The organism is Filomicrobium insigne, from assembly GCF_900104305.1.
GTDB classification, from domain to species: domain Bacteria; phylum Pseudomonadota; class Alphaproteobacteria; order Rhizobiales; family Hyphomicrobiaceae; genus Filomicrobium; species Filomicrobium insigne.
This window is the reverse complement of the sequence record NZ_FNJC01000001.1, coordinates 1,063,214-1,293,207: the sequence shown is the minus strand read 5'-3', so window position 1 is coordinate 1,293,207 and position 229,994 is coordinate 1,063,214. Positions and strand designations below refer to the sequence as shown.

At 57.1% G+C, this 229,994-nt stretch carries 220 protein-coding genes and 4 tRNA genes (2 of these 224 running past the window's edge); 119 read left to right on the top strand and 105 right to left on the bottom strand.

All coding sequences use genetic code 11. The features are described 5' to 3' along the window. The 11 genes from BLS30_RS05915 to BLS30_RS05865 form a co-directional block, all read right to left on the bottom strand. Positions 1-774 carry the 5' portion of a tyrosine-type recombinase/integrase gene (locus BLS30_RS05915; RefSeq protein WP_090227196.1) on the bottom strand. The gene continues 594 nt to the left of window position 1, outside the view, so the window shows 774 of its 1,368 coding nt (coding positions 1-774); the start codon lies at positions 772-774; its stop codon lies beyond the left edge, outside the window. After that, a complete protein-coding gene (locus tag BLS30_RS05910; protein WP_090227194.1) occupies positions 771-2,003 on the bottom strand; it encodes a site-specific integrase in 1,233 nt (410 codons plus the stop codon). Before BLS30_RS05910 ends, BLS30_RS05915 begins: the two co-directional genes overlap by 4 nt. Before the next feature lie 141 nt (positions 2,004-2,144). Then, positions 2,145-2,951: an ArdC family protein gene (locus BLS30_RS05905; RefSeq protein ID WP_090227190.1), complete on the bottom strand. Its 807-nt coding sequence runs from the start codon at positions 2,949-2,951 to the stop codon at positions 2,145-2,147. A 605-nt stretch (positions 2,952-3,556) separates the two neighbouring features. Continuing rightward, the gene (locus BLS30_RS05900) at positions 3,557-3,862 is read right to left on the bottom strand and encodes a hypothetical protein (RefSeq protein WP_244512366.1); all 306 of its coding nucleotides are present in this window, start codon (positions 3,860-3,862) and stop codon (positions 3,557-3,559) included. Between the two features lie 217 nt (positions 3,863-4,079). After that, positions 4,080-4,763 carry a Fe2+-dependent dioxygenase gene (locus BLS30_RS05895; protein ID WP_046476981.1) on the bottom strand — a complete coding sequence of 228 codons (684 nt, stop codon included), beginning with the start codon at positions 4,761-4,763 and terminating at the stop codon, positions 4,080-4,082. 117 nt (positions 4,764-4,880) lie between these two features. Next, a complete protein-coding gene (locus BLS30_RS05890; protein WP_210184003.1) occupies positions 4,881-5,975 on the bottom strand; it encodes an FAD:protein FMN transferase in 1,095 nt (364 codons plus the stop codon). Continuing rightward, positions 5,972-6,841 carry a DUF4198 domain-containing protein gene (locus tag BLS30_RS05885; protein WP_090227186.1) on the bottom strand — a complete coding sequence of 290 codons (870 nt, stop codon included), beginning with the start codon at positions 6,839-6,841 and terminating at the stop codon, positions 5,972-5,974. Before BLS30_RS05885 ends, BLS30_RS05890 begins: the two co-directional genes overlap by 4 nt. A gap of 17 nt (positions 6,842-6,858) precedes the next feature. After that, positions 6,859-7,374 (bottom strand): DUF2271 domain-containing protein, encoded by a 516-nt coding sequence (locus BLS30_RS05880; RefSeq protein ID WP_046476986.1) that lies wholly within the window; start codon positions 7,372-7,374, stop codon positions 6,859-6,861. 14 nt (positions 7,375-7,388) lie between these two features. Next, positions 7,389-8,024: a PepSY-associated TM helix domain-containing protein gene (locus tag BLS30_RS05875; RefSeq protein ID WP_046476988.1), complete on the bottom strand. Its 636-nt coding sequence runs from the start codon at positions 8,022-8,024 to the stop codon at positions 7,389-7,391. Beyond that, positions 8,021-8,794, bottom strand: coding sequence for a tetratricopeptide repeat protein (locus BLS30_RS05870; RefSeq protein WP_090227183.1), 774 nt, complete (start codon positions 8,792-8,794; stop codon positions 8,021-8,023). The genes BLS30_RS05875 and BLS30_RS05870 overlap by 4 nt, the downstream gene beginning before the upstream one ends. 71 nt (positions 8,795-8,865) lie before the next feature. Then, entirely contained in the window at positions 8,866-11,259 is a 2,394-nt protein-coding gene (locus tag BLS30_RS05865) for a TonB-dependent receptor (RefSeq protein ID WP_160298684.1), read from the bottom strand. Positions 11,260-11,516: 257 nt separating this feature from the next. On the opposite strand from BLS30_RS05865, the gene BLS30_RS05860 reads away from it, so the two are divergent. Both BLS30_RS05860 and BLS30_RS05855 read left to right on the top strand, forming a co-directional pair. Further along, positions 11,517-12,107: a rhodanese-like domain-containing protein gene (locus BLS30_RS05860; RefSeq protein WP_090227180.1), complete on the top strand. Its 591-nt coding sequence runs from the start codon at positions 11,517-11,519 to the stop codon at positions 12,105-12,107. Between the two features lie 222 nt (positions 12,108-12,329). After that, positions 12,330-14,363, top strand: a complete 2,034-nt coding sequence (locus BLS30_RS05855; protein ID WP_090227177.1) for an O-linked N-acetylglucosamine transferase, SPINDLY family protein — start codon at positions 12,330-12,332, stop codon at positions 14,361-14,363. Between the two features lie 15 nt (positions 14,364-14,378). Here the strand turns inward: BLS30_RS05855 and BLS30_RS05850 are convergent, their stop codons facing one another. The 8 genes from BLS30_RS05850 to phnC form a co-directional block, all read right to left on the bottom strand. Continuing rightward, positions 14,379-15,122 (bottom strand): glycosyltransferase family A protein, encoded by a 744-nt coding sequence (locus BLS30_RS05850; RefSeq protein WP_090227175.1) that lies wholly within the window; start codon positions 15,120-15,122, stop codon positions 14,379-14,381. Between the two features lie 363 nt (positions 15,123-15,485). Beyond that, the gene (locus tag BLS30_RS05845; RefSeq protein WP_170832414.1) at positions 15,486-16,835 is read right to left on the bottom strand and encodes a sensor histidine kinase; all 1,350 of its coding nucleotides are present in this window, start codon (positions 16,833-16,835) and stop codon (positions 15,486-15,488) included. A 339-nt stretch (positions 16,836-17,174) separates the two neighbouring features. Further along, positions 17,175-18,536 (bottom strand): fatty acid desaturase family protein, encoded by a 1,362-nt coding sequence (locus BLS30_RS05840; RefSeq protein WP_046476993.1) that lies wholly within the window; start codon positions 18,534-18,536, stop codon positions 17,175-17,177. 230 nt (positions 18,537-18,766) lie between these two features. Beyond that, positions 18,767-19,624, bottom strand: coding sequence for a LysR family transcriptional regulator (locus tag BLS30_RS05835; RefSeq protein ID WP_090227169.1), 858 nt, complete (start codon positions 19,622-19,624; stop codon positions 18,767-18,769). Between the two features lie 29 nt (positions 19,625-19,653). Further along, on the bottom strand, positions 19,654-20,646 hold the full coding sequence (locus BLS30_RS05830; RefSeq protein ID WP_090227166.1) for an NAD(P)-dependent oxidoreductase: 993 nt from the start codon (positions 20,644-20,646) through the stop codon (positions 19,654-19,656). 10 nt (positions 20,647-20,656) lie between these two features. Then, positions 20,657-21,460 carry a phosphonate ABC transporter, permease protein PhnE gene (phnE, locus tag BLS30_RS05825; protein WP_090227164.1) on the bottom strand — a complete coding sequence of 268 codons (804 nt, stop codon included), beginning with the start codon at positions 21,458-21,460 and terminating at the stop codon, positions 20,657-20,659. Between the two features lie 6 nt (positions 21,461-21,466). Continuing rightward, positions 21,467-22,339 carry a phosphate/phosphite/phosphonate ABC transporter substrate-binding protein gene (phnD, locus tag BLS30_RS05820; protein ID WP_046476999.1) on the bottom strand — a complete coding sequence of 291 codons (873 nt, stop codon included), beginning with the start codon at positions 22,337-22,339 and terminating at the stop codon, positions 21,467-21,469. Between the two features lie 29 nt (positions 22,340-22,368). Beyond that, on the bottom strand, positions 22,369-23,130 hold the full coding sequence (gene phnC / locus BLS30_RS05815; protein ID WP_090227161.1) for a phosphonate ABC transporter ATP-binding protein: 762 nt from the start codon (positions 23,128-23,130) through the stop codon (positions 22,369-22,371). A 215-nt stretch (positions 23,131-23,345) separates the two neighbouring features. On the opposite strand from phnC, the gene BLS30_RS05810 reads away from it, so the two are divergent. Then, complete coding sequence (locus BLS30_RS05810) at positions 23,346-24,815, top strand: AMP nucleosidase (protein ID WP_425284143.1); 1,470 nt, start codon at positions 23,346-23,348, stop codon at positions 24,813-24,815. 10 nt (positions 24,816-24,825) lie between these two features. Here the strand turns inward: BLS30_RS05810 and BLS30_RS05805 are convergent, their stop codons facing one another. Further along, positions 24,826-25,281, bottom strand: a complete 456-nt coding sequence (locus tag BLS30_RS05805; RefSeq protein WP_090227158.1) for an SRPBCC domain-containing protein — start codon at positions 25,279-25,281, stop codon at positions 24,826-24,828. Between the two features lie 51 nt (positions 25,282-25,332). On the opposite strand from BLS30_RS05805, the gene BLS30_RS05800 reads away from it, so the two are divergent. Then, the gene (locus tag BLS30_RS05800; RefSeq protein ID WP_046477006.1) at positions 25,333-25,662 is read left to right on the top strand and encodes an ArsR/SmtB family transcription factor; all 330 of its coding nucleotides are present in this window, start codon (positions 25,333-25,335) and stop codon (positions 25,660-25,662) included. 41 nt (positions 25,663-25,703) lie between these two features. Then, complete coding sequence (locus BLS30_RS05795) at positions 25,704-26,186, top strand: GFA family protein (protein ID WP_483099028.1); 483 nt, start codon at positions 25,704-25,706, stop codon at positions 26,184-26,186. A 24-nt stretch (positions 26,187-26,210) separates the two neighbouring features. Here BLS30_RS05795 and BLS30_RS05790 read toward each other — a convergent pair whose 3' ends face one another. Beyond that, entirely contained in the window at positions 26,211-26,948 is a 738-nt protein-coding gene (locus BLS30_RS05790; protein ID WP_046477008.1) for a DUF4336 domain-containing protein, read from the bottom strand. Between the two features lie 429 nt (positions 26,949-27,377). On the opposite strand from BLS30_RS05790, the gene BLS30_RS05785 reads away from it, so the two are divergent. Beyond that, the gene (locus BLS30_RS05785; RefSeq protein ID WP_090227156.1) at positions 27,378-28,976 is read left to right on the top strand and encodes an OpgD/OpgG family glucan biosynthesis protein; all 1,599 of its coding nucleotides are present in this window, start codon (positions 27,378-27,380) and stop codon (positions 28,974-28,976) included. Between the two features lie 90 nt (positions 28,977-29,066). Here BLS30_RS05785 and BLS30_RS05780 read toward each other — a convergent pair whose 3' ends face one another. Next, entirely contained in the window at positions 29,067-30,215 is a 1,149-nt protein-coding gene (locus tag BLS30_RS05780) for a putative sulfate/molybdate transporter (RefSeq protein ID WP_210184002.1), read from the bottom strand. A gap of 282 nt (positions 30,216-30,497) precedes the next feature. On the opposite strand from BLS30_RS05780, the gene BLS30_RS05775 reads away from it, so the two are divergent. From BLS30_RS05775 to BLS30_RS05765, 3 genes are all read left to right on the top strand, one after another. Beyond that, the gene (locus tag BLS30_RS05775) at positions 30,498-31,424 is read left to right on the top strand and encodes an ABC transporter ATP-binding protein (RefSeq protein ID WP_046477021.1); all 927 of its coding nucleotides are present in this window, start codon (positions 30,498-30,500) and stop codon (positions 31,422-31,424) included. Further along, positions 31,421-32,182, top strand: a complete 762-nt coding sequence (locus BLS30_RS05770) for an ABC transporter permease (protein WP_090227153.1) — start codon at positions 31,421-31,423, stop codon at positions 32,180-32,182. The genes BLS30_RS05775 and BLS30_RS05770 overlap by 4 nt, the downstream gene beginning before the upstream one ends. A 72-nt stretch (positions 32,183-32,254) precedes the next feature. Continuing rightward, a tRNA-Arg gene (locus BLS30_RS05765) sits at positions 32,255-32,330 on the top strand. 75 nt (positions 32,331-32,405) lie between these two features. Here the strand turns inward: BLS30_RS05765 and ppk2 are convergent. Further along, positions 32,406-33,335, bottom strand: coding sequence for a polyphosphate kinase 2 (gene ppk2 / locus BLS30_RS05760; protein ID WP_244465006.1), 930 nt, complete (start codon positions 33,333-33,335; stop codon positions 32,406-32,408). A gap of 307 nt (positions 33,336-33,642) precedes the next feature. On the opposite strand from ppk2, the gene BLS30_RS05755 reads away from it, so the two are divergent. The 5 genes from BLS30_RS05755 (at position 33,643) to BLS30_RS05735 (ending at position 37,318) form a co-directional block, all read left to right on the top strand. After that, positions 33,643-34,245 carry a 2-hydroxychromene-2-carboxylate isomerase gene (locus BLS30_RS05755; protein ID WP_046477027.1) on the top strand — a complete coding sequence of 201 codons (603 nt, stop codon included), beginning with the start codon at positions 33,643-33,645 and terminating at the stop codon, positions 34,243-34,245. Positions 34,246-34,386: 141 nt separating this feature from the next. Then, the gene (locus BLS30_RS05750; protein ID WP_090227149.1) at positions 34,387-34,881 is read left to right on the top strand and encodes an ATP-dependent zinc protease family protein; all 495 of its coding nucleotides are present in this window, start codon (positions 34,387-34,389) and stop codon (positions 34,879-34,881) included. A 55-nt stretch (positions 34,882-34,936) separates the two neighbouring features. Further along, complete coding sequence (gene rimK, locus BLS30_RS05745) at positions 34,937-35,842, top strand: 30S ribosomal protein S6--L-glutamate ligase (protein ID WP_046477038.1); 906 nt, start codon at positions 34,937-34,939, stop codon at positions 35,840-35,842. A gap of 3 nt (positions 35,843-35,845) precedes the next feature. After that, positions 35,846-36,883, top strand: a complete 1,038-nt coding sequence (locus tag BLS30_RS05740; protein WP_090227145.1) for a succinylglutamate desuccinylase/aspartoacylase family protein — start codon at positions 35,846-35,848, stop codon at positions 36,881-36,883. Between the two features lie 24 nt (positions 36,884-36,907). Next, positions 36,908-37,318, top strand: a complete 411-nt coding sequence (locus tag BLS30_RS05735; RefSeq protein ID WP_046477046.1) for a (R)-mandelonitrile lyase — start codon at positions 36,908-36,910, stop codon at positions 37,316-37,318. Between the two features lie 4 nt (positions 37,319-37,322). Here BLS30_RS05735 and BLS30_RS05730 read toward each other — a convergent pair whose 3' ends face one another. Genes BLS30_RS05730 through BLS30_RS05715 form a run of 4 tightly spaced genes read right to left on the bottom strand, consistent with a single transcriptional unit; the run spans position 37,323 to position 39,701 of the window. After that, complete coding sequence (locus BLS30_RS05730; protein ID WP_090227141.1) at positions 37,323-37,967, bottom strand: histidine phosphatase family protein; 645 nt, start codon at positions 37,965-37,967, stop codon at positions 37,323-37,325. 44 nt (positions 37,968-38,011) lie between these two features. Further along, positions 38,012-38,497, bottom strand: a complete 486-nt coding sequence (locus BLS30_RS05725; RefSeq protein ID WP_090227138.1) for a hypothetical protein — start codon at positions 38,495-38,497, stop codon at positions 38,012-38,014. 18 nt (positions 38,498-38,515) lie between these two features. Continuing rightward, entirely contained in the window at positions 38,516-38,896 is a 381-nt protein-coding gene (locus BLS30_RS05720) for a DUF6152 family protein (RefSeq protein WP_210184001.1), read from the bottom strand. Between the two features lie 49 nt (positions 38,897-38,945). After that, positions 38,946-39,701, bottom strand: a complete 756-nt coding sequence (locus BLS30_RS05715; RefSeq protein ID WP_090227135.1) for a dienelactone hydrolase family protein — start codon at positions 39,699-39,701, stop codon at positions 38,946-38,948. A 186-nt stretch (positions 39,702-39,887) separates the two neighbouring features. On the opposite strand from BLS30_RS05715, the gene BLS30_RS05710 reads away from it, so the two are divergent. The 3 genes from BLS30_RS05710 (at position 39,888) to BLS30_RS05700 (ending at position 41,797) form a co-directional block, all read left to right on the top strand. Beyond that, on the top strand, positions 39,888-40,043 hold the full coding sequence (locus BLS30_RS05710) for a DUF3309 family protein (RefSeq protein ID WP_197540907.1): 156 nt from the start codon (positions 39,888-39,890) through the stop codon (positions 40,041-40,043). 43 nt (positions 40,044-40,086) lie between these two features. After that, positions 40,087-41,001 (top strand): hypothetical protein, encoded by a 915-nt coding sequence (locus BLS30_RS05705; RefSeq protein ID WP_046477056.1) that lies wholly within the window; start codon positions 40,087-40,089, stop codon positions 40,999-41,001. Between the two features lie 232 nt (positions 41,002-41,233). After that, positions 41,234-41,797: a type 1 glutamine amidotransferase domain-containing protein gene (locus tag BLS30_RS05700; RefSeq protein WP_170832413.1), complete on the top strand. Its 564-nt coding sequence runs from the start codon at positions 41,234-41,236 to the stop codon at positions 41,795-41,797. Between the two features lie 16 nt (positions 41,798-41,813). On the opposite strand, the gene BLS30_RS05695 is transcribed toward BLS30_RS05700, so the two are convergent. Then, positions 41,814-42,800, bottom strand: a complete 987-nt coding sequence (locus tag BLS30_RS05695) for a glutathione S-transferase family protein (protein WP_090227132.1) — start codon at positions 42,798-42,800, stop codon at positions 41,814-41,816. Between the two features lie 253 nt (positions 42,801-43,053). Here BLS30_RS05695 and BLS30_RS05690 point away from each other — a divergent pair, with 253 nt between their 5' ends. Both BLS30_RS05690 and BLS30_RS05685 read left to right on the top strand, forming a co-directional pair. Next, complete coding sequence (locus tag BLS30_RS05690; protein WP_090227130.1) at positions 43,054-44,337, top strand: GTPase family protein; 1,284 nt, start codon at positions 43,054-43,056, stop codon at positions 44,335-44,337. Continuing rightward, on the top strand, positions 44,334-45,908 hold the full coding sequence (locus BLS30_RS05685; RefSeq protein ID WP_090227128.1) for a GTPase family protein: 1,575 nt from the start codon (positions 44,334-44,336) through the stop codon (positions 45,906-45,908). The genes BLS30_RS05690 and BLS30_RS05685 overlap by 4 nt, the downstream gene beginning before the upstream one ends. A gap of 60 nt (positions 45,909-45,968) precedes the next feature. Here the strand turns inward: BLS30_RS05685 and BLS30_RS05680 are convergent, their stop codons facing one another. From BLS30_RS05680 to BLS30_RS05670, 3 genes are read right to left on the bottom strand one after another with little or no spacing between them, the layout of a single operon-like run. Continuing rightward, positions 45,969-46,376 (bottom strand): hypothetical protein, encoded by a 408-nt coding sequence (locus tag BLS30_RS05680; protein ID WP_046477063.1) that lies wholly within the window; start codon positions 46,374-46,376, stop codon positions 45,969-45,971. A 20-nt stretch (positions 46,377-46,396) separates the two neighbouring features. Continuing rightward, entirely contained in the window at positions 46,397-46,627 is a 231-nt protein-coding gene (locus BLS30_RS05675; RefSeq protein WP_052743706.1) for a glycine zipper domain-containing protein, read from the bottom strand. Positions 46,628-46,684: 57 nt separating this feature from the next. After that, positions 46,685-46,975, bottom strand: a complete 291-nt coding sequence (locus BLS30_RS05670) for a DUF883 family protein (RefSeq protein ID WP_046477065.1) — start codon at positions 46,973-46,975, stop codon at positions 46,685-46,687. A gap of 223 nt (positions 46,976-47,198) precedes the next feature. On the opposite strand from BLS30_RS05670, the gene BLS30_RS05665 reads away from it, so the two are divergent. Both BLS30_RS05665 and BLS30_RS05660 read left to right on the top strand, forming a co-directional pair. After that, complete coding sequence (locus BLS30_RS05665; protein ID WP_046477067.1) at positions 47,199-47,702, top strand: DUF883 C-terminal domain-containing protein; 504 nt, start codon at positions 47,199-47,201, stop codon at positions 47,700-47,702. Between the two features lie 66 nt (positions 47,703-47,768). Beyond that, the gene (locus BLS30_RS05660; RefSeq protein WP_052743707.1) at positions 47,769-48,926 is read left to right on the top strand and encodes an AI-2E family transporter; all 1,158 of its coding nucleotides are present in this window, start codon (positions 47,769-47,771) and stop codon (positions 48,924-48,926) included. A gap of 45 nt (positions 48,927-48,971) precedes the next feature. Here BLS30_RS05660 and BLS30_RS05655 read toward each other — a convergent pair whose 3' ends face one another. Next, positions 48,972-49,439, bottom strand: a complete 468-nt coding sequence (locus BLS30_RS05655) for a DoxX family protein (protein WP_046477068.1) — start codon at positions 49,437-49,439, stop codon at positions 48,972-48,974. A gap of 129 nt (positions 49,440-49,568) precedes the next feature. Beyond that, the gene (locus tag BLS30_RS05650; RefSeq protein ID WP_244512365.1) at positions 49,569-50,288 is read right to left on the bottom strand and encodes a pirin family protein; all 720 of its coding nucleotides are present in this window, start codon (positions 50,286-50,288) and stop codon (positions 49,569-49,571) included. A 110-nt stretch (positions 50,289-50,398) separates the two neighbouring features. Between BLS30_RS05650 and BLS30_RS05645 the strand changes: the two genes are divergently transcribed. Continuing rightward, positions 50,399-51,304 carry a LysR family transcriptional regulator gene (locus tag BLS30_RS05645; RefSeq protein ID WP_046477072.1) on the top strand — a complete coding sequence of 302 codons (906 nt, stop codon included), beginning with the start codon at positions 50,399-50,401 and terminating at the stop codon, positions 51,302-51,304. A 24-nt stretch (positions 51,305-51,328) separates the two neighbouring features. Here BLS30_RS05645 and gcvT read toward each other — a convergent pair whose 3' ends face one another. The 3 genes from gcvT to BLS30_RS05630 all read right to left on the bottom strand — a co-directional run bounded on the left by gcvT (position 51,329) and on the right by BLS30_RS05630 (position 54,927). Next, a complete protein-coding gene (gcvT, locus tag BLS30_RS05640; protein WP_090227122.1) occupies positions 51,329-52,507 on the bottom strand; it encodes a glycine cleavage system aminomethyltransferase GcvT in 1,179 nt (392 codons plus the stop codon). A 358-nt stretch (positions 52,508-52,865) separates the two neighbouring features. Further along, positions 52,866-54,437, bottom strand: coding sequence for an inorganic phosphate transporter (locus BLS30_RS05635; protein WP_090227119.1), 1,572 nt, complete (start codon positions 54,435-54,437; stop codon positions 52,866-52,868). Positions 54,438-54,507: 70 nt separating this feature from the next. Then, the gene (locus BLS30_RS05630) at positions 54,508-54,927 is read right to left on the bottom strand and encodes an NUDIX hydrolase (RefSeq protein WP_090227118.1); all 420 of its coding nucleotides are present in this window, start codon (positions 54,925-54,927) and stop codon (positions 54,508-54,510) included. A 353-nt stretch (positions 54,928-55,280) separates the two neighbouring features. On the opposite strand from BLS30_RS05630, the gene BLS30_RS05625 reads away from it, so the two are divergent. From BLS30_RS05625 to BLS30_RS05605, 5 genes are all read left to right on the top strand, one after another. Beyond that, the gene (locus tag BLS30_RS05625) at positions 55,281-55,562 is read left to right on the top strand and encodes a hypothetical protein (RefSeq protein WP_046477078.1); all 282 of its coding nucleotides are present in this window, start codon (positions 55,281-55,283) and stop codon (positions 55,560-55,562) included. Between the two features lie 268 nt (positions 55,563-55,830). After that, entirely contained in the window at positions 55,831-56,961 is a 1,131-nt protein-coding gene (locus BLS30_RS05620) for an efflux RND transporter periplasmic adaptor subunit (RefSeq protein WP_052743708.1), read from the top strand. Between the two features lie 14 nt (positions 56,962-56,975). Continuing rightward, positions 56,976-60,110 (top strand): efflux RND transporter permease subunit, encoded by a 3,135-nt coding sequence (locus tag BLS30_RS05615; RefSeq protein WP_046477080.1) that lies wholly within the window; start codon positions 56,976-56,978, stop codon positions 60,108-60,110. Positions 60,111-60,527: 417 nt separating this feature from the next. Then, complete coding sequence (gene rnk / locus BLS30_RS05610; RefSeq protein WP_046477082.1) at positions 60,528-60,980, top strand: nucleoside diphosphate kinase regulator; 453 nt, start codon at positions 60,528-60,530, stop codon at positions 60,978-60,980. Positions 60,981-61,364: 384 nt separating this feature from the next. Continuing rightward, entirely contained in the window at positions 61,365-63,152 is a 1,788-nt protein-coding gene (locus BLS30_RS05605; protein WP_090227115.1) for a potassium/proton antiporter, read from the top strand. A gap of 224 nt (positions 63,153-63,376) precedes the next feature. Here BLS30_RS05605 and BLS30_RS18410 read toward each other — a convergent pair whose 3' ends face one another. The 5 genes from BLS30_RS18410 to BLS30_RS05580 all read right to left on the bottom strand — a co-directional run bounded on the left by BLS30_RS18410 (position 63,377) and on the right by BLS30_RS05580 (position 65,497). Further along, positions 63,377-63,769 carry a hypothetical protein gene (locus tag BLS30_RS18410; RefSeq protein ID WP_280140614.1) on the bottom strand — a complete coding sequence of 131 codons (393 nt, stop codon included), beginning with the start codon at positions 63,767-63,769 and terminating at the stop codon, positions 63,377-63,379. Between the two features lie 196 nt (positions 63,770-63,965). Then, positions 63,966-64,214, bottom strand: coding sequence for a hypothetical protein (locus tag BLS30_RS05595; RefSeq protein WP_090227108.1), 249 nt, complete (start codon positions 64,212-64,214; stop codon positions 63,966-63,968). Next, positions 64,207-64,509 (bottom strand): hypothetical protein, encoded by a 303-nt coding sequence (locus BLS30_RS05590; protein WP_090227106.1) that lies wholly within the window; start codon positions 64,507-64,509, stop codon positions 64,207-64,209. The genes BLS30_RS05595 and BLS30_RS05590 overlap by 8 nt, the downstream gene beginning before the upstream one ends. A gap of 266 nt (positions 64,510-64,775) precedes the next feature. Then, complete coding sequence (locus tag BLS30_RS05585) at positions 64,776-65,195, bottom strand: DUF2267 domain-containing protein (RefSeq protein WP_090227103.1); 420 nt, start codon at positions 65,193-65,195, stop codon at positions 64,776-64,778. A 225-nt stretch (positions 65,196-65,420) separates the two neighbouring features. Further along, positions 65,421-65,497, bottom strand: a tRNA-Arg gene (locus BLS30_RS05580). A gap of 379 nt (positions 65,498-65,876) precedes the next feature. Between BLS30_RS05580 and BLS30_RS05575 the strand changes: the two genes are divergently transcribed. Then, the gene (locus BLS30_RS05575) at positions 65,877-67,319 is read left to right on the top strand and encodes a mannose-1-phosphate guanylyltransferase/mannose-6-phosphate isomerase (protein WP_046477085.1); all 1,443 of its coding nucleotides are present in this window, start codon (positions 65,877-65,879) and stop codon (positions 67,317-67,319) included. Between the two features lie 17 nt (positions 67,320-67,336). On the opposite strand, the gene BLS30_RS05570 is transcribed toward BLS30_RS05575, so the two are convergent. Continuing rightward, positions 67,337-68,023, bottom strand: a complete 687-nt coding sequence (locus BLS30_RS05570; RefSeq protein WP_046477087.1) for a response regulator transcription factor — start codon at positions 68,021-68,023, stop codon at positions 67,337-67,339. A 341-nt stretch (positions 68,024-68,364) separates the two neighbouring features. On the opposite strand from BLS30_RS05570, the gene BLS30_RS05565 reads away from it, so the two are divergent. Next, positions 68,365-68,781 (top strand): L,D-transpeptidase family protein, encoded by a 417-nt coding sequence (locus BLS30_RS05565; protein ID WP_244465008.1) that lies wholly within the window; start codon positions 68,365-68,367, stop codon positions 68,779-68,781. Positions 68,782-68,903: 122 nt separating this feature from the next. On the opposite strand, the gene BLS30_RS05560 is transcribed toward BLS30_RS05565, so the two are convergent. The 3 genes from BLS30_RS05560 to tesB all read right to left on the bottom strand — a co-directional run bounded on the left by BLS30_RS05560 (position 68,904) and on the right by tesB (position 71,783). Next, positions 68,904-70,265, bottom strand: coding sequence for an ammonium transporter (locus tag BLS30_RS05560; protein ID WP_046477089.1), 1,362 nt, complete (start codon positions 70,263-70,265; stop codon positions 68,904-68,906). A 19-nt stretch (positions 70,266-70,284) separates the two neighbouring features. After that, positions 70,285-70,623 (bottom strand): P-II family nitrogen regulator, encoded by a 339-nt coding sequence (locus tag BLS30_RS05555; protein ID WP_046477090.1) that lies wholly within the window; start codon positions 70,621-70,623, stop codon positions 70,285-70,287. A 269-nt stretch (positions 70,624-70,892) separates the two neighbouring features. Next, positions 70,893-71,783, bottom strand: a complete 891-nt coding sequence (gene tesB, locus BLS30_RS05550) for an acyl-CoA thioesterase II (protein ID WP_090227100.1) — start codon at positions 71,781-71,783, stop codon at positions 70,893-70,895. Between the two features lie 133 nt (positions 71,784-71,916). Here tesB and BLS30_RS05545 point away from each other — a divergent pair, with 133 nt between their 5' ends. Next, positions 71,917-73,155: an FAD-dependent monooxygenase gene (locus tag BLS30_RS05545; protein WP_090227097.1), complete on the top strand. Its 1,239-nt coding sequence runs from the start codon at positions 71,917-71,919 to the stop codon at positions 73,153-73,155. A gap of 26 nt (positions 73,156-73,181) precedes the next feature. On the opposite strand, the gene rimM is transcribed toward BLS30_RS05545, so the two are convergent. The 12 genes from rimM to mnmE all read right to left on the bottom strand — a co-directional run bounded on the left by rimM (position 73,182) and on the right by mnmE (position 84,651). Further along, complete coding sequence (gene rimM, locus BLS30_RS05540; protein ID WP_046477096.1) at positions 73,182-73,730, bottom strand: ribosome maturation factor RimM; 549 nt, start codon at positions 73,728-73,730, stop codon at positions 73,182-73,184. Between the two features lie 40 nt (positions 73,731-73,770). Then, positions 73,771-74,346, bottom strand: coding sequence for a helix-turn-helix domain-containing protein (locus tag BLS30_RS05535; RefSeq protein ID WP_046477098.1), 576 nt, complete (start codon positions 74,344-74,346; stop codon positions 73,771-73,773). Positions 74,347-75,646: 1,300 nt separating this feature from the next. Beyond that, a complete protein-coding gene (gene coaA / locus BLS30_RS05520) occupies positions 75,647-76,597 on the bottom strand; it encodes a type I pantothenate kinase (RefSeq protein WP_046477112.1) in 951 nt (316 codons plus the stop codon). A gap of 35 nt (positions 76,598-76,632) precedes the next feature. Next, positions 76,633-76,956 (bottom strand): phosphoribosyl-ATP diphosphatase, encoded by a 324-nt coding sequence (locus tag BLS30_RS05515; protein WP_046477115.1) that lies wholly within the window; start codon positions 76,954-76,956, stop codon positions 76,633-76,635. Positions 76,957-77,116: 160 nt separating this feature from the next. Next, positions 77,117-78,031: a ParB/RepB/Spo0J family partition protein gene (locus tag BLS30_RS05510; RefSeq protein ID WP_046477118.1), complete on the bottom strand. Its 915-nt coding sequence runs from the start codon at positions 78,029-78,031 to the stop codon at positions 77,117-77,119. A 42-nt stretch (positions 78,032-78,073) separates the two neighbouring features. After that, positions 78,074-78,907, bottom strand: a complete 834-nt coding sequence (locus tag BLS30_RS05505; protein ID WP_046477121.1) for a ParA family protein — start codon at positions 78,905-78,907, stop codon at positions 78,074-78,076. A 5-nt stretch (positions 78,908-78,912) separates the two neighbouring features. After that, positions 78,913-79,596: a 16S rRNA (guanine(527)-N(7))-methyltransferase RsmG gene (rsmG, locus tag BLS30_RS05500; RefSeq protein ID WP_244512364.1), complete on the bottom strand. Its 684-nt coding sequence runs from the start codon at positions 79,594-79,596 to the stop codon at positions 78,913-78,915. Continuing rightward, on the bottom strand, positions 79,593-81,464 hold the full coding sequence (gene mnmG / locus BLS30_RS05495; protein WP_046477123.1) for a tRNA uridine-5-carboxymethylaminomethyl(34) synthesis enzyme MnmG: 1,872 nt from the start codon (positions 81,462-81,464) through the stop codon (positions 79,593-79,595). Before mnmG ends, rsmG begins: the two co-directional genes overlap by 4 nt. 304 nt (positions 81,465-81,768) lie before the next feature. After that, on the bottom strand, positions 81,769-82,023 hold the full coding sequence (locus BLS30_RS18405; protein ID WP_280140611.1) for a GrpB family protein: 255 nt from the start codon (positions 82,021-82,023) through the stop codon (positions 81,769-81,771). 47 nt (positions 82,024-82,070) lie between these two features. Then, a complete protein-coding gene (locus BLS30_RS18400; RefSeq protein ID WP_280140610.1) occupies positions 82,071-82,307 on the bottom strand; it encodes a GrpB family protein in 237 nt (78 codons plus the stop codon). A gap of 77 nt (positions 82,308-82,384) precedes the next feature. Next, positions 82,385-83,113 (bottom strand): 5,6-dimethylbenzimidazole synthase, encoded by a 729-nt coding sequence (gene bluB / locus BLS30_RS05485; RefSeq protein WP_090227089.1) that lies wholly within the window; start codon positions 83,111-83,113, stop codon positions 82,385-82,387. Between the two features lie 182 nt (positions 83,114-83,295). Beyond that, positions 83,296-84,651: a tRNA uridine-5-carboxymethylaminomethyl(34) synthesis GTPase MnmE gene (gene mnmE, locus BLS30_RS05480; RefSeq protein ID WP_090227086.1), complete on the bottom strand. Its 1,356-nt coding sequence runs from the start codon at positions 84,649-84,651 to the stop codon at positions 83,296-83,298. Positions 84,652-84,720: 69 nt separating this feature from the next. Here mnmE and BLS30_RS05475 point away from each other — a divergent pair, with 69 nt between their 5' ends. Beyond that, positions 84,721-86,748, top strand: coding sequence for a thioredoxin domain-containing protein (locus BLS30_RS05475; protein ID WP_090227084.1), 2,028 nt, complete (start codon positions 84,721-84,723; stop codon positions 86,746-86,748). Between the two features lie 123 nt (positions 86,749-86,871). Here the strand turns inward: BLS30_RS05475 and rho are convergent, their stop codons facing one another. The 3 genes from rho to hemE form a co-directional block, all read right to left on the bottom strand. After that, complete coding sequence (gene rho / locus BLS30_RS05470) at positions 86,872-88,137, bottom strand: transcription termination factor Rho (RefSeq protein ID WP_046477132.1); 1,266 nt, start codon at positions 88,135-88,137, stop codon at positions 86,872-86,874. Between the two features lie 250 nt (positions 88,138-88,387). After that, positions 88,388-88,924, bottom strand: coding sequence for a protoporphyrinogen oxidase HemJ (gene hemJ / locus BLS30_RS05465; protein ID WP_090227082.1), 537 nt, complete (start codon positions 88,922-88,924; stop codon positions 88,388-88,390). Beyond that, positions 88,924-89,985, bottom strand: a complete 1,062-nt coding sequence (gene hemE / locus BLS30_RS05460; protein WP_046477135.1) for a uroporphyrinogen decarboxylase — start codon at positions 89,983-89,985, stop codon at positions 88,924-88,926. The genes hemJ and hemE overlap by 1 nt, the downstream gene beginning before the upstream one ends. A gap of 414 nt (positions 89,986-90,399) precedes the next feature. Between hemE and BLS30_RS05455 the strand changes: the two genes are divergently transcribed. The 5 genes from BLS30_RS05455 to dnaQ are packed head-to-tail and all read left to right on the top strand — an operon-like array spanning position 90,400 to position 94,136. After that, entirely contained in the window at positions 90,400-91,254 is an 855-nt protein-coding gene (locus BLS30_RS05455; protein ID WP_046479983.1) for a pyruvate, water dikinase regulatory protein, read from the top strand. Continuing rightward, positions 91,247-91,858: a Maf family nucleotide pyrophosphatase gene (locus tag BLS30_RS05450; protein ID WP_046477138.1), complete on the top strand. Its 612-nt coding sequence runs from the start codon at positions 91,247-91,249 to the stop codon at positions 91,856-91,858. Before BLS30_RS05455 ends, BLS30_RS05450 begins: the two co-directional genes overlap by 8 nt. Before the next feature lie 53 nt (positions 91,859-91,911). Beyond that, positions 91,912-92,742 carry a shikimate dehydrogenase gene (locus tag BLS30_RS05445; RefSeq protein WP_090227079.1) on the top strand — a complete coding sequence of 277 codons (831 nt, stop codon included), beginning with the start codon at positions 91,912-91,914 and terminating at the stop codon, positions 92,740-92,742. Then, positions 92,742-93,371, top strand: a complete 630-nt coding sequence (coaE, locus tag BLS30_RS05440) for a dephospho-CoA kinase (RefSeq protein WP_090227077.1) — start codon at positions 92,742-92,744, stop codon at positions 93,369-93,371. The genes BLS30_RS05445 and coaE overlap by 1 nt, the downstream gene beginning before the upstream one ends. Before the next feature lie 45 nt (positions 93,372-93,416). Then, on the top strand, positions 93,417-94,136 hold the full coding sequence (gene dnaQ / locus BLS30_RS05435) for a DNA polymerase III subunit epsilon (RefSeq protein ID WP_090227074.1): 720 nt from the start codon (positions 93,417-93,419) through the stop codon (positions 94,134-94,136). 19 nt (positions 94,137-94,155) lie between these two features. On the opposite strand, the gene secB is transcribed toward dnaQ, so the two are convergent. Next, a complete protein-coding gene (gene secB, locus BLS30_RS05430; RefSeq protein WP_052743710.1) occupies positions 94,156-94,674 on the bottom strand; it encodes a protein-export chaperone SecB in 519 nt (172 codons plus the stop codon). A gap of 144 nt (positions 94,675-94,818) precedes the next feature. Next, the gene (locus BLS30_RS05425; RefSeq protein ID WP_046477148.1) at positions 94,819-95,343 is read right to left on the bottom strand and encodes an FxsA family protein; all 525 of its coding nucleotides are present in this window, start codon (positions 95,341-95,343) and stop codon (positions 94,819-94,821) included. 249 nt (positions 95,344-95,592) lie between these two features. Between BLS30_RS05425 and BLS30_RS05420 the strand changes: the two genes are divergently transcribed. The 4 genes from BLS30_RS05420 to BLS30_RS05405 all read left to right on the top strand — a co-directional run bounded on the left by BLS30_RS05420 (position 95,593) and on the right by BLS30_RS05405 (position 98,623). Then, positions 95,593-96,339: a Tim44/TimA family putative adaptor protein gene (locus BLS30_RS05420; RefSeq protein ID WP_046477150.1), complete on the top strand. Its 747-nt coding sequence runs from the start codon at positions 95,593-95,595 to the stop codon at positions 96,337-96,339. A 101-nt stretch (positions 96,340-96,440) separates the two neighbouring features. Next, on the top strand, positions 96,441-97,592 hold the full coding sequence (gene mltA / locus BLS30_RS05415) for a murein transglycosylase A (RefSeq protein WP_090227072.1): 1,152 nt from the start codon (positions 96,441-96,443) through the stop codon (positions 97,590-97,592). Further along, entirely contained in the window at positions 97,593-98,240 is a 648-nt protein-coding gene (locus tag BLS30_RS05410) for a Smr/MutS family protein (protein ID WP_090227070.1), read from the top strand. A 92-nt stretch (positions 98,241-98,332) separates the two neighbouring features. Continuing rightward, the gene (locus BLS30_RS05405) at positions 98,333-98,623 is read left to right on the top strand and encodes a TFIIB-type zinc ribbon-containing protein (RefSeq protein ID WP_090227067.1); all 291 of its coding nucleotides are present in this window, start codon (positions 98,333-98,335) and stop codon (positions 98,621-98,623) included. Positions 98,624-98,723: 100 nt separating this feature from the next. On the opposite strand, the gene BLS30_RS05400 is transcribed toward BLS30_RS05405, so the two are convergent. After that, complete coding sequence (locus BLS30_RS05400; protein ID WP_090227065.1) at positions 98,724-99,242, bottom strand: invasion associated locus B family protein; 519 nt, start codon at positions 99,240-99,242, stop codon at positions 98,724-98,726. A 68-nt stretch (positions 99,243-99,310) separates the two neighbouring features. After that, positions 99,311-99,862, bottom strand: a complete 552-nt coding sequence (locus BLS30_RS05395) for an RNA methyltransferase (RefSeq protein WP_244465010.1) — start codon at positions 99,860-99,862, stop codon at positions 99,311-99,313. A gap of 101 nt (positions 99,863-99,963) precedes the next feature. Here BLS30_RS05395 and BLS30_RS05390 point away from each other — a divergent pair, with 101 nt between their 5' ends. The 3 genes from BLS30_RS05390 (at position 99,964) to BLS30_RS05380 (ending at position 102,440) form a co-directional block, all read left to right on the top strand. After that, entirely contained in the window at positions 99,964-100,938 is a 975-nt protein-coding gene (locus BLS30_RS05390) for an NADPH:quinone oxidoreductase family protein (RefSeq protein ID WP_090227061.1), read from the top strand. Positions 100,939-101,137: 199 nt separating this feature from the next. After that, positions 101,138-101,440: a hypothetical protein gene (locus BLS30_RS05385; RefSeq protein ID WP_139165291.1), complete on the top strand. Its 303-nt coding sequence runs from the start codon at positions 101,138-101,140 to the stop codon at positions 101,438-101,440. A 145-nt stretch (positions 101,441-101,585) separates the two neighbouring features. After that, the gene (locus BLS30_RS05380) at positions 101,586-102,440 is read left to right on the top strand and encodes a DUF2865 domain-containing protein (RefSeq protein ID WP_090227058.1); all 855 of its coding nucleotides are present in this window, start codon (positions 101,586-101,588) and stop codon (positions 102,438-102,440) included. An 11-nt stretch (positions 102,441-102,451) separates the two neighbouring features. Here the strand turns inward: BLS30_RS05380 and thpR are convergent, their stop codons facing one another. Both thpR and BLS30_RS05370 read right to left on the bottom strand, forming a co-directional pair. After that, on the bottom strand, positions 102,452-103,027 hold the full coding sequence (gene thpR, locus BLS30_RS05375) for an RNA 2',3'-cyclic phosphodiesterase (protein ID WP_046477168.1): 576 nt from the start codon (positions 103,025-103,027) through the stop codon (positions 102,452-102,454). A 99-nt stretch (positions 103,028-103,126) separates the two neighbouring features. Then, positions 103,127-103,789, bottom strand: a complete 663-nt coding sequence (locus BLS30_RS05370) for an arylesterase (protein WP_090227446.1) — start codon at positions 103,787-103,789, stop codon at positions 103,127-103,129. Positions 103,790-103,945: 156 nt separating this feature from the next. Between BLS30_RS05370 and BLS30_RS05365 the strand changes: the two genes are divergently transcribed. From BLS30_RS05365 to BLS30_RS05355, 3 genes are all read left to right on the top strand, one after another. After that, positions 103,946-104,638 carry an ABC transporter ATP-binding protein gene (locus BLS30_RS05365; RefSeq protein ID WP_090227055.1) on the top strand — a complete coding sequence of 231 codons (693 nt, stop codon included), beginning with the start codon at positions 103,946-103,948 and terminating at the stop codon, positions 104,636-104,638. Between the two features lie 43 nt (positions 104,639-104,681). Then, positions 104,682-107,258 carry an ABC transporter permease gene (locus tag BLS30_RS05360; RefSeq protein WP_090227052.1) on the top strand — a complete coding sequence of 859 codons (2,577 nt, stop codon included), beginning with the start codon at positions 104,682-104,684 and terminating at the stop codon, positions 107,256-107,258. A 158-nt stretch (positions 107,259-107,416) separates the two neighbouring features. Further along, positions 107,417-108,181: a Bax inhibitor-1/YccA family protein gene (locus tag BLS30_RS05355; protein WP_046477173.1), complete on the top strand. Its 765-nt coding sequence runs from the start codon at positions 107,417-107,419 to the stop codon at positions 108,179-108,181. A gap of 100 nt (positions 108,182-108,281) precedes the next feature. On the opposite strand, the gene BLS30_RS05350 is transcribed toward BLS30_RS05355, so the two are convergent. Beyond that, positions 108,282-108,671, bottom strand: a complete 390-nt coding sequence (locus BLS30_RS05350) for a DUF2794 domain-containing protein (protein ID WP_052743712.1) — start codon at positions 108,669-108,671, stop codon at positions 108,282-108,284. A gap of 473 nt (positions 108,672-109,144) precedes the next feature. Between BLS30_RS05350 and BLS30_RS05345 the strand changes: the two genes are divergently transcribed. Further along, complete coding sequence (locus BLS30_RS05345) at positions 109,145-111,262, top strand: M3 family metallopeptidase (RefSeq protein WP_090227050.1); 2,118 nt, start codon at positions 109,145-109,147, stop codon at positions 111,260-111,262. A gap of 60 nt (positions 111,263-111,322) precedes the next feature. On the opposite strand, the gene BLS30_RS05340 is transcribed toward BLS30_RS05345, so the two are convergent. The 3 genes from BLS30_RS05340 to acnA form a co-directional block, all read right to left on the bottom strand. Beyond that, positions 111,323-112,024, bottom strand: coding sequence for an adenylate/guanylate cyclase domain-containing protein (locus BLS30_RS05340; RefSeq protein ID WP_052743713.1), 702 nt, complete (start codon positions 112,022-112,024; stop codon positions 111,323-111,325). 233 nt (positions 112,025-112,257) lie between these two features. Continuing rightward, positions 112,258-113,013 carry a DUF1223 domain-containing protein gene (locus tag BLS30_RS05335; protein WP_090227047.1) on the bottom strand — a complete coding sequence of 252 codons (756 nt, stop codon included), beginning with the start codon at positions 113,011-113,013 and terminating at the stop codon, positions 112,258-112,260. Positions 113,014-113,210: 197 nt separating this feature from the next. Further along, positions 113,211-115,919 carry an aconitate hydratase AcnA gene (gene acnA, locus BLS30_RS05330; protein WP_090227439.1) on the bottom strand — a complete coding sequence of 903 codons (2,709 nt, stop codon included), beginning with the start codon at positions 115,917-115,919 and terminating at the stop codon, positions 113,211-113,213. Between the two features lie 287 nt (positions 115,920-116,206). Here acnA and ccmA point away from each other — a divergent pair, with 287 nt between their 5' ends. The 5 genes from ccmA (at position 116,207) to BLS30_RS05305 (ending at position 119,238) form a co-directional block, all read left to right on the top strand. Beyond that, positions 116,207-116,836: a heme ABC exporter ATP-binding protein CcmA gene (gene ccmA / locus BLS30_RS05325; RefSeq protein WP_046477177.1), complete on the top strand. Its 630-nt coding sequence runs from the start codon at positions 116,207-116,209 to the stop codon at positions 116,834-116,836. Further along, the gene (gene ccmB, locus BLS30_RS05320; RefSeq protein WP_046477179.1) at positions 116,833-117,501 is read left to right on the top strand and encodes a heme exporter protein CcmB; all 669 of its coding nucleotides are present in this window, start codon (positions 116,833-116,835) and stop codon (positions 117,499-117,501) included. Before ccmA ends, ccmB begins: the two co-directional genes overlap by 4 nt. A gap of 131 nt (positions 117,502-117,632) precedes the next feature. After that, positions 117,633-118,436, top strand: a complete 804-nt coding sequence (locus tag BLS30_RS05315) for a heme ABC transporter permease (RefSeq protein WP_046477181.1) — start codon at positions 117,633-117,635, stop codon at positions 118,434-118,436. Between the two features lie 3 nt (positions 118,437-118,439). Next, a complete protein-coding gene (gene ccmD, locus BLS30_RS05310; RefSeq protein ID WP_090227045.1) occupies positions 118,440-118,631 on the top strand; it encodes a heme exporter protein CcmD in 192 nt (63 codons plus the stop codon). Next, positions 118,624-119,238, top strand: a complete 615-nt coding sequence (locus BLS30_RS05305; RefSeq protein ID WP_090227043.1) for a DsbE family thiol:disulfide interchange protein — start codon at positions 118,624-118,626, stop codon at positions 119,236-119,238. Before ccmD ends, BLS30_RS05305 begins: the two co-directional genes overlap by 8 nt. Positions 119,239-119,263: 25 nt before the next feature. Here BLS30_RS05305 and BLS30_RS05300 read toward each other — a convergent pair whose 3' ends face one another. After that, positions 119,264-119,902: a carbonic anhydrase gene (locus BLS30_RS05300; RefSeq protein ID WP_046477187.1), complete on the bottom strand. Its 639-nt coding sequence runs from the start codon at positions 119,900-119,902 to the stop codon at positions 119,264-119,266. Positions 119,903-120,164: 262 nt separating this feature from the next. Here BLS30_RS05300 and BLS30_RS05295 point away from each other — a divergent pair, with 262 nt between their 5' ends. Beyond that, positions 120,165-120,902: a TlyA family RNA methyltransferase gene (locus tag BLS30_RS05295; RefSeq protein WP_090227040.1), complete on the top strand. Its 738-nt coding sequence runs from the start codon at positions 120,165-120,167 to the stop codon at positions 120,900-120,902. After that, positions 120,895-122,139: a class I SAM-dependent RNA methyltransferase gene (locus BLS30_RS05290; RefSeq protein ID WP_090227038.1), complete on the top strand. Its 1,245-nt coding sequence runs from the start codon at positions 120,895-120,897 to the stop codon at positions 122,137-122,139. The genes BLS30_RS05295 and BLS30_RS05290 overlap by 8 nt, the downstream gene beginning before the upstream one ends. Before the next feature lie 4 nt (positions 122,140-122,143). Here the strand turns inward: BLS30_RS05290 and BLS30_RS05285 are convergent, their stop codons facing one another. After that, positions 122,144-122,854 (bottom strand): NAD-dependent deacylase, encoded by a 711-nt coding sequence (locus BLS30_RS05285; RefSeq protein WP_046477193.1) that lies wholly within the window; start codon positions 122,852-122,854, stop codon positions 122,144-122,146. A gap of 103 nt (positions 122,855-122,957) precedes the next feature. On the opposite strand from BLS30_RS05285, the gene BLS30_RS05280 reads away from it, so the two are divergent. After that, a complete protein-coding gene (locus tag BLS30_RS05280; protein WP_046477195.1) occupies positions 122,958-123,998 on the top strand; it encodes a class I SAM-dependent methyltransferase in 1,041 nt (346 codons plus the stop codon). Positions 123,999-124,055: 57 nt separating this feature from the next. Here BLS30_RS05280 and BLS30_RS05275 read toward each other — a convergent pair whose 3' ends face one another. Next, positions 124,056-124,868, bottom strand: a complete 813-nt coding sequence (locus tag BLS30_RS05275; protein ID WP_090227035.1) for a bifunctional hydroxymethylpyrimidine kinase/phosphomethylpyrimidine kinase — start codon at positions 124,866-124,868, stop codon at positions 124,056-124,058. 192 nt (positions 124,869-125,060) lie between these two features. On the opposite strand from BLS30_RS05275, the gene BLS30_RS05270 reads away from it, so the two are divergent. The 8 genes from BLS30_RS05270 to BLS30_RS05235 all read left to right on the top strand — a co-directional run bounded on the left by BLS30_RS05270 (position 125,061) and on the right by BLS30_RS05235 (position 132,836). Continuing rightward, positions 125,061-125,945, top strand: coding sequence for an HpcH/HpaI aldolase/citrate lyase family protein (locus BLS30_RS05270; protein WP_170832412.1), 885 nt, complete (start codon positions 125,061-125,063; stop codon positions 125,943-125,945). 100 nt (positions 125,946-126,045) lie between these two features. Beyond that, positions 126,046-127,104, top strand: a complete 1,059-nt coding sequence (locus tag BLS30_RS05265) for a MaoC family dehydratase (RefSeq protein WP_090227033.1) — start codon at positions 126,046-126,048, stop codon at positions 127,102-127,104. Between the two features lie 128 nt (positions 127,105-127,232). Then, complete coding sequence (gene sdhC, locus BLS30_RS05260; protein WP_090227030.1) at positions 127,233-127,643, top strand: succinate dehydrogenase, cytochrome b556 subunit; 411 nt, start codon at positions 127,233-127,235, stop codon at positions 127,641-127,643. Positions 127,644-127,657: 14 nt separating this feature from the next. Beyond that, positions 127,658-128,038, top strand: coding sequence for a succinate dehydrogenase, hydrophobic membrane anchor protein (sdhD, locus tag BLS30_RS05255; RefSeq protein ID WP_046477205.1), 381 nt, complete (start codon positions 127,658-127,660; stop codon positions 128,036-128,038). A gap of 4 nt (positions 128,039-128,042) precedes the next feature. Continuing rightward, on the top strand, positions 128,043-129,893 hold the full coding sequence (sdhA, locus tag BLS30_RS05250; protein WP_046477207.1) for a succinate dehydrogenase flavoprotein subunit: 1,851 nt from the start codon (positions 128,043-128,045) through the stop codon (positions 129,891-129,893). A gap of 401 nt (positions 129,894-130,294) precedes the next feature. After that, positions 130,295-131,038 (top strand): MHYT domain-containing protein, encoded by a 744-nt coding sequence (locus BLS30_RS05245; protein WP_090227027.1) that lies wholly within the window; start codon positions 130,295-130,297, stop codon positions 131,036-131,038. A gap of 216 nt (positions 131,039-131,254) precedes the next feature. Beyond that, positions 131,255-131,926: a hypothetical protein gene (locus tag BLS30_RS05240; protein ID WP_244512362.1), complete on the top strand. Its 672-nt coding sequence runs from the start codon at positions 131,255-131,257 to the stop codon at positions 131,924-131,926. A 130-nt stretch (positions 131,927-132,056) separates the two neighbouring features. Further along, positions 132,057-132,836: a succinate dehydrogenase iron-sulfur subunit gene (locus tag BLS30_RS05235; RefSeq protein WP_090227024.1), complete on the top strand. Its 780-nt coding sequence runs from the start codon at positions 132,057-132,059 to the stop codon at positions 132,834-132,836. Positions 132,837-133,101: 265 nt separating this feature from the next. On the opposite strand, the gene BLS30_RS18105 is transcribed toward BLS30_RS05235, so the two are convergent. Beyond that, positions 133,102-133,443 (bottom strand): hypothetical protein, encoded by a 342-nt coding sequence (locus BLS30_RS18105; protein WP_046477218.1) that lies wholly within the window; start codon positions 133,441-133,443, stop codon positions 133,102-133,104. 525 nt (positions 133,444-133,968) lie between these two features. Continuing rightward, positions 133,969-134,439 carry a GNAT family N-acetyltransferase gene (locus BLS30_RS05225; RefSeq protein ID WP_244465013.1) on the bottom strand — a complete coding sequence of 157 codons (471 nt, stop codon included), beginning with the start codon at positions 134,437-134,439 and terminating at the stop codon, positions 133,969-133,971. 436 nt (positions 134,440-134,875) lie between these two features. Between BLS30_RS05225 and zapE the strand changes: the two genes are divergently transcribed. Continuing rightward, positions 134,876-136,021 carry a cell division protein ZapE gene (gene zapE / locus BLS30_RS05220; protein WP_052743717.1) on the top strand — a complete coding sequence of 382 codons (1,146 nt, stop codon included), beginning with the start codon at positions 134,876-134,878 and terminating at the stop codon, positions 136,019-136,021. 91 nt (positions 136,022-136,112) lie between these two features. On the opposite strand, the gene BLS30_RS05215 is transcribed toward zapE, so the two are convergent. Then, entirely contained in the window at positions 136,113-136,688 is a 576-nt protein-coding gene (locus BLS30_RS05215) for a PRC-barrel domain-containing protein (protein WP_046477223.1), read from the bottom strand. 230 nt (positions 136,689-136,918) lie between these two features. Next, positions 136,919-137,731 carry a matrixin family metalloprotease gene (locus BLS30_RS05210; RefSeq protein WP_170832411.1) on the bottom strand — a complete coding sequence of 271 codons (813 nt, stop codon included), beginning with the start codon at positions 137,729-137,731 and terminating at the stop codon, positions 136,919-136,921. 442 nt (positions 137,732-138,173) lie between these two features. Here BLS30_RS05210 and mdh point away from each other — a divergent pair, with 442 nt between their 5' ends. The 7 genes from mdh to BLS30_RS05175 all read left to right on the top strand — a co-directional run bounded on the left by mdh (position 138,174) and on the right by BLS30_RS05175 (position 148,443). Further along, positions 138,174-139,139: a malate dehydrogenase gene (gene mdh / locus BLS30_RS05205; RefSeq protein ID WP_046477226.1), complete on the top strand. Its 966-nt coding sequence runs from the start codon at positions 138,174-138,176 to the stop codon at positions 139,137-139,139. Between the two features lie 240 nt (positions 139,140-139,379). Further along, positions 139,380-140,579 carry an ADP-forming succinate--CoA ligase subunit beta gene (gene sucC, locus BLS30_RS05200; protein ID WP_046477228.1) on the top strand — a complete coding sequence of 400 codons (1,200 nt, stop codon included), beginning with the start codon at positions 139,380-139,382 and terminating at the stop codon, positions 140,577-140,579. A gap of 52 nt (positions 140,580-140,631) precedes the next feature. Continuing rightward, entirely contained in the window at positions 140,632-141,531 is a 900-nt protein-coding gene (gene sucD, locus BLS30_RS05195; protein WP_046477230.1) for a succinate--CoA ligase subunit alpha, read from the top strand. A 246-nt stretch (positions 141,532-141,777) separates the two neighbouring features. Then, entirely contained in the window at positions 141,778-144,741 is a 2,964-nt protein-coding gene (locus BLS30_RS05190) for a 2-oxoglutarate dehydrogenase E1 component (RefSeq protein WP_090227018.1), read from the top strand. Positions 144,742-144,824: 83 nt separating this feature from the next. Beyond that, on the top strand, positions 144,825-146,075 hold the full coding sequence (gene odhB / locus BLS30_RS05185) for a 2-oxoglutarate dehydrogenase complex dihydrolipoyllysine-residue succinyltransferase (protein ID WP_090227434.1): 1,251 nt from the start codon (positions 144,825-144,827) through the stop codon (positions 146,073-146,075). Between the two features lie 55 nt (positions 146,076-146,130). Then, positions 146,131-147,534 (top strand): dihydrolipoyl dehydrogenase, encoded by a 1,404-nt coding sequence (lpdA, locus tag BLS30_RS05180; RefSeq protein WP_046477236.1) that lies wholly within the window; start codon positions 146,131-146,133, stop codon positions 147,532-147,534. Positions 147,535-147,693: 159 nt separating this feature from the next. After that, positions 147,694-148,443: a sulfite exporter TauE/SafE family protein gene (locus tag BLS30_RS05175; RefSeq protein WP_170832410.1), complete on the top strand. Its 750-nt coding sequence runs from the start codon at positions 147,694-147,696 to the stop codon at positions 148,441-148,443. A gap of 15 nt (positions 148,444-148,458) precedes the next feature. On the opposite strand, the gene BLS30_RS05170 is transcribed toward BLS30_RS05175, so the two are convergent. Next, a complete protein-coding gene (locus BLS30_RS05170) occupies positions 148,459-149,532 on the bottom strand; it encodes a TraB/GumN family protein (RefSeq protein ID WP_052743719.1) in 1,074 nt (357 codons plus the stop codon). A gap of 207 nt (positions 149,533-149,739) precedes the next feature. Then, on the bottom strand, positions 149,740-150,660 hold the full coding sequence (locus BLS30_RS05165; protein WP_280136723.1) for a tyrosine recombinase XerC: 921 nt from the start codon (positions 150,658-150,660) through the stop codon (positions 149,740-149,742). Positions 150,661-150,791: 131 nt separating this feature from the next. Here BLS30_RS05165 and BLS30_RS05160 point away from each other — a divergent pair, with 131 nt between their 5' ends. Beyond that, positions 150,792-151,790, top strand: a complete 999-nt coding sequence (locus BLS30_RS05160) for an amidoligase family protein (protein ID WP_046477239.1) — start codon at positions 150,792-150,794, stop codon at positions 151,788-151,790. A gap of 23 nt (positions 151,791-151,813) precedes the next feature. Here BLS30_RS05160 and fsa read toward each other — a convergent pair whose 3' ends face one another. After that, positions 151,814-152,470: a fructose-6-phosphate aldolase gene (gene fsa / locus BLS30_RS05155; RefSeq protein ID WP_046477240.1), complete on the bottom strand. Its 657-nt coding sequence runs from the start codon at positions 152,468-152,470 to the stop codon at positions 151,814-151,816. Between the two features lie 227 nt (positions 152,471-152,697). On the opposite strand from fsa, the gene BLS30_RS05150 reads away from it, so the two are divergent. From BLS30_RS05150 to BLS30_RS05120, 7 genes are all read left to right on the top strand, one after another. Then, positions 152,698-154,923 carry a primosomal protein N' gene (locus BLS30_RS05150; protein WP_052744098.1) on the top strand — a complete coding sequence of 742 codons (2,226 nt, stop codon included), beginning with the start codon at positions 152,698-152,700 and terminating at the stop codon, positions 154,921-154,923. A 430-nt stretch (positions 154,924-155,353) separates the two neighbouring features. Beyond that, a complete protein-coding gene (locus BLS30_RS05145; RefSeq protein WP_076605285.1) occupies positions 155,354-155,914 on the top strand; it encodes a F0F1 ATP synthase subunit delta in 561 nt (186 codons plus the stop codon). 116 nt (positions 155,915-156,030) lie between these two features. Continuing rightward, entirely contained in the window at positions 156,031-157,563 is a 1,533-nt protein-coding gene (gene atpA / locus BLS30_RS05140) for a F0F1 ATP synthase subunit alpha (protein ID WP_046477242.1), read from the top strand. Between the two features lie 97 nt (positions 157,564-157,660). After that, the gene (locus tag BLS30_RS05135; RefSeq protein WP_046479998.1) at positions 157,661-158,548 is read left to right on the top strand and encodes a F0F1 ATP synthase subunit gamma; all 888 of its coding nucleotides are present in this window, start codon (positions 157,661-157,663) and stop codon (positions 158,546-158,548) included. A 28-nt stretch (positions 158,549-158,576) separates the two neighbouring features. Next, positions 158,577-160,013, top strand: a complete 1,437-nt coding sequence (gene atpD, locus BLS30_RS05130) for a F0F1 ATP synthase subunit beta (RefSeq protein WP_046477243.1) — start codon at positions 158,577-158,579, stop codon at positions 160,011-160,013. Between the two features lie 68 nt (positions 160,014-160,081). Then, positions 160,082-160,357 carry a hypothetical protein gene (locus BLS30_RS05125; protein WP_244465014.1) on the top strand — a complete coding sequence of 92 codons (276 nt, stop codon included), beginning with the start codon at positions 160,082-160,084 and terminating at the stop codon, positions 160,355-160,357. 65 nt (positions 160,358-160,422) lie between these two features. Continuing rightward, positions 160,423-160,818, top strand: coding sequence for a F0F1 ATP synthase subunit epsilon (locus BLS30_RS05120; protein ID WP_046477244.1), 396 nt, complete (start codon positions 160,423-160,425; stop codon positions 160,816-160,818). A 16-nt stretch (positions 160,819-160,834) separates the two neighbouring features. Here the strand turns inward: BLS30_RS05120 and BLS30_RS05115 are convergent, their stop codons facing one another. From BLS30_RS05115 to BLS30_RS05105, 3 genes are all read right to left on the bottom strand, one after another. After that, positions 160,835-161,350, bottom strand: coding sequence for an RNA pyrophosphohydrolase (locus BLS30_RS05115; protein ID WP_090227012.1), 516 nt, complete (start codon positions 161,348-161,350; stop codon positions 160,835-160,837). Positions 161,351-161,501: 151 nt separating this feature from the next. After that, positions 161,502-162,857: a S41 family peptidase gene (locus tag BLS30_RS05110; RefSeq protein WP_082101235.1), complete on the bottom strand. Its 1,356-nt coding sequence runs from the start codon at positions 162,855-162,857 to the stop codon at positions 161,502-161,504. Next, positions 162,857-164,254, bottom strand: a complete 1,398-nt coding sequence (locus BLS30_RS05105) for a murein hydrolase activator EnvC family protein (RefSeq protein WP_090227009.1) — start codon at positions 164,252-164,254, stop codon at positions 162,857-162,859. Before BLS30_RS05105 ends, BLS30_RS05110 begins: the two co-directional genes overlap by 1 nt. Before the next feature lie 327 nt (positions 164,255-164,581). Between BLS30_RS05105 and BLS30_RS05095 the strand changes: the two genes are divergently transcribed. The 7 genes from BLS30_RS05095 (at position 164,582) to BLS30_RS05065 (ending at position 170,057) form a co-directional block, all read left to right on the top strand. After that, positions 164,582-164,770: a twin transmembrane helix small protein gene (locus BLS30_RS05095; RefSeq protein ID WP_046477251.1), complete on the top strand. Its 189-nt coding sequence runs from the start codon at positions 164,582-164,584 to the stop codon at positions 164,768-164,770. Between the two features lie 90 nt (positions 164,771-164,860). After that, complete coding sequence (locus tag BLS30_RS05090; RefSeq protein ID WP_046477253.1) at positions 164,861-165,439, top strand: cob(I)yrinic acid a,c-diamide adenosyltransferase; 579 nt, start codon at positions 164,861-164,863, stop codon at positions 165,437-165,439. A gap of 45 nt (positions 165,440-165,484) precedes the next feature. Then, a complete protein-coding gene (locus BLS30_RS05085) occupies positions 165,485-166,201 on the top strand; it encodes a rhomboid family intramembrane serine protease (protein WP_046477255.1) in 717 nt (238 codons plus the stop codon). Positions 166,202-166,480: 279 nt separating this feature from the next. Continuing rightward, the gene (locus BLS30_RS05080) at positions 166,481-167,230 is read left to right on the top strand and encodes an electron transfer flavoprotein subunit beta/FixA family protein (RefSeq protein ID WP_046477257.1); all 750 of its coding nucleotides are present in this window, start codon (positions 166,481-166,483) and stop codon (positions 167,228-167,230) included. Further along, positions 167,230-168,174: an electron transfer flavoprotein subunit alpha/FixB family protein gene (locus BLS30_RS05075; RefSeq protein WP_090226999.1), complete on the top strand. Its 945-nt coding sequence runs from the start codon at positions 167,230-167,232 to the stop codon at positions 168,172-168,174. The genes BLS30_RS05080 and BLS30_RS05075 overlap by 1 nt, the downstream gene beginning before the upstream one ends. 68 nt (positions 168,175-168,242) lie before the next feature. Then, positions 168,243-169,160 (top strand): 3-hydroxybutyryl-CoA dehydrogenase, encoded by a 918-nt coding sequence (locus tag BLS30_RS05070; RefSeq protein ID WP_046480000.1) that lies wholly within the window; start codon positions 168,243-168,245, stop codon positions 169,158-169,160. 138 nt (positions 169,161-169,298) lie between these two features. Next, positions 169,299-170,057: an SDR family oxidoreductase gene (locus BLS30_RS05065; protein ID WP_046477263.1), complete on the top strand. Its 759-nt coding sequence runs from the start codon at positions 169,299-169,301 to the stop codon at positions 170,055-170,057. Between the two features lie 43 nt (positions 170,058-170,100). On the opposite strand, the gene BLS30_RS05060 is transcribed toward BLS30_RS05065, so the two are convergent. From BLS30_RS05060 to BLS30_RS05030, 7 genes are all read right to left on the bottom strand, one after another. Beyond that, positions 170,101-170,451, bottom strand: coding sequence for a hypothetical protein (locus BLS30_RS05060; protein WP_139165290.1), 351 nt, complete (start codon positions 170,449-170,451; stop codon positions 170,101-170,103). A 156-nt stretch (positions 170,452-170,607) separates the two neighbouring features. After that, on the bottom strand, positions 170,608-172,743 hold the full coding sequence (locus BLS30_RS05055; protein WP_090226997.1) for a molybdopterin-containing oxidoreductase family protein: 2,136 nt from the start codon (positions 172,741-172,743) through the stop codon (positions 170,608-170,610). 82 nt (positions 172,744-172,825) lie between these two features. Continuing rightward, positions 172,826-173,605, bottom strand: coding sequence for a TonB family protein (locus BLS30_RS05050; RefSeq protein ID WP_090226994.1), 780 nt, complete (start codon positions 173,603-173,605; stop codon positions 172,826-172,828). 9 nt (positions 173,606-173,614) lie between these two features. Next, the gene (locus BLS30_RS05045; protein WP_046477272.1) at positions 173,615-174,112 is read right to left on the bottom strand and encodes an ExbD/TolR family protein; all 498 of its coding nucleotides are present in this window, start codon (positions 174,110-174,112) and stop codon (positions 173,615-173,617) included. Further along, positions 174,112-174,807 carry a MotA/TolQ/ExbB proton channel family protein gene (locus tag BLS30_RS05040; RefSeq protein ID WP_046480001.1) on the bottom strand — a complete coding sequence of 232 codons (696 nt, stop codon included), beginning with the start codon at positions 174,805-174,807 and terminating at the stop codon, positions 174,112-174,114. The genes BLS30_RS05045 and BLS30_RS05040 overlap by 1 nt, the downstream gene beginning before the upstream one ends. A 13-nt stretch (positions 174,808-174,820) precedes the next feature. Continuing rightward, positions 174,821-175,348 carry a hypothetical protein gene (locus tag BLS30_RS05035; protein WP_052743720.1) on the bottom strand — a complete coding sequence of 176 codons (528 nt, stop codon included), beginning with the start codon at positions 175,346-175,348 and terminating at the stop codon, positions 174,821-174,823. Between the two features lie 752 nt (positions 175,349-176,100). Continuing rightward, the gene (locus BLS30_RS05030; protein ID WP_052743721.1) at positions 176,101-177,003 is read right to left on the bottom strand and encodes an SDR family NAD(P)-dependent oxidoreductase; all 903 of its coding nucleotides are present in this window, start codon (positions 177,001-177,003) and stop codon (positions 176,101-176,103) included. Between the two features lie 199 nt (positions 177,004-177,202). Between BLS30_RS05030 and BLS30_RS05025 the strand changes: the two genes are divergently transcribed. Further along, positions 177,203-178,834: an FMN-binding glutamate synthase family protein gene (locus BLS30_RS05025; RefSeq protein ID WP_046477273.1), complete on the top strand. Its 1,632-nt coding sequence runs from the start codon at positions 177,203-177,205 to the stop codon at positions 178,832-178,834. Positions 178,835-178,842: 8 nt separating this feature from the next. Here BLS30_RS05025 and BLS30_RS05020 read toward each other — a convergent pair whose 3' ends face one another. Beyond that, positions 178,843-179,817 (bottom strand): LysR family transcriptional regulator, encoded by a 975-nt coding sequence (locus BLS30_RS05020; protein ID WP_076605380.1) that lies wholly within the window; start codon positions 179,815-179,817, stop codon positions 178,843-178,845. Positions 179,818-179,917: 100 nt separating this feature from the next. Here BLS30_RS05020 and BLS30_RS05015 point away from each other — a divergent pair, with 100 nt between their 5' ends. From BLS30_RS05015 to BLS30_RS04960, 11 genes are all read left to right on the top strand, one after another. Then, on the top strand, positions 179,918-181,180 hold the full coding sequence (locus BLS30_RS05015; RefSeq protein WP_046480004.1) for a sarcosine oxidase subunit beta family protein: 1,263 nt from the start codon (positions 179,918-179,920) through the stop codon (positions 181,178-181,180). A gap of 26 nt (positions 181,181-181,206) precedes the next feature. Beyond that, entirely contained in the window at positions 181,207-181,506 is a 300-nt protein-coding gene (locus BLS30_RS05010) for a sarcosine oxidase subunit delta (protein WP_090226990.1), read from the top strand. Further along, positions 181,506-184,511: a sarcosine oxidase subunit alpha family protein gene (locus tag BLS30_RS05005; protein WP_090226986.1), complete on the top strand. Its 3,006-nt coding sequence runs from the start codon at positions 181,506-181,508 to the stop codon at positions 184,509-184,511. Before BLS30_RS05010 ends, BLS30_RS05005 begins: the two co-directional genes overlap by 1 nt. Next, positions 184,504-185,091, top strand: coding sequence for a sarcosine oxidase subunit gamma (locus tag BLS30_RS05000; RefSeq protein WP_170832409.1), 588 nt, complete (start codon positions 184,504-184,506; stop codon positions 185,089-185,091). Before BLS30_RS05005 ends, BLS30_RS05000 begins: the two co-directional genes overlap by 8 nt. Before the next feature lie 95 nt (positions 185,092-185,186). Then, positions 185,187-185,870, top strand: a complete 684-nt coding sequence (locus tag BLS30_RS04995; RefSeq protein ID WP_046477279.1) for a helix-turn-helix domain-containing protein — start codon at positions 185,187-185,189, stop codon at positions 185,868-185,870. A gap of 94 nt (positions 185,871-185,964) precedes the next feature. Next, positions 185,965-186,864, top strand: a complete 900-nt coding sequence (locus BLS30_RS04990; RefSeq protein ID WP_090226980.1) for a class II glutamine amidotransferase — start codon at positions 185,965-185,967, stop codon at positions 186,862-186,864. A gap of 36 nt (positions 186,865-186,900) precedes the next feature. Next, the gene (locus BLS30_RS04985) at positions 186,901-187,644 is read left to right on the top strand and encodes a GltB/FmdC/FwdC-like GXGXG domain-containing protein (RefSeq protein WP_090226978.1); all 744 of its coding nucleotides are present in this window, start codon (positions 186,901-186,903) and stop codon (positions 187,642-187,644) included. Beyond that, complete coding sequence (locus BLS30_RS04980; protein ID WP_210184000.1) at positions 187,568-188,989, top strand: FMN-binding glutamate synthase family protein; 1,422 nt, start codon at positions 187,568-187,570, stop codon at positions 188,987-188,989. The genes BLS30_RS04985 and BLS30_RS04980 overlap by 77 nt, the downstream gene beginning before the upstream one ends. 81 nt (positions 188,990-189,070) lie before the next feature. After that, positions 189,071-190,366: a type III glutamate--ammonia ligase gene (gene glnT, locus BLS30_RS04975; protein WP_090227432.1), complete on the top strand. Its 1,296-nt coding sequence runs from the start codon at positions 189,071-189,073 to the stop codon at positions 190,364-190,366. 310 nt (positions 190,367-190,676) lie between these two features. Beyond that, the gene (locus BLS30_RS04965) at positions 190,677-192,560 is read left to right on the top strand and encodes a J domain-containing protein (protein ID WP_046477283.1); all 1,884 of its coding nucleotides are present in this window, start codon (positions 190,677-190,679) and stop codon (positions 192,558-192,560) included. 414 nt (positions 192,561-192,974) lie between these two features. Next, positions 192,975-194,030 carry a sensor histidine kinase gene (locus tag BLS30_RS04960; protein ID WP_046477284.1) on the top strand — a complete coding sequence of 352 codons (1,056 nt, stop codon included), beginning with the start codon at positions 192,975-192,977 and terminating at the stop codon, positions 194,028-194,030. Between the two features lie 65 nt (positions 194,031-194,095). Here the strand turns inward: BLS30_RS04960 and BLS30_RS04955 are convergent. The 5 genes from BLS30_RS04955 to hemC form a co-directional block, all read right to left on the bottom strand. Continuing rightward, positions 194,096-194,171: transfer RNA gene (locus BLS30_RS04955), tRNA-Thr, on the bottom strand. 188 nt (positions 194,172-194,359) lie between these two features. After that, positions 194,360-196,129 carry a heme biosynthesis protein HemY gene (locus BLS30_RS04945; RefSeq protein ID WP_090226975.1) on the bottom strand — a complete coding sequence of 590 codons (1,770 nt, stop codon included), beginning with the start codon at positions 196,127-196,129 and terminating at the stop codon, positions 194,360-194,362. A 14-nt stretch (positions 196,130-196,143) separates the two neighbouring features. Next, positions 196,144-197,925 (bottom strand): hypothetical protein, encoded by a 1,782-nt coding sequence (locus BLS30_RS04940; protein WP_090226972.1) that lies wholly within the window; start codon positions 197,923-197,925, stop codon positions 196,144-196,146. A gap of 112 nt (positions 197,926-198,037) precedes the next feature. Next, positions 198,038-198,772, bottom strand: coding sequence for a uroporphyrinogen-III synthase (locus BLS30_RS04935; RefSeq protein ID WP_090226969.1), 735 nt, complete (start codon positions 198,770-198,772; stop codon positions 198,038-198,040). A gap of 6 nt (positions 198,773-198,778) precedes the next feature. Further along, a complete protein-coding gene (gene hemC, locus BLS30_RS04930) occupies positions 198,779-199,717 on the bottom strand; it encodes a hydroxymethylbilane synthase (protein WP_090226966.1) in 939 nt (312 codons plus the stop codon). Between the two features lie 166 nt (positions 199,718-199,883). Here hemC and tsaD point away from each other — a divergent pair, with 166 nt between their 5' ends. The 6 genes from tsaD (at position 199,884) to acs (ending at position 205,890) form a co-directional block, all read left to right on the top strand. Beyond that, on the top strand, positions 199,884-200,945 hold the full coding sequence (gene tsaD, locus BLS30_RS04925) for a tRNA (adenosine(37)-N6)-threonylcarbamoyltransferase complex transferase subunit TsaD (RefSeq protein WP_170832421.1): 1,062 nt from the start codon (positions 199,884-199,886) through the stop codon (positions 200,943-200,945). 87 nt (positions 200,946-201,032) lie between these two features. Further along, positions 201,033-202,028 (top strand): NAD(P)H-dependent glycerol-3-phosphate dehydrogenase, encoded by a 996-nt coding sequence (locus tag BLS30_RS04920; RefSeq protein ID WP_090226963.1) that lies wholly within the window; start codon positions 201,033-201,035, stop codon positions 202,026-202,028. 165 nt (positions 202,029-202,193) lie between these two features. Further along, positions 202,194-202,631, top strand: coding sequence for an EVE domain-containing protein (locus tag BLS30_RS04915; RefSeq protein ID WP_090227426.1), 438 nt, complete (start codon positions 202,194-202,196; stop codon positions 202,629-202,631). 48 nt (positions 202,632-202,679) lie between these two features. After that, complete coding sequence (locus tag BLS30_RS04910; protein ID WP_046477291.1) at positions 202,680-203,345, top strand: class I SAM-dependent methyltransferase; 666 nt, start codon at positions 202,680-202,682, stop codon at positions 203,343-203,345. Between the two features lie 55 nt (positions 203,346-203,400). Beyond that, the gene (locus tag BLS30_RS04905) at positions 203,401-203,820 is read left to right on the top strand and encodes a DUF1761 domain-containing protein (protein WP_046477292.1); all 420 of its coding nucleotides are present in this window, start codon (positions 203,401-203,403) and stop codon (positions 203,818-203,820) included. A gap of 117 nt (positions 203,821-203,937) precedes the next feature. Next, positions 203,938-205,890 (top strand): acetate--CoA ligase, encoded by a 1,953-nt coding sequence (acs, locus tag BLS30_RS04900; protein ID WP_090226960.1) that lies wholly within the window; start codon positions 203,938-203,940, stop codon positions 205,888-205,890. 127 nt (positions 205,891-206,017) lie between these two features. Here the strand turns inward: acs and BLS30_RS04895 are convergent, their stop codons facing one another. Both BLS30_RS04895 and BLS30_RS04890 read right to left on the bottom strand, forming a co-directional pair. Next, positions 206,018-207,259 (bottom strand): pilus assembly protein, encoded by a 1,242-nt coding sequence (locus BLS30_RS04895; protein WP_090226957.1) that lies wholly within the window; start codon positions 207,257-207,259, stop codon positions 206,018-206,020. A 228-nt stretch (positions 207,260-207,487) separates the two neighbouring features. Continuing rightward, positions 207,488-207,664, bottom strand: a complete 177-nt coding sequence (locus BLS30_RS04890; protein WP_046480010.1) for a DUF1674 domain-containing protein — start codon at positions 207,662-207,664, stop codon at positions 207,488-207,490. A 199-nt stretch (positions 207,665-207,863) separates the two neighbouring features. Here BLS30_RS04890 and htpX point away from each other — a divergent pair, with 199 nt between their 5' ends. The 5 genes from htpX to BLS30_RS04865 all read left to right on the top strand — a co-directional run bounded on the left by htpX (position 207,864) and on the right by BLS30_RS04865 (position 214,499). After that, positions 207,864-208,838, top strand: coding sequence for a zinc metalloprotease HtpX (htpX, locus tag BLS30_RS04885; RefSeq protein WP_046480011.1), 975 nt, complete (start codon positions 207,864-207,866; stop codon positions 208,836-208,838). 5 nt (positions 208,839-208,843) lie between these two features. Then, the gene (locus BLS30_RS04880; RefSeq protein WP_244465016.1) at positions 208,844-210,298 is read left to right on the top strand and encodes an RsmB/NOP family class I SAM-dependent RNA methyltransferase; all 1,455 of its coding nucleotides are present in this window, start codon (positions 208,844-208,846) and stop codon (positions 210,296-210,298) included. Between the two features lie 164 nt (positions 210,299-210,462). Next, complete coding sequence (locus BLS30_RS04875; RefSeq protein ID WP_046477295.1) at positions 210,463-212,244, top strand: heparinase II/III family protein; 1,782 nt, start codon at positions 210,463-210,465, stop codon at positions 212,242-212,244. Between the two features lie 95 nt (positions 212,245-212,339). Continuing rightward, on the top strand, positions 212,340-213,932 hold the full coding sequence (gene purH / locus BLS30_RS04870) for a bifunctional phosphoribosylaminoimidazolecarboxamide formyltransferase/IMP cyclohydrolase (protein ID WP_090226953.1): 1,593 nt from the start codon (positions 212,340-212,342) through the stop codon (positions 213,930-213,932). Positions 213,933-213,965: 33 nt separating this feature from the next. Next, positions 213,966-214,499, top strand: a complete 534-nt coding sequence (locus BLS30_RS04865) for a GNAT family N-acetyltransferase (protein WP_052743723.1) — start codon at positions 213,966-213,968, stop codon at positions 214,497-214,499. 75 nt (positions 214,500-214,574) lie between these two features. Here the strand turns inward: BLS30_RS04865 and pqqA are convergent, their stop codons facing one another. Beyond that, a complete protein-coding gene (gene pqqA / locus BLS30_RS04860) occupies positions 214,575-214,664 on the bottom strand; it encodes a pyrroloquinoline quinone precursor peptide PqqA (RefSeq protein ID WP_046477297.1) in 90 nt (29 codons plus the stop codon). 491 nt (positions 214,665-215,155) lie between these two features. Between pqqA and BLS30_RS04855 the strand changes: the two genes are divergently transcribed. Continuing rightward, positions 215,156-216,079 carry a ParA family protein gene (locus BLS30_RS04855; RefSeq protein ID WP_046477298.1) on the top strand — a complete coding sequence of 308 codons (924 nt, stop codon included), beginning with the start codon at positions 215,156-215,158 and terminating at the stop codon, positions 216,077-216,079. Positions 216,080-216,088: 9 nt separating this feature from the next. Here the strand turns inward: BLS30_RS04855 and BLS30_RS04850 are convergent, their stop codons facing one another. Further along, on the bottom strand, positions 216,089-216,520 hold the full coding sequence (locus BLS30_RS04850; protein WP_090226950.1) for an SAM-dependent methyltransferase: 432 nt from the start codon (positions 216,518-216,520) through the stop codon (positions 216,089-216,091). 140 nt (positions 216,521-216,660) lie between these two features. Next, a tRNA-Gly gene (locus BLS30_RS04845) sits at positions 216,661-216,735 on the bottom strand. A 169-nt stretch (positions 216,736-216,904) separates the two neighbouring features. Here BLS30_RS04845 and BLS30_RS04840 point away from each other — a divergent pair. The 7 genes from BLS30_RS04840 to pyrE all read left to right on the top strand — a co-directional run bounded on the left by BLS30_RS04840 (position 216,905) and on the right by pyrE (position 223,902). Further along, complete coding sequence (locus tag BLS30_RS04840; RefSeq protein ID WP_046477299.1) at positions 216,905-217,429, top strand: prolyl-tRNA synthetase associated domain-containing protein; 525 nt, start codon at positions 216,905-216,907, stop codon at positions 217,427-217,429. Between the two features lie 96 nt (positions 217,430-217,525). After that, positions 217,526-218,443 (top strand): thioredoxin, encoded by a 918-nt coding sequence (trxA, locus tag BLS30_RS04835; protein ID WP_046480015.1) that lies wholly within the window; start codon positions 217,526-217,528, stop codon positions 218,441-218,443. A 51-nt stretch (positions 218,444-218,494) separates the two neighbouring features. Further along, positions 218,495-219,175, top strand: a complete 681-nt coding sequence (locus tag BLS30_RS04830) for an LON peptidase substrate-binding domain-containing protein (protein ID WP_046477300.1) — start codon at positions 218,495-218,497, stop codon at positions 219,173-219,175. A gap of 29 nt (positions 219,176-219,204) precedes the next feature. Next, positions 219,205-219,435 (top strand): Trm112 family protein, encoded by a 231-nt coding sequence (locus BLS30_RS04825; protein WP_046477301.1) that lies wholly within the window; start codon positions 219,205-219,207, stop codon positions 219,433-219,435. Positions 219,436-219,596: 161 nt separating this feature from the next. Then, a complete protein-coding gene (locus BLS30_RS04820; RefSeq protein ID WP_090226947.1) occupies positions 219,597-222,032 on the top strand; it encodes a PAS domain-containing hybrid sensor histidine kinase/response regulator in 2,436 nt (811 codons plus the stop codon). Positions 222,033-222,445: 413 nt separating this feature from the next. Continuing rightward, positions 222,446-223,306: a l-ornithine N(alpha)-acyltransferase gene (gene olsB, locus BLS30_RS04815; protein WP_483099029.1), complete on the top strand. Its 861-nt coding sequence runs from the start codon at positions 222,446-222,448 to the stop codon at positions 223,304-223,306. A 23-nt stretch (positions 223,307-223,329) separates the two neighbouring features. Next, complete coding sequence (pyrE, locus tag BLS30_RS04810) at positions 223,330-223,902, top strand: orotate phosphoribosyltransferase (protein WP_090226942.1); 573 nt, start codon at positions 223,330-223,332, stop codon at positions 223,900-223,902. A gap of 23 nt (positions 223,903-223,925) precedes the next feature. Here the strand turns inward: pyrE and cysK are convergent, their stop codons facing one another. From cysK to coaBC, 3 genes are all read right to left on the bottom strand, one after another. Continuing rightward, positions 223,926-224,939, bottom strand: coding sequence for a cysteine synthase A (gene cysK, locus BLS30_RS04805; RefSeq protein WP_090227424.1), 1,014 nt, complete (start codon positions 224,937-224,939; stop codon positions 223,926-223,928). 111 nt (positions 224,940-225,050) lie between these two features. After that, the gene (dut, locus tag BLS30_RS04800; RefSeq protein WP_046477303.1) at positions 225,051-225,674 is read right to left on the bottom strand and encodes a dUTP diphosphatase; all 624 of its coding nucleotides are present in this window, start codon (positions 225,672-225,674) and stop codon (positions 225,051-225,053) included. 22 nt (positions 225,675-225,696) lie between these two features. Next, positions 225,697-226,920, bottom strand: a complete 1,224-nt coding sequence (coaBC, locus tag BLS30_RS04795; protein WP_280140609.1) for a bifunctional phosphopantothenoylcysteine decarboxylase/phosphopantothenate--cysteine ligase CoaBC — start codon at positions 226,918-226,920, stop codon at positions 225,697-225,699. Between the two features lie 189 nt (positions 226,921-227,109). Here coaBC and BLS30_RS04790 point away from each other — a divergent pair, with 189 nt between their 5' ends. Further along, positions 227,110-227,754, top strand: coding sequence for a tetratricopeptide repeat protein (locus BLS30_RS04790; protein ID WP_139165289.1), 645 nt, complete (start codon positions 227,110-227,112; stop codon positions 227,752-227,754). A gap of 76 nt (positions 227,755-227,830) precedes the next feature. On the opposite strand, the gene BLS30_RS04785 is transcribed toward BLS30_RS04790, so the two are convergent. Beyond that, the gene (locus tag BLS30_RS04785; RefSeq protein WP_170832408.1) at positions 227,831-228,808 is read right to left on the bottom strand and encodes a shikimate kinase; all 978 of its coding nucleotides are present in this window, start codon (positions 228,806-228,808) and stop codon (positions 227,831-227,833) included. A gap of 464 nt (positions 228,809-229,272) precedes the next feature. Here BLS30_RS04785 and BLS30_RS04780 point away from each other — a divergent pair, with 464 nt between their 5' ends. After that, on the top strand, positions 229,273-229,994 hold the 5' portion of the coding sequence (locus BLS30_RS04780) for an HpcH/HpaI aldolase family protein (RefSeq protein WP_090226935.1). 64 nt of this gene lie beyond the right edge of the window; the window shows 722 of its 786 coding nt (coding positions 1-722); it begins with the start codon at positions 229,273-229,275; the stop codon falls past the right edge of the window.

Sequence of the window (229,994 nt, the reverse complement as noted above, 5' to 3'; positions counted from 1 at the left end):
CGGCGCCCGCGGCGACGGATAGGATCGGGCGATCTCTAACATGCGCTTCACATCGGCGGGACTGTAGATGTGGGGCTTCCGGAAGTGCCGCGCTGCTTCCTTCTGTGGTCGCGCGTCCAACCGCCTCGGTGGCACGCTCGGGTCCCGATGGCGGAGAGCCTTGGTGAGAGCGTGCTCCAGCCTTTCGCATTCCGCAGCGTGATGGCGCGTCGACTTGGCTGCCGCCCAGTGTTCCAGCATCGTCGCGACTGGCTCGTTGGCGAGCTCTGGATTGGTCTGCAGGAATCGGTCGAACCGCAGGAACCATGCGGCCTGTGTCGTGTAGCGATATCCCCGCATGCGCATACGCTCGATATGCTCGCGCATGATCTCGCCCAGGACACTGCCGAACGCTACGGGCCGGCGCAGCGCGGCGAGCGCCCGATCCGGCTTGCGCGACGCCAAGGCCTGCCAGATCGGCCGGCTTTGTTTGACACTCAACTCCGAGCGCAGCACCGCAATGGGGTTGCTCGTGATCAGCTTCAGTTCGACCAGATGGTCGAGGAAGCGATCGACAATGCGGGCGCGGTGCAACAGCGTCGTTTGTTGCCAATGTGCTCCCCAATCCCGAAGCCACTCTTCCAGCGTCGTCCGGTCGACAGTTCGGCGCCGCTCGGCGACGGCCTGGAAGTCGTGAAGGACTTGGGCGTAGACCGAACGGGCATGGGGACTGAGCCTTAGTTGTCCCAAATAGCACGATACGATCCCACGATCGGTATAGGGCCGGGAGGTCATGCCAGCACCTCCGATCCCGGCACGTCGAGCGCGATCGCCCTCAGGTCCTCGGTGGCAAGCTTGAGATAAGGGACCGTGGCTTCGGTCGACCGATGGCCGAGCAGGTCGCCAATGACCTTCTGCGGCACCGACGCGCGCAGCATTTCGACCGCTCGGGCATGCCGGAAAATGTGAGGCCCGCTTTTCCCTGGCGGCTTGACGCCGGCCGCTGACAGGCGACGCCGCACCTCGCTGGCAAGGTTTCGCAATGGGCGATAAGGCGCACGGTTTCGCATGAATACCTCTCTCCTATCAGTCCTCGGGCGCCCGTGGCGCAGATAGACGAGCATCGCTTCGCCAACCTGCGGCAGCAGTGGCAAGAACGAGCACGCGCCGGTCTTGGAGTGGCGAACCCGCAAAGACTCTGAGCGCCAGTCGATGTCCTCGATAGTGAGGTTCCGAACCTCGCCGGACCGCAGTCCGTAGGTTGCCAGGAGCATCAGAATGGCATAGTCGCGCAGCCCCATCGGCGACTTGTCACGCCTCGTAGTCTCCAGCACGGTGGCGATCTGGTCAGGCTCCAAGATCGACGGAACGCCCTCGTAGGCGTACAGCATGGGCGAGACCACGTGAGCCGCGAGATCGCTCGCGACGTATCGGGTCCGGTACATATAACGCAACAGAGAGCGCAGCCGCTCGGCATAGTCCTTGAGCGATACGCGCCGCTGGCCCGGTGATCTCGCGCCCATGTAGAGATCGATGTCCCGGACGCTGAGCACGTTGAGGCTCTGAGCTCCGCCACGGTCAAGTTGCCAGACGAGGAAATACCGCGCCTCCGCCAACAACGCGACGATGCTCGCAGCCGCAAGGCCTCTCTCTTCGCGCAACCACGTCTCGTACTTGAAACAGATCTCGTGCCGAAGCGCCGCCTCCGGTCCAACAACCTCCGGCTCGGGCGGCCACTGTCCCTTGGCTAGACGCAGCAATGCGTGGATTCCGGAACGCGGGATCGAGTGCCAGTGCGGAGCGGGCGAACGGCCACGGCGTTTTCTGAACGCGATCGTCGCATAGCGCAAATACTGCGCGACCTGTGGCGGCTTCACTGTCGTGATCGGGATTTCATGTTGCGCCAGATAGGCGAGGAAATCTCGGGCGTACGCGCAATAATTCCGAACAACTACCTGGCTGTAGCTCTGCGCGGTTAGCACATTCGCGAGTTCGGCGATTAGGTCGCGATCGGTGTTTGACATGGAAGGTCCCTCTGCTGGCTTAACGACAGCAGAAGTCGACCTCAAATAATGCGCAGGAAGAAAGCGCCGCGCGCGTTCAATTCACAGGAAAGTCCGTGCGGACGCGGCGCACGTGCGCATTACCGACACCTCGCGATTACTTCAAATATGGGGAGCTGCGCATAACTTAAGCCACTGGGCGAGATACTGTGCGTGGTCAGCGCGCGTGTCCTGCGTGATGCGCAATTCGCTGCACAGAAACGCCGAGGCGATTTCGGCAACAAGCTCCTCGACGGCATAGGCGGCATCGCCGAAACGCTTTCCGAAGTCGCGGGCAAGCCGATTGGGTGCGCCGCTCCAGTGCGTCAGTTCGTGGGTGAGGACGGCGTAGTAGCCTTCCGTACGCGTCATCGTTTCGGTGCCACAGAACAGGCCTTCATCGGGCATTTGGATGTGGTCGGTTGACGGGCGATAGAATGCCCGTTGGCCGCCATGCTCTATGCGGGCGCCAGTTGCGGCAATGAAACTGTCGATCGCCTCCAGCCGCTCAATCGGACCGAGCGATGCCGGGATATCCGGGGCGGCATAGCCGTCCACCTGGTCGGCATTGAAGACAAAGGATGCGCGCGCCACACGACGCTTGCCATCGTCGGTGGCATCATCGGGGTTCGGGTCGGTTTCATATTCCTTGTAGAAGACGACGAGCGACGACTTTTCACCCTTGCGCACCTGGCAGTCGAGTTCGCGCCACTGCTTGTAGGTTGCCCAGACCGGGGCTGCGTAGCGAGCAACTTCTGCAGACACCCAGAGGCTCACGACATTGATGCCGTTGTAGAGGTTCCCGGTGAGGGCGTTGACCGGCATGAACAGCGGCTTGCCGGAACCGGCCGCGATGGCCGCGATGAGGTTTGCGGTAATTTCGGTGTGGATGTCGCGGCCGGGCGCGTTGTCCTTCCTTCGTGCAGACATGACGTCACTCCTTCGTGGCTCAGTCCGCCCCTATGGCGGTCTCGATGCCGACGCGAAGCGAGCGAGGCGGACCGGCGAAGCCGTAGGCCGAGGCTTGCCCTTGGAGCGCCCGCGGCCCGGCGCATGCTCAGCATAAGAGGTCCGCGTGAGAAGTGGGCGGCTTAAGCCATGGAGGGAGAGTTGGCGCACGCGTGGCAGCGACACGGAGCCGCGCGCCCAGGCGTGCGAGTCGGCTACGTTAAGCCGCTTTGGACGCTTTCGTTGCAGGCTTCTTCTTCATGGCTTTGACAAGCCTATCGCCGATGAGTTCCCGGCTTCTTGACCGAGCGGACGAACGCTGCCGAGAGCGACTTCTTGCTTGTCACGATTGTACCCACATTTGCTACCACATATTAGCGCGGAATCAAACGGAAGCAAGCGGATCGTTTGGGAATACAGAAACTAATAAATTCTATATTTATAGTGGCTTACATGGAAACTGCGGAACCAGACGGAATACCGCATGGCGCATCCCCGGTGCGCCACTTCCTGGCTCGGTGGCGAAGAAAATATCACCTCCTACGAGACGGCGGGCTGTGCTTGGGCCGAACGTGCAGGACAACGCTTTACTGCGTTTCTGTGTCTAAGCGCTCCACCTTTGCGCCCATATTCGGGACAAGGCGAACCCGGTAGGCGTCCTGCTCACATTGCAGAACCCATACGGTTTCGTTGGCACTCGATAGTTTCTGATCTCGCGTTGCGCTCTTCGGCTTATCGCAAGCGAAGCCTTGCCGACGAATCTGGCTCGCTATGATATCCTTGGGATCCTCACCGCTGGTCTGAGCCTGAGCCGGAATCACCGCACAGACCAAAGTCAAACCCGCAGTTAGGGTCGCGGTGAGACGTCCTCTCAAGTTCCTGGATTCGAACATGACACGCATCCTGTTCTCGACAGGCGGCCCAAAGACTATGGGACCAATCCGTTGACCGAACAATTGTGTCAGGAAACCAGCAAGATACCCCCTGTGCCAAGCGTATCTTCCAATGATGGTAAGTCTTTACCTTAATTCATCAGATGACTGCAGTTTTCCGACACACTTGGAGGACCTCAGACCAACCCGGCGCACCAGCGCAACAATAAGTTTCTGGTCACAGCTCGCCCCAACGACGCAACAGATTATGGTAATGGCTCGTCAACGCCACGACGGCACGATTGTCATCCGGCAATTGCTGACGCAGTTCCATGATGGCTTTGTCGAGTTCAAACATCTCGGTGCGCTTGCCGTCATCGCGCACCATCGATTGGGTCCAGAAGAATGAGGACCAACGGCTGCCGCGGGTAATCTCGGTTACATAGTGGAGACTGGTCGAAGGGTAGACGACCATGTCCCCCGCCGGCAGCTTCACCTTATGACTTCCGTAGGTGTCCTCGATAACGAGTTCCCCACCGTCGTAGTCTTCCGGAGCTGTTAGAAAGAGGGTCGACGAAACATCCGCACGCATACGGATGCCCACACCGGGCACGGTGCGCACAGCGCCATCAACGTGCGGATCGAATTTCATACCGATATCATACCGATTGAACATCGGCTGTAGGACGCGATACGGCAACGCCGCGGAGTTGAACGTAGGATTTCGCCCCAACGCCCGCAGGATCAGTTCTCCAAGTTCACGCGCTGTTTGCGAATCTTCTGGGATCTGCAAATTCGTTTTGGCTTTGGCCGCCTGTTCGCCGGCCGTCACTTTGCCATCAACCCAAGCCGCTGCTTCGAGAGCTTGGCGAGCGCGTGCCACCTCTTCAGGAGTGAGGACTTGAGGAATACGAACGAGCATTTTTAAGCTTCCCGGAACAGCGACAAGAGATCGTAAGAGTTAGGAAAAGCTACAACATGACTATTTTTGTCAAGTTTCAAGGCGTGCAACGTTGCCGCTCCCAAGCATTCGCACTCTTCAGTCGAGCATGGCCTTGGCGTAAGGAGTTAAACGAAGCTCCAGGCCATCGCCTTTATCGATAGTGAAGACGGCAGCCAGCTTCTTGCGACACGCATAGGCCGCACCCTCATCCGCACCGAGAATACAGATCGCCGTCGCCTCAGCGTCCGCAAGCATGCAGGACTTATGAAGAACTGTGATGGACACGATCTCGTTGGCAACGGGATAGCCGGTGCGCGGATCAATAAGATGGCTGACACGCTCCCCACCGACATCACGGTTGCGAATGCCGGTCCCGGACGTGGCCACGGAGAAACCGTGTAAAGCCACAACCGGATCGGCGAAAAGCATGCTCTCAGCTTCACCTGCCAGACCCTGCGGGGACAGAGAGACCCACCAGGGTAATCCGTCGGGCTTTACACCCTCACCGCAAAGCTCTCCACCAACCTCGACCAGGAAGCTGCGAACGCCGTTGGCCTTAAGCAACGCGGCAACCGCATCGACCGCATAGCCTTTGGCGATGGACGACAGATCCAACCGCAAACCACCCGGTTGCGTAATGGACAATCCCTCCGGATCGAATAACAACCGCTGCCAACCTGAAGACTGCAATACGCTCTGCACATCTGCGGCGGACGGCTCCTCCCCATTCCAGGGCTTCGCTCCAAATCCCCAAAGATCCACAAGCGCGCCTGAGGTCGGATCATAAGCGCCACTTGTCTCTCGCGCGAGCCGCAGCGCTGCATTGAGCACGTGGAAAAATTCCGTCTCGAGCGCGTGACAGCTTCCGGCTGGCCCGTCGTTGAAACGGCTAATATCGGATTGCGAGTCCCACGTGCTCATTTGCGCGATGATACGCGCGAACACACGCTCCACCCGCCCACGCACCTGCTCCAACACAACGGCATTGTTCACGACGGCACGGATCGACCATGTGGTTCCCATGGTCTCGCCAGCGACTTCGTGGACGGCGCCGCCGCTCCGCACCCGAGCCAGTCCAGATGGGATATGGGGTGGAATCAGTACGATCCGCTCGTCTGCCGTAATCGGCACAGGCGAAAGAGCGCCGGACGGATCCGGCGCTGCTTCCAGGCCTTCAGACGAACCGCTCACTGCGGCAAGACTTCCAAAGTCGCCGCATAACCGGCGCTCATTTGCCGGCCCTTGGGCTCAGACGCTTCGCGACGGGCGGATGCGGAGATGAAGTACATTCCCGGCTCCGGCCACGTCACCTTGACGGTTCCATCGTCACCAGTCGTCGCTTCAATCTCGCCGAGCGCGTCCCGATAGCGAATACCGCCACGGATGACCGAAACCTTAATTCCCGCTGCGGGCTTTCCGTCTAGAAGAAACTTAAACGTCGCGGTCTCTTTTGCGTAAAGATCATTAGGGTGCGTTACCGGCTCCAACTCCAGACCGGCACCGGTAGGTTTGAGAACGTCCTTTGTCGGGTTCCCGACCGTGACAAAGGTCTCGACCCGGCTAGACCGATCGGTAACCCGTAATTCTTCTGCGTCTTTCGGAATCTCTTTTTCGAAAGTTTCTTCCGTCCCGCGCCACCGCTTCTCTTCGCCGTTGAGCTTGTAGCGCGCAAACATTCCCGTTTCGAAAACCGACATCTTGTAGGTGCCGCTCTTTTCCAGGGGAACATCAAAAGTCGTACGGAAACGCCCGACATGGCCGAACTTCGGATCGAGCTTTCCACCGTCAGGAGCGGAAATTTCTATGGCCGGTGCAGCACCACGATTACGCCGACGCATCTTGGCGAGCTCTTCAGGCTGCGCATCAACATTGCTCAAGAGCATGGGAAAGTGATCGAAGTAGAACAGATCATTCGACCGCGCCGCGTCAATCGAAACCCAGCTGCCCGCTTTGGAAAAAACCGTCGAAGACGGGAACAGCCAGGACCGATGCGCCTGAGCCGCCGTCGGCAGCAACAGGCAAAGAGATACGACAAGTAGCTTGCCCGGAAACTTCATTTGAATCGCTCCTCGGTTTATTTGGGCTGGACGCGCAGAGTGATCGCGCCGAGTTCTTCGGCTCCGCTCACCGTCTTGCTTTCTTCAGCCTGCGGAGGCCATTGGAAGGGAATGCGCACGACCTCGCGTCCGCCCACTTCTCGCGCGGCCTCCACGACCAGCGCATACTGACCATCGGCCAGTCCCGCGATTTTAGGTTCAGCGAACGTAAGGTCGACGTCGTGTTTTCCAGGAGGACGCGTCGGACTACTCAGGCCATCGACAGGCATTTCGAGGGCGCGACCCGCGCGACGCCACCAAAGCCGCATGTCTTTGAGCCACTTGTTCCCGCCATTGTCTCGCTGCGCGGTGTCGTACCAGACACCCAAATTCGCAACGAGCCCGCCATCGCTGGTCTCAATCCAGGATGCGACATAGGGACGATGATATTCGGCAACCTTGAGCTGCGGCACTTCAATCGTGACGGCGAGTTCCGCAGCGAATGCGGGACCAGTCGCAAGACTGGACAAGCCGAGGGTCAGGAGTTTGCGCATCGTATAAGCCTCGTTCAGTGAACAAACAGAAGAAGGATTGCCACCGGAACTGCGATGCCAACGCCAACCATCGGCCACGTCGACGGACGTCGCACAGCGTGCATTTGCAGAAGGAACAAACCGGTGAAACAGAAGATCAGACAGGCTGCTGCGAACGCGTCGATAAAGAGGGACCAGACGAGCCCTGCATTCCGGCCTTTGTGAAGGTCATTAAGGTACGAGATCCAACCCCGGTTGGTGAGCTCGTAAAGAACGGCGCCCTGAGCGCGATCAATCGTCAGCCAGGCATCTCCGCCCGGACGTGGCAGGGAGACATACACCTCCTGTTCCGACCACTCGGCAGCACGTTCACCGACGCTAATCGACAGCTCTCGACTGAGCCAATCCTGGACCGAGTCCGGGAGGGGTCGCTCTTTCTCGCCTTCCTTCGTGGCAAGCTCTTTAAGAAGGGCAGGCGGAAGCGTCCCCTCCCGCGATGTGACCTGCGGACCCGCCTCAATCTGCCGGGCATGGTTCAAGGTAATTCCCGTGATGGCGAACAGCATCATCCCCACCAAGGAAATTGCCGCGCTGATCCAGTGCCAGCGATGCAGGTGACGCAACCAGAATGGGCGATCGCCGATGTGCAGAAATTCACGTAACTGTTTCATTCGGCGGCCCGCTCCCGTGGCGCTGTCTTAAGTCGCTCCATCGCCGCGAGACCAACCGAGCGAATACGCGGGTCGGCATGACGAGCTAAATAGGGCGCGATTTCGATTGAGAACTCCCGAGGTGCGCTTTCGAGCGAAGCCTGGAACCAGGATGTAGCTTTTGCGACTTGCCCTTCGTCCGAGAGAAATCGGCCAAAGTGGAACTGCCCGCGATAACACCCCCTGATCGCAGCACGCCAATACCAACGACGCGCCGAATTCAACTTGACGCGGCCGACCCATCCTTCCTCGCGATAACGCCCAAGCATGTTCATGGCCTTTGCGTTGCCGCCGCGCGCCGAACGCACGAACAACGCAAGGGCGTGCTGTAAGTCGGCGGACACGCCCTGCCCGTGAAGGAGCAAGCTTCCAAGGTTGAACTGGGCCCAGGTATGGGAGCGATCAGCGGCGCGGCGATACCACGTCGCGGCCTCGGCAAAATCTACGGGAACGCCCCAACCACGTTCGTAGCAACGCCCGACCATGTTCATCGCGTCCGCAGAGTCATCGCGTGCCGCGTCGAGAAACGCGCGATAGGCCGCGGCGTGATCCGCAGTCACACCATGCCCATTGAGCAAGAGATGACCCAGGATCAGTTGAGCCGCGGAACTTCCGCCACACGCTTCCGAACGCGCCCATTGCGCTAGGTAGCCTGGCGAAAGTCGCAATTGCTGCTGCGCATCCAGCGGCAAGTCGTAAGCCGAGATGGCAAAAGTGCTAGGTATCGACATTGATGTAACCGTGAGTGTTGGCAGGCAGCACGAGGCCGACCCGCCAACAAGATTGCCAACGCAAGGATGTCTTAGAATTTCACCGCACCGGTGACAGTGAAGGTGCGCCCCTTTGACGGAACAGCACGACTTGTCCAGAGCTGGTCGTAGTTCAGCTCGTCCGTAAGGTTGTAGCCATTGAGCGTGATCTTGTAGTTGTTGAACTCGTAAGACGTCATCGCATCGAAAGTGAAGCTCGACGGCACCTTCAGACTGTTGTCGGAGTTCAGGAAGATCTCACTCTGATAGCGAACGCCGGCACCCCACAACCACTCACCGGTCAGACCAGCAGGACGCAGCAGCCAATCGGATGCATCGTAAGTCGCCCAAAGTGATGCTGCATGTTCGGGAACGAGCCACATCTGATTGCCGACATTGGGCTCTCCCTGTCCGTTGTCGACAATTTGTGTATCCAGGTAAGTGTAGCCACCGAAAATCGTCACGTCAGGCAGTATCCGCCCCGTAACACCAAGCTCCACACCGCGGATCTCATAACTCTCCCCACGACCACGACTATCGTTGATGAGACCCGAATCCGGGTCGATACCGTAGGCGTTATCCTTCGTCACCTTGAAGATCGCACCTGTGAACCCGAGCTTTCCATTTAGGAAGTTCAGCTTCGTACCGACCTCAAACGTCTCGGCTTCTTCTGGCTCCAGAACAGAACTCGAAACGCTTTCGCCCGTGATGTAGGACCCTTGCGGGCTCTGGGCTCTTGCCCACGAGAAGTAAAGGTTCTGGTTCGGCACCGGTTCCCAAATGACGCTCGCATTCGGGTTCGTCATTTCATTATCTGTTTTCGTGATCGTGCCGCCGTTATTGGTTTCGGCTTCGAAATCGTCCCAACGAACGCCACCGACGACGGAAAGCTGCGGTGTCAGCCAGAGACGATCGCTCACGAACAGACCGAGGTTTCTGCTATCGGACTCCCTCTTGGTGCCGAGCTTCCACCTGAAAGGTGAGGCATGGCTAGGATCAACGATCGTGCCATCCGGTCGGCCCGGCGAATAGCTGTATCCCTGGCGTTCGTTGCTTTCGCGAACGTAGTCGACACCGGCGACAAGCTCGTGGCGGAACATGCCGGTATTGAACTTGGCGACAGCCGACGTCACGTTCTGAAATGCCCAGCCATCCAGCTCGTAAGGCGACGGGCCGCCACGCGTTACGCCGTTATAGTCGCCGGTCGTGAAGAAACTATCGGAACAGGCCGTTGGCACAGTGCCAGACCGTTGGCAGTTCGCCTGAGTTGCGGCGAACGTCCGATCATACCCCGTCACGCGCGTATCGTTGTACACCGTGAAGAACGGGTTGAAAGTGTGCTTGAACTTGGCGGTCAGCGCATCAACCTGAGTCTTATCGGTATCCGTATCAAACCCGTAGAAGTTTGAGCGCGGAACACCGTATTCCGAAAGCGGCTGCCCGACCGTTGAGCCCGGTCGTAGCACGCCTGGGATACCGTAATCAGGAACGCGGTCTTCCTTCTGGTGGAAGTAGTTGACGACCAGTTCGGTATTCGTGCCAAGTCCCAGACCAAGAGACGCAGCCACACCCCAGCGGTTGGACTCGATCAGGTCGCGATCGGGATTCTCGTCATCCTGGAACATACCGTTGATGCGAATAGCCGAGGTCTCATTCAGCTGGTAGTTGCCATCAACTGTCGTGCGCTTCAGTGAGCCACTGCCAAGCGAGACTGCTCCACTGGAGAAAGTATCGAGCCGCGCCGTCTTGGACTGCGTATTAATTGCGCCACCGGCCGTACCCTGACCAAAGGTCCCAGATGAAGGCCCCTTCAAAACCTGAACGGATTCATAATTGAAGGCATCACGCGTGAAGATACCGAAATCACGCAAACCGTCGGTGTAGATGTCGCCGCGCGCTTCAATACCGCGAATACGGAACTGGTCACCGTTGGGCGGACCCCCTTCGCCAATCGCGACAGTGACACCCGGTACATTTTGAAGGGCACGCTCAAGCGATTGAATACCCTGCTGCTCCAAAATCTGCTGAGGCACAACATTCACAATCTTGGGCACATCCTGAACCGTACCCGGCAACCGTCCAATACCCGTCCCGGCCTGCGAGGTGTTGCCACTGGCTGGCGTCAACGCAAATGTCGAATTGCCGCCTTCCGAAGCATTCGTAACCGCGGGTGCAGGCATCACCTCGGCCGGCTCATATACAGGTGCCGGTGATGGCTTTTTTGGCTTAGCCGCCTTCTTTTTCGGGGCTTGCCCCTCAACAACAAGTTCTGGAAGAGGCGTAGCTGTTGCGTCCTGGGCCTGAGCGGTCGAATAAGCACTCGGCAGCGTCACAAGCGAAGCGACACCGGTCGAAACTTTGAGCCCCTGATAGGCGAGTGAGATTGGTTTTTTCGCTTTTCCACTGGAACTCAACGCTTCATTATCAAGGCAGGTGCCGGTCGTCATAGCAACGCACTCCATCGAAGAATAATTCTCAAGATCAGCGCGTTACATGCCAAGCACTCATCCATCGGAACGCTGATCATCAACCTTATGGAGCATATCTATACGTTTTCAGTCAACTTTTTGAACACAAGCCGGCCTCAATCAGAATCTGCTGTGTCTCAATTGCATCGACACGATCGATGATCGGAAGGCTCTTATAGATTTCGGCTATCCCGGCCACTCAATCGGAAAAGTCGTGCCAGAAAAGGACCACCCCCATGTCCCGCCGCATCGGCATCATCCTTACACTTCTTGCTTTTGTGATCGCCGCCCCTGGGCACGCAAACGCAACAGCTGAAGTCCCAACCTCAAAACAGACCGTGCTTAAAAAGTACTTCAGCGCGAAAGAAGCTTTCGACGAAGTGACAAGCAATCGCTCGAAAGTCTTGTTCGTCGACGTGAGAACCAGCGCGGAGTTGATGTTCGTTGGCGCAACCGGCGAAATTGATACACACGTTCCGTTCGTCGAGATGGTCTATCCAGCGACGTGGGATGCAGCAAAAAACAGGTTTAAACTTGCACCCAACACCTCGTTCGTCGCCAACGTCGATGCGGCGCTCAGCCAAAAGGGCCTGAGCAAATCCGACATGGTTATCGTCATGTGCCGCTCCGGAGACCGAAGTGCAAAATCCGTCAATGCCTTGGCCGCAGCTGGCTACACGAACGTCTATAGCGTTTACGACGGGTTCGAAGGCGACGCGTCAAAAGAGGGCCGACGAACCATCAACGGTTGGAAGAACGCGGGCCTGCCCTGGTCTTACAAACTCGATGGCGCGAAGATTCCCGCCGCGCACACAACCGCCAAATGACGGCACGATCCGCTGAGTCAATCTCAGCATAATCGTCACAAGAAACTTTGGGAGCACAGCAGGCGTGAAGAACTCGCGCCTGCATACCTCCACGTGCGAATTTGCGCTCAAGTACCTGTGGGTTATTATCGCCCCTCTAGAGAGGCACCTTATCCTCCGCTACCATCACGCAGAAGCCCAGCCACTCTCCGGTGAGGCTCAGCGACACGCGGCGGAGATGCGATGCGAAAACCGAAATCACGTCAGCAAGTCGCCCAACTGCGCGACAAAGCTATAGGCCTTCACCGCCGCGGCGATCTCCGCGGCGCGCAAGCCGCGTACGTCAAGTATCTTAAACGCGCGCCCCATGACGGAGAGGTCCTGGGATACTTAGCCATCACCAGGTTCGAACAGGGCTATCCCAGCGCCGCCCTCGATCTCATGCAGCGCGCAGTTAACTCCACCCCAAACGACGCGGGCTTGAAATTCAACTACGCGACCATGTTGTACAAGCTCCAGCGCTTCAACGAAGCCGAGCCAATACTCAAGGACTGCCTCCAAAGAGACCCCGAATTAGACGTAGCAGCAATGACCCTGGGTCTCGTGCTCTTGGAAACAGGCCGCCTCGCCGAAGCCATAGATCACTTCACAAGTGCCGCCAAGCGTTGGCCAAAACACGCCAGCATGTTGTTCAACCTCGCGATCGCATTCCGGCGCGATTACCAATTTGAGAACGCCGAACTGGCCTTTCAGCGCGCCTGCGCTCTGGCCCCCACCGATATTGAATTCCGGCTCCAGTTTGCTAAGCAGCTATACCGCAACAAGAAATTCCCTGCCGCGATTGAGCAGTATTCTTCAATCCTGAAACATCAGCCTGAAAATGTTGCAGCCAGAAGTGGCTTGATGCTTGCGCGGCTCAGAATCTGCGACTGGACAAACTACCAGACAGAGTCCGAAATGCTGCTCGCAGCATTAGACCACCCTCCACCTGAGAGCCGTTCGCAAACGAACAACGGTGCGCCTAGCCCCTACCTGATCACACTAATCAGCGGGGATGCGTCCGCTTGCTTTAAGGCGGCGCGCGCGGCTTCTCAAACGCTCACCTCGACAACGGTTCCCCGAACTACATCCGCTCGAAGAGCAAACACCGGCAAGATCCGCCTTGCCTATGTCTCCGCTGACTTTCGCGAACACGCAACGGCATACCTCATTAGCGAACTCATTGAACTCCATGATCGCGAAAAGTTTGAGGTTGTCGGAATATCCTATGGGCCCATCGAAAAGACTCCGATGCGACAACGCATGGAGACGGCTTTCGATAAGTTTGTGGATGTCTCAAACCTATCCAGTCCACAAATTGCACACGCCATGAAGCAGCTCGAGCTAGACATCGCGATCGATCTACAGGGCTTTAACCAACACAACCGCATGGAGATTTTTGCGAAGCGGCCTGCACCGATCCAAGTTCTCTACCTCGGCTGGCCAGGCACGTCAGGGAGTGCATGCTATGATTATGTCCTCGCTGACCCCATCGTGATACCGCGCGAAAACGCTCATAACTTTGCGGAAAACCCGATCTGGCTGCCAGGGCCATACCAGCCAAACGACCGAAACCGAAAGGTCAGCGAACTGCCACCAACTCGCGCGGAATGCGGATTGCCAGACAACGCATTTGTGTTTTCGTGTTTCAACAACGCATTCAAAATCACGCCGGAAATATTCGATGTATGGATGCGTATCCTCAAGGCCGTCCCCAACAGCATCCTGTGGCTGCTCGATAGCACGGCTGAAGGCCGAGAGAATCTCCGCGAAGCAGCCGTACTTCGCGGCGTCGAACCGGAGCGTATTGTCTTCGCCCCGCGTGCGTCCAATCCGGACCACCTGGCGCGTCACGCCCACATTGACCTAGTGCTCGACACCCTGCCCTACAATGCACATACGACGGCGAGCGATGCTCTCTGGATGGGCATCCCGATCCTAACCTGCACAGGGTCATCCTTCGCAGGCCGCGTCGCCACAAGCCTTCTCACGGCGTGCCAACTACCCGAATTAATAACTGCCGACATCGCTGCCTACAAAAACACTGCAGTGCAACTCGCGCACAATCCTTCAGCGCTCAGAACGCTAAAATCGAAGTTGCAAAGCTCACGTCACACAAGCGCGCTTTTTGATACGCCAAGAACCGTTCAGCACGTCGAGCATGCCTATGCCGCGATCATATCGCGCCACGCGAATGGCGAACCGCCGTCCCCACTTGATCTCTCTTCATTGAACTGATCCGCGAGGCGCAAATCACTGCATGGCTTTGCTCAGCGGACTCCACGGAAGCCCCATAGGAAAGCGCCGCTCCATAACAGCATTGCCTTTCAGAAAGAAACTCGCTCTCACAGATGTGGATGTACGCCCAGCGCAATAGTTCAAAGAGTATCGGTAATTGCTGTCGAAACGCTGAGTTTTCTCGCGCAACACCTTGGTAAGCACCCGGTCGACTTCCGATACACCGGGCGTACGCGCTTTCCGATACCACAGCGGCGTCAGCTTCAGGGCAAGCACCTTTGGCAACATAAAACAATTAACATCAACCAAGTAGTCTCGATTGGACAATACACTGGGCCACTTCCCGAGAGACTCGCAGTTATCAAAACAAACAAGATTCCCATCTTGATCAACAATCTTCCTTAAAGAATAGGCCCATTCATTTCCTTTCATCAGAACATTCACAAGACTTTCGATATGATCTCGATCCATCCAATTGTCTTCGTCTAGAAAACATACGACGTCACCACGACAGAGAAACGTTCCGGCTCCGTAAATCCTATGACCATTGAACTTATCTCGCCCCGTCGCATACGGTAGCTCGATAACATCAACGGGTCGGCCGGCTATAATCGACCGCGCTGGCGCGCCACACTCCGCCCCATCGATAACGACCATATGCTGGATCGGCTTGTAACTTTGAGCTGCGACACTCGCCATGGCGCGCGCCAGAAGCGAGCATCCTGTCGTGGGCGTAATCACGGTTACGAGAAAAGTCATCCGCGCCACCGAAATACTATGTGTTTATAATAAAAATTATTCGTTCCGATCAGACGATCGGAAAAATAAAAATAACTGCGATTATTTCCAATATAAAACTTCAAACACGAACATAAGGCACGAGAATTAAACTTAGTTATCCAAATCAGCGCTTCGGCAAATTATGTCCGCCAACTGAAATTAATCGAGCTGCCGTATTATTCTCGGGACGCAGGAAGGCACGCAAATCACATCCCGCCACTTCGCTACGTTTTTTTGAAAAGCGTGGCAAAACTGCGCTCATTCGAACATTGCTATACAGTTCCGTCCCACGAACCCGTACGTCTATCGGCTAAAAATTTTCATTTAAAAGATACGCAGCCGCTATAAATCAGTCTGCCAAGAGCAACGGAAACCTTCCGGCCCATACTCGGCTTCAACTTCCTTGAGTGTGTATTCAATAAGGCGCGAACCAAACCCCTTGCTGCTCGGCGGGGACGCCGGAGGCCCACCCGTCTCGCACCAGAACATATTCACGCGCGAACCGTCATCCAGTTCTAGCATCTTCCAATCTAGACTTATGGTCCCCGTCCCGTTGGACAACGCTCCATACTTGGCAGCGTTGGTCGCCATTTCGTGCAGCGCAAGCGTAAGCGTCAACGAATTGCTAGCCGTCAGCCAAACCTCTGGCCCGGAGACCCGAAATCGCGTCGTATCGAAGGCTGACAGCGCACGGTCCACCACAGCGTGCAGAGGCGCACGATCCCAATCGCCATTGTTGAGCAGGTCATGGGCAGCCGCCAAAGTCTGGAGACGTGCCAAGAACACCTCACGGTCTTTCTCCGGAACATTCCGGAGAGATTGAGTCGCGAGTGCTTGAACTGTCGCAAGTGTATTCTTAACACGATGCATTGCTTCCCGAAGGAGTAGCGTCTGCTGCTCTTCCGCACGCTTCCTATCGGAAATGTCACGAGCGATCTTGGACGCTCCAATGATACGTCCCCTGACATCCGTCATGGGAGAGATCGTCAGCGAGATATCCAAGAGTGATCCATCGCTGCGGCGTCGAACAGTCTCGTAGTGATCGATGCGCTCGCCACGCTTTATCCGCTCGATGATCTCGGGCTCTTCATTATCTCGATCTTCAGGGATTAGGATGGTGATCGATTTTCCAATCACCTCTTCCGAGGTGTACCCAAATATTCGCTCGGCGCCTTTGTTCCAGCTCCTGATAATACCATCAAGATCCTTGCTTATGATCGCATCGTCGGAAGACTCAACGATAGAGATGAGGCGTTGCTCCATCTGGCGCCGGTCACTCAAATCGACCAGCATATTGACCGCGCCGACGATCGTTCCTTCACCGCTGAAAAGCGGGGTCGGAAAAGGCAGAACCGGTACACGTGTACCATCGGGTCGTTCACCGATGAACTCTATTCCCCGTACAGGCTGCCCCTGCTCCAAGGCCAGTGCCATGGGCGATTCGACGAAAGGCAGTGGACTCCCATCCGGCCAGAAAAGCTGCCAGAACCCATCGAGTCCCGTTGTGTTATGCTCCGGCCTATGGCCCCACAGCTGAACCGCAGCCTCGTTGAAATATGTAATCCGCCCCGACGTATCAGTGATGTAGATCGCCGCATTCAAAGCATCGAGAATCGGCCTGTGCCGCGAATGGATGTCAGCCTCAGTAACTAATGTCCCGGGCGCCAGATGTAACACATCGTTTTTGGGCACCCCGCCCACGACCTCCATAACCGCGTCCCCAATACCAAAACACGTGATGATTGATACCGACAAACGTTCCACTCGCCGCACGTCTTTGAGGGATTATGCGTCGACGGCTTGAATACCACCGAGACTCCATAAGGCCAACAACCGCATCTTTGGAGCTTCCGTCACCATTTAATAAGACCAACCTGCAAATTTGTCAGCAAATCAATGTAGTGACCCACGTCAATGGAGCGACATGCAAATTGCGGTTCCCGGGGGTAAAAACTCGTTGAGCCGGTACGTATCACAGATCACTGACGCGAACTCTCGGAACATCCTTAGCATTCCGAACCGGCGGAAAAATTACCAAACCCGCCCACGCTGAGAAGCCTCGACGTGCTCCTTGATGCGCGCAGCGTCCTTTATCTCAGCATCCTCGAGCGTACTCTCATTGATAAAGATATCATCGCCATGAATGGCATATTCAGGCCCAAGAACCTCGACGATTGACGGGTTGCCTTCGCGACTGACACCCGTCCAACCCTTCACGATCCTTCCCTTCTCCGCATACTCAGGATCACGCAGTAAGAGGCTGTGTAGATCCTTCAGTTTGTAGTGCGGAACCGACGCGAAGAGGTGATGCGGCAGATGGTAATCCATACCCAATGGGAACACCGCGTAGCGGCTGATAGGATCGACGAGAAAAACACGCGAATTGGTCAAACGTCCCCGGTCGGCATTGCCATGCTGAACCCACTCTCTGAGAACCATGAATATGGGGAACGTCGTGAAAAGCGGCAAAATCCACAATAGCCCATAATAACCCCAGGCGGGCGCGCCCGTCAGATACTCAGCCAGTGTCAACGCTCCGTAGACAACCGCCAAATAACTCATGCGTCCGATAATCGTCGCGCGATCTGAAATGACCGGCCGAACCCGGCTTCTTGGAAAATGCGACTCTGGGATAAATGCGTAATAGGCCACCATCGCAATCCAGGTCACGCCGAGAAAGATAGCGGCCGCAGCATAGTAGCCAAACGCAACCAAGCCTACCATTACGAGCGGAACTCCGACTGCAAAGAGTATGCCGATCTGAGTCGCCAACGGGCTCGCCACGTGGTCACCATCAGAAAACGGATTGCTATCCTGCGGCATTGCGCTGTGCTTGGCGCGTGACACCATGTATTTCAGCAGGTTAACCGGCCAAACGAGCCGAAAAAATCCCTTCGCGAGCTCCATGTGGGTGACTGGAAAGTCGAGCCAGTGTCCGCTCTCGGCTGCCTGCGTCGCGATGGGATCGCGGTCAGGATCGTTCACAAACTGATGGTGTGCAAAATGATGCAAACGATAGGCTTGCGTTGAAGTGTAGATTGGAAAACCGCCCAACCAGTCGGAAGCGAGCTCATTCAGTTTCCGGTCGGCAAAAAGGATGTAGTGCGTCCCCTCGTGAATAACGCCCCCCAATTGATGTTGAGACGCGCCCATCGCAAGAACCGCAAGAATCGTGATCGGTATCAACCAAGCGAAAGCGAGCGCACCAGCAGCATACGACTGATACGCCCATATCGTAATCACAGCGGTACCGATAATTACCGCGTAAATACCCGCGATATAACGAAAGTTCGTAACGTTATCGCGCGCCTTAAGAGCTTGGATTTCCTCAGAAGAATAGCGGCGACCCGTTGCTCTAGGGTTATCGGTTGCAATGGCAGGACTTGTGCTCATGCTGACGCCTTTCTGTAGGCACTTTCGCTTGCACCAACGCCCAACTCCGCACAACGTTGCGGAATTGGGCATCAATCTACCGGATTCAAGTTCGGCGATGTATACGCCAACTTATAGGGTCTAATTAGGTGAAACGAGTGAGACCACCTGCATAGGGGCCGACTGCGGCAATAATTTTCAGTTGCAAATATGCTTCACAAAAGGCGCTGACTGAACAAAGAACTGAAATTTTAGTTCACGCATGTTGCCAAAAATTTCATCGCCGGAGCCGTCGACGGCAAAGCATCAGGCACAATAACCTTTATCTCTTTTGCAAGTTCAATCCCTTCCAAGGGCAGCATCACGAGTTGACCGCTTGCCACCTCATCGGTCACCGCTGCTTCAAGAACGATTGATGCGCCGCGCCCCGCACGAACTGCCCGCTTCACGGCTTCCGTGCTTCCAAAGCCCTCGGTCGTCCTCAAGCGATCTGCCAACGCCCCAAACTGCTGTTGCAGCAACCGGCCGGTCCCAGTGCCTGGTTCTCCCCCGAGAAGCGGTTCCGTCACCAACTCCTGGACATTCACCGCCTCGAGGCTTGCCCATCGATGCTCAGGCCCGACGATGACAACCAGCGGTTCACGCGACCATGTTTGAGCGACAAACCCCTTTCGCGGCTCCCACCATTCCATCACGGCGAGATCGGATTCACCTCTTTGGATCCGCTCCGCAACGTCGATATTCCGGCCAATCCACATTTCGACTTCAATGTCGGTCTCTCTTTGGAAAGCTGCAACGGGTTGCTGCAGCATATATGTGCCGATGTTGCTCGCGGCAGCTACGCGCAGCCAAGGTTGATGTACGAGGATGCTCAAACGCTCCGCCGTCGTCACTAACGCACGCGCCAGAGGAAGCAAACGCGCGCCTTGTGGCGTTAGGCCGAACGCACCGCGATCGCGCGCGATCAGCGGCGTCGCCAGTTCTTCTTCCAATTGCCGGATGTGATCGGCGACTGTTGAGGGTGCCAGATCGAGCTGGCGTGCAGCCGCTCTGACACCACGAACCTCAACGACCGTCAGGAACGTACGTGCATGAATCAGATTGAGCATCTTCTTCGTTGTTTGCGAGGTTAAACCGCTTAAAGACGCGGCTTGTTAACGGCACCACTCGGAACTACGCCTGCGAGCGCTTCCTTTATACTTCTGGCCGCAGACAATTCGATTTCACGACGCACCGTATCTACCGCTGAACCGATATGGGGCGTCAGCACGGTACGTGCCTGCGGCGCCGTCAACCTCGGATCAATTGTACGGGGCCTATCGGCACGCGCCCAATCTTCGCATTCGAAGACGTCCGCCGCGTACCCGCCAAGATGCCCACTCTCCAGCGCATCCGCCACGGCACCCTCATCAACCAGCGAACCGCGCGCCGGATTGACCAGCAAAGCACCTGGTTTCATTTGACGGATCGCATGCGCACCAATCATGCCCATTGTGTCGTTCGTCAGAGGCAATCCAAGAATGACAACATCCGACTGACTAAGAACCTCTGGTAGATTGAGCCTTTCCACCCCGGCCACACTCCCCAAGCCGCCATGCGCATCAAACGCAACGATGCGACACCCGAAACCGGACAGACAGCGCGCAATGGTTTGCCCAACGCGTCCAAATCCGATGATGCCGACCGTGGCGCCATTGAGCCCCGTACCATAGTGCTCGGGCCGCCAGCCATGAAACCCGGATTGGCGGATGGACGCATCACCGAACCGGACATGTCGCCCGAGAGCGATCGTCAGTCCAACCGCCAGCTCCGCAGTCGGCTCAGTCAGGAGATCTGGCACGATAGTCACCCAGATGCCGCGTTCGCTGGCCGCCGCGACATCGATATTGTCAAACCCCTTCAATGCCGCACCGATGACCTTGAGTTTTGGGCATCGATCAAGGAACGCACGATCAATACAGTCCGGCATAAAGGCCATGACGCCGGTAGCATCTTCGCACCACGCCACAACGTCGTCGTAAGCCCAAGGCTCGGACTGGTCGTTCGCAACAAGGCGTGCAACACTATCAAACGCTGTGCGTGTTTCAGAGAAAGTACGATTCGTCAGAACGACGAGCGGAAGTTCATTCATCGGGTCACCGTTACTTGAGAGATTTACGTAGGTAAGCGCCGATACTGTCGACAATCACCACGCAGACGAGAATTGAAAGCAAGATGGCCGACACCTGATCGTAAGCCAGCAGTCGAAGCGCTGCCATGAGTTCGAATCCGATGCCACCCGCACCGACAATGCCGAGAACTGCGGAGGCACGGAAATGGTACTCCCAGCGATAAACCGTGACGTCGGTCAGTTGCGGCAGAACCTGGGGCATTACCGCATGTAGGATGACTTGCATCTGCGTCGCACCGGCTGCCCGCGCCGCTTCCAGCGGCTTAGGGTCGACGTGCTCAATGGCTTCCGCATAGAATTTCCCGACCATGCCGACTGAGTGCAGAGCCAGCGCCAATACGCCGGGAAGTGCCCCGAACCCCACTGCCGCGACGAACAGCACCCCCAGAATGATTTCCGGCACGGACCGCAAAAACGCAAGCAACGTCCGCACCACGAACAAAACAACAGAATGGGGACTGGTATTCGGCGCCGCGAGGATCGCGAGCGGTAACGAAAAGACAACGGCGAGAGCCGTGCCTGCGATCGACATCGCAAGGGTGTCGAATAAAGGTTTCACCCAAGACTGCCATCGGCTGAAATCCGGAGGCATCATCTCGGAGGCAAGTTGAAGGATCGCCGGCCCACTTTCCGCAAAGCGTTCGGCATCAAAAAAGCCGGTGATCGCCAGTGAGGCGAGACACGCGGCGAGGACCGCTGCGACGAGCCCCACCCCGCGTAAAGCGGAGCGGCGCTCCTCAGCCAGGATCGACTCATAAGAGCGCGTTACTGACATCGATCATTACAGCTTGGCGACATCGAGGCTGAGGACTTTCGCCATGTCGCGCAACACGTCGTAGTCCTTGTCGCTTGCCGGAGCCAAAGCCTCGACACGGAAGAGCTGAAGGATTTCCGGATCCTTGAGTTCAATGAAAGCCTTTCTGATTTCTTCTTTCAGCTCAGGTTTCAGATAACCCTGCAGCGTCATTGGATAGTTCGGTATCGGGTCGGACAGAGCAAGCTGGCGTAGTTTCGAAGGATCGATCTTCTTGGTTTCGACCAACACGCGATAAATCGTCTCCGACAATGCTCCGGCAGGGGCTTGGCCCGCGGCAACAGCGCGTGCAACCGCGTCATGCTTGCCCAAGTGAACCGGTTTGTAATCGGTATCGCCAATAAGACCGTTCTTCGCGAGCAGGGCGCGCGGAGCGAGGTGGCTCGACGTGGAAGCCTGATCACCAAAAGCGAAAGGATGACCTTTGATGTCGGCGAGCGTCTTCACCGGGCCATCGACGTTTGCAATCAGGATCGATTGATAGTTTGGCTTACCCTTTTCAACGCCAACAGCGAACGGCTCGATTTCCGGCGCCTTGGACTTTGCGAGCACGTAAGAGAACGGACCGAAATAGGCGACCTCGATACGGCCAAACCGCATGGCCTCGATCATCGACGAATAATCTGTAGTAACAATGATCTCTACGTCCTTTTTGAGCGTCTTTTCCAGATACGCCTTTAAGGGCTGCGCGTTCTGGATGATCGTTGCAGCATTCTCATCCGGAAGGAGCGCGACGCGCAGCTTATCTGGGTCGGCTTTGTCGGCGGCCATGGCCTGCTGCCCCGTGAAGGCGCAAAGACCAACAAGGATCGAAGCCGCGATGAAGTGACGGCGCTTCATGATACTACCTCTCACGATTTTGAAGGGTCCTACTGTGCCGCTTCCGCCAACCGCGGTTGATCGGCATGGTAGATTTCATCGAGCGCATCCGGCCTGAGCGTGTCCGGATTACCCTCGAATACGATGCGCCCCTGGGCCAGACCGATCACGTGATCGGCATACCTGCGGGCAAGATCGACTTGGTGGAGACTGATGATCGCAGTGATTCCGTCTTCACGGCAGATGCGATGCAGATCGTCTAAAACCTTGACAGCCGTAGCGGGATCCAAACTCGCTACAGGTTCATCCGCGAGAATTGTCTCCGGCCTTTGCGCCATAGCGCGCGCGATACCAACACGCTGTTGCTGCCCCCCGGAGAGCTGATCGGCGCGATGAAGCGCGCGGTCAACGAGACCCACGCGCCCCAGCGCTTCCAATGCGATCATCCGATCTGCACGCGGCAGTGGGAGCATCGATCGGAAGGTGCTGTGCGCCGCGAGGCGCCCCGTCAGAACATTCTCAAGCGCGGTCAACCGGCCAATGAGATGATGCTGTTGGAACACCATACCGGTCGAACGGCGATGCGCTCTCAAAGCTGAACGTCTAGCGAAAATGGAACCGCGTCCCTCGACGCGAACCTCGCCGCGCGTCGGCCGGACAAGACCGTTGAGTGTCCGCAGCAAAGTCGATTTGCCCGCTCCTGACGCTCCGAGCAACACGATGAATTGGCCGCGCTTAAAGGTTAGACTGGTCGGATGGAGAGCGGTAACGCCGTTGGAATAGGTGACCGCGACGTCATGGACTGAAAGCATGAAAGCATCCCCTCTGTCCGTCGCTTACGTTGATCGGATAATCCGAACAATATTAAGCAACGTTCGGTTATGCCGATTATCAACCCTACATGACACGCCAATGACAGAAAGCGCTCTTCGTTGAAGCCCGTGAGTGATTATCTTCTCAGGCAACATGCCCAGCGCGGAGCACACCTAGGAAGAAGAGCGCAGCAATTTCCAGATTGAAGGCCGTGGTGACAAAACTGAAAACGTTCAGAAACCTCAAACCTGAAGAAGCCGTTGAACACCTTGAACGGCTCTACCGAGAAGCAACGAACGCACTCGAAAAAGCCCTCGATAGATATCTTCTCGAACGGCGCGTGCCCTCGCCGGAAGAACGCAGCGCATTTTGCTACCCACGCCTGCGCGTTCTCTACAAGGACGTACCACAGCCGCCGCCGGTAAGTCGGCGCGCGTTCGCAAAGCTGCAACGGGCCGGAATCTACGAAACGACCATCACACATCCCGGCTTCTTCCGCGCCTATCTGCTGGAACAACTCGGCCCCTTGGTCGATGAATACGGTGCTGCAATCGAGGTCACCTCAAGCAGCCAGGAAATTCCCTACACCTACGTTTTCGAACGCACAGACGAAATTGCAAAAGCGGGCGTTACGGCAGGAGAGCTCGCGAGATATTTCCCGACGCCGAACCTCGCCGCCGTCGGCGACGAAATCGCTGACGGATTGATCGAACCGAAGCCTGGACGTGCCTATCCGCTCATGCTCTTCGACGCGGCTCGAGTCGACTACTCGCTACGCCGCCTTGTTCATTACACGGGCAGTGATTGGCGACACACGCAGCGATGGGTACTGCTCACCAACTATCACCGCTATATCGATCAGTTTGTTCAGCTTGCGATCGGACAACTGCTGCCAAGCGGTCAGTTCCAAAAGTTGATCATGCCCGGCAACATCGAGATCACGGCCGGCATGGAACAATCGGAGGCAGAGGATCGCATCGCCGCCTCCCAATGGCATCGATATCAGATGCCCGCCTACCATCTGGTCGCGGAAGGAGGTGAAGGCGTTTCGCTCATCAACATCGGCGTCGGGCCCCCCAATGCGAAGAACATAACCGATCACCTCGCTGTACTCCGCCCGCATTGCTGGCTGATGGTGGGCCATTGTGGTGGCCTACGCGAGAGCCAGTCCATCGGCGACTATGTGCTGGCACATGCCTACCTGCGCCAGGATCACATCCTCGACGCCCTGATTCCACCAGACATCCCCATACCCGCCCTAGCCGAGATCCAGGTTGCCTTGCAGGACGCCGCTGCTCAGGTGACGGGACAATATGGTGATGCCCTGAAACAGCGATTGCGTACCGGCACGGTCGTGACCAACGATGACCGCAATTGGGAGCTCCGCTTCGCGCAAGAACGCAGACGCATCAACCTCTCGCGCGCCATAGCCGTCGACATGGAAAGCGGTACGATCGCGGCCCAGGGATTTCGACTTCGGGTGCCTTATGGAACCTTGCTCTGCGTATCGGACAAGCCCCTGCATGGTGAGATCAAGCTGCCGGGCGCCGCCAACGCATTTTATGAAACCGCTGTCGCACAACACCTCGAAATCGGCCTGACCGCGATTGAACTTCTCAAGGATCGTCGCGAATCCCTCCACTCACGTAAACTGCGCTCGTTCGACGAGCCGCCGTTCCGCTAAGCGACGACGGCTACGCCGTCTCCGCTCCGCAAACACCGCCTGTCCTCAGGTTGATGCCAAACTCAAGGTAAGCCTTCATGCAGCACATCATGTGCATCCATCCACCGGCGTTGCCATAGGAAGCCTCAATGCCCGTGGGATTGGGACGCCACCCCGACTCTTTGATTAGCACCAACGTGCTTTCATCTTCGACCGCAAGGAAGGTCATCTCTACACATGTGCGGTAATCGCCGTCTTCTGCAGGCCACTCGAAAACAATGCGTTCGCTTGGGCGTACCTCACGAACAACCACGTCAATGGCCTCCGGCACTTCAGCGAATTTCCATCGCACCGTCACACCTTCCACCAACGGCCCATTCGTGGACTGAATGAAGTAGCGTGTGAGCTTGTCGGGATTAACGACAGCATCAAAAACTTCAGCCACCGGCTTTCCGATTTTAAGCTGAACTTGGAACTTCGGCTCCATCGACTGACCTCCATTTGCGACGGCTCCGAAGATATGTTATAGTTTTATAACATGTCAAACATCGATACCGACGATCTGATCTTTAAGGCACTTGCGGATTCGCGACGTCGCCAGATTCTGGATCTGCTCAAGAGCGCTCCGCGTACGACCGGCGAACTGTGCGATCATTTTAAAGATGCGCTCGACCGATGCACTGTGATGCAGCACATGAAGGTGCTTGAACGTGCCGGCCTGATCGTTGTTCGACGGGAAGGCAGAAATCGCTGGAACTACCTGAACGCTGCCCCATTCAAGGAAATCCACGATCGCTGGATTTCGCCCTACGCACATGAAGCTGTCGAACTGCTCGCCCGGCTCAAACACGACTTGGAAGGAACTTAAGCGATTAGGACACATGCCGCGGCGCTGCTAGCATTACGGAGTTGCCTGAACTACCTTCGTTTGCATCGCTCCAAAAAAAGCGACACAAATCAAGGGAGGTAAAATTGCAAACAATCAACGCCGAAGGAGGATGTCTATGCGGTGAAATCCGGTTCCGGGTGAACGGGCCATTGCTAGGCTCCGCCGCATGTCATTGTCGTGATTGCCAACACGTATGTGGTGGTGCGCCAGCCTATGTAGTCGTGGTCTCAAAATCATCACTGAACATCACCAAAGGCCAGCCTGCGAGTTACGCCAACACCGCCGAAAGCGGTGCCCAAAGGACGCGGCAATTCTGCGGCACCTGCGGCAGCCCACTGTTCGCCACCGACACCAGTTTTCCCGATGTTGTTTCAATCAAGGTCGGCAGCCTGGATGATCCATCCTTGTTCAAGTCCGAAGCTCAGTTTTGGACGGGATCGGCGCCACCCTGGCACCTGATTGATCCCAACGTTCCGCAGTTTCCGAAAGGACCCGAAAGTTAAGACTGCAGATCATTCCAACGCGCTTCAATTGAGTATCCACCTGAAGGCGCGCCGTAACTCGGCCGCGCCATTCGCTGGATACCATCGTCCGTGAGCGATGATGACACGCTCTGGATCCCACGAGATCATTGTCTCGATGGCCGCGCGAAGCTGCGGTTTCTGCCGCACAAAAGTCAGTCGCATGTCGCGCGGCATCTGGCCGTCGGGATCTTGCACACCGCCGGCCCAGGTCAACATACGCATGACCAAACCAAGTTTCTGCGGTTCGAAGTTCTCGATGAAATCCGTCAGAATGAGTGTCCGGCTGGCGCGGTGAAAGAACTCGACTTCCGTCATGAAGTCCCCCACGACCGGCAGTGTGTCGATGGCCTCGTCCCAGGGATATCCGTGCTCAGCCTCAAGCGGTAAGGCAGCGAAATCGATGCGGTCTCCCGCTTGCTCCTTTATGCGGGGCGCCAGATAGACATCCGCATCTGCAAAGGCTTCCCGCCACTCCGGAATCCACCAATAGTGGATCCGGTTGGGTCCGATGATCCAACGCGGACAACCCAACGCTTCGACTTCGGCTTTTAAATCGCGCGTCAGCGGGGTGGGAGAATGCACAAACAGATCTCCACCCGCCAGCCGGACAATGCTCATGCGGGTTGGAAAAGGCATCTTGAACATGGGCATGCCGAAGCGAATGAGTGGCCCATCCACAATCCATACGTCGTCCGCCACCGGCTTCAGAGTATTGAGAGGGGCGTACTGTTCGACGGCCATGGTTATTGGTTATCTCTGGGACTCGAAGGGCGAAGGTCAAATCTTTCGGCAAATTCGGATATCAGACCCGCGTCATCCTGACACGGGCAGGCACTATCTCCACACAGAAGTTCCGCTCTACACCAAACGTCAAAATTTGTACGTCAATTCAATGAAGTTATGGCTGGATAGTCCCCCAAAAACGCTGGGTTCAACGACAGTTAGTTAGTTAATTACAGCCACGAATATGCCGAAGTGTCCTTTTAAGCGCTGAATTAACCAATAGGTAAACGGAACCTAGCCAGCCCTATGGCTCTTTGGCACCCGGTTTACAGATCTCGCGAGAGCACGCCGATCTAGAAGAACACCTGGAAATTCACCGCCCGCTATCGAAATATCCGCCAAAGTTCCAAATGCGAGTCCCCTATTAGATAAGGGCACGAACGCGCCATGACCTCACTAAACCGACGAGACCTTTTCCGCACCACTGCCGGCCTAGCGGCCTTTATGGGACTTCCCCCCGCTCTCCGCCCGGCACTGGCGCAAGAAGCGCCCGGCACTCCATTTAGCTACGAGGAACTCGTCGCAAGAGCACGCCGTATGGCGAAAGAGGCCTACGTGCCGCCCTACCGCCCGATGCCGGACGTCATCCAACAGATCGACTATGAGCAGCATGGCAAGCTGAAGTTTAAGCCCGATCGCGCTCCGTATGCGAATGGAGGCGGAGCCTATCCGCTCAACTTCTTCCACCTGGGCCAGTACTTCGGCAAAGCCGTCAAAATGCATCTCGTCGAAAGCGGTATCGCCCGCGAGGTCGCATATAACCCATCCCTATTCGAAATGCCGGAAGACAGCCCCGCGCGCAAATTGCCTCCGGATTCCGGTTTTGCTGGCTTCCGTTTGCAAGAATGGAACGGAGCCTCGGATTGGCGCACGCAGGATTGGGTAGCTTTTCTTGGTGCTTCCTACTTCCGAGCCATTGGCGCACTCGGCCAGTACGGTCTTTCGGCACGCGGAGTTGCCATCGATGCAGCTGTTCCGAACAAGGCCGAGGAGTTTCCCGACTTCACGGAGTTCTACATTGCAGAACAGGCCGACCCCGAAACTCCGGTGATTGTCTGCGCACTTCTCAATGGTCCAAGCATTACGGGAGCGTTCCGTTTTGCGTTGAAGCGTGGCCGCGACCGTAGCAAGGGCGTGGTGATGGACATCGAATCCGCCCTCTACCTACGGCGCGATGTCGAACGGCTCGGCCTCATTCCGCTGACCTCTATGTTCTGGTACGGCGAATACGGTCGCGAGCGTATCCGTGATTGGCGTCCGGAAGTCCATGACTCGGATGGCTTGGCGATGTGGACAGGAAGCGGCGAACGAATTTGGCGCCCGCTCAACAATCCGCCCTCCGCCACGGTCTCTGCATTCGAGGACAACAATCCGCGCGGTTTCGGCCTCCTGCAACGCGATCGCAATTTCGATCACTACCAAGATGGCGTGATGTACGACCGCCGTCCGAGCTTATGGGTTGAGCCGCTCAAACCGCTTGGGAAAGGCTCCATCGAACTTCTCGAAATTCCAACCGACGACGAAATTCATGACAACATCGGCGCATTCTGGGTTCCAGCAGGCAAGGCAAAAGCGGGCAACGAGTACACGCTGAACTACCGCTTGCATTGGCTCGCGGACGAACCCTATCCCGCCGAAAATATAGCCACCACGACAGCGACACGGATTGGCAACGGTGGGGAACCAGGTAAACCGCGTCCACCAAACAACTACCGGTTTGCCATCGAATTCAACCGCCCATCGGTTATGACGAAAATCCCATATGGCGTCTTCCCGGAAGTGAAGGTCACAGCCTCAACGGGCAGAGTTATCCGGACGTTCGCAGAGCCCGTACCGAACGGGAATATCTGGCGCGCAGTCTTCGATCTGGAGGTAGAGCCACGCGAAATCGCCGAGCTACGCATGTATCTGGAGCTAAACGGCGAGCCACTGACGGAAACATGGCTCTATCAATTCGATCACCGCAACATCTCGACCTTTGGCTGAGCTAAGTTTGACCGCCGGTTGCCATGTCCGGTGAAGCAAGCCAACAGGTAGTGGGCTGGGCCACGCCGCCGGCCCACATCACCTGATTGATCAGATGTTCGCACGCTTCTGAAGGTGACGGACGACAGCCACACGAACAAGCTCAGCACCCGATCCAACGACGAGGCCCCAGAACGGATCGAACCACACCGTTACACCAGCTGTTGCGGCGATCACCGGCCAGCACGATGGCTTGCAATCAAACAGCCGCCGCGTCAGCGCCAACTCTCCTGCAGCTACTATCAACAGTGCCCCAAGTCCGGCCGCTGGCACCGCCGAAATAGCATCGAGGCCAAGTCCGCCCGGCAAAAGAGCAAACATAAGCAGCGTGACACCGATCAGAAGAGGCGCAGCCCCGCTTCGGGCACCAAAGCGATAATGCGCCGCCAAGCCTCCGGCTCCATGGCACATTGGCAGCGCTCCAAACGGCGTCAGCAACAAGTTCGCCAGCCCGCTCGAAATCGACAAACGCCCCGGCGTCACGTGCGAAGCACGTTCTCCGAAATAGTCCCCCGCGATAAGCGCTGTCAGGACCACGGCATTGGCGATCGTCAGCGGAAGCTGCGGCAGCACATACAGCGACAACGCTTGTTGGATGTCCTCCACGGAAGGCACGGACGGAACAGAAATCATCGCCGACGCCGCGATGTTCCCCGCGATCCCTGGTACATCGAACACCTGCGCCAGAACCACCGCGACAGCGACTGCGATCAGTGCCGAAGGATATCCTGGGAGGCGACCCAGGCCGAGTACCAGGCCGAGCGTCACAAAGGCCAAAAGCGGCGCGGTCGCCATTAATCCGAGGCTCACCAGGGCAAGGGCGATACCGAGACCAAGTTGAAGCCCCGCAAGCACCGACTGCGGCACGAGCCGAGCCAATCGCGTCATCCACCCTGTCGCCCCCAGCAGGAGCAGGACGGCACCGATAATGACACCGCTGGCAACAAGCGTTTCGTGGCTGAGTTGCGCCGTCAGCAGCACGGCCGCCACAACTTTCATAGGTTGGACAGGAATAGGCAGGCGATAATAAAGCGCGGTCCCGATGTAGAAGACCGCAAAGCCGAGAAGAACTGGCATCGGCGCCAATCCAGCAACCGCAATGGTCCCAAGAGTCAGCGGCAACAAGGTGCCGAGGTCACCCATGGCACCGTTGACCTCGCGCAGATTGAAAATGAACCTCTCGCCCTTTTGCACCACCACAGCCTCAGTTTTCCCGGTCCCGAACACAACGGATCAATAAAACGCTCAAATAGGAGCCGGCCCCTTAATCTGACTTACTCCTTTCTCGCCGCGAAATGAATACCCCGAGAAAAAGCTCATCGGAGACGACGTCTATTGTCGGACTTCTCATACACGCCCCGGTGTGTTAGCCCCAGCCACCAATCATAAGCGCATCGGCTAACACGCCTTGGAAATAACAACCCGCTACCCCAAGTAACTCGCCGCCGAGCCATTCAATCTCACCTCCTTAAGCAGATCTTCATGCCTCCAACGATTTCCGTTGCCAATCTGTCCAAGACCTATGCCTCGGGCTTTCAGGCCCTCAAAGGCATAGATCTTGAAATTCGTTCCGGCGAGATCTTCGCGCTGTTAGGCCCCAACGGCGCCGGCAAAACCACGCTCATCAGTATCATCTGCGGGATTGTCTCACCGAGCGGCGGCTCGGTCCACGTGAACGGCCACGACATCATTACGGACTATCGCACAACGCGCTCCTTGATCGGCTTAGTCCCTCAAGAATTACCCAACAACGCCTTTGAATCCGTCTGGGACACTGTCGCCTTCAGCCGCGGCCTGTTCGGAAAACCGCCAAATCCGGCACACATCGAGAAAGTCCTGCGCGATCTTTCGCTTTGGGACAAAAAAGACAACAGGATCATGACGCTGTCCGGCGGCATGAAGCGGCGCGTACTGATCGCCAAGGCCCTGTCTCATGAGCCACGAATCCTTTTCCTCGATGAACCGACAGCAGGCGTCGACGTCGAACTGCGAAAAGACATGTGGCGGATTGTGCGGGATTTACGTGATTCTGGTGTCACGATAATTCTGACGACGCACTACATCGAAGAAGCTGAAGAGATGGCCGACCGCATCGGCGTCATCAACAACGGCGAATTGATACTCGTCGAAGACAAATCGACCTTGATGCACAAGCTGGGCAAGAAGCAGCTCATCTTGCAGCTTCATCACCCGCTCGAAAAGATCCCATCTGCGCTTGCCTCACGCGGACTCACCCTTTCAGACGACGCGATGGAACTTGTCTATACCTACGATACGCAGGGAGAGCGCACCGGCATCACGTCCTTGTTGGCTGAACTCAATGAAGCAGGCATCAAGTTCAAGGACCTCAGCACAACACAAAGCTCGCTCGAACAGATCTTCGTCAGCCTGGTGAAACGACCCTCATGAATTTCCGCGCCGTACAAGCAATTTATCTCTTTGAGCTGGCCCGCACGTGGCGCACGCTGATGCAAAGCATCGTCTCGCCGGTCATATCGACGTCACTCTACTTCGTAGTGTTCGGCGGGGCCATCGGCTCCCGCATCACGCAGATTGACGGGATCGACTACGGGTCATTCATCGTACCGGGCCTGATCATGCTCCAGCTCTTGACGCAGAGCATCGCGAACGCATCATTCGGCATCTACTTCCCGAAGTTTACCGGCACGATCTACGAGCTCTTATCCGCCCCCGTCTCTTACTTCGAAATCGTTTTAGGATACGTGGGCGCCGCTGCCACCAAGTCCATAATTCTGGGGCTGATTATATTGGCGACTGCCGGCCTGTTCGTTCCGATTCAAATCGCCCACCCAATCTGGATGATTGCCTTCTTAGTACTCACCTCTGTCACCTTCAGCCTCTTCGGATTCATTATCGGAATTTGGGCTGATGGCTTTGAGAAGTTGCAGATCATTCCTCTGCTCGTCGTGACGCCGCTAACGTTTCTGGGCGGAACATTTTATTCGATAAACATGCTTCCACCCGTCTGGCAGACGGTGACGTTGTTCAATCCCGTCGTATATCTCGTCAGTGGCTTTCGTTGGAGCTTCTTCGGCGTCGCCGATCTTAATGTTGGTCTCAGTCTGACAATGACGCTGGCCTTCCTGGTCCTTTGTCTGGTCATCATCGCCTGGATCTTCAAAACCGGTTACCAGATCAAGAACTAACCAGCCGCCCCAAAACACTGGACTCTTGCTGGAAGATCATGAGACACCACAAGGGAATAGATTTGTAGAACCGGTCCCGTAGCTCAACGGATAGAGCACTTGGCTTCGAACCAAGGGGTTGGAGGTTCGAGTCCTTCCGGGATCGCCACTCGCGCACCAAAGACAACACAAGAATGCACCCTCGATGCCCAGTCAAAGACATCGAGGGCTTTGAGCTGCGCAATCAGAAAATCTTAGGAACGTACAGCTCCGGCGGCAGCGTCTTCCGGTCGTAGTCCGGATTGAAGATTCGCTCAGGCAGTTGGACCTTGTCCGTCGGCACGTCTTCGTAAGGTATCTTAGAGAGGATGTGTTCGATGCAGTTGAGGCGTTCACGCTTCTTGTCATTGCCTTCAACAATATACCAAGGCGCTTCCGGGATGTTCGTGCGCTCGAACATCTCCTCCTTTGCTTTAGTATAATCCTCCCATCGCACGCGGGACTGCAAGTCCATCGGTGAGAGCTTCCATTGCTTCATGGGATCTTCAATACGGATCTTGAATCGCAGCTGTTGTTCCGCATCCGTGATCGAAAGCCAGTATTTGAGAACGATGATGCCAGAGCGCACGAGCATGCGTTCAAACTCAGGAACGTCACGGAAAAAGTCTTCCACCTGGGCTTCGCTCGCAAACCCCATCACGCGTTCCACACCAGCGCGATTATACCAGGAGCGATCAAACAGAACCATTTCGCCGCCGGAGGGTAGGTGAGGCACGTAGCGCTGAAAGTACCACTGTGTCTGCTCACGCTCCGTCGGCTTCGGCAGCGCAACGACACGAGCAATACGTGGATTAAGCCGCTGGGTGATGCGTTTGATTACACCGCCTTTGCCGGCCGAATCGCGGCCTTCAAAAATAATCAGAATCCTTGAGCCGGTATACTCGACCCACGTTTGCAGCTTGATCAGTTCAGCCTGAAGTCGAAGCAAGTGTACGATATACGTGCGCCGGTCGAGCGCATTGGGATGCGCCTCACGGTACATGCGGCGAAGCTCCGCACTCAGCATGGGCTCTGAGAGCTCAGCCTCAAGCGTTTCATCAAGCGTCTCTTCGAGTTCAGCTTCAAGCCAATTGGGATTGGCACCATCACCCATGTCTTCGATCCAGTCCTGCATGTATCCGGAAAAAAATCGACACTTTCCCACGACAACGAAAGTGCTTTGTCGTGGGACAGTTTCATCGCGAATTTTAAAGCTTTCATGTCACTGCGCGAGCCGTGACACAATTTCACAAATTCCGTGCTCGGATACCCCAAACCAAGGCATTGATTACAATAAGAAACATGATATTTTCCGTCTCAGCCGAACGATACAAGTTTCCTTACACAAACTCCGCTTTAGAACAGCATCTAACACCGAGCGCGCATGTCATATGACAGCTGCAAACGCGTACGGGTCTATTGACAGAGCGAGGGTCTAGCCCGTGACCAAGCCTATAGAATTCTGGTTCGATTTCTCTTCCGGGTATGCGTTCTTCGCCGCGGCACGCATTGAAGCTCTCGCAAAGCGAGTCGAACGTCAGGTGCTGTGGCGCCCCTATATGCTCGGAACGGCCTACCAGGTGACCGGCGCACGCGGACTGTCATCCACACCACTCAAACGCGACTATGCACGACGTGACTGGGCCCGTCTTGCACGCGCAGAAGGTTTGGAGTTTCACCTCCCCAAAAACCACCCCCTGATCGCGTTGGCGGCAACCCGAGCATTCTATTGGATCGAGTCTCAAGATGCGGCAGCCGCACCCCGTTTTGCCCAACGTGTATTCGCCGAATATTACGGCAACGGGCTGGACACGTCCGACATCGTCGCAGTCTCATCCTTGGCACCTGAATTTAACGCCACGCCCGAAGCGCTTGTGCAGGGAGCCCAGAGTCCGGAAATTAAGGCACATACAAAATCCCTGGCAGAAGGAGCCATCGCCCGGGGCGTCTTCGGATCACCCTTTTTCTTCGCGGACGACGAACCCTTCTGGGGATGGGACCGTATGGGCATGATGGAGGATTGGTTGAAAAAAGGCGGTTGGTAACCGCGTTACCCACCCATCCGCTGACCGGGCCGCATTCTAGGGTGGATGCGTGATTCAATGCCCAATCTTATGCATTGTGCGCAACGAACATCCTCACACGCAGGCATTGCTTGCCAGCATCCCGGAATCGGAGCTCCAAAGATGGGCCAAAACCGTGAAGAGATCAGACCCCGCGGCTCGGTGGCCAAACCTCAAAGAAAACGTAGCGATAAACCCCGTATTGGCTGGCGCGAGTGGGTTCAGCTACCGGAACTAGGCGGCGCCATAGTTAAAGCGAAAGTCGATACCGGGGCACGCACCTCGGCTTTGCATGCATGGAATATCAAAACCATAACCCGCAACGGAAAACGCTTCGTCCAATTCGACCTCCACCCCCTGCAGAGGAATGATCAACACGCTCTATCCTGCGAAGCACAACTGCTCGACCAAAGGTCAATCCGCAATTCTGGCGGACAAACTCAAATTCGCCACATAGTTCGCACCCTGGTGCAGCTGGGCCCCTACACTTGGCCGATTGAACTGTCACTCACGCAACGCGACGAAATGGGCTTCCGCATGCTCCTTGGCCGATCGGCCGTACGTAGCAAATTCCTCATCGATCCCGGACGTTCGTTCATTCTCGGCCAGCAAGGCTGAGAAACTATACATCCCCATAGCTGCCCACCTTGGAGAAGGTGAACAGGAGACGGCAATGAAGATCGCGCTCATGTGCGTGAACCCAAAACTCTATACGCACCGCCGCCTCATAGAAGTTGCTGAACAACGTGGGCATCAGATCGATGTGATCCCGACCCTGCGGGTGACGATCAATATCGCTTCTCACAAGCCCTCGCTTTATCTCAACGGACAACTTCTGAGCGGTTACGATGCCGTCATTCCGCGCATCGGCGCATCCATCACGTTCTTTGGACTGGCCGTATTGCGCCAGTTCGAAATGATGGGCGTCTATCCTCTAAACGAATCCGTCGGCATCGGCCGTTCCCGCGACAAACTGCGGTCCATGCAGCTCCTGTCCCGCAAGGGTATCGGCCTGCCTGTAACAATTTTCGCGCAAGATCCTAAAAAGGCGGCTGAAGTCGTGGAGCTCGCAGGCGGGGCACCGGTCGTGATCAAGCTCCTGGAGGGAACACAAGGGATCGGCGTTGTCCTCGCTGAAACTCCGAAATCGGCGCAGTCTGTTATCGAAGCCTTTGCCGGCGCCAACGTAAACATCCTTGTCCAGGAGTTCATCAAGGAAGCTGGCGGCAGCGACATCCGCTGTTTTGTCATCGGAGATCGCGTCATCGCAGCTATGCAGCGCCAAGGGGCTGAAGGTGATTTCCGCTCAAACTTGCACCGGGGCGGCACGGCAACCCCTATCCGCATCACGCCACAGGAACGCGCAGCGGCCGTAGGTGCCGCGAAAGCCATGGGCCTTAACGTCTGCGGCGTCGACATGCTGCGCGCGAACCATGGACCGGTTATTATGGAGGTAAACTCATCTCCCGGAATTGAAGGCCTGGAAAAGGCCACAGGTATCGATGTCGCCAGCAAAATGATCGAATTTCTCGAAACACACGCAAAGCCTGGCAAAACCCGAACGAAAGGCCGAGGTTAACGCGTGCGAACTCCATTCAAAATCGGCGGGGCATCGGTGACAGCAGGTAGCCAAGGCCTCGTCGATTTGCCGGTCGCACACCTCTCGAACCACACGCCGGTTACCCTGCCAATACGCGTTGTACATGGCCGCCGCGACGGACCCACACTATTTGTCAGCGCAGCCCTACACGGTGATGAAATCCTCGGAGTCGAAATTATCCGGCGGCTGCTGAATACGCCGGGCCTGAAATCGCTACAGGGCACGTTGTTGTGCGTGCCTATCGTCAATGTGTTCGGCTTCCTCAGCAAAAGCCGGTATCTGCCCGACGGCCGCGACCTCAACCGGATGTTCCCCGGCTATCTCCATGGCTCACTCGCCGCTCAGCTGGCGTATCTCTTCATGGAACAAATCGCACGGCGCTCGGACTTCGGAATTGACCTCCATTCCGGCTCCAACAATCGCGCAAACCTCCCACAGCTTCGGGTGGACGTCGTGACGCCGGAGTTGAGAGATCTCGCGGAAGCTTTCGGCGCGCCCGTCATCCTGCAATCCGGTCTGCGTGAGGGATCATTGCGCAAAGCCGCACGCGAAGCTGGGTTGGAAGTCATCGTCTACGAAGCCGGCGAAGCCCTGCGTCTCGACGAGTTTTCCGTACGCGGTGGCGTGAGAGGCATTTTGCACGTGATGCATCATCTGGGCATGCTCGGCCCAAAACACGCGAACCGCCAAAAACACAGATCCGTCTTTGCGACGTCCAGCAGATGGATACGGGCACCGGATGGAGGGATTTTTCGCGCCCTCAGAGGCTTGGGCGACAGCATCGCCGCTGGTGATGTCATCGGCGGCATCACCAATCCATATGAAGGCACCGATGTCCCCGTCCTCGCTGAAGTAGACGGCATCATCATCGGCAGAACGAATGTTTCGGTTGTGAATCGCGCCGATGCCTTGTTCCATGTCGCGAAGGTCGCGCATCCGAAACCAGCAACCGGCCAGATCGGTGGAATCTCCGATGCGATTGGAGAAGATCCGATCTTCGACGAGGACGAAATCGTCTAAGATAAGAAACAGGGAATAACCACAATGGAAATCCGCAGATCTCCTAGCGCTCCGACGAGACGCGCACCCGAAAGCTACTTCACCGGAACGGTCTGGCAGGATCCTATTGTCGATGCTCCGCATCCAGCCCGCATCAAAGGCTTTCTTGTCACCTTCGAAGCCGGAGCGCGCACTGCTTGGCACACGCACCCGCTCGGTCAAACGCTCTACGTGGTCTCAGGCGTCGGTCGCATACAGCTGGAAGGGGAACCGGTCCGCGAGATCCATGCCGGCGACAGTGTATGGATCGCCCCAAACGAAAAGCACTGGCATGGCGCCTCTCCGACAAAGCCCATGGCACACCTGGCATTCCAGGAAGCGTTGGATGGCTCTCAAGCCGTGTGGCTCGAACAGGTTTCCGATGATGACTACACGGCTGAACCCCAATCAGCGTGATCTCTCACTCATCAATCGCACGCGCAATAGCCGAACCGACAACCCTAAGCTGATCGGGAGCTTCGCGATGCATCACGATAATCTCGCCCGAGCGCGTCGACGTGTCGGCAAGCCCCGAAATCACAACCTGATGCGTCACCAGCACCGCAGGACGGCTAAGATCCATCGCAGCAATATCAGCACGCAACTGTGCAATCTGCTCCTTCTCCCGATCCCATTCTCGGAAAAACGAATTCAAAGACTCCATCGGAACAACGCGACCCAGCTCGAGCAGCCGTGCGGTTTCAAGACAACGACACCAGCGGCTCGAAAAGACTTTAACGTCCTTGAGTCCAAGTGATCGAAGCATCTCACCCGTACGCTGTGCCTGTCGCCGTCCTGCTTCCGAAAGATTGCGTTGGGTCGAGCAATCATCAATTTGAAAGTTTCCAGGATCGCCGATACCAGGAGCCGTCGCATGCCGCATAATCAGAAAATGTCCCGGCGTGTTGACGAGCTTGCGAAGCGCATTCTCCCCCAGGCGTTCCGCCGCCGAAAGTCCGGTCTCAAGAGAACCCAATGAGCAGAATAAGACGGCAGTAAGCGTTGCTATGGTGATGGCTCGGGAACGTAGCAACGCATGAACGACTGCAAGCGCCCCGATGCCCATAAGCTGCCTCCCTTACACCTGCAAATATACGTCGTCGTGTCCGCTTACTCAGCGTAAGCAATCATACGTCCGAACACGATTGCACAGGTCCACAAACCGATCGACATCAATCCCGCGACCCTAAACCGTAGAGGTGGCGCGACGTCGGTATCAGCTTGTGACGCACGCCACTCCGCAGCAATATGCAGCAACATAACGTTCGTCAGTGCAGCCAAAATCACAAGAGCCTTGATCTGGAAGAATGCCATTGCCGCGTACTTCTCGGCACGCACCGCGAACAACAATCCACCCATTGCAATTGCGATCAACAGACCCGAAAGCGCGACAGGCAACAGCACACGCGACAGCGTTCCTATAGGAACGGATCTCCATAACCCCAGCAATCTCAGATCGAGCGGAACGATCGCCCCGAAAAGCAGGGCGATGCCCAAAATATGTCCGGCATTGACGAGGGGATAAGCCCAGCGTGACCGGCGCAGCTCCACGACAAACGACAAGTTCTGCAGGTCGCCGAGAACGTCGGTCAGCATATCTCTGGCTCGCGCGGTCTAGTCTCGGTCGGGATAAAGGTCGAAGGTTTTGCCGTCGATCACGATCCGCTCCGCCTTCAGCAGCTTCTGATCTGGTTTCGCTGAACGATGCCCTTTTGCAGTTAGCGTTACGCCGGGCGACATCATTGCGTCCGTCAGGCCAGCGCGTTCGTTACGCCAAGGTTGCCCAACCTCAACCTGCCAAACCTCACCTTTGACATCGAGCGTGACGATACCATGGGGATTGCCCAACTCTGCCTTCGTCACCACACCGGTGACTTCCGAGTTGCCATGTTCAGCCCAGCTCCAGCCATGGTGAGCCAACAGCGGTGTAGTCATCGCCGCCGTCGCCAAAGCCATAATGATCACCGCAAAGAATTTCCCAAAGCGTTGCCTCATGTGTCTTCTCCTGGAAACAATCGAGACGATAGGACGCCGACGGCGAACGTCAGTCGCCAAGATTTGTTTCAAGAAAGTCCTCGAACGCAGCCCAGGATTTCCGGTCGGCCCGTTCCTGATAGCGATCGCTTCCGATCACTGTAAAAGCGTGTGGCGCACCAGAATATACCTCAATATCGTAGGTCACCTTGGCCTTCTCCAACTCGCCCGACAACGCCGCCACCTCCTGCATCGAAACAGCCGTATCGCCTCCGCCATGGGCAATGAGAATGGGTGCCGTATCTGTCGGATAGCTTTGTCCTTCAGGCGTAGCGAGCCCGCCATGAAATGAAACGTATCCGCGAATGTCTTCACCCTCGCCTGAACGAGCGAGTTCGAGCACAGCAGCACCGCCGAAGCAGTAACCGATCACCATGACATTCCCGCTGCTAAGGCGATGTGCCTCCTTCAACCCACCGAGAATACGCGAGCGCATGGCGGCCCGGTCCTTATAGAGTTTTCCAACTTCGGCTTTCTTCGCTTCGAGTTCGACGGGACGGTTTCCCTTACCGAAAAGGTCGATAGCGACCGCGTCATAACCGAGGTCGGAAATCATGTCGGCACGCTTGATCTCGTAGTCAGTCAGGCCATCCCAATCATGAATGATCACGACCAGCCCCTTGGACTGAGAAGATTGCGCCTTCGCGAAGTATCCTTCGTAAGCCGCCCCGTCGACCTCATAGGAAATCGTCTCCCCTGCATATGCCGATGGCGCCATCGGCAGCATCATGCCCGTCAAAAGAAGTCCCGCAGCGATCACTCTCATGGCTTTCCCCTATCTCGTTTTTCGACATATACGCGTCTTTTCAGCGCTTGCCCGAAAAGTATATCGGCAATTCATATCGTCAGAGTGAGATAAAAATTTAAGCCTTCGAAAGACTTGGATTCGGAACAGATTGATCAATAGGCGCGTTGAAGAAGCTCATACTTTATGAAAACGGAGGCGCCGAATTTGTTGGAAACAATCCTTATCATTCTTCTTGTCCTACTGCTCATCGGAGCCTTACCCGCATGGCCCTACAGCCGGAGCTGGGGACCAGCCCCATCCGGAATAATCGGCACAATACTCATAATTCTGGTGGTTCTAGCCCTTCTCGGCCGTATCTAATCGCGGAAGCTTCGGTGCGCTCCAACTCCTAGCGAGGCACACCATGGTAACCACTTCGTTCGACCCCAACGCGACCACAGCCGTCGTTACCGACGTCGAAGTAACCGGCAGACGACCCTATCTCGACTGGGCGGCAGTTGTCGCCGGCGCGGTAATTGCAACCGCCATGTCCCTACTACTAACAATGTTCGGCTCCTCCGTGGGGTTATTCGTAGCTTCACCATGGTCGGAAAACGGCATATCGGCCGAGTCCATCGGCATCATCGCAGCTATATGGTTCGCCTTTACGTATATCTATTCCATTGGAATGGGGGCGTACTTCACCGGACGTATGCGCGCTCGCATGAGCGGATTTAAAAGCGACGAAACGGGCTTCCGCGATGGAGCTAATGGGCTCGTCGTGTGGGCGCTTTCTCTCATCATTGGGGCATGCCTCGCCGCCATAATCGGAAGTTCCGTCGCCAATCTCGCGACCAAAACCGCATTGTCGGCCGCCCGCAGTACGGCCGAGATCGTCGCGCCCGTGGCAGACGATGCCGGTGATGCACTGTGGCGCGAATTCGCTCCCGAAAGTCCTGCCAACCAGACGCAACAACCGCCTGCGGGACAACCCGCAACCACCACTCAGACAGGACCGTCCAGAGCACAGCGCGAGGAAGTCATGCGCATCCTGCGGGAGGGCCTCATCAACGGTGAGATTAAAGAGGAAGACCGCACCTATCTAGCGCGCCTCATACAGAGCAAAACTGGCCTCACACTTGAACAGGCCGAACAACGCGTTCGCTCAACGGTGACCGGAGCAATCGACAGAGCGAAAAGTGTCGTGGAAGCCGCAAGGAAGGGTGCCGCATTTGCCGGATTCTGGGCATCCCTCGTTTTGCTTCTTAGTGGTGTCGCTGCGTGGTGGGCAGCTTCTCTAGGTGGCAGCCATCGCGACGAGCAAACCCTCGCGACTTAAGGCCCAGCGCATCTCACAACGCAAAGCGGAAAGGAGACTTTAAAAATGCTTCCCGGAGTAATCATGTGGCTGTTGGGCGTACCCCTCGTGGTGATCGTTCTTCTGTATTTGATCTTCTAAGTGAACGATCGAGACATGCTGGGATTATCCCAACCTACGTGGAGCGCTACTCCAGTCGCTGGAATGGCGTCCGTGCCCAAAATAAGAAACATTAGTGATGATTGGAGGCCGTATGAACATCGCAAGGTCAAAAATCGCAATCCTCGCCACGAACGGATTTGAGCAATCCGAACTGCTCGTACCTCTGCGCCGACTGAAGGAGGTCGGCGCGCAGGTCGATATTGTTTCCCCAGAAGAGGAAAAAATCCGTGGTTGGAACGGTGACGATTGGGGCGGCAACGTCGATGTGGATGTAAACTTGTCCGACGCAGACCCAGACGATTATGACGCGCTCGTACTCCCAGGTGGCCAGATCAATCCTGATCTGCTTCGCGTCAACGAAAAGGCCGTTCAATTTGTCCGCGCCTTCGCCAAATCCGGCAGGCCAATCGCAGCAATCTGCCATGCTCCGTGGCTTTTGATCGAAGCCGATATCGCACGCGGGCTACGCGCGACGTCTTACCAGTCCATCAAGAAGGACATGATGAACGCCGGCGCCGAATGGGTAGACGAACCCGCTGTGGTGGACCGCAATATTGTGACCAGCCGCAACCCTGGCGATCTCGATTCTTTTTGCTCAAGCATCATCGAAGTCATGGAGCGTAGCGCAACGCCACAACATCACGCTGCGGAGTAACGGGCGGTCAGGGCCACTACGATAACGTCGCTCGATCGTGGGGCGCATCCAGATCAAATTCAGGCCCTACCGGAACAATCCGCGCCGGGTTGATCATTTGATGTGACGCGTAATAGTGCGTCTTGATGTGATCGAAATGTACAGTATGCGCCACCCCCATATGCTGGTAGAGATCACGCAAGTATCCTGACAGGGCGGGATAGTTGCGGATCTCGCGCCAGTTGCACTTGAAGTGACCGAAGTAAACCGCATCAAAGCGCACCAGCGTCGTGAACAAGCGCCAATCCGCCTCCGTCGGAGTGGAATTAGCGACTGCATACCGCTGGTGGCTCAAACGGTCATCCAACCAATCGAGCGTAGCGAAGAGTTCACGGAAGGCCTCTTCGTAAGCGCGTTGCGAGGTCGCGAACCCCGCCTTGTAGACGCCATTGTTGACCGTGTCATAGACCCTGGCATTAACATCGTCGATCTTTTCACGCAGCGTGTCAGGATAAAGATCAGGTCCTGATGCGCCTGCATCGTTGAAGGCGGAATTGAACATCCGTAGGATTTCAGAGGACTCGTTGTTGACGATTTGCCGTGTTTGTCGGTCCCACAACGTTGGCACCGTGACGCGTCCCGTGAATTTTGGATCAGCGAGCAGATAGACCTCATAAAGTCTCTCGGTCTGGTTGACACGATCGCCCGTCGCGCCGTCGAAGTCCGCCGCAAACGTCCAACCGTCCTTCCCCATGACCGGATGCACAACATCGACCGAAACAATATCGTCAAGCCCCTTCACTTGCCGCGCGATCAGCGTTCGGTGCGCCCACGGGCAAGCGTATGAGACATAAAGATGATACCGGCCCCCTTCGGCCTTGAAACCGCCGTCACCAGTTGAGCCGGCCGAACCATCAGCAGTAATCCAATTTCGGAACTGAGAGGCTTGGCGCTCGAAACGTCCACCCGTCTTTTCAGTATCGTACCAGCGATCCTGCCAAGCGCCGTCGACGAGAAGACCCATATCGCACCTTCCTTTGCATATGCGAGCCGCGCAACCTATGTCCCGTTGGCCACCGCTCAAGTAACGTGGCTCCCGCTAGAGGACTGACAGCTTAAGCTGTGGTTTCCTGACGAGAGGGAAAACGTCAACTGCCGCTAACCAGAAGCCACCTGAACCTTCAATGAAGTTGCCACTTTCAAACGAAACGAAAGCACGCTTCCAGGAGTTTTCAATAGAGTAGCGCGGACACGCTGCTCCCGATCATCGAGGTCGAATGCCCAAATCAGACAACGGTGTTTTCGCGCAGGCCTGGAAGCGTCTACCCTGGTCCCAACGTTCGCGGAACACCGAAACAGACCGGCAGAAAACCGCTCAGGCTCAAGAACTGAGGGAAGATGAGCGCGTGGCTGAACAGGCTCGATCCCTGGCGCCAGTCGTATGGCTTTTAGGCAAGGTCCAATCGGGCAAAAGTTCGATCATTCGCGCACTGACCCCCACGGCCGACGCGCCCGTAGGTTCCGGCTTCCGGCCATGCACTGCATCAGCGCGAATTTACGACTTCCCACCCGAAGCGCCTCTCATCCGCTTCCTCGACACGCGCGGTTTGGGTGAAGCGTCCTATGACCCCAGTGAAGATCTTGCCTTTGCAGAAGCCCACGCGAACTTACTCATTGTTGTCATCAAGGCGCTTGATCACCAGCAGCAAGCGATTATCGACGCTCTGAAGCAAGTCCGTCAGCGTCACAGCTCTTGGCCCATCATCGTTGCGCAAACCTCGCTCCATGAAGCTTACGATCCGTCGATGCAGCATCCGGACCCTTATCCTTTCGCGACGACGGATCCGTCCAAACTCGCAGCTGCAGGCGTCCCGAACGATCTGATCCGAAGTCTCGCTCATCAACGTCGTATGTTCGAAAACCTGCCAGGCGACGGGCTGATCGCATTCGTACCCATAGATTTCACCAAACCAGAAGATGGCTATAAGCCGGTCGAATATGGCTTGACCGCACTTCACGAAGCTCTCGAACGGATAGCACCTCAAGCTCTCGTTACAGCGCTCACCGAAGCACGCAGTGACGCCGACGAACCAATACGGCGACGCGCCCGTCCCTATATTCTAGGTTACGCCACAGCGGCTGCGGCTGCAGACGTGGTACCCATTGCAGGCGCGGTCGCGGTCCCGGCTGTACAAGCGAAGCTTCTACATAAGGTCGCTGAGCTCTACGGAATACCGTGGGACCGAAGAGCCTACGCTGAGTTCGCCGCTGCTCTGGGCGGCGGTCTCTTAGCACGTTACGCCGGCAGCTACGGAATACGCCAACTCGCAAAGCTAATCCCCGTGTATGGACAAACAGCAGGTGCCGCAGCAGCCGCGGCCATGAGCTTCACCACGACATACGCTCTCGGCCGTGCCGCCTGCGTCTTCGCACGACGCCGAAAAGCCGGATCAAGCGAACCAGGGGCTGTACGTCTGGCTTATGCAGAAGCGCTGGCCGAAGCTCTGCGCATGGTAAAGGATCGGGAATTTCCTAACCCGAGCGGAGACTCCAGCAAATGACCGATCGGAAGACGAAAAGTCAGTGGGGTGCAACCTACGTGCGCGCCGCTATGCTGCTGATCGCATTGGTCTTGCCAATCACCTCACTCGTAATACTCGGCAGCATTTGGCTTTGGCAGAACAACGCGATCCTCATATGGGCCGCCGCCGCATGCGGGGTTACATTGGTCGTCTATGGGCTTGAGCGTTGGATACTTGGAAGCACGATTACCCAAGCCGACAAACTGGCCCAAAAGGACCCAGCGCGCCCAGAATCCGACATCCCCGCGGATACCGACCCAATGTGGACAGCCCGCGAACTCGAAGCCTGGGACGACGTGAATACTTTGGCGGAAAATGTTGCGACTGACCGTCTGACAAACCGCGACGCAATAATTGAACTGGGAACGAAAACGGTAGAAACCGTCGCGCGCCGGATGCATCCATCAGCGAAAGATCCGTTATGGCGCTTCACCGTCCCCGAAGCTTTGGCGTTAGTGGAACGGGTCAGCGGCCAGCTTCGTGGCTTCTTTAACGACTCGATACCTTACGGCGATCGTCTCACCGTCGCCCAGGCACTCAGCATTTACAGGTGGCGATCAGCCATCACCATTGCCGAGCGGGCGTACGACATCTACCGCATCATACGGGGCGTCGTGAATCCGCTTTCCGCAATCGGTGGCGAAATGCGCGAGCAAGCACAGCGGCAGATGCTCGACAACATCCGCATCGCGGCCTCAAAGAAGATTGCGCAAGTCTACGTCAAGGAAGTCGGCCGCGCCGCGATAGATCTTTACAGCGGCCGCATGAAGGTGACCGCGAGAGAACTCGAAACAACCGTAACCAACACCACGCGTGTTGATAGAGAAAGCATGCCAGCGCTTGCAGAACCGGTGCGCATTCTGATCGCAGGCCAAACGGGTGCTGGCAAATCGAGCTTGGTCAACGCCCTCTGTGGCGACGTGAGCGCCGCGATAGATGTGCTGCCCACACCTGCCGGCTATACGTTTCACGAGCTACGCCGCGACGACGCCCCCGCGGCACTTCTCGTGGATGGCCCCGGGGTCACTGAAGAGGGTGAAGCGTTGGCGCGCTTGATCGAGCGTGCAACAGCCTCCGACCTTGTGGTGTGGGTGATCTCAGCGGCCCGGGCCGACCGCGAAACCGACCGTAAAATTCTCAGCATGATTAGAGATAAGCTCCAAGCATTGACGGATCGCGCACCCCCGCCTGTCGTGTACGTATTAACGCACATCGATAAACTGCGACCTTTCAAGGAATGGAACCCGCCATACGATCTTGCCAAGCCCTCAAGCCCTAAGGCTGTAGCGATACGCGAAACTATGGGCGCAGTGGCTGAAGATCTCGGCGTTCTCCCGGAGGAGATCATCCCGGCCGTCCTAGCTCCCGAGCAGACATACAATGTCGACGCGATTTGGGGGCGTATGTTGGACGTAATGCCCAACGCGGAGCGGTCGCGTCTTCTGCGCTGCCTAACCCAATCGGCCTCCGATCGCCCGCGTTGGCGCACGCTCTGGTCACAGGCAGTGAATGCTGGTCGAGTTCTCACGACAAAGCTGTCACGAAATTAGCCCACCGGACAACAATCCGATGGGCTATGCAGACAACTGATACGCCGATGTACGCCGTCCTTACTTGCGCATACCCCGAACACTTCGACCAGCGCTCAGCCCCAGCATGAAGGCGCTCAATCCAACCTGCAGCGGTCCAAAATAATCAACAGCCGCATGGGCCTCTTCATCGACGGCATTCATGGTGCCGTTTTCCTCGCCGTGTGCCTGTCTTTCAAGCCAGGTCAAGATCGACGGCGCGAAAAACGCCGCGACGCCGAAAACCGCGCAGATCAAAGCTAAGAGCACTGCACTCCACACAGGCCCGAGCCACGGCGAAAGATACAGGTATGCTGCCATCATGAGGAATACGAGCGCGAGCGTACACAAGACCGCACCGGTTGCGCCCCACACGACCTTCCGCTCAATATTATCGACGGTGCGTTTAGCAACACGTGTGCCGAGGTAGCCGACGAGGTTTGTCAACATGGATATCCGTTCCCGACTATTTATCGACGGGCAATGAGCGCTAAGACAAAGCCAACTCCGGCCGCGATACCTGCGGCTGCAAGGGGGTTCCGCCGGATTGCATCTTGCAGCTGATCAAGCTGCTCTTTGGCTTGATGCTGAGCTTGTTCGATTGCTTCGCCGGCTTTGGCTTGCAGACCTTGAAAGTCCCCGTTGCCTGAAAGCCGCGAACCACTCTCTGTGCTTGCTATGGGGTCACGATAAGTCGCCATTTCACTGATACCTTATGAAAGATGAAAAACGCAGCGGAAGTCCGTTGACATTCACGCTCAGCGAACGATCAACAAACCAACAAGAAAGCCCACACCTGCTGCGATCAAAGCCGCTTGGGTTGGCTTCTCGCGGATAGAGCGCTCCAGCTGACCAAGGCGCATCTGTGCACCTTCTTGCGCGTCCTCGATAACGCCGCCGAATTCCGAACCCGCGAGTTTCTTCACCGAGCTCGCAAGGTCTGCGATATCGGCGCGAATAGCTTCGTAGTTATCTTTAATCTCTCGCCGTGCTTCCTGCGCCTCAGGCTTTGCTTCAGCATTCGAAGCGGGATTGAATTGTGCGGACATGGGAAAGATCCTTTCTGCTCTGCCAGCGCCAAGATGAAACGTGACTTGAGAACGTTCGACAGCCTGGCGAGTTCCGCACTGACAAGAGCGGTCCGCACAAACAACATGGTCTCTATTGGGGAACCTCTCGCACGCTCGCACGTTGTTCGGTTCACTATTTATAAGTCGTAGGTTCGCCTCGCCCTGATCTTCCGGAACTCCAAACAACTAAAGGGATCTCGATATGTCGAATCCGCAATCAACCGGTTCCTTTTCTGCACAGTCAGGATCGACGATGAATGTCTCGGACACCGCTACCAACGACCGCGGAACGGATCTCAATCTCAAAGAGATGCGTGAAGATCTGACCCAACTTGCCGGCGTCGTAGCCCAAGTTGCTGACCGCCGCATGGCGCGCGCACGTGCAAAAACTGAAGTCGCGATGCGCGAGCATCCCTGGACAACTGTATCCCTTGCCGCAATCGCCGGGTGCTTATTGGCATTGGCAATTACGCCAAGGCGTCGTCAACAGACATCCGCCTTCTCGAGATTGCCTGACTTTCAATTGCCTGACGTCAGTCGTTACATTCCCGTCTCGGCGATTCCGCAGTATAATTTCAAGCCAATTACGTCGCGTCTTGAACAGGTCGCCGATTCAATTTCGCGCATTGATACCGAAGCCGCCACGCCGGCGATTGAAAAAATTCGGGATTGGTTCAGTTCCGCAATGTCTCGGCTCCGCACCTGATTTTATCGAGGGGTAGATCGTCGCGGAACATCAGGTGACAAGTCAATAATACCGGAAAAAATTTTCATGGCGCAAAATACGGTGGGTAGTGCGCTTCCCTCAGCGGCGGAGCGCGCTGAAGCGCCGACTGGCCCAAATTATGACACCGCCCCTCAAGCTCCCGCTGAGGTGAGACGGTTCACACAAAGCTTCGTGCAATTCTCAACCATCGCCCTGTTCGTCATGGCGCTGGGCATCTGTCTGTATCTTGGACAGTACATTTTTGCCCCTGTCGCAGCTGGCGTTCTGGTTGGCTTCACGTTCGGACCGATATCGAGCTGGTTGGAACGGCGCGGCATCCGTCCGAGTATAGCGGCCGGCGGTATTGTCCTGAGCCTAGTGACATTGGTCGGGTTTTTGATTTTCGCACTCGCTGTCCCGCTGGAAAACTGGTCGAGCCGCCTGCCCGAAATCACTCACGCCATCGAACGTCAGTGGCTAAAGGTCAAAGAGCCAATCGACAAACTGAAACAGGTCGAGAAGCAAGTCTCGGATGCGGCGAAATCAGAGCAAGCCCAACCGATGGAAGTTACGGTCAAACCGCAGGGGATTATTACCGATCTTATATCCTCAGCGGCGGACATGGTTGCGAGATTGCTGATTTTCGTCGCAACATTCTATTTCTTTCTCGCGACGCGGACGAATTTGAAACGTAGCGGATTGCGCTTCCTTCCGACACGAAGGCTTCAATTTAGCGTTGCACGTATTGTGCGCGACACCGAAGCTTATTTGTCCCGCTACGTCGCAACGATCACAGCCATTAATTTCGGCCTGGGCGTTTGCGTCGGAATCGCCATGTACGCCATCGGCCTCCCGCAGCCCTACATGTGGGGAGCGCTGGCCATGGTTCTCAATTACGCGGTCTACGTCGGACCAGCCGTTATGGCGGTCATCCTACTCGGCGTCGGACTTCTCACATTCCCCGACTCGGTAATGGCCCTGGCGCCACCCATCGCGTACATCGCCCTCAACGGACTCGAGGGACAATTTGTAACCCCAGCCATTCTCGGCGGACGGCTGACGCTCAATCCGCTCGTCGTCTTCGTCTCTATTGCATTCTGGCTTTGGCTTTGGGGACCGATCGGCGCGTTCCTCGCCGTTCCAATTTTGATCATCGGTTCAATGACGCTCTATCATCTCGTACCGAACGTGAAACGACGCTCTCGCCCAGCACCAACGAAATGATCAAGCCAGACTGCTTCCCGGCTCGATCACTTAGAGGCAACACGCTCAGTACTTCCAGCCGACGGCACGATCCACCGAGTACTCCCCGCCGCCACGAATGACGATGGCAAGCGCCACCAACCCCCAAAGCAACGGATACTCGATGCCACCGTTGGTCCAGAAAAAGCCGTTGCTCCAATGAACTGCGATGACGGCATAGCTCATCAGCGCGACAACCGCGGCGGCTGAAAGCCGGGTCAAAAACCCAATCGCCAGAAACAGACCACCGACAAATTCGGTCAGTCCGGCGGCGCCTGCAAACAAAAGGCCGGGATGCAAGCCGAAGGTTTGTTCGAAATATTGCGCCGTACCAGAAAGGCCGCCGCCACCAAACCAGCCAAACAGCTTTTGTGCGCCGTGAGGCATTAGAATTAGACCCGTCGCGACACGCACGATCGTCCAACTCAATTCCGCGCTGGCCACGGATACACGGTCATCGGCGATAGCTCGACTGGTATGGATATTTGTATTCATCTTCGTAGCTCCTGAAGGAATTTCCTGAAAGAACCTCCGAGAACCGCCGCCCGCGCGCCGGTATCCACACCGGACTAAACCGACAAGGTCACAGGCTCACGACCGGCGATCTCGGTAGAGTAACCGCAATTAGATGGCCATATCGAACAACAAGATCTCAGCCTCATCGGAAGTTCCTGTCAGCTCGATCTTGCCCGGCTGCCCAATCGCAGCGCCATCTCCAGCTTTTAGGTCTTCTCCGTTGACCGACGCGGAACCGCGGGCGATATGAACCCACCCGATACGACCCCGCGCGATCTCATGCGTGATCCTTCCGCCCTTTCCAGGCAACGTCGCATAAAGATCGACGTCTCGATGAATGATCACAGAACCTTCACGGCCATCCCCCGAACCAACGAGTTTCAGAACACCGCGCTTGTCATCGTCGCTGAAGTTTTTCTGCTCATAGCTCGGTTCAAGTCCGCGAGACTCGGGAATGATCCAGATTTGCAGGAAATGGACCGGCTCATCTGCAGACGCGTTGAATTCACTATGGCGGATACCCGTACCGGCAGACATCCGTTGGACGTCGCCAGGACGTATCACGGATCCCGTGCCGAGGCTGTCGACGTGTTCCAAAGCACCATCCAGCACATAGGAAACGATTTCCATGTCGGCGTGCGGGTGTGTGGGAAACCCACCGCCGCCAGCGACCCGATCATCATTGATAACGCGCAATGGACCAAAACCCATGTGTTTGGGATCATGATAGTGACCGAACGAGAACGTGTGCCGGCTGTCGAGCCAGCCAAAGTTGGCACGCCCGCGCTCCTCAGCTCTTCGCAGTGTCAGCATGGCAAACCTCTTCATTTTGCATCCAGGCCATAGCGCCCAGCATCTGGAGAGATATTTGACATCCGTGACGCATGGATACAATTGGGAGGATCAAACCCAAACTGCTTCCAAAACGGAACCAATAAATGGATAAGCTCGACGCCATGAATGCCTTCGCGAAGGTCGTTGCCACCGGCAGCTTCGCCGAGGCAGGCCGCGAACTGGGGCTGACACGATCGGCCGTCAGCAAAGCGGTGATGGAACTGGAAACTCTCCTCGCCGCTCGGCTTCTTGATCGCACCACGCGCCGAGTCAGCCCGACAGAGGCAGGCCTGGCCTACTATGAACGCTGCATTTCGATCCTGGCCGAGGTCGAAGAGACAGAAGCCCAAATCTCGCGTCTTCATGATGAACCGCGAGGCATCCTCAAGATCAATGCTCCAACATCGTTCGGAACGCTTTACCTGGCCGAAAGCATCGCCGAGTTCATGCAGCTCTATCCGGATTTATCCGTCGAGATGACGCTCAATGACCGCTTCATCGATCCCATCGCCGAGGGCGTCGACATAACGATCCGGATTGGAGAACTCACCGACTCAAGCTTGATTGCGCGACGACTTGCACCCGCACGTCTGGTACTCGCAGCCGCGCCGGCATATCTGGAGAAGCGCGGGATTCCAACGCATCCCTCAGAGCTATCCCGCCACGACTGCCTGACATACGGCTACGCCACAGCCATGCAGCGATGGCGTCTACGAGACGGCGAAAAACTTCTCACGGTCCCGGTAAACTCAAAAATGTGCTGCAACAATGGAGAGATCCTGGGCGTTGCGGCCATCGCCGGCCACGGTATCACCAGCCTGCCAACATTCATTATCGGCCCAGCGATCCGGGCAGGCGACCTGCAAGTCGTACTCGCAGATTATCCACCAGACGATTTGAGCATATCGGCACTCTATGCACCGAACCGATATCTCGCGGCGAAGACGCGCGTCTTCATCGATTTCCTGGTCAAACGCTTTGGTTCAAAACCACCCTGGGAAATTGACTGAGGAACAGTGCCCTAAGCACCGACATCACTTAGACCGTAAACTGTTCCCATTTCCACGTCTGTAGTGCGGGGCAACAAACGGCAGCTCAACAACCATAGCCGGCAAGAATTGCCCGCGAACTTCCGCAACGACCCCGGCACCCGGAACGGCAAACGAAGCATCCACGTAAGCCATAGAGATTGGTGCACCGCCAAGGCTTGGACCAAACCCGCCCGAAGTGACGTTTCCGACAGCCAGTTCGTCTTCCTCCTCAGCGACCAGGAGAGCGCCGGTGCGCAGAGGTGTCCGCCCGAGAGGTCTTAACCCGACGCGACGCCGCCCTGTACCATTCTCGAGCTGCTGTAAAATCACGTCGGAACCGGGAAATCCTGCAGGGCGAGTGCCACCCGGACGACGGCATTTCGCAATAGCCCAACTCAAGCCGGCCTCTACGGGTGTTGTCGTTTCATCGATGTCACAACCATACAGGCACAAGCCCGCTTCCAAACGAAGCGAGTTGCGCGCACCCAATCCAATCGGGGCAACGGCCTCGTGCTCGAGCAACGCCTCGGCAATCTCACGGGCTCTGTCGGCCGGAACGGAAATCTCGAAACCATCCTCACCGGTGTAGCCTGATCTGGAGACCACACAAGACGCACCAAGAATTTCGAACTCCGCGGCCTCCCTGAACCGCAGCTCGGCACAACGCGGTGCGACATCGGAAAGGGCGACCTCGGCTTCGGGCCCCTGCAATGCGATGAGCCCGCGGTCGAGAGGCTCAATCGAGCACTCATCTGAAATGTGCTGCTGCAGGTAGGCTTCGTCAGCACTCTTGCGGCCCGAATTTGTCACGAGCAGAAAATGGTCTCCACCATGAATGACGAGAAAGTCATCAAGGATCCGTCCGCGTGAGTTCGTGAAGAGACAATAGCGCATCTGGCCTACACTCAGGCCGGCAATGTCAGCCGGAACGAGCCGTTCCAGGGCTTCCGCGGCATCTGCCATATGGCCAGATTTTGGGCGTATCCGGATCTGTCCCATATGCGAGATGTCGAACAATCCGGCCTGGGTGCGCGTGTGTAAATGTTCCTTCAACAGCCCATTACCAAAGTGCAACGGCATGTCGTATCCGGCGAACTCCGCCATATGACCGCCAAGCTCTATATGCAGGTCATACAAAGGTGTAATTTTCAATTCCTCAGTTTCAACCGAGTCATCACTCATAGTTAGGCTCCCGGATACATTCGGCGCGCGCCGACCCCTTAGGGATCTGCAAGCGGAGCCGAAGCCGCTCCCGTCCATACATGTTCGGACCGTTACTGCCTAATGCAGTATTCTATCATTCTTGACAGGGTCTCGGCCAAGCCGGCGCCCTCCCAGTGTTGGCTCTTCGGATCGTTTCTCGATTTCCGGTGGCATATTGAGACACACGGTTCTGCCACGGGCCAACTTACATAGCGGTGCAAGGATGGTGCGCCTGCCTGTCGCAGTCAACCCTACTAGAGCTCAAATTGCTTCAAACACGCGGCTCTTACGTCGTTCGTTCAAAAATTTTGATATCATTCGATAAACAAACAGCAACTCAACCCTGCCAAAGCATAATGACGGTATAGAGGATGGCCGAAAGGGTTGCCGCTGCGGGAACCGTTACGAGCCAAGCTGCGACAATGACCATGAAGTGCGAGCGGCGAACAAGCTTCCGGCGCTGCAACTTTTGGGGGTCAACCACGTAGTGGCGCGCCGTCTGTTTTTTCCCTTTGTTCTTCTTGAGCATGTACTCGCGGCGGCGGCGGCTGTGGGTCGTATAATATTCACGGAAAAACCCAACCCCGAAAACCGCACCGACCGCGATATGCGTGGAACTAACCGGCAAACCCAGCGCTGAAGCGAGAATAACGGTGATCGCCGCGGACAGCGCGACGCAATAGGCGCGCATCGGATTCATCTTCGTGATCTGCTGACCGACCATTCGTATGAGCCGGGGCCCATAGAGAAATAGGCCGATACTGATACCCAGCGCTCCTATGAGCATAATCCAAACAGGAACATCCACAGCCGCCCCGACAGAACCTTGCTCGACTGCATTGAGAATAGCTGCAAGGGGGCCGATCGCATTCGCAACATCGTTGGCACCGTGGGCGAACGACAACAATGCTGCCGAACAGATGAGCGGAACATGAAAGAGCTTTCGCAAGGACCTGTTACGGTTCTCCATCCCCTCCGATTGCCGGCGAATGAGAGGCCGCAGAACTGCCAATGACACGAAAAACGTCGCGACGGTGGTAAGTAAGAGCGTCGTTCCGTCGGGCTTCCAAATGTGATTGAGCCCCTTCATTATCAGATAGGCCGTAAACGACGCGGCCATGATCGCAATAAGGATCGGGACCCAGAAACGCGCCGCATCAATCTTGTCGTCACGATAAACGATGTACGTTTTAATGAAGGCTAGAAATATCGCGGCGATCACGCCGCCCAGCAAAGGTGATATAACCCAGCTTGCCGCAATTGCCCCCATCGTCGTCCAGTTCACTGCACCGAAGCCGACTGAGGCAATGCCCGCGCCCACGACTCCGCCAACAACCGCATGCGTCGTCGACACTGGCGCACCGATATAGGTCGCAAGGTGAATCCAAAGTGCTGATGACAACAATGCGGCCATCATAGCCCAGACAAACTGCTGCTCACTCGGCAGAACGCTGGGACTGATAATCCCTTTGGCAATGGTTTCGACGACGTCTCCACCCGCGATAAGCGCACCAGCGCACTCGAAGATCGCCGCAATAATAAGTGCGCCAAACAACGTCATCGCGCGTGAACCCACCGCGGGGCCAACATTGTTGGCGACATCATTCGCGCCGATATTGAGGGCCATATAGCCGCCGATAACCGCGGCAGCTATGATGACGACAGCGTTCGGTTCCGCACCGATGTAAATTGCAGCAACGCTTCCAGCAAACGCGAGAAACAGCAGCGCCAAGCCTGGAGCCATAAGCCCGAAGGAAATCGAGCGGGTCGCTTCCTCAAGGTGTGCGATCTTTCGCAGATCTTTATCAAGAGAGGCTTTGCGCAAGACCGGCCGAGCCACATCGCCCGCCTCGTCGGTTGCAGGTGTTGCGCTCCCTCGAACCAGTCTGCCGTCGTTGGAAATTGTCATTGAACTTTATGGACCATCGTCAAGATCGCGGCGTCAACGCTCGGCTTCAAAGGAATTACGGTCGTGCGCCTCATACTTCCTCGTATGCGAACGCAGCAATCAAATTGGCTAAACCGCGTTCGCTGACACGGTTTGCAGCGTCATGCGGAACAAGCCAAGCAATTTGACGTTGCCGCCGCTCCGGCCAATCGAGAAGTTGACGATCGACATGCAGCGCGAAAACGCTAACTCGACACTTTGCATAAGCAAAAGCATGTAGTTTCTTACGATATTCGTACGATCCGAGGACTTTTTCGCTTATCGTCCCTAAGACGCCCGCTTCCTCGAAGGCCTCCCGTGACGCAACCGTCGAGTCCGGCATACCGACCTTCGACCAACCTTTCGGGATGATCCATCGTTTCGTTTCCCGAGTGGTCACAAGACAAATCAGTGGCTCGTTGTCGACAACGACGTAAGGCAAAGCTCCGTATTGTACGAGTTCGGTTTTCATAACGCCTTTTTCAGGTTCCGCCGTGGCGCAACCTCCCTCCCGTAGTCCCTAAGGACCTCGGACAACGCAAATCCTAATTCACACGGCGACTGATGCGACCGCCACCCACTGTCCCGTGCCCTATTCCGCCCTCTATGTGCATCATCCTGCGCGGCAGGTCATCCCAGAACAGTCGATTTGTCCAATCTGACTAAAAGCCTTTTAACAAGTTATCTCGGTCAGAAAAGGCGAACGAAGCGCGAAAAAACCGACAAATCAGCCGTGCACGCACGCACGAGAAAACAGCCAGCATCCCCCTTGCCAACCACGAATCAGGTATGTTTTGCCGATCGGCCAAATCGGAGAGACGAGCCATGTCCGTGAAGACGACCCTGGTCCTACCCGGCAAAAAGTTGTCCGTTCCGCGGTTCTTCAAAAGACTTATCCAAATCGCTTCCGCCGTAGCATTAACGGCGTTGGTCGTATTGGCCGTCGTCGTAGGCAATGGTCTGTTGGTCGCTAAAGGCAAGACCTTCAAAGGATTCGACACTTGGCTGGCCTTTATCTACCGAACTGACATTCTGGCCACGATGATCCTCACGGCGGTTGTCACCGTGCTGTTTGTATATTGGCAACGCGATCACGAACGTCGCTGAGGCCCTAGCCCCCTCACGCAACAATAAGTTTACCTACTCTCCCTGGACCTCATCCGTCTGCGCACGTATGTCATTGTTTGGCCCGTGAGACGATGCTTCACGGGCCAAACATTATGCGCTGGAACCGCGAAACTCAGCTTGGTTGAGCCCCACCTCTATCGTAGGTTAGCCCAGCGTGCCGTTACCGGCACCTTCCGAGCCAATCTTGCTTATAAGGTCTAAACGGGTTTTACCCTCAGCCATTGAACTCCTGTGAGGAGCCGTCTGAATGACGCCGAAGCCTATTCTCACCGTTCTCGCCATATGCCTTTCGGTGTGTTCGGTATGGCCAAAAGAAGCACGCAGCCAAACGCCTGGAGCCAATCAACCGCCACCAAGCGTTATCGTGGACGCGGTACACAACCAGGAAATCTCGCCACAACAGACGTTCACCGGACGTGTGCAAGCCATCGACAAAGTCACGATTAAGGCGCGAGTTTCAGGCTTCATAAAAAGTCGCGGCTTCGAAGAGGGGGCCGAAGTCAAAGCCGGACAAATCCTGTTCGAACTGGAACGTGAACCCTATGAAGCAGCTGTTGAGTTGGCCAAAGCCAATCTCGCCAGCGCTCAAGCCGGACAAGCGCTCGCCCAAGCCACATACGACCGCATTAAGCCTCTGACAGACAAGGGAACGACGTCTCAAGCTACGCTGGACGACGCCGATGCGAAGCTGTCGCAAGCCAAAGCCGCCGTCGAAGCCGAAAAAGCTAATCTAACGAAGGCACAACTCGATTTGAATTACACGGTCATCCGATCCCCTATGGACGGAAGAACAGGCCGCGCGACTTATGCAGTCGGTGAGTACGTCACGCCCAGCAGTAATCCCCTCGTGACTGTCGTCCGGCAGGACCCGATGTACGTCGCGTTTGCGGTGCCGCAGCGTGTATTGCTCCACGCCCGCCGTGAAGGCTTCAATTCAGATAACGTCATTGTCCGGCTAACGCTTCCAGACGGCTCAATTTACAAGCACGATGGTTCCATTAGCTTCGCCGAAGTGGAAGGCAATGCGGGCACGGACACGGTGACAATTCGCGCGTCCATTCCCAATCCAGAGCGCCTCCTCGTCGATCAGCAGCTCCTTGGCGTATCGGTTATTTCCAAAACAGCCGAAAAGAAGCTGGTGATGTCTCAATCAGCCGTCCTACTCGATCAGGAGGGGGCCTATGTTCTTGTCGTGAACAAAGATAACAAGGTTGAGATGCGACGCGTTGAGCTCGGAGACCAAGTCTCGCCGAACGTCATCATCAATAAAGGCCTGGAGGAGGGTGACCGCGTGATAGTCAGTGGACACCTGAAGGCACGGCCGGGCTCGCTCGTCGAGCCACATCTCGCAAAAGCAGACATCTCGGCTCAGAACTAAGGCGGCGCTCAGCGATGATTTTTGACGTCTTCATTCGTCGCCCACGTCTGGCGATGGTCATTTCCATTGTGATGACCCTCGCTGGGGTCATCGCTACACTTGTTATTCCTGTCGCCCAGTATCCAGACATTGCCCCACCAACGGTTCGTGTCAGCGCCAACTATGGCGGTGCAGACGCGGTGACGGTGGAGGAAAGCATCGCTCAGCCGCTCGAGAACGCCATCAACGGCGTCTCGGATATGCGCTATATGAAGTCGACCTCGTCCAATGATGGCTCTTACAGTCTGACGGTCGCTTTTACGCTCGGAACCAACCCCGACATCAACACGGTCAACGTTCAGAACCGTACGGGTCTCGCAACTTCGAAATTACCCGAAGAGGTCCGCCGTACAGGTTTGACGGTAGCCAAGGTTTCAACTGACCTTTTGCAGGTCTTTCTGTTCCACTCACCTGACGGCAGTAAAGATCAGCTCTTCCTCTCAAACTTCGTAAACATCTCCATTCTGGACGAGATCAAACGCGTGCCCGGCGTTGGCGATGCCTCCATCTTCGGTGCGCGCGACTACTCCATGCGTATCTGGATTGATCCCGAGCGTCTGGCTAACTTCGATCTCTCGGCGCAGGATGTCATCCAAGCGATCCAGTCGCAAAACGTGCAGGCCGCAGCGGGCCGCATTGGTGCCGCGCCATTGTCTTCTGACCAGCGCATGCAGCTTTCGATCGTCACACAAGGCCGTCTTGTGTCCGAAGACGAGTTCGCAAACATTATTGTCCGCGGCGGTGAAAACGGCGCCTTCGTCCGTGTGAAAGATGTGGCGGACGTCAAGCTCGAAGCCGCCTCGTTTGACTCCGAAGCCCGTTATCAAGGAAACCCCGCCGCCCCTGTCGGTGTGTATCTATCACCGGGTGCAAACGCCGTGTCGGTTGCACAGGCCGTTACTGACAAACTCGAATCCCTGAGACCGCGGTTCCCCGAGGGGGTCGAATTCGAGTATGTTTACAACACTGCTGAGTTTGTCGGCGCCATGATCGAGAAGGTAATCAGTACTCTTCTCGAAGCGTTCGCACTCGTGGCTATTGTCGTCTTTTTGTTCCTCGGCCGTTTCCGCCCAACAATCATTCCGCTCATTGCCGTTCCCGTAGCGATCATTTCGACGTTCGCGGTCCTGCTTGCCTTCGGCTATTCGGCCAATACCATTTCTCTCCTGGCTCTCGTTCTCGCCATTGGTATCGTCGTCGATGACGCCATCATCGTCGTCGAGAACGTCGAGCGCGTCATGCACGAGGAGCCGCACCTCACACCGGCCGAAGCCACAAGCAAGGCCATGTCGCAGATTGCTGGACCGGTCATCGCAATTACGCTGGTACTATTGTCGGTGTTCATTCCTGTGGCGTTCTTGCCCGGCTCATCAGGTGTCCTCTTCCGGCAGTTCGCCGTCACCATTTCGGCCGCGATGGTCATTTCGGCCATCAACGCTCTGACGTTGTCGCCGGCTCTGTGCGCCGTATTCCTGACACCCGGCGCTCCAAAAGGCATCATGGGCCGGATCACCCGCGGCATCGATCACATCGGGGATGGCTACGCAGCGCTAGTCTCTAAGGCAGTCAGGGTCGCGATGCTGAGCATCGTGGCGCTCGCGGCCGTAGCCGGTCTGACCTATTGGTTCTTCTCTCAAACGCCCTCTGGCTTCCTCCCCGACGAGGACCGCGGGTTCATCATGGCCATCGTTAATCTTCCTGCCGGTGCGTCGCTGAATAGAACTTCTGAGGCCGCCGCCAAAGCAGAAGCGATCGTTTCAAAAGATCCAGCCGTCGACGGCGTTACCACAATTCTTGGTCTCGACTTCCTCGGAGGCGGCGCCGCTTCCAACGCGGGCGTGATGTTCATTCGCTTGAAACCGTATGGCGAGCGCGAAGCACGGAACATGGGTTCTACAGCAGTTGTTCGACGGCTCTATGGACAGCTCTCGACGATTCCGGATGGCAATTTCATACCGCTCAACCCCCCATCAATCTCTGGTCTTGGTCAGGTAGGTGGCTTTGAATTCATGCTGGAGGCCCTCCAGGGACAAGAAGCCTCCGACATGGCGGGGGCTATGCGCGGGCTCATCGTGGCTGCAAACCAGCAACCTCAATTGACCTCGGTCTTCTCCACGTTCGACGCTGAAACACCGATTGTCCGGCTCGATATCGATCGCGATAAGACACGGGCGTTGAACATCAACCTCGCCAGTGTCTTCGCTGCACTCCAGTCAACACTCGGCGGCTATTATATCAACGACTTCAACCTTTATGGCCGCACCTGGACGGTACGCATTCAAGCCCAGCGCCAGTTCCGCGGCGCTATCGACGACATCTACGGCGTGTACGTCAAAAATGCCGCCGGAGAAATGACCCCTATGTCGGCCATTGCCACCGCGCGACTAGATGTCGGCCCCCGTACCCTCACGCGCTACAACAACTACCGTGCGATCTCGATTAACGGCCAGGCTGCCCCTGGAATTGGCACAGGTGAAGCCATCACGGTCATGGAGCAAGTCGCAAAGAGTACCCTGCCCCCAGGCTATTCGTTCGAATGGACGGGACAGGCGCTCGAGCAGATCCAATCCGCAGGCCAAACACCGATCGTGCTCGGACTCGCAATAGTCTTTGCTTTCCTCTTCCTCGTAGGCCTTTATGAGAGCTGGACGATCCCAATTCCCGTGGTCCTCTCGGTAACTGTCGCCATATTCGCCGCACTTCTTGGACTGTGGCTCGTCGGTCTGAGTTTCACGCTTTATGCCCAGATCGGCATCGTCGTGTTGATCGCTCTGGCTGCCAAAAACGCTATTCTGATCGTCGCGTTTTCCGTCGAAAGACGCGCCGAAGGTGAAAGTGTTCTCGAGTCTGCGATCAACGGTGCCCGCCTGCGTTTCCGGCCGGTTATGATGACGAGTATCGCGTTTATCATGGGTCTGATCCCACTCGTACTAGCGAGTGGGCCCGGCGCCGGTAGCATGTTTGCCGTTGGCGTCCCGGTCCTGGCCGGCATGCTTGGCGCGAGTATTCTCGGCATCTTCATCGTGCCACCGCTCTACGTGATCTTCCAGAAGATGAGAGAACGCTTCCACCGAGCGACCGGAAGAAAACAAACTTCAGAGACGACCTGATCTCACATCGGCACGCAAGCTGAGCTTGGCAGTTGGCGAGGATCGCCTCTCCAACCTCAGCTTGTCCGCTGCCAAATTCAGCCTTTTTTTCCTGCGACGATCTAAACTTCGTTGCAGTCGGCCCAGAAACAGCACTGCAAGCTCTGGCTTGACAACAGTCGCGGAAACCCCAAACTGATCGTTATGAAAACTTTGGCCAGCATTAGTGCGCCACGTGCGCTTCGGATTCTGCTCATCGCAGAATAGTAACCCCAGCTCGGCCAACGCGCACCCTCCGAGCCTGGGGCGCGTCTTTCCGATACGCAATTGCTCTTAGCGGAAAGTTCCGCATATCGGCCTCGGTGCGCAACCGCCTCAACCATTTCATTTGAACCGTAGGACAAGTCCACGGACAAATATCGCAAGGTGCGCCTAGCCATGACCGACACCATTCAATTTCCAAAAAAGCCCGGCATCATTGTCAGTGACGCAGATCAGCGCCGCCTGACGACACTCGCGACAACGGCACTCGATCGAGCGCCGGAAGTTGCCGAAGAACTGCTCAACGAAATGGAGCGTGCGGAAGTCGTTCCCGCTCAATCCGTTCCCCCGACAACGGTGCAGATGGGCTCAACCGTCCTCTACAAAGCCGACGACGGGCGCGAGCGCCGGGTCTCACTTGTCTTTCCAGGCCAGGCCGATATCGCGGAAGGAAAGATCTCGATTCTGACACCAATCGGCACGGCCCTCATTGGACTGTCCGAAGGGCAATCTATTTCATGGATGACGCGTGATGGTCATCGCCGATCCATGACCGTCGTCAAGGTTGAAGGAACCATCGACACACTTCCACCGACGGACGATACGGACCCCGGTCCTGCTGCCGCATAGAGAAGTCTGATGCCACGGAGACCGGCGCAACGCCGGTCAATCCTTTCTCGCTCCGGAAGTTGTTCTCACAATCGCTTCGCCCTGCTGCGCCTCAGTTCAATTTCAATTCAACTGCGTATCAATCTCCCAATTCTGCCTCGTCCCCCGGCAAGAGCCTCAATTTTTCTCAAACTTCCAGTAACCGTGCGCATTTTTCCCAGTAACACGGTGTTCTGACCTCTAGACAGAACCGCACGGTCACGTACGATAGTTCGGGCATTCCTCGCATCGATAACGTCGCTGGTCTGTCGTCCTAACGGGACTTCCGACTGTTGGTTTGCGACGATACGCTCGCCGAGATCGGATCGCTTTAATGAACAAGCCGGAGAGGAGATCGAGAACGCAATGCTGACGTCCATGTACGGAATAATCATAGTAGGATCTTCACTACTGATTATTTCGGCATTGACGAGCATCATCGCTTTCCGCTTCGGTGCCCCGCTTCTTCTCGTCTTCCTCTCCATCGGCCTGCTTGCTGGCGAAGACGGTATAGGGGGTATCCAATTTGACGATGCAGAATCCGTCTATTTCTTCGGCAGCATAGCCCTCGCCATCATCCTCTATGACAGCGGTTTCAACACCAAACTGCAGTCCTTGAGGCTCTCGGCAGGCCCATCCCTACTTTTGGCAACTGCAGGCGTGGTCATCACCGCCAGTATCGTCGGGCTCGCCGCACATTTTGTCTTCGGCTTCTCATTACTGGAAGGCATGTTGCTTGGCTCGATTATTGGATCGACGGACGCCGCCGCGGTCTTCTTCCTTCTTCGCGTCGGTGGCGTGACAATCCGCGACCGCGTGCGTTCGACTCTGGAAGTCGAATCGAGTTCGAACGACCCGATCGCTATCCTACTCACCACCGTATTTGTCGAACTTCTCGCACGTCCTGATACACCCTCAGGGCTGCTCGCCTTCGCAATAACCGCGTTCCAACAAGCCGGGTTGGGCTTGGCATTCGGCGTACTGGGGGGCTTCGTAATTATTCAGGTGGTCACCAGGCTAAACCTCGAAGCAGGCCTCTACCCCTTAATTACATTGGGATTGGCGGTGCTCTGCTTCGGTATAACCGGCATGGTCGGCGGCAGTGGCTTTGTTGCCGTTTTCGTCGCTGGTGTCATTGCAGGCAATGCCAAATTCAGCGGCATCATCTCGCTCCGTAAATTCCAGGACAGCCTGACTTGGGTTTTCCAGATCGCAATGTTCTTGTTACTGGGGCTGTTGGCTAGTCCCTCCCAGTTTCCAGACGCCATCGTGCAGGGCATTGTCGTCGCTGCGGTGCTGACCTTTATCGCCCGGCCCATCGCCGTCTGGTTATGTCTACTCCCCTTCAACTATCGGCCACAGGATACCGCGTTCATTTCCTGGGTCGGCCTGCGCGGCGCCGTATCGGTGTTGCTTGCCGTGCTACCAATCACAGGCGGCCTGCCAAGCAGCCAGCTGTATTTCAACATTACATTCATTGCGGTGCTGGTATCACTGCTTCTGCAGGGTTGGACCATACGTCCGGTCGCCCGCTGGCTGGGGCAGATCGTGCCACCGAAAACCGGTCCGCTGGAAAAGATAGAACTCGAGCTCCCCGGCGGCACATCCCATGAGCTTGTATCTTACCGTATCGTCCCCGACAGCCCCATCGCAACTGGCGCAAGGTTACCGCGATGGGCCCGGCCATCGCTCATTCTCCGCGATGGCGCTTCCCTACGATTGCATGATGCCGGACGGCTCCAGACCGGCGACCATATCTACATCTTCACGCCACCGCGTCTCGTCCCAATGCTCGACCGTCTCTTTGCCAGCGCCGCAACGAGCGTGGATGAAGATGATCCGACACTGTTCGGGCAATTCCAGCTGGACCCAACGCAGCCGTTGGAGCGGCTGGCAGACATGTATGGTGTGCGTTCAAAGGTTGGTTCAGAATTGACCATTGCCGAATACATGGAAGACCGTCTGTCAGGGCCACCCGAACCCGGCGACCGCGTGGATTTCGGGAGTATGGATTTGATTGTCCGCGACATCGACGGCTCGGGACGCATTAAAGCGGTTGGCCTCTATCTTGGGCCCGAATACGAGCCCGTCGACAATCAACCGTTCTTTATCCGGTGGCTTGAGGCCCTGCACTCATTCCGCTCGAAAAAATAGAACGCCGACAAAGCCCCATCGCCCCCATTCCGGCAGCGGCAGCCAGTTCGGATTTCGGGCCGCAGATCAGAATCGCACGGAGAGAACGGCGTTCACTCCGTGATCGTACGCGTCCGAGGCAAGCTGGCCGGAATAAGAAAAGTTCAAGCTGGAGTTTACAGCAAGATTGAAGTCGATACCCGCCTCGATAAGCGCTGTGTCATCGGCAATAGGAGCTCCGGCAATTAAAAAAGAACCGCTGCCGACGACACTGTGCGCGGCCAGTGGGACAGTGGGACAGTGTCGCCGAAGGCGTGGCGCCAACCGAGCAGACCATGCGCAGCAGCCGTAACACTGCCGAACGTCATCATCGTGGAAGCTCTGAGACCGATGCCAATCGAATTACCTGGTGCCAGTGTACCGTTATTGATCACACCGCCGCCGAGAGTACCGTTGCCACCCAATACGCCACCGGGTCCAACCATCACTTCGCTGGCAAGCGAGCCGTTCACCAGCAAGGTTCCATCGTCGACCGTGGTGTCAACTGTGTAGGTCCCGGCGCCGGTAAACGTCCAGGTCCCGCTTCCGATCTTGCCGATGGCGCCGAAGCCCTGGTACTGGCCGCCGGGGCCGACCACTGACGCGTCAAAAGTGCTGTCGGAGTTTCCGCCAAAAGACAACGTGTCCGCAGCGCTGAATGCAACGACGTTCCCGTTATCGTAGAGCCTGCTTCTAGGATTAGCGTGTTGGTGCCGCCCGTAAAATGAATCGCATCTGCGCGGGTAGCCACATCTCCATCCAACCCTCCGGCGATGGTACCGCTATTCGTGATCGTCAAATCGCTGCCGACGATACCAATGCCCCCGCACCGTCGGAGCCATCGCTCCCGCCAGCACCGCCTACACCTCCTGCACCGCCAATTATCGTCCCGAGATTCTCAAAGGTGTCATCACTAGTCGCCTCGAGCACGACAGCCGCTCCGCCAGTGCCGCCCGAAGCACCATCATCGAACAACGCATCGACGGTCCTAGGAAACGGTCCGGGAAATCCGAGCGCAGTCACTGGCGTGTTATTGTTATTCATGAGGGTGAAGTCGTCGATCACCGTACCCCCCCTGACCAATGGTCAGGGTATCGTTCGTGCCGGTAGTGGTCGCCGAGACTTCGAGAGTTGGAAACGCCGCTTCAATCTTGGCCGCAATATCTGAAAGCGTGTCAGCTGCGTTAATTGTGATTGTCTGGGTGACACCGTCGACCGTTACGTCAAGCGAATCTCCCGCAGCAGTCCCAGCCTGGCCGGCAAGCGCAGCGGTACCGTCGAGACCGAGGGTGGTGCTGATAGCTGATTGGACATCTCCCGCGATAAGCGAGCGAACCACAAACCTGAGCCACCGTTCATTTCTCAGCCCCTTCTATGCCCCGGGGCATTTAATACGGAATCTGCGTCCCTTGACTTCAGCGCAACCTTTCAAGGTATCGCGTTATCGACCCGGCCTACCTGCCAAATCGGACACGCCCTCCCGCAGCCCATCATAGAGTTGACAACGGGACGTGATTCGCTTGCAGAACTCAATGTCTTTGTGCAGAGGAATGCCGGAGGTTGATCTGCACATTGTCAAGGCCGGTGACTCGACAGGACGCTAACTCATCGCCGCCAAAATTCGGATGCCTCTTGCGGAAGGGATGCGATAACCTGCTCGAAGGCCTCCTCATCGATGTTCTTGCGCAAAGCTATTGCGACATCCCGAATGGAAGTCTCCGGTGAGAAATTGTGATCCTTTCGAAGGGCCTGCACTTCGCGCGTCATTTCGCTCCGACCATCAAACGGACGCTGCGGCTCATCCGTGTCCCAATCACTGACGAAAATCGCGCGCAAAAGAGGAGGAAGCACGCTGGCGAAGCGTATGCCATCCTTCAAGCTAAGACGACGACGGAACACCAACATCACGCCTTGAACCATCGTGTAGGTCTGATTGCGCGTCGTGAGCCCGGATGCATCTCGCGCATCAGCAAGAAACTTCTCGAAATCCTTTGAGGCACACTGCAGGTCCATCGGTATCGTCATAACGGTTACGCTTTTCTCCGGTTCAATTCACCCTGGGACCACCGTACGAACACACGCCGGAACGAACCAACGCACCGGTCGTCAATCCACAGTCCTTAACGACCAGATCAACGCGCCAAAGAAGTTGGCGCTCTCAAAGAGTACAGTTGAGACGATCGAGCGCAAATCGCGCGGCCGCACCGGGGGCGGGCCAAGGCACAAATAGGATTGCATGCACCAAAGAAATGGTGACCCCGACTGGATTCGAACCAGTGACCCTCAGATTAGGAATCTGATGCTCTATCCTGCTGAGCTACGGGGCCTGACCACGTCCTCGCCAAGATGACCAGATCTATGCGAGGTTCTCCAGCTCGATTAACCGTCTCACGCTGAGAACGTCAATAGAGCCAACAAACGTTAAACTAACATGCTTCGGTCTCGATCAAACAACCGTGGCTGCAAATGCTCGAAAAGTTCTCTAACTTCAGCGGTAATGGTTCCCGCTCTACCCACGCGCGTGGCCAAACCATCGCTCTGAACAAACGGAAATTAACTGCGCTGACACATTCGCGGTCATGTTCACCATCGTGTTAGAGAATTTTTTTCAGCTCGGTAATGTCAGGCCTGTAGAGTGGGCGTAGGGCTCGGTCACTCACCGCCCCTGCGGTTCCCCCAAATCTTAATCGGAAGGTGTTGAACGGTATGGCGACGATTACGCCAGTGATCCTATCGGGCGGTTCCGGCACGCGCCTATGGCCACGCTCGCGGTCCATGTACCCCAAGCAGTTCATCCGCTTCCTCAATGATCAAGAAACGAGTTTCCTCGGGGCAACCCTGCGCCGCCTTCCCGCGGAAGAAGGATTCGGCGCACCCATTCTCTCGTGCAACAACGACCATCGATTTCTGATCAAGGAAGAACTTGAATCTGCCGGGATAGAAGCCCAGGCCATCGTTCTCGAACCTGCTGCCCGCAATACGGCGCCAGCGATCGCCGCCGCGGCCCTTATCGCAATGAAGAATGATCCCGAGGCCATTCTCGCGGTCATGCCATCCGACCACATCATCGGCAATGAGACCGCTTTCCGTGAAAGTATATTGGCTGCGGCCAAGGTCGCCAAATCCGGTCGCCTCGTTCTTTTCGGAATTACGCCGTCCGAAGCGAATACGGGATACGGTTACATCCGCCGAGGCTCACCGTTCACGGAGTTCAACGGCGTGTTTCACGTCGACGCCTTCTTTGAAAAACCCGATAAAAAGACCGCAGAACAATACCTCGCTTCCGGCGACTACTTTTGGAACAGCGGCATCTTCGTTCTGCGGGCCGGGACGTTCATCAACGAACTCGCAAACCTCGAACCCGGCATTCTCAAAGCGGCAACCGCAGCTGTCCAGAATGCCGAAACCGATCTCGGCTTCCTCCGCCTTGAGGCAAAGGCATTCGCTTCGGCGCCCAGTATTTCGATCGACTATGCCGTCATGGAGAAAACCGATCGCGCCGCCATGCTGCCCATCGACGTCGGCTGGAACGACGTCGGCTCATGGTCGTCTCTGTGGGACGTCGCGCAACACGATGCCGACGACAACTACATCAATGGCAACGCCGTAACGGAAGGAACGCAAGGCTGCTTTATCCATTCCGACAAACCGATCGTGGCCACCCTCGGCGTTGAAAATCTCATCATCGTCGATACGCCGGACGCATTGCTCGTCGCTGATCGCACACGCGCTCAGGATGTATCGGGCATTGTCAAACGCTTGAAAGATGAAGGCCGCAAAGAGCACGAACAACACGTCCGCAACTACCGCCCTTGGGGTTTTTTCGAAACCCTGAGCTTAGCGCCACGGTTTCAGGTCAAGAAACTGCACGTCAAACCGGGCGGCAAGCTTTCCATGCAAATGCACCACCATCGCTCCGAACACTGGATCGTGGTGCAAGGCACAGCCAAGGTCGTTATCGGCGACAAGGAATCGCTGGTTCGGGAAAACGAGAGCGTCTACATCGTCGCCACGCAATGGCATCGCCTGGAGAATCCCGGAAAGGTCCCGCTGGAACTGATAGAAGTGCAGATGGGTAGCTATCTGGGCGAAGACGACATCATCCGTTCGGACGACATTTACAAGCGCTCTGCTGAGGAAACCAAATAGAGGGGGAAGCTCGTACCTCAGGGCACGAGCTTGTAACCGCCTGTTTCCGTCACGAGAAGCTCCGCATTGGACGGATCCGTCTCGATCTTCTGACGCAAACGATAGATATGCGTTTCGAGCGTATGCGTCGTAACGCCGGCATTGTAACCCCAAACTTCGTGCAGCAGCACATCACGGGTCACCACTTTCTCCCCGGCCCGATAGAGATACTTCAAAATCGAAGTTTCTTTTTCGGTTAGCCGGATCTTCGATCCCTTCGCGTCGAGCAGCAGCTTGGACGCAGGCTTGAAGGAATACGGCCCGATCGTAAACACCGCATCTTCGCTCTGCTCGTGCTGACGAAGCTGGGCGCGAATCCGCGCGAGAAGCACCGCGAATTTGAAGGGCTTCGTCACATAGTCGTTCGCACCCGCATCGAGACCAAGGATTTGATCCGCATCGGAATCATTTGCCGTCAGCATAACGATGGGGCTTTTAAAGCCGGTCTTGCGCAGTTGCTTAACCGCTTCGCGCCCATCCATATCCGGAAGACCAACGTCGAACAGCACAAGATCGTGGTGTTCGAACTTGGCAATTTCTATTCCGCGTGCCGCAGTCTCAGCGACACTAACCTCGAATTCATCGTGGAGTGACAGCTGATCTCTTAAGGAATCGCGAAGGTCATCATCGTCATCGACAATGAGGATCTTGCGGGCCGTGCTCATAATGAATGCTCCATATCAATGGATTGCTTCTATAAATTCTATCACCTGTCGTGCTGATACCATAGGGTTCAACCGCCGCATGCGTCCTGCGCCAATGCCGCAGGTTGTTGTCACTGTACGTAACCGGACAACCTGGGAAAACAATGGTTCGCCGTCGAATAGCTGGTTATCAGCCAACAGATCCAAGGCGCTGAAAATACCTGAAAGGATGGAACATCGAACCACATTTCCGTCAATTGACCGTGAACGTTAAGAATGCACATGCAGCAGTCGGCGTAGTTCAATTCGATAGTCGGCAATTTCCGTGTGCATTAGGCCGCAGCGGCCTCTCAAGCATAAAGATGGAAGGCGACGGTGCGACTCCGATAGGACGCTGGGCGCTACGCCGAGCCTATTATCGCGCCGATCGGATTCAACGCCCTATAACAGGCTTACCTTTGCAGGCAATTCGTCCAACCGACGGTTGGTGCGACGCTCCCTGTGACCCGAACTACAATCGCCCCGTATCCCACCCCTACAGGGCGAGCGCAGAACGTCTTTGGCGCCACGACCACCTGTACGACCTCATCATCGTCGTGGGCTACAATGACGTCCAACGAAGCCGTCGTCGAGGCAGCGCTATATTCATACACGTCGCGACACCGGACTTCGCGCCCACTGAGGGTTGCATCGCGCTCCGCCGGAACGACCTGATCCAACTCGTTGGCATGATGCGGCCGGGACAGGATCTTCACATCGGCCCTTATCACTGGCGCTAACTCCCAATCTTCGAAATGGCGATGTTGGGATGTTATAAAAAAATGACCCGGCATCGTCATGCCGGGTCAAGGCTAGAGCAGGATCGGGGAGGTCCCTGCCCATCAGTCTAGTGAAAGAGCACTTAGAGTCGTTGGCTGCCGACCCCAAACTCAGGGTACGCTTCCAGACCAATTTCCGCCTTGTCGAGCCCTTGCATCTCTTCCTCGAGCGATGCGCGGATGCCAATCGTGAATTTCAGGATTACCCAAATCACGAAGGACGCCAGGAAGACGAAGGCACCGATAGCAGCGACGCCGAGACCCTGAACGGCGAGGTTTGCTTCAGCGTTGGTCCAAGCGACGATCAGCGTACCCCAGATACCTGCGCAGAGGTGAACAGGGATCGCACCAACAACGTCATCGATGCGCAATTTGTCGAGCAGCGGGACCGTAAGAACGACAATCACACCGCCGACGGCGCCGATAACAACCGCCTGCCAGATAGCAGGAGCCAGTGGCTCAGCGGTGATGGACACCAAGCCAGCCAGGGCACCGTTCAGGCCCATGGTCAGATCGACTTTGCCGTAGATGATCTGCGTCATGAGAAGAGCAACCATGACACCCGCAGCCGCAGCCATGTTGGTGTTCACAAAGATGCGCGAAACGGCCGAAGCATTCTCAAGCGAACCAAGAGCAAGCTGAGAACCGCCGTTAAAGCCGAACCAGCCAAGCCACAGGATCAACGTACCAAGCGTCGCCAATGGCATGGAGGAACCAGGCATTGGGTTGACCTGACCGTCAGGTCCGTACTTGCCGTGCCGTGCGCCGAGCAGAAGAGCACCGGCCAGAGCGGCCCAGCCACCGGTAGAGTGAACAAGCGTCGAGCCTGCGAAGTCAGAAAAGCCCATGTCATCGAGCCAGCCTGCACCCCACTCCCAGGAACCCTGAATTGGGTAGATGAATCCCGTCAGGACCACGATGAAGATAAGAAACGGCCAAAGCTTGATGCGTTCTGCCAGCGTACCAGACACGATCGATGCCGTGGTGGCGCAGAACACCATCTGGAAGAACCAGTCGGATCCGGTGGCATAAGCGTTGGCGGTATCCGCGGCCGGATCAGGCAAGGAAACCGGCGCAATCGCACCAATGTAATTTGCAATGATCCATGACTCGCCAGGATACATCAGGTTGTAGCCGACGAGCCAAAACATGATACCGCCGATCGAGTACAGCGCGATGTTCTTGGTGCACTGCATAGCGACGTTCTTGGAACGGACAAGACCGGCTTCGAGCATTGCGAAACCAGCCGCCATGAACATCACGAGGAAACCGGCCATAAGGAAGAGCAGCGTGTTGAAGACGTAGTCAACGTTTGCCGCCGTAGCAGCAGTCTTAGGATCAGCGGCCGCAGCTGCGGCCTCTTGAGCCACACTTGGTTCGATCATCAGGCCCAGCAATCCGGCTCCGAGCAGTCCGGCTCCGAGCTTAGATTTAAAGAAGTTCATTCAGATTCCCTCCTGCTACTCAAAGCGCCGTCACATCGATCTCGCCGGTACGAACGCGAACGGTGTGATCGATGGGTGAAATGAAGATTTTGCCGTCGCCGATCTGACCGGTCTTGGCTGCGGTCTGCACAGCCTCAACCGCCTTCTCAACTTGGTCGGATGGGATAACGATTTCGATTTTGATTTTGGGAAGGAAACTCACAGCGTACTCAGCGCCGCGGTAGATCTCTGTATGACCCTTTTGTCGACCGTAACCCTTGACCTCGGTTACCGTCATTCCCTGAAGTCCAAGGTCGGTGAGCGCGGTACGCACCTCTTCCAGCTTGAACGGTTTTATTATCGCAGTCAGTAATTTCATGCTCGACCCCGTTTAACGGTTCTGAACCAGCAATATGAAATTGCGGTACGACGGTCGCACCCGCCGCGGACGACCGAAAGCCCAAGGGCCCTCAGCTACCGGATCGTTAAGACTCAAGAGCTGTGCCAGATTCGAAATTTCGATCTAAAGCGATGAAATCGTGTGATAATATTTGAGGCGCGCCCCGGGTGATGACGGATTGGCCACCACCATTATGATTAAATTTTACGCAAACGACCTAGATTGCATAAAATTTATGCACAACTTGATCACCGGATCGAGAAATTAGTTGATCGCCGGCGCATCAGACCTTCCTGCGCACTCGATGCAACTAAGACGCCTTCACGCGTGAACACCTGCCCTCTGCAGAAACCGCGAGCACCTGAAGCATTCGGGCTATCCTGCACATAGAGAAGCCATTCGTCTGCGCGAAGCGGTCTATGAAACCAAAGCGCGTGATCCAGACTCGCTAACTGGACATCTGTATCAAACAAGGTTTTGCCATGCGCGATCAAAGCCGTATCGAGCAGGGTAAAATCAGATGCGTAAGCGAGCACCACCTGATGGGCCGCCGGATCTTCCGGCAGCGCCTCTGTCGACTTAATCCAAATCGACTGTTGCGGCGGCCGGGCGGTCTGATCGAGATAGCGGGAAATATCGACCGGACGCATGTCAAATGGCTGCGGCCGACTCCAATAATCTCGCATGGAATCAGGAATTTCGTTGATTCTGTCTGCGACTAACTCACTGGCGCTCAACAGCTTTTCGGGGCCAGGCACATCCGGCATTTCGGCGGCATGTTCAAAACCGTCCTCCGCCTTGTGGAAGGAAGCGCTCATTATGAAGATAACGGCGCCATGCTGTATGGCTTTGACTCTGCGTGTCGAGAAACTCCCACCTTCACGCAGCCGCTCGACATCATAGATGATGGGATGTTGCGGATCACCAGCCAGAAGAAAATAGCTATGTAATGAATGTACCTGCCGGGCAGGCTCAACTGTCCGAATAGCTGCGGTTAGCGCTTGCGCGAGCACTTGGCCGCCATAAACCCGTTGCCATCCCTCCCATAGACTCACGCCCCGGAAGAGATTGTCTTCAAGCCGCTCAAGATCGAGAATGGAAAGCAGCTCAGTCGTAATCGACCCTACGTCTTTGCTCATTGCGTCGGAATGGCTTACCCAAGGGGCAGAAGAGAGACAATATTCAGGTACCACAACCCTTTCGCACACGCCGGAACACGGGGCAAGCACGCCCTCACCAGAGACATCTAACACTGCGAACCTACGAGTCCCTATGACCCAACGCTACGACATCGTCATTTCCGGTGCCAACTACACCGCGCTGAGCCTTGCCTGCGCTCTCTCCCAAGCGCTGCGTGGGGACCTCTCTATCGCCATTCTCGATCGCAACCCGGGATCCGAAGATCCTGCGCGCCCCAACACGAGTCCACGCGCGTTTGCGTTGTCATCCGCTTCGAAACGCATGCTGGAGACACTCGGCATTTGGAGCAGCATCGCCGACAACGCACAGCCCGTCAGCGAAATTGAAATCACGGATTCAAGCCTCGAAGCCGGCATTCGCCCCGTCCTACTCACATATGACAACCACCTCGATGACGGTGAACCTGCCTCGTTCATTGTGCCCGACGCGTTAATCGCAGCATCGCTACGCCAAGCGACAAAGGAAGCCAGGAACGTCGACTGGATATCTGGAGCTGAAGCAGCGTCGTTCGATGAAATTCCGGGCGGCCTCACTGTGACGCTCGCAGATGGCCGCATCTTTAACTGCAGCCTCCTGGTGGCAGCGGACGGACGGCGCTCGAAGATCCGCGACTTGGCGGGCATTGGGCTGATCTCGTGGGATTATAAACAGTCCGGTATCTGCACGACCGTCGCCCATGAAGATCCGCACAATGGCCGCGCCGTCCAGCATTTCCTGCCGTCAGGGCCCTTCGCAGTTCTCCCATTACCCGGCAATCGCAGCTGCGTGACCTGGACTGAGGAACGCCAGGAAGCCGATCGCCTCATGGGCATGGGCGACACGACTTTCTTGGATGAGCTTACCCGGCGTTTTGGTCACAAGCTCGGTGAACTCTCTTTAGTCGGAACCCGGGCTTCATGGCCGCTTTCGATGCATTTAGCCCGAGGTTTTATCGCACCTCGACTGGCGCTTGTCGGCGACACGGCGCGAGGTGTTCACCCGATTGCCGGACAAGGTTTAAATCTTGGACTTCGCGACGTGGCCGCTTTGGCTGAAACAATAACGGAAAGCGTCCGCGTAGGTCTCGACGCGGGTGACCAACAAGCGCTCGAGCGCTACGAACGCTGGCGTCGGTTTGATTCAACGCTCTCCACCGCAGCATTTGACGGCCTTAACCGCCTCTTCTCAAACGATACAACGCTGCTGCGATCTTTGCGTGAAGCCGGCCTCGGCCTCGTCGACCGTTTGCCTATTGCAAAAGCCGCCTTCGTCAAAGAAGCTGCCGGACTGACCGGCAATCCACCTCGTCTCTTACAGGGCCAACCCCTTTAAGGTCACACAGGGCCGGAAATACGCACCTATTCGTTTTCGTCCGAATCCTTCGCCTCATTGGCGATCTCGAACTCCAACGGCCACGCGACGATAACTTTTCCGGCCGAAATATCGACTTCGGGTACAAAAGCCTCGCTGAAAGGGACGAGCTCCGTCCGACGCACGCCATTCAGCCGAATCTCCAGAAGATCGCCGGCTCCATAGTTTTCGACACCGACGACCTCGCCAAACTGAGCACCGTCGCGGTCGAACGCCTTCAGTCCCGCGAGATCCTCATAATAAAACTCGCCTGGCTCAGCATCGGGTAATTGCCCGCGATCAACCCACAGCTCGGCGCCTTTGAGGGCATCGGCGGCCGTCCGATCGCTCACGCCTGTCACACGCGCGATAACTCCTTTCGGCGTCACCCGCTGCACCTTGAGGCGTAATGCACGACCACCGTCGCAATCTGTGAGTTCGCCATAGTCCCCGATGGCTTCCGGTAGCTCCGTAAAAGAGTGAACCAGCACGTCACCGCGAATTCCATGTGCTCCGCGTATTCGCCCGAGCAACACTCGGCCAGCACTTTTCGTCATATCTCAATCTGCATTCTGAACCTTGTTCTGCCCCCGCACGCTAATTGGGCAGAGGCCCCAGGTACGTCAATTGCAATTCGACTTGTTCGCCCCTGACATCCACGATGGCATGTGAGGCTGGGGCCGCGCGATCAAACGCCCCGACAATATCGACCACGGCACCTCCTGGACCAGCACCGCCTCCCGTAAACAAAACTCCGTTGGGCGGCACCTGTAACCGAACGTGCATTTTATTCCGCTGCGTAGCCGCATCATATTCGTACGAGCCCGTAAATAATCCCCCTTGCCGGTCGGACCCTAGAATTTTCCCGTTCCTTAAAACAGCAAGCGCCGCGTCACTTTCCGCGATCTGGCAATCGTTTACCCGGCAGGTAAGGCTATAAATTCCTTCATCCAACATGCGCTTCCTCCCTTCCAGACGGGCAAACTCTTCCGCGAGGAGTTCCGGCGGCAATGCTAGTAGGACCCTAAGATACGCAGCCACCGGCCCTGGCAGCGAAACATCCCCCGTCGCCCACTGACTAACGGTGCGCGCGCTGACATCAATCAAACGAGCCAACTCGCTTTGGCGCAGACCAAGACGTTCCAGGATCGCCTTCAGGCCAGACTCAGACATACGACCACCGATAGATTAAATATCAATTATAGAGAAAACCTCTAATAGGATTGTGGCTCCAGGCCGTCGCAATTCGGGTCATAGCGAGATCGTTTCGGGCGAATAACGAACACCGACAACGAACTGCACAATATATCGGCAAAAATAAAACGTATAAGGATAAATGGACCTAGCTTGGCGTGCTCGCTATGTGTCTTCCGTCCCCCGGGCGGGATCTGCTCAACAATCACGAACCGAAGTTGCATATAGATTTTCGCCAGAGTTTCAGAGGCCTATCAATTTCGGATGCTATTTGGTCACAATTGTAGATGCGTTAAATGCGTTTTTTTTATTTAACGATTTATTTTCCTTGGTCCGAATTAGATTTTACGTGACGATCCGATAAACCGAATCGAAACACTGCACTCAAAAAGGTCTATCTATGTCCACGACAAAGACCCGACGCGGTCGACCGAAGGGGACTGGTATCGACGATCGCGCGCCTCTAATCCAGATCGCCGCACTAATTGCTGCGGATCCTGAACTGAAACCGACAACTGCAATTCGCCGAATTGGGGTTACGGAGCCATCCGTAATTCGGCGTCTTCGCGATAAGTTTAAAGTGTTTCTGGCTCAACAGAACGCTGAGTTAAATATCGCGAATAGCCAAACGGCGGCCGCACCTGCAGTAGCAGAAAGAACCGACGCACGATTGGCACACGATAAGCCCACACAGAAACAGGGTAGTGAAAAGCAGTCGCTTTCAGCGACCGGCTCTAAAAAAAATCCAGCTCTCCGGAAATCCATTCGATTCACATCGAAAACAAAACCACAAATCGGATTGGAAATCAGAGCCTGACACAGAACGTAGATTTCTGGGTTCCGATGAAATCTCCATTGCCATTCAATGGATTCGCTGGTTATCTTCAGATGCTATCAAAAACCTTGGCGGCCCAAGCCGCTGTCACAACTTTCATCCTGCATAGCCCGTATGCACGTGCCGCGTTGCGCTATCAGGCAGCATATATGGAAGCACTAGCGAATACTCTTGCACCCCTTGTTGAAGGACAGTCCCTACGGCAACGGAATGCGCTTATTTCCGGCTGAGCATTTAATTACGGACATACTCTCATGCTCATCCAAGTCAGACCGCCGCGATGCGTTTCAGTTCACAGGCGTACGACGGTCTTTGATGGTGGAGGCGAAAGCTAAGCCATCTGTAACCAGTATCGAATAATCATCGCTGTGATGATATTCGATCCTCAGTCCCTTCTCTCGAAACTTAGGCCGTCCCCCAAGGCGGCCTATTTTCTTTTATGGGTCAGAGCTTCCTGAGAGCCACCGTTTCAATCCGATGGTCTGCAGCCTTTCGCAAAATTAATCGCGCCCGCGGGCGCGTTGGCAAAATGTTCTCTTCCAGGTTTTTCAGGTTGATGTTTCGCCAGATCATGAGGGCCCGTTCTTTAGCCTCTTCCTGACTCAACTGCGCGTAACGGTGAAAATAAGCACCAGGATCGCGAAACGCGGTCGCACGAAGCCGCATAAAACGTTTCACATACCAATGCTGAATCACATCAACGTCAGCATCGAGATAAATCGAGAAGTCAAAGAAGTCCGAAACGAACGGAATTGCAGATCCGTTCTTAGGCAACACAGCGGGCTGCAGAACATTCAATCCTTCAACGATCAGGATATCCGGGCGATCGACGATGATGTTCTGCCCGGGCAAAATATCATAGTGAAAGTGCGAATAAACCGGCGCCTCCACATGGGCCACGCCAGACTTCACTTCAGCCAAAAAGTTAAGGAGCAGCGGCAGATCGAAGCTTTCTGGAAAACCCTTTCGGTCCATCAGACCTAGCCGCTCCAGCTCGGCATTGGTTTTCAGAAAGCCGTCCGTCGTGACAAGATCGACGCGCGGATGGTGAGGCCAGCGCGCAAGCAACGCCTTCAACACACGCGCCGTAGTGCTTTTGCCGATAGCAACAGAACCGCCGACCCCGATAATAAAGGGAACCCGTGAGGCCTGCCGGCCCAAGAACGTGGTCGTGACGGAATCCAGTTCCTGCTGGGCGGCGACATACAGATTCAGCAGGCGCGACAACGGAAGATAAATCTCTTCCACCTCGTCCATCGACAGTTCTTCGATGAGACCCGAAAGCTGCGTAACCTCATGCGGCGCCAAAGTCATCGGCGTATCCGCGCGCAGTCTTGCCCAATCATCCCTGGTAAAAGTCAGGTAAGGCGAAAACTGCACATCTGTATACGGCATCGGCTTGCTACTCGGAGACGTTTGGCGGCCTGAAATCAATTGCCTTTACGGCGCGCCTTTTCTTCGACGCCAGACATTCCCATACGGCCCTCTAGGACCGCCAAGACGTCCGCGATCGCCACCGATCGGCTCTCGAGGAGCACCAGGAGATGATAGATTACGTCTGCTGCTTCGGATCTTAGCGCGGCATCACTTTCGCCCAAGGCCGCGATCACGGTTTCGACCGCTTCCTCGCCGAATTTCTTAGCACAGCGCGGCGACCCCTCGTCCAGCAACTGCCGAGTATATGATTTATCCGCGCTTGCCGTCCGCCGTTGTCGAATCGTAGCGGCAAGCCGCAACAGAACATCGTCATTCATTGCCAATTCCGGTTTCACTCAGCTTGGACCAGCTGACAGAGCCACGTTTAAGCTGTCGACGCCGACTGCATCGAACAGCCGCCATCAGGCCCTTCTGAACCCTGTCGGCAGTTGCAACGAAGACGTTTAATCTTGTTATGGCGTGCTGCCAAGACCAGCTTTAGCCGTTCATACTCGCAAGTCGCATACGGATATACTCGAGTTGATCAAAATTTCCGTACTTGATCACAAGGTTACCGCTCTCACCGGACCCGCGCTTGATTTCCACCTTAAGACCTAATGAGTCCGTAAGTTCCTTCTCAAAAGCACGCGTATCCGGATCCTTTTCGCGGACCTTTCGCTGTGAAGACTGCTGTGCGTTGTCAGGAGTGCCCTGCACAAGCGCTTCGACTGCGCGGACGTTCAAATCATCCGCGATGATCCGCTCCGCAAGACGCTCCGCATCGTTCCGTCCGATGAGCGCACGGGCATGGCCAGCTGTAAGCTTTCCGAGTTGCACCAGCGCCTGAACGCTTTCCGGCAAACGAAGCAACCGCAAGGTATTTGCAACATGACTGCGGCTCTTGCCGATGATGTCTGAGAGTTGCTCCTGCGAGTAATTGTACCGCTCCGTCAGCTCCCGATAGCCCATCGCTTCTTCGATCGCATTGAGATCCGCGCGCTGTACGTTCTCAATAAGCGCGAGCTCCAGGACTTCTTTATCGCTCAGCTCCCGAATGATGACCGGTACGCGATGCAGACCGGCCAGCTGTGACGCGCGCCAGCGGCGCTCGCCTGCCACGATCTCATAACGGCCCGGAGCCATAGGATCAGGACGCACCAGGATCGGCTGCACGAGACCCTTTGCCCGGATAGAGTTCGCAAGTTCGGCGAGCTCTTCTTCACGGAATTCACGCCGAGGATTGAGTTTCCCGGCCCGAATTTGGTCAAGGCCCAGCGTCCGTTGCTCACCCTCGGCAGGGGCCTTCAGCGGCGTCACCTCCGGCACAGGCGAAGGAGAAGACGCAGCGGCGGCCTCTCCGATCAGCGAAGCAAGGCCTCGGCCCAGTCTGCTTTTGTGCACGGGTGCGTTCATCGCCTTCAGTGTCCTCTCGGATCTAACAGTCAACGGCCCGCGTCATGCGGCCCGGTAGTGTCTCTCACGTTCGATGATTTCGCTTGCCAAGCGAATATACGCCTGACTGCCAGCGCAATCATAATCGTATAATATCAAAGGCTTGCCATGAGACGGTGCCTCAGCAACCCTAGTATTTCGCGGGATTAGCGTATCGTAGACTTTTGATCCGAAGAAGCCCCGCACGTTCTCCACGACCTCTTTCGACAGGGAGGTCCGGGCGTCGTGCATCGTCAGGACAACGCCCTGGATCTCCAACACCGGATTGAGTGTCGCTCGGATCTGATCAATGGTCGCTTTGAACTGAGAGATGCCTTCGAGAGCGAAGAATTCGCACTGAACGGGCACCAACACCGCATGAGCCGCTGCCATCGCGTTCAAAGTAAGAACGCTAAGAGAAGGCGGACAGTCGATAAGCACGTAAGAATAACGCTCATCTTCCGGCAGCGACGGGAAGCTTGCCAGCATCTGCGCTACAGCGTTCTTAAGCCGGAATGGCCGATCCGACTCTGAGATGAGCTCTGCCTCCAGCCCTACGAGATCGGCATTCGCCGGCACAATACGTAAACCGGGGATAGCCGTCGGCAGCGCAGCATCTGTGAGGCGCGCTTCACCAACGAGAACATTGTAAGATGTGTTGATCCTCGCCTGAACGTCGATACCTAACCCCGTCGAGGCATTCCCCTGCGAATCGAGATCGATAACGAGAACGCGTTCGCCGATTGCGGCAAGCGCTGTGGAAAGGTTGATCGCCGTGGTGGTCTTACCCACCCCACCTTTTTGGTTGGCGATAGCGAGAATCCGAGGACCCGTTCCTCCAGGGATAGCGCCAGTCACTGGATTTACCCTTTCGATTTGGCCTTCAAATGTTCGATCACAGCAATGCGCCCCTCTGGATCCGTGAGGCTTTGCTCCAGCCGAACGTCGAACTGCCAGTCCTTGCGAGCCGCCTCGATCTCTCGCTCCACGTCGCGGCCTTTCGGGAACAGCCCAATCGTGCCGTCGTTGAAAAAGCGGTACGCCAATCCGAGCAATCGCTCGAGTGGCGCCAACGCGCGAGCCGTAACGACTTCAACTGGCTCGAAATTAGCCTGAGTCGATGATAACTCGATTCGCCTGGGAACGATGTCCACAGCTACAGAGGTCCTCCGGGCAATTTCCCCAAGGAAAGCGGCCTTGCGGGCATCACTTTCTATGAGTCGCACAACAGAACCCGCCTCTGCTCCTCGTTTACCGTGGATCAGGATGGCAATAACCAACCCCGGGAAACCTGCACCCGACCCCAAATCAACCCACGACGTGACATTCTCAGGAGCCAGCTTCAGCAATTGCGCAGAATCCGCAAAATGGCGCTGCCAAACTGAATCCAGAGTACTCGGCGCGACGAGGTTGATCGTTTTTTGCCAATGTTGAAGCGTATTGGCGTATATATCAAGTAACTCTAGTGTTTCACGTGAAATATCAAAGTATTCTATAAATTCTTCTGGACCAGAGATGTTTATTGAACTCATATCATTCGGCGTCATGCCGACTTCCGTGATGAATATTTTTTAAGATTAGCTGCTAACAACATCAAAGCAGCTGGAGTCATACCGTCTATCCGTCCTGCTTGAGCAAGATTCAGCGGCTTATACTTGATCAGTTTCTGTCGGGCTTCATTAGAGAGCCCTGGGACGGCGTCATAATCAAACCCGTCTGGAATACGAACCGCCTCATCCCGCCGGAGACTGGCAACATCCTCCTCCTGACGCTGCACATAGGTGTGATACTTGGCGTCCACAGCCAACTGTCCGGCAATCGCAGCATCCAAGCTGGCAATCTCGGACCAGATCGCACCTAACCGCGCGACGTCAATTCCCGGCATCGATAACAGCTCGAACGCTGAGCGCCGGCGGCCATCCTGATTGATTTCCAACCCATGATGCTTCGCTGCGCTGGGCGTCAACGACAGACGCTCCAAGAGCGCACGCCCATCAGAAAGGGCTTCCACCTTGTCTAGGAACACCGCCGCACGTGACGCGGAAACGCATCCTACAGCAACACCTAACGGAGTCAGACGCTGGTCAGCGTTATCAGCCCTGAGCTTTAAGCGGAATTCCGCACGTGACGTGAACATCCGATAGGGTTCGCTCACACCGCGTGTCACCAAATCATCAATCATCACACCCAGGTAGCCATCCGCCCGTGAGACAGTAATCCCATCGCCACCGCCAGCCCTTCGCGCAGCATTGATGCCCGCGATAAGTCCCTGCGCCCCAGCCTCTTCGTAGCCCGTGGTCCCGTTGATTTGCCCTGCCAGGAACAATCCCGGCAGCAGCTTCACTTCAAGGGTCGCCTGCAAACTACGAGGGTCAACGTAGTCATACTCAATCGCGTATCCCGGCCGTTTGATCTGGACCTTCTCCAATCCCGGCATGGTCTTCAGGAAGGCGTCCTGCACCTCAACCGGCAGAGACGTCGAAACTCCATTGGGATAAACCGTATCGTCGTCGAGACCCTCTGGCTCCAGAAACACCTGGTGGGTCGAGCGATCGGCAAACCGAACGACTTTGTCTTCGATGGACGGGCAATAACGCGGCCCGACACTCTTGATATCGCCGGAATACATCGGCGCGCGCGATAGGTTCGCCCGGATAATCTCATGTGTTTTGGCTGTGGTGTACGTAATCCCGCAGCGGATTTGCGGTGTGGTGATCTCATGTGTCAGGAACGAGAACGGTACGGGCGGATCATCCGCCGCCTGCATCTCGAGCCCGCTCCAATCGATCGAAGAGGACGCCAAACGCGCCGGCGTTCCTGTCTTTAGCCGCCCAAGTTGCAACCCAAGCCCGTAAAGGCGCTCCGAAAGCTTGAGTGCGGGCGCATCCCCGACGCGGCCTGCCGGAATCTTAGTAGCCCCCATGTGAATGAGCCCATTGAGGAACGTGCCCGTCGTCAACACCACTGCTCCGCAGCGCAGCGTCTCGCCCGTGCCCAACACGACACCAGCCACCGCGCCGTTCTCGACCAGCAGGTCCTCAACGCCACCTTCAACAACCGATAGGTTCTCTGTTTCGTCGATCGCAAACTGCATAGCCCGGCGATAAAGCGCCCGATCCGACTGGGTCCGCGGTCCCTGAACAGCGGGTCCTTTTGAGCGGTTGAGCAAGCGGAACTGAATACCGGAAGCATCCGCCACGCGACCCATCAAACCATCAAGCGCATCGATTTCCCGTACCAGATGACCCTTGCCGAGGCCACCAATCGCAGGATTGCAGGACATCTCGCCGATCGTCGCACGCTTATGGGTAACCAGGGCCGTCTTCGCGCCCATGCGTGCAGCCGCAGCCGCGGCTTCACAGCCGGCGTGGCCGCCGCCCACGACAATAACGTCGAAGTCTGCAACGCGTGTCATATTCAGTTTTAATCCAGCTGGTGTTGCGCCCGCAGTCTATAAGAACAGCGAGGCGGCACGTCAAAATTTTACGTATATTCGGGTCTGCCTAAGTATGGATTCACGTGAAACATTGGCCAATACATGACCCGATACAAGACTTACATGATTCACGTGAAACAGTTTGAGTGGCGCGCAAGACTAGACACTCAGAGCACTTAAGCCTGCCGAACGTTGACCCATTCACAATTCCGAAGCTCGACCGTATGGCTTGAAGGTCGAGAAGCAGAACGCTCTCACTGATAAATCCGTGAGAGCGTCAAGATCAGGGCCGGGTGTTCACGTCCAGTCGAACATGCGCAAGAGCCTCAGCCTCGACCCTGCGCACCCACCCGGCCTTACAGTCCCCATATGCGTGAGAGTCATTTGGATTGAGCGCTTGGCAACGCAACTTCTCCTGATTATACGCACGCGCAATTTCAGGATGCTCTAGAAGATAATCTCGAAAAGCTAGATGCCGCGGGATCTCCGCAGATCCCTGACCATAGCAATGGAGCTGCACAAGCCGTCGCCCGGTCACTAGGTCGGATTTGGTACAGTAACGCCGGCCGAGAAGACCGAGCTCCCCTAGCCTAACGCTTCAATTTCTCGCTGGCGATCATCCAACTCTCTCAAGCTTGTCACGACCGGCATCAGATCAAGAACGTGGTTGGCATGAATCCCGGGGATAGCAGTCGAACCGATATGGTGGACGATCTGAACGCAGTGACCCGCAGCGGCCGTAAAGGTCTGAGACTCTCTATCCGCATCCCGCGCCCACCGAGGATCGTGGGATATCAACTCGACCTTGAACGGCGGTGGCATTGATTATCTTTCTTGGACGCAACCATCGAACAACCGACGGCTTCCAGCGACGAGTTTGAAGCAGCTATCCGTTTCTCTCACTCAGCTTGATCATCGGACTTAGCGCATGAAGAAGCACCCCATCTGTCTTCATAGACAAGACTATCGAGATCCATACGGTTCTGCCATCCGCGAACCTGGAGTTCCGGCTCGGAAAAGAGACCCTCAACTTTCCCGACGCACAGATAAGCCACGATACGGATGTTCTGCGGGATATTCAGAATTGTTTTGACCTCATCCTCTTTCAGGATGCTCACCCAGCCGACACCGATCCCCTCTGCACGCGCCGCCAACCATAGGTTCTGGACCGCACACACCGTACTGAACAGATCCATGTCTGACATATGCGTCGTGCCCAGTACGACAGGCCCGCCACGCTGCCGGTCGCACGTCACGCAGATGTTTAGCGGCGCGGTCCGGATGCCTTCGAGCTTCAACGACCGATAATGCTTCTGCCGCTCGGATGGAAACATGGCAGCGGCTTCTTCATTCGCCTCAGCAAAAATGTCGCCGATACGGTCCTTCACAGCCTTGTCGCGGATCACGAGGAAGTTCCACGGCTGCATAAAGCCAACGGAAGGGGCATGGTGGGCCGCAGTCAGAATGCGCTTCAGAACATCGTCCGGCACGACATCGGGCAGGAACTCCCCCCGCACATCACGACGCGTAAAGATCGCCCGATAGACGGCATCGCGCTCTTCCACGGTAAATGGTGAGGCAGATTGGAGTTCAAAGGGAGATTCAGTCTCGTCGTCCTTGGTGGACATCAACTCTCCTCGGCAATGCCGGTTGTTCTGTTAGTGCTCCCGCACCTTACCCCCATCCATCAGACACAGCGAGAGCAGGCTTCTGTTACTGCAAATACTAACGAGATCCGTTCGATACATCGCTGCGTGAACAATTCGGATGATTCACGTGAAACAAAACCTCGCACACGCAAGTAGTCTCGTCACTTACCGATACAAAATCGCGCGAAGACCGCGTCCAAGACATCCTCAACGTCAACACGACCAGTAATACGCCCCAGCGCATTTGCAGCGAGGCGAAGTTCCTCTGCCCGGAGCTCAGCCAGGTCGTCCGTCTCATCCCGATTGAACATCTCCAAATGCCGTAAGCACGCTTCGAGATGCTGTCGGTGTCGGGCCTGCGTAACGACCGGCTCCTCTCTTGGCGCGATACGCACACGCGCAGCATCGGCAATTCTCTTAATAAGCTGATCAACGTTCCATCCCGTTTTGACCGAGATCGGGAGAGCCTCCTCTGTCCCAACCGTCCCGCCTGCACCCTCAACGAGATCTGCCTTGTTCCAGACGATGATGGTGTCGGCCGCGCGCTGGGCCAAGATCGGTGGCCGCTCGCCGGCAGGCAAGCTTGCATCCTCGATCCAAACGATGAGATCGGCTTCTTCGGCCCGAAGCAGCGTTCTCCGGATCCCTTCGCGCTCAACGGCATGAGCGGTGTCACGAAGACCTGCTGTATCCGTGACAATGATGGGCAAGCCGTCAAGATCAAGTCGGACTTCGATCACGTCACGGGTCGTTCCCGCTTCTTCGGACACAATAGCTGCATCGCGCCGTGCAAGACGGTTAAGCAGGCTGGATTTCCCGACGTTTGGTGCACCGGCCAACACCACCCTAAATCCTTCTCGAAGGATCTCTCCGCGATGTCCATCATCAAGATGCTGAGCAAGGGCTGCATGCAATGTCTCGACGACGACGCCCGCCCGCACCATCGACGAGGAACTCACGTCTGCCTCATCTGAAAAGTCGATAGCAGCTTCGACGAGTGCCAAAGCCCCGATGAGATCGGCCCGCCACCCCTCGTAAAGCTCAGACAGTCCTCCGGCTGCTTGGCGGAGCGCCTGAACCCGCTGCGCTTCCGTCTCAGCATCGATCAGGTCCGCGATGCCCTCTGCTTCGGTGAGGTCGATCTTTCCAGCCGCAAACGCCCGGCGCGCGAATTCTCCTGGATCAGCCAAACGGCAGCCATCGATTGTCCCGATCGCCGCAAGCATTGCCTGGACGACAGCACGGCCACCATGCACTTGAAGTTCCGCGACATCTTCACCGGTAAACGTCCCAGGCGCCGGCATCCATAAGACGAGGCCCTCATCGATCGCCTCATCGGCTCCCGGTCGAAAAAACTGTCGCAAGGCGGCGTACCGAGGCCGCGGAAGCCCTCCCGTAAGCACCTCCACAACATGACCCGCAAGTGCTCCGGATACCCGAATGACCGCGACACCGGCACGACCCGGTGCACTCGAAAGAGCGTAAATCGTTTGCCCTGAGGTTGCGTGAATGCTCATGAAGCTTGATTACTCAAAGAAACGTGCCTGACCACAACGCCATTTGCCAAAGAATTCCGAGGTCCCATCATGAGCCGCAACCGCCTGGCAGACGAAACCAGCCCATACCTCCTCCAGCACAAGGATAACCCTGTGCATTGGTGGGCGTGGGGACCTGAAGCGTTGGCGGAAGCCAAAGCAACGGGAAAACCAATCCTGCTCTCCGTCGGATATGCCGCATGTCACTGGTGCCATGTGATGGCCCACGAGAGCTTCGAAGATGACGAAACCGCTGCGGTCATGAACGAGCTGTTTGTGAATATCAAGCTCGACCGCGAGGAACGTCCAGACATCGACGCCATCTATATGTCCGCGCTTCATCATCTCGGCGAGCAGGGCGGTTGGCCACTGACGATGTTCTTGGACACCAATGCACGGCCCTTCTTCGGCGGAACATACTTTCCAAAAACGCGGGGCTACGGCCGCCCTGCATTCGTAGACGTACTGCACAACATCTCCCGCATCTATCACGAGGAACCGGAGAAGGTTACGCACAACGCCGACATCATAACCAACGCACTACGCGCGCCGCCAGCCCAAGGCCAGGCAATGATCGTTGGAGACCAGCTCATCAACGAACTGACGTCTCGTCTTGTGGGAGCTGTTGATCCTTTGAACGGCGGTCTCACAGGTGCCCCCAAATTCCCGCAATGGAGTATCTTTTGGCTGCTCTGGCGCGGCGCAATCCGCTACGGGAACGAGACAGCCGCAAAGGCCGTCGAAAACACGCTCGTCCATATTTGCCAAGGCGGCATCTACGATCATCTCGGCGGCGGGTTCTCCCGCTACTCAGTAGACGAGCGCTGGCTCGCTCCGCATTTCGAGAAGATGCTCTACGACAATGCGTTGCTTGTAGACGAACTGACGGAGTGCTTCCGCGAAACGGGACGCCCGCTGTTTAAGCGGCGCATTGAAGAAACCATCACATGGCTCCAGCGCGAGATGATCGCGGAAGGTGGCGGTTTCGCTGCTTCTCTCGACGCCGATTCCGAAGGCGAGGAAGGCAAATTTTACGTCTGGTCTGCTGATGAGATTCAGTCCGTGGTCGGCCCCGAGGACGCCGCTGTCTTCTGCGCGACCTACGACGTTTCGCGCGACGGCAACTGGGAAGGCCACAACATCCTCAACCGTCTCAAGCGCCTCGACGATCTCAGCGACGACGAAGAGGCACGTCTTGCCGCCATGCGCGAGAAACTATTAGCGCATCGCGTCGGCCGCATCCGGCCAGGTTGGGACGACAAGGTCCTTGCGGACTGGAACGGCTTAATGATCGCGGCACTCGCCCGCGCGGCGCAGGTATTCGCACGTCCCGATTGGCTCACGACCGCTGAAACAGCCTTCGAATTCATCTCGACGAAGATGGCTCCGGATGGCCGGCTGCGCCACTCTTATCGCGACGGAAAGCTTGGTGCGACGGCGACCGCAAGCGACTACGCCAACATGGTCTGGGGCGCTCTCCGTCTGTTCCAGGCCACCAATGCGCCGAAATACCTCGAGGCCGCACAAACCTGGACCGACACACTGCACCAGCACTACTGGCTGCCCGCTGAATCCCGATATGCGACCACAGCGGATGACACTGATGACGTTCTTGTACGCCTGTCCGGCGGCACCGACGACGCGATGCCGAACGCCAACGGCATTCAGGTCTCAAACCTTATGCACCTCAGCATGCTCACCGGTGATGATCGCTATCGTGAACAGGCCGCGATGATCCTTGAGAGCTTCTCCACCGACATGCATCAGAACTTGGTCGGACACACCGGCCTGCTGGCTGCCGCGCTGGATGTCATCAACCCGCAGCAGGTCGTAATCGCGGCAGAGACACCGGACGGGCCAATGGCGAAAGCCCTCCACAGCGTCTCCCTTCCTGGCGCCCTTGAGCACATCATCAACGATGTGGAACCAACATCCACGTCACCATCAGTCATGGGCAAAGCCGCACGTGACAGACAGCCAACGGCCTACGCGTGCATCGGTCCTCAGTGCTCCGCACCCCTGACCGATCCGGAAGAATTTCTCGGGCTTCTGAAACAACAGCGCGCCGCCGTCGGATAACGGAGCGCGCTGGAGAGTATCGAAAGATGAAATTCTGTGGACACAGAGTCTAAACCAAGTCGTTTCACGTGAAACCGGAGTCCTTACAACTTGACTCCTGAGTCGCGTGAATCTTGGAAGACTTCAAGTGTTCATAGAATTGAAGAAGTCACCATTGGTCTTCGTCTGCTTGAGCTTATCGATAAGGAACTCGATCGCATCCATGGTACCCATGGGGTTGAGGATACGACGCAGGACGTAGACCTTTTTGAGCTGATCCTTCGCGATGAGGAGATCTTCCTTACGCGTACCGGAGCGAGCAACGTCGATCGCAGGGAAGACACGTTTGTCGGAAACCTTGCGGTCGAGAATGATTTCCGAGTTACCTGTGCCCTTGAATTCTTCGAAGATAACTTCGTCCATGCGCGAACCGGTATCGATCAGCGCTGTCGCAATAATCGTAAGCGATCCGCCCTCTTCGATATTACGGGCGGCACCGAAGAACCGCTTCGGACGTTGCAGCGCGTTAGAATCGACGCCGCCGGTCAGCACCTTGCCCGATGAAGGAACGACCGTGTTATAGGCGCGGCCCAGGCGGGTGATGGAGTCCAGAAGAATCACCACGTCCCGCTTATGCTCAACGAGACGTTTAGCCTTTTCAATAACCATTTCAGAGACTTGGACGTGCCGTGACGGCGGCTCATCGAAGGTCGAGGAAATAACCTCACCTTTCACAGAGCGCTGCATGTCCGTGACTTCTTCCGGACGCTCGTCGATCAACAAAACGATCAGATAGCATTCGGGATGATTGGTGGTGATCGAATGCGCGATGTTCTGCAGCAGAACCGTCTTACCGGTACGAGGCGGCGCTACAATAAGAGCGCGCTGGCCCTTACCGAGGGGCGAGACGATATCGATCACACGTGCCGAAAGATCCTTAATCGTCGGATCTTCGATTTCCATCTTCAACCAGGACGTTGGATAAAGAGGCGTCAGGTTATCGAAGTGGATCTTATGTTTGGTCGCTTCAGGCTCTTCAAAATTGATCTTCGCAACTTTCAGAAGAGCAAAGTAGCGCTCCCCTTCCTTCGGACTGCGGATCTGGCCTTCGACTGTATCGCCGGTTCTAAGCGCAAAGCGCCGGATCTGAGACGGAGATATATAGATGTCATCGGGACCAGGCAGATAGTTCGCGTCTGGTGAGCGGAGGAAGCCAAAGCCATCCGGAAGAACCTCCACAACCCCCGTCCCCATGATCTCGATGTCTTGGGCCGCAAGCTGCTTCAGCGTCGCGAACATCAGCTCCTGCTTGCGCATGGTGCTGGCGTTTTCAACGCCCATTTCTTCGGCGAAACTTAACAGTTCCGGTGGTGACTTGAGCTTCAGATCCTCAAGTTTCATTTGTTCCATTGGGGGAAAAGACTCCGAGACTAGCATCGGCATAACGGAGAGGTAGGAGAAGGAAATAAAGCCGAGCTATATTGGCAGGTGGGATGGGTCATTGGAGCGCGCAAACCACGTTCGCGCCGCGTGTTGATCGGGTCATGGAGAATAACGGGATCAACTCATACCCGGGCCTTGAAGGCCCTGAAAATATGGGATGCACGTTTTTATAACAGACTTGAACGGCCCCGCATAGGGCCAAACTGCATCTCCACTCTCAAAATGGCTTGACAATAACCATGATGACAATGCCGACCATCAACAGCGCCGGCACCTCATTCATGATCCGCCAGTGGCGGGCACTGCGCTCGTTACGATCTTCCGCAAACGCGCGTAAAGCCGATGACAAATAGCCGTGCACCCCTGAGAGAATAAAAACGAGCGCAAATTTGACGTGAAACCAAGGCGCCATATACCAGCCACCCTGCCACGCCAACCATAACCCCAGAATCCACGTAATAATCATCGCGGGATTAATGATCAGCGTTAGTAATCGGCGCTCCATAACCTTGAAGGTCTCGGATTGCTGTGTCCCGACCTCTGTTTCTGCATGATAAACAAAGAGACGCGGCAAATAGAGCATCCCCGCCATCCAGGAAATCACAGCCATCACGTGGACGGCCTTGACCCAATCGTAAGCTGCGTCACCAAGAAGAAGCATTGCTGCAGCCGTGGCCAGAACGGTTACGCCTAACGCAATCCCTGCTCGGATACCGGGATCCCCGTTCCCTTTTGACGCTGAATTGTCCGTCATCACGCAGCCTGTCGCACCAGTTCGACAAGACGCGCCACATGCTCCGGCGGCGTTTGCGGCACGATTCCATGCCCAAGGTTGAAGATGAACCGTTTACCCCGCATAACCGAGAGTGTCTCCGCAACGCGTGCCTCAAGCGCCGATCCGCCGGCTACCAGCAGCAACGGATCCAGATTGCCCTGTACGACCGCATTAGTTTCCGCTGCAAGTCGGGCCATATGCGCCAACGGCATCGACGTGTTGCAGCTAAGGCCGTTCACCTGGGTTTTCTCCACGAAGTTAGCGCTGGCCACATCAGCACCGCGCGGAAATCCGATGATCGGAACATCCGGGTGCAACTGACGAAGTTTGGCGACGATAGCCTGAGTCGGCACAACGACCCAACGCTGGAACTCGTCATCGGGAAGACTCCCCGCCCAACTGTCGAAAATCTGTAGAACATCTGCCCCGGATTTCACCTGGCCGGACAGATAAGTAACTGATGAATCAATGAGAATATTGATCAATTCACCGAATAACGCTGGCTGTTGATAGGCCAGTGACCGGGTCGCGGCTTGGTCAACCGAGCCTCGCCCTCCGACCATGTAGGTCGCCACCGTCCACGGCGCACCGCAAAAACCAATCAATGCCGTTTCGGAGGGCAAATCCTGACGCAACCTCTGAACGGTTTCCCAAACGATCGCGAACTTCCCAGCCGTTTTCGCAGGATCAAGCTTAGTCAGTCCAGCCGCATCTGTGATCGGATCAAGCCGCGGACCTTCGCCTTCAACAAACGAAACCTGCTGCCCGAGTGCATCGGGAACGACGAGAATGTCCGAAAACAAAATCGCTGCATCGAAACCATATCGGCGAATGGGCTGCAATGTCACTTCGCAAGCGAGCTTTGGCGAGTAACAAAGATCCAGAAAGCCTCCTGCTTGAGAACGCGTCGCCCGATATTCTGGCAAGTACCGTCCTGCCTGACGCATCAACCAGATGGGAGGGGGGGACACCGCCTCGCCAACGAACGGTTTCAAAAACCGTCGTAAACTGGCGCGAGCTGCCAGGGTTTGAACAGACATGCTTCTCCCTTCAGATTCTAAATCAATTTTTGAAGGTTTCTATTTTGACTCTTAGGAATGCGGATATCGGGGATATCCCAGGTTTCCCACAAGAAGCGCAAGATAGCTCGACCATGTACGATGTTGACCGCAACATCTGGTCACGTCACGTGCCAATGGGCACTAGAGGAAGAAACCTCATTGATTGTCAATTATTTAAGAATACTCATCCTTGACCGCCCACTAGGCAAAGCCTGTGAATAGGGTTGGGATATCCATGAAAGGCATGGGAGACGGTGGGTATTTCGGCGCGTTGTCGAAAAGTCGCTGAGCTCCACATCGATTGTGGGTATCGTCGTGGACAATACGCCGGTTATTCTGGAGTCCACGATAGGCCCGCCAGGACCGCTATTTCTGTTCAACGCTTTTCCACATATGGCAAACGTGACTCCGAGCTACTACCACCTGCATCTCGTATCAGATGCAACTGGTGAAACACTGACGACCATCGCTAAAGCTGCTGCGGTCCAGTACGCCCAGGTCCGGCCGATCGAGCACGTGCATCCGCTCGTTCGTACCCAGCGCCAGCTTCAGCGTACGTTGCAAGAGATCGAGCAGGCCCCGGGCATCGTGCTCTACACCGTGGTCAATCAGGACCTCGGGGTCATCCTTGAGGAACACTGCAAGAAGCTGAAACTACCCTGCTTGGCGGTATTGCAGCCCATCATGCAGGTCTTCGAATCCTACCTTGGCGCGCCGACAACTCCAACCGTTGCCGGTCAGCATGTGCTTGATGCCGATTATTTTCGGCGGATCGACGCCCTTAACTTCACGATGGCGCATGATGACGGCCAATTGCCCGCGGATATCAATCAGGCCGACGTCATTGTCCTTGGCATCTCACGGACCTCAAAAACACCGACGAGCATTTATCTGGCCCAACGTGGCTACAAGACTGCAAACGTGCCGATTGTGCCCTCGATTCCTCTGCCCGCGGTATTAAGTGAACCGCATACCGCTCTCGTCGTTTGCCTTGTCGCGCAAGCTGATAGGATCTCAGAGGTGAGACGGAACCGGGCAATGCTGCTAGCTGATCGTGACCTGGGCGACTATGTCGATCGCGATATGATCTTGGCTGAGATTGCGCATTCACGCCGAATTTGTGCCAAGCATGGCTGGCCCGTGATTGATGTCACCCGCCGCTCTATTGAAGAAACGGCCGCGACCATCATCAAGCTATTGCACGACCGCCGTACCGGCTGGGCAAAGAAGGAGACCGGCGATGCTTGAAACATCGCAACTCATACTCGCGTCCGGAAGTCGCGCGCGTTACTCGTTGCTCAAATCAGCAGGCGTAGCTTTCACGGTTATCCCGGCGGATATCGATGAAACGGCTGTCAGGGAAACCCTGACGAGCGACAATCCGGAAATCGACCCCGTCGACATCGCGGATGTCCTCGCGCGTGTCAAAGGCGAGGCTGTCTCCGCTGCCAACCCCGACAGCTTGGTTATCGCTGCAGACCAAGTCCTGGCCTTAGGACCGGAAATCTTCAGCAAGCCAGCCGATTTGGAGGACGCGCGCGAGTGTTTAAAGAAATTGCGTGGTCGAACACACCAGCTTCACTCGGCCGTCGTCCTTGCTGAGAATGGCGAAGTAACCTGGGCGCACGTCGAAACAGCGGATATGACGATGCGCAACTTCTCGACCACGTTTCTCTCGGAGTACCTCGTGAAGGCGGGAGAAGCTGTGTGCCACTCCGTCGGCGGTTATCAGCTCGAAGGCCAGGGCATCCAGTTATTCGAAAAGATTGATGGCGATTACTTCACCATCCTCGGGTTGCCACTTCTTCCGCTTCTTGCGGAGCTCCGTCAGCGTGACGTCCTGACGAGCTGAAACGGAACAACAAGACAGTTGGGGAGGGCAGCGATGATCGCGGCTGCAGACGTATGAAGCGAGCCTGTGTCATCGGTTGGCCAATAGAACACTCTCGGTCTCCGCTAATCCACGGTTACTGGCTAAATAAGTATGGCGTCTCGGGAGAGTACACGAAGGTCGCTGTTCACCTCGATGAGGCTGCAGCATTTCTGTCGGGACTGGCAGACAACGGTTTTGCCGGCTGCAACGTCACTGTTCCACTGAAAGAGATTGCCTACAAGGCAGCCGACCGGCGCCTGCCATCCGCTGATGCGGTCGGGGCCGCCAATACGGTCTGGCTGGAGAATGGGCAGGTGTGTGTTGAGAACACCGACACCTACGGCTTCATGACTCATCTCGCGCAGTCGGCGCCCGATTGGCAGAAGGGCTCTGGACCGGCAGTAATCCTCGGCGCCGGTGGTGCCGCGCGCGCCATCGTCCACGGCTTGCAGGAGGCGGGCGTTGACCACATCGTCGTCTTTAACCGCACAGCGGAACGGGCGAAGGCGCTAGCACGCGATTTCGGATCATCCGTCGAAGCCCGGGAATGGGATGCACGCGTTGATGCTCCTGCATGGGCGCGCTTGATCGTCAACACGACCACAATCGGTATGAAGGGTGAGGGAGATCTGGGCCTCGATTTCAAGTCGGCCGCAAAGAGCTGCGTCGTCGCCGATATCGTCTACGTACCGTTGGAAACCGGACTTTTGAAAACTGCGCGCGAACACGGGCTGACGGCCGTTGATGGGTTGGGAATGCTCTTGCATCAAGCCGTGCCAGGGTTTGAGCGCTGGTTTGGCGTTCGCCCTGAAGTCACCGATGATTTGCGCGCCCGGATCATCGCGGATTTGGTAGGGCCCTGATGCTGATCATCGGACTGACAGGCTCTATCGGAATGGGAAAGTCCACAGCCGCCGAACGTTTTCGACACAACGGCGTCGCCGTGTTCGACGCGGATGCCGCTGTGCACGAACTCTATCGGGGTCCTGCTGCACCATCGATAGAAAGAGCTTTCCCTGGAACAACGGAAAACGGCGTTGTGGATCGTCAGAAACTCGCTGCCGCTTTGCTTGAGGCCCCAGAAAAGTTCCGCCAGCTCGAAGATATTGTCCACCCGATGGTTCGCGAGGTGGAACGACAATTTCTGCGCGATCAGGTGCAGGCTGGTGCCGAACTTGCCGTCCTCGAGATTCCGCTCCTGATCGAAACCGGTGCTGACAACATGGTCGATGTTGTCGTTGTTGTAAGCGCGGAGCCCGACACACAACGAAAGCGCGTATTGGATCGGTCCGGTATGTCCATCGAAAAGCTGGAACAGATTTTAAGCCGTCAGGTGCCTGACGCGGAAAAACGAAAACGCGCCGATTTCGTTGTGGATACGAACGGTCCAATAGAGAGCGCTCAGTCGGCCGTCGATGCTATTGTCCAGAAGTTGCGTGAGGATAAGGGGCGAACCTACGCGCACCAGGCTTATCACCGCCATTGGTCGTGAAGGTTAGTCTGGTCTGTAAGGTCGGACTGCGGGGGACTTCAACCAATGCAACGCGAAATCGTTCTCGATACCGAAACGACGGGTCTCGACCACGCGCGTGGTGATCGCATAATCGAAATTGGCTGTATCGAACTTCTCAATCGCATACCTACAGGGCGCGAATTCCATTGCTTCATAAACCCTGAGCGGGACGTTCCAGCAGAAGCAGAGGCTGTGCACGGTCTATCGACGGCGTTCCTGGCCGATAAGCCCCTATTTGCTGCTGTTGCCGATGAGTTCATCGACTTCATTGGCAACGATGTGCTTGTCATCCACAACGCCACCTTCGACATCGGCTTCCTGAATATGGAGCTCGAGCGATTGGCGAAGCCGCGGATCAGCCACGACCGTGTAGTTGACACGTTGGCCCTGTCGCGTCGCAAACACCCAGGTGGCGTTCACAATCTTGACGCGCTCTGTAAGCGTTATGGCATCGACAACTCCAAGCGCACGAAACACGGCGCGCTTATGGACTCGCTCCTGCTGGCAGAGGTCTATGTCGAGTTACTTGGTGAACGGCAGGCTAATCTGCAACTTGGCCGCAGCAATGCCAATGGCGCGTCGGCTTCAGCCGCGAGCGGCGGAGCCGTTGTAGCCGCCAAGCGTCCAGCCCCTTTACCATCGCGGCTGACTGCCGACGACGTGGCGGCGCATCGCTCGTTCATAGAAAGCCTGGGAGAAACGGCGCTATGGCGCCGCTATCTCAATGGCCAGACCGAGACTTGAGGGGGCTGTCAGCCCCAGATCAAGCATGACCCTTCACAGCGCCGCCTTCTTCTTTGGCACCCGCTTCCTGCTTGCGCCGCATAAAGAGGCTTGCGAAATCGATCGGGTCGAGCAACAGCGGCGGAAAGCCACCTTCCCGCGTCAGATCAGCTACGGTTCGACGAAGGAACGGGAAGATCAGCGTCGGGCAATTGATAAGCAAGAATGGCTCGAGGGCCTCGTTCGGAATGTTCTTTAGGCGAAACAGCCCCGCGTAAACAATTTCCAACTGGTAGATGGTACCCATCTTGTTGGTGGCGAGTGCTTTGAAGTCGATGGCGCTCTCGTAGAGCTCGTCGCTGACACGCTTGGCGTTGACGTTCACCTCAAGCTGCATATTCGGGCTCTCACCGGGCCCATCAATGAGCTTTTCAATATTTGGGTTCTCGAAGGAGAGATCCTTGATGTATTGGGCAGCGACTTGAATTTGGACGCCCGCAGTCCCCTTTTGTTCCGCAGGTGCAGCATCCTGGGACTTACCGTTTGTGGAATCCGTCATAATTGTCTCGATTCATTCACGATGAGATTGAAGTGCACCGTCGAGCGGCTGGCAGAGGTGGCTAACACAGGCTGCCCATATGCCGCAATCGCACAACACACCGCCTAATGCACGATCTTGTGTTAAGGCACAAACGCGGCGCTCTCACGTTTTAGATTTTGGGTCGGAATCGTTATCGTCGAGGCGCTTGAATTCGCCTTCTATGACAACGCCATCCCCCGAACGTGCGCGAGAGCTATCAGGCTCATCCGCTGTGTCCGGAGGCGGACGCTCGCCAAAAACCATGACGTGCAGATTGCCCGATTTCACCATCTTTCCAATTATCGCCCGCGCGATAAGCCGCCGCAAAAACGGTACAAGCAACACGAGGCCGATCGCATCTGCGACAAGACCAGGACTGATCAGCAAGAAACTCGCGATGAGCAAAAAAGCCCCGTCGATAACCGGCTCGATGGGTGTGCGTCCTGCCGCAAGTGCGTCGTTGGCGCGCATGAGCACGCCGAGACTCTGTTGACGCAAAACAGCGAAGCCTAGAATAGCCGTACCGATCACGATCATAACGGTCGGCAAGACACCGATAAGCTGCCCAACCTTGATTAACACCGCGATCTCGATTAGCGGAATCGCAATGAAAATGAGCAAAAGAATGAAGCGTGAAGGTGAAAACATGTACCGCGGCCAACAGTTTTGGTCGATGTTGTTTGTGAGCCTTTACCGCAAACCAGATAATTCTGACGTCAATGCAGTTGGCTTCGCCATCTTTGTGCCCTAAGTTGACAGGGATACCAACCCAGATTGAACGGCGCGTTAAGCGGGTCGCCGGCTAGGTTGCGGCGAACGACTAGCCAGAGCGTTGGCGCAGCCCCACATATCCCTAGGTCACTTGATCCCAACCGCCGCCTGGAAAGCTAAAGACACATGTTTGGCGAGATTGATCCTATCACGCTTATTTCGCTGATTATCGCGGTCGTTGCGATTCTTAAGTTGCGCAGTGTTCTCGGACGTCGCACAGGCGATGAAGAAAACCGCATCGAGAGAATCCGCGCTGAGCATCGCGAAGCTGCCGCCGCTTCCGATAAAGTCGTAACACTACCGCGGCGTGAAGACGCTGAGACCTATCAGCCTGCTGAAGGCGATGGCCGAAACGCGGTCGCCGAGGTTGAGGCGAAGATCCGCAGCTCTTATCCCGATAGCGATCAGTCCCTGCAGCAAGGGCTGCTAGAGATTCTGAAGCAGGACTCCGATTTCGACCCACAGCAGTTCTTGCAGGGCGCTAAATCAGCTTATGAAATGATCGTAGTAGCGTTTGCTGAAGGCAATCGCCGCATGCTGAAGGATCTTCTCGATCCGGACGTATACGATGGTTTTGTCGCAGCTATTGCGGATCGCGAAAGCCGTGGTGAACAGGTCGACCAAAGCTTCGTTGGCATTGAGAAGGCCGATATCGTTGAGGCAGAAGTGCGTAATGGCGCGGCAAACATTACGGTACGGTTTGTGAGCCAGCTTATTTCTGCGACTCGTGATCGCGCCGGGGCGATCATCAGCGGTGATGATCGGCGCGTTAAGGACGTCACCGATATCTGGACGTTCAGTCGGGACATTTCTTCAGCACGTGCACGTGCGAACCCGAACTGGAAATTGGTCGCAACTCAGGCTTCAAATTAAAGCTTGTGACGCGGCATAATTTTCACGTGAATCAAGAGACGACCGCGATACGGATCGTAGAATGCGCTCTTCAGAACCCTTTCAAAAAAGGGTAATGGCAGATGGGTGCTCCGCGTATTTCGTTCGAACCTGAGACTTTTGCAGAACTTGAAGGCTGGGCAGGCGACGACCATGCTGCGGCCTTCGTTGCATTCTGTAAATCAGCCCCCCGCGTAATCGAACGCGCCACCGCCACTTCAACGAACAGCCGTCCGCAGCCTTCAGAAGCTTTGCTCAAAGCTTGCCGCCGGGCCTGTGAGCTAAGTCGGGTAAATCAGGGGAGCGTATCAGGGGATGTTGCGCGTCAATTCTTCGAAGAAAACTTCACACCCTACCGTCTGAGTTACGAAGGTGCGCCAGGAATCCTGACGGGCTACTATGAGCCTGAGCTCTCCGGCGCCCGTCGACGATCCGATAAATTTTTCGTTCCGGTCTACGCCCGTCCTGATGACCTTGTAAATCTCATTGATGAGGCGGAGCGCGGAGCCCGCGCCGGTGAACGAACTCACGCACGTCGGACTGCTGAAGGTCTCAAGCCCTACTTTACGCGCGCGGAAATCGATCAAGGCGCGTTGGAGGCGCAGGGTCTCGAGTTGCTGTATGTCGAAGATCCCATCGACCTGTTTTTCATGCAGGTGCAGGGATCCGGACTGATCCGATTCGAGGATGGCAGCACTGTCCGCCTTACCTATGCCGGTAAAAACGGTTTCGACTACACATCGATTGGCCGCTTTCTCATCGACAACGGCCTCTTCCCAAGTGAGGACATGACACTTCAGGCGTTGATTGATTGGTTGAAGGCCGATCGGATCCGCGCCCGGGATGTTATGTGGAAGAACGAATCTTATGTGTTCTTCAAGGAGCTGGGGCCAGTCTCGGAATCCGCCGCTCTCGGCGTTGACGATATTGCGCTTAGTCCGGGCCGCAGCATTGCAGTCGACACGGCGTTTCATGAGATCGGTACGCCGATTTTTGTCCGAGCACCTCGGCTAACACATGCGGACGACTCTTCAACCGGCTTTAGCCGTCTCATGATCGCTCAGGACGTCGGCTCGGCCATCAAAGGTCCTGAACGCGGCGACCTGTTCTTCGGAACAGGATTGCAAGCGGGCCAACGGGCGGGTCAGACCAAGCACGAGGGCCGATTTATCGTACTGCTGCCCAACGGGCCGAGAGCCGCAAGGAGCACGTCTGAAACGAACGCGACACCTTGAATGACAAAGCGCCGGTTACGATCCGACAAGAACAAGCTTCTTTCTGAAGAGGATATAGCGCTTTGGCGTCACACGACCGAGCGTCTTGATCCCTTACGCAGCGGGAAGAAGTCGAGGGTGATCTTCGGGACGAGCGTCGAACTTCGCTCAAGCACGGCATCTGCTCAAGCGGAGAACAGCCCGGCAGATGTCAAGTTAGATCGCGCACAGATTAAAAAAGCCCCTCACCCCAACAAATCACATCGTCCCTCGCCAACGCCCCCATCTAAAACCCCACACCTCGCTCAATTTGATCAGCGTGCCGCGCGTCGTATTCGCTCAGGGCGAACAGAGATCGAAGCACGCATTGATTTGCACGGTATGAGGCAGCACGAAGCCCACTCGGCTTTGCGCGCGTTCTTGCTCGGGTCGCATGCACGCGGTTTGCGCTGGGTACTCGTCATTACAGGTAAGGGGGGCAGTTCTGAACGTGATGATCGGGACATTACCCACTGGAATACGCCAGAACGCGGCGTGCTCAAAAGAAACGTGCCTCGATGGCTGTCTGAGCCCGACATGCGATCCCTGGTTGTCAGTTATACGAGCGCGTCGCTTTCTCACGGAGGCGAAGGCGCACTGTACGTCCAGTTGCGCGCGAAAAGGCGATGAGTGGGTGTTTGGATTCAATCGCCTCTTACAAACTTGATGTGTGAGGAACGCTGCCCACATAGGACCAACGCATCAAAAGGAGAAGTTGCCCTATGAAGTGCCCGATCGATGACACCGAACTCAAAATGACAGAGCGCCAAGGCATCGAGGTGGACTACTGCCCAAAATGCCGAGGCGTGTGGCTGGACCGTGGAGAGCTCGACAAAATTATCGAACGTTCGGGCGAAGGGGAACAGCTTGTGAAGCAGGTCACGGAGCCACGGCATAGGGACGGCGATAGGTATCGCGAGGAACGCCGGGACGATCGGCATTATGACTCCCGTGACCGGCACTACGGCAAGAAGAAGAAGTCGTCCATATTAAGTGAGATTTTCGATTTCTAAGATTGAAAAAGCCACGGAGCGGACTCGTCCGAACTCCGTGGCTTTGAAATTTGAGGTCGCCTCAACGTGCTGGCGCAAGCAAGGCTGCTAAGTTAGCCCCTTATGGGCATTCGGAAGCAAGACCCTGAAGCGCATTTGAAATGCCCATAAGGGAATAGTTGTCGGCAGTCGCTGTTCCCTTCTCGGACGTCGCCTCAACTTTCATGATGGTGCCGCGCTTCATCGCGTCGATCAGTTTCAATTCTTGCGTCGGATCAGCGACAAACGCTTTGTCATCCTTTGCAAATAGATCGAACTTGGCACCACCGATATCGACCGTGACAGTGCTACCCTTCTTGATCGGATAACCGAGTCGGATACTGACTTCTGACTTCACACCGTCCTTGGGCCAGGCGGATATGTAAAAGAACACAGCGTCCCGCTTGGAATCGACCGGTGAGCTTTCCTTGGGTTGTGACGCGGCGAAACAAATTTTCTTCTGGGCCTCTTCGTGAGAGAATAGGCTCCAATCTCTAAAAGTCTTCACCAGATTGGCGGCGGACGCGGCACTAGTGGCGGCAACTAAAATCGCCACGGCAATGGCGGGCGAAACAGTCCATCTGCTGTCTGGTAAAAACATGAGTCTGATCAGCGTCCTCTGCATTTAATTCCCCACCCAACCCATATAGAAAAAATAGGCGGGTCTTGTCACCCTCGTACCGGATTGGAGCAGCGCCCTTGCAAATTTGCAACGCTCGCGCTGTCTGGCCCTCCCTCACTCAGCGGCCGATCTGCGAACCGCGCCAAACACCTAACGCGATCATACATCACAATCGCACCGGCCATTGCGACATTGACACAGAACCGCGTCGGGATCTTGACGACGTAGTCGCATCTTTCCAGGAGTTGGGGAGAGAGTGAACCCATTTCCGGGCCAAGAACGTAGGCAGCCTGCATTGGATGTCGAAAGCTGGGCAGGTCGATGGCGTCATCGAGCAATTCGACTCCGACAAGTTTGCAGCCCGAGGGCAATGCCATTTCATCGAGACTGCGCCAATTGTAGTGTGGCAGGTGCGCTTGGCCCTTCGAGGTGTCTGCGCGCGCCTCGAGAGCCTGATAGGTGGCGCCCACCGTAAAGGTGAAGCTCGCTCCAAATCCGTGCGCGGAACGCATCAAGTTGCCGAGATTGAGAGCTTTCGACATACGCTCAGCACCGATCGCGAAATAGCCGCGTGGCGTCGGCGGCCAGTTTGATGTCATGGTTTTCTCTTGCGATAAGAACGGGGTGGGCATCCAATCGCGCGTCGCCGATCTGACGGCGGAATGCATTGGCTGTCCGGGTTTCAACTAAGAGGTTTCACATGAGGGCACTGTTGTGCAAGTCCCTTGACGGTCCGGCAGCCCTGGAATTGGCTGACCTACCTGATCCAATCGCGGCCAAGGGGCAAGTTATCGTTGCGGTACGCGCAGCGGCCCTCAACTTTTTCGACACGCTCATCACGAGGGGAAGATATCAGCACAAACCTGATCTGCCGTTCTCACCGTCAGGGGAGATTGCGGGTGTGGTGGAGGCTGTAGGCGAGGGCGTCAGCGGATTGGTACCGGGAGATCGAGTGGCCGCATATCTCGGATGGGGCGGCGCGCGAGAGAAAATTTCCGTTGCAGCCGAACACCTTGTCCACATTCCAGACGGTGTGAATTTCCAGACGGCCTCTGGTGTCGCAATCACATATGGCACTGCGCTGCACGGGCTGCGAGACCGCGCCAAGGTGCGTTCCGGCGAAACGGTCGCTGTACTGGGAGCATCCGGTGGCGCCGGCCTAGCGGCCGTCGAAATTGCCAAACTTCTCGGAGCTCGGGTCATCGCGGTCGCATCGTCGCCCGAAAAACTCGAGATTTGCCGTCAACACGGCGCCGACGAGACGCTGTGCTACGCCGACACGGATTTGAAAACTGGCCTGCGCGAACTCACGAATGGCATCGGTGTCGATGTCGTTTACGACTGCGTTGGCGGCCCGTATGCAGAACCAGCGATCCGCGCCATGGCTTGGGAGGGCCGCTTTCTCGTCGTAGGTTTTGCCGCGGGCGAGATCCCTCGACTCCCACTCAATCTTTTGCTTCTGAAGGGATGCGCGGCGTTAGGTGTTTTTTGGGGTGAAGCAGTTAAGCGTGATGTTACACGCCATCGCGAAAATCTCAGCCAACTCCTGAGATGGGTGGCTGATGGAAATCTAGAACCTCGAATTGGCGCCGTTTTTCCCCTGGAACGTGGAGTTGAGGCCTTGCAGCTCATCGATCAGCGTAAAGCGGCAGGAAAGATTATACTTGAAATATAGTTCATCAAATAAGGTTTACCCTTAAGCAAGGTGAAGAGCCGTTGCGGCACTCGCCGCAAAAAATTGTTAGCTGCGATACGCAACCCATTGGCAACTCGATCGTTGCTTAACTCAAGGAAAGATCGCATGCGGGCTGCCGACGTGTTTCCGGTTGCGATCAGATTCAGGCCGTGATTCTATTTTCGCTCCAGCGTTGACGATGTTTAACCTCTTCCAGTTTTTGCAAAGCAATTTTCTCAAGGTGTCTTTTGTCACCCTGCTCGTCGGGACCTTATGGGTTACGTTTGCTGTTACCTATGCATTGTTCCGCGATACAACCAATCCCACCACAATGGCGGCCAAAGCATCGATCGTGACGGTTCAAGCCACAGCAACTAAGCCTTCTGAAAACTCGGCCGATGGTTACCAGTTCTGGTTTAGACAGCGCACATCGAAACCGTTCACGGTGCCCGTTGAACAGGCGTTTGCACAGCCACCATCTCGCCAACCCGCCTCAAAATAAAAGCCTCCGCCAGCGGATAGTTAGCGTTCCTCTCGGCCACCCCATCCTTCAGTTCACAAATTATTTGGGATCGCGCACGATGATACGCGGACGATCTCGTCCCTAGCCTAGGAGACGGGCATCCTTGGAGTGTTCGGGGTTGGGTATGCGTTGGACTTTGCGCGGCGCGGGTTGGGTTGCCGTTTGTACAGTAACCTTGGTTGGGCCGGACGCGCACGCCCAATCACTACTGCAAAACCTCTTTGGATTTGCCTCTGGTCCGCAAAAGCCAACCGTTTACCGTTCATCTCCTCGCAACAGCCACGCGACGTGGCAATCCGAATATGACATCCGGGAATCTCAGATTAGCCCAGCGCGGTACCGCACGATGTGCGTGCGCATGTGCGACGGGTACTACTTCCCCATAAGCTCGTCCACCATGCGGGGCGCCTTCCACCGTGACGCGGCGAAATGTAAATCGAGCTGCGGAGACGACTCCCGCCTCTTTTATATGCCGGCGAGTGACCCCGACCCAGAGCGCATGGTTGACCTAACCGGCCGCTCCTATGCCGCTCTGCCAACCGCATATGTCTATCGTAAACGCCTTATTGATGGGTGTTCCTGCCGGCCTATGCCGTGGTCGTCGAGCGAGCGGTTACGTCATCTGCGCTATCGCTACGAGGCTGAGATGGCCAAGATACAAGAAACACGGCCACTAACTTTAGCGAAGGTTCAATTGGAGCCGTCGGAACCTAGCATCACGGAGAGCGAGAAGTCTGAAGAGACGATCACCGCGGACGCTGGCTCTGAAATGGAAGCTGAAGCGTCACCGCTTCAAAACACCCGCACCGCCGCAAACCCAATCGTCTCACGTGGCCAACCAAAACACTCACCGCGCCGACCCTCAAACAGAGATTACAAGCGCAACCCGTCAAAGCCTGCGTCCGGCCAGTTCAACGGCTGGGGAAGTGGAACATCGGCTTATACGTGGCCCGGCGACGCACCTCGGAGTTATCGCTGAGCGCATATTGCCTAGCCGGGCCCATAGGCCATCAACCCCTGGGCGTTGCCACCGCCAAATAGGGGAAAGGTCTCCTCGACAACATATGGACCACCCCCGACCTTTGGCTTCGAGGAAAACAGCGTGAAATGCGTCACGAGGAAGGGTTCCGAGCGATAGCCGCCGAAGTGTTCGAGATACCGAGCAACGACTTCGGGACGGGTGGACTTCAACCGCGCGATCGTAACGTGGGGTTTGAACTGACGACCTTCGGGCGGGAGACCGGCAGACCTCGCAGCGCGTTCATGAGCACGCGCGAGTTGTTCCAGTTCCGGACCAGCTTCGATGCCGGCCCAAATCGATCGCGGCTCTTTTCCACCGAACGTACCGAGCCCGGAAATGCGGGCATGAAAAGCGTTCACGTCGATGCCCGCAAGCATATCGGCGAACTCGCTCGCGGTCCGATTGTCGATGTCGCCGACGAACCGCAGCGTGATGTGCATGTCGTCGGTATCGATCCAGCGAGCGCCGGGAAGAGGTTGCTCCATATCGGCGAGATCGTCGCGAAGATCTTCAGGGAGTTCGATACCGGTAAAAAGACGAGGCATGGGTGTAACCCTCCGCTGTCATATGACAACTTTTATGTAGTGGTTTTTACCTGAACGGCCTCTGACTCCACCTCTTGAAAAAAAGGGAAACGCAGCGTCTCACCCAGACTTCGCTTCCGCAATCAGTTCTTCAACCTTTGGCAGCATGCGCCGGACGATTTCCGCCACACCTTTGCGATTGGGGTGCATTCCATCGTCAAGACTAAGCGCAGCGTCAGTCGCTACGCCTTCGAGGATGAAAGGATAGTAGAGTGCACCATACGTCTTCGCCAATTCTGAGAATATGGGGTCAAACGCATTCGAATACGCTTCGCCCCAGTTCTTTGGCGCGATCATGCCGGCAATCAGAACCTTGATGTCGCGTTCGCGAAGCTTCTCAAGGATCCGCTCAAGGTTCTTTCGCGTTAATTCGGGGTCTATGCCTCGGAGGGCATCGTTGGCCCCGAGTTCAAGGATAACGGCGTCGGTGTCCGTCGGGATTGCCCAGTCAAAACGTGCAAGCCCCGCGGCCGTCGTGTCACCTGAGACGCCGGCATTCTCCACAACGACCGAGTACCCACGTTTTTTTAAGGCAGCTTCAAGCTGAATAGGTAAAGCCGCGGACGGCTCAAGCATGTAACCTGCGGTCAGGCTGTCGCCGAAAGCCACAATCTTCAAAGGCTTGTCGCCTGCCCGGGCAAGTCCCACATCCAACGCCATGAACACCGTCAGTCCTATGGAGATAATCGCAAGCCAAGCTCTTATGGGAGCGACCCCGGACATCTCACCAAAGTGTGTGCGAAATCTCGACTTCATCACGATAGCGCCTCAACCCTCATCCATTGGCATTCAAACCAGCGTTACGACGTGGTTGGCTTGCTGACATCCACAGCATTGCCGCATTACCATCGGCCGGACTTTTCTGGAGGTTCCGTACACGTGCCTGCTCCCATTGTCTCATTGGACAACGTTCGTCTCAGTCTGACCAGTCGCGCCGGTGCTGTCGAAATCCTCCGCGGCATCACGCTGGATCTGACACCGGGCCAATCTGTGGCAATCCTGGGGCCGTCCGGATCTGGCAAGACATCGCTGCTGATGGTACTAGCCGGCCTCGAACGCGCGACCAGTGGTCGCGTCGTCGTGTCGGGGCAGGATCTTTCCAAACTCGACGAAGACGAGCGCGCGCGTCTGCGCGGCACTGAAATCGGCATCGTTTTCCAATCCTTCCACCTCGTTCCGACGATGACGGCGCTTGAGAATGTTGCACTCCCGCTCGAATTCCAGGGATCGCCTGATGCGGCCTCCCGTGCCCGCGAGTTATTGGGTGAAGTTGGACTTGGGTCTCGCCTGCAGCATTTTCCAGCCGAGTTGTCCGGTGGTGAGCAACAACGCGTCGCGTTGGCCCGCGCTTTATCCACCAAGCCCCGCTTGATTCTCGCTGACGAGCCGACCGGAAATCTGGATGGCGAAACCGGACGGCACGTCATCGAGCTTCTCTTTGGACTGCACGGTCGTTCCGACGCCACCCTCATCCTGGTGACTCATGACGAACGATTGGCCGAACGCTGCCAGCGTACTCTCCGCATGACCGATGGCATCATTTCCGCGGATGATCTGAAGGACGCGGCCTGAGCATGGCCGGCTCAAGTGTTGCCTCTGCGGCGAAGGAAACAGCATGACGGCAGTCGAAGTGGCGCAATCCACCAATCGTGAACGGCGTTCGGTTCTTCCGCTGCCGCTGCGCTTGGCTGGCCGACAGATGCGCGCTGGGTTCGATGGCTTCATTATCTTCATGCTGTGCGTCGCGCTGGGTGTCATGGTGATCACGGGCGTTGGAACGCTGGCGGACTCGCTCAATCTGGGTCTTGAGCGCCATGGCCGCACGATCTTGGGCGGCGACATCGCCATCTCCAGGATGCACACGCGTGCGAATGCCGAGGAACGTGCGATCCTTGATGGGGTGGGTAAGATCAGCGAAACCGCGACAATGCGGATCATGGCGAAATTGCCCGATGGCAGCGATCAGATGCTTGCGGAGCTCAAGAGCGTCGATGGAGCCTATCCGCTAGCGGGACGTCTTGAGCTTAGCGGAGGTGCATCTCTTCCAGATGTATTGCGCGACAATGGCGCCGCCGTGGAACCCATCCTGCTCGAACGACTTGGGCTGAAAGTCGGCGACAAGATTACGGTGGGCCAAGCGCAACTTGAGATTCGCGCTTTCATTGAGAAAGAGCCCGAAGGACTAGTCGATCGCCTCACGTACGGGCCGCGCGTACTTGTGTCCATCGCGACATTGCAGAATACCGGCCTCATACAACCCGGTGCCCTGGTGCGATGGCGCTACGCCCTGGCGCTGGGCCCGGATCGTGAAACACCGAAAGACCTACTGGACGCGCACGAAGCACTCAAGGCAGGACTATCGAATGGCGGCTTTACGATAGGGGATCGACGTGATCCGTCGCCAGAGATCCGCAAGACATTGGATCGGCTGAGGCAATTCCTGACGCTCCTCGGCTTGGCCGCTTTAATTGTGGGCGGCGTCGGTATTGCCAATGCGGTCGCTCAATTTGTGGACCGCAGACGCCGCACCATCGCGACGATGCGGGCGATAGGTGCCACGAGCCGTCAAATCTTTGCGGCCTTTCTGGCGCAAATCCTGGCTATCGCCGCAATCGGCATCGCCATTGGGCTGGTTGCCGGCACCCTGATTCCCGCTGTGCTCCAGGCACAATACGGGCACTTGCTACCGTTACCCACGGAACTCACGGTCTCACCCATGAGCCTTGCGGCTGCTGCGGGCTATGGCTTGCTGGTCTCCCTTCTATTTTCAATCTGGCCGTTGGGTCGTGCCGAACAGATTTCTCCGGCTGTCCTGTTCCGCGATGAGGTGGGCAACACGGGTGGACTGCCGAGCCTCGCCATCATGATCGCGACGGGCGGACTGGCGCTGGCACTCGCCGTTATTGCGATCTTGAGCGCGGACACGTCCAAAATCGCAATTTATTTTTGCGCTGCGTTGGTTGTTGTTTTGTTGGTTTTTTATGCGCTCGGCTTAGCCGTAACATGGGCGGCAGGGAAAATTCCCCGATCAAAATTGCCGGAATTGGCAATTGCGATTGGGAATATCGGAAGTCCTGGCGGATTGACCCGATCGATTATTCTTTCTCTTGGAGCGGGACTTTCATTACTCGTAGCAGTGGCACTGACTGATGCCTCATTGGTCGAGGAATTGAACGGAAAGCTTCCTGAAAATGCACCCGACTATTTTGTGCTGGATATTCCCAAGACCGAAATCTCTACTTTTCGCGACAACATTCTAGCTAAAGTACCCAGCGCCAGGGTCAAGGAAGCACCGATGCTGCGCGGCCGGCTGATCAAACTCGGCGACCGTCCTGTAGAAAGCATCAAGGCGCCACCGGATGCGGAGTGGGTTTTGCGCGGTGATCGCGGCATCACCTATTCCACAGAAGTCCCGGACGGTTCGCGTGTAACGGCGGGTGAATGGTGGCCAGCTGATTATAGCGGAGAGCCGCTTGTCTCCTTTGAAGCCGACCTTGCGAAGCTCTTGAACTTGAGCATCGGCGATACAGTTACGGTCAACGTCTTGGGCCGCAACATCACAGCCCGTATTGCAAACCTGCGCGAACTGGATTGGGACAGTCTCTCAATCAATTTTGTGATGGTGTTTTCCCCAAACACGCTGGCTGGCGCGCCAAACAACATGCTTGCGACGATTGCGTTGCCCGACAATGTCGACATCAAGCAGGAAGCCGCGTTGGCCAAATCGGTAGCGCAGTCGTTCCCGACAACCACCGTCATCCGAGTTCGTGATGCCATCACGGCATTTAACGACGTCTTCGAAAAGATCATCACCGCGATCCGTATCGCGAGTGGTGTTACTCTATTGGCAGGCGCTCTCGTACTCGCAGGCTCTCTGGCTACAGCGCAACGTCGCCGCATTCTAGAGGCGGTGATTCTTAAGGCGTTGGGCGCCACGCGCCGTCGGATCCTGCTCGCTCATGCGATAGAGTATATGCTGCTCGGTCTATTGACAGCAGGATTTGCTATTGTGCTTGGCACGATGTCGGCGGAATTGGCACTCAGCCAAGTGATCGATGTGCCGTTTTTCTTCTCGTTCCAGGCAGTTTTGGAAGCTATTGGGCTCGCATTGGGCTTAATTCTGATTTTCGGCGGTCTGGGGACTTGGCAAGTCTTGCGGGCACGACCTGTGCCCTATTTAAGGTCTCAATAGCACTGAGGTCGTGAAATATACCTTGCCGATCCGTAATTCGATCACTAAGTCAAACTGCAAAAATACTCTTTCGGCTCCTTGAAACGGCGAGCGGAACACGACATATTCCAATCGCAAGCCGAAAAATAATACTCGCACCGGCCATAGGGAATTAACAGATGACCGAATACGAAAACAGGTATGCACAGGCAGCGACCGCTACGACGCGAACAGGCGCGGCCGTAGACGAAGGGCTGCGCTCTTACATGCTGGGTGTGTACAACTACATGGCGGCTGGCGTTGGCCTGACCGGCGTAGTTGCTTACCTGGTCTACACCCTAGCCGTTGTCACGGGGGCTGATGGCAAAGTCGCAGGCCTCACAGAGTTCGGTACGGCTCTTTATGCCTCGCCGTTGAAGTGGGTCGTAATGCTGGCGCCGCTGGCTTTTGTCTTCTTCCTTGGCTTTCGCATTCAAAAGATGAGCATCGGCGCCGCGCAGATGACGTTCTGGGCGTTCGCAGCCATTATGGGCGTGTCGCTCTCCTCGATCTTCCTGGTCTTCACCGGCCAGTCGATCACGCAGGTGTTCTTCGTCACAGCAGCAGCTTTTGCCAGCCTCAGCGCTTGGGGTTACATGACCAAGCGTGACTTGAGTGGTTGGGGCTCATTCCTGATCATGGGCGTTGTCGGCATCATCATTGCCGCGATCGTCAACTGGTTCCTGCAGTCGAGCGCCTTGGCTTTCGCCATCTCTGTTATCGGCGTTCTCGTCTTCGCAGGTCTGACGGCCTATGACACGCAGCGCATCAAGGACGAGTACCTCGCTATCCGTCACGACTCTACGATGGTCGCGAAGGCTGCCATCATGGGCGCGCTCAGCCTTTACCTGGACTTCATCAACATGTTCATGATGCTGCTCCAGCTCTTCGGCAATCGCGAATAAGCGGCATAAGCTACCAATTACACCGAAACAAAAGAAGGGCTCCGACATTAGTCGGGGCCCTTTCTGTGTTGTACCTCTCGAAACGTGTTCGAGAATCAGCTCAGCGCACGACGCGCATGCGGTTCGTTTCCAGAACATCGAGAACGCGTCGCAGATCGTGTCCGCGCTTCAAAATCACACCGGTGGCCGCGATAACGCTATACGCACCCTGCTTGCGTGCCAGCTTCGGAACCTTTTCGATGCGGAGGAGTGGCCACTCGCTAGCTTTGCGGAAGATAGAGAAGACCGCCTTCTCGCGATTCATGTCGATCGCATAGTCTCGCCACTCACCGGCAGCGACCTTACGGCCGTAAACCGCGAGTATTTCTCTCAATTCGTGTCGATTGAAACAGGTCGTCGGGGGAACCTTGTCGGGCCCGGCGGCGATGGCACCAGCGGCTGCATCGTTCGCACGCGGGCGGAGGATTGTTATCGGTTCTGAATCGCTCAAAACGCGCCTCCCTTGTCACAGAGTAGTCATGATCGCCGTATTACGAGCCTATTGCAAGTATTGAAGCAGCCTCTCAAAGGGACGTTCTGGCTAGCCGCATCTCGGAGGATTCGCACACGGAATGACCTTTTATTGGTCAGATTCACGTCGCGGACCGGCCAATCTGAGGCCGCAAATCAAGGGCACATTATCAACCGTTGCCTCTGGGTTCGATCCGCGGGATACGGCTTCGGAACTCTCAGCCCCCCAGCCCCCGGAGTTTACTCGCCGGATCGGACCTGATGGCAACGTCTCTCCTAGTTGCCCATTCCCAAAAAGAAAGGCCGGTTCCCCCAACCGGCCCTTTCTACTTTCTGGCCGCCCCTCCTTATTTTTCCGAAGTGGCCATCCGCGTGGCGCACTCCTATATGAGTATCCGGCAATCGGCTCTTGAGCGGAGCCGACGTAGTGATCCGACACAGGGAATTCGGCGAATGAGTTCAGCCACGAACGGCACGGGCAGCTTGGCTGCGTCCGCAATCAACCGCGATCAGAACGACAATCCTCTTCTGAAAACCTGGACCACACCCTTCGGCCTGCCGCCATTCTCGGAAATCGAGCCACGCCATTTTGCTCCGGCATTTGAAGCGGCCATGCACGCGCACGCAGAAGACGTCCGGACGATTGCAGAAAATCCAGAGGCACCAACGTTTGCCAATACTATTGCTGCCATGGATCGCAGCTTCCTGCCGCTCGAACGCGTCGCCGACGTCTTTTTCAATCAGGTCAGTACTTGCGCCACGCCGGATCTGCAGGCGATCGAACGCGACATTGCCCCTGCGCTTGCGGCCCATAGCAGCACGATATTCCTGAACAGCAAGCTGTATGAGCGGATTAAGGCGCTCTATGACGCGAGGGCCGAACTCGATCTGACGCCCGAAGAAGCGCGTGTGCTAGATCGTTACAATACGTGGTTCATACGCGCGGGCGCAGCTCTCGGATCGAAAGAGCGAGAACGCGTTGCGCAAATCGATCGCCGCCTCGCTGAGCTCGCCACCCAGTTCAACCAAAATGTCCTCGCCGATGAGCAGTCTTGGCATCTGCCTCTGATGAGTGATGAAGATCTGGCTGGTCTGCCCCCCATGGCAAGAGCGAACGCGCGCCGTGCCGCAAAGGATTTGGGCCTCGCTGGAGACAATGCCCACGCTATTACCCTTGGCAGATCCAGCGTCGAAGGCTTCTTGACGTTTTCGGATCGCCGCGATTTGCGCGAAGCCGCATTTCGCGCGTGGATCGATCGTGGTGCCGGCGGTGGAGCGACGGACAATAGCGAGACGTTGGCGGAGATCGTTCGTCTGCGCACCGAAATAGCTCGGCTTAAGGGTTATCCAAGTTTCGCTGACTACGTGCTCGCCGATACCATGGCGAAATCGCCAGAAGCGGTGCGCGGTCTGTTGGACCGCGTGTGGCCTGCAGCCAAGAAGCGCGCGATGGAAGAGCGCGACGCACTCGCCGAACGCGCACGATCCGAAGGCGGTAATTTTGCCATTCAGCCATGGGACTGGCGCTACTATGCCGAGCGTGAACGCAAAGTCCGCTATGACTTGGATGAGGGCGAACTACGCGCATACCTCAAGCTCGACAACGTTATCGCCGCCGCCTTCGACACGGCTGGCCGTCTGTTTGGTTTGAAGTTCACAGAGCTGCCGGATGCTCCGCGTTTTCACCCCGACGTGCGCGTCTTCGAGGTCACCGATAAAGACGGTCTCCATGTTGCAATCTTCATGGCGGATTATTTTGCGCGATCGGGCAAGCGTTCGGGCGCCTGGATGACGGATCTACGGGCGAGCCACAAGTTGGACGGCGAGCCGGTTCGGCCGATCATTGTCAATGTAATGAATTTCTCGCGCGGCTCCGATGACGAACCAACGCTGATCTCCATGGACGATGCCCGCACGCTCTTCCATGAGTTTGGCCACGGCCTGCACGGGATGCTGTCTGACGTCACGTATCCATCGGTGGCAGGCACCAAAGTCGCGCGTGACTTTGTTGAACTGCCCTCGCAGCTCTATGAGCATTGGTTTGGCGAGCCTGAGGTTCTGGGCCGGTTCGCTTTGCACTATCAAACCGGCGAGCCCATGCCGCAGTCTCTGATCGACAAATTGAAAGCAGCACAGCAGTTCAATCAGGGCTTCGCGACAGTCGAATACACGGCCTGCGCATTGCTGGATCTCGAAATGCACGCGCTAGAGGAACAGGGCTTATTCCAGCCCGCCGAATTCGAGCGTGATGCATTGGACCGCATCGGTATGCCGGGCGAGATCGTCATGCGCCATCGCCTTCCGCACTTCACACACATCACCGGGGGCTATGCCGCAGGCTACTACAGCTACCTGTGGTCTGAGGTCATGGATGCAGACGCTTTCGCAGCGTTCAAGGAAACCGGCGACATCTACAACCCTGATGTTGCCGCCCGCCTGAAATCGGCGATCTACGCCGCAGGCAACTCCCAGGATCCGCATCAAGCCTACATCGATTTCCGGGGCCGCCCGCCTGAGATCGATGGTCTGCTTGAAAAGCGCGGTTTGGTGAACACCGAATCTGTCGGCTGATCTTATGAAGGCGGAGATCGTCAGGATCTTAAAGGGCAGGGCGCGCTGTTCATAGGCATCTCAGTGCAGCGCGCCTTCGCCATCCAGAACCCAAGTCTGTCGTTTGCCCAGGCCGCGTATCTGGGTGCTTCCTCGCGCACGTGTGAAGAACGATGAACCGAGCTGCTTGTTGGCTTCTTCGGACAAAAGGATTTGACCGGACGGAGCCATTTTTTCGAGCCGCGATGCGTGGTTCACAGTATCGCCCCAGATATCGTAGGCGAACTTATTGAAACCGATGACACCGGCCATCACGGGCCCCGCCGCAATACCGATGCGCAGTTTGATAGTCACGCCCGTCCGTTTGCTAGCGCGTTCTGCGGCGGTCTGCATGTCGAGGGCTAGGCGTGCGAGCCGTTGGCAGTGGTCTGCTGATGTCCGGGGTACGCCCGAGACCGCCATATAGCCATCACCCATCGTTTTTATTTTTTCGACGCCATGCAGCGTCGCGAGCTCATCAAATTCCCGGATCAACTGATTGAGGAGTTTAACCGTCCGTTCCCCACCAAGTCGCTTCGAGATACCGACAAACCCCGTGATATCAGCAAACAGTACAGACGCATTATCGTAAGTATCGATGATCGGCTGGCCGGGGGCTGCTTTAAGACGTTCAATAACGAAATCGGGCAGGATCTTTGCAAGGACGGCCTGGGTTTCGGCCAGCGCTTGTTCGACGCGCATGAGGCGCTCAGCGGATGAAGAGACGGGAGCTGTAAACGACATAACGGGCCTCACGTGCGCTAGGGACACTGATGTGTCGCGCCGTGCGCACAAAAGGTTCAAAGGAGATCGAAAATTTCCTCTTAGGGTTCCACCGGGATGCAGCCCAACACCTCTGGCTTGAGGATCAACCCTATACGGAGCGCTTGGCCTGAGCTGTTACAGCCGGAACACGCGATGATTATCGGATCTGGTCTGCCGAGCGGTTGCTCACGGACGGAACCCTACCAGCCGGACTATTTTTCAGGCCACTGAGCCGCCCCGAGGATAGGACCACCTGGGCCCTTTTGAACAAGCGCCACGCAGCGCTCTGTCTGTCGCCAAAGAACGGACTTGCGTGAAAGCCGAATTTCATCGGGCTCGCCATTCCACATGCCCACCGCCGACATTTCACGTACAACATTGAAATACGTCAGATTGCGTCCAGAATTCTCGCCTCGGCCGACCTCGACCTCGCCCTTCTTTTGAACGACAGCGAGCCATACCGTCGCGTCGCTCACCGGATTGCCATCTTTCGCGGACCCAATGCTTATGACTAGGGCATCGCCATCGCTCACCATTCGCACCGGGACGGTAAATGGCGACTGATCTTTAAGCTTGTTAAGCGCTCGGTCGATCTCATGCTGCTTTGATCCGACCACATGCATCCGGCCATTAACGACAACCTGAGGCGTATAAACGGCACCGTCGCCTCGCGCGACCGCATAATCGCGTTGTCGCTGAGTGTTACGCGGATTTGAGAACGTGTCCTTCCAGCCAAGATAGTCCCAATAGTCGACAGGTAAGGTCAGTGCGATGACCTCCGGCCGGTCAACGTAGGTTTTGAGGAGTTTGTCTGCGGGCGGGCAGGACGAACAACCCTGGCTCGTGAACAACTCCACGACGCCGACAACCGCTGCCGTCTTTGGTTCAGCACGTACCGGACCGCCCAACGAGGCTGTCATCAGAACACTGAGACCGACATACGCGAACGATGTCTGTCGCGAACGCATCAAAATCAGAACCCCTCTCTAAACTTGCTCTAAGGATCTGAGGCCACTATTGGCAGTGCGCCCTTCAATGAAAAGTAACGAATGGGTGACGCTCACGGGTCAGTACAGATCGGAATACAAGCGGGTCGTTATAAATCCTTAGAGTTAAACAAATCGGCACCGCTTCTTATCGATGCGGTGCCGAAGATTCCTAAAGCTTAAGCAGCTTTGGCAAGATTGCGTAGTACGTAGTTAAGAATGCCGCCGTGCCGCACATATTCGAGTTCGTCGAGTGTATCGATGCGGCAAAGGATGGGTACGTCCTGCGTGCTACCGTCGCTTGCGGTCACGCGCGCATTCATTTCCTGGCGCGGTCTGACGTCCGTGAGGCCCTCAATGGTAACGGTTTCGTCACCCTTAAGACCGAGTGAGCGCCACGATTGCCCAGCAGCGAACGTAAACGGCAATACACCCATTCCGACGAGGTTGGAGCGGTGGATACGTTCGTAAGACTGCGCGATGACCGCCCGAACACCGAGCAGCTTTGTGCCCTTGGCAGCCCAGTCACGGGACGAGCCGTTGCCGTATTCCACACCAGCCATGACCACCAAGGGTACCGACTCCTGCGCATAACGCATCGCCACGTCATAGATCGACATAACGTCGCCGGACGGATAGTGAACGCTGAAGCCGCCTTCGCGGACACCTCCTTCGGTAGCTTCCAACATGAAGTTCTTGATGCGGATGTTCGCAAACGTACCGCGCATCATCACTTCGTGGTTGCCGCGACGCGTACCGTACTGGTTAAAGTCGGCTGGCCGCACCTGGTACTCGAGAAGATAAGCGCCCGCCGGGCTGTCTTTCTTAATCGAGCCGGCTGGCGAAATATGGTCTGTGGTGATCTTGTCGCCGAACAAGCCGAGAATTCGCGCGCCTTTGATGTCCTGAACCGGTTCGGGTTGCGGCGTGATGCCTTGGAAGTAAGGGGGATTGCGCACGTAAGTGCTGTCCCCGTCCCAATCGTAGGTCGTACCGGTGCTGGTGGCGATGCCCTGCCAATGTTCATCGCCCTTGAAGACGTCGGCATATTTGCTCTCGAACATCTCACGCGTGACGTTCTTGCTGATGACGTCCTGGATTTCATGGCTCGTCGGCCAGATGTCTCGCAGATAAACGGGTTCACCGTCTGACCCAGTACCTAGCGGCTCCTCGGCGAGGTTCTTTTGAACGCTGCCGGCGAGAGCATAGGCCACGACCAGCGGTGGCGAGGCGAGGTAGTTCGCTTGGACGTCGGGGCTGACGCGACCTTCGAAGTTGCGGTTCCCGGACAAGACGGCCGCCGCGACGACCCCGTTCTCATTGATCGCGTTCGAAATGGGTGCAGCGAGCGGTCCGGAGTTACCGATGCACGTGGTGCACCCGAAGCCAACAAGGTTGAAGCCGAGTTTGTCGAGGTAGGGCTGGAGTCCAGACTTATCGAGATAAGCCGCAACGACTTGGCTTCCCGGTGCCAGCGAGGTTTTGACCCACGGAGCAACGCTCAGCCCTTTTTCAACGGCGTTGCGAGCCACGAGACCGGCTGCGATGAGAACGCTTGGGTTCGACGTATTGGTGCAGCTCGTGATAGCTGCGATCACCACGTCGCCGTGGCCGACAGTGTAATCCTCACCTGCAACGGTGACGCGACGGTCTAGCTCGCCTGGACGCTTGTATTCGCTTGCCAGAGCATCCGCGAAACCGTTCTTGACGTCGGAGAGCGCAATGCGGCCTTCGGGACGCTTCGGACCGGCAAGAGAAGGTACGATATCGCCGAGATCAAGAGACAGCGTGTCGGTGAAGACAGGATCTGCCGCATCACGTTCCCGGAACAGGCCTTGCTCCCTCGTGTAGGCCTCGACGAGCGCGATGCGCTCTTCAGTGCGTCCCGACATGCGAAGATAGTTGAGCGTCTCGCCATCGACAGGGAAGAATCCACAGGTGGCGCCATACTCCGGCGCCATGTTGGCGATCGTCGCGCGATCCGCCAGCGTCATGTTGTTGAGGCCCGGGCCATAGAACTCGACGAACTTGGAGACGACACCCTTCTTGCGCAGCATCTGCGTGACCGTGAGCACGAGGTCCGTGGCGGTTACGCCTTCCGGCAGTTTGCCGGTAAGCCTGAAACCGATCACTTCAGGCAGAAGCATCGATTGGGCCTGACCGAGCATGGCAGCTTCGGCTTCGATACCTCCTACACCCCAACCAAGCACGGCGAGGCCGTTGACCATGGTCGTATGGCTGTCCGTGCCAACGAGCGTATCAGGGTAAGCGACGATTTCGCCGTTGGGCAGTTCGCGGGTCCAAACAGTCTGCGCGAGGTATTCGAGGTTCACCTGGTGACAGATACCAGTGCCCGGCGGAACCACGCGGAAATTGTCGAACGCGCCCTGTCCCCACTTGAGGAAATTATAACGCTCGCCGTTACGGGCATATTCCAGTTCGACGTTTTGTTCGAATGCGAGAGCGGTGCCGTAAGAGTCGACGATCACTGAGTGGTCGATCACCAGGTCGACAGGGACGAGAGGATTGATCTTCTTTGGATCGCCACCCAGGGCGGTCATCCCATCACGCATCGCGGCCAGATCGACAACCGCGGGAACGCCAGTGAAGTCCTGCATGAGAACGCGCGCCGGGCGATACCCGATTTCCGCGCCTGCACTGCCCTTATCCTCAAGCCAAGCAGCGACCGCCTCGATATCTTTTTTCTTAACGGTCTGCCCGTCCTCGTGACGCAGCAGATTTTCAAGCAAAACCTTCATTGAAAATGGCAGACGCGAAATTCCCGTCAGCCCGTTCTTTTCTGCCTCAGTCAGGGAGAAATAGGTATAAGTCTTACCCCCGACGTTCAGGCTTTTTCGGCAATTGAAACTGTCGATGGATTGTTTAATCTCAGCGCTCAAGATCTATTTTCCCCTGCTATCGATTCCAGACTCCGACGTTGTGGGCACATACAGACCGCATCGCCACACATCATGGTGCATCCCGACGAGCCGCAAAAAAGCTGGCCGGATGATGGTTCGGACCTCTATATAAAGGTTCCTCCGGTCGGCAGCCAGCGGCTAGCGGGCCGTTAAGTGAGCTCTAGCGTCAGCATTTAGTCGACTCAATTCTCCGACGACGCCATACGTTCACCCTAGGTGCCGTCATCACAATCCAGCAAACCTCCACGAACCTTGTGCAGCTAACCGGCGAAAATCTCGTTCTTCAGCGCGGCCAGCGCACACTTTGTGAGCATCTGTCGTTCGCAGTAACGGCGGGAGAGGTCTTGCTGCTCACGGGCCCCAATGGTGCTGGAAAAACAACGCTACTTCGCGCGATTGCCGGATTTTTAGCCCCTGCGGCGGGAGCGATTGAACTCAAGGGCGGCGATACGGAGCAAACCGTAGGCGAACAGGCGCACTTTGTTGGGCACGCCAATGGCGTCAAATCCAACCTGACCGTGACGGAAAATCTAGAGTTCTGGGCTGCATTTCTGGCACCTAAATCCAATCGGATGAGCCATATCGAGCGTATTGATAAAGCTCTGGAAGATTTCAACCTTCTTTCGTTGGCGGATATTCCAGCCGGCTATCTCTCTGCCGGGCAGAAACGACGGCTGGGCCTCGCGCGCCTGGTTTTAGCCCACCGCCCGCTATGGTTACTCGATGAGCCAACGTCATCCCTCGACGATGCGTCTGCCACCAACCTTGCCAATGTCGTGAATGCGCATGTTGCCGCTGGTGGTTTGGCCATCGCCGCCACACACCTGCCGCTTGGCTTTGAGCCGGCTCGCGAACTGCGGCTTGGCCGGGTGGCAGCGTCATGAGGGCGGCCTGGACCCTGTTGAAGCGAGATTTGCAGTTGGCGGTCCGCGAAGGCGGTGCGATCGGGACGGCGTTGGGCTTCTACTTATTGGTGGTCGCCATGCTGCCCCTCGGACTGGGGCCGGATCTCAATCTGCTCTCACGCATCGCGCCAGGCATTTTGTGGATCGCCTTGTTGTTGGCCGCACTGCTGTCCCTGAGTCGAATTTTCGAAACTGATTTTGAGGATGGTTCGCTCGAACTCATGGCGCTGGGCGAACTGCCGCTCGAATTGGTCGCGGCAATCAAAGCCCTTGCCCACTGGCTGACGACTGGGATTCCGCTCGCCTTGCTCGCGCCGCTTCTCGGGATACTGCTCAATCTCGATATCGGGGCTTATGGCGTACTCGTATTGACCATGCTGGTCGGAACGCCCGCCATCAGCTTCTTGGGATCAATCGGTGCCGCGCTGACCTTGCGGGCCCGCCGCGGAGGTCTGTTGCTGGCGCTGCTTGTACTGCCGCTTTATGTGCCAACACTGATCTACGGCATCACGGCCATCTCTTCGGCGCTGGTCGCACCAGATGCGTTCGTACCGTCCCTGTTGATCCTAACGGCGCTATCACTGGGCTCCCTGGTGCTTGGACCGATTGCCGCGGCGGCGGCGTTGCGCATTCAGATGCAGTAGTGTCCGATTGTTTCATGTGAATCAGCAACTGGCTGTGCAATCTACACAGAGCCTGCTAACGAAAATCGTCGATCTGTCGCCTGTTCCGGCACAATTTGCTCTTTAATCGTTGAGCCCTTAGATCTGAGCCCATGCAGACTCAATCGTTCACCCAACGTTTCGCAAATCCGACGCGGTTCATGGCTTTTTCGGGCGCGCTGATGCCGTGGCTGGCCGGGCTTTCGGTGTTGGTGATCGCGTACGCCCTTTATCGGGGCTTTACCGCGCCCCCGGACTACCAGCAGGGCAAAACGATCTACATTATGTACATCCACGTACCGGCAGCGTGGCTCGGCATGATGGGATATGCACTTATTGCCGCTTCAAGCTTCGGCCTACTCGTATTTCGGCATCCGTTGGCGGATGTGTCAGCGAAGACCGCTGCACCCATCGGTGCGGCTTTCACACTGTTGGCGCTCATCACGGGCTCTCTTTGGGGCAAACCCATGTGGGGCACCTATTGGGTATGGGACGCGCGACTGACCTCGGTGCTGATACTCTTCTTCCTTTATCTTGGCCTGATTGCCCTACGATCTTCGATTGAGGATGAACCGCTCGCTGCCAAGTTGACGGCTGTGCTTGCGTTGGTTGGCGTGATTATTCTCCCGTTCATCAAGATTTCAGTCGAAGGGCTCGATATTCCGAGCCTCGGCATCTCTATTCCGGCCTGGAACACGCTGCACCAGCCTTCCAGCGTATTCCGCTCCGATGGACCCAAAATTCACATTTCGCAGCTCGTACCCCTGCTGATTTCGGCAATCGGCTTCACGCTTCTCTTCTTCACGATGCACCTGAAAGCGATGCGTAATGAAATTCTGCGCCGTCGCGTCAAATCGCTCCGACTGGCTGAAGTCGATCGGGCACGCGCCAGCGAAACAACGGTCGCAGCGGAGTAGAAAATGGATTTTGGTCCGCACGCCACATTCATCATCGCCGCCTACGCGGCCGTAATCATTGTGCTCGGCGGCTTGATCGTCTGGCTGATCTTCGACGGTTTCCATCAGCGCCGATTGCTAAATGAACTGGAAGCACGCGGCGTTCGGCGGCGTTCGGCTCAGCGCGTATCCCGTGGAAGGCTCGATCATGAGTGAAGCCGGTACATCAACCAGCCCAAACCCCACACCCCGGCGCCGTTTCGGATGGCTTCTGGCGCCGGTCATTATCTTCGCGGGTTTGACGGTGATGTTTGCTTTAGCGCTGACTTCAGGGGATCCGTCCCGATTGCCCTCTGCTCTGATCGGCAAGCCAGTTCCACAAGCCTCATTTGAACCTCTTGAAGGCTTGAACAAGGACGGCAAGCCAGTTCCAGGCTTCTCCAGCAGCGATCTCGGCGGGGGCAAAGTGCGCGTCGTCAACTTCTGGGCGTCGTGGTGTGTCCCCTGCGTAGCTGAGCACCCAAATCTTGTCGCTTTGGCAGCGCGCACGGGCGTGCCGCTTTATGGGGTCAACTACAAGGACCAAGCCGACGCAGCGCGCCGTTTTCTAGGCCGTTATGGCGATCCCTATACGGCAGTCGGTGTTGATCCACAGGGGCGCGGCGCGATTGAGTGGGGCGTTTATGGCATGCCCGAAACGTTCGTCATCGCGCCTGATGGAACCATTGCCTACAAGCACGTCGGCCCGATTACGGAGACGAGTTTGCAGAATGAGGTCATTCCCGCGATCGAGGCCGCACGCAAAACGGCACCGGGTAGCTGAAGAACTTCTTGCGCCCGTTTGGACCTTAGAGCTCGACGAACTCCACCGTGTCGTTGTCAAGAATTGATAACGTGCCGGTTGGAATGTCGAAGTGGGCGCCATGCAATGTCAGTTCGCCCCGATCTTCCAGTTCCTTGATGAACGGAAAGGTCCGCAGATTAGCGATGGACGTCCGGATACCCGCCTTTTCGAGCTGCGGCTGCAGTGCTGACCGGTCTGGCCCCTGATTGGCGGCTAGCACCCTGAGTTTCGCGTCGTCGAGCATGGACATCCAGTTGGAGATGAAGCGCGCTTCAGTTTCCAGGGCGGCTTTTTGATTAAGTGCCGCTTTGACGCCGCCACAGCCCGAGTGCCCCATGACGAGAAGGTGTTTCACCCGAATGTTGAGCACACCAAATTCAAGGGCAGCGCTGACGCCGTGGAAATGACCGCCTGTCTCATACGGCGGAACCAACGCGGCAACGTTGCGGACCACGAACATCTCACCGGGACCGGCTTTGAACAGCGTTTCGGGTGCAACGCGGCTGTCGCTGCACGAAACCACCATGACTTCCGGATTCTGACCATGTGCAGCCAAGTCCTCGTAGTGCTCACGGCCGGGTTCGAACTGCCCCGTCTTAAATTGTTGGAATCTCTCTGCAAGCGAGGTCGGAAAGCTCTTCATTTAGCAATTCCTGTGTGGTCTGTGGTGAATTTGGAAATTCCGGTTATCTGAAACCTGAACATCTGTCGAGAACAGTAAAAAATGATGCTAACTCGTGAAGCGACAGCGCTATCTGGCCCATCGGGCAAAGTGCCACAGGCGAAAAGTAGCCATTTTTGGGCCCGCGATTGGCATGCCAGCCCTCTCAATGTGAAATGAGGAGTCCCGTGCGACACGGAACGCAACGCGGCCTTGGATTATTCGCCGCAGGCTGCCTTTTCTGATGCGTCAGCGATTGGACCAGGAATTGGTCGCGCGCGGACTGGCGCGGACCCGTGCTCAGGCACGCGATCTCATTTTGCGCGGGGAGGTTTTTGTGGCGGGACAGGCTGCTGCCAAACCCAGCCAACCTGTCGCCGCAGATACTGAAATCACGATAACGGGCGACAGTGCGCATTACGTATCTCGTGGAGCTCTCAAGCTGATCGCGGGCCTCGACGCGTTCGGTTTCGATCCGGCGGGATGTGTCGCGATCGATGTTGGCGCTTCGACCGGCGGTTTCACGCAGGTTCTGTTGGAACGCGGAGCGGCGAAGGTCTATGCAGTTGACGTCGGTCGCGACCAGCTTCACGAGGAACTTGGCGAAGATCCGCGCGTCACGAAACTCGAGTCGACGGACATACGCGATCTCACAGCCGATACGGTGCAGGAACCTGTCACGGCGCTCGTCGCGGATGTCAGCTTTATATCTTTGAAGAAAGCGTTGCCTGCCGTTCTGGATCTGACAGCGCCCGGTGCATGGCTCGTCGCGCTCGTAAAACCCCAGTTCGAGGTTGGGCGCGAAGCTGTAGGAAAAGGCGGCATTGTGCGCGATTCAGTTCAACGTCAGACAGCTGCCGATGACATAGCGGCCTGGATCGGAGCCCGACAGGGGTGGCGCTTGTCGGGGATCGTCGAGTCACCGATTTCCGGAGGCGATGGCAACAAGGAATTCCTGCTCGGGGCAACGCGGCATGGGTGATATCGAAGAACTGGAAATCGCGAAACTGGGTGCACAGGCCGACGGCGTCTCTGAGCGCGCGTCTGGCTCGGTGTTCGTCCCCTATGCCCTTCCCGGAGAACTCATCCGCGCCGAAATACAGGGCACACGTGCACGCCTCGTCGAGGTGTTGCGAGCCTCTCCCGACCGCGTGGTTCCCCCTTGCCGGCATTTCACGGCTTGTGGAGGGTGCGCCATCCAGCACCTCGCCTATGAGAAATACACCGCCTGGAAACGTGAGACCGTAGCAGGAGCATTCGCCGCGCGGGGCCTCGATCTGGAAGTTGCCGATCCGGTAGCAGTTGGACACGGAGCCCGCCGCCGCGCCGTTTTCTCGGCGAGTCGCGATGGACGCGAGGTTGCGCTGGGGTTCCACGCGGCAAACTCTCACGATGTGATCGATCTCACGGAATGCCTCGTGGTGGATCCGGGTATCGTCCAGGTGTTGCCGGAGCTAAAGGCGTTTCTCGCGCCGTTAGTGCCCAGTAAGGGCGAGGCGCGTGTCACGGTCATTGCGGCCTCTAACGGCTTCGATGTTTCTGTTGACGTCGATGGCCTTGGCACCGAACTCCCACCAGGCCAAAGAGCACGTCTGGCGGCAGGCGCGGCTGAACTGAAGCTTCTGCGCTTTAGCTTGAATGGCGATCCGGTTTATCAGTCAGCCGTACCGTTCGTCACAATGGGCGCAGCGCACGTTGTTCCACCGCCGGGTGTTTTCCTGCAGGCCTCTGCTGACGCCGAAGCTGCCATGACGAGCCTGATCGTCGAAGCCCTTCCTAAGCGAGCGAAACGTGCGGTCGATCTTTTCAGCGGTATGGGCGCGTTTTCATTTGCGCTCGCTGCTCGGGTCAAAGTCCTTGCGGTCGACAGCGACAAGCGTGCCATCGAGGCGCTGGACGAGGCCCGCCGTCACGCCCAAGGCATCAAGCCCATCGAGACCAAGGTCCGTGATCTCATGCGTGAGCCGCTTTCACGCAAGGAGCTGGAAGGTTTCGACCTCGCCGTTTTCGATCCGCCGCGCGCCGGTGCCCAGGCGCAGGCCGAGATGCTTGCGAAGTCCAAGGTGCCCGCGGTTGTCGCAGTGTCGTGTAATCCGGCAACCTTGGCTCGTGATGCACGCATCCTCATAGATGGCGGATACCGCGCGACCCGCATCATTCCGGTCGATCAGTTTCTCTACTCTCCGCACGTTGAGGTCGTCGCGGTGTTCACGCGCTAGCGCGCTACGCTGAAACCGACAGCAATTTGTCGACGTAAGCCGGAACGACCTCCGTCGCCGGTCCATGGACATGTTCTGCGAACAAACTCGCGCCCTCGGACGGTTCGAGGTTGAGTTCGACCGTGTGCGCACCGATGTCACGCGCCGCCGCGACGAAACCTGCGGCGGGATAGACATTCCCGCTGGTGCCGATCGAAATGAACAAGTCGCAACTGGAAAGCGCTGCAGCGATCCGGTCCAAATCGTAAGGCATCTCACCGAACCAGACGACGTCGGGCCGCATGCCGCCCGGCGTCGCGCATGCGGAGCATGCAAGATCCGCCGACAAATCCTCGACCCACGGAGAACGCGCGTTACATAAGGCGCAAAGAGCCTGAGCCATTTGCCCGTGCATATGGATCAAGTTCCGGCTGCCGGCGGCTTCGTGCAAACCGTCGATATTCTGCGTGACGATCACGACGTCGCCCGGAAACGCGTCCTCAAGCTTCGCCAAGGCTCGGTGGGCAGCGTTGGGTTGGACGCCCATTCCGTCGCGGCGGCGCTGATTATAGAAGTCGTAGACAAGGCTCGGATTACGAGCGAACCCCTCCGGCGTTGCCACATCGCGATAGTCGTACCGGGCCCAGATGCCGTCCTTGTCGCGAAAGGTAGAAAGCCCGGACTCGGCTGAAAGTCCTGCACCTGTCAGAATTACGATCCGCTGATAAACTGTCATCCGCTTCTCAAGTTTGCCGTCCGCCAAAGTTCAAGCTTGGCATAACGGCAGGCCGTGCCCGTGGCAAACGGTTGGACACGGGCGCTAACACGGAGACCAAGAGATGGCCGATCCCATCGCTATGGCTTTGCAAACCGCCGGCAACAGCTTGCGGGTGTCTTGGTATAGCGGCATCAATTGGCTGATGAGCCGGCAGGCACGGAAGCTCTCACCCGCGCCGAAATTCACGCCGACCAAGCCCGTTCCCGATCGCAACGAACTGTTTGAAGATCTCCGCGGGTTGATGCGCCGGGACGCGGAGGCGGCGGGCGCTGGGCTCTACCCCCCCGAAATCACGGATGAACCCCGCATTTGGGATCACTTTCGGCGTCTGCGCGCCATGTATGCAGACCTGCCCGGCACCACCGAACGCCGGCAGGCCCGCGATGCATCCACGGCAAGCGCAGCGGCAAAAACTGCGGATCTACCGGACTACTTCACCCAGGACTTCCACTATCAGACGGGCGGCTATCTGACGGACGAGTCCGCGAAGCTCTATGATTTGCAGGTCGAGATCCTGTTTTATGGTGCCGCCGCCGCCATGCGCCGCGCGAGTCTCAGACCCATCGCGGAATTCATGTATGGCCGCGATCAGCGCCGTGTGTCGTGCCTCGATGTCGCGTGCGGAACGGGACGACTGCTTCGAGAAATCCGCCGCGCCTATCCCGCTATGGCATTGACCGGCCTCGATCTCAGCGGGCCCTATCTGGAAGAAGCCCGCCAGCATATGGGGCGGTTACGCCCGGCGACTCTGATCGAAACGAACGCGGAGCAAATCCCCTGCGCGGACGCCAGCCAGGACATCGTCACGTGCACATTTCTGTTCCACGAGTTGCCGCCGGAGGTTCGTCGCACCGTGACGTGTGAAATCGCGCGCGTTCTTAAGCCCGGGGGCCTTTTCGTGTTCCTCGACAGTCTGCAGATGGGAGACAAGCCCGGGTGGGACGGACTGCTGGAAGCCTTTCCCGTCCGCTTCCACGAGCCCTACTACCGCAGTTACGCGATCGAGGATCTGAACAAGCTGTTCACTGACGCAGGCCTCAAACCGGCCGCGCAGGAGCTCGCGTTTCTGGCAAAAGTCGTGACGTGCCGTAAGCAGGAATGAAATCAACAACACCACCCCCGCCCACCTGATTACAAATCAGGTGCCCTCCGAAAGGCCCTATGCAAACGGCCATGGCTTAGCTTTCGCCGCCATATCGATCGCCGCGACGATGGCCAGTTCATCACGCCCGTTGCTTGCAGCGATGACGGTTTCCACGCCAGCGACAGCGCGCGAGAACGCGTCGCTTTCCGATGATCCATTGAGTATATGCCCGAGCAACAGCGCCGCGAACAGATCGCCTGTTCCATGCGGGACCACAGGGCGATAAGGGACGGCGCACGCGAACGCTGCTTCGGGGTCCGAGGTCACACAGCGGGTCCGCAGTTGATCGCCAGCAAGCTCTGCGGACGTGACGGCCAGCAAGCGGCAGTCTTTCGGAAGCGCTTTTTGCGGGTCGTCGAAACCCTCACCGAAAATGAACTTTGCCTCAAACCGGTTGGGCGTCACGTACGTGGCAAGCGGAACCAGTTCGGACGCAATGGCCTGTGCGGCCGGCACGCCGATATAGTGCCCCTCGGGCTCATCGCCGAAGACCGGATCGCAGAGATAAGCGACGTCGCCATGGCGGTCCCGAACGTGGCGAACGGTCTTCGCAGCGAGCGCGACGTGCTCGGGCGTCGGCAGAAAGCCGGTCAGAATGGCGTCGATATCAGCGAATTGGCCGTTTTGTTCCAACGCCTCCAGCATCGCCGTCAGATCTTCCAAAGCGACGGGCCGGCCTGCCCAATGCACATGCCCCAGATGATTGGAGAGCACAACGCTCGGAAGCGCGATCACCTCGTGCCCCAGGCGTTGGAGCGCCGGAACGACGGCCGCGAGGCCGACGTGGCCGGAAGCGACGTAGGAGGAAAAAGCGAGAACTTGAGCCATTGCGCGCTCACTATCCGGGATATTCGTTTCGTACGTCTTTACAACTTTGTCGGTCTCGTCAGAGGACGCAGACTGCCGCAGGTCGTCCTACTACGTATTGTCCATTTGCGTTTGGGCGTTGCTTGATTAATGTGCGGCGCAACAAAAATCGACACATACAAAACACTTCTGGAACGCTCGAAAGGCCCACGCATGGCTGTCCGTCCTCGCCGCAGTGTCCTCTATATGCCAGGCTCCAACGCTCGTGCCCTGGAAAAAGCCAAAACAATACCTGCCGACGCGCTGATCCTGGATCTGGAAGACGCCGTCGCGCCGGATGCCAAGCTCGAAGCCCGCGAAAAGGTTTGCGCGGCTGTGAAGGCCGGTGGCTATGGTAAGCGCGAAATCATTATTCGCGTCAACGCCTTGGAAACCCCATGGGGTGCTGACGATCTGTTTGCTGCCGCCGCTGCGGCCCCAGACGCCATTCTTGTCCCGAAAGTGGGCCGTCCCGGCGACATCATTTCCGCGGCGAAGGTTGTGACGGCAGCACATGCGCCGGACAAAACCAAGCTGTGGGCGATGATGGAAACGCCGATGTCGATCCTCAACGTACGGGAGATCGCGATGGCGGGTATCGAGCGCGAGCATCGCCTCACCTGTCTTGTCATGGGAACGAATGATCTCCTGAAAGAGTCGCACGCCCGTGACTACAAGGACCGCTTCGCTGTCGTGCCGTGGCTGTCGATGACCATCGTGGCAGCCCGCGCCTACGGGCTCGACGTGCTTGATGGCGTCTACAACGACTTCAGGGACGAGGTGGGACTTCGCGCCGAAGCAGAACATGGCCGCACCTTGGGTATGGATGGTAAGACACTAATCCACCCCAACCAGGTTGCCATTGCGAATGAGATTTTTTCGCCGAGCCCGAAGGATGTCGAGTGGTCGCGGCGGATCATTTCCGAGTTCGCATTGCCGGAGAACCAGAAGAAGGGTGTCATCACCATCGATGGCAAAATGGTCGAGCGGCTGCATATGGTCATGGCGGAGCGCACGGTTTCTATTGCCGAGGCGATTGAAGAGATGGCGGCAAACTGAGTTCTCGACTTCGGCATCTCCCGGCAATAACTGAAGACTCTGAAGGCGCATACGATGCGGAGACGAAAGCGCCCGTCGCGAAAAGAATGAAAGACAACGCATGAGCACGACGAAGACCAACCCGGGCAACTACTTCGAGGATTTCCATGTCGGTCAGATCATCCGGCATGCCACGCCGCGGACTTTGACTGTCGGTGACGCCGCACTCTACATGGGTCTTTACGGACCGAGGTTTGCGGTCCAGTCATCCGACGCTTTTGCCCGCACAATTGGTTATCCGTCGGCGCCTCTCGATGATCTGCTCGTGTTCCACACCGTGTTCGGCAAAACCGTTCCCGATATCTCGTTGAACGCGATTGCCAACCTCGGATATGCCGACTGTCGGTTCGAGAAGCCGGTCTATCCTGGCACGACGTTGTCGACGGTGTCCGAAGTGATCGGGCTCAAAGAAAACTCAAACGGTAAGACCGGAACAGTTTACGTGCGCTCGACCGGCGCGGACGAGAAGGGTGAAACCGTGCTCAGCTACACGCGCTGGGTTATGGTCCGCAAAAAGGATGAGGCCTCACCAGCACCCGAAGCAGTCGTACCGGCACTACCCGAAACCGTCGCTCCGGAAGCCTTGGCTGCTGCGGTTCCCGCTATCGATGTCAGTCGTTTTGACACCAACCTTTCAGGTTCGCCCTTCCGCTGGGGTGACTATGAGGTCGGCGAAAAGATCGATCACGTCGACGGCATGACGGTCGAAGAAGCCGAACATCAGATCGCAACGCGCCTCTACCAAAACACCGCTAAAGTGCATTTCAATCAGCACACCGAAGGCCAGGGCCGTTTCGGACGCCGGCTGATCTACGGCGGCGTCGTAATCTCGTTAGCCCGTGCGCTGTCATTCAACGGGCTCAACAACGCGTTCCATCTCGCGGCCATCAACGCGGGCCGTCATGTTGCGCCACTCTTCGCAGGCGACACGGTCTATGCGTGGTCGGAGGTTCTCGACAAAGCGGAACTTCCCGGACGATCCGACATAGGGGCGTTGCGCACTCGGCTTGTGGCAGTGAAGAATCGTGCGTGTGCCGACTTCCCGTTCAAAACAGCCGAAGGCGGTTATGACGAGGGTGTGATTTTGGATTTGGACGTCTGGCTAGCCATTCCGAGATAACCCTGGACTGGCATACCAAGGTCCATTGCGACAAGTGATGCAGCAAGGCGCTACGTTGATTGCCGCAGCGCAACAGTCGCGCTAAACGAATTTGTGTCGGACAAGCAAAAAGGCAGCGGGAGAGCTTTATGGCAGAAGCGAAAACCATACGTGGTAACGCGATAGAGCGTCCCCTATCGCCGCATTTGCAAATCTATCGACCGTTGATCAACATGGTGATGTCGATCCTGCATCGCATCACCGGTGCGGCGCTGTATTTCGGATCGCTGCTCCTTGCGTGGTGGCTCGTCTCCGCCGCAATCGGTCCGGACTATTTCAACTTCGTCAACGGGCTCTTCGATACGTGGCTCGGGCGGATCGTTCTGTTTGGCTACACATGGGCGCTCATGCATCACATGATGGGCGGCATTCGCCACTTCATCTGGGACACGGCAAGCTACCTGGATATTCCCTCCGTCAACTTCCTCTCCTGGGCCACCATCGTTTGTTCCGTCGCGCTAACGGCTGCGGTGTGGGCCGGCGTATTTTTACTCGGATAAGGGCGGATCTCTCGATGAACATGCGCACCCCGCTAAAGAACGCGCGCAGACTGGGCTCTGCTAAGGAAGGCGCCGATCACTTCTGGCTGCAGCGTGTGACCGCCGTTGCCAACCTCTTCCTGGCCGTGTTCCTGGTCGGCCTCATCATCCACCTCATTGGCGCCGACTACGCGACCGTGAAGGCAACACTGGCTTCACCTGTCGTGGCGCTCCTGTTGCTGCTGCTGATCCTCTCGGGCGTCGTTCACATGCGGATCGGTATGCAAGTCATCATCGAAGACTACGTTCATGGTGAGGGCGCCAAGGTCGTGGCGTTGATGCTCAATACCTTTTTTGCATTCACGATCGCTGCCGCGAGCGTCTGGGCAGTTCTGAAGTTGAGCTTTGGAGCATGACGCAATGGCGGGATCGGCAACAGGCTCAACGAAAGGCGATTCAATGACGGCACCAGCCCAGGGTGGCAAAGCATACCAAATCGTTGATCACACCTACGACGTCGTCGTCGTCGGCGCGGGTGGCGCGGGTCTTCGCGCGACACTGGGTTGCGCCGAGGCGGGCTTGAAAACGGCCTGTGTGACCAAGGTCTTTCCGACGCGCTCGCATACCGTAGCTGCCCAAGGCGGCGTTGCAGCCGCGCTCGGAAACATGGGACCGGATAATTGGCGCTGGCACATGTACGATACCGTAAAGGGATCGGATTGGCTTGGTGACCAGGATTCCATTGAATACCTCTGCCGGCATGCGCCGGATGCTGTCTATGAACTCGAGCACTACGGCGTGCCGTTCTCGCGCACCGAGTCCGGCAAGATTTATCAGCGGCCTTTTGGCGGGATGACGACGCAATACGGTGAGGGTCCGCCGGCCCAGCGCACCTGCGCTGCTGCCGACCGCACCGGCCACGCCATGCTTCACACGCTTTATGGCCAGAGCCTCCGGCACTCGGCGGAGTTCTTCATCGAATTTTTCGCCATCGACTTGATCATGGATCAAGAAGGGGCATGCCGCGGCGTCATCGCGATAAAGCTAGACGACGGCACGATCCATCGTTTCCGCGCGAAGAAAACAATCTTAGCGACTGGCGGTTATGGCCGCGCCTACTTCTCCTGTACCTCTGCGCACACGTGCACGGGTGACGGCAACGCTATGGTGTTGCGCGCTGGCCTGCCGCTGCAGGATATGGAGTTCGTGCAGTTCCACCCGACGGGGATATACGGAGCTGGCGTGCTGATCACCGAAGGCGCGCGCGGCGAGGGTGGTTACCTAACCAACTCGGAAGGCGAACGCTTCATGGAGCGTTATGCGCCATCCGCGAAGGATCTGGCGTCACGCGACGTCGTCTCGCGCTCGATGACCGTTGAAATCCGCGAAGGCCGCGGTGTCGGGGCGCATGGCGATCACATCTTCCTGCATCTCGACCATCTCGATCCGAAGATTTTGGCTGAGCGTCTGCCCGGCATTACCGAAAGCGCGAAGGTTTTCGCAGGGGTTGATCTGCGTCGTCAGCCGATCCCGGTAATTCCGACGGTGCACTACAACATGGGCGGCATCCCGACGAACTATCACGGTGAAGTCCTGACCCTGAAGGATGGCAATCCCGACTACATTGTCCCAGGTCTGATGGCCATCGGCGAGGCGGCTTGCGTCTCCGTCCATGGCGCAAATCGGCTTGGGTCGAACTCTCTCATCGATTTGGTCGTGTTCGGACGTGCCGCGGGGCTTCGCTGCGCTGATGTAGTCGAGCCGGGTGCCCATGCTGACCTGCCTGCGGACTCTGCGGATCTTGCACTCTCCCGTCTGGATCACTTCCGCTACGCCAAGGGCGACACGCCAACGGCTGATCTGCGCCTGAAGATGCAGAGGGTGATGCAGTCTAACTGCGCGGTGTTCCGCGACGGTCCGGTACTCGAAGAGGGCGTGCATCTGATCGACGAGATCTGGCAGCAGTCAGGCGATATCCGCGTCTCCGACAGATCTCTAGTCTGGAACTCGGACTTGGTTGAGACGATGGAGTACGACAACCTCATCAGCCAGGCGGCCGTCACCGTAACTGCCGCGGCCAACCGCAAAGAAAGCCGCGGTGCGCACGCGCGTGAGGACTATCCCAACCGCGATGACGCCAACTGGATGAAGCACACGTTGGCTTGGGCTGACCTCGACGCCCGTAAGGTCAAACTCGACTTCCGTCCGGTCCACACCTACACCATGACCAATGAAGTCTCGTATATCGAGCCGAAAGCGCGCGTCTACTGACGTCGCCGCGGGGCAAATGTACCGGCCGATCTCGTTCGGCCGGTATCCTCCAGTGTTTACAGAAACAAAACGGGACTGAGTACCGGCCCTGAATTGCTCACATCTGGAGTGAGGATGTGAGCAATAGATAATTGAATTTGCAGAAAGTTTTAATGGGAAATAACTTAAGATTTTAGCGGTTCTTCGCTAACTAACCTTCAATTGTGAATTGCATTACGTAGAACTTGAATTGCACCCGTATATCAGCTGGGTTAGACAGCAACGTTTCCGCGATTAGAGCAGGATATTTCCTCAAATTTGACGGCCCCCACCATGTTAATCATGGTACGAAGAGGTCGGATTATCTTTAATCTGAGCAACTGCACGAACGGGTCTGCTACGAATTTTTTTGGGGCACGCGTATGCTGGAAATTGAATATGACCCGTTGCTCGTGGGCGTATCGATCGCGGTTGCCATCTGGGGATCCTGGACATCGCTCGTTCTGACATTTGGGCTTCTCGACGAACGGAAGCCCATGAGCCAAATCATCGCTCAGTGTATAAACTGCGCCGCAGTCATGGGCGGCAGCATCTGGGCCATGCACTTCATAGCAATGCTCGCCGTTAAGTTTCCCACCGCGATCTCCTACAATATGACAGAGACGGTGGCCTCTCTTCTACTCGCGATCACAGTATGCGGTTTAGGGTTGTTCGTCGCGTCGCAGAACCCAAAGGGTCTTCCTGGCACGCTAACGGGGGGCGCACTCATTGGTCTCGGGATCGCCGGCATGCACTATCTCGGCGTATCTGCCATACGCGGATGCGGGCTGACCTTTCATTTGTTGGGGACGCTTGGATCTGTAGCGATTGCGGTCCTTGCGGCTTGCGCGGCGCTCTGGTTTGCGATGGGCAAACGCGGGCTTGCTGAAACCATGATAGGTGGCGTCATAATGGGTATGGCGATTAGTGCCATGCACTTCATCGGAATGTACGCCACGACTTTCGTATCAACACCTACGTTTGTCGCCGTTGCACAGTCCCACTTGTCACACTCGATACTGGCCTATGCCATAGCGATGGCCGCTTTTGCCGTCTGCTCAGCGCAATTGCTGATGGCCACCGGATCGGTAAACAAGGCAGCGGGAACTTTCCGGCGAGGTTACTGACAGAGATCGCGTAAACAGCTGACTCAGTGATCTCAGATAGCCTCACCAATTCGTCAGAGCCGCCCGTGAGAAAACTGTGGAGTTGCCCTCTCCGTGCCTCAGGGACGAGACATCCCCTGATTATGTGTGCTGCTGGCAACGTGGCTCTTGCTTGACACAGAAGCTCTGTAGGAGCATCCGCGCGATAAACCGAGTCGGCACGGGAGCGTTACCGCTATGCTTGCAAGCTTGTTGTCGGGAATTGTGCGCCCAGGGGGAGATACCGTGAAAAAGAAGCCTGCCGCCATCCCTCCGCGGCAGCCACCGCGCGTTCCAGTGTCGCCGTCCGACACGCGCAGCGCACCAGATCCCTTTTCCATTGTACTGCCTGCAATTGCAGCTTTGGGCGCCGTCTCGTCTATTGCGAGCATTAACTGGGCCGCACAGGACAAAACACCGGATCGCAGTAAGCCGAAACGCAAAGCCGGCACCGCACTGCGCGATCTGGAGACCTGTTGTCTGGGCCTGACTGAGATATTCCGGCGGTTTCAGAAGCACCCCAAGCTCTTCTGTGGTGAAGGCGCTTCACCGAATTCCCCGCTAAAGTTCGGAGTGCACAGTGCCCGTGTATCTCCTGACTCAGCGCGCGTGTTCCAACAAATCGTGAATGACGTGGCGTCGATGCTGGTTCTGGCATCTCAGAATGCCTTTGATGTGATGTCGGCTGTCGAAGACGGAGAAATCAACGCGCCGGAAGAGCTCTTTTTCGGGTTCGGCGAGTGCCAGCAAAAGCTCAACGAGCTTATCCAGTCGCGCGCTACGCTCAAAACAACCGTTGAAGTCGGGTTGGAAGTGTCGGAGCGCCTGACGTCGCTCGTACGCGACATGAAGACCTATCGCTTGGAATAAGCAGCAAGCGTCATGTTCTCGTCACGACACACCTTGCTCTTGACCATTAGTGGCGTTGACAGGGCTGCCTGGAAGCCGCATGTCATTGCTTATCCATTTTAGATGCAGTGCAACAGAAACTGACGGCTCAATGGTCCAGCTCACGCTCCCTCGCAATTCGACGGTAAAATCTGGCAAGGTTTGGAACTCACCCCAAAGCTCGGGGCGCTGGAAAGAGTTCCGCATTTATAGGTGGAGTCCGGATGACGGGGAAAATCCCCGCATCGACATCTACTGGCTTGACCAGGATCAGTGCGGGCCGATGGTTCTCGACGGGCTCATCAAGATCAAGAATGAGATTGATCAGACCTTGACGTTCCGCAGGTCGTGCCGCGAAGGCATCTGCGGCTCCTGCTCTATGAACATTGATGGCACCAACACGCTGGCCTGTCTCAAAGCGATCGACGATGTAAAGGGCGCGATCAAGATCTATCCATTGCCGCACATGCAAGTCGTCAAGGACTTGGTGCCGGATATGACCCACTTCTATGCGCAGCATCGCTCGATTGAGCCCTGGTTGAAAACAGAAACCCCAACTCCGCCGACAGAGTGGAAGCAATCGCGGGACGATCGCGAGAAGCTGGACGGTCTGTATGAGTGTATTCTGTGTGCGTGCTGCTCGGCGTCCTGCCCAAGCTATTGGTGGAACTCGGATCGCTATCTCGGCCCAGCGATACTCCTGCAAGCCTACCGTTGGATCAACGATAGCCGCGATGAAGCAACCGGAGAGCGTTTGGACAATATCGAGGACCCTTTCCGGCTCTACCGATGCCACACCATTTTGAACTGCACCCAGGCGTGCCCAAAAGGCTTGAATCCAGCCAAAGCCATCGCTGAACTGAAGAAATTGATGGTTGAGCGTCGCGTTTAGCGATGACGAGTGCGGCGTTTGGCTTTCGAATACAATTCGAAAGCCCGCTGTTTAGAAATTACCTATGATTCGAGGCTTAATAGGCCTCGTAGCCTACATATCACAGTGGGCCCGCATATCTCTTCTCGACACGTTTCGCAAAAAATTAGACCGGTGCAACCTTAGCGCTGCAACCGGCCTTCTAAGTCGTTCATTGGTATTCTTGGTGGGAAGTCGAACCGTTGACGCTCCGGTGCCCATCCGGAGCCAACGGAATATCGCTTCGTTAGGCTGCCTTCTTCGCAACCTTGCGAGCTGCAGGCTTCTTAGCAGCGGTCTTCTTAGCAGCCGGCTTGACGGCTGCCTTGCGAGCAGCGGGCTTACGAGCCGCCGGCTTCTTAGCAGCGGTCTTCTTGGCGGCGGGCTTCTTAGCGGCAGGCTTCTTCGCAGCAGCCTTCTTCGCCGGAGCCTTTGCCGTAACAGCTTTCTTGCGAGCCGGAGCTGCGGAGCGAGCCGAAGCAGACGCCGTGGTCTTCGTTGACTTGCGAGCCGTGCTCTTAGCAGCAGCCTTCTTCGCGGGAGCCTTCTTTGCTTTGCTCTTGGCCGGAGCCTTTATCTTTTCAGTCATCGTAGTCTCTCTTTCTCTGTTTCTCTAAGGTGTCCGCCCGAATCAATTTCGGACTAAAAAAATCATGTGCAAGTTCGAGGAATTTGTTGACATGCAAAATGAATTGTCGGGTGAAATAATCTCTCTTTCCCCTCAAAGTGTTGCGTGAAGGACTCAAATTTGATGGCTTTTAGATAGGTAACGCGTTTCGACGAGATCAAAAGTTAGGTGCACGAGACAACATCATGGAACGTCGAGACGTTTTTTGAATCGGTTTTTGACTCTCGTCAGATTTGAAAATCGCGTTGCGCAAGGATGATCAAAGTGAGGAGCGATGCGTATCACTTCGCATTTGCAAATGAGGGTAATCGATACGGTGTGATGTGGAGGGAGAAGACTTTAGAAAAGCGGTCTCGAAAAATCTAATCACGGTCAAAAAGAAAATGGGGCGCCACCGACGCCCCATTTCTTTATCCTGATGCATAACGGCGAAGACAGTTCGTGCAACGTTAGTTGAAACGGTTGCACGTGCCGACGGATAAACAACTATGCCGCCGCGAGCGTGCGTGCCTGTAAGTCCAACACGGCAAGGACGTAGCCCACCCGATCTTCCATGGCTTCCGCCCAGATCGAAAAGTAGTTGGGTTGCTCCGGAATGATCTCTCCAATCACTTCGCCATACTCAAACCTAAGATCGGCTTCGAAGTGTCTTGCGATTGCCTGCATCTTCGAATTCTCAGAAAGACAGCTCAAGACAAGCTGGTGTACGCCGCGGTTTCTTGCAGCTCGGATGACACGACCCATCAATTCCGAACCGAGGCCCTTATTTTGAAAGGTAGGTTCGACCGATATCGCGGCTTCAGCCTGGGTACCCCAAGCATCCCCGAGTTTGCGTAGTTCGGCTGCTGCGCGGACTTCCCCGTCTACAATGTAGCCGTAGACGATCCCCCCCATATCGTTCATGCGGAGCGCGTAGTCTCCGATGAAACTGTCCGATACGCCGTGGGCGAAACGCATTCTCCGGCTACTCTTATCTAGCCGCAGTAGATGGTCGCGGAACTTTTCTACTTCCGTCGGCCACAGTTTTCTTATTGTTCCTCCCCAGAACCGGTCATCGCTCATGACATCACCTCAGTTCTGGTTGACCTATAATCGCCTGGTGCAGACGAGTGATTATCTGCAGTCCAATTGGCACGCTGTTTTGCGCACCTTGTATTGCACCCAACATTACGACAGGTGAAAGGCAGATGGGGGGCCGGTTGCCATATGTCGCCTCGCCAAAGGTATAGCGGGACTGTAAGTCACAGGCGGGATAATGCCTCATCTGGCGTCAAGGACGATTCTTTGGGCTTATTCGAATAGAAATAGGACGATTTTACTGCCTGTATTCTTTATATATGAGCGCTATACCCGAAAATGAAGCATGCGGTATTGCACACGAACTGGGAAGGGAATGACAGCACTACCTAAGCATTCCGGTCCTGTTTTGCGCGCATACCTGCAACGCATTACGAACAATGAAATTGAAGCTGACCCGGCCCAGCAGGAAGCGGTCGTGCGGCTCGACGAATTGGCGCGCGCATTGAGCCTCTATCGTGCGCGCCGCCGTGGCGTTCTCTCCTGGCTGAACCTTGGAAGGTCGTCAGCCCCTCAAGTGCCAAAGGGGCTCTATATCCATGGCGGCGTCGGCCGTGGGAAGACGATGCTAATGGACCTATTCTTCGAGAATGTTGAGTTTGCGCCCAAGACGCGTCTTCACTTTCACGAATTTATGGCCGAGACCCATGAGCAGATCCAGGCCGCCCGCAAGGATGAGCCTGGAGACCCCATCCCGCTTGCTGCATCTCGTATTGCCGATAGGGCCGGCCTTTTGTGTTTCGATGAGCTTCACGTCACGGACATTACCGACGCGATGATCCTGGGCCGGCTGTTTCGCGTCCTCTTCGCGCGCAACGTTGTCGTCGTTGCAACGTCCAACGCAGCGCCAGCGAACTTATATAAAGACGGACTTAATCGCGCGCTTTTCCTACCTTTCATTGACTTGATCGAAGATCATATGTCGGTGCATGTCCTCGATGCGCAAAAAGACTTTCGGCTCGCTAAGCTTGCCGGTCGTCAGCTTTATTTCTCTCCGGCTGACGAAGTCGCGCGCGCCGAACTGGATGCTCTTTGGATGCGCCTGACCGGAGTAGCGAACCCGTCTTCTCAGGGTATCGAAGTCAAGGGGCGAACAATCGAGGTCCCCGCAGCAGCGATGGGCGTAGCTCGATTTAGTTTTGCCGACTTGTGCGCACGCCCACTCGGTGCACTTGACTATCTTCAGATCGCGCACGCTTTCCATACCTTAATAATAGAAGACATCCCCATTCTGACTCCAGACAAGCGCAATGAAGCGCGCCGCTTCATAAATCTGATTGACGCGCTTTATGACAACAAGGTGGGGTTGATTTCATCAGCGGCGGCCGAGCCTGATGCACTGTATCCGCATGGAGATGGCGCAGACCTATTTGAGCGAACGGTCTCCCGGCTCATGGAAATGCGTACCGAACAATATCTCGAAACGCGAAACCGGCGGGCTGAAAATGTCCGCGCGCTATAGAACTATGGCGCTGCAGGATCTGCCCACTAAATAATACGGCCCGGAACAAGAAGTTCCGGGCCGATCGAAGCAACGAGTATTTTGCCTTTTATTATCGGCTCGTTCCGGAGCTGGCACCCGGCTTCTGGGGCGGCTTCCATTCTGGTGCTGCAGCCAGTGCGTCGCTTGTCGCGGCCGCAGTGATCATCGGCTTATTGGGGTCGGTGTTGTCGATCTTCAACTCGGACAACTGAAGGGCGACGTTCTTTTCACCCAATCCAAGGAAACCACCGACGCCCACGATGATGGATTCAACCTGACCATCCTTCGTCAGCAATACGTCATTCACGTTGCCGATAGATTCATTGGCACCATTACGGACCGACGAACCGATCAGCTTGCTGACACGAAGCTCGCCCTGACCGATTGTCGTGGCGCCTGCATCAGCGGTGGACTTGCTCATGGTCTCCGCGCTTGGGGACTGAGCTGAAGCGCCCGGCGCTTTGTCTTCCATGCCAGCAGCACCGTTGCTTGAACCCGGCATGGCGCTATCAGGAGTGGCCGGCTTGTTCTGCGTGTCGCCCATTGACGGCTTGGCCGGATCAGCGCCTGGAGCCGCGCTCTGCGCGAAAGCAGGGCCTGCAGCCATAAGTGCCAGTAGCGAGGCCGTGGTGATGAGCTTTTTCATAGCGATAAACCTCTTTTACATCCTTGGGAGCTGTTCAACCGCCTTACTGCGGCTGAGCGCTGCCTGCAAAGGCAACTGCTCCAAAGAACGGCCCATCCCGAAGTAGGGTTCCATGTCAATCTGACGCTACGATACGCAAGATGCTCCCAACGGAATATCCGCTGGGAGCATTTATAGTGACGTCAATTGATTGTTTCGCTGAGTTCCGTACGAACGTTAGCAATCGCGCGTTATGGTTTCCCACCGAGTCCAAAACTGGATCGACGTGACGACGGCTCGTCCGCTTTCTCGGTCCCGTCGGAATTGGTGTCGGCCAGTTCGGTAGTAGGTGTCAAAGTCTCCGCTTTGGCTTTAGCGAATTTCGGCCCCGCACCATAAATGAGAGCGGCTCCGGCCATGTCGCCGACGGCGAGATCGTGTTGCGTCTCATCATATTTATAGAACATCAGAGATCCGCGCTCGCTGGGATGATCAAGGCCGATCGCATGACCGAGTTCGTGCGCCAGCGTGTACCGTAGATCATAAGCAGCTAGGTCGCCATCGAACCCAACTTTCCACGGCATGTCAGGATTGAGGCAGATCAGTGAACGTTTTATTTGGCGCGTGCCGGGGGATACGCGGTCAGCCGCCAGTTCGACATTTGTGAAGGCGCGACCGATGCCTCTAACCTGAGCGCCGATCAAAATATTCGCCACTTGCGGCGTAGCCGCCTCAACAAAGCGAATGTTTGCCGCTTCTTCCCACATGCGCGTTGCTTTGGTGAATTCCTCGCGGAATTGCCTCATGGAAATACGTGAATGGTCGAGCGCCTTGCCCATAGGCTGCATAGCTCCGCAATTGCGGGCATCTTTGCTATGCACGATCTTATTGGCAAAGGCGTAGGTGACGACCGTTGTTTCGCTGGACTGAATTGGAGACCATCTTGCGAAATGCCCCTGAAGCTTGAGAAGCTTGTAGTTGTCTTCCTCGGCCAGCACGGCTGGCGCCAAGAAGATATGCGCGGCAATAAAGCTTGCCAGCGCGCAATAGATTCCCCGTATCAACGTGTCCCTCCTGCCCCTACTTGCCTTAAACCTCATGATCCCCTTGGGCCGCGCTTGACCGCCTTACCACGCAAGGCGCGCCGGCAAATTTATCTTGCAGTGCACATGCATCGCCTATCGAGGGAACCTTCGTCAACCCCCGGGCGTTACAAAGGGTTGTGCGCAACTCTGGCTACCGTTCGGGAATTCAGATTCTCCGAAGTGGGACTGTCGGTGTCCACATTATGGGTAGGAAACCGCCGGCCAACGCATCCATCAGATACTTTGGGCGATCTTCCGTCAGCAAACCTGAGCCGTTATTCAGGTCTGTGTTGGCGATGGCCATCTGTCGCACTTTGGATCCCAGCTTTAGTGCAGTCTCAAAGTGTGCTGAATTGGACGCGCTCACCGTCATTCATCCACAAGACCAAGATTTATTCCAAATTGAAGGAGATAACGCTCAATGGCGCGCACCAAAATCGCACTCATCGGCTCTGGCATGATCGGCGGTACGCTTGCGCACCTTGTCGGTTTGAAGGAGCTAGGCGACGTCGTGATGTTCGACATCGCCGAGGGACTTCCCAACGGCAAGGCGCTCGATATCGCGCAATCCGGAGCCGTGGAGGGTTTTGATTGCGCATTGAAGGGCACGAGTTCCTACGCTGATATCGAAGGCGCCGATGTTTGCATCGTGACCGCCGGTGTTCCGCGCAAGCCGGGTATGAGCCGCGACGATCTGCTGGGCATCAATCTCAAGGTGATGGAGCAGGTTGGCGCAGGCATCAAAAAATATGCACCGAACTCTCTGGTCATCGCGATCACCAATCCCCTCGATGCGATGGTCTGGGCGCTTCAGAAGGCGTCGGGTCTGCCACGTAACATGGTCATCGGAATGGCCGGCGTTTTGGATGCCTCCCGCTTCCGTCACTTTCTCGCGACTGAGCTGAACGTATCGGTTGAAGACGTGTCGGCCTTCGTTCTGGGCGGTCACGGCGACGACATGGTGCCGCTGATCCGCTACTCCACCGTTTCCGGTATTCCCCTCCCTGACCTTGTAAAGATGGGCTGGATCAAGCAGGAACGCCTCGATGAAATCGTGGACCGTACCCGTAAGGGCGGTGGTGAAATCGTTGCACTCTTGAAGACCGGCTCGGCTTTTTACGCTCCAGCCGCATCCGCCATCGAAATGGCTGACAGCTATCTCAAGGACAAGAAGCGGGTTCTGCCTTGCGCCGCATACTTGAACGGCGAATATGGGGTCAAAGGACTTTACGTTGGTGTTCCGGTGGTGATCGGCGCAGGTGGCGCCGAACGGATCGTTGAAATCGACCTGAACTCCGGCGAACGCGCGATGTTCATGAAGTCGGTCGAATCAGTGAAAGGCCTTGTCGATGCCTGTAACCAAATTGCACCGCAGCTCGGCGCCTAGATGATCGCAAACGGCGCACCCAAATGGTGCGCCGTTTTGGTTTTAGCCCCCCGTGGCAACGGAATGTGTCGCCTGCTGAGCGAATTTTGCTGCGATAGACAACCTAAGTTGATCGCGCCTTGCTCAGGAAGCGCACTGGTATATGGTATGCCAAGCTGATCCAAAAAACGGGCAGCCCCAAGGAATGGCAATGGAACTGGCCGTCGCATTTGAGGCGTCCAGCAAGCGGAAAAGCTCAACATGAACATTCATGAATATCAGGCCAAAGAACTATATCGCCAATACGGTGTTCCCACTCCGACAGGCTATCCTGCCTTTACAGTCGACGAAGCTGTTGCGGCCGCGCAGAAATTGCCCGGCCCGGTTTGGGTGGTAAAAGCCCAGATCCACGCTGGCGGCCGTGGCAAAGGTTCGTTCAAAGAGGCCGAAGCAGGCGACAAAGGCGGGGTTCGTCTCGCCAAGTCAATTGATGAGGTGAAGGAATTCGCCAATCAGATGCTCGGCAAGACGCTTGTTACCGTACAGACGGGCGCAGCCGGGCGCCAAGTCAATCGGCTATATATTGAAGACGGCTCCGCCATTGAGCGCGAACTTTATCTCTCCGCGTTGGTCGATCGTGCGACCTCGCGCGTCGCCTTCATCGTGAGCCAGGACGGCGGCATGGACATCGAGAAGGTGGCTCACGATACGCCTGAACGCATCACCACGCTGTCGATAGATCCGGCTTCGGGCTTCCAGCAATTCCACGGCCGTAAAGTCGCATTTGCGCTGGGCCTCAAAGGCGATCAGGTCAAGCAATGCGTTAAGATGGTCAATGCACTTTATAACATGGTCATCGAGAAGGATATGAGCCTGCTCGAAATCAATCCGCTGGTCGTGACCAAGGACGGCAGCTTGATCGCGCTCGATGGCAAGATGGATTTCGATTCCAATGCGCTCTTCCGGCATGCCGAAATTGTCGAAATGCGCGACCTGGCAGAAGAAGATCCGATGGAGCTCGAAGCCTCCAAGTACGATCTCTCTTATGTCAAACTCGATGGCAACATCGGCTGCATGGTCAACGGTGCAGGTCTCGCCATGGCCACGATGGATATCATCAAGCTGTACGGCGCCGAGCCAGCCAACTTCCTCGACGTTGGCGGTGGCGCGTCCAAAGAAAAGGTGCAAGCCGCGTTCAAGATCATTCTCAACGATCCGGCGGTGAAGGGCATTCTGGTCAACATTTTCGGCGGCATCATGCGGTGTGACATCATCGCTGAAGGCGTCGTCGCGGCCGCGCGCGAGATGGAAATCAAAGTTCCACTCGTTGTCCGTTTGGAAGGCACAAACGTTGATCTCGGCAAGAAGATCCTCAGCGAATCCGGGCTGAAGATCATTCCGGCTGACGATCTGGCCGATGCTGCCAAAAAGATTACGGACGAAGTGAAAGCCGTCGCGTGAACCTCTCGCCACGCATCCAAGTTGAGATCAGATTTCTATAAAAGGCTCACCAATGGCCATTCTTATCGATAAGACAACCAAGGTAATCTGCCAGGGGCTCACCGGCGCGCAGGGCACCTTCCATACTAAGCAAGCGCGCGCCTACGGCACCCAGATCGTTGGTGGCGTCACGCCGGGCAAAGGCGGCACAAAGCACCCGGACGCCGAACTGGCAGACATCCCGCTTTATGACACCGTGATCGATGCCAAAAAGGCGACCGGCGCAACGGCCTCTGCCATCTATGTGCCGCCGCCGTTTGCGGCAGACGCCATCCTCGAAGCGATTGATGCCGAAATCCCGCTCATCGTGTGCATCACCGAGGGCATCCCGGTTATGGACATGGTCAAGGTGAAACGCGCCTTATCTGGCTCCGCGTCGCGCCTTGTTGGTCCGAACTGCCCCGGAGTTTTGACTCCGAATGCCTGCAAGATTGGCATCATGCCTGGCAACATCTTCAAGGCGGGTACGTGCGGGATCGTCTCCCGTTCAGGAACCCTGACCTACGAAGCGGTCAAGCAGACCACGGATGCCGGCATCGGCCAATCGACGGCTGTCGGCATCGGCGGCGACCCAGTGAAGGGGACCGAGTTCATCGACGTGCTCGACATGTTCCTCAACGACCCCGACACCCATTCGATCATTATGATCGGCGAAATCGGCGGTTCGGCTGAAGAAGAAGCGGCCGAGTTCATCAAGCAGGCAGCAGCGGCAGGCAAGCGCAAACCCATGGCTGGTTTCATTGCCGGTGCGTCGGCGCCTCCAGGCCGGCGCATGGGCCACGCCGGCGCGATCATCTCCGGCGGCAAAGGCAAGGCTGAAGACAAGATCGCAGCGATGACCGAAGCCGGCATTGCCATGGCCGATAGCCCAGCCTCGCTCGGTACTACACTTTCGGCGGTCTTAAACCGTTAGTCAAAACCTACTAAGTACAGTTAGACCTTCGCCGTCTTGCGTGGCGGCGGAGGTCTTTTAATGTCCGGACACGATGCCTAATATCAAGACATAGTGTCCCAAATTTTTTGGGCGCTATCTCGGAGGGTGAGGATGCGGGCGTGATTGCGTGTCCTCGATCTGGCGTAATGTCGGAGTATGCAACTGCGAGATCGCGCGCTCTGACGCGATCCGCGAACTGTGGGCCTAACAAACAGGCGGGCGGCTATGACGCGCGAGGCACTTAACCAGTCGTTTCTCTTGACTTCATTCTTGGATGGGGCCAACGCCGCGTATATTGAGGATTTGCAGGCGCAATATGCCGCCAATCCCGGCTCAGTGCCTGACGCTTGGCGGCACTTTTTTGAAAGCCTCCAGGAAGACAAGTCAGTCGTAGAATCCGATCCGGGCAACCCGCCGTGGGCGACGCCCCTCACCAAACTCGAGTCCAACGGCGATCTGGTTGCTGCACTGACCGGTGACTACGCCCAGGTTGAACGGACCCTTCACGGGAAAATCTCCGCCCACGCAAATCATATGGGCGTCGATCTATCACCGGTCGCCTCGCTGCGCGCGACCCAAGATTCCATTCGCGCTCTCATGCTCATTCGCGCGTATCGCGTGATGGGCCATTTGGCTGCCGAGTTGGACCCTCTGGACCTCGCCGACCGCAGAGTGCACGCCGAACTGAAGCCTGAAACCTATGGCTTCACGGAAGCCGACTATGACCGTCCGATTTTTATCGATCGCGTTCTTGGGCTTGAGACGGCGAGCATTCGCCAGATTCTCGATATTCTGCGCCGGACCTATTGCCGTCACATCGGCTACGAGTTCATGCACATCACTAATCCCCTGCAGAAGGCGTGGATTCAGCGGCGCATTGAGGGTGAACGCAAAGACATCAGATTCACCGTCGAAGGCAAGAAAGCGATCCTCAACAAGCTGATCGAAGCTGAGACCTTCGAAAAGTTCGCAGACGTCAAATACACCGGTACGAAGCGGTTCGGCCTTGACGGCGGCGAAGCAATGGTCCCAGCCCTTGAGCAGATCATCAAGCGCGGCGGCCAGTTGGGTGTTCGTGAAATCGTTATCGGCATGGCTCACCGCGGCCGCCTCAACGTTCTCGCCAATGTCATGGCGAAACCCCATCGCGCCATTTTCAATGAATTCAAAGGCGGGTCGTTCAAGCCGGACGACGTGGAAGGATCGGGTGACGTCAAATATCACCTCGGCGCCTCGTCGGATCGCACCTTCGACGGCAACAACGTTCACCTCTCGCTGACGGCGAACCCCTCTCACTTGGAGATCGTTGATCCTGTAGTGCTGGGCAAGGTACGCGCGAAGCAGGATCAACACGGCTGTGCACCGAACGAACGCACGTCGATCATGCCCTTGCTGCTGCACGGTGATGCGGCGTTCGCAGGGCAGGGCGTCGTTGCCGAATGCTTTGGCCTCTCCGGTTTGAAGGGGCACCGTACCGGCGGCTCGGTTCACTTCATCATCAACAATCAGATCGGCTTCACGACCAACCCGCGGCACTCGCGGTCCTCGCCCTATTGCACGGACGTGGCCAAGATGGTTGAGGCGCCGATCTTCCACGTCAACGGTGATGATCCGGAAGCCGTCGTTCACGTCGCGAAAATCGCAACTGAGTTCCGGCAGAAATTCCAAAAGCCGGTCGTCATCGACATGGTCTGCTACCGGCGGTTCGGTCACAACGAAGCCGATGAGCCGATGTTCACGCAGCCGCGCATGTACCGCCGAATCAAGGCGCACACGCCGGTCGCGCGTCTGTACGCCGACAAACTGATCGAGGAAGGCGTCCTGGCGGATTCGGATGTTGACCAGATGTACGCGGGCTTCCGCTCGCATCTGGAGGAAGAATTCGCGGCTGCAGACGCCTATAAGCCAAACAAGGCGGATTGGCTCGACGGCCGGTGGTCATCCATCGGGTTCGCCGAGGACGAAGCTCGTCGCGGTGTGACGGGCGTAGACATCGACACGCTTCGTGATATCGGCCGGCGTATTACGACGATCCCCTCGGACTTCATCGTGCACAAAACCGTGCAGAGGTTGTTGGATCGCCGCCGCGAGATGATTGACTCAGGCGTCGGCATCGATTGGGCCATGGCCGAACACTTGGCTTTCGGCTCGCTGGTTCTTGAAGGTTTCCCGGTGCGTCTGTCCGGACAGGATTGCGAACGCGGCACCTTCTCCCAACGTCACTCCGTCCTTACCCATCAAGAAACAGAAAAGCGTTTCACGCCCCTACGGCACATCTCTGCCGACCAGGCGCGGTTCGAAGTTATTAACTCGATGCTTTCGGAAGAAGCCGTACTAGGTTTCGAATACGGGTTTTCGCTGGCTGAGCCCAACGCGCTTGTTTTGTGGGAAGCGCAGTTTGGCGACTTCGCCAACGGCGCGCAGGTGATCTTCGATCAGTTCCTGTCGTCAGGTGAACGCAAGTGGTTGCGTATGTCAGGCCTCGTCTGCCTGCTTCCGCACGGATACGAAGGTCAGGGCCCTGAGCACTCTTCGGCCAGACTCGAGCGATACCTACAACTCTCGGCGGAAGACAACTGGCAGGTGGCCAACTGCACCACGCCAGCGAACTACTTCCACATCCTGCGTCGCCAGTTGCACCGCAAGTTCCGCAAGCCGCTGATCCTGATGACGCCGAAATCGCTCCTCCGTCACAAGCGCGTGGAATCCCGCTTGGAGGAGATAGCGACCGGAACAACGTTCCACCGCGTTCTTTGGGACGATTGCGACCGCCAGATGCGAAACGCTTCGGGTCTCAAGCTTAAGCCGGACGACCAGATCCGCCGCGTCGTTCTCTGCTCGGGCAAGGTCTACTACGATCTTTACGAGAAGCGAGAAGCCGCCGGACTTGAGGACGTCTATCTTCTGCGCGTCGAACAGCTTTATCCGTTCCCAGCACGCACGCTTATCCAGGAGCTCGGCCGCTTCACCAACGCCACCGAATACATCTGGTGCCAGGAAGAACCGAAGAACATGGGAGCATGGACCTGGATTGAACCGAACCTTGAATGGGTTCTCGATCATATCGGCGCGAACGCTTCTCGGGCCATCTATGCCGGGCGTCCCGCATCGGCGTCGACGGCCACCGGATTGGCAAAACGTCACCAGACAGAGCAACAGACGCTTGTCTCAGAGGCTTTGAACGCTTAAGCGCTCTCCTCATATTGCAGCAAGCCATTTTGGGGGGCGCCTGTCAGGCGCTTCTGCTAGGAAAAGCGAAAGGTCCGGCGAAGATGTCTATCGAGATTCGCGTGCCCTCATTGGGTGAGTCTGTTACCGAAGCCACGGTCGGCCAGTGGTTTAAGAAGCCGGGCGATCCGGTGAAGGTCGACGAGCCTCTTGTCGAACTGGAGACGGACAAGGTCACGGTAGAGGTGCCGGCCCCCTCGACCGGCGTTCTGGCGGACATCATTATCCAGCAGGGCGAGACTGTCGAAGTTGGAGCCTTGCTCGCGACTTTGGGTCAAGGAACTGAGGCGAGCCCAACCCCGGCCGCCAAGCCGTCAAAAGCCGCTGCAGCACCAGCCCCTGCCGAAAGCTCGAGTTCCTCCAAGGAGGACATGCCGCCATCTCCAGCAGCTCGAAAGGCGCTGGCAGAAGCAGGCCTGTCGAAAACAGACGTGGAAGGCTCTGGTCGTCGCGGCCAAGTGCTCAAACACGACGTCCCGGCTGTTTCTGCTCAGCGCGCGCAGCCAAGTTCATCAGCGACGGCATCTTACGTGCCTGTAGCCGCACCCGCTCCGTCGCAAGGTCTGCGCGTGCCATCCGCGCCCGTTGACGACCAGCGCGAGCAGCGCGTTAAGATGACCAGGTTGCGCCAGACGATCGCCCGTCGTTTGAAAGATGCACAGAACACCGCTGCTATGCTGACCACCTTCAACGACGTCGACATGTCGGCGGTCATGGAGATGCGCAGTCAGTACAAGGATCTTTTCGAGAAGCGTCACGGTGTCAAGCTGGGCTTCATGGGCTTCTTCGCGAAAGCTTGTATCCAGGCCTTGAAGGAGATTCCTTCGATCAACGCGGAGATCGATGGCCAAGATCTGGTCTACAAAGACTACTACCACATTGGTGTCGCCGTCGGGACGGACAGAGGGCTCGTCGTGCCCGTCGTCCGTGAGGCCGACAAAATGTCGATCGCGCAGATCGAAGGCAAGATTGCCGAATTTGGCCATAAGGCCCGTAATGGACAGCTCGGCATCGAAGAGATGCAGGGGGGCACCTTTACGATCACCAACGGCGGCGTCTTTGGTTCGTTGATGTCGACGCCGATTCTTAATGCGCCGCAGTCCGGTATTCTCGGTATGCACCGCGTCGAGCAGCGCCCCGTCGTTCTGAAAGATGGCTCTATCGTCGCGCGCCCCATGATGTATCTGGCCCTCTCCTACGACCACCGCATCGTCGATGGCAAGGAAGCCGTGACCTTCCTGGTTCGCGTCAAGGAATGCCTTGAAGACCCGCATCGCTTCGTTCTCGACCTGTAAGTCCGCGGAGCCCCGCACGTGATCGCAAGAGATTGAGACGAAGGAGCGAAACGAAATGGCAGGACCTTACGATCTGATCGTCATCGGCACTGGTCCGGGAGGCTATGTGTGTGCCATCCGGGCCGCCCAGCTTGGGCTCAAGGTGGCGGTCGTCGAAAAGCGCGCCACGCATGGCGGCACCTGCCTCAATGTTGGCTGCATTCCGTCAAAGGCATTGCTGCATGCCTCCGAACTCTATGAAGAGGCGGGCCACGGCTTCGCCGGTATGGGGATCGAGGTCAGCCCTAAATTGGATCTGGCCAAAATGCTGGCCTTCAAGGCTGACGGCATCAAGGGCAACGTTGATGGCGTTGCCTTCCTTCTGAAGAAGAACAAAATCGATTCCTACACAGGCACCGGACGTATTCTCGCACCTGGAAAGGTGAGCGTAACGCCGGAAAAGGGTGAAGTTGTCGAGTTGGAAACGAAGGCAATCGTAATCGCTACCGGTTCCGACGTCGCAAAGCTGCCGGGCGTAGAGATTGATGAAAAGCGCGTTGTTTCTTCGACTGGCGCGCTTGAACTGAGCAAGGTCCCGTCGACGATGATCATCGTTGGCGCCGGTGTGATCGGCCTCGAACTCGGCTCGGTCTGGCGTCGTCTGGGTGCTAAGGTCCACGTCGTTGAATTCCTTGATCGCATCCTGCCGGGAATGGACAATGAAGTAGCGAAGCAGTTTCAAAGGATCCTGTCCAAACAGGGCATCACCTTCCAGCTTGGCGCCAAGGTAACGTCCCTCAAGAAAGACAAGTCGGGCTGCAAAGTGCGCGTTGAGCCGGTTGCCGGTGGAGATGCAACGGAACTTGCAGCAGACGTTGTTCTCGTTGCAATCGGCCGGGTGCCATACACCGAGGGATTGGGGCTCGAAGAATTGGGCGTCGCACTAGACAATCGCCGCCGCATTATCGTCGACGATCACTTCGCAACCAATGTCGATGGCGTCTACGCTATCGGCGACGTGATCGCAGGGCCGATGCTGGCCCACAAAGCGGAAGACGAAGGCGTGGCGCTTGCCGAGCTGCTGGCGGGCCAGGCGGGCCACGTCAACTATGACGTCATTCCCAATGTGATCTATACGTACCCAGAGGTCGCTTCTGTCGGGAAAACCGAGGAAGAGCTGAAGGAAGCCGGTATCTCCTACAATGTCGGAAAATTCCCCTTCATGGCCAACGGCCGCGCGAAAGTGAACCGGACGACGGACGGCTTCATCAAAGTGCTAGCCGATGCGCACACGGACAGGATACTCGGCGTCCATATGGTTGGGCCGCACGTTGGCGAGCTTATCGCCGAAGCGGCTGTGATCATGGAATTTGGCGGCTCGTCAGAAGATCTGGCGCGCACGTGCCATGCACACCCCACGCTTACGGAAGCCGTCAAGGAGGCCGCCATGGCTGTCCAAAAACGCGCCATTCACATGTGAGCCAACGGCCAAACTTGCGCAAGACAGGATACGGTCTCACGCATAGTTCACAGTGTCTATCAGCGGATGCGCAAATAGAAATGGCATTTTGTTGCCTAAAGGCCTACAACGCCTCGCGAAACACTTGACGGATATCGGGGCAACGCCATTTCGACCTTATTGGACGCCATTGGGCTAAGCGGGCTCCAACTCGGCCTGCTCGTCGCCGTAGCCATCGTTGCGGGCATCGTGCGTGGCTACTCCGGCTTCGGCTTTTCGGCCATCGTCATCGCTGGCGGGACCCTGGTGATCCCTCCAGCGACGCTGGTCCCTGCGCTCTTCATGCTCGAGATCGTCGCGAGCATTCACATGCTGCCTTCGGTCCGGAAAGATATCGACTATCCGAATTTCTGGCCCATGCTGGCGGGATGCGCCGTCGGCCTGCCCCTAGGTCAGTATCTGCTCGTCCATCTTGAGCCCGATACGGTCCGCTTCTATATGGCTTGGAGCGTGCTGGTCTCAGCATTTCTGATTTGGCGTGGCGTCAGCTTCCATCGCAGCATGACATGGCCTCTTGCCGCATTCACCGGATTCGTGACGGGCTTTGGATCCGGCCTCGCCTCCATCGGGGGCTTGTTCGCAATGGTCATCTTTTTGGGGACGCGCTACCCGCCGGCCCAAGTGCGGGCCGTCTTCGTTGCGATGTTCTTTGCAATGTATGTTTATGGCGTTGGCTTGTCGTCGCTCAACGGCCTGATAAGCGCGACAACGTTCTGGATTGCGCTCATCCTGCTCATCCCCATGATTTCAGGCATTGTTCTGGGGCAGCGGCAATATCTGTCGACTACGCCGGAAGCGTTCCGTAGGTTTGCGTTGTTCCTCCTGATGGCGCTCGCGTCCATCGGCATTCTGCGCATCGTGTTTCTCTGAGGTGCGAGGCGCGCCTCACTCAACCGGGACAACGCGATAGCCAGCGTCACGCAGGAGCTTCACAAGCCCCTCTTCGCCGACGAGATGCAATCCGCCAACAGCGATAAACGCGCCGCCCTCTGCCAGGAGAGGCAATGCGCGCGTGCGCATCGTTCGGTTCCGATTGGTAATCAACGCTTCGCGGAAACCATCAAGATTGTCTGTCACTTCACCGGATTTGGCCGCCACGTACAGCTGCAGCGGAATCACCGCTCCTAGCTTTCTCTGGAGATAAAGGCGCAACACCGTTTCACGGAGATCATCGGCACGGCTTGCGTGAACCAGACTGGCGCGCAAGATCTGAACCTGCTCGTCCATCGGCACGGCCGCGGCGGCTTCGAGCTGCGACTGTAACGTCTCAAGTCCAACGACAGGGATCTTCTTTTCCTGCGCATAGGCGGAGACGACCATATCGAGGACGAGCTTGCCCCCTGCGACCCGTTCGCGCTCGCAAGGGCCAACCGCCAGTATCATGCTCACGACCCAGGGCTTGTACATGTGAGCCATCGCGGTCGGCAGCTTAGCTTCTTCCAGCTTTTTCTCGACCAGCGAGAAAGCTTCGGAAGAGATCACCTGGTCGAGGCGGTGGCCATTGTCGAAAAGCACCAAATCGGAAGCTGCCCCGATAGCCTGCATTGTCGCGACCGGTGAGATATCAGCGACTTCCAACGCGACCACACGAGATTTGCCAATGGCGCTCTTCACGGCATCGGAAAGCTCGGTGATCCGTTCGTCGGTTAGATGGATTGTGCCGAACAGGTAGGAATCCGGCTTTCCGTCGCGTTCAACACGCCACAACGCGGCACCATCATTCGCGGTAGCCTGCGCCTCAGTCATAATCTTCGTGAAGCTCGCAGGATCTTGCGCCTGTACGTCAGCCAAGATATCCCGCCCTGAACAGGTTCCAGCATCTTTGTCGTTAGCGAGAGCGGCGGAGGCATCGAATGCGGAGAGGTTGAACACGAGCCCTATGGCGGCGAGCGCTCCGGCAGCAGCACGCGTAAGAGCGCTGCGCGCACGCAATAAAGCAAACAACCGGACAGCCGGCATGGCAATGGAACTCCCTAACTGGCAACGACAAGCAAAAATTGGTTTTCAGGTGGGCCCAAATGAGAACCAGCCCCCCTATGGCGTGGGTTTTAACGCAGATCAACCGCCAGAAGTTACCTATGCAACGAGATATCGCACCCGTACGACAGAATAAGCCGGACGGACAACGGAAGGGGGCCTGGGAAGACTAAGGGATTCAACGGAAAATCAGGCGCGAGGATGCGCGGCGTCATAAACTGCGAGCAGGCGGTCACGGTCGACTTCGGTATAAATTTGCGTCGTCGAAAGCGAGGCATGCCCGAGCAGTTCCTGGATTTGGCGGAGATCGGCGCCTGCAGATAGGAGGTGCGTCGCGAAGGAATGGCGCAAAGCATGCGGTGTCGCCGTGTCAGGTAAGCCCAAACTTTCCCGCAGACGTTTGACAGTAAGCTGGATGATGCGGGGCGAAAGCGGCCCACCCTTCGCGCCGACAAATAGGGCACTATCAGGCGGCAGTTTGTAAGGCACCAGTTCCAAATAGCGTTCGACAGCACTTTGAATAACTTCGAGGATCGGCACAAGCCGTTCCTTGCCGCCCTTCCCGACGATCCGCAAACTGTCTCGACCTTTGACCGGCGCGTCCTGTCGTGTCAGCGATAACGCTTCTCCTATGCGTAATCCGGCACCGTACAACAGTAACAATACAGCCGCGTCGCGCGCCAGAACCCAATCGACTTCAGCACCGGCTCCGAGGTCGACAACGGCACCTGCCTTTTCCACGGTCAGCGGTTTGGGCACGCCATGACCGACCTTGGGCATGGCTACTTGCAGAACGGCGCGATTCTTCGCGATCTCCCGTCCTTCCAGCCATTTGAAGAAAGTGCGCAACGCCGACATCGTCCGTGACAACGACCGCGAACCAAGACCTTGGCGCCGCCGCGCAGCCATGAAACCCCGCACGATTTGTGCGGTCAGCTGATTGATATCGACAAGCTCAGGTGATCGCCCTAGGCGGCCAGCCAAGTAGCGTTCGAATTGTTCGAGATCACGACGGTAAGCGGCAAGCGTATGCGCTGAAGCCCCGCGCTCATTGCTGAGGCTTTCGAGCCAGTCTTCGGCTAGCCGCGACAACTCATCGTCGCCAGACACAACCAAAAGCCCTCCGTCTGCGTTAGACTCCCTAGCGTAAAATCGCGCGGCTCACTGCGGACTCTGCCAGAACGATCAGATTCGCCCGCGTCTTTGAAGCCCCATATCGCGACGTTAACCAAGTCGGAGCAATGAAACCTGCCGCTACAAAGTTAAGATTGCCACCCCGCAAACTGAATTACGAAGGAAAAGGACGCCGCGTCGGCGTAGAGCTGGAATTTGCAGCCGTCGCCGCCGCTAAGGTTGCCACGCGTGTTTCAGGCCTCTACGGCGGCAAAGTCGAGCGTGACGACGCCCATCGCTATCGCATTGAGAATTCTAAGTTTGGTCGCTTCGTTGTCGAACTCGACAGCCAATACGCGCATCGCCAACCGGGAGATAGCGTCTATCAAGGAACCGGATTTGCCGCCATCGTGGACGGCTTCCGAGATTCCATGCGGACACTGTATGGGGATCTCAGTTCTCTTGTGGTTCCTTACGAGGTGGTTTGTCCGCCGGTCGCGTTCGACGAGCTAGTGGAACTTGAAAACCTCCTCAAGGCGCTGCGGGAGGAAGGCGCGCAGGGAACGAACGATAATCTGCTGCACGCGTTCGGCGCCCAGTTCAATCCGGAGATCGCGACCCGCGATCCGCACTGGATCCTAAGTGTGTTGAAGGCGGACATCCTGCTCTCCAACTGGCTGCGGAGCATTATGTCGATTGCATTTGCCCGCCGGCTCCTTTCGTTCGTCGATCCGTTTCCCGCGGCCTATGCCTACAAGGTGCTCGATCCCGATTATTGGCCTGACACTGCGAATCTCATCGACGACTACATTGACTATAATCCGACCCGGAACCGAGAGCTCGATTTGCTCCCGCTCTTCATGTGGCTTGACGAAAAGCGTGTACGTGCGCGGTTGGCCCCGGGTCTCGTCAGGCCGCGGCCCACGTTTCATTGCCGCCTTCCCAACGCCAACATCGGAGAACCGATGTGGAGCCTCACGCTGGAGTGGAACCGTTGGGTCGTCGTTGAAAGGCTCGCCGACAAGCCCGAGCTGTTGGCGGAAATGGGCCCAGCCTACATCGCCAACGCCCAGAGTTTCCTTCCGGGCGATTGGGCGATGATGTGCACCGAGTGGCTAGTCGTTTAAAGCGTGGGGCCGAGATCGGAGGGCTAAACGATCGTTTGTCCTGTCTTCGCCCAGTCCGCAAGAAACTGTTCCAATCCCTTGTCGGTCAGGGGATGTTTGACCAGAGCCTTGAGGGTGGCCGGTGGAACCGTAGCCACATCGGCGCCGATGAGCGCGGCTTCTTTCACGTGGTTCACCGTGCGGATGGACGCCGCCAGAATATCCGTCGAGAAGTTCTGGTAATTGTCATAGATCTGCCGGATCTCACGGATCAGCGCCATGCCATCGAGGCCAATGTCATCGAGCCGTCCAATGAACGGAGAGACGAATGTCGCCCCGGCCTTGGCTGCCAGTAGCGCCTGGTTGGCTGAAAAGCACAGAGTAACGTTGACGAGGGTACCTTCAGAGGTCAAAGCCCGACAGGCTTTGAGACCGTCCAGTGTCAGGGGAACCTTAATGGTAACGTTCTTGGCGATCTTTGCCAGTTCTCGGCCTTCTGCCAGCATCCCATCGTAATCCGTCGCAGCGACCTCGGCGGAAACGGGGCCTGGGACAATGGCGCAGATCTCGCGGATTGTTGTCTTGAAGTCGCCGCCCGCTTTGGCGATGAGCGACGGATTAGTCGTCACGCCATCAAGCAGGCCCGTCGCAGCGAGTTCTTTGATTTCATTGAGATCGGCAGTATCCACGAAGAATTTCATGATCTTCCCCCTGCCATCGGTTCGCCCAATGGCGAAGCCTAGGCTAGTTTGAGTTCTTGGATTTCTCTGTAGCTCAAATATGCGCTGAGCGCCAAAGTCGAGTCGCGCGCAAAGCTAACGATCGCGCTTAACCTGCCAGCGCTGCCGCTAAAGCCCCATGTTGGGCCTTACTGGCAAAAAATCGAGAGCTATAACGCTCAAGATCAACCCGGGTGAAGGCCGCCGCATTGACCAATCTTCTTGATCTACAGCCCGACGTGAAGGCGCGGCAAGGCGAATGCGTGCCTGTGCTGCTCCCGGTCGCATTGGATCAAACATACGACTACCTGGCGCCGCCCGAGGGCGTTCCGCCGCCGGGCAGTTTTGTCCTTGTGCCGTTCGGGCCGCAATCGCGCATCGGGATCGTCTGGGACGAACCACGTGGTACGCCGGCGAAACCGATTGATCCTGCGAAACTCAAGGCAGTGACGGGCACGCTCGATGCGCCGCCTTTGCCTGTTTTGTCTCTCCGATTCGCCGAATGGATCGCCGGATACACGCTGGCGCCGCTCGGCATGGTCGTCCGCATGATGATGAGCGCGCGGGAGGTCTTCGAACCGCAGAAACCGCGATTTGGCGTCACAATCGTCGAAGGGGCAGCGATGCCTCCGCGGATGACGCCTGCCCGCCAACGTGTACTCGACATCGCTTCAGACGGACTGATCCGGGCTAAATCCTCGTTGGCACAGGAAGCGGCGTGCACAACAGGTGTCGTCGATGGTCTGATCACTGCCGGCTGTCTTGTCGAGGCGGCAATTCCACAGAAGCGGTGTCCAATCCCAGAACCCCATCACCGCACCATTGAGTTGAGCGAAGATCAGGAACGCGCCGTCATGGCGCTACGCGCGGCCGTCGACGGTGGCACGTTCGCGGTGACCCTCCTCGATGGTGTCACGGGTTCGGGTAAGACAGAGGTTTATTACGAGGCGGTGGCGCGCGCGCTGGAACGTGGGCGCCAAGTGCTGATCATGCTTCCGGAAATCGCACTGACCAGCCAGTTCATGGGCCGTTTTCAGGATCGCTTCGGCTGCCCTCCGGTGGAATGGCACTCGGCGTTATCAGGCCCCGAGCGGGGCCGCATCTGGCGTGGGGTGGCGACGGGAGAAGCCCGTGTCGTCGTGGGCGCCCGATCGGCGTTGTTCCTGCCTTACACGGATCTTGGGCTCATTGTCGTCGACGAAGAGCACGACGGAGGCTTCAAACAGGACGATCGCGTTCACTACCAAGCCCGCGACATGGCGGTGGTGCGCGCCAGTCTTGGCCGCTTCTCCGTTGTGCTGGCATCTGCAACGCCTTCCATTGAGAGCCACGTCAACGCTCGGACGGGGCGGTATAATCACGTTGTGTTGCCAGGGCGATTTTCCGGTACTGAATTACCTGAGATCGAGGCGATCGATCTGCGCCGGGAACCACCTGAAAAAGGCCGCTGGCTCGCTCCGCCGCTCGTTGAGGGCATAACTGAGACCTTGGCGCGGGGTCAGCAGTCTCTTTTGTTTCTAAATCGCCGCGGCTACGCCCCCCTGACGTTGTGCCAGAAATGCGGCCATCGCTTCGAATGCCCGCAGTGCACCGCGTGGCTGGTCGAGCATCGCTTTCGCAAGAAGCTGAACTGCCACCATTGCGGATTTTCTCTTCCAATACCGGAGAAATGCCCAAGCTGCGGAGAAGCCGACAAGCTCACGGCTTGCGGTCCGGGTGTGGAGCGCGTGGCCGAAGAAGTCGCAGAGCGCTTCCCGGAGGCCCGGATCGAATTACTTTCCTCCGATCTCATCCCTGGCTTAACCGAAATGCGCCGGGTTATCGAACGGATCGAGCGGCACGAGGCCGATATCATCATCGGTACGCAGCTCGTCGCGAAGGGCCACCATTTCCCAGACCTCAATCTTGTAGGGATTGTCGATGGCGATCTCGGCCTCGCACAAGGCGCTGATCCCCGCGCCGGCGAGCGCACCTTCCAGCTTCTCCATCAGGTGACTGGCCGCGCTGGGCGCGCCTTTGCGCGCGGGCGTGGCCTCATCCAAACTCATCTGCCTGACCATCCTGTGATGGCCGCGATTATCCATGGCGATCGTGAAGCCTTCCTTGAAAGGGAAATTGCGCAACGGCAGGCGGGACTTTTACCCCCTTACGGCCGATTGGCTGCGCTCATTGTCTCCAGCCGCGACAAGCAGGCAGCCGAAATGATTGCCCGAGACATTGCACATCGCGCTCCGCCGGCAGAGCAGATTCGCATTTTGGGCCCGACCGAAGCGCCGATCGCCATAATCAGAGGTCGGCACCGGTGGCGTTTGTTGGCGAAAGCCCGTCGCGACATCGACATTCAAAATTATCTGCGCGCTTGGTTGTCGCGGATGCCGCCGATCAAAGGAGACGTCCGCCTGAGCGTCGATATCGATCCTTACAGCTTCTTATGAGCGTCCGTGAGACGCACGCAGCGCGCTATGAAATGCGCATAAAACTCCGCAGAACCTTATGAAAACACTATTTAAATATAGCCTACGCCTGTTTTGTAGGACCGTATGATGGGATGTTTTTAAGGCGACAATGCTCTCCACGCGAGTGCGCCGCAGCTCGCCACAACTCCCCCAAAACTCCCCAAGGTGGAAGCGGGTATGCACCAACGCAAAGCACAACTGCGTCATTCGTGACCGCATCTCCCCGTTGATGATGCGCGAACTGCGTGTTAGACAGCCCCTCGACGCCCGGACGGGGACGCCGGCTAATGTCGGCTGTGACCGTTGTTGTGGCCAAATAATCCCACCATAAGGGTAGCGAACCGGTATCCCGGGACTTCGCCGATCGCGCCTTAAACTCGTCCTCCCAGTGCGAACGAGAGCAATCGACGTGGCAACAGATCAGACTAATTCGGCCAGTATGCCCGGCCGTTACGCCAGTGCATTATTCGAACTGGCAAAAGAACAGGGTTCCGTAGAGCAGATCGAAGCCGATCTAAAGGCGTTCGAGTCTCTGCTCACCGAAAGTGAAGATCTGCGCCGCTTGGTAGCGAGCCCGGTCTTTGCCGCCGAAGATCAGAGTCGCGCTTTATCTGCGCTACTTGAAAAAGCGGGCATTTCGGGTCTGACAGAGAATTTCCTTCAGGTCATTACGCACAATCGACGGCTGTTCGCGGTGCCTCAGATGATTAAGATCTTCGCTGCGCTGGCTGCTGAGAGCCGCGGCGAGGTCACAGCTGAGGTGACGACAGCCCAGGCATTGACAGATGAACTGACGGCTGAGCTGAAGCAAACGCTCAAGAACGCGGTCGGCAAGGACGTTAAACTGGACGCCCGAGTTGAACCGGCGATTCTCGGCGGACTGATCGTAAAGATCGGCAGCAAAATGATAGACTCCTCACTGCGCACGAAGCTCACCGCAATGAAGGTGAGCCTCAAGGCAGTGAGCTAAAACACCAGAACAATCCGCACGCTGGACCGCAAGGGACGTTGTGCGACCCAAGTTATACAAAGAACTCTGCACCAGATTTGGTGCGCAACCGAAACGCTAAGACAAGAGGTCTATCGATGGAAATCCGGGCCGCAGAGATCTCCTCGATCCTGAAAGAGCAGATCAAGAACTTCGGCAAGGAGGCTGAGGTCTCCGAGATCGGCCAGGTTCTCTCCGTCGGCGACGGCATCGCCCGCGTCTACGGCCTCGATCAGGTTCAGGCAGGCGAAATGGTCGAGTTCCAGGACGGAACGAAGGGCATGGCGCTGAACCTCGAAGCCGACAACGTCGGTATCGTGATCTTCGGTGACGACCGTAGTATTAAAGAAGGCCAGACCGTTAAGCGCACGCAGGCGATCGTAGAGGTTCCTGTTGGTAAGGGTCTTCTCGGCCGCGTCGTTGACGCTCTGGGTAATCCGATCGACGGCAAAGGCCCGATCGTTGCGACCGAGCGTCGTCGTGTGGACGTCAAGGCGCCGGGTATTCTGCCGCGTAAGTCGGTGCATGAGCCGATGGCGACGGGCTTGAAGGCCGTCGACGCTCTGATCCCCGTCGGCCGTGGTCAGCGCGAGCTCATCATTGGTGACCGTCAGACTGGCAAGACCGCGATCATCCTTGACACCTTCCTGAACCAGAAGCCCCTCAACGAGGGCGATGACGAGTTCGCGAAGCTCTATTGCGTATACGTTGCTGTCGGGCAGAAGCGTTCGACCGTTGCGCAGTTCGTCAAGATTCTCGAGGAGCGCGGCGCTCTCGAATACTCCATCGTCGTGGCCGCGACGGCTTCCGATCCGGCGCCGATGCAGTACCTCGCACCGTTCACCGGCTGCGCGATGGGCGAATATTTCCGCGATAACGCGATGCACGCAGTTATCGCGTACGACGACCTCTCCAAGCAGGCCGTTGCTTATCGCCAGATGTCCCTGCTGCTGCGTCGTCCTCCGGGACGTGAAGCTTATCCGGGTGACGTCTTCTATCTCCACTCGCGCCTGCTTGAGCGCGCCGCGAAGATGGGTGATGATCATGGTGCCGGGTCTCTCACTGCGCTCCCCGTGATCGAAACGCAGGCCAACGACGTGTCGGCCTACATTCCAACGAACGTGATCTCCATCACCGACGGCCAGATCTTCCTTGAAACGGACCTGTTCTATCAGGGCATCCGTCCCGCCGTGAACGTCGGCCTCTCCGTGTCACGCGTTGGTTCGGCGGCCCAGACCAAGGCCATGAAGCAGGTCGCCGGTAAGATTAAGGGTGAGCTGGCGCAGTACCGCGAAATGGCGGCCTTCGCTCAGTTCGGTTCCGACCTCGACGCCGCTACGCAAAAACTTCTTGCACGCGGCGCCCGCCTCACCGAGCTCCTCAAGCAGCCGCAGTTCTCGCCGTTGAAGATGGAAGAACAGGTCTGCGTGATTTTCGCGGGTACCCGCGGTTATCTGGACGGTTTGCCTGTAAACGCCATCGGCAAATATGAGCAGCAACTTCTGACGACGCTGCGCACCGATCATAAGAACATTCTTGAGACCATTCGGTCGGAGAAAGCTCTATCGGAGAGCACGGAGAAAGAGCTGATCGGCGTTCTCGACAGCTTCACGAAGAACTTCTCGGTCTAAAGCGAAGTCCAGCGGATGGGCCCCTTAGAAAGGGGCTCATCGAAAAGCAAAATCCCGGTTCGGTATGCCGGGAGCGGATACGGGAACAACGTCTGAAATGGCGAGCTTAAAAGACCTCAGAAATCGCATCAATTCGGTGAAGGCCACGCGCAAAATCACCAAAGCGATGCAGATGGTCGCTGCCGCAAAGCTGCGTCGTGCGCAGGAGGCGGCCGAAGCCGCACGGCCTTACGCTGTGCGTATGGACACGGTGCTGGCAAATCTTGCACGCGCTGTGACAGATACGAACAGCGCATCACCGTTGCTCGTAGGCACAGGCAAGAGCGACGTACATCTGCTCATTATGATGACGGCGAGTCGCGGTCTTTGCGGCGGTTTCAACACCAACATTGCTAAGCTCGTCCGCGTGCATGCACGTAAGCTTCTGAGTGAAGGCAAGCAGGTCAAAATCATTGCGGTAGGCCGCAAGGGCGCAGAAAACCTGCGCCGCGACTTCGGCCAGCACATCATTGAACGCATTGACATGAGCGGCATGAAGTTCGTCGGTTTCGAAAAGGCCGCCGAAATCGGTGACAAAGTCATGGCGATGTTTGAGGCCGGCGAGTTCGACGTTGCAACGATGTTCTTCTCTGAGTTCAAGTCGGTTATTTCACAACAGCCGACGGCTCTGCAGTTGATCCCTGCGCATATCCCCGAAACCGACGGATCCGAGAAATCTTCTTTGGGCGACGCGGTTTACGAGTACGAGCCAGAAGAAGACGCGATCCTGGATTATCTTCTGAAACGCAATATCTCGACGCAGATCTTCCGTGGACTTCTTGAGAACGCGGCTTCTGAGCAAGGCGCACGTATGTCGGCGATGGATAGCGCCACACGCAACGCTACAGAGATGATCGACGCTCTGACGATTACGTACAACCGCCAGCGTCAGGCACAGATCACCAAAGAACTGATCGAAATCATTTCGGGCGCCGAAGCGCTCTAATCGAACAAACGCACACGAGGAACGGTTCATGGCTGAAATTTCTGTTGGTCGCATCAGGCAGGTAACGGGCGCCGTCGTCGACGTGCAGTTCGACGGAGATCTCCCTGCAATTCTGAACGCGCTTGAGACCGACAACCAGGGTAACCGCCTGGTTCTCGAAGTCGCCCAGCACCTCGGCGAAAACACCGTGCGCACCATTGCTATGGACGCGACGGAAGGACTTGTTCGCGGTCAGCCCGTGAAGGATACGGGGCGCCCGATCGCAGTGCCCGTCGGCGACGCGACCCTAGGGCGCATTATGAATGTGATCGGTGAACCCGTGGACGAAGCCGGCGAAATTAAAGGCGACGAATTGCGCCCGATTCACGCGCAGGCGCCCTCCTACGTTGAACAGTCAACGGAATCGGAAATCTTGGTCACCGGCATCAAGGTCGTTGACCTGCTGGCGCCGTACTCCAAGGGCGGCAAGATCGGCCTGTTCGGCGGCGCCGGCGTTGGCAAGACCGTTCTCATCATGGAACTGATCAACAACGTCGCTAAGGCACACGGCGGTTACTCCGTGTTCGCCGGCGTTGGCGAGCGCACCCGTGAAGGTAACGACCTCTACCACGAAATGATCGAATCCAAGGTGAACGTCGACCCGAAGGAAAACAACGGCTCTGCCGCTGGGTCCAAGTGCGCTCTCGTTTACGGCCAGATGAATGAGCCGCCAGGTGCCCGCGCTCGCGTCGCTCTGTCTGGTCTGACGGTTGCCGAACACTTCCGCGACCAGGGACAGGACGTTCTCTTCTTCGTCGACAACATTTTCCGCTTCACGCAGGCCGGTTCGGAAGTGTCCGCTCTGCTCGGCCGTATTCCTTCAGCCGTGGGCTATCAGCCGACGCTGGCAACCGACATGGGCACTCTTCAGGAACGCATCACGACGACGCAGAAGGGCTCAATTACGTCGGTTCAGGCCATTTACGTCCCTGCGGACGACTTGACCGACCCTGCGCCGGCAACCTCGTTTGCCCACCTTGACGCGACGACGGTTCTTTCCCGTGCCATCGCTGAAAAGGGCATCTATCCGGCCGTGGACCCGCTAGACTCCACGTCGCGTATGCTTGATCCGCGCATTATCGGTGAGGAGCACTACGAGGTGGCGCGTCGCGTGCAGGAAATTCTGCAGCGCTACAAGTCCCTCCAGGACATCATTGCTATTCTCGGCATGGACGAGCTCTCCGAAGAGGACAAACTCACGGTGGCGCGTGCCCGTAAGATCGAGCGGTTCCTGTCGCAGCCATTCTTCGTCGCCGAAGTCTTCACCGGTTCGCCGGGCGTCCTCGTTGACTTGGCTGATACGATCAAGGCTTTCAAGGGTCTCTGCAACGGCGACTATGACCATCTGCCTGAACAGGCTTTCTACATGGTGGGAACGATCGAAGAAGCCATCGCCAAGGCTGAAAAACTCGCCGAAGCAGCTTAGAATATCGAATCGCAGGTCGCACAGGGCGACCAGGGCATTGCCCTTTTTTGCTGGAGGAAGCATCCGGAATGTCGATCGATACGAGTGAAGAAGGCAATGACGATTCGGGCTTTGGCTCCTGCTGCGAAGAACTTCAGGAAGTAATGAGCGGCGAAGATTTCGACCCGCTCATTACGCTGGCTGAAGATGGCATTCTCTATATGTCGGTTGGTTTGATCGACGGAGACAGCGACGACCCCGGTATGGTCGACCATCCGGTGTTCTTCTGCCCCTTCTGCGGTACGCAGCTGCAAACGGCCGAGGAAGTACAGGCTAAGAGCGACGAATTGGGTGACGAAGAGTAGGACTACACCCAGTCCTGTAACGCGATAACCGCCGAAACGTAGAGGGCGGATTAGGAAGCAGATCAATGGCAGCAACGTTCAAGTTTGAGCTGGTAAGCCCCGAGCGTGTCCTCATGTCGAGCGATGCCGAGCAGGTGGTCGTGCCGGGCGTTGAAGGACAATTTACGGTGCTGCCAGATCATGCCCCAGTCATTTCGACTCTGGCGCCGGGCGTGATCCAGGTCACAACGCCCGACGCCAAGAAGGGCATCTTCGTGCAATCAGGCTTCGCCGATGTTACCGGCGACAGCCTGACCATCCTTGCCGAGCGTGCGTTCATCGTCGACGAAGTCGATCCGCGTCAGATTCAGGAAGAACTCGACGCTGCACAGAAGGCGTTGGAAAGCGCTGATGATGACGAAGCCCGTAATCACATTGGACGTGCCATCGAAGAGCTAAAAGCTCTGCACGCCGAGGCGTAAGCCGGCAAATACCTGATTAGTTCGCAATGATCGGGCCGAACTCGGAAAGAACGGCCCGGTAAACGTCGCGTTTGAAAGGGACGATCAGATCAAGCAGCTCACTCGAGTTCGCCCAACGCCACGCGTCGAACTCGATCGCGCGCGGATCCTCGGGCGTTATATTGATTTGCGTGTCTAAGCCTGAAAATTGCATCAGAAACCACTTCTGTTTCTGGCCGCGATAGCCGCCCCCCCAGGCTCTCCCAATCCGATCCTCTGGCAGATCGTAGAAATGCCACTTCGTGGTTTCAGCGAGAATATTGATATTTGAGCCGGTGATGCCGGTCTCTTCCTGCAGTTCTCGAAGGGCGGCCTCAACAGGAGCTTCCCCGGCTTCAATGCCACCCTGTGGCATCTGCCACCAATAGCCGCTGCCCTCAGGCGTGTTCGCCTTTTTTGTGGTAGCGCGACGGCCGATCCACACTAGCTTTTGGGGATTGATGACCATGAGACCGACACATGGCCGGTAGGCGAGATTTTCGTGGGTGCCCATGGGCGGTGTGTGCCCTCTCTATCTGGATAACGACCGGTCGGACGTCTCGATTGTGACTATTTCTAAAATTCCAACGACCCCAAAAAAGTTCATGGGCGCCTGATCTATCAGACGCCCATGAACATGACCCCAAGGCGAGATCAAAGATGCATCACTTGCTACTGTCCGTCTGAGTCTCGGCTTTTTTCTGCTCAGCCTGTTCGGCCTTCGGCGGTGGTGCGGTCACTTTGCCACGCAGATAGTTGAGCGCGAACTGGAGCTGTGTGTCTTTCTCCGGTTCTTGCGGAACGTAGGCCGATGAACCTGAGATTTCTTCCTCTGTATCGCCGTTGCGTAGATGCCCTCTAAGGCTCGCTTCGCCACGCGGTTTGACCCCGAGTTTGCCTTTCAGGTCCTCCGGCAGCTCTTGTTCGATGATGATATCCGGATCGATACCCTTCGCCTGGATCGAGCGGTTACGTGGCGTGTAGTACCGCGCCGTCGTCAACCGGATCGCCCCATTGGCACCAAGCGGAATAATCGTCTGAACGGAGCCCTTGCCGAATGACCGTGTTCCGATAATGGTCGCGCGCTCGTGGTCCTGAAGAGCACCTGCCACGATCTCCGAAGCGGAAGCGGACCCGCCGTTGATCAGCACGATAATCTTCATGCCATCAGCCACGTCGCCGGGGCGGGCCTGGCTTCGCTGGGTTTCCTCGTTATTGCGGCCTTTCGTAATAACGATGGCGCCACGCTCAAGGAAGTCATCGGAAACGGCAATCGCCTGATCCAGAAGACCACCGGGATTGTTGCGAAGATCGATGATGTAGCCCTTGAGCTTCGAGCCGATTTTGCTCTTCATCTCTTCGATCGATTTGACCAGATTGACGTGCGTCTGTTCGTTGAAGGTGGTGACCTTCACATAGGCGATATCGCCTTCGATGCGCGGCTTCACAGCGTTGATGCGGATGACGTCGCGCACGATCTTGATCTCGATCGGCTCATCGACGCCTTTGCGGACCACTGTGAGCTTGATTGGCGTGTTCACTGGACCACGCATCTTTTCCACCGCTTCTTCAAGCGATAGCCCGACGATCTGCTCATCATCGAGATGCGTAATCAGGTCATTGGCCTGTACACCGGCTTTGGCGGCTGGTGTGTCGTCGATAGGGGCGACCACCTTGACGACCTGATTTTCCATCGTCACCTCGATCCCGAGGCCGCCAAACTCTCCGCGTGTCTGCACCTGCATATCACGGAAGTTCTTGCGCGAAAGATAGGCCGAGTGCGGGTCGAGCGCGCTCAGCATGCCGTTGATGGCAGATTCAATGAGCTTCGTGTCGTCGGGCTTTTCGACGTAGTCCGAACGAACTCGCTCCAAGACATCGCCAAACAGATCAAGCTGCTTGTAAAGCTCGGTATTTGGAGAAGTTGCGGAGTAAGTTCGAGATACGTTCAAGACGGTTGTTGCGCCGGCCAGCACCGTCATCAAAAGAAATGTCCAGAACGCGAAATCCGTCTTGCGCATCATCCTTGCACCTTTTCAGGATCCTTGACCCACCATGGGTCCGGATCAATCGGCCGTCCGTCCTTGCGAAATTCGACATATAGAACGGGTTTGGCGTCTTCCGAGCCGCGCTGTACCGAAGGCGGGGCGTCACCCATCGTTCCCACCGGCTCTGCCGCCAGGACAAATTGTCCTGGCTCTACATCAATCCGTGATAGACCAGCAAGTAACACATGATATCCGCCGCCGGCGTTGATTATCAAGAGTTGGCCATAGCTTCTGAACTCGCCAGCGTAAACAATCCAGCCATCACAAGGAGATGTGATCTGCGACGAAAAACGCGTCTGAAACACTAATCCCTTGGATGTTCCACCATATTCGGTCTGCTGGCCAAAAGAGAGAACATGCTTACCAGAAGTTGGGCGCGGGAGGCGGCCCTTGGCAAGGTGGAAGGGGATAGCCGGTTCGATCCGGCCAGCATCCACGCTGCCAAATCCGGCCGCCGATGGGGCCAAAACAGCGACTTTAACCCCGTCATTACTGGATGATGCGCTACTTTCGGGCTGATCTGGCGTGAGGGTCGTTACGCCTGAATTGCCCGTTTCAGCCAAGCGCTCGGCGGCTTCCGCCTTGGCGTTATGCGCAGTTATGCGGGAATTCGATTGGACGGCAGCTTGGTCCGCCCGTGCGATCAACGCTCTCAGATTATCGACATTCTTCGAAATTTCGTCTGTCGCTTGGCGGACCTTAGTGAGTTCGGCTTGTCGCTCCGTCAGGGACGACTTCTTTTCGACCATTAGCCCCGAAAGCCGCGTTCGCGCATCGTTAAGACGCGTCGTTTCGAGCTTAAGGTGTTCGCCTTCACTTCGCGTCTCAGCCATGACGCGCACGAGTTCGTCAAGCTTGTTCGTGAGCTCGAGGGCTTGGCTGCGAAGCCCCGGGAACGCAGATGCAAGCAGCATCGCGCTGCGCACCATGGCCAGCGCATCCTCGCGCTTGGTGATCATAACCGGCGGAGGGTTCCGCCCCATCCTCTGCAGGACAGCCAATAGTTTTGCAATCTTGTCCCGGCGTTGATTGAGCGAACCGCGAACCACACGTTCCTGTTCACCGAGCTCGTCCAAACGCGCCTCAATCTCGGTCATCCGAGCTTCGCTCTTCTTGATCAGATCGGCGGTTTCGAGGAGCCGGGCATTAATGCGTTCGCGCTCTTTGGCAATCGCAGCGACATCAGTCTCGAGGGCCTGCTGCCGCCCGAGCTTGTTTTGTAGCTCTTTGGTTTGAGCATCAAGTTTGGATTTCGCATCGTCACGCGACTGCGCTGCTGCGGGCAACACCGCAGGAATACAGCCAGCCAGAATGCAGAGCACAGGCACGGCAGCAAACTTGACGCGTAATCTTTGGCGCGGGACGCGCAAGCTGGGAGCCCTCTGTATATATCCGAACGGTCCCCAAAAGACCGTCGACGAAATCGGCCTGCTTCCTTAGGCACCGACAATGCGGCGATTGTGGCGCGAGGCGATTGCCAAACTCTTGCTGCGGAGTCAGTTTGTGCCCGACAGCTACAACATTGCGCGGCGCCCAGCTGGCAGGCCGCAGGAGAAAGAAGCGCACATTGGGTTGCCGAAACGCCAAAGGTGCTTAAGAACCGGGCGCGTAGAAAGCTGGCCCCGCCGCCCCTATCTTGTCCAATCAAGCGCGAACATCAACCACCGCGCCTGACTTACTGACCAGGAAATTCATTTATGCAACCGGTCCTCTATCACCTGATTACCGTGGCAACCTTTGCTGTTCTGGCTGTGTTGATCGCGGGCCTGTATACGCTTTTGCGTCAAAAGAGCCCGCGTCTGAGCCAGAATTTGATGCGTTGGCGCGTGATTTTGCAATTTATTGCACTGATGCTGGTTGCGGGATTTTTGTTCCTGGGACGTTGATCTCCGTGTATGCCGCTTGACCGCCGCGCTGACGCCAATACGTTAGCTTTCAAATTTTACGAGAGGGGTGGAAAGCGCGGTGCGTAGGCAATGGTAAAACTCAATAAGATCTATACGCGTACCGGGGACGCCGGAACGACGGGGCTTGGTACGGGTGACAGGGTCGCCAAAGACGATCCCCGCATCGCCGCTTACGGGACCGTCGACGAGACGAACGCGATTATCGGCCTTGTCAGGCAGCATTTAGAACCTGGATCTGACATCGACTCGATGCTGGTACGTATCCAGAATGACATGTTCGATCTCGGAGCGGACCTCTGCGTACCTGATCGCGGAAAGGATCTTAAATTCGAACCGCTACGCATCGTACCGGCTCAGGTCGAGCGTCTGGAACGCGAAATTGACCAGCTCAATGGTGAGCTAAGCCCGCTCAAATCCTTCATTTTGCCTGGCGGTTCGCCGGCATCGGCCTACTTGCACGTTGCGCGAACGGTCTGCAGGCGCGCCGAGCGTCTGATGGTGACCCTGGCGGCCTCTCCGGACGAACCCGTGAGTGACGCAGCTCTAAAGTATATCAATAGACTGTCGGACTTTCTTTTCGTGGCTGGTCGCTACGTGAACGATAAGGGGCGCGACGACATTTTGTGGGTTCCAGGTCTGAACCGCTGATTAGGCTCTGGAAGCCTTCGTAATTCCTGGGAAGGAGCAAGCCACGTGTTCGTGCCTATTTCCGATGATAACCCATTGAAGGCAATTCATTTTCAGGTCGTCACGGTTGGTTTGATCGCCATAAACGTCATTGTGTTCGCTTTATCGTCGGTGAACATTGATGCTTATGCCGTCGCGGAATTCGCGGTGGTGCCGAACGAGCTGTTCCTGGCCGGTACGTCCGCGCCGGCTCCAGATGGCGTCCGCGCGAGCAACCTGCCCGAAGCGCTAACCCTTATCACCTACATGTTCTTCCATGCCGATATATGGCATCTCATGGGGAACATGTTGTTTCTGTGGGTCTTCGGCGACAACGTCGAAGACGCGGTCGGTCATGTGAAGTTTTTGTTTTTCTATCTCGCTTGCGGCGTCGCCGCTGCGTTGGTCCACGCGGCCATGGTCTCAGGAACGGATGGCGCCGGCGTGCCGCTGATTGGCGCGAGTGGCGCGGTAGCCGGCGTGATCGCAGCCTATTTGATGCTCCATCCGCGCGTTCGCGTTTGGGTTCTGGCTTTCAAGGTTATTCCGCTGCAGATCTCGGCTGAGTTCGTGCTTGGCGCCTGGATCGTGACCCAAATCGTCATGGTGCTGATGCCCGCCGTCGGCCCGGTGGCGTGGTGGGCCCACATCGGGGGGCTCGTGAGCGGGGCGGTCCTCATCCTTTTTTTGCGACGCCGAGGGGTTCCGCTGTTTGATCGTCAGCTTGACGTTGCGCGGCAGTAATGTGCCAAGAGGACGACAGTCCGTGGGACACCATTTTAAGAGGGGTAGACCTTTGCGAATCGTGTCGATTGACTAGTTTCAGGGCAGCCTTTAGGTTGGCTTTCGCATGTGCGAAACGTGCCACTTTGTCAAGGACGCATGGGGGGCAGTGTCGTCGATAATATCGGCGTGAGTCATATGCATTGAGACCCACTGGTTACGGCTTACTCAAAGGCCGCCCTGTGAGTGGGCAAGAAGATTTGCAAAGGATAGCAATAAATTGGGGAGCAGTTCGGGCGCATGAAGATACTTGTGCCGGTCAAGCGCGTGGTCGATTACAACGTGCGGATCCGTGTTAAGTCGGATGGTTCCGGGGTGGAACTTGCCAACGTCAAGATGTCGATGAATCCTTTCGACGAAATCGCGGTTGAAGAGGCCGTGCGTCTCAAGGAACGCGGCTCGGCCAACGAGGTCATCGCTGTGTCCATCGGCCCTTCCAAGTCCCAGGATGTGCTGCGCACGGCACTCGCCATCGGCGCCGACCGCGCGATTCTCATCGAAACCGACCAAGCTGTGGAGCCATTGGCTGTCGCCAAACTCCTGAAATCAGTCGTGGACGCCGAAAGCCCGGATCTGGTGATCATGGGCAAGCAGGCCATCGATGATGACTCCAATCAGACTGGACAGATGCTCGCAGCGCTCTTGGATTGGGGACAGGCCACGTTTGCCTCCAAGGTCGAGCTGTCGGACGGCGCAGTCACCGTCACCCGCGAAGTTGATGGGGGGCTGGAAACCCTGCGTCTCAAGACGCCGGCAGTCATCACCACGGACTTGCGTCTCAATGAGCCCCGCTATCCTTCGCTGCCGAACATCATGAAGGCGAAGAAGAAACCGCTCGATACAAAAAAGCCGGAAGATTTCGGCGTAGATATCTCACCTCGCTTGGAAGTGCTGAAGACCGCTGAACCGGCGACACGCGCAGCTGGCGTCAAGGTTTCGAGCGTCTCTGAACTGGTTGAAAAACTTAAGAACGAAGCGGGGGTGCTGTAATGGCGGTTCTGGTTCTTGCCGATCATGACAATGCATCTCTGAATGCTGCGACCGCCAAGACGGTTACGGCTGCGAAGGCGCTGGGCAGTGATGTTCACGTGCTGGTCGCCGGCGAGGGGTGCGCAGCGGTTGCCGACCAGGCAGCGAAATTGGATGGCGTCAGCAAGGTGGTGGTTGCCGAAGCTCCGCATCTGAAGGCGCAACTCGCCGAGGAAATGGCGGCGCTCATCGTCCCTCTCATGTCGGGCTACGATGCGCTCCTGTCTTCCGCCTCGGCCGTAGGCAAAAATGTGTTGCCACGCGTGGCCGCTCGCCTTGACGTTATGCAGATTTCTGAAATTTCTGCGGTCCTTGCGCCGGATACGTTTGAGCGTCCGATTTACGCTGGCAATGCGATCCAGACCGTGAAGTCGTCTGACCCCAAGAAGGTCATCACCGTTCGCACATCGACGTTTGCCGCAGCCGGAGATGGTGGTTCGGCGGCCGTCGAAAAGATCGACGCGCCGGCTGCCGTAGGGCTTTCAACATTCGAGAGCGCGGAGCTAACGAAATCAGATCGTCCCGAGCTGGCCTCAGCACGCATCGTTATCTCCGGCGGGCGCGGCATGCAATCGGGCGACAATTTCAGCAAGCTGATTGAGCCGGTTGCTGATCAACTGGGGGCTGCTGTTGGTGCCAGCCGCGCTGCTGTCGACGCTGGTTTCGTGCCCAACGACATGCAGGTTGGTCAAACCGGCAAGGTCGTTGCGCCGGATCTTTACATTGCCGTCGGTATTTCGGGAGCAATTCAGCATCTGGCGGGTATGAAAGACTCGAAGATTATCGTCGCCATTAACAAAGACGAAGAGGCCCCGATCTTCCAGGTCGCAGATTACGGTCTCGTCGCAGATCTGTTCACAGCATTACCCGAGCTCGAATCCGAGCTCAAAAAAGTAGCTGGATGAGCGGGTTTGGCCACGGACTGTCTTGAGCCGAGGAACTAGTAAGCATGGACGCCGCTGTGACATCGAGAATGAAACCACAGGCCGTGACAACTGGAGAAAAACCCAAAGACTCTTTGATTAACAGAGTCGGGATCATCGGCGCCGGACAGATGGGCAATGGCATTGCCCACGTCTCGGCGCTGGCCGGTTACGGCGTTCTTATCAACGACATTAAACGCGACGCTTTTGATAACGCCCATGCGATTATTGGGCACAATCTGGATCGCCAAATCAGCAAAGGGCTGATTACTGAGGAAGATAAAGAGCAGGCGCTGAGCCGTATTGAGTTTGCGGAGAGCCTTTCGGATCTCTACGACTGCGAACTTGTCATCGAGGCGGCAACTGAGGATGAGAGCGTAAAGCGTAAGATTTTCGCCGCGCTTTGCCCCGCCATAAATCCCACGGCCATCATCGCCAGCAATACGTCCTCAATTTCGATAACGCGTCTTGCCGCAATCACGGACCGGCCGGAACGATTTATCGGCATGCACTTTATGAACCCGGTTCCGTTGATGGAGCTGGTCGAACTGATCCGGGGTATCGCAACCGAGGATGACACGTTCGATACGTCTCGCAAGTTCGTTCATTCACTTGGCAAGACGATCGCTGTTTCTGAAGATTTCCCGGCCTTCATTGTCAACCGTATCCTCCTGCCGATGATCAACGAGGCCATCTACACGCTCTACGAAGGTGTCGGTACTGTTGACTCGATCGATACGGCGATGCGGCTCGGCGCTAATCATCCGATGGGTCCATTGGAACTGGCTGACTTCATCGGTCTTGATACCTGCCTGTCGGTTATGCAGGTGCTCTATGAAGGTCTTGCGGACTCGAAATATCGCCCCTGTCCGCTGCTCGTGAAATACGTCGAAGCTGGTTGGGTGGGCCGCAAGGCCAAGCGAGGCTTCTACGACTACCGCGGTGAAACACCGGTTCCGACGCGATAGAGCGTCGCTGAATTTCGCAAATATCTATATCCTGCATTGGGCTTTCAACGCCTGAAGCACGCGCTTCAGGCGTACGTGTCTCGTGCAAAATAATCCAGGCGCAAAAACATACACTGGATATTGAGGGAGAAGACGACAATGGCTGACGCGGGCAAGGTTGCGGTTGTAACGGGCGCTGGTACGGGTATCGGGCGCGCCGTCGCCCTCACGCTTCATAACGCGGGCTATCGTGTTGCAGTCGCCGGACGCCGAAAGGATCCTCTTGAAGAAACGTTGGCCATGGCGAAGGCAACCGAAGACACGATGCTCATCGCCCCCACGGATGTAGCCGATCCGCTTGATGTTCGGGCTCTCTTCAAGAGTGTGAATCAATCCTTTGGCAGGTTGGACGTACTCTTCAACAACGCAGGCGTTGGCGCGCCCGCCGTGCCAATGGAAGAACTTACGGTCGAGCAATGGCGGAAAGTCGTCGATATCAATTTGTCCGGCGTCTTTTACTGCTGCCAGGAAGCGATCCAGCTGATGAAGTCACAGGATCCGAAGGGCGGCCGCATCATCAACAATGGCTCGATTTCAGCGCATACGCCTCGGCCGTTTACCGCACCTTATACGGCAACCAAACACGCCATTAGCGGTCTCACCAAATCGATTGCTCTGGACGGTCGCGAGCACAACATCGCGTGTTCGCAGATCGATATCGGAAATGCTGCGACAGAGATGACGGAAGCGTTTGCCAAAGGCGTACTTCAAGCTGATGGCCAAAAGCGCCCTGAAGCCCGAATGGACGTCCAGCATGTTGCCGACGCCGTCCTGTTCATGGCGAATCTGCCGCTCGACGCCAACGTCCTCTCTATGACGATTAAGGCAACGACGATGCCTTACGAAGGCCGCGGCTAAGCACCACCCGAAGCACACACAACGAGCGCGCTCGTTTCCGGAGCTATGCGTTGTCCAATGCGTGGCAATGGGGGCAGCGCAGCTTTTGGCCGGTGGGCGGTTCCGGATGCATGATCGTCATCGGCGGATGGATCGCATGGAAGATGTCGCATTCAACCGTGAAAGCATCTTTGGGGACGTTGAATGTGCGGAACTTGAATGCGCCGTCGGTCCCGATGCAATCGTAGAGACCCTGCCGTAAATTCGTATCAGATCGGCCAACGCGGTCGATATAGAATTTTCCGTCCTGGCCCTTATTGCCGATGACAAACACACCACAGGACGACTCCGCCACGAACCTGTCGATGGTTTCATGATCAAGCTGATAGGGACCCACTAACCCTTCCGTAGGCATTGGCTTCGGGCCTTCTGTCGTTAGGCAAAGTCACGTTGAGGAATAGCTTCACCTATACTTGCTTGCCCGAGGCTTGCGGCCAAGAAGGCGCGTTTCCGCAGCGGCTGACAGCACCGGAAAAGCGGCAAAGTCTGCCGGTGCTGTCGTCGATGCGAATCAGTTGACGCGAACCACCTCGACGAGGTTGTCGGAGAATGTCGGGGCATTTCCGAGCCCACAATGCTCATCGGAAGAGATTGAGTTCACGGATCCGTCGGACCGGTTCAGCGAGCGCCAATAACCCAACGTCGCGACGACGACGCCTGAGCGCACGTCATCGGTCACGCGAGCATATCCTTCGAAATCGCCGCGCTTGTTGAACACGCGAACAGGATCGCCTTCGCGGATCTGCCGTGCGGCGGCATCCAAAGGGCTGATCATGACGAACTGCTCACCCTGCCCTTTGATCTTGTGTTCTTCGTTCGCGTAGCAGGAATTGAGGAACCCGTGGCTCTTCGGTGAGATGATGTTGAGGGGATAAAGCTTCGCGAGATCGGGCGCTGTGTCCGCACTCTCGCGTGGTGGGACAAAACCTGGCAAAGGATCGACATCCTCCCCGCTTTGCCTGCCCTCGTACATGTGCCGGAACGGCGGCGCGACGAAGTTTTTTGCGCCCTCGACGAGAAATTGAACCTTGCCAGACTCCGTAGGGAAATTGCCTTCGGCATGTGGCAAGCGATCGTCCGGTGTTCCGACCGCGAGATGGAAGTAGCCATGCTCGCGGAAGTAATCCATGCCCTTGCCGGCCATCGCTGGTGATGACCAATCGATGAAATGTTCGATCTGCTCGGCATCCGACATCAGCAGACGATCATCGCCATCGAACCCCATGGTCCTGGCTAAACGACGGAACAACTCCGAATTGGAAATGGCTTCGCCGCGCGGTTCGATCGCTTTCTGATTGAGGGTGAAATAGAAGTGCCCCCACGAAAACATCATGTCATCGTGTTCGCCCGCCATGGTCGCAGGGAGAATGATGTCGGCATACTTTGCGGTGTCGGTGACGAAATGTTCGGAGACCACCGTGAACAGATCTTCCCGTTGAAGACCTTGCACGATCTTGTTCGTCTCAGGAGCTTGGCTCACAGGATTGGTGTTGTAGCAGAAGAAGCTCATGATCGGCGTGTCGAGATCCATCTCGCCGGTCAGTGCGCGCCCCAGCCGTAGATTGTTGATGACCTGGGTGTCGGGCTTGATCCAGTCCGGGCGGCATACGCGATCCCAATGAATTGGGAACTCCCAAAGCGGCATCTGTAACAGGCCGCCTCCGAGATGCCGCCATGAACCGGCCAGCGCCGGAATAGCACATACGGCGCGGATGGTTTGGCCCCCGCCGTGATGACGTTCCAGAGCGACGCCCATGCGAATGACAGAAGGCTGCGCCGTTGCGAATTCCCGCGCGAATGTTGAGATGTCGGCTGCGCTGACACCGGTAATCCGCTCGACATACTCCGGCGTGAAATCACGCGCACGATCCTTCAGCTCGGGAAAGCCGACGGTATACTTGTCCACCCAGTCTTGATCGACGAGGTCTTGTTCAATCATCGCGTTGATGATGCCCATGGCCAATGCGCCGTCTGTGCCTGGCTTGGGACAGATATGCCAATCGGCGGCCTTGGCAGTTCGCGAGCGATAGGCGTCGATCACGACAACCTTCGCACCCTTCTTCTGTGCTTCTAAAACGAAGGGCCAGTGATGCAGATTGGTGGAGATCGAATTGCACGCCCAGATGACGATGTACTTGGCGTGCACAAAGCTTTCTGGATCTACGCCGCCCGTGGGCCCGACGGTGAGCAGCCAAGCCGTGGATGATCCCGAGGCGCAAAACGTCTTCTCGCAAACGCTGCTACCCAGCCGATTGAAGAACGCATCGCCTGATGTAAGTCCCTGGACGAGCCCTTCGTTGCCGAGATAGCTGTACGGCAGGATTGCCTGAGATCCGTACTTGGCAATGATATCGTCCCAGCGAGATTTAATTTCACTGAGCGCTTCGTCCCATGAGATCTGCTCATAAGCGCCACTGCCCTTTGGTCCTGTACGGCGCAAGGGATGAAGCACGCGATCGGGATTGTAGTGGTGGTCGTGATAGTCCTTAAGCTTGACGCAGAGGCCGCCGCGCGTCATCGGGTGGCTCTTGTTGCCGCGGACATCGACGAGACGGTCATTCACGACCTCGTAGATCATCGCGCAGGTATCGGGACAATCGTGGGGGCAACCGCCGAAAAAGACCTTACCCTTGGGCAGTTCATTCATCGTACGACCTCCGTGAGGATCATGAATTTTAATTCACGGTGGACAGTACACGAGCGACATTTCCGCGCAAGAGACGAAGAAATTATCGGGTCAGGAATCGAAAGGGAACGGAAACGGCCAGTTCCCGATTCACGACGCCCTTTGGAAACGGCGGGAACGGCGCAGCTTTATCGAGGGCTGCAAGGGCCGCTTTGTCGAGCTGCTCGGAGCCAGAGCTTTTTGTAATTTCGCGCGACAGCAATTGCCCTGTCGGAGAGACTGTAAAGCGTACGATCACCGTGCCGCGCCGATTTGTACGCGGATTGACCTTGTGCGCACTGATGTGTCTTTGAAGCTTACCGAGGTAAGCAGTGCGAGCGCTCGCATCCCCACCTTCTTGTGCCTGCGCGGCGGCCTTTAGCTCCTTGACCGATATCTCTTCGACACTTGCCGCGGCCGCGATTTGTTGAGGCTTGATTTCTTTAATGGGCTCTGGCCGCACCTCTTCGGTCACGACCGATTCCTCAACCTGTTCGGCCTTCGCGGTGATGACGTCGGTCAGCTCAGGAACGTCTTTGACTTCGGGCTGATCTGGTGGCGGTTCTTCCTGTGGCGGCTCTTCCGGCTTCAGTTCTTCGATGGTCTCGGGAACCGCTTGCGATGCAACCGCAGTTTGCCCCTCGATCGCTTCGACGTTCTGAGCGTCCATTCCGGTTTGGGCAACCCCTTCCAAGGCAAGCCCCTGCTCGATCTTTAAAAGATCGGCGCCGACACCTTCTTCAAAAGCAGATTGATCTCCGCCGGCCCAGGTAAGGAACGGCAATGCTAGGGCGGCATGCAGCGCCAACGAAATTGCCCACGTTGCAAGTCTCAATCCGCCCATACATCAATCTCAATTCTGCGTAGCGGCATCGTTCCCGGGTGCACTCGCCGGTGCATCCAGCACGCGGCTACCGGTCGATGGCGATGGCTGAGACAGCAATGAAACGCGTTGGTAGCCGCTTTCTCCGACGCGGCCGAGCAACTGCATCACATCCCCATAGGCGCGCGATTTGTCCGCCCGAACGTAAACGACAGTGTCGCCTTCCTGCGCGCGGAGCTGTTCGAGCTGGCTCACAAGTCGTTCCGGTGCGACGGGATCCTCTCGGATATAGAGCGCTCCCTCCGCGTCCAAGGTGACGATCATTGGAGTTTTGGGCTGGCTCAAGCGAGCCGCCGAGGTGTTTGGCAGCTCAACCGGAACACCGGCAACCATCAGTGGCGCAGCAACCATGAAGATGATCAGCAACACGAGCATAACGTCGACCATCGGCGTTATGTTGATCTCGGCGAGGGGCCGATAGGCAGCCTCATCATCGTCGTTAGAAATCGGGTTGATTGAAGCTCCCATTAGGCAGCCTCCTCCCGCGCTCCGGGTCTCTGTCCACGCCGTGCCATTTTCTTGGCGAGAACCGCGATCGAAATGCTTAGTTTTTCCGACGCGCCTCCAAGCCCCACCGCGAACTGGTTATAGGCCATGACGGCGGGAATAGCGGCAGCGAGACCGAGCGCCGTTGCAAATAGCGCCTCCGCAATGCCAGGTGCCACCACAGCAAGGCTGGTGTCCTTTTGCTGGGCGATAGCGGTGAAGCTGTTCATGATGCCCCATACCGTGCCGAACAGACCGATGAAGGGTGCAGCCGAGCCGATCGTAGCGAGGAACGGCAAACCGCCTTCGATGCGCTTCAATTCACTTCTCATCGCGGTTCGCATCGCGCGCTCAAGGCGTGCGCGACGGTCGTTCTGGCTCTCATCCGGCGCAGCACCCTCAGTTGCTTCCGCATAAGCGGCAGCATGGATCGCCCGTGCGATCCGGCTACGCTCATGTCCGGTGAAGCCTTCGCCCTTCGCAGCGGCTTCGAGCTCCCGGCGTGCGCGGCGCACAGACGACATGCGGATGATTTTCTCGAAAATGATTGCCCAGCAAGCGATGGAGGCCAGGACGAGACCGGCCATGACCGACTGAACGACGATATCCGCGTTCAGGACCAAACCGATTATTGAGAGATCGTGAGCAGCCGCGGAAGTTTCACCCACCTGCTTTATCCTCTTTGACGCGTTACTTGGAGAGTTTGGCTTTAGCGAGCGAGGACACCGACATGCGCGATAGGCAGTTGTCGACGCTTTCCGTCGTGTTGCGGCATTCCACGACGTCGTTGACGAGGAAGCTGCCAATGTCGTTGCATGCAACTTTGCTGAGTTCGAACAGCTTTACGATCCGCTTTTCTTTGCGCAGTGGCGCAAGGTCGACAAAGAACCTCTGGTCGACAATTCCGTCCGTGCGGAACAACACGAGATCGAGTTTCAAGGTCTTGAACTCGGTATCCGATTTGTTGTTGACCACAACGTAGATACGGCAGCCGGTGTCAATCGTTTCGAGCTTGTTGAGCTCAACTTCAATTTGACCGTTTTCCGTAGAAGGCGCGGCCTTCGCAGGCTCTTGTTGGTCCTGTGCCATCGTTGAAAGTGGTGCGAAGGCCGTCAGGCACGCGGCCAGTGCGCTCAAGAACGCAAGACGCCAAGATCCCGAATCCGCGACGTTGCGCAGGAATGAACGAACGTCACATTGAAACTGCTTGTGGCTCACTCTGATCCTCCCTTCGTGGGCTCGCTTGGGCGCGGGCGCCGGTGAACATAGATTTTTGCAAGTAATTCGAACCGACTGACCGGAACGAGCGCAGCTAATCGATAGCCCGAGTGTTCTGTAGAGCGCAACATAGATGCCGCCTATTTCAGAGCACATCAATAACCGTAAACATCCTTTGCGGGTGCCGTGTCCCATCCTCATGCCTATGAAGTTGGGCATAGTTGGAGCAATTAACCGAGCGCTGAATTGCGTCAGCGAACAACCGCTTGTCGGCTTAAGAGCCCGATTCTGCAAACCAATTGATCCCGACGGAGGGGACGAGAAGCTACGAGCTCAACGAAGCTTAACATCTCCAGAGCAGTCGTAACGCACATCGAATATATGAAGCAATTCAACTTGATCGCCGCTGTGCGGGTTGGGAAATATTCCCAACCATATATGGGAAATATTCCCTAATGATCGCTGCTGCTGATGCAATCCGAGACATGGACCCTCGGCAAGATGCGCGTTGATAAGGGCAATCCGACTCGCGCGGCTCCATGCTAAAACCAAAAAAGGCCGCTTAAGAGCGGCCCTTTACGGGAAGCGGCATTGACACCCTGGCCACGAAGCCCGGCAGCATACGCACCTCAACGTTAGCACCCGATACGCAATACCTAACTCATGGTGCTGAGGCAGTTTACGCCAATAATCGTTGCGGTTTTGCGAAAAAGGCCAAAAAAATTGCCTGAAAAGCCCGTTTGTTAAGTGAATCACTTGGAATCCGGTTTGTCCGTTGGGCTTTCGACGTCTCTTTCTCCGGGCCACAAAAGCCAACTCATGACCGGTGCAATGACAGGATAAGGAAACACCCCGATCACTGCCGCGAGCGCCCGGTTGAGTAGCCCTGGCACGATAAGCCGATGCCCCATGCTGTAACCGCGATAGATACTGGCTGCTACGGCGTCAGCCGACATCGACATGGGCAGCCGCCGGTAGAGCGCGTTCTCAGCTCCCATGTCGGCATGAAAATCCGTATCGACCGGGCCGGGGGCTACAGCCGTGATGCGGACACCGGTCCCGGCTTCCTCTTGCGCCAGCGATTGGCTGAGCGAAATGACGAACGCTTTGCTGGCGTAGTACATCGCCTGATAAGGACCCGGAACGAACCCTGCAAAAGACGCGACGTTGATAATGCCACCCCGCCCGCGAGGTGACATGCTACCCACCGCATGATGCGTCAGGCGCGTTAGGGTTGAAATGTTCAATGCAATGAGGCGTTCGATATCCGCCGTCTCTTGCTCTGCGAACCGGCCCGACAAGCCCATGCCAGCGCAGTTGACGAGAATGTCGAGGTATAGGTCTGCCGCTAAGAGCGCTTTATCGATCTGAGCGCCTGAATCCTCAACGGTGATATCGAGTGGTATCGCAAGGGGCCGTTGGCCGGTTGCTGCTGCGATTTCGTCGACAGCCAACGACAGAGCTTCAGCGCCCCGTGCCACAATGGCCACGGGCTTGCCGGTTTTCGCAAACCGCTTTGCCAGAGCGAGGCCTATACCTTTCGACCCGCCGGTAATGACGACGGCTGGGGTGAGGCCGCGCACCGCCGCGACAGCCTCAAGGGAAACACGCGCACGATGCGCCAGTCTGACATCAACAATCCCAGGTAATCTCATTCAAATTGCCTAGCTGTTGTGGCTAACGGACGTCAGGTCCGCACCCGCGTCTGGTGTTATCGAGGAGTGCTTCACGAACCTGACAAGCGGCATCGGGTATAGGTGTCGTTGTTGAGATAGACAGGGGTTGGACATCCGCTCGTGAGCACGTGCTCGCTGATCATGGACTCAGGACCTGAAATTTTTATGAGCTGAACACATGCAATTACTTCTGCAACCATTTGCTCCTCGATATCTCGCGCTCACTTTAACGCTCTTCTTGTCCGTCCTGTTCGCCATTCTTGCGTATTTCGCAGCGGATTGGCGTGCAATTTTGATTGTACCTCTGGCGGGCTTTGCGGCTCTTTCGCTCATCGGACTGCGTGATATCACCCAGACGCGCCACGCGATTTTGCGAAACTATCCTCTTCTCGCGCACCTGCGCTTCATTTTCGAAGAGATACGGCCGGAGATGCGCCAGTACTTCTTCGAGGGTGAGAAAGACGGCCGACCCTTCAGCCGCGATCAGCGCGCCATCGTCTACCAGCGCGCCAAGAGCGCGCTCGACAAGCGCCCCTTCGGAACCCAGTACAACGTGTACGAGGACAGTTACGAATGGCTGACGCATTCGATGGTGCCCAAGGACGTTAGCGCGGAATCGTTGCGCGTGCTCGTTGGCGGCCCTGATTGCGCTCAACCTTACTCGGCGTCTGTGCTGAACATCTCGGGCATGAGCTTTGGCGCTCTCAGCCCCAATGCCATCCGCGCTCTGAACCGAGGTGCGGAACTCGGAAATTTCGCGCACACCACCGGCGAGGGCTCCGTCAGCAGATACCATTGTGAGAATAAGGGCGATCTCGTTTGGCAGATCGGCTCAGGGTACTTCGGATGCCGGGACGAACACGGTAATTTTTGCCCCGAGCGTTTCGCCGATACAGCCGCTCTTGATCAGATCAAAATGATTGAAGTGAAGCTAAGCCAAGGCGCGAAGCCAGGCCACGGCGGCGTTCTCCCGGCAGCGAAAGTCAGCGAAGAGATTTCCGAAGCTCGCGGAATCCCGATGGGGTTTGATTGCATTTCGCCAGCGTACCACAGTGCCTTTTCAACGCCGATCGAACTGATGCTTTTCCTAGCTGAGCTTCGCCGCCTCTCAGGTGGAAAGCCCGTCGGGATAAAACTATGCTTGGGTCATCCCTGGGAGTTTCTGGCGCTCGTAAAAGCAATGTTGGAAACCGGTGCGCCGCCCGACTTCATTGTTATCGACGGAAAGGAAGGGGGTACCGGGGCCGCACCATTGGAGTTCGTCGATCACATCGGCATGCCGCTGCGCGATGGATTGTCTTTTGCGCATAACGCGCTTGTCGGTGTCGGATTCCGCCAGCGTGTGAAACTGGGGGCCAGCGGTAAAATCATCAGTGGCTTCGATATGGCGCGGGCGATGTCGCTTGGTGCCGACTGGTGCAATTCCGCGCGCGGATTCATGTTTGCCGTCGGCTGTATCCAGGCTCAGGCGTGCCATACCGATAAGTGTCCGGTCGGAGTGACGAGCCAGGATCCTGCACGTTGGCGCGCGGTTGTCGTTCCGGACAAAGCGGAACGCGTACGCAGATTCCAGGACGCAACTGTGAAGGCTTTGGCAGAGCTGGTCGGTGCAGCCGGGTTGACGCACTCGCAGCAGCTCTCTGCCCATCATTTCTATCGGCGCGTCTCACAGCGGGAATACATCACCTTTTCCCAGCTGTACCCGACCTTAAAGAACGGCGAGCTATTGGACGGAACAGACGATCCAAGATTCCGCGAGGCCTGGAACATGTCGCGACCCGATCGGTTTGACCAGCATCCCGCGGGATAGTTGGCAAGCTATTCAGCGTAAGTATGGAACTGATCAGCGAGCCACGTCATCTGCGCGCTCAGACGCGGAATGGTCTTCGTCGCAAGCGTGGCTCTGGCCTTGAGGGCAAGGTCCTGAGGGATTCGTCCCAACTCACGGCGCCGCGCAATCAGGGTGATCGTCCTCTGGAACTTGGGGCCGGGCAGTGACGCGGCCTGCACTGAAGCCGCAAGGCCCGACTCAGCCAGACATAAAGGCGTCGTGATCGCAAACCCTGCGTCCGCGCCGACACGCGCGGAAACGCCATACGGAGCGTCGAATTCGATATGGCGCGCCGGATGAATTCCGAGGCGCCGCAGATGCCGTTCTATTTCAATGCCGGTTTTCGAGCGCCCGCTGTAGCGAATGAGCGGACGCGTTTGCGCGAGTTCAACGAGGCCAGCGAGAGTGTTCGGGATAGGATCCCCTCGTGGCATCAGGAGAATGTAGGGCTCGGTAAACAAAGGCCAGCGCTCAAGACCATCGACCTCCTCCATATCATCGACGCCGCAGAAAATATCGAGGTGGCGTGTCAGAAGGGCGATGCTGTGATCGGCTGTGAGCCCTGAAAGGATTGAGACATCATCGGCCCGGCTGCTCAGCGTATCCGCAATAACGCCAGTGAGTTCCCGCGATATCGAATCGACCAGCCCGATCCTCAGCCGCGGCAATCGCTTTTTCACCGCTTCGTTTAACAGCGGGGCGATCTCGCGGGCATCAGTCAGGAGCATAACTGCGCGGTCGCGCAGCACGGAACCGGCAGAGGTGAGCGCCAGGGGTCGGACGCTGCGATCGAATAATTTCAGCCCCATACGCTCTTCAAGATCGCCGACAGCCAAAGAAACCGCAGGCTGTGTGAGCGATAGCGCGCGCGCTGCCGCCGCCATCGTGCCTGTTTCACAGACAGCCAGGAAAATTTCGAGTGAACGCAAGTCAAACGGTAGCGTGCCAAGTCTTGGAGCCATGCGCATACTATAAGTAACGCTTATATCGCGCGCAAATGCTTGCGGGGATATGAAGTTCAAGAAAGCTCCACACAACCGCGCAGTCATAAAGAGACGTCCGATGACGACGAACGATCGCTATTCGATTTTTTCGATCCTACGACAGGCCTGGCGCGGAAACACCGGTTGGAAGCCCGTTTGGCGCGACGTTGCCCCCAAGCCTGCATACGATGTCGTAATTGTCGGCGGTGGCGGACATGGTCTCGCAACGGCGTACTATCTGGCGAGCCAGTACGGCAGACGCCGCATTGCCGTCGTCGAAAAGGGCTGGATTGGCTCTGGGAACGTCGGCCGTAATACGACGATCATCCGCTCGAACTATTTGCTGCCCGGTAACGTCCCCTTCTACGAACTCTCCATGAAGCTCTGGGAAGGGCTCGAGCAGGATATCAACTACAACGCGATGGTGAGCCAGCGCGGTGTGCTCAACCTTTATCATTCTGATGCACAACGCGATGCGTATGCGCGGCGGGGCAACGCTATGCGGCTGCATGGTGTGGACGCCGAACTGCTGGACGCCGCTAAAGTACGTCGGCTCGTGCCCTTCTTGGATTTTGAGAACGCGCGTTTCCCGATACGCGGAGGGCTTCTGCAGCGCCGAGGTGGGACTGTCCGCCACGACGCCGTGGCATGGGGCTATGCACGTGCCGCCGATCGATTAGGTGTCGACATCATTCAGAACTGCGAAGTCATCGGTATTCGCGTGGACGGCGGCCGGGCGATGGGGCTCGACACCAGCCGCGGCTATATCGGCGCGCGCCAAATCGGTGTTTCCGTTGCGGGAAGCTCTTCGCGTGTCGCAGCGATGGCAGGTTTACGTCTGCCAATCGAAAGTCATGTGCTGCAGGCGTTTGTTAGCGAGGCGGTCAAGCCGTTCGTAGGTGGCGTCGTAACGTTCGGCGCTGGGCACTTCTATATCAGCCAATCTGACAAGGGTGGCCTCGTCTTCGGGGGCGATATCGATGGCTACAATAGCTACGCCCAACGCGGAAATCTCCCTGTCATGGAGGACGTCTGTGAAGGAGGCATGGCATTGATGCCGCGGCTCGGTCGCGTACGCATGCTCCGGCAATGGGGCGGTCTGGTGGACATGTCGATGGATGGCAGTCCGATCATCGACCGTACGCCTGTTGAGGGGCTCTATCTCAATGCCGGCTGGTGCTATGGCGGGTTCAAAGCAACCCCTGCTGCCGGTTTATGTTTTGCCCACCTCCTGTCGTGTGACGAACCCCATGACGTTGCGCGCGGCTATCGGCTCGATCGCTTTGCCACTGGTCATGCCATCGATGAGAAGGGCATGGGCCCCTATCCAAATCTTCACTAGGCGAAATTCACGAGGAAGGCGCAGCCATGCGGATCAATTGCCCCTGCTGCGGGGAGCGTAGCCTTGATGAGTTTGTTTACTACGGTGACGCTGACCTTCGCCGGCCTGACCCGCAGGACGAGGAGGCTGGCGCGAAGTTCATCGCCTACGTTTACGAGCGCACGAACCCGAGCGGTTTCCACCGCGAACTCTGGTATCACGGCCTGGGATGCCGCACCTGGATTGTCGCTGAGCGCGATACCCGAACCCACGAGATATATGCAACGTGCCGCGCCGTTGACGGCGGTGCGCCCGAGGGGGCAGCCGCTGATAGGGAGCGGTCCTGATGTCGGAGCGTGATGCTAGCAAGGAGGCGTCGCAATCGTTTCGCGTCCCGGGCATGGGATCGATCGATACCACGCGTACAATTACCTTCACATTCGACGGGCGCATCTACGAAGGCCATCCTGGCGATACGCTAGCCTCGGCATTGCTTGCGAACGGTGTTCGGCTTGTTGGCCGCTCGTTCAAGTATCATCGCCCGCGGGGAATTCTGTCAGCCGGTTCGGAGGAGCCGAACGCACTGGTTGAGCTACGGACTGGCAACCGACGCGAACCCAACACCAAGGCAACGACGGTGGAGCTGTACGATGGCCTGGAGGCATCGAGCCAGAACCGTTGGCCGTCGCTCGCTTTCGACGTCTTGTCCATCAACCAGCTCGCCGGTTCGGTCCTGTCCGCTGGGTTCTATTACAAGACCTTTATGTGGCCGGCCGCGTTTTGGGAGAAACTATATGAGCCGGTGATCCGGCGTGCTGCAGGCCTGGGCCGCGCCGCGAGCGAGGCTGACCCTGACAGCTACGACAAGGTCACGGCGCATTGCGATGTGCTCGTGATCGGCGGTGGCCCTGCTGGACTGGCCGCAGCTTTGTCTGCGGCGAGCGCGGGGGCGCGCGTCATCATCGCAGACGAAAACCCCGAACTCGGCGGTCGCTGCCTGGCCGAAAAACGCACCATCGACGAGATGCCGTCAGCGGTGTGGGCGAAACACGCCCAAGAGAAGCTGCGTTCGACCAACGAAGTCCGGGTGCTGACCCGCACCACTGTCTTCGGCGTTTACGATGGCCGAACCTATGGTGCGCTGGAGCGCGTCAGCGATCATCTTCCGGTCCCGCCGCAACACCAACCTCGGCAACGTTTGTGGCGGATCATTGCCAAGCGTGTCGTCCTCGCATCCGGCGCTACTGAGCGGCCAATGGTGTTCGGCGAAAACGACCGACCCGGCGTCATGTTGGCAGGAGCCGTGCGCACCTACATCAACCGGTTTGGTGTCGTTCCAGGGCGCCATGCGGCTGTTTTTGCCAACAACGATGACGCGATCACAACGATTGCGGACATTCAGCGCGCAGGTGCGGAGGTCGTCGCCTATGTCGACTCGCGCAAAGAGCTGTCTCCCGCCGTTCTGGCGGTACTCTCCGAAGCCGGCGTTGACGCGATACTCGGTGGACATGTTGAGTCCACCACCGGCACGCGCCACATCACCGGCGCAACCGTGAGAACGGCCGACGGCGAAATTCGCAACCTGCCTTGCGATCTGATCGCCATGTCAGGGGGGTGGAATCCCAATCTCCAACTGGCAACACATCTCAACGCGCGTCCGCATTGGAACGAAACGATAGCCGCGTTCGTACCGAGCGCGTTGCCGCCGGGAATGGCCGTCGCAGGCGCGGCGAACGGATTGCTCACCTTGGCCGAAGCGCTCGCTTCTGGCGCGCAACTCGGAATCGAAGCGGCCCATGAAGCCGGACGTCCCGCCGTTGAAGCACGATCCTATTCCACGACACCCGAAGCCTCGAGCATTGCACCGCTATGGCGCGTGCCTGAAACGAAGGGCAAAGCCTTCGTTGATTTTCAGCATGACGTCACAACAGACGATGTCGTCTTGGCGCATCGGGAAGGCTTCGCGGCGGTCGAACACCTCAAACGATACACCACCCTCGGTATGGGGACGGACCAGGGCAAGACGTCCAACGTAAACGCTCTGGCAATCATGGCGGCATTGACTGAGAGCACCATACCGGCGGTCGGCACGACGACGGCGCGTCCACCCTATACGCCTGTCGCAATAGGAGCTTTGGGCGGCGCGCATCGAGGTCGGGATTTTAAGCCGGAGCGTCTGCCGCCGTCCTACAAATGGGCGCGCGAACAAGGCGCCGTCTTCACGCAGGCTGGCCTATGGCTCCGCCCTCAGTACTTTCCGAGACCGGGAGAAAGAGACTGGCAGGAAACGGTCTTTCGTGAAGTGGACACCACGCGAAACGCCGTTGGCATCTGTGATGTCTCGACGCTCGGCAAAATCGATGTCCAGGGACGCGACGCCATAAAGTTTTTGGAGAGCATCTACATCAATAACTGGGGCTCGCTCGCTGTAGGCCGAGCGCGCTACGGCGTCATGCTGCGCGAAGACGGTATGGTTCTGGATGATGGCACCACCGCGCGGTTGGGCGAGCATCACTTCCTTATGACCACGACAACAGGCAACGCGGCCAAGGTTCTTCAGCATCTTGAGTTCTGCCGTCAGTGCCTGTGGCCGGACTTGGATGTTCAGCTAGCACCCGTTACTGACCAGTGGGCCCAGTTCTCTATGGCGGGACCAAAGTCTCGTGACCTGCTGCGTAAGATTGTCGATTCCGAATTCGATATTTCCGATGCCGCGTTCCCTTACATGGCTGCGGGCGAGGTGGCCATTTGCGGAGGCCTCAAGGCGCGTTTGTTTAGACTCTCGTTTTCCGGCGAGCGCGCTTACGAGATCGCAGTGCCAAGCCGATACGGCGATGCCCTCATCCGTCGGCTCATGACGGCCACCGAAGAGTTCGACGGAACCGCCTATGGCACCGAAGCCATGGGCGTCATGCGCATTGAGAAAGGCCATCTCGGCGCGGCAGAAATGAACGGCACGACTACAGCATACGATCTAGGTCTGGGGCGCATGATGTCGGACCGTAAGGATTTTATTGGCCGCACGCTGGGCAGCCGGAGTGGTCTTATGGATCCTGATCGCCCCAGGCTTGTCGGGTTGCGCCCCATCAATCCCAAACACAAAATTTCTGCTGGTGCACATCTTCTGCCGCAGAAGGCGCACCGAACGGCTGCAAACGATGAAGGCCACGTCACCTCAGCCGCGTTTTCCCCCATACTGGGGCACACAATCGCACTCGGCCTGTTGAAGAGGGGCCCTGAACGAGTGGGAGAGATTGTCGGCGTTTGTGATCCCGTGCGTGGGCGTGACATCCTGGCCAAGGTCGTCTCCCCGGAGTTTTTCGATCCCAGTGGAGAGAAGCTGCGTGGTTGATCAATTGATAACTTTGCCCGCGTTCCCCGCGCCGTCTATCGAGCGTGCGGATCAGGTTAGGATCGTCGCGCGTGAGAACGTGCAGATCGTTGGGATAACGGCTCGGGAAAGAGAAACGGAATCGCTCGTTTTGGCGTTTCGCGCGGTCTACGGCCTGGATCTGCCGATGAAGCCGGCTCGCGTCGAAAAAGATGGCTTAGCTGTCGTGTGGGCCGGTTGGCACCAATGGTTGTTGATGTCCGACGTCGCGGCTGTTCCTGATCTGGAACAAATCATGCGGGCCGACTTTGGTGGCTATGCTGCCGTCGTCGACCACAGCGATGCTCGCGCTATAGTTGCGGTGTCTGGACGTCGCGCACGCGACCTTCTGGCCAAGGGTGTCTCTATCGATCTGCATCCGCGCGTGTTTACGACTGGTGACGCCGCCGCGACGGCGATTTCACATGTCGGTATGCACATTTGGCAAACGGATGAGAAGCCGACCTTTGAACTGGCGGTCCCCCGCACCTATGCAGATAGCCTGTGGCGCTGGATGGAGCGTGCAAGCGCTGAGTATCAAAATAGTGATAGTTTATTGTAGGCTCAAAAAACCGCAAAGCTGCGGTAAGTCTTGCGAAATACTGAGCGTTGCCCTAACCAGACGTACTGGAATTGTTCTCCATCGGGCTGGATTTAATGGCGAAAGTAAAGGGAACGGTAAAAACAGACGACACGACACTTGAGAGTGCGACGAACACGCCGCTCGAGGTCGATGGCCTTAAAACGGCGTCAGGCGCGCCGACGCAATCTGTGCGGACCCTCGAAAAGTCGATCGGGAGCCAGGTACGCCGAAATCGCAAAATCTCTGACTTGACGGTTGCCGAACTTTCGAGCGCTGCCGGCATCTCAACAGGGATGCTCTCGAAGATCGAGAATGGCCAGATTTCGCCGTCCCTTTCCTCGCTGCAGTCGATTGCAAACGCCCTGAACATGCCGTTGTCGTCATTATTTTCCTCGCACGACGAACAGCGCGAGTGCTCATTTGTCCAGGCAGGCAAAGGCGTCGCGATTCAGCGTCGAGGCACAAAGATCGGCCATCACTACGAACTTCTCGGCAGATCCCCAGCGGGCGACACGGTCGTAGAGCCCTACTTTATACGGCTTAGCGCGGGCGCCGAACCCTATACGGGGTTTGAGCATGAAGGCGTGGAATTCATCTACATGTTGACTGGTGAAGTGATCTACGCACACGCGGATCGCACCTATCACCTGAAACCCGGCGATTCCATCTTGTTTGACTCTGGTGCCCTCCATGGTCCGCAAGATTTGCTGGCTCCAGACATCACCTATCTATCCATCATCATCTACAGTCGACGCTGATGGATGTTTCTCCTAAAGAACAAAAAGTTCTCAGGGATTGACTGTAAGTGCAATCCCATATACTGTGTATGCGCATAATTTCAAAGGTACGCGCATGTGTGGAATTGTTGGTCTCTTTCTGAAGGCACCAAGGCTAGAGCCTGAGTTCGGCGCGCTACTCGCCAATATGCTTGAGACAATGACGGATCGTGGACCGGATTCTGCGGGGTTCGCTGTCTACGGTTCGCCGCAGGCGCACGCTATCAAGCTGACACTCCGCGCGCCCGTCGGAACAGATTTCATAGCTATCGCGACCTCCTTGAAGGACGCAGGGCTAGAAGTCCGCGAAATGATCCCCCGTGATACCCATGCAGTCCTGACGGTTTCCAAAAACGAGCAAAGCAAAGTGGTGGAGGTGCTCGCGCGTGTCGCGCCTGAAGTAAAGGTCGTCGGTACAGGGCATCGTATGGAGATTTACAAAGAAGTCGGATTGCCGGCGGACGTCGCACGGCGTTTTTCGCTTAAGGAAATGAAAGGAACGCATGGCATTGGCCATACGCGCATGGCAACCGAAAGTGCAGTGACGACCGCAGGAGCACATCCCTTCACCACAGGCGTCGATCAATGCCTCGTCCATAACGGTTCGTTGTCCAACCATTGCGGACTACGAAGACAATTGGGCCTCAAAGGTATTTCGTTCGCGACGCAAAATGATACCGAAGTCGCCGCGGCTTACATTTCAAACCGCCTCAGCGAAGGTGACACATTGGGACAGGCTCTTGAGGCCGGCCTCGGCGACCTGGATGGGTTCTACACTTTTGTCGTCGGCACCGAGAGCGGCTTTGGCGTTCTGCGTGACCCTATCGCTTGCAAGCCCGCCGTCATGGCAGAGACTGACGATTACGTCGCATTCGGTTCGGAATACCGGGTGCTCGTTGATTTGCCCGATATCGAGAAGGCCCACGTCTGGGAACCTAAGCCCGCGCACGCCTATTTCTGGCAACGAGGGAACTAGGCAAGGCGACGCAACCGCCAGACGGAGAAGCCTGTTATGCAATCATCACTGGCCGTTGCGCCCAACCGAGCGGAATCGACCTTGGACAGCGAGCGTGTTTTCGATCTGAGAACATCAACCGTAAGAGAGCTGAATCAGAAGCTGCATTCTCTAAGCGAGGATACCAACGAGAAGTTCTGGAGGGTTGAGAATCCGCGCGGGCGCCATGCCATAGCAGTCGGCCTCGATCTACCGATCTCCGTCACGATAAACGGCCACGTCGGCTACTATTGCGCGGGGATGAACAAGCGCGCTGACGTGACAGTGCAAGGCAATGCGGGTGTCGGCGTCGCCGAAAATATCGTCTCTGGCCGTGTTCATGTCCGTGGTGACGTGAGCCAGTCCGCCGGAGCCACCGGCATAGGTGGAAACCTCATTATTGACGGCAACGCATCGGCGCGATGCGGAATTTCAATGAAAGGCGTCAATATCCTCGTTAAGGGTTCTGTTGGGCACATGTCGGCTTTCATGGCTCAGGCCGGAACGTTGACGGTGCTTGGCGATGCCGGCGAAGCATTGGGTGACTCCATCTACGAGGCGCGTTTGTATGTGCGCGGCAGTGTTGCGAGCCTCGGCGCCGACTGCATGGAGAAAGAAATGCGCGACGAGCACAAGGCGCAGTTGTTCAAAGAGCTCGAAAGCGCTGGGATCGCCGGGGAAGTGGATGTCTCATCGTTCCGGCGATACGGATCGGCGCGCCAACTCTATCATTTCCATATCGACAATATTTCCAGTTATTGAGGACCGGGTCGTGAACGAACATTTCAGGATCCCACGCACGGTTCCGCGAAAGTCGGCGACGTTCGACGACGCTTCTATCGCTGAAATTCGCAGAGCGGCGGCCACCGGCATCTACGATATTCGCGGTGCTGGCGCGAAACGCAGGGTCCCGAATTTTGATGATCTGCTCTTTCTCGGCGCGTCCATCAGTCGATATCCATTGGAAGGCTATCGTGAGAAGTGTGGGACCGAGGTTGTGCTCGGAACCCGCTTTGCAAAGAAGCCTATCGAACTCAAGATTCCCGTCACGATCGCCGGCATGAGCTTCGGCTCTTTATCTGGGCCGGCGAAAGAGGCGCTGGGACGCGGCGCCTCTGCGGTCGGCACATCTACGACCACGGGCGACGGCGGCATGACCCCCGAAGAGCGCGGTCACTCCGACATACTCGTCTATCAATATTTGCCGTCTCGCTACGGCATGAATCCGGACGACTTACGTAAAGCCGACGCCATAGAAGTCGTGATTGGCCAAGGCGCGAAGCCCGGCGGCGGTGGTATGCTCTTGGGACAGAAGATCTCGCCGCGCGTAGCGCAGATGCGGACACTCCCCGAAGGAATTGATCAGCGCTCAGCTTGCCGTCATCCGGATTGGACAGGTCCAGATGATCTTGAGATCAAGATCGAAGAATTGCGTGAGATCACGGATTGGCAGAAACCAATCTACGTAAAGGTCGGCGCCTCACGACCGTATTATGACACCGCGCTGGCTGTAAAGTCTGGAGCCGATGTCGTTGTTGTCGATGGCATGCAGGGAGGCACTGCAGCGACGCAGGAAGTTTTTATCGAACACGTTGGAATCCCTACCCTGGCCGCTATCCGTCAATCCGTGCGCGCACTCCAGGAACTCGGGCAGCATCGCAAGGTGCAGCTGATCGTATCAGGTGGCATCAGATCCGGTGCGGACGTTGCGAAAGCGCTCGCACTCGGTGCCGATGCCGTCGCGATCGGAACGGCAGCGCTCATCGCCATCGGCGATAACGATCCAGCGCTTGAGGCTGAATACCAAAAGCTAGGGACAACTGCCGGTGCTTACGACGATTGGCATGAGGGACGCGATCCCGCAGGGATTACAACCCAAGAGCCCGAGCTGATGCAGCGTCTCGATCCGGTTAGGGCTGGACAACAGCTCGCGAACTACCTTTCCGTCCTGACGATGGAAACGCAGATCATTGCCCGCGCGTGTGGCAAGAGTCACATCCATAATCTTGAACCTGAGGACCTTGTTGCTCTTACTGTGGAATCGGCCGCAATGGCTGGCGTACCCCTTGCGGGCACGGACTGGATTCCCGGCGTTGAGGGGCGGTGAAGATGTCGACGTGAATTTAGCTCGGAGGAGAGTTAGATGCTGCATTCATTGACGGGTAAATCGCCGCCTGCATCCGACGCGATGGCTCTTTCTAAGAAAGCCGAAGTGCTGGGCATCGAGTATTTTCTAGTTTCTTTCACTGATCTTTTTGGAGCGCAACGCGCGAAGCTCGTCCCTGCTGCTGCCATCGATGAAATGGCAAAAAACGGTGCGGGCTTTGCAGGTTTCGCTACATGGCTTGATATGAGCCCTGCTGATGCTGACTTGTTCGCGGTGCCAGATCCATCGACGCTCGTACAGCTGCCCTGGAAACCACAGGTTGGCTGGTTAGCCGCCAACCTCAAGATGAACGAAAAGTCCGTCGAACAGGCTCCACGCAACATCCTCTGCAGGCTGCTTAAAGAAGCTCAAGACGCAGGCTACCGGATAAAGACGGGCGTTGAATGCGAGTTCTTTGTCGTCAATCCAGACGGCGACACGATCGCAGACGGCGGCGATATTCAGGACAAACCTTGTTACGATCAAATGGCGCTCATGCGTCGCTACGAGGTCGTGACGGAAATCTGCAATGCGATGTTGTCCCTTGGCTGGCAGCCGTATCAGAACGATCATGAAGATGCCAATGGCCAGTTTGAAATGAACTGGCAGTTCGATGACGCGCTCAAGACTGCAGACCGTCATGTGTTCTTCAAGTACATGGTCAAATCGATCGCTGAAAAGTACGGGCTACGCGCGACGTTCATGCCCAAGCCCTTTGCGAATTTGACGGGCAGCGGCTGCCACACACACGTCTCGCTGTGGCGAGACGGCAAAAATCTCTTTTTTGACTCGTCAGATGAGCTCGGCCTGTCGCGCCTCGGCTATCATTTCATCGGCGGTGTGATCCATCATGCCGACGCGATCTGTGCGATCACCAATCCCACGGTGAACTCATATAAGCGGATCAATGCGCCGCGCACGACATCCGGCGCAACTTGGGCGCCCAATTCGGTCACCTATACCGGCAACAACCGCACGCACATGATCCGCATTCCGGAGCCCGGACGGTTTGAGCTGCGTCTCGCCGATGGAGCTGCCAATCCTTACCTGTTGCAGGCTGCCGTGCTGGCCGCCGGACTGGATGGCATCAAGCACGAGCGCGACCCCGGCACGCGTTGTGATTTCAATATGTATACGGATGGTCATCTCGTGGGGGATGTTAAGCGGCTACCGCTCAATCTGCTTGATGCCCTGCGTGCGTTGGAGTCCTCAGAACTCGTCGCAAAGACCCTCGGCCCGGAATTTGTGACCGCTTATACAAAATTGCGCGCCGCCGAGTGGAACGCATACACCAGCCAGTTAACCGACTGGGAGCGTCGGAACACGCTGGATTGTTGAGGGCACAAACCGCCGTTTCGGAAAATTAATTTGACTATTCCAAGGCATTAAACTCGTCCTGACGAAATCGTTAGACGTACCCTTTTAGCCGCAAATTCAGTCTGCAGACTCCGAGTAACATATTGTTACTCATGAGTTTAATGAGGCGCAAAGCCCTGAGGTTCGGGGCTTTTTCTGAAAGTGCCAAAAGTTTAGCGCGCATCTTCTCCCGCACGGTCACAAAGCTGCCAACGTCAGGGTCGAATTGAGTCGAACTACGCACCATTGTGGCGATCGGCTGGAAAGTCATATTCGATCGGGATCTGAAATAATGCGGGCTCTGAAAACAGGCGGTCTTTGTCTGCTCGTCACCGCTGCGCTTGCCGTCGCTGCGACAGCCGCGCGCGCCAGCGAGCTGTTGGTGATGCCCTATCGGTGTTCAGTGATCGGCGGCGAGGTGGTTCTCAGACCCTCCGCAGACGAGGGCCATCGTATTCTCTCTCGTCGTGAGCAACGCAACTTCACCGCCTGCTCCCCGGCTGACTCCTCGCAATGCCGCAGATGGCAGATCCATCGTTTTGACGTCGATTGTGGCGGTGACCGCGTACCGTGGACCGAGGTCGTCGCAGCAGCCGATCGCGAAAGAAACGCGTGGGTGGAAAACGGCACACTGAAGATCCGCATGCCGAGTTGGTGGAGTATGTCGCCGGACGACCCATGCGCGTGGCGCCCCGAAGATGGCCGCCCGTTTGGTGGTCGTGGTCCGTTCTGCGCTCGCAAACGCGCTCAGTTGCCGCCAGCCATCGTGAGCATGCCCTATGGTTTCGCGCCGAAGTTCGGGCTCGATGCCATCTTTGTCGCCGATGATCGCGGTCCCGCCATGGCGGGACGGGAACCGCAGGTGGGCGGCTACGAGGCTCGTCGCGCTGAAAGAGACCTGCCACCGGTTCTTGCCGAAGGCCCGCGCAGTGCTGCGCGTCCCACAAGGTCAAGGCCGGACGACATTCCTTTCAAGGTCGCACCGCCAGCGGAAGGTTTGAGCCTGGAGCCGTCTGAGCCTTCGGATAGCGCACGCACCACAACGCAGAGCGAACCTCAGATCACGTGGGCCGAACCGCCGCCCCTGCCGCCACGTCTTGACGCCTCCGAACGGCGCGCGAGAGCGCAAAATACAAACGGCCAAGAGCCGGAGCGAATTGATCTGGCTGAGGCCCCGCCGGTGCTGGTCGCCCCTCCTTCACCAGCCAAGCCCGCCGGGACGGCGAACGCGCCGACCATCATAAACCGGCCGGCATCGAGTTCCGAACCCTCCGCACTGAAGGCGACGAAATCAGCGGCTACTGAGACGCAGGCCCCGGGTATGCAACCCGCGGCTCCGGCAACTGGACAATCGACCGATGGCAACGCGACTGCGAAATCCGAAAGTCCAACCGCGACCGCCTCGAAGCCAGAACCCGTTCTGCCGGAAACGACCACCACCGCGACACCTCAAACCTCTACGCGCGCGCCTCTGGATCCTGTAGAGACAACGCCGGAAGCCGCACCCGCTGGACTGCTCGCCCGCGTCTTTCAGGGTGAGCCTGGCGCGTTGGCTGTTGTTGTTATCTCGGTAGGGCTACTGGCGATCCTTATGGTTGGACTCACGATGTCTCGCCGGAGCGGTAGTACTAGGCCGGAGGAAATGTCCCACGATTTATCTTCGGTGTCGCTGGAAAAGGGCGTAGCGCCCGAACCGGGCTTGGGAACACCGGAACCGACGTTGAGTGCCCCTCCGCGGCAACCTCCGGTCCCGCCAGCGCCTGGAATGCCGGGCGTGAGCGCGCCAGCGCGAAGTGAGCCGACGTTGGCTGAGCCGTCAGCGTTGACCGCTCCGATCCCCGAACAGCGATCAGCACGCCGTCCCGCTTCGGCACCGCGCCGCGCGACACAGGCCGCAGCTCCGGCCTGGGGGAACGCGATCCCGCAGTCGCACGCCGACGCGCTTCGTGTCTTAGGCATGGGGGTACGAGGCGACTCGAGCCCGGCCTCGATCAAGAAAATCGTCGATGGTCTGCGTATGAGCTGGCACCCTGACCATGCCGAGAATGAGGCAGATCGCAAGGAGCGCGAACTGCGCCTCAAGCAGATCAATGCCGCCTGGGAGATCATCTCTGGCCGCCGCCCTGCCGCCCCCGATACCCAGGACCTGCGCCGTCCCGAGACGCTGCAGCTTTGAGATCGCGGCGTGTTGGTCGCGATCAGATGGCCAAAACCGCGGGCCCGCGAACTTCCTCTTAAGCCGCGCTTCCCAAGGGTGGCGGGCGCGACCTCCCTCGGAGGCGCAAGAGAAGAGCATATACAAATCGTGATCGGAATGAAAGATCCTCAGCTCAAATCCTAAGTTGGAAACTTAGCAGATGCCGCCTACGACCGCGGAAAGACCCTGGGAACCAAAGGCAGATAAAAATGCTTGTACTCGGGTGTGCCTATGGCAAATGACGCTCATGTTCGCTAGCTGAAGCAACCTCTATCCGCCATTTGTCGGTCTCAATGAGAGTGAGACCCCGGCTTAGCTACGATGTCCGAGGTGATGTGTGAGGAACCAGTGGTTCAGGAGAGACGTTGCGCGTTTTCAAGGCCGAACAGCCCAATGGCGTCTCTCATACAATCGTTTGATTGGAGTAGAACCGAACTTGGGCCGATGGAATCCTGGCCGACGGCACTAAAAATTGCCGTCGGAATGATGATTCATTCGGACTTTCCCAAATGCATCGCTTGGGGATCTCAGCTCACGACAATTTATAACGACGCCTTCAAGCCCATCCTTGGCGACAAGCCGGAAGCTCTCGGGAGATCTTTTCGCGAAGTTTGGGCCGAGGTCTGGGAAAATATCCAACCGATTTGCGATAAAGCCTTTCAGGGCGAGTCGACGTTTATCGAGGATTTTCCACTCGTAATCGATCGTTTTGGTTATCCCGAGCAGTGTTACTTTACGTTTTGTTATAGCCCGATCCTGGATGAGGCCGGCCAAGTCGTCGGCATGCTTGACACTGTCATCGAGACGACAGGCAAGGTTGAAGCAGAGCGACTTGCCGATGTTCGCAATTCTGAGCTGGCGCACCGTATCCGAAATTCGCTCGCGATGGTCTCTGCGATTGCCGGGCAAACTCTTCGCAACAGCGACTCGCTCGAAACTGCGGCACGATCACTCTCTAACCGGCTGCAGGCGCTGGCCAAGACGCATAGTCTTTTAACGTCAACAACGAACCCATCTGCGACCGTCAGTGACATCATCTGGACCGCGCTGGAACCCCACGTTCCAGATCGAGAGCGCTTCGAAGTATCTGGCCCTCTCGTCAAACTTCCCGAACGGCAGGCACTTTCGATGGCTCTCGCTGTAAATGAGCTCGCGACGAATGCCGTAAAGCATGGGGCGCTATCGACAGACAGCGGCAGGGTTCTGATTTCTTGGGCCCTAGAGCAAGATGTGGCCGAAGGACGGATGTTTCATTTCCACTGGGCGGAAGCCGACGGACCTCCTTGTCGTGCACCTTCCCGCAAGAGTTTCGGCACGGTCCTTCTGGAAACTGTCGTGCCAGCGGACTTTCAGGGCCAAGCGCGCCTCGACTATGGGGCTGAGTGCTTCCAGTATACTCTGATCTCAAACTTGGATCGCTTTGACGATGTGATTTCTGCCAGACCGTAGCCCCAGCGCGCAGCAGCTTTAAGGCTTGCGACGGCTCTCTAAGTCATCGATTTTTGGAAATTATGTGGTGCCGCTTGGGTGACTTGAACACCCGACCCCATCATTACGAATGATGTGCTCTACCAGCTGAGCTAAAGCGGCTTACCATGTATCAGCGTGGCGCTCGACATAGCGCCATTGCGTCCGGTTTGCAAGTTCCGAAACGACCTTTTGTACCGGCATCTGAGAACGATCGGCCTTGTCCATCAAGCGCATAGCCCGTGGCCAAAGTGACAGACGCGGCTGAAAGCGTTGCTTTGCCGCGCCTGACGGCGACCAAGACGCGCCACTCAATTGAGACGGCGCGCCGTGGCCTCCTTCTCTGGAGGCGGACCGGGATCGTCCGGCGCACGCGGCGAAACGAAGATGTTGGGCTCCGCCTGGGCCCCCGACGCCGAATTGCCAGCCGTCGGTTGCCGAGCCGTTGTCACTTTCACCGAGGCTTCTTCGCTGTGGACCGCCGCTGACATCTTTGCGTCGCGCGGCTTGACGTCAGCTGTCTTGGAGGGATCGGTCGCGGGCGGAGTGGCGGACGACGACGCACTGGCGGCTCCGGAGGAGCTCTGAGAGCCAGCGGGCGCGACAGCAGTCTTGCCGGTGCGCGCGTCGCCGTCATCTTCGATCACGTCAGCATCCGCGACCGGGCTCGTCTTAGCGGGAGCAACTGGCGCAGGTGTGGTTGGCACCGGTACAGCGGCAGCTGGCTGAACGGGGGTAGCCCCCAGCGCGACCAGCTCTTCGAGCTTTTGCGCAAGAAGTTCTTCGCTCGTTTTGTCGACCGTCTCGACGGGCACCCGCCACTGGAAGGCGTCAAGCGCGCCGGTCACCGGCGACACGGGCGCCCAGTTGTCGGACACAACGCCGTCGGCCGTCCAGGCCGGATCACGTTGCGCGTTCACCGCCCGGGCCAGCCATTCGCGTACGCGGCCCTTATCGCCGTGCTGCTCGCCTTCGATCTTCGCCATGAGAGTGCAGACGCGTTGCGTCAGCCGGTTCTCAAGCAGCGGCTCGAGGGCCTGACGGGCCGAGTCGTAATCTTTGGCCTCGATCGCAGCGACCGCGACGGCAATCGGACTTTCCAGAGAATAAGGATTGAGCGCGGCCAGCTTCTTCACACGGTCAAGCCGGTCGCGCGGACTGTCGCCGAGCCGCGCGTAGGCGTAGGCGGTCGCGAGATCAGGATGGGGCGCTTTCTGCCAGGTCGTTTGGATAACCTTGGTGGCACGGGGTGTGTTGCCGCGTGATGCTAGGAGCCGACCCGCGATAGCCGCGGCGGGCACAAGATTGGGGGCTAGGCTATGCGCTTCCAACGCCCACGCCAAAGCGCGTTCTGGATCGCCGTCTTCGGCCTTCTGCGCCTGCGCTGTGAGCAGAACGGCACGGCGTCGGTTGGCGCTGGCCTTCTCGATTTGTCCGTTTTTGCGCGCAATCGCCAGCGTTTCAAGCGCACCCGCCCAGTCCGCATCCTTGCACTGCAGATCGAAGAGAGCATCGACCGGCCAGCTCAGCGCGGCGTTGAGATGCACGGCGCGTTCCGCGAACTGCTTGGCGGCTTCCGTCTCGCCTTCCCGTTCGGCCTCCAAAAAGAGACCACGAAGTCCGAGCTGCTCGGTGTCTGGCGAACCGAGCATCGCTTCGTAGATGCGGCGCGCTGTGGCGCGGTCGCCGGAAAGCTGCGCCGCCTGCGCCCGCAGGAGATGCGTGAGCGGTTCGCTCGGAAGCGACTTGCGCGCCTGGATCGCATAGCGCGTGGCCATGGCACGGTCGCCCGCACCGATAGCGATCATGCCGCTCGACAGCGCATCAAGCCCGCGCTTTTGACGCCGGCGATTGAGGAAACTGCCCAGCGCTGCCGGGCTTCCCCAGAGATTGCGGAGCAATGACCAAGCGAACAACACGAGGCCGATGAGGAGTGCAAGCAGCACTACGGCGCGAAACACGCTCGTCTCGATCAAGTAGCCTTGCCAGTTGATGACGAGATTGCCTGGCCGGTCAGCGAGCCAGGCAAGACCTGTCGCAATGACCACCACAACGCCCAGAAACAAAAACAAACGCACCATGAGCGAAACGACCTCTAGTTGGCGTTAGCGTCAGAGGGCGCGGAAGCCCCACTGATCGAAGCCTTGAGCTGGCCTTCAATGACGCCGAGCGCCTGATCGACGGCGTGTCGGGCCTCGACGGTCTTGATCCATTCAGCGGCGCGGTCATGCGCGGGATCGGGCAACTTGGCAGCTTCCTTCAACACTTCCCCAAGCCTACCGGCCGAGAGCGCCGTGCTGATGCGGCCCACAATCGCTTCGACGCTTTGATCGCTGGGGTCATGATTGACCTTACGGACGCGCACGACGGAGCGGGCCCCGGCAATGAGCTGATCAAGGACCGAACCGTCTTCGGGAACGGCGGCGGCGTCGATGATATCGTTTGCGACCGGCCGGAACGTATCCTCAAGTTCTTTGAGCGTCGGAACACCAGCCGTCTCGTAGGGTTCAAGGGCTTTCAGGTCGAGAACCCCTGTCGAAGCCTTGCGGACTTCCGCCAGCTCGCCAGCATAACCTTCACCACGGTCAACGGCCCGTTTCAGGTTGGCAAGCTCGAGCGATAGTACAATCCGCTGCGCATTCGCCTGGCGATCCTTCTCAGCTGAAACCACACCGGAGACTTTGTCGGAAAGGTTTGAGATCTGAGCTTCAACAGGTTTGATTGCCGAGGAAACGTCCTCGGCCGTCGTCAGCTTGGAAAGCTTCTGATTCACGTCGCCGGTAAATGCATCGAGCTGACTGCGGATAGCGCCCGTCTCTTCCTGGACAACCCGCAGCGTATCGCTGATCCGGGTGTTATCGGCTTTCAACGCTTCAAGACGCTGGCCCAGTCGTGCGGCTTCGGTGGTAACCGTTGCGACCTGCCTATCCAGTCGTTGCGTTCCAGACCGGGCCGACTCGCTGGCTTCAGCAATGCCCGCGACACGTTTGTCGACGTCCTGGCCTACGCTTTCCCGGAGAGCCGCGATCTGATTGCCGAGGCTCGACTCGAGATCTGAAAGGCGGCCCGAGAGTGCAGCGAGCTGTGGCAGCCCATTGGTGTTGCCGTCTCCTGCCGACGACACGAGCGTATCAAGCTGCTGCTCAAGTTTTGTGAGCCGCGCTTCTGGAACGGTGCCTTCCGGAGCAGCCTGCAGTTTCGCATCGAGCGCTTCGGCCTTCTGCGCCAATCCAGTCTGCGTTTCCTGCAGAGCACTGACGGACTTCTTCAAATCTTCCAGAGCATCGATCCGGCTGTCCGTCGCCGCGAGGCGTGACGTAACGTCTTCGCTCTTCGTTGCCTTCTCAAGAGCGGCCAAGCGACGCTCAATTTCGGCAGTTGTCTCGGACGTTTTGTGCGCCGCGCTCGGCAGCCCGAGCTTATCCGCGATTGGCGGAATCTGCGGCCCGAGCATGTCAGCACCAAGAAGAGCCAAAAAGCCGCCGACGATACCGGCTGTCAGATGCGAAAGAAATCCGCCGCCAGACCGGGGCCGTTCTGTGCGCGTCTCGTTCGGCTTGCTCTCTTTAGCGTCCGGCTTCTTTGCGTCGGAAGGCGGTACGCTCTTGCCGCTGCTGGCGGTCTCAGTGGGCTTCGCGCCGCCGGACGATGGGCCTGCGCTTGAAGACGCCGTCGCACTGGCAGTTGTCTTGTCTGGCGATGGCTTCTCCGAAGAGGCCTTGGCGTCCGCAGGCTTCGCACCTTCGGCCGATGTTTGGCTCTTGCTGCCGCCGACCTCAGTCGCCTTCAGATCAATAGTCGCGACAGGCTTCTTACCGCCAGCCGTTTCACCAGGCCGGATGGGATCCTTGCCTGGTTCATCTTTCTTCGTAGTCATGGAACGAACGAACCTCCAACGCATCGACCGCCCGCGTCGAATGCCGGCCCGGGACGCTCCCCGCCGACAACCGCATATTTTCTTCGTCCGCGAGTTTAAGGGGCTTTGCTTGTTACTGCTGGAATTGTGCCGCTATCCGGTTAACGAGTGCAAGCACTTCTTGGTTATTCGGCTTTGCCGCGACGTGCGTGCATGACCAACCTTCATCCACCAGGAACTTGCAGGTCGCCTCCGAAATACAGGCATAAGACAGCGAGCGTGCTTCCACCTCCAACCCGGTCGATTTGATCAATCTCACGAAAGTGTTCGCCGTTTGCGGCGACAACAATGTGACGAGATCGACTTGTCCTTGCCGAATTGCCTCTTCGGCTTCGGCTGTGAACCCTGTAGCGGGCTCAGACCGGTAACATCGTATGGTTTCCGCCCGGTAACCGAGTTCGGAAAAAGCCTGAGCAAAATTAAACGCGAGTTTATTGCCGGCCAAATGCACGATCCGTCCGTCCGCTGGAAGACCGTGATCCTTGAGAAGTTCGGCCAGTTCGGCGCCTGTTCCGGGACCCTCGATAATATGCCGAAATCCCAGTTCACGGGCCATCGCGAACGTCCGCGGTCCGACGACGAACGTCTTCACACTGGTGAGGTGCTCCAGCTGAGGATTGCCGGCAAGCGCTCTTAGTGCGTTTTGGCTCGTGATGACGAGCGCCGCGATGTCATCGGCGCGAATATCTGGAATTGGCTCGGATAGGATAGTGAGAAGAGGTGAAATGACGACAGAGTGCCCTGCCGCCGTCAGAGCCCGCCGCATGTCTTCACAATCTGCCTCAGGCCGCGTCACGAGAATACGCATTGCGTGTCACGTCGCCGATGCTGGGGACGAACTGAGAAATCCAGGCCCCGCGCGATCAAGCAGTTCCCGCGCCGCGTCCTCGCCGAGCCGAATAGCGCTTGCGGGCGACCCGGATTTGACCGTCGAGAACTCCCGAGCCCCATCCGGCGACAGGATTTGTCCGCGTAAGCGCAAAACATCCCCGTCGAATTCAGCGAGACCCGCGATAGGTGTGCGGCACGATCCGTCCAGGATCCTTAGAAACGCGCGTTCGGCGGTCACACAAAGAGCCGTCCGCTCATCATTGAGAACGCCCGTAAGCGCATTGTTGTCTTCGTCGCCAGCCCGGATTTCGATGCCGATGGCAGCCTGCGCCACGGCAGGGAGCATAACGTCCGTCTCAATCGATGCCGTGATCTGATCTGTCAGGCCCAACCGCCTTAAACCGGCGCAGGCAAGAAACGTCGCGTCGGCGACACCATCGGCGAGCTTCTTCAGGCGTGTTTGCACGTTGCCACGAAAGCCGATGACCTCAAGATCCGGCCGCCGAAGCTTGACCTGAGCTTGTCGCCGTAACGACGAGGTTCCGATACGCCCGCCGGCGGGCACGGCGTCCAGAGACGGGTAGGCCAAACTGATAAATGCGTCGCGAACATCCTCGCGCGGAAGCATGGCCGAAATCGTCAAGCCGGCTGGGAGAGTGGTGGCCATGTCCTTCATGGAGTGCACGGCAAGATCGATCTCCTCACCGAGAAGAGCTTCTTCGATCTCCTTGGTAAACAACCCCTTGCCGCCGACATCAGCCAGTGAGCCGACGATCTGATCGCCCGAAGTCTTAATGACGACGATTGCGAATTGGTCTTCCGCCAGACCATGAGCGGCCATCAAGCGAGCCCGTACCTCATGCGCTTGCGCCAAAGCAAGCGGCGATCCGCGGGTCCCGATTTTGATTGTCTTTTGTTGCAAGTGCGCGCTCCCCAGTGATAGGCGGAGGTGGAAGACGAAATGGCGCGACAGTATTGGCGCGCTAAGCACGCCAACGCAAATATGTGCATGGGCCAAGCCTCGATAATGCATGAATTAGTCAGGAAAAAAACGCATGTCGCCCAGTGAGATGGCACATGAGACAATAATACTCGGGATCGAAACGAGCTGTGATGAGACAGCGGCGGCTGTCGTTGCGCGCGATTCCGCGGGTCGCGGTCGCATCTTATCGAGCATTGTCCGTTCGCAGTGGGATAGTCATCGCCCGTTCGGGGGCGTTGTTCCAGAAATCGCGGCGCGGGCCCATGCGGAATGTTTGGATGAGTTGATCCGCGATGCTATGGCGGAAGCAGGTATCGGCTTTGAGCGCATCGATGCCGTGTCCGCTGCTGCGGGCCCAGGGCTTATCGGGGGCCTCATAGTCGGTGTCGTCACGGCAAAAACGATTGCTTTGGTTCGAGGCATCCCGCTCGTTGCTGTCAATCACCTCGAAGCCCATGCGCTCACTGTCGGTCTGACGGATGGATTGGACCCGCCCTATCTTCTCTTGCTCGTCTCTGGTGGGCATACGCAGTTGCTGCTGGTTCATGGTGTCGACCACTACACGCGTCTCGGCACAACCATCGACGACGCGTTGGGTGAGGCGTTCGACAAGACGGCGAAACTCTTGGGCCTACCTCAGCCGGGCGGCCCCTCCGTGGAAAAGGCGGCGAAGCAAGGAGACGCATCACGTTTCGTCATGCCGCGCCCTATGCTCGGGCGCGAGGAAGCGCATTTTTCCTTCGCGGGCCTCAAAACAGCGGTGCGCCAGCGCGCACTTCAACATGCTCCATTGAGCGACAACGACGTCAACGACCTTTGCGCCGGATTTGAAGCAGCGGTATTGGCAAGCGTCGCGGACCGTTGCGGTCGCGCCTTCGATCTGGCGGCTGAGATGCTAGGCGAACCGGTCGCGGACTTTGTCGTGGCCGGGGGCGTGGCTGCAAACCAGGCCTTGCGTCAGACACTCCGGGATCTGGCCGAAAGTCGCGGCAGCCGTTTTCATGTTCCTCCCGTAGAACTTTGCGGCGACAATGCCGCGATGATCGCATGGGCAGGCGCGGAGCGTTTGGCCCGCGGACTAGTCTCTCCGCTAGATGCCAAGGTACATCCGCGCTGGCCGCTGGATGCGACGGCACCGCGTGCGATTGGGGCCGGCGTCAAGGCGTGATTGCCGTGCCGCGGCATGATAGACCTGCTCGGTCACAGTTTTGGTGGAGATCCGAATGCGATCACGCCGTACTTTTAAGGAGAGCTTATGCAAGTCTCGAGCGTGGGCATCGTCGGAGGCGGCGCCTGGGGAACGGCGCTGGCGCAAACCCTGGCTTTAGCAGGACGCAACGTCGTCCTATGGGCCTATGAACCCGACACCATTCGCGAGATCAACGAGCACCATCTGAATCGGAATTATCTTCCCGGCGTAAGTTTGGAGCCCGGGATCCGCGCGACGGGCAAGATGGCCGATATCGCCGCCCAGGACGTCGTGCTGCTCGTACCGCCCGCACAAAATCTCCGTGCCGTTGCGAGCGAACTCAGCCCGCATTTTTCTGCAGGCCGCCCGGCTGTGATCTGTGCCAAGGGTATTGAGCGCAGCAGTGGCAAGTTGATGGGCGACGTTTTGGCCGAAGCTCTGCCCGGTGCGTTGCCTGCAATCCTTTCCGGTCCAAGCTTCGCCGCAGATGTCGCGCGGGGACTGCCCGCGGCGGTGACCCTGGCCTGTGCGGACGAGGAGATCGGCCGCTCCCTCGCCGAAGGCTTGGGCTATCGCAACCTGCGCATCTATTGGTCGTCCGATGCCATTGGTGTGCAGCTCGGCGGGGCCATCAAAAATGTTCTGGCCATTGCAGCCGGCATCGTCGATGGCAAACAGCTTGGCGCCAGCGCGCATGCCGCGCTGATCGCGCGTGGTTTCGCTGAGTTGCGCCGCCTGGGTGAAGCGATGGGTGCTCGGTCCGAAACACTCATGGGCTTGTCGGGGCTTGGCGACCTGATCCTCACCTGCGGAAGTCCAAAGTCACGCAACATGTCCTTGGGACGGGCGCTGGGCGAAGGCCAAAATCTTGAGGCCATCCTCGGTCAACGTCGCGCCGTCACCGAAGGCATCTACACCGCCGAGGCCGTCAGTCGGTTGGCAAGCAAATTCGATGTGCAAATGCCGATCTGCCAAGCCGTACTCGATATTGTATCGGGCGAGATAACAATCGATGCTGCAATCGAATCATTGCTGACCCGCCCGATGAAATCAGAGATTTAGGACCGAAGGGGTAGTTCCGGCGGGAGGCTGCAAGAATTTGAGGAGCACGAGCACATGAAGAAAGTGGCGGGCAGCAAGTCGACGACCTCCAAGGCAGCCGCTAAACCTGCCCCTAAGAAAAAAGCTCCAGCGAAGCCGGCCGCGGGGAAAACGAGCACAGAGGGTATCGACCGTTGGCTGTTTAAATCGGAACCGGACGTCTTCTCCTGGGACATGCTCAAAAAGTGCGGTCGCAAAGGCGAACCTTGGGATGGGGTCCGTAACTTTCTTGCGCGCAACAACATGCGGGCAATGAAGAAAGGCGATCTCGGCTTCTTCTATCACTCAAATGAAGGCAAAGAGATCGTCGGCATCGTGGAGGTCATCAAGGAAGCGCATCCTGACCCCAAAGACGATACCGGCAAATGGCAGTGCGTGACGGTGGCGGCTGTCGCCGACCTGCCCAAACCTGTAACGCTTGCAGACGCGAAAGCGAACGATAAGCTGTCCAAAATGAGCCTCGTCACTTCAATGCGACTGTCAGTGCAACCTGTCACCACCGCGGAATGGAACGAGGTCTTACGTATGGGCGGCTTGGACCCAAAAGCGCTCAGCAAGAAATGAAACCATTTTTTGCCGACGAGCGCTTTTCCTCCGGCACATGAGACCCAAATGGCTGCGGCCGAATCATCACGCTCTGCTGCCTTCATCCGGAAAAATACAGTACCACTGAGCCCTCCGCTGGTTCCGGAAATTAGACTGCATCTGGCAGAAGAATCCCTCCCCATTTGGCTAAAGACCGAAGAGGAACTGCAGCAACATAATATTGATCCGCCCTACTGGGCATTCGCTTGGGCGGGGGGACAGGCACTCGCGCGCTACGTGTTGGATAACCCTACGCTTGTCCGCGGAAAGCGGGTTCTGGATTTAGGATCAGGCTCCGGGCTTGTGGCGATTGCAGCGTGCCGCGCCGGAGCGGCCTCCGCACTGGCTGCTGATGTCGATCAGCTTGCCTCGGTAGCTGCCGAGGTCAACGCCGCGCTGAACAGCGTCACGCTGACGACGACGGCAAACGATATGCTCGTAACAGGGGCTGGGAAATTCGACGTGGTTCTGGTGGGAGATCTGTTCTACGAGGCCCAGCTCGCGAAAAAGGTTCTGACATTTATTGAGGCCAACGTTTCGGCAGGCGTCATTGTACTCGTTGGAGATCCACGCCGTAGCTATTTTCCTTTGGACCGGTTCGAGAAGCTGACCGAATATACAGTCCCCGTCACCCGCCAGCTGGAAGACGCAGAGATCAAGCGAACCGCCATCTGGCGCTACAAGCCAGGCTAACGACAAGCATATTTTCTAATATTCACGCGTGTACGCATCAAAGGTAAGGCTGAGAATGGCATTCGCAGGCATGAACTACATGGCGATCGTTGTCGCCGCGGTTTTCGGCTTTCTGTTCGGAGCTATTTGGTACGGAGCATTCGGCAAAGCTTGGCTCTCTGCACTAGGTAAAACAAAGGAACAACTGGCTGCGAGCGGAAGTCAAAAGATCGTTCCTTTCATAGTTTCATTCTTTTGTTTGCTGGTCATGGCGTTTGTACTTGCCGGCACGATTGGTCATCTTGGCCCAGGTCAGGTCACACCCAGAAATGGCGCCATATCCGGAGCCTTCGTCTGGGCAGGCTTCATTCTGACCACGACACTGACGAACAACGCATTTGAACGCGCGAAGCCGTCACTGACACTGATCAATGCGGGTCATTGGCTCGGTGTTTTATTGATCCAGGGCCTTATCATCGGCTGGATGGGCGTCTGAACGATCCAGCCGATCCGTTAAGGACGTGCCTTTCTAAGACCAACGGTGAGGCTTGTGGCCGTACGACCTGCGGCACATAATGCAGGCCAACAAAATTCGATACCGGGAGGAACTTCGATGTCTGAAAACGTGTACCCCGTATCCCCAGAATGGGCTGCGCGAGCATGGCTCGACGAAGCGAAATACAAGGAAATGTACAAGCGTTCCATTGATGATCCCAATGGATTCTGGGGCGAAATGGGTCAGCGTCTGGACTGGATCAAGCCTTATACCAAGGTGAAGAATACGTCTTACGATCCCCACGACGTACGCATCCGCTGGTATGAGGATGGCAGTCTCAACGTCTGCTACAATTGCGTAGATCGGCACTTGCCGACACGCGCCGATCAGAACGCCATCATCTGGGAAGGCGATGATCCAACCGAAGACGAGCAGATCACCTACCGCCAGCTGCATGAGCGCGTCTGCAAATTCGCCAACGTCCTCAAAGCCAACGGCGTCAAGAAAGGTGACCGGGTCACCATCTATCTGCCGATGATCCCCGAAGCGGCCTACGCCATGCTGGCGTGCGCGCGCATTGGTGCGATCCACTCCGTAGTGTTCGGCGGCTTTTCGCCCGATAGCTTGATGAACCGGATCGCCGATGCGGATTCGAAGTTTGTTATTACGTCGGATGAAGGTGTCCGCGGCGGTCGCGCCATCCCTCTGAAGAAGAACACAGACGATGCAATTACCGCCGGAAACCTGAGCGACATGAAGGTCCTCGTCGTTCGCCGCACAGGTGGTGCCGTCGATATGGTGCCGGGACGCGATCTCTGGCTGCACGAAGAGCTGGTGAAGGTTTCCGCTGACTGCCCGATTGAAGAAATGAATGCGGAAGATCCGCTGTTCATTCTCTACACGTCAGGCTCCACCGGTCAGCCCAAGGGTGTCGTGCACACCTCCGGCGGCTATCTGCTGTTTGCAGGACTGACCCATCAATACATCTTCGATTATCACGACGGCGATATCTACTGGTGTACGGCAGATGTCGGCTGGGTCACCGGCCACAGCTACATCATCTATGGACCGCTTTCCAACGGCGCGACGACCTTGATGTTCGAGGGCGTGCCGAACTATCCGACAGCGTCTCGCTTCTGGCACGTCGTCGATAAGTGGCAGGTCAATATCTTCTACACTGCGCCGACCGCCATCCGCGCTCTGATGGGAGCAGGCGATGATTTCGTCAATCGTACCGATCGCTCTTCGCTGAGGCTGCTCGGTTCCGTGGGAGAGCCCATCAACCCGGAAGCCTGGATCTGGTATTATCGCGTTGTCGGCAACAGCCGTTGCCCGATCGTAGATACGTGGTGGCAGACGGAAACGGGTGGCATCCTCATTTCGCCGCTACCGGGTGCCATGGCCTTGAAGCCTGGCTCAGCAACGCTTCCGTTTTTCGGTGTCCAGCCGGCGCTCGTCGATGAACACGGCAATGAACTCGAAGGCGCGGTCAACGGCAATCTGATCATCAAGGATAGCTGGCCCGGCCAGATGCGCACCGTGTTCCGCGATCATGATCGCTTCGTTCAGACCTATTTCTCCACGTACAAGGGGAACTACTTCACGGGCGATGGCGCACGTCGCGACGAAGACGGCTATTGGTGGATCACGGGACGCGTCGATGACGTGTTGAACGTATCCGGTCACCGCATGGGAACGGCCGAAGTGGAAAGCGCTCTGGTCGCGCATCCGAAGGTGTCGGAAGCAGCCGTTGTCGGCTATCCGCACGCGATCAAGGGGCAAGGCATCTATTGCTATGTCACGCTGAATGCCGGCGAAGCAGTCACCGATGAGCTGAAAGCGGAACTGGTCAAGCACGTTCGGGCCGAGATCGGTCCCATTGCTTCTCCGGACCTCATTCAATTCTCCGGCGGTTTGCCGAAGACGCGTTCCGGCAAGATCATGCGTCGCATCCTGCGGAAGATTGCCGAGGATGATTTCTCCAATCTGGGAGACACGTCGACCTTGGCTGATCCGCTGGTCGTTGAGGACCTTATTGGCAACCGCCAGAATCGTAAGGTGACGGGCTAAACGATCCATCGTTGACCGATGTATGGATCAAACTCCCGGGGCTTGCCCCGGGAGCCGGACTCGTCTCTTCGGCCTCACGTTAGCTTCCGGCGACTAGGTGCCAGACTGCCCGCGAGGATCGGCGAAATCAGTTCGTCAGACGTAGATTGTTCAACTGTGTCGCAATGCGCGTGAACGCGGTGCGTAACGCCTCATCGTCTGAAGCATCGAAATACCGGTCGGGACTGCCCGCACAATCGAGCAGCATCTGCTTTGTGCTGGTTGAGTTTAGCTGGAAGGCAACGGTGTAAACCAGGATTGAGTTGGAGCGCATGTTGCGGCAGATCTCGACGGCCGTGTCTTGGCTCTCTTTAGTATTCCGCCAGGATTGGGTTCCGCCGATCGTGTTGAACTCACCATCGGTCATGAAAACCATAGCCTTGACCGTTTTACGATCCCCATAGGCTACGGGCACGCTATCGCCTCCGAAGACGCCCCCCCAATTGGGCGAAAGCAAAAAATAACCCCACAGCGCGCCGAGATGCCCGGCCGTGGCCCCGTTGGCGCTGTAACGGGAAACCTCGCGCTTCAACAGCGCTTTATCCTTGGTCAACGGAATAACCTTCGCGCTAGGACATGTAGGTCTTTTTGCTATCCCGTCATCCCCTTGGACCTTGAGGTAGTTGTTTGGCCCGGGCGACTGATCACCGGTTGGGCTCGAGCCTTCGCGCTCGAATGTACAGCTTTGCTTCTTTTGACCCGTTGCAGCTTGTACGTAGTCACCGGCATTGACGCCGGATGAATAAGGGGCAAGCGCCACGCGCACCTCGTTCTCGGTGTCACCGCCCGGGTCCGGAAGCATAATGTCGATCAGCGCGTTCGTGGCTGACTTCAGCGCAGCGATCTTGGAGCCGCCCATTGAACCGGTAATGTCGAGCCCCATCGACAGTTCGATGTCGCGATCATCAAAACGGCTGGAAGCTGTTGCGGGCACATTCACATTGGTAAAACCGGCAATCTTAGTGAGTGTCATGGGGACGTTCGCGTCTGCCGTGACGTGAACTTCGCCGGTCTCACGGACAATTTGGATGACGGGCCGGCCCACGGTTCCGAAACCCGACCTTTCACCCAGGTTCGTATCGAAATAGCGCGTCGCGATCTCTTCGACGTCGCTATTCGACAGCCGGCCGTCAAGCAATGCGCGGCCCGCGGCAAGGGCCGCAGCATCTACAGCTTGCGCCAGCCGGGTCTTCGTATGCACAACGCGACCATAATCGACGGCCATCCCAGCGGCAAACAGGACCCCCAAAAGGACGAGCCCGAACATCACAGCGACGCCGCCGTTCTCGTCGGTTAGGAAAGCCTTGGGAAAGCGGGAACGACGGAGCATGCAATTTCTCCCTGGACGGTACGCAAACTCTGATCCGGCAAGTGGGTGCGGCGCCCCGGAGCCGGTCCAGACCCCGCCACGCGTAGCAATATTCGGTGTAGATCGCGTTAAATGGCAGCAGCCCTGCGACAAGTCGGAAAAATTGTCCGCGCCGAATGGTAAAAATTATAGAAATCAGATGAGTTATCGTTCGTTACGATAGAGGATTTCGGCCAGTGTTAAGGACGGCTAAAAGTCGGAAATGATCCCGCCCTTTTCCCAATCTCCATAGCGAACGGGGTCTGGCCCATCGCGGCCGCCCAACTCACGCGCACCCGGTTTAGCCTCGGCTTCCGCTGCGCGCCTCCGTTCTTCTGCTTCGCGCAAAGCCCGCTGGGCAGCGGGGGAGAGGTCTCGTTTCTCCAGCGCAGCATTTTCATCTGTACGAGCCGGACTTTCATCTAATCCTGCCCGGTCAGATCCATCGTTCACGGATTTTCTCCTTATCGTTTGCCATTCAGGCTAGTCGAGGTCGAAAGACTAACCCATATAGAGCCCAGCATCTATGCCGGTAGCGTAATATACGACCGGCGCTATTGACCGTTGTGGAGTGATCTGAATGCCGATGAACTACGTCAAGACAGCCATGCTTCTGGCGTTCCTGACTGCAATATTCGTCATGATGGGCTACCTGATCGGAGGCAGCACCGGCATGGTCATCGCGTTTATTGTGGCCCTGGTCATGAACGGATTCAGTTTCTGGAACTCCGACAAAATGGTGCTTCGGATGTATCAGGCTCAGGAGGTCTCCGAGGCCAATGCTCCGGAATACTACCGCTTGGTGCAAGGTTTGGCGGCTAATGCCGATTTGCCCATGCCGAAAGTCTATATTCTTCCGTCTCCGCAGCCCAACGCGTTTGCCACGGGGCGCGATCCGCATCACTCAGCGGTCGCTGCTTCTACCGGGCTGCTCGATATCAGTTCACGTGAAGAGCTGGCGGGCGTCATTGCACACGAACTCGCGCACATCAAAAACCGGGATACGTTGACCATGACGATTGCCGCCACCATCGGCGGCGCCATCTCCATGCTGGCTCAGTACCTTCAGTTTAGCGCCATGTTCGGCGGTGGCAGCGATGAAAACAGATCCAGCCCACTCGGTTGGATCGGCGTGCTCGGTGCGGCACTTTTGGCGCCCTTTGCAGCGATGCTTGTTCAAATGGCGATCAGCCGTTCACGCGAGTATCAAGCCGACCGGATGGGCGCCATGATCTGTGGCAATCCTCTGTGGTTGGCGTCCGCGCTGGGTAAGATCGAGCGCTATGCACGTGGTACGGTCAACGAAGAGGCCGAACATGCTCCAGCGACCGCGCATATGTTCATCATCAACCCGCTCAACGGTCGTGGCGTCGACAATTGGTTCTCCACCCATCCAGCGACTGGCAATCGCATCGCCGCGCTTGAAGCCTTGGCACGCGAGATGAACATCACGCAGTCGTCTTCGGCCCCCGCCTATACGGAAGAACCGGCGCGACAGCCGGGAGGGCCATGGTCACGCACTGCGCGCGACACCGATGGCGGCCGCGGACCTTGGGGCTGAACCGGGTGAACCAAAAGCAATCGAAAGCAAATCCCCGGCGCGGTAAGCGGCGGCCGGCGACGTCGGGCCCCGTCGCAAAAGCGGATCAGCGGATAGGCGTGCCAAAATCCACCGGGAAGAATACACCTCCCGGCCTTGTAGCAAGAGAGTTGGCTGTCGATCTGGTCGTCGCCGTCCTCACTCAGAACCGCGCTTTTGACGAGGCTCTGACCGCGGCCTTTGCCGCACCGCGTTACGCAGATCTGGAAGCGCGCGATCGCGGCTTAGCACGGCAGATCGCGGCGACGACGCTACGCTATGCGCGTCCCTTGCAAGCAAGGCTTGATAGCCGTTTGGACAAGCCGTTATCGGCGCGATACGCCCGGATTGGAGCGATACTTTTGACGGCTGCTGCGCAGTTATGCCGGCTGGCGATCCCACCACACGCGGTTATCAGTCTTGCGGTTGATCAGACGCGCTACGCGCGCGCGGGCAGCCACCTGGACAAGCTCGTGAACGCGGTGCTGAGAGGGTTGGTTCGCGACGGTGTATCCGTCTCTTCTGATCGTGAGACCATACGTGAGACCCTTCCAGGTTGGATGTGGCTCCGATGGGTCAAAAACTACGGTGAAGCGACGGCCCAAGACATCGCAGAAGCCTCCTTACAGGAGGCTGCGCTCGATCTAAGCGTGAAGTCCGCTCCACCGCAGTGGGCGGAGCGGCTAAACGGTGCAGCGTTGGCCACAGACACGGTGCGCCTTGTTCCTGGCGGACGCATTGAAGATTTGGAAGGCTTTGCTTCGGGTGACTGGTGGGTACAGGATGCTGCGGCTGCGTTACCGGCTCGCTTAGCAAGCTTGACCGTCGGACCTGCCGCCGAAGTTGCCGATCTCTGTGCGGCGCCCGGCGGTAAGACGGCGCTGCTCGCTGCCACAGGGGCCCGCGTCACCGCCGTTGAGATTTCGGCCGATCGGCTCCAACGCCTCGCAGCAAACCTGGACCGGCTCGGGCTCTCCGCAGAACTCGTTGAGGCAGATATCGCGACGTGGAACCCCGCACGTCAGTTCGACGCCGTTTTGCTCGATGCACCCTGTACGGCAACCGGCACAATTCGCCGCCATCCCGACATCATTCATTTGAAACGGGAATCCGATGTCGCACGTCTCGCGACAATTCAGGCAAGCTTGCTGGAAAATGCCGTGAACCTCGTTCGGCCTGGAGGCTGCCTTGTCTATTGCACGTGCTCGCTCGAGCCCGAAGAGGGCGAACAGCAGATGTCTGCTTTTCTCGCATCCCACCCGGAATTTGAGGTAATGCCGATTGAACCCGGACTGGCTGGGATCGAAGCAAGCTGGATCACTCCTGAAGGGTATCTACGAACGCTTCCGTCCTTCACGCCAACGATCGTTGCAGAAGGAGACGGCGTCTCCGTTCCAAAGGGCATGGATGGCTTCTTTGCGGCCCGCTTGCGTCGGCTCTGACGGAAAACTTCAGCGGAAGTGGCTTTAGGGCTGCGGGCAAAAACCGCACATCCATTTGTGCACATCGTAGCGCCCGCCATGGAAGTGCTGCGATCTGATATAATGTAGCGGGAGCCAGATTTGCATTCATGCCAATCTGGAGCGTGGGAGTTTCGGGGAACGACATGGCGCGATTAAGCCTGTCCGAGCAATATCGCGTGTCTAAGCTGGCAGCGGGACGTGCCCGGCGCCGTATGCTGGCGCGCGCCCTCTATTCTCCCGCTCTGCGCTGGCGTTATGGCTCCAACGTCGCGGATCAGTTGCTCATTGTTCCGCAGGATCTCCATACCGCCGATCCGAGCTTTTTTCATGAAATTCAGGTTGGCCAGTTCGGCCTAGCGGGGTCTTTGGCAACACTCGATGGCCGCTCGCCGTTCGACCTGAAAGCGCAGAATCTCGCATGGAATAGGGAACTGCATGGTTTCGGCTGGCTACGCCATCTCGATGCCGCCGAGGAGCCGGAAGCACGGGATGTCGCGCGTAAACTCGCCGTCGATTGGGCGACGCGCCATCATCATTCATCCGGAGTGGCTTGGGAGCCGGCAGTCATCGCGCGCCGTATGATTTCCTGGATTACGCATGCCAGCCTCTTGCTGGAAGACGCTGACCCAAAAACCTTCGATATTGTGGCCGAGAGCCTCGGTTATCAATTAGTCCGTCTCTCTGCGACATGGCGCATGGCGCCAGTAGGTTCGCCGAGATTGCTGACGTTGATCGCCATTGTCTTGGCTGACCTGTCGATAGCAGGACACGAACGCCAACTGCGTGATGCGGAAGCCAAACTCGCTGGGGAGCTTTCACGTCAGATCTTGGAAGACGGTGGCCACGTCAGCCGTAATCCGGCCCTGCTTATTGATTTGATGCTCGATCTGTTGCCGCTCAGTCAGTGCTTCGTCGCGCGGGGCCGCAAACCGCCAGCCGAGGTGACGAGCGCCATCCACCGAATGCTCACGATGCTTCGGTACATGCGCATGGGGGATGGTTGTTTGGCGCGCTTCAATGGTGTGAGTGTTCCAGCCCCGGCCCACCTCGCAACAGTTCTCGCTTATGATGATCTGGGCGGCCAAGCTCAGACTATGAGCGCGGGACCATCGAGGTACGCGCGAATATCGCGAGAAGCCGCGATCCTCGTCGCGGACGTCGGCGGTCCACCGCCGCTCGAATATGCGGGAATAGCACACGCAGGGAGCCTGTCTTTCGAATTGAGCGTGGGCCGCCAGATGGTTCTGGCCAACGGCGGTGCACCAGGCTCCGCGGACGGAGAATGGCTGCATCGTGCCCGTGCCACGGTCAGTCACAACACGCTATGTCTCGGCGAGAAATCTTCATCGAAGATGGTGCGCCATCCGTTCTTGGAAGAATTGGCGGGTGCGCCACCGATCCGCTATCCCGACAACGTCACACATTCGCTAAGCGATGCGACAGGCCTTGATGCCAGCATTTCCGCCAGCCATGATGGGTATGTCCGTCGTTTTGGCCTCATTCATCATCGCCAACTAACGCTTTCGGCCGATGGCCGCTGCCTGAGCGGCATTGACCGTATATCGGGGCCGAAAAAAGTCGTGCGGCTCAATCGCGATATACCCTTCTCAATCCATTTCCACCTGCACCCGGAAATCGTCGTAGCCCAGTCGGCCAACAAGACGGGAACGGTCGCGATTGAATTGCCAGACCGATCGATCTGGCGCTTCTCGGCGTATGGTGGAGATGTCAGCGTCGAAGAAAGCGTGCACTTTGCGGATTCGGCCGGCCCGACAAGCTCCCTGCAGATCGTCGTTCGTGGGTCAACGAACGGGGGCAGCGAAGTCGAATGGCAACTCGTAGCGGACGACAAGGTCAATGCACCGCAGAGCCCGCCACCGCTCCCGGCTGTCACGACAAGCAATGAGAGTGAGTCGAAACGCTGATTTCGCTTCCGGCCGGTATCGTGCTAACGGCGTGAGCCAAACGGGCCCGCATTGCGTCGGCCCCGGCCACGAAGATCAAAAACAAGAGGCAGATAATGACCGACAGCATCCGGCGGATTACGCGCGCTCTCATTTCGGTTTCCGATAAGAGCGGGCTTGTGCCGTTTGCGGAAGCGCTTGCGGCCGCGGGCGTCGAGATCGTTTCGACGGGTGGCACAGCCGCGGCGCTGGCCGCCGCTGGATTGCCGGTTCGCGATGTCGCCGAGCTGACCGGGTTTCCCGAAATGATGGATGGTCGGGTCAAGACCCTGCATCCCGCTGTGCATGGCGGCCTGTTGGCCATAAGGGACAGCGCTGAACATCAAAACTCAGCCAAGCAGCATGGGATCGAGCCCATCGATCTCCTCGTGGTGTCCCTCTACCCGTTCGAGGCAACCATCGCTTCTGGAGCGGATTTCGATACGTCCATAGAGAATATCGATATTGGCGGGCCGGCAATGATCCGCGCCGCAGCTAAGAATTTCGATGGCGTCGCCGTGGTCGTCGATCCTGATGATTATGAACGTGTGCTCGCAGAGATGCGCGCCAACGCGAGTGGCACGACTATTCAGCTGCGCCGGAGGCTTGCCGCGAAGGCTTATGCCCGCACCGCAGCCTACGATGCCGCGATAAGCCGGTGGTTTGCTGAGGTGGTTAAGGAGGATGTTCCGACCTGGCGCAGTTTCGGCGGCCGCCTGGCTCAGCCGCTGCGCTATGGCGAGAACCCACACCAGACCGCAGCCTTTTATCACATGGCCCCTTCGCGCGCCGGCGTCGCGACGGCGCATCAGCATCAGGGCAAGGAACTGTCCTATAACAATCTCAACGACACAGACGCAGCCTTCGAGTTGGTCGCGGAATTCGACCCGTCGAAAACGGCTGCCGTGGCGATCATAAAGCACGCCAACCCTTGCGGCGTTGCCACCGGCGCGACGTTGAAGGACGCCTATGAGAAGGCATTGCGTTGCGATCCGGTCAGTGCGTTTGGCGGCATCATTGCTTTGAATCGCGAGATTGATGCCGAAGCGGCCGAAGCCATGACGCAGATCTTTACGGAAGTCGTTATTGCCCCCGGAGCCAGCGACGCTGCCCGTGAAATTTTTGCGGCCAAGAAGAACCTGCGTCTTCTCACAACCAATATGCTTCCTGATCCGCGTGCCCCGGGCTTGCTGGTCCGGTCGCTGGCCGGCGGATTGCTCGTGCAATCGCGGGACGACGCCGTCGTGGAGGATTTCGACCTCAAGGTGGTGACGAAACGTCAGCCCACCGAAGCTGAGTTCGCCGACATGCGCTTTGCATTCAAAGTGGCGAAGCACGTCAAATCAAATGCCATCGTTTACGCCCGTCAGGGCGCAACCGTCGGCATCGGTGCCGGCCAGATGAGCCGCGTGGATTCGACGCGTATTGCGGCTTGGAAGGCTGGTGAAGCCGCTAAAACCGCTGAAATCGCAGAGCCTCTGACACGCGGTTCGGTCGTTGCCTCCGATGCATTTTTCCCCTTCGCGGACGGCTTGATTGCCGCCGCAGATGCTGGGGCGACCGCCGTTATCCAACCCGGCGGATCGATGCGGGATGAGGAAGTGATCGCAGCCGCTGACGCGCGTAATCTGGCAATGGTATTTACGGGGATCCGGCACTTCCGCCACTAGCTTACCAAGGCGCGATCGGCGCATGTTGAACAGATGTCGAGGCGCGAACAAGAAGGCCCAACCGTTCGCCTGCGTCCCGCCACGCAGGCTGATTGGCCGTTGATCCAGTCGTGGCTCAAGATGCCTCAAGTCGCGGAGTGGTGGGGGAGCCAGTCCGCGGCTCAGGCTGAAATCCGCCTCGTGTTTGAAACACCGTCAGCACTTGCACGTATCATCGAAATCGACGGCCAGCCCATCGGCTATACGCACGCCATTGACGCGACGTTTTGGGGGGAGACGCTTCCGGACGGGCTGCCACCCGGCGCTTGGGATGTGGAAGTGTTCGTGGCGGCACCCGAACATCGAGGGCGCGGCATAGGTGGCACTGCGCTCGACCTGCTCGCCGATGAAGTTTTCTCGACGACGCTGTCGGTCGCGCTGTGTGTGTTTGTCTCTGTGCGAAATGAACATGCGGTCCGCGCTTATGAAAGCGCTGGCTTTGCCTGGGTGCAGGTCTGGAATGATCCGATCTTTGGGGCGTCCTGGTTGATGGTTCGCCACCGGCCGCAACGAACGTCGGCCCACTAAAACAAAACGGCGACCGCTCTTGCGGTCGCCGCAATGTCTTCATCCCAACCATCAGGATGGGATAAACTGAAAACCTTAGATAACGTCGATTTCAGCCGGCAGATAGCTGGTGACTTCAAGACCAACTTCCTGCTCGCGAACCTGCGGCTTGTTCCAGATCTTCATTATAAATTCCTCCAATGTTTCGGGAGTGCCGTAGCAAATCCCGAACAGACATATAGTTCAACACATCCGCCGCAACCAATCGTATTTTAGCTCGCGTATTATAAGGCAGGCTAATCGGCGTAACGTTATTCCATAAGATATGTTATGTTATTTCGTTCGGTTTAGTTGGCTTTTTTTGCAGCCTTTCTCGTGTCTCGGATTGCCGGCCTTAAAACCGCGTGAGGGCGGTTAACCGTATGTCAGCATGTCCCGGTAACGATAGCGGCCGCGAACCGACAAAATTGGCCAATTGTTGGGCTTTCGAAGGCTTATCTCCCCGAGACCGCCATATTCCCCAAGCAAACCCAAAGAGGGAGCGATTTGCGAATTTGGCGCTGCGTCTGGCCTTCGCGCCGGGCGGCCTGTAGATCATATGCGGGGCGTGAGTTCATTTTCGAAAATTGCCGGGCAAGCGGCCGGGTACGGAAATACGCAAAGGGGCGATCTGGGTAATGCGTAATACGATTGCGGTGATGAACACCAAGGGTGGGGTCGGTAAATCAACGATCGTTGCCGCACTAGCCGAAACGCTATCGTCAGAGCACGGCAAGAATGTTCTCGTAATCGACAGTGATGCTCAAGCGTCTGTCTCCAGCATGCTGATGACGGTGACCGATCTGTTCGGCTTGCAGCGTGATGGACTTACAATTGTCGATTATCTGGTCGCGACGGTCCTGCGCGAAAATCAAATCGAATGGGCGGACTTTGTTGTCCGTAATGTTTCTGACGTCGACGATGCCCGATCCGTCTATTTGATACCGAGCGACATGCAACTCACGCTATTTGAGCGCGAGGTCTCCAAGGAGTCCCTGCATGCCAGCTTGCGCAACACAATCGCTGATGTGCTTCGTAAGGTCCGGCCCGTTTTCGACATTATCCTGATCGACTGCCCGCCCGGTCTCTCGGTCTTGACCGAAAGCTGGCTGCGCGAAGCTGATTTCCACCTCTCTCCCACGAAAGCCGATTATGTGTCGGTGTGCGGTCTCGAAGTTTTCCGCCGGTTTAAGTCGCTCAATCCGGAAATGGGATTTGCTGAAAATCTTGGTGTCCTCGTTAACATGCGCGATCTCGCGTCGCCTGTGGACACGGAATATGTGAACTGGCTCCGGTCAAATCCGGAAAATCGTTGTTTCGAATCGTCAATTCCGCGCGTGAACGCGCTTCAGGATGCGGCTCGTTTCCAGCCGCAGCAGCGCTCCTATGGAGCCAAATATCCAGGGCAGGTCGGCCAAGCAATCAAAACGCTGTCCCGGGAGGTTCTAGTGCGCCTCGAAGCGGCCAACCGGCCCTTGGCAGCCCCGCCGCCACCCCCGCCGTCGCCCGAGCCCGTCCGTAGCGAGGCGACGTCCGAAGCTGAAGCGCACCCCGCGGGTTGATGGGGTAACTCAGTCGCGAAGCCGAACCTCCCGCAATGGATTGCCACTATCGATATACAGCTGTCCTCGCGACGTGAGCGCGTCGGCTACGCGGCGCAAGGCACGACGTTCCAATTCGGGATGCCGGCCATCTAAGGCTCCGACGCGAATGGCAACCGCTATGTCGTAGGGCGCCTCATGAGCGTGCAATTCGAAATCTTCAATCGCGGCTTGACGCAATGTGAGGCGGCCGCTTGAGAGTTCCGCTTGTGAAGCCGACTTGGCTTGCTCGATCGCCTTTGCGGACCGGTCTATAGCGAGAACGTGTCCATCCCCGATACGCATAGCAATCGCGCGGGCCAACGCCCCGGGGCCGCAGCCGATTTCCAGCACGCGAAGGCCCTCACGCAGCGGCAAAGCGTTCAGAACTGCTGCAAGGCGCGCTGATAGATCGTTCGCCATCCAACTTTCCGGCAAAGAAACCCAATAATCGGGGTGCCCCCGAATGCGCACAATAAATCATGGAGAGGCAAGGCGCGATCGTCGCGCGCAGCCACTGCCGCATAGAGGCAATATATATATTTGAATCTAATGAGAGAAATTGGAGCGGATGACGCGATTCGAACGCGCGACCCTCACCTTGGCAAGGTGATGCTCTACCCCTGAGCTACATCCGCAATCCTGGGCCACGCACCGAGTGATCGGTGCGAGCCCCGTCTTATGACGCAAGTGCCGAACGATTGCAATAGTGTCTGCGCGCGTCCATATCGATAGGCGGATAACGTGGGCCTTCGTCCCGTTTTTACGCCCTTAGACACACGCTTGGAACGGAAACCCTGCCCCACCATGACTATTGACGCTGCGAGCCCGCCCGCCACCCGCCAAGAGTTATTCAATCGGTTGGCTGAACTCGATATTCGCGTCCAGACGATCGAACACCCAGCCGTCTTCACCGTTGCTGAAAGTGAGGCGTTGGAGCGCGACATCGCTGGTGGCCATACTAAGAATTTGTTTCTTAAAGACGCCAAGGGACGATTGTTCTTGATAATTGCCCATGCGCAAACTGGTATTGACCTCAAGTCGTTGCATAAGCGTCTGGGTGCGGCCCGCTTCAGTTTTGGCAAGGCCGACCTCATGAAGACTGTTCTGGGCGTGTCCCCGGGCTCGGTTACGGCATTTGCTTTGATTAATGATCCAACGGGGCGCGTCAGCGTTGTAATCGATCAGGCGCTCATGGAATTCGATACGATCAATTGTCATCCGTTGGAGAACACAGCGACAACAAGCATTGCGCGAGAGGACCTTTTGCGGTTCATTCGCGCATGCGGACATACGCCAAGCGTCACGGATCTGACGTCTACTGTTGAGTAGACTGAATTTTACACGGGATTTCCGTTCATCCCGTCGCTTCCGGGGATGAATGAATATTGGCCGATCTGGGTGATCGGTCCAAAGGAGAACACAACAATGCTATTCGGTTCGGGCAAAGACGCGGCAGGCGATCCTACGAACGCGGCCGATGTCGTGATGGACACCACGACCGCCCAATTCGGCAAGGACGTTATCGAAGCCTCGCAGCACGTGCCTGTGATTGTCGATTTCTGGGCTCCGTGGTGCGGACCTTGTAAGCAGCTTGCACCGGTGCTGGAAAAGGTCGTGCGCAGCTACGGCGGCAAGGTGCGCCTGGTAAAAGTCAATACGGATGAGAACGCGGCCCTTGCCGGACAGCTGCGCATCCAGTCCCTGCCAACCGTTTATGCATTCCGCGATGGCCGCCCCCTTGATGGTTTCATGGGTGTGCAGCCGGAAAGCACGGTGCGCGCATTCGTTGACCGCCTGCTTACAGACGAAGCCGAAGACGATGTTGCCGCTGTTTTGGAAGCTGCGCAGCAGGCCTTCGATGCAGGGGATCTGCAAGGGGCGGCCGGAATCTATGCTGAAATTCTTCGTGCGGATCAACATAATGCGCCCGCGCTTGCAGGTCTCTCTCAATGCTATTTGAAAAGCGGTGACAGCACCCGCGCGGAACAGACCATTGAACTTGTGCCGCCTGATCAACGCGAAGACCCTGCCGTGCAATCCGTTCTTGCAGCATTAGCGCTGGTCAAGAAGGCGGGAAGCTCCGGCCCGCCCGCAGAGCTGGAAGCCCGCGTCGCCAGCGACCCCACGGATCATGAGGCGCGATTCGACCTAGCTGTCGCCTTGGCCGCTTCGGGCGACAAGACGGCTGCAGTCGATCATTTACTTGAAATCATCGCACGCAACCGCGGCTGGAACGAAGACGCGGCCCGCAAGCAGCTCGTTGAGTTTTTCGAGGCTTGGGGCCCTAAAGACCCTGCGACAATGGCGGGTCGGCGTCGTTTGTCTTCACTGTTGTTCTCATAATTGGCCTGCCGCGAAGCGTGCGTCGCATCGCCAATCACAAGGATACCGCCCTTGGCAATGACCGACCTGTATCGACGGCCTGCAGATCTGCCGCCGCAGATTCCGGTTTTCCCGCTGCGTGGAGCTATTCTGCTGCCCCGCGCAACGCTCCCATTGAATGTCTTTGAACCGCGCTATCTCGCCATGGTCGAAGCCGCCATGAGTGGAAACCGCGTTATCGGGATCATTCAACCGGATGGCGGCGTGCAGGAAGAGGAGAGCCCTTCCGACAAAAGCTGCGATCTGCGTGCGGTTGGCTGCGTAGGCCGGATAACCACGTACCAAGAGCTTGACGATGGCCGCTACGTCATCACGTTGACCGGTGTGGCGCGCTTCGATGTGGAAAACGAAGTGCATTCGGATACGCCGTACCGGATCATGCAGGTCAACTACAACCGATACGCTGATGACTTCCAGGCTGGCCTTGGAGAAGAGGAGGTTGATCGCGAAAACCTTCTCCGCGTTCTCCGTAGTTATTTGGATGCCAACAGCCTTAAAGCTGATTGGAGTGCTATCTTGCGCGCGTCCAACGAAGTGTTGATCAATGCTCTATCCGTCATGAGCCCCTATGGCCCAGAGGAGAAGCAAGCACTTCTTGAGGCCGCCGATTTGAAGTCGCGCGCTGATGTGCTGGTTGCCTTAGCGGAAATGGAGCTCGCTTCTGGCGGCGCAGACGGCGGTACCCTACAGTAAGTTAAGTGTCCTTGAGGACTGAGCCCGCCATGACAGACGTGAAAGGCGAGAGCAATCGGCAGGATAAACCGGCTTCGGAGGCAGAAATCCCCGATCCGAAGCTGCTAGAGCTTCTCGTGTGTCCGCTGACCAAAAAGCCCCTCGTTTATGACCCGAAGCGTCACGAGCTGGTGAGTAAGGCCGCAAAACTGGCTTTTCCCATTAAGAGCGGAATTCCACTGATGACGCTCGAAGCAGCGCGTCATCTGGATGACGAGTGACCCTCAAGGGCCCCAAAAGCTCTTGGTTTGAATTCCGCTGACCGCAGGGATGCGGGAACAAAGTGCCCGGAATTAAACCGTTAACCATAGTGCTTCAGATTTTATTGAACACGATATGATTGTCTGTCCGCAGCGTGTGTGTGTTGCGTAAGGCATGAGACGTGAAGCGGTGGGGACTGGAGGAACTTCGGAATTGGGTTGAGCTGAATGTGCTCGATCCGCTGGCGCGCAGGCAAACACCTGGCGGGCAGACGAGGCGCAAGCCAACCGAGATTGTCCAATTCCTTAGCCGGTACGACCGATATGTTAATGTTCTCGGCCTTGCGCTTATGCTTGCTGGCGCCGTGCTCGCACCCGCCGTTTTTACAGATTATCAAATTCTGATCATGTTGGGCGCAAGCCTGATCGCTCTGATGCTTTTGCTTCGTGGGCGAGCAGAACCCGCCGTGGATCGCAGCGCCCAGGCCGAACATCCTCTGGATGATCCGCTGAACAACATCGAGCGCATGTACGATCTGCGCTGGGAACTGTCGGAAAATCACGCGCGCTATCGGGATCTCCTTGATGCCCAGGACGATATCATCCTGCGTCGGGATGCCGAGGAGCGCTTGACCTTCGCCAACAAATCCTTCTTTCGGCTTTTCGGACTCGAGCCCAGAGATGCATTCGGTAAGGTCTTTACGCCAACGGTATTGGAAACCGATTCCGCCACCTCGACTGACGGTCGCACTCCGCACCTGATGCAATGTCTCGCAACCCTCGAAGGCCCACGCTGGATCGCGTGGGAACGCCACGAACTTCCCCCTGACGAGTCGGGTGTGCGCGAAGTTCAGTTGGTGGGGCGCGACGTAACCGAGGAGCGCAAGACGGCCGAGGAGCTCTACGAGGCACGCGACCAGGCAGAGGCTGCCAACCGGGCAAAATCACGCTTCCTCGCAGCCATGAGCCATGAAATCCGAACGCCGATGAACGGTATACTCGGCATGGCAAACCTCCTCTCGGACACGGAACAAACACCTGAGCAGCGCACTTACACGGCCGCAATCAGTCGGTCTGCGCGCACGCTTATGGCGCTGATCGATGAGATCCTCGACTTTTCGAAGATCGAAGCCGGCAAACTGGTGATCGACAAGAGTCCCTTCAATCTTGCTGATTGCGTTCAGAGCAGCGTCGAGCTGATGGCGCCGCGAGCATTCGAAAAGAATATCGAACTCGCCTGGACCATGGACCCGGACCTGGCAGGTGATGTCATTGGCGATGAGATCCGCATTCGGCAGATTCTGCTCAATCTGATTTCGAATGCCGTCAAATTCACCGACACGGGCGGCGTGATCATTTCGGTTGTGAAGCGAGGCCCTGAGCCGTCCGCGCCACCGTCGGAGGCAACGCCCAGTTTTAGCTTCAGCATAGAAGTTCGCGATACCGGCATTGGCCTGTCGCCGCGAGACCTTGCGGCTTTGTTCCAGGAATTCGAGCAGGCTGATGCCGCGCGTCAGCGCGGAAGCGGCGGAACAGGTCTTGGATTGGCAATTTCAAAGCGCCTCGCAAGAGCGATGGGCGGTGATATCCGCGTGGAAACGGCACCGGGCTACGGAACGAGCTTTATCGTGGACCTGTCCCTTCCGGTTTCCACGATGAAAACGCAGCGCACGTGGGCTTCCGCTAAATCTGTCACGAGTTACGAGGGGAAAGTGCTCCTCGCTTTCGATAAAAGGTTGGAGCGCGGCGCGCTCGCCAATCTCCTGCGCTATTACAGTGTCTCAGTTTTGGAGAGCGATTTCGACGAAGCATGCGACGCGATCAGATCTGCCCAGTCGGCGAATGCACCATTTACGCGCGTTGTCGTTGACGCGAACCGCGTACCCGAGCATGCAGCAAAAATCCTTACTACAGCGCGCGAATGTGCTGCCGACGCGAAAGGGCTCGTCCTTATCGATGCCATGAGCCGTTCAGATTTTGCGAACTACCGCAACGTCGGTTTCGATGCGTATCTGATCCGGCCTGTGCGCCCGGAAGCGGTCCTTCGGCAACTTGTGACGCCGGGGGCCGGATGGGATCAGAATTTGTCGGTTATCGAGCAAACGCACGATCATCCAAATTCGGACCAATCCCGTGAACGTGAGAAGGGGAAAGCGGCCGTCGATAGCCCACCGTTTGTGCTTCTCGCAGAAGACAACGAAATCAATCAACTTGTCGCCACGCGCGTACTTGAGAAGGCCGGATTTGAGGTTGCGAGCGTATCCGATGGCGCGAAGGCAGTTGAATATATCGCCGACGCGCTGGCCGCGAATACTGCGGTCCCCGATGTTATCTTGATGGATCTCTTTATGCCCGGCATGGACGGCGATGAAGCGACCAGCCGCATCCACGCCCTGTTTTCGGGGGCAGCGGGCAACACGAATTTACGCAGCCCTCCCATAATTGCGTTGACGGCTCACGCCTTCACGGAAGATCGCCGGAGATGTCTGGAGGCTGGTTTCGACGACTATTTGGCCAAGCCATTTGAGCCCGATGCATTGATCGGTACGCTTCAGCGTGTGCTTGACGACTGGCATGAAGCCGGACGGAACGAATCGGTTCGGCTCGCCGGCAAATAGGGCAAGCACCCCACATCTTCGGGCGGTTGACAGCCGCTACCTCATCCCCACAATTTTAGTTACAACGGTGCATTCTGGCCGTAAAAGCGGCGAGAGGGGTGGAATATCGTTGTATGGAATGAACGGCGTAAGGCGAGCTAAGTCGCTCTAGGCCTACAGAGTTTTCGGTGCACAAGTAGCGTGTTCGCAAGACACGACAGACTACCGAATCTAGCCGTTTCCAGCGTATGATTAAGAACAGGGTGGTCCGATGGCCTGGGGCGATGGCCGTCGAACGAGAATGACGATACCGGTCCGTCTTAAGCGACCGGCCCGGGATGATCCGGGTGAGGGGAGACAGTCGCTCTATGATGGAGACGAAAAAGGCTCCGATACGCAGGGCATTTGACGCAGGCCGATCCGCCGCGTTCCTTATGCCTCGTCGTCAGATTCCGCGCATTTATGGCCGCGTCGGCTCTCTTGAGGTGCGCCTTGCACAATCGCGCGCGGATCTGCGCCGCGCCCAAAACCTACGCTATCGTGTGTTCTACGAAGAGATGTCAGCCGTCCCAAGTCTGCTGAGCCAGATGCGCCGTCGCGATGAGGATGACTATGATGCCATCTGCGATCACTTGCTTGTGGTGGATGTCGATGCCAAACCCGCGGGCGGGCATGGTTGGACGTCAGGCCGCCGTCCCGAAGTCGTCGGCACATATCGCGTTCTTCGACAGGAGCAGGCAGAGCGCGCGCAAGGGTTCTATACGCAGAGCGAATACGACATTGCACCACTGGTCGAGGCGCGGCGTTCGAACTACAAGTTCATGGAACTTGGTCGGTCCTGCGTTCTCAAGCCTTATCGCAACAAGCGCACAGTTGAGCTGCTCTGGCATGGTCTCTGGACCTACGTGCGCGAGCACAAGGTCGACGTAATGATTGGCTGCGCGAGCTTCGCCGGTACGGATCCGGATGCGCATGCGATGGCCCTGAGCTTCCTTCATCATCATGCTCTCGCGTCGCCCGAATGGCGGTGTCGTGCCCACGATCATCTGCACGTGCCTATGGACCGTATCCCAATCGAGAAGATCGATGCCAAAGCTGCGCTGAAGGCGCTCCCGCCTTTGATCAAGGGCTACCTCCGCTTAGGCGCGACCGTTGGCGACGGTGCGGTCATAGACCATCAGTTTGGCACGACTGACGTGCTTATCGTCTTGCCCGTCGAGAATATCGATCCGCGTTATTTTGAGCACTTCGGTGCGCCGGAAGAAGTCCGCAGTCGCATTGCCGTCGACGCATAAGGGAGCCATCAAGGTAATTGTTCATGACGTCTGATCTCGCCGCCGCCCGCGCGCGCGCATTCGAAATTATCAAGAAGAAGTCGTTCGTCCGGGGCGAGATCACGTTGGCGTCGGGTGCCAAAAGCGACCACTACTTCAACATGAAGCCGACGATGCTCGATCCCGAAGGCGCGAAGGCACTGTCCGAGTTAATTTTGGATCGCCTGAAAGATGTTGAGGTGGACTATATCGGCGGGCTTGAAATGGGCGCAGTGCCGTTGATCGGCCCCTTGGCATTGGTAAGTGGTCTTCAGGGGCGACCTATTCCGGGGTTTTTCGTGCGCAAGGCTGTGAAGGGACATGGCACGCGTCAACGCATCGAAGGCGTAAGCGACATCAGCGGTAAGCGCGTCGTTGTGGTCGAGGACGTAACGACAACGGGCGGCTCTGCGATGTCAGCGATCGAAGCGCTGCGCGAGGTTGGAGCCGAGATTTCCTTAGTGATCTCGATCCTGGATCGCCAGTCAGGCGCGACGGAGCTTTATCGCGACGCAACCATCCCCTTCGCATCACTTTTCACGTCCGCCGAGTTCTTGAAAGAAGCGCCATCTTCTTAAGCCGTCGACCCGGCGAAGCTGTCTCAACCGCTTGTGGCAGCTCCTTCAGCAGTTTGCGCGAACAGATCGCTCGACAGGTAACGCTCAGCACTTGAAGGTGCGAAGGTCACGATCGTCTTTCCCGACATGGATGAGCGTCCAGCGACGGTGAGTGCTGCCGCCAGATTGGCGCCCGTCGAAATCCCACCCGGAATACCCTCGATCCGCGCAAGCATACGGGCGGCTTCAAAGGCCATGTCGTCCGGTACGGTAATGACTTCATCGATCAGCGAGCGATCGAGAATAGAAGGGATAAAGCCAGCGCCAATGCCCTGAATTTTGTGCGGCCCCTTTTCCCCTTTGGACAAGATGGGGCTAGCCGACGGCTCGACCGCAATTACCTTCAGGTCCGGCTTGCGCGCTTTGAGGACGCGGCCGCAGCCCGTCAGAGTGCCTCCGGTCCCAACTCCGATCACCAGCGCATCGACGTTGCCACCTGTATCCGACCAGATTTCTTCTGCCGTTGTTTTGGCGTGGATCGCCGGGTTGGCCGGATTGTCGAACTGAGCGGGAATAACAGCGCCAGGGATGGCACTGGCTAATTCGTTGGCCTTCTCGATCGCCGCAGCCATGCCCCCGCTCGCGGGCGTCAGCACAAGTTCGGCGCCGAGATGGGCAAGGATCTTGCGTCGCTCCAGCGACATCGATTCCGGCATGATCAGAATGATGCGATATCCACGCGCGGCTGCAATGAATGCCAGCGCAATACCCGTGTTGCCAGAGGTCGGCTCGATGAGCACGCTCCGCCCTGGGGTGATGCGCCCGTCAGCCTCCAACGCGTCGATCATCGCCAGGCCAATGCGATCCTTGACCGAAGACAGCGGATTGAAAAATTCCAGCTTCATGAGCACGTCGGCGACCGAGCGCGCCGCCGCCATAACTTTGCCAAGCCGAACCAGAGGCGTATGGCCGATCGTCTCGGATATGTTCCCATAGACGCGGCCCCGTCCCCAACTCTGGCTGGCCGTAGCCGCAATCGTATCCGGAGAGTCTGTCATGGTTTGTGTCCTCTGATCAGCCGTTGGCGCTTTGATAGGGCCACCACATCCAAGAAGCGAGCCTCGCGCGGCCGGAACAATATTGTAATTGCTAAAGGGCTTTGATTTCATTCAGCCCTTATTGACGGTGGCCTTCTTCGTTTTCGACTTAGATCGCGAAGCTTTGGCAGCTTTAGGGGGAGATTTGCGCGTAGCAGCCTTTTTGGCCTTGGGTGCCGCAGGCTTCTCAGCTTTGGGTGGTTCTGCTCTGGCGCTTTCCCGTCCAGTAGAGCCGAAGCCGCCGCTTCCACGTTCCGTCTCCGTAAGCTCGGCGACTTCAACGAGTTCGACACGCGTCACCGGCGCGATAACCAGTTGCGCGATCCGTTCGCCGCGCCGGATTTCAAAGGGAACACCACTGAGGTTGGCCAGAAGAACGCTGACTTCGCCGCGATAGTCCGCATCGATTGTACCGGGACTGTTGAGAACGGTAACGCCGTGCCTCAGCGCAAGCCCGGACCGCGGTCGCACTTGGGCTTCGAACCCGATGGGGAGCTCAAGTACGAGTCCAGTTGGAATGAGTGCCCGTGCGCCCGGGGTGAGGGTTAAGGGATGATCCCACTCCAGCGCAGCGATGAGGTCGAGCCCTGCTGCAGCCTCAGATTGATAGGCCGGCAAAGGTAGGTCCTTGCCATGCGCCAAACGCAGGACGCTAACCTTTGCGCCGTCGGCCCCTAGACTGGTTCTTGTGGTCATACGACTTATCGCTTTCTACGCGCTACACCCTGCGGGCCTTGTCATGCAAAAGGGCGCTGATGCGCGCAATCAAGGTCTCGGCAACTTCGCGTTTTGACATTTCGGGCCAGCTGTCGACACCGGTTTCGGTGATGAGATGTACGCGGTTGCGATCCCCACCCATAACGCCGGTGTGCGTAGAAACGTCGTTGGCGACAGTCCAGTCCGCACCCTTGTTGCGCCGCTTCCTCGTTGCGAAGGCAATGACGTTTTCCGTTTCGGCAGCAAAGCCGACAATGAGGTTTGGCCGACCGGTCTTCATATGGGCAATGGTTTTTAGAATATCGGGGTTTTCGACAAGTTCGAGCTGCGGCTTCTCGCCATCGCCCGTCTTCTTGATCTTTTCATCAGCTGGGGACGCTGCGCGCCAGTCGGCGACAGCGGCGCAAAATATTGCGACGTCGGCCGGCAGGGCAGCACGTACGGCATTGAGCATTTCCTCAGCCGTTTGCACCTGGACCGTCGTCGCGCCAGCAGGGGCTCCCAAGGCGACAGGACCGGAAACGAGCGTTACACGAGCGCCAGCTGCAATCGCAGCCGCAGCAATTGCATGCCCTTGCTTGCCCGACGAACGATTGGCGATGTAGCGCACTGGATCGATGGGTTCGTGCGTCGGTCCACTCGTGATGAGCACATGCCGGCCCGCAAGGCTGCCGCTTGACGAAGGATGGAGCCGCGCTTCGATTGCAGCCAATAACTCGGCAGGTTCGACGAGGCGCCCTGGCCCGGCCTCTCCCGACTCTGCCATTTCGCCCACCGCCGGACCGATGAATGAGATCCCGTCCGCTTCAAGTTGGCGAACATTGCGTTGCGTCGCCGGATTGAGCCACATCTTTGGGTTCATCGCTGGAGCCATCAGAATCGGCTTGTCGCTGGCAAGGAGTACAGCGCTTGCAAGATCGTCGGCGTGCCCGTTTGCCGCTTTAGCGATCAGATCGGCCGTCGCTGGCGCCACGACGATAAGGTCGCAAAGTCTGGATAGCCGGATGTGGCCAATCTCACGTTCATCATCGAGATCGAATAAATCAGTGAAGACCCGATCATTCGACAATGCGGAAACGCTGAGAGGAGTTACGAATTGTTGGGCTGCGCGTGTCATGACAACCCGAACGTCTACGCCGCGCTCTCGTAGGCGGCGAATGAGGTCTAGACACTTGTAGGCGGCGATCCCGCCACCCATGATGAGAACAATGCGCTTGGCTTCCACTGGTTTTCACATCTCCTGCGCCGTGCGAAGGTGGCGAACCTAGCATAGCTGCCCTAGCGTCACAGTTAACTGTGCTCTGCCTCAATTGCGCTGCGATAATGCGGTTAATCCGGCAGGAATCAGGCGACGGAAACCGGAACCGGGAACGCCACCTAGCGCATTTCACCAAAATTGTCTTTGGAGGTCGGTTTGCGGCACATCTTCAGAGTACTGGGTCTCACAATGGTGATCGCTACCGTTACGGTCGGGGTATCGTTCGCATCGACGGAAGATCATTCGGTCGATTGCTTCGGGCAGGACAACGAACGCAGGATCTCGGGCTGCACCGAACTCCTTCAGACCCCCCTACCGCCCGGCGAACGCAGCCAGGCTTTGGCGATGCGCGCTTTGGCCTACTCACTCAAAGGGCTCTATGATCTGGCTATTCCAGACTACGATGCAGCGATCGAAATTTCTCCGGATTTCGCCATCGCGCTGAACAACCGGGCCTGGGCGTATTTCAAGTCCGGCAAGCCCGTTGAAGGGGCAGCCGACGTTGAGCGAGCTCTGGCGTTGACGCCGCAAAGTCCCCACGCACTTGATACGCGCGCGCACATTCGTCAAGCCAGCGGCGACATTGAGGGCGCACTGCGCGACTATACCCAGGCTATGCGTTATGGCGGCAACCGCATCGTCCGGCTCTATCAATGCGGACTTCAAGCGGCCGGTCTGTACGACGGGTTTCTGGACGGTATTTTCTCGGACAAGCTGCGTGGCGCGCTTGAGACCTGCGTCCGGAACACGGGTTGTGATCCGCTGCCTGCCGATGAAGAATGCCGGAAGCTGACGTCCTAAACAAAATCAGCGCCCGTTTCCGGACGCTGATCTTAATGTTCATGATCGTTATTCAAGTCAGGGGAGTTGCCAGAGTTTAGCTGGCACACTCGATGTCGCGGCGATCCTCTTTGAGGCGATCAAGCGTCGTGCTGCGCGCCTGAGTTGCGTTCTCACGAGGTTGCGCAGCCTGCACGATCCGCAGAAGTTCGTTAAGCGCCTCGTCGACGCTCTTGCCGGTCGTATCAATCACTGCATCTGCGCGGGCATAGAGAGGCTCACGCTCGGCCAGCGCTGCCTCTAAAACGGCCTTAGCGTGGCGTCCGGAACCGTTGATAGGCAGAGCTGCGCTTCCGCGTGCACGCGCAAACAATTCGTTGGACGATGCCGTGATCCAGATGACGAAGCAGCCTGAGAACATGAGGTCCATGGTCTCGGGCTCAAGCACGATGCCACCGCCCGTTTTGATAACGGCGCGGGGAACCGTTTCGACCACGGTCGCAAGGCAGTTGCGTTCAAGGCGCCGATAGACGGCCTCGCCGTGCACGGCAAGGACGTCGGCGACTTCCATGCCGCTAGCGCGCTCGATTTCCCGGTCAAGGGCGATGCACGGTACGCCGATGGCCTTGGCCAGGGCGTGTCCGAGCGTGGTTTTTCCGGCTCCGCGAAGGCCGACCAATGCGATCCGACCGAGCGGCGTGCCGTTGGTGTTCCAACGGCGAACCGGCTTCTGCGGTGACGCGTCGCTTGGGCTCAGTTGCTCTAGCTGATCGAAGCCGAGGCTGGTGTCGACGGCTTGATCATCCTGCTCGCTGGCAAGATCTTCGATCCGCGCTCCGAGCGCGCTGGCAATATTCCGTAGAACGAGCAGAGAGGCGTTGCCTGTGCCGCGTTCAAGCTCGGCGAGATAGCGTTCGGAAACGCCGGAAGCCTGCGAAAGAGCTTTTCGGGCCATGCCGAGCTGTGCACGTAAATTTCGCACCCGTTCTCCAACAAGCCTCAGGTACGCCTCGTTTTCGCGGGCGTCACCACGCCGAGGTTCGGACGGTTGCAGGTTATTCTCTTGCTTGCGCATATCCTCCGACCTTTCCAAGTCATGTCCGCAAGAACATTCGCGATCGGCTACATGGCCCTTCGGAAACGCCGTCCGAGCGCCCCTCTTGTGCATATCGCACCTTTGGTAGCTGGGTCTTGGCGTGTCAGCCGGATGGAAGGCTGACGACCGGCCGTGCGCGTGCGGTGCGTCATCATTGCAAGTTGCACTGCAATATTTTTTCTGCGCCGCAGCGAGATGTCAAGCGTTGCGTTCTTACTTGTAGGTAATCCTAACCCCTCGAAGGCCGGTAAAGGCTACCGACCGCGGCAAAGATATAGCGTTAATTCAATCGGTTGTAAGGTACCCCCGGCGTACCATTGTGTCGCGGGGGACGGGCCGACCGTATACTGTATTGAGTACTAAAAAAGTATACTTAATGCCTTTAAACCGCTTTTTGCGTGAGTCCGGTACGCTTCGCTCAATCGTGGGAGTTCAAAGATTTTATGCGCAAGAATAATGTTAGAGCCAAGCTGCAAGCTGGCGATCCGGTCATTAACGCTTGGTGCTCGCTCCCGTGTGCCTATGCTGCGGAGATCATGGCCCACCAAGGCTACGACAGCGTAACGATCGATCTGCAACACGGAGCAATGGGCTTTGAGGCGGCATTCGCCATGCTGCAAGCCATCTCGACAACCGTCGCCGTTCCTTTTGCACGCGTTCCCTCGCACGAGAGCGGCCTGATGATGAAGCTCCTGGACGCTGGCGCTTATGGGCTCATTTGCCCATTGGTAAATACGTGCGCCGACGCTGAGGCGTTTGTCGCCGCGTGCCGGTATCCGCCTATTGGGCAGCGCTCCTATGGCCCGAACCGAGCGACACTTTATGCTCAGGCGGGAGCGAGCGCTGCCTACGCAGCCGCAGCGGATCGGGAGATCGTGTTGCTAGCTCAGATCGAGACCCGGGAAGCTATTGAGAACTTGCCCGATATATTGAGCGTACCGGGGCTCGATGGCGTCTATGTCGGACCTGGCGATTTGTCGCTTTCGTTCGGTTCGCCGCCGTCCATGGTGCCGAAAGATCCCGAGGTCCTCGCCGCCATGGCGCGCGTTGTAACTCAAGCTAAAGCCGCCGGCCTGTTTACCGCCTGCCACACCGATGGTGTTGAGACGGCGTTACGCCGTTTCGAGGATGGCTTCGGCATGTGCACCCTGCCGAACGACGTCAG

Coding starts and splice junctions, on each gene's coding strand:
- BLS30_RS05910 (WP_090227194.1), bottom strand. CDS start 2,003: ATGTCAAACACCGATCGCGACCTAATCGCCGAACTCGCGAATGTGCTA.
- phnC (WP_090227161.1), bottom strand. CDS start 23,130: ATGCTTTCAGTCCATGACGTCGCGGTCACCTATTCCAACGGCGTTACC.
- rho (WP_046477132.1), bottom strand. CDS start 88,137: ATGGAACAAATGAAACTTGAGGATCTGAAGCTCAAGTCACCACCGGAA.
- rimK (WP_046477038.1), top strand. CDS start 34,937: ATGAAGATCGCGCTCATGTGCGTGAACCCAAAACTCTATACGCACCGC.
- BLS30_RS05295 (WP_090227040.1), top strand. CDS start 120,165: ATGCGTCAGCGATTGGACCAGGAATTGGTCGCGCGCGGACTGGCGCGG.
- BLS30_RS05630 (WP_090227118.1), bottom strand. CDS start 54,927: ATGAAAACCGAACTCGTACAATACGGAGCTTTGCCTTACGTCGTTGTC.
- BLS30_RS04945 (WP_090226975.1), bottom strand. CDS start 196,129: ATGGTGCGTTTGTTTTTGTTTCTGGGCGTTGTGGTGGTCATTGCGACA.
- BLS30_RS05390 (WP_090227061.1), top strand. CDS start 99,964: ATGAGGGCACTGTTGTGCAAGTCCCTTGACGGTCCGGCAGCCCTGGAA.
- BLS30_RS04865 (WP_052743723.1), top strand. CDS start 213,966: ATGTCGAGGCGCGAACAAGAAGGCCCAACCGTTCGCCTGCGTCCCGCC.
- tesB (WP_090227100.1), bottom strand. CDS start 71,783: ATGAGCAAAGACGTAGGGTCGATTACGACTGAGCTGCTTTCCATTCTC.
- phnE (WP_090227164.1), bottom strand. CDS start 21,460: ATGTCAGTAACGCGCTCTTATGAGTCGATCCTGGCTGAGGAGCGCCGC.
- BLS30_RS05410 (WP_090227070.1), top strand. CDS start 97,593: ATGACAAAGCGCCGGTTACGATCCGACAAGAACAAGCTTCTTTCTGAA.
- BLS30_RS05125 (WP_244465014.1), top strand. CDS start 160,082: ATGTCGATCGATACGAGTGAAGAAGGCAATGACGATTCGGGCTTTGGC.
- BLS30_RS05240 (WP_244512362.1), top strand. CDS start 131,255: ATGCTTGCAAGCTTGTTGTCGGGAATTGTGCGCCCAGGGGGAGATACC.
- acs (WP_090226960.1), top strand. CDS start 203,938: ATGTCTGAAAACGTGTACCCCGTATCCCCAGAATGGGCTGCGCGAGCA.
- BLS30_RS05875 (WP_046476988.1), bottom strand. CDS start 8,024: ATGAAACAGTTACGTGAATTTCTGCACATCGGCGATCGCCCATTCTGG.
- BLS30_RS04940 (WP_090226972.1), bottom strand. CDS start 197,925: ATGACTACGAAGAAAGATGAACCAGGCAAGGATCCCATCCGGCCTGGT.
- BLS30_RS05585 (WP_090227103.1), bottom strand. CDS start 65,195: ATGACGATACCGATGGACCTGCAGTGTGCCTCAAAGGATTTCGAGAAG.
- BLS30_RS05650 (WP_244512365.1), bottom strand. CDS start 50,288: ATGAAGAGGTTTGCCATGCTGACACTGCGAAGAGCTGAGGAGCGCGGG.
- BLS30_RS05360 (WP_090227052.1), top strand. CDS start 104,682: ATGACGGCAGTCGAAGTGGCGCAATCCACCAATCGTGAACGGCGTTCG.
- BLS30_RS05865 (WP_160298684.1), bottom strand. CDS start 11,259: ATGACGACCGGCACCTGCCTTGATAATGAAGCGTTGAGTTCCAGTGGA.
- BLS30_RS05285 (WP_046477193.1), bottom strand. CDS start 122,854: ATGACAGTTTATCAGCGGATCGTAATTCTGACAGGTGCAGGACTTTCA.
- gcvT (WP_090227122.1), bottom strand. CDS start 52,507: ATGAGTGATGACTCGGTTGAAACTGAGGAATTGAAAATTACACCTTTG.
- BLS30_RS05455 (WP_046479983.1), top strand. CDS start 90,400: ATGGCAAACGTGACTCCGAGCTACTACCACCTGCATCTCGTATCAGAT.
- BLS30_RS05120 (WP_046477244.1), top strand. CDS start 160,423: ATGGCAGCAACGTTCAAGTTTGAGCTGGTAAGCCCCGAGCGTGTCCTC.
- BLS30_RS05715 (WP_090227135.1), bottom strand. CDS start 39,701: ATGAGAGTGATCGCTGCGGGACTTCTTTTGACGGGCATGATGCTGCCG.
- pyrE (WP_090226942.1), top strand. CDS start 223,330: ATGACGTCTGATCTCGCCGCCGCCCGCGCGCGCGCATTCGAAATTATC.
- BLS30_RS04840 (WP_046477299.1), top strand. CDS start 216,905: ATGACTATTGACGCTGCGAGCCCGCCCGCCACCCGCCAAGAGTTATTC.
- sdhC (WP_090227030.1), top strand. CDS start 127,233: ATGGCAGAAGCGAAAACCATACGTGGTAACGCGATAGAGCGTCCCCTA.
- BLS30_RS05855 (WP_090227177.1), top strand. CDS start 12,330: ATGCGAAAACCGAAATCACGTCAGCAAGTCGCCCAACTGCGCGACAAA.
- BLS30_RS05830 (WP_090227166.1), bottom strand. CDS start 20,646: ATGAATGAACTTCCGCTCGTCGTTCTGACGAATCGTACTTTCTCTGAA.
- BLS30_RS05645 (WP_046477072.1), top strand. CDS start 50,399: ATGGATAAGCTCGACGCCATGAATGCCTTCGCGAAGGTCGTTGCCACC.
- BLS30_RS05570 (WP_046477087.1), bottom strand. CDS start 68,023: ATGAGCACGGCCCGCAAGATCCTCATTGTCGATGACGATGATGACCTT.
- ccmD (WP_090227045.1), top strand. CDS start 118,440: ATGGATTTTGGTCCGCACGCCACATTCATCATCGCCGCCTACGCGGCC.
- mltA (WP_090227072.1), top strand. CDS start 96,441: ATGGGTGCTCCGCGTATTTCGTTCGAACCTGAGACTTTTGCAGAACTT.
- lpdA (WP_046477236.1), top strand. CDS start 146,131: ATGGCAGGACCTTACGATCTGATCGTCATCGGCACTGGTCCGGGAGGC.
- BLS30_RS05535 (WP_046477098.1), bottom strand. CDS start 74,346: ATGTCTGAGTCTGGCCTGAAGGCGATCCTGGAACGTCTTGGTCTGCGC.
- BLS30_RS05080 (WP_046477257.1), top strand. CDS start 166,481: ATGAAGATACTTGTGCCGGTCAAGCGCGTGGTCGATTACAACGTGCGG.
- zapE (WP_052743717.1), top strand. CDS start 134,876: ATGACAGCACTACCTAAGCATTCCGGTCCTGTTTTGCGCGCATACCTG.
- atpD (WP_046477243.1), top strand. CDS start 158,577: ATGGCTGAAATTTCTGTTGGTCGCATCAGGCAGGTAACGGGCGCCGTC.
- purH (WP_090226953.1), top strand. CDS start 212,340: ATGACCGACAGCATCCGGCGGATTACGCGCGCTCTCATTTCGGTTTCC.
- trxA (WP_046480015.1), top strand. CDS start 217,526: ATGCTATTCGGTTCGGGCAAAGACGCGGCAGGCGATCCTACGAACGCG.
- BLS30_RS05190 (WP_090227018.1), top strand. CDS start 141,778: ATGACGCGCGAGGCACTTAACCAGTCGTTTCTCTTGACTTCATTCTTG.
- BLS30_RS05340 (WP_052743713.1), bottom strand. CDS start 112,024: ATGTCGTTTACAGCTCCCGTCTCTTCATCCGCTGAGCGCCTCATGCGC.
- BLS30_RS05515 (WP_046477115.1), bottom strand. CDS start 76,956: ATGAATGACGATGTTCTGTTGCGGCTTGCCGCTACGATTCGACAACGG.
- BLS30_RS05060 (WP_139165290.1), bottom strand. CDS start 170,451: ATGCCTACGGAAGGGTTAGTGGGTCCCTATCAGCTTGATCATGAAACC.
- sdhA (WP_046477207.1), top strand. CDS start 128,043: ATGGCGGGATCGGCAACAGGCTCAACGAAAGGCGATTCAATGACGGCA.
- BLS30_RS05880 (WP_046476986.1), bottom strand. CDS start 7,374: ATGCGCAAACTCCTGACCCTCGGCTTGTCCAGTCTTGCGACTGGTCCC.
- BLS30_RS05605 (WP_090227115.1), top strand. CDS start 61,365: ATGCTGACGTCCATGTACGGAATAATCATAGTAGGATCTTCACTACTG.
- BLS30_RS05695 (WP_090227132.1), bottom strand. CDS start 42,800: ATGGGTCTTCTCGTCGACGGCGCTTGGCAGGATCGCTGGTACGATACT.
- dnaQ (WP_090227074.1), top strand. CDS start 93,417: ATGCAACGCGAAATCGTTCTCGATACCGAAACGACGGGTCTCGACCAC.
- sdhD (WP_046477205.1), top strand. CDS start 127,658: ATGAACATGCGCACCCCGCTAAAGAACGCGCGCAGACTGGGCTCTGCT.
- odhB (WP_090227434.1), top strand. CDS start 144,825: ATGTCTATCGAGATTCGCGTGCCCTCATTGGGTGAGTCTGTTACCGAA.
- BLS30_RS05620 (WP_052743708.1), top strand. CDS start 55,831: ATGACGCCGAAGCCTATTCTCACCGTTCTCGCCATATGCCTTTCGGTG.
- BLS30_RS04985 (WP_090226978.1), top strand. CDS start 186,901: ATGCAATCATCACTGGCCGTTGCGCCCAACCGAGCGGAATCGACCTTG.
- BLS30_RS05305 (WP_090227043.1), top strand. CDS start 118,624: ATGAGTGAAGCCGGTACATCAACCAGCCCAAACCCCACACCCCGGCGC.
- glnT (WP_090227432.1), top strand. CDS start 189,071: ATGGCTCTTTCTAAGAAAGCCGAAGTGCTGGGCATCGAGTATTTTCTA.
- coaA (WP_046477112.1), bottom strand. CDS start 76,597: ATGCCGTATACAGATGTGCAGTTTTCGCCTTACCTGACTTTTACCAGG.
- BLS30_RS05370 (WP_090227446.1), bottom strand. CDS start 103,789: ATGTCCGGGGTCGCTCCCATAAGAGCTTGGCTTGCGATTATCTCCATA.
- BLS30_RS05805 (WP_090227158.1), bottom strand. CDS start 25,281: ATGGAGCCGAAGTTCCAAGTTCAGCTTAAAATCGGAAAGCCGGTGGCT.
- BLS30_RS05160 (WP_046477239.1), top strand. CDS start 150,792: ATGAAACCTGCCGCTACAAAGTTAAGATTGCCACCCCGCAAACTGAAT.
- sucD (WP_046477230.1), top strand. CDS start 140,632: ATGGCCATTCTTATCGATAAGACAACCAAGGTAATCTGCCAGGGGCTC.
- BLS30_RS04960 (WP_046477284.1), top strand. CDS start 192,975: ATGGCGTCTCTCATACAATCGTTTGATTGGAGTAGAACCGAACTTGGG.
- BLS30_RS04965 (WP_046477283.1), top strand. CDS start 190,677: ATGCGGGCTCTGAAAACAGGCGGTCTTTGTCTGCTCGTCACCGCTGCG.
- bluB (WP_090227089.1), bottom strand. CDS start 83,113: ATGTCCACCAAGGACGACGAGACTGAATCTCCCTTTGAACTCCAATCT.
- BLS30_RS05510 (WP_046477118.1), bottom strand. CDS start 78,031: ATGAACGCACCCGTGCACAAAAGCAGACTGGGCCGAGGCCTTGCTTCG.
- BLS30_RS04905 (WP_046477292.1), top strand. CDS start 203,401: ATGGCATTCGCAGGCATGAACTACATGGCGATCGTTGTCGCCGCGGTT.
- BLS30_RS05735 (WP_046477046.1), top strand. CDS start 36,908: ATGGAAATCCGCAGATCTCCTAGCGCTCCGACGAGACGCGCACCCGAA.
- BLS30_RS05075 (WP_090226999.1), top strand. CDS start 167,230: ATGGCGGTTCTGGTTCTTGCCGATCATGACAATGCATCTCTGAATGCT.
- BLS30_RS05215 (WP_046477223.1), bottom strand. CDS start 136,688: ATGAAAAAGCTCATCACCACGGCCTCGCTACTGGCACTTATGGCTGCA.
- BLS30_RS05790 (WP_046477008.1), bottom strand. CDS start 26,948: ATGGCCGTCGAACAGTACGCCCCTCTCAATACTCTGAAGCCGGTGGCG.
- BLS30_RS05385 (WP_139165291.1), top strand. CDS start 101,138: ATGTTTAACCTCTTCCAGTTTTTGCAAAGCAATTTTCTCAAGGTGTCT.
- BLS30_RS05670 (WP_046477065.1), bottom strand. CDS start 46,975: ATGTCCGCACAATTCAATCCCGCTTCGAATGCTGAAGCAAAGCCTGAG.
- BLS30_RS05290 (WP_090227038.1), top strand. CDS start 120,895: ATGGGTGATATCGAAGAACTGGAAATCGCGAAACTGGGTGCACAGGCC.
- BLS30_RS05555 (WP_046477090.1), bottom strand. CDS start 70,623: ATGAAATTACTGACTGCGATAATAAAACCGTTCAAGCTGGAAGAGGTG.
- BLS30_RS05070 (WP_046480000.1), top strand. CDS start 168,243: ATGAAACCACAGGCCGTGACAACTGGAGAAAAACCCAAAGACTCTTTG.
- BLS30_RS05300 (WP_046477187.1), bottom strand. CDS start 119,902: ATGAAGAGCTTTCCGACCTCGCTTGCAGAGAGATTCCAACAATTTAAG.
- BLS30_RS05800 (WP_046477006.1), top strand. CDS start 25,333: ATGTCAAACATCGATACCGACGATCTGATCTTTAAGGCACTTGCGGAT.
- BLS30_RS05055 (WP_090226997.1), bottom strand. CDS start 172,743: ATGAATGAACTGCCCAAGGGTAAGGTCTTTTTCGGCGGTTGCCCCCAC.
- BLS30_RS05355 (WP_046477173.1), top strand. CDS start 107,417: ATGACCGAATACGAAAACAGGTATGCACAGGCAGCGACCGCTACGACG.
- BLS30_RS05005 (WP_090226986.1), top strand. CDS start 181,506: ATGTCGGAGCGTGATGCTAGCAAGGAGGCGTCGCAATCGTTTCGCGTC.
- BLS30_RS05720 (WP_210184001.1), bottom strand. CDS start 38,896: ATGAGGCAACGCTTTGGGAAATTCTTTGCGGTGATCATTATGGCTTTG.
- BLS30_RS05900 (WP_244512366.1), bottom strand. CDS start 3,862: ATGTTCGAATCCAGGAACTTGAGAGGACGTCTCACCGCGACCCTAACT.
- BLS30_RS05025 (WP_046477273.1), top strand. CDS start 177,203: ATGCAATTACTTCTGCAACCATTTGCTCCTCGATATCTCGCGCTCACT.
- BLS30_RS05785 (WP_090227156.1), top strand. CDS start 27,378: ATGACCTCACTAAACCGACGAGACCTTTTCCGCACCACTGCCGGCCTA.
- BLS30_RS05665 (WP_046477067.1), top strand. CDS start 47,199: ATGTCGAATCCGCAATCAACCGGTTCCTTTTCTGCACAGTCAGGATCG.
- BLS30_RS04980 (WP_210184000.1), top strand. CDS start 187,568: ATGTCTCATCGTTCCGGCGATACGGATCGGCGCGCCAACTCTATCATT.
- BLS30_RS05135 (WP_046479998.1), top strand. CDS start 157,661: ATGGCGAGCTTAAAAGACCTCAGAAATCGCATCAATTCGGTGAAGGCC.
- BLS30_RS05625 (WP_046477078.1), top strand. CDS start 55,281: ATGTCCGTGAAGACGACCCTGGTCCTACCCGGCAAAAAGTTGTCCGTT.
- BLS30_RS04850 (WP_090226950.1), bottom strand. CDS start 216,520: ATGGCGAACGATCTATCAGCGCGCCTTGCAGCAGTTCTGAACGCTTTG.
- BLS30_RS05730 (WP_090227141.1), bottom strand. CDS start 37,967: ATGGGCATCGGGGCGCTTGCAGTCGTTCATGCGTTGCTACGTTCCCGA.
- BLS30_RS05595 (WP_090227108.1), bottom strand. CDS start 64,214: ATGAATAACAATAACACGCCAGTGACTGCGCTCGGATTTCCCGGACCG.
- BLS30_RS05235 (WP_090227024.1), top strand. CDS start 132,057: ATGGTCCAGCTCACGCTCCCTCGCAATTCGACGGTAAAATCTGGCAAG.
- BLS30_RS05010 (WP_090226990.1), top strand. CDS start 181,207: ATGCGGATCAATTGCCCCTGCTGCGGGGAGCGTAGCCTTGATGAGTTT.
- phnD (WP_046476999.1), bottom strand. CDS start 22,339: ATGAAGCGCCGTCACTTCATCGCGGCTTCGATCCTTGTTGGTCTTTGC.
- BLS30_RS04785 (WP_170832408.1), bottom strand. CDS start 228,808: ATGCGCAAGCAAGAGAATAACCTGCAACCGTCCGAACCTCGGCGTGGT.
- BLS30_RS05835 (WP_090227169.1), bottom strand. CDS start 19,624: ATGCTCAATCTGATTCATGCACGTACGTTCCTGACGGTCGTTGAGGTT.
- BLS30_RS05400 (WP_090227065.1), bottom strand. CDS start 99,242: ATGTTTTTACCAGACAGCAGATGGACTGTTTCGCCCGCCATTGCCGTG.
- BLS30_RS05380 (WP_090227058.1), top strand. CDS start 101,586: ATGCGTTGGACTTTGCGCGGCGCGGGTTGGGTTGCCGTTTGTACAGTA.
- BLS30_RS05885 (WP_090227186.1), bottom strand. CDS start 6,841: ATGAAGTTTCCGGGCAAGCTACTTGTCGTATCTCTTTGCCTGTTGCTG.
- BLS30_RS05895 (WP_046476981.1), bottom strand. CDS start 4,763: ATGCTCGTTCGTATTCCTCAAGTCCTCACTCCTGAAGAGGTGGCACGC.
- coaE (WP_090227077.1), top strand. CDS start 92,742: ATGCTGATCATCGGACTGACAGGCTCTATCGGAATGGGAAAGTCCACA.
- secB (WP_052743710.1), bottom strand. CDS start 94,674: ATGACGGATTCCACAAACGGTAAGTCCCAGGATGCTGCACCTGCGGAA.
- dut (WP_046477303.1), bottom strand. CDS start 225,674: ATGACCACAAGAACCAGTCTAGGGGCCGACGGCGCAAAGGTTAGCGTC.
- thpR (WP_046477168.1), bottom strand. CDS start 103,027: ATGCCTCGTCTTTTTACCGGTATCGAACTCCCTGAAGATCTTCGCGAC.
- pqqA (WP_046477297.1), bottom strand. CDS start 214,664: ATGAAGATCTGGAACAAGCCGCAGGTTCGCGAGCAGGAAGTTGGTCTT.
- rnk (WP_046477082.1), top strand. CDS start 60,528: ATGACCGACACCATTCAATTTCCAAAAAAGCCCGGCATCATTGTCAGT.
- BLS30_RS04895 (WP_090226957.1), bottom strand. CDS start 207,259: ATGCTCCGTCGTTCCCGCTTTCCCAAGGCTTTCCTAACCGACGAGAAC.
- BLS30_RS05030 (WP_052743721.1), bottom strand. CDS start 177,003: ATGAGATTACCTGGGATTGTTGATGTCAGACTGGCGCATCGTGCGCGT.
- BLS30_RS05420 (WP_046477150.1), top strand. CDS start 95,593: ATGTTTGGCGAGATTGATCCTATCACGCTTATTTCGCTGATTATCGCG.
- BLS30_RS05655 (WP_046477068.1), bottom strand. CDS start 49,439: ATGAATACAAATATCCATACCAGTCGAGCTATCGCCGATGACCGTGTA.
- fsa (WP_046477240.1), bottom strand. CDS start 152,470: ATGAAATTCTTCGTGGATACTGCCGATCTCAATGAAATCAAAGAACTC.
- BLS30_RS04855 (WP_046477298.1), top strand. CDS start 215,156: ATGCGTAATACGATTGCGGTGATGAACACCAAGGGTGGGGTCGGTAAA.
- BLS30_RS05775 (WP_046477021.1), top strand. CDS start 30,498: ATGCCTCCAACGATTTCCGTTGCCAATCTGTCCAAGACCTATGCCTCG.
- BLS30_RS05425 (WP_046477148.1), bottom strand. CDS start 95,343: ATGTTTTCACCTTCACGCTTCATTCTTTTGCTCATTTTCATTGCGATT.
- BLS30_RS05445 (WP_090227079.1), top strand. CDS start 91,912: ATGAAGCGAGCCTGTGTCATCGGTTGGCCAATAGAACACTCTCGGTCT.
- cysK (WP_090227424.1), bottom strand. CDS start 224,939: ATGACAGACTCTCCGGATACGATTGCGGCTACGGCCAGCCAGAGTTGG.
- BLS30_RS04935 (WP_090226969.1), bottom strand. CDS start 198,772: ATGCGTATTCTCGTGACGCGGCCTGAGGCAGATTGTGAAGACATGCGG.
- sucC (WP_046477228.1), top strand. CDS start 139,380: ATGAACATTCATGAATATCAGGCCAAAGAACTATATCGCCAATACGGT.
- ccmB (WP_046477179.1), top strand. CDS start 116,833: ATGAGGGCGGCCTGGACCCTGTTGAAGCGAGATTTGCAGTTGGCGGTC.
- BLS30_RS05395 (WP_244465010.1), bottom strand. CDS start 99,862: ATGACATCAAACTGGCCGCCGACGCCACGCGGCTATTTCGCGATCGGT.
- htpX (WP_046480011.1), top strand. CDS start 207,864: ATGAACTACGTCAAGACAGCCATGCTTCTGGCGTTCCTGACTGCAATA.
- BLS30_RS05475 (WP_090227084.1), top strand. CDS start 84,721: ATGAGCCGCAACCGCCTGGCAGACGAAACCAGCCCATACCTCCTCCAG.
- BLS30_RS05315 (WP_046477181.1), top strand. CDS start 117,633: ATGCAGACTCAATCGTTCACCCAACGTTTCGCAAATCCGACGCGGTTC.
- mdh (WP_046477226.1), top strand. CDS start 138,174: ATGGCGCGCACCAAAATCGCACTCATCGGCTCTGGCATGATCGGCGGT.
- BLS30_RS05565 (WP_244465008.1), top strand. CDS start 68,365: ATGGAAGGCGACGGTGCGACTCCGATAGGACGCTGGGCGCTACGCCGA.
- BLS30_RS05405 (WP_090227067.1), top strand. CDS start 98,333: ATGAAGTGCCCGATCGATGACACCGAACTCAAAATGACAGAGCGCCAA.
- BLS30_RS05345 (WP_090227050.1), top strand. CDS start 109,145: ATGAGTTCAGCCACGAACGGCACGGGCAGCTTGGCTGCGTCCGCAATC.
- BLS30_RS04995 (WP_046477279.1), top strand. CDS start 185,187: ATGGCGAAAGTAAAGGGAACGGTAAAAACAGACGACACGACACTTGAG.
- BLS30_RS05660 (WP_052743707.1), top strand. CDS start 47,769: ATGGCGCAAAATACGGTGGGTAGTGCGCTTCCCTCAGCGGCGGAGCGC.
- BLS30_RS05770 (WP_090227153.1), top strand. CDS start 31,421: ATGAATTTCCGCGCCGTACAAGCAATTTATCTCTTTGAGCTGGCCCGC.
- mnmE (WP_090227086.1), bottom strand. CDS start 84,651: ATGAGCATTCACGCAACCTCAGGGCAAACGATTTACGCTCTTTCGAGT.
- BLS30_RS05090 (WP_046477253.1), top strand. CDS start 164,861: ATGGTAAAACTCAATAAGATCTATACGCGTACCGGGGACGCCGGAACG.
- BLS30_RS05015 (WP_046480004.1), top strand. CDS start 179,918: ATGACGACGAACGATCGCTATTCGATTTTTTCGATCCTACGACAGGCC.
- rsmG (WP_244512364.1), bottom strand. CDS start 79,596: ATGACGCCGAATGATATGAGTTCAATAAACATCTCTGGTCCAGAAGAA.
- BLS30_RS05545 (WP_090227097.1), top strand. CDS start 71,917: ATGACCCAACGCTACGACATCGTCATTTCCGGTGCCAACTACACCGCG.
- BLS30_RS05725 (WP_090227138.1), bottom strand. CDS start 38,497: ATGCTGACCGACGTTCTCGGCGACCTGCAGAACTTGTCGTTTGTCGTG.
- BLS30_RS05905 (WP_090227190.1), bottom strand. CDS start 2,951: ATGTCTGCACGAAGGAAGGACAACGCGCCCGGCCGCGACATCCACACC.
- BLS30_RS05700 (WP_170832413.1), top strand. CDS start 41,234: ATGAACATCGCAAGGTCAAAAATCGCAATCCTCGCCACGAACGGATTT.
- BLS30_RS05245 (WP_090227027.1), top strand. CDS start 130,295: ATGCTGGAAATTGAATATGACCCGTTGCTCGTGGGCGTATCGATCGCG.
- BLS30_RS05020 (WP_076605380.1), bottom strand. CDS start 179,817: ATGGCTCCAAGACTTGGCACGCTACCGTTTGACTTGCGTTCACTCGAA.
- hemJ (WP_090227082.1), bottom strand. CDS start 88,924: ATGACGGACAATTCAGCGTCAAAAGGGAACGGGGATCCCGGTATCCGA.
- BLS30_RS05870 (WP_090227183.1), bottom strand. CDS start 8,794: ATGTCGATACCTAGCACTTTTGCCATCTCGGCTTACGACTTGCCGCTG.
- BLS30_RS05170 (WP_052743719.1), bottom strand. CDS start 149,532: ATGCCGGCTGTCCGGTTGTTTGCTTTATTGCGTGCGCGCAGCGCTCTT.
- BLS30_RS05860 (WP_090227180.1), top strand. CDS start 11,517: ATGTCCCGCCGCATCGGCATCATCCTTACACTTCTTGCTTTTGTGATC.
- BLS30_RS04990 (WP_090226980.1), top strand. CDS start 185,965: ATGTGTGGAATTGTTGGTCTCTTTCTGAAGGCACCAAGGCTAGAGCCT.
- BLS30_RS05850 (WP_090227175.1), bottom strand. CDS start 15,122: ATGACTTTTCTCGTAACCGTGATTACGCCCACGACAGGATGCTCGCTT.
- BLS30_RS05615 (WP_046477080.1), top strand. CDS start 56,976: ATGATTTTTGACGTCTTCATTCGTCGCCCACGTCTGGCGATGGTCATT.
- BLS30_RS05275 (WP_090227035.1), bottom strand. CDS start 124,868: ATGGCTCAAGTTCTCGCTTTTTCCTCCTACGTCGCTTCCGGCCACGTC.
- BLS30_RS05560 (WP_046477089.1), bottom strand. CDS start 70,265: ATGAACTTCTTTAAATCTAAGCTCGGAGCCGGACTGCTCGGAGCCGGA.
- BLS30_RS05840 (WP_046476993.1), bottom strand. CDS start 18,536: ATGAGCACAAGTCCTGCCATTGCAACCGATAACCCTAGAGCAACGGGT.
- BLS30_RS05450 (WP_046477138.1), top strand. CDS start 91,247: ATGCTTGAAACATCGCAACTCATACTCGCGTCCGGAAGTCGCGCGCGT.
- rimM (WP_046477096.1), bottom strand. CDS start 73,730: ATGACGAAAAGTGCTGGCCGAGTGTTGCTCGGGCGAATACGCGGAGCA.
- BLS30_RS18105 (WP_046477218.1), bottom strand. CDS start 133,443: ATGACTGAAAAGATAAAGGCTCCGGCCAAGAGCAAAGCAAAGAAGGCT.
- BLS30_RS04825 (WP_046477301.1), top strand. CDS start 219,205: ATGACAGACGTGAAAGGCGAGAGCAATCGGCAGGATAAACCGGCTTCG.
- BLS30_RS05225 (WP_244465013.1), bottom strand. CDS start 134,439: ATGCGTTTCGCCCACGGCGTATCGGACAGTTTCATCGGAGACTACGCG.
- BLS30_RS05575 (WP_046477085.1), top strand. CDS start 65,877: ATGGCGACGATTACGCCAGTGATCCTATCGGGCGGTTCCGGCACGCGC.
- BLS30_RS05280 (WP_046477195.1), top strand. CDS start 122,958: ATGGCCGATCCCATCGCTATGGCTTTGCAAACCGCCGGCAACAGCTTG.
- BLS30_RS05095 (WP_046477251.1), top strand. CDS start 164,582: ATGCAACCGGTCCTCTATCACCTGATTACCGTGGCAACCTTTGCTGTT.
- ppk2 (WP_244465006.1), bottom strand. CDS start 33,335: ATGCAGGACTGGATCGAAGACATGGGTGATGGTGCCAATCCCAATTGG.
- mnmG (WP_046477123.1), bottom strand. CDS start 81,464: ATGACACGCGTTGCAGACTTCGACGTTATTGTCGTGGGCGGCGGCCAC.
- BLS30_RS05680 (WP_046477063.1), bottom strand. CDS start 46,376: ATGTTGACAAACCTCGTCGGCTACCTCGGCACACGTGTTGCTAAACGC.
- olsB (WP_483099029.1), top strand. CDS start 222,446: ATGCCTCGTCGTCAGATTCCGCGCATTTATGGCCGCGTCGGCTCTCTT.
- BLS30_RS05635 (WP_090227119.1), bottom strand. CDS start 54,437: ATGACAATTTCCAACGACGGCAGACTGGTTCGAGGGAGCGCAACACCT.
- atpA (WP_046477242.1), top strand. CDS start 156,031: ATGGAAATCCGGGCCGCAGAGATCTCCTCGATCCTGAAAGAGCAGATC.
- BLS30_RS05335 (WP_090227047.1), bottom strand. CDS start 113,013: ATGCGTTCGCGACAGACATCGTTCGCGTATGTCGGTCTCAGTGTTCTG.
- BLS30_RS05065 (WP_046477263.1), top strand. CDS start 169,299: ATGGCTGACGCGGGCAAGGTTGCGGTTGTAACGGGCGCTGGTACGGGT.
- BLS30_RS05705 (WP_046477056.1), top strand. CDS start 40,087: ATGGTAACCACTTCGTTCGACCCCAACGCGACCACAGCCGTCGTTACC.
- BLS30_RS05750 (WP_090227149.1), top strand. CDS start 34,387: ATGGGCCAAAACCGTGAAGAGATCAGACCCCGCGGCTCGGTGGCCAAA.
- BLS30_RS04910 (WP_046477291.1), top strand. CDS start 202,680: ATGGCTGCGGCCGAATCATCACGCTCTGCTGCCTTCATCCGGAAAAAT.
- BLS30_RS05685 (WP_090227128.1), top strand. CDS start 44,334: ATGACCGATCGGAAGACGAAAAGTCAGTGGGGTGCAACCTACGTGCGC.
- BLS30_RS05110 (WP_082101235.1), bottom strand. CDS start 162,857: ATGCGCAAGACGGATTTCGCGTTCTGGACATTTCTTTTGATGACGGTG.
- hemE (WP_046477135.1), bottom strand. CDS start 89,985: ATGTCTGTTCAAACCCTGGCAGCTCGCGCCAGTTTACGACGGTTTTTG.
- BLS30_RS04920 (WP_090226963.1), top strand. CDS start 201,033: ATGCAAGTCTCGAGCGTGGGCATCGTCGGAGGCGGCGCCTGGGGAACG.
- BLS30_RS05045 (WP_046477272.1), bottom strand. CDS start 174,112: ATGGGAGCTTCAATCAACCCGATTTCTAACGACGATGATGAGGCTGCC.
- BLS30_RS05690 (WP_090227130.1), top strand. CDS start 43,054: ATGCCCAAATCAGACAACGGTGTTTTCGCGCAGGCCTGGAAGCGTCTA.
- BLS30_RS05270 (WP_170832412.1), top strand. CDS start 125,061: ATGGCTGTCCGTCCTCGCCGCAGTGTCCTCTATATGCCAGGCTCCAAC.
- BLS30_RS05115 (WP_090227012.1), bottom strand. CDS start 161,350: ATGGGCACCCACGAAAATCTCGCCTACCGGCCATGTGTCGGTCTCATG.
- BLS30_RS05675 (WP_052743706.1), bottom strand. CDS start 46,627: ATGGCGACTTATCGTGACCCCATAGCAAGCACAGAGAGTGGTTCGCGG.
- BLS30_RS04875 (WP_046477295.1), top strand. CDS start 210,463: ATGGCGCGATTAAGCCTGTCCGAGCAATATCGCGTGTCTAAGCTGGCA.
- BLS30_RS05050 (WP_090226994.1), bottom strand. CDS start 173,605: ATGGGCGGATTGAGACTTGCAACGTGGGCAATTTCGTTGGCGCTGCAT.
- BLS30_RS18400 (WP_280140610.1), bottom strand. CDS start 82,307: ATGCCACCGCCGTTCAAGGTCGAGTTGATATCCCACGATCCTCGGTGG.
- BLS30_RS05265 (WP_090227033.1), top strand. CDS start 126,046: ATGAGCACGACGAAGACCAACCCGGGCAACTACTTCGAGGATTTCCAT.